This is a genomic window from Chromobacterium alticapitis (assembly GCF_002924365.1).
Classification (GTDB): Bacteria; Pseudomonadota; Gammaproteobacteria; order Burkholderiales; family Chromobacteriaceae; genus Chromobacterium; species Chromobacterium alticapitis.
On sequence record NZ_PQWB01000017.1, the window covers coordinates 106778 to 333138 of the forward strand.

Here is a 226361-nt window from a genome sequence, read left to right on the forward strand (position 1 = left end):
GGCGGCGCCATCGGCAAGATCCAGGATGGCGACCTGATCCGCGTCAACGCCGAAACCGGCGAGCTGTCCGCCTTGGTGAACCAGGCAGAATGGGATGCGCGCGAGCAGGCCGAGGCCGATTTGTCGCACAATGAATACGGGATGGGCCGCGAGCTGTTCGCCGGCTTCCGCCACACGGCCGACGAGGCCGAGGCTGGCGCGATGAGCTTCCGCCACCCGGACTGGAACTGAGCGGCGTATACGATTCAGCAGACGGCGCGCAAGCGCGCCGCCTGCCAACAGGAGATTAAGAATGGATGCATTGACTGTATTGCGCCAAGGCCCGGTAGTGCCGGTGATCATCGTCAACGACGCCGCGGTGGCGGTGGACCTGGCCCACGCCCTGGTGGCCGGCGGCATCAAGGTGCTGGAAGTGACGCTGCGCACCAAGGCCGCGCTGGCCGCGATGCGCCGCATGCGCGATGAAGTGCCGGACGCCATCGTCGGTGCCGGCACGCTGCGCAACCGCGCCCAGCTGGAAGCGGCGGTGGACGCCGGTGCGCAGTTCGGCATCAGCCCGGGCTTCACCGGCGAGCTGGCCTCGGCCGCGCGCGCGTCCAACCTGACGCTGATCCCCGGCATCGCCACCCCGTCCGAAGCCATGTGGGCGCAGGACGAGGGCTTCAATACCCTGAAGCTGTTTCCGGCCGAGGCCGTGGGCGGCGTCAAGCTGCTGAAGTCGCTGGCCAGCCCCTTCCCGGACCTGCGCTTCTGCCCGACCGGCGGCATCGACATCAAGAAGGCCCCGGAATACCTGGCCCTGCCCAATGTGCTGGCCGTAGGCGGCAGCTGGCTGACGCCGGACGACGCCATCGCCGCGCGCGATTGGGACCGCATCACCGCGCTGGCGCGCGAAGCGACTCAGCTCGCGCGCGTCTGACCGCCAGGCTGTCAGGCCAAGGCCGCCCGCATAAGTTGCGGGCGGCTTTTATTTTGCATGTTTTTTAAAAATTGTGATGATTTTGAATATGTTTATTCCAAAATGCTAGATTGTTTGAGCATCGCGCGCTATCGCGCGTGGTCGAAGTGCGCAGCGAGAAACGCCTGATCGGCCTGACAGCATAAAAGGACGGGTTGGTGTGGGAAGGATTGTTTTTATGATATTTAAATCAAAAATGGCGCAATAAACATTTGAGTGGAAATTCGTTTTGAGTATTTGCTTGTTGCAAGATTATTTAATATTTAGTGATATTGCGTTGAATTTGTTGCGAAAAAGCACGTAAAACTTTGTACTTGTTTTAAATATTTTCCCTTTCTTCATTGGGCTGTTACATTTTTGTTTAATGCCTTGAGCATTAAAAAAGAAAAATGTCTGCGATAGAGAAAGGGAGACGTGATGAATCGGATACATACGCCATGGCGCCTGAGCGCGCTGGCGCTGGGGGTGGGCCTGATCGGCGCGCTGGCCGGTTGCGGCGGCGGCGGCGACAGCGGCGCTTCAACGGGCGATAACGGCAATACCAATAGTTTGGCCGGCGGTTCGTTGCAATTGGATGTGTTCGGCAAGCGCGGCGGCACGCTGGCCGCGGCCAGCAGCAGTTGCGCGGGCAATCTGCAACTGACCTGGCAAAGCTATAACCAGTCTTCCACGCAGGAGGGCAACTATATCGATGATCCGGACCCCAGCTCGCCTCTGCTGGTGCGCGCCAGTTGCGGCTTCCGTACTACAGGGCTAATCCTGGCCCCGCAAACCGTATTCGCTACGCCCTCCGTATTCACCGTGGCCCAGGCTGACGGCACGCTGGCGGTGTGGGGCAGCAAGCGCCTGGGCGGCGATACCTCGGTCCTGGCAGTTCAGCCCAAGAATGTGGCGCAGGTGGTGGGCAGCGAGCGCGCCTGGGCCGTACTGCAAAAAGACGGCACCGTGGTGAGCTGGGGCCGTCCGGCCTCCGGCGGCAACAGCAAAGATCAGGGCGGTCCCGGCGATCCTAACTTCGGCCCGGTGGCGCCGCTGAACAAGGTAAGCAAGCTGTGGGCGTTGAAGCGCGGTTTCGTCGCGCTGAACGCGGACGGCAGCGCCTCCGCCTGGGGCAATCTGGAGCAGCCGTTCGACAGCGATGGCGCCATGTCCTCCATTTCTTCGTTCTTCACGCCCGACATGCTGGCGAAATTCCGCGATGTCACCGACGTCAGCTACACCGAAGGCGCGGTGGCGGTCTTGAAGAAAGACGGCACGGTATTCGCCTTCGGCGATCCGTCTGTGGGCGGCGATGCCAGCGGTGTGGCCGCCAAGCTGAGCAATGTGGTCAAGGTCTATTCCACCGACTACAGCTTCATCGCCCTGAAGAAGGACGGCAGCGTGGTGACTTGGGGCCAGAACTTCGACAACACCAGCACCGGCCTGTATGACGGCAGCGAACCGATGCCGCAAGCCAATCTGTCCTTGTTGAGCAACCGCAATGTCATCGCCGCGCTGAGCCAGAGCGGCGTGGTGAGCACCATAGGCAGCGTGATATTCGACCGCGGCGCCGACTTCAATGATCCCAAGAAGGGCATAAGCAATGTGGCCAAGGTATTCGCCAGCAAAACCGCCTTCGTCGCGCTGAAGCAGGATGGCACGGTGGCGAGCTGGGGTGACAGTCAACTCAATAATGTCGCCAGCGTGCAGGCTCAGCTTAATAACGTGGTGACCGTCGCCAGCACTGAGAACGCCTTTGCCGCCTTGAAGAAGGATGGCACCGTGGTGACCTGGGGCGACGAGACCCGCGGCGGCGACAGCTCCGCAGTGCAGTCCAGGCTGAGCAATGTGGTGGCGCTGTTCTCCAATGACTACGCCTTCGCCGCGCTGAAGCAGGACGGCACGGTGGTGACCTGGGGCGCGGCCGCTCACGGCGGCGACAGCTCCGCGGTGCAGGCCAAGCTGCAGAATATCCGCGCCATTTACAGCACGGATCTGGGCGGTTTCCTGGCGGTGGCCAAGGACGGCAAGGTGGTGAACTGGGGCAGCCCGTCCGCCGGCGGCGGCAAGTTGCCGGCCAATCTGACCACCATTCCATTCCTGCAGAACTGACCCGCCCGCGTAGCAAGTAGAAGGAGCTTTCCGTGAAAATGCATCATCTGATTTCCGGCCTGCTGCTGGCAGGCCTGAGCGGCGCCGTTCTGGCGGCGCCGGGCGGTCCCGAAGCCGCTGGCATCATCGTCAAGTACAAGCAAAACTCGCAGGCGCTGCTGGCCCGTCAGGCGGCCAGCCTGCCGCGCGGCCAAGCGCTGCCGACCCATCCCGGCGATTACGCCGCGCGCACCCGGCAAGTGCAAAGCATTACCGGCCAGCCGCTGCGTTTCGATCACCAGATGGGCACCGGCGCCTATGTGTTCAACAGCGGCAAGCCGATGACGGCCGCCCAGGCGCATGCGCTGGCGCAACGCATCAAGCAGCAGGACGCGTCGGTGGAGTATGCCGAGCCCAATTTCATCAAGCATGCCAATCTGGTGCCCGCCAGCCCGATGTATGCCAGCGCGCAGTGGGACATGCAGGACAGCGCCAGCCAGCCGGGCGCGTTGAACCTGCCGGCAGCCTGGGACATCACCCAGGGCCAGGGCGTGACCGTGGCGGTGCTGGACACCGGATACCGTCCGCATAAAGACCTGGTGCCCAATCTGCTGCAGCCGGGCTACAACTTCGTGAGCGATCCGGCCGCCGCCCGGCTGGCGGTGGGTCCGGACAAGACCACGGCTCGCCAGGCCAACGCGCAGGACCAGGGCGACTGGGCGGCCGCGGGCGATTGCGGCGCCGGCACCCCGGCATCCGACAGCAGCTGGCATGGCACCCACGTCGCCGGCACCATCGCGGCGGCGGCCGGCAACGGCAATGGCCTGACCGGCGTGGCGCCCAAGGCCAAGCTGTTGCCGTTGCGCGTATTGGGCCGCTGCGGCGGCACCGACGCGGACATCGCCGACGCCATGTTGTGGGCGGTGGGCGGCACAGTGACCGGCATGCCGGCCAATACCAACCCGGCGCGCATCATCAGCATGTCGCTGGGCGGCGGGCAGCCGTGCACCCAGTCCTACCGCGACGTGCTCAAGACGATTGCCGCGAAGAAGGGCATCGTGGTGGTGGCGGCCGGCAACGCCACGCGCAACACCCGCGACTTCGCCCCGGCCAGCTGCCCGGGCGTGATCACGGTGGCGGCCAACGGCATGAACGGCGGCATCGCGTCCTATTCCAACTACGGCGCGATGGTGGCGGTGACGGCGCCGGGCGGCGACTTCATCGGCAAGGACCCCGGCATCATCTCCACGCTGAACGACGGCAAGACCTCGCCGGGCAACGACATCTACGGCGCGGACCGCGGCACCTCGATGGCCACCCCGCACGTGGCCGGCCTGGTGGCGCTGATGCTGTCGGTCAATCCGAACCTGGACTGGAGAGCCACGCGCAAGCTGTTGATCGACACCGCGCGCGCGCCGGCGACCGACTGCGAAGGCTGCTCCGCCGGCCTGGTGGACGCCGCCGCCGCGGTGAAGGCGGCGCAGAGCTATCACTGAGTGCTTGTGTCTTGAAACTTGAACCGGCCCTGGCGGCCGGTTTTTTTTGGCGCGCTTCTGGGCTGGCGCCGTCGCGCGGATATCGTAGGGCGCAGCGGGTTGAGCGGCAGGTTCCGGCCGACCATCGCCAACGCGTTGCCGGCGGGTGCTGAAACCTGAGAATTCCCCATCGCACGGGATGATCCGGCCTGTCACATAGACCGCAACCCAACGCCATCGCCGCCCAGCGCATAGATTGGCGGGTGTCGCGCGACCTGCGGCCGGCCGCCGGCGCAGCCTTGCCGCATCGCCACGCCGCGCGGCGAGCGGCTGGATGGCTAGTGCCGGGAGCTGGGCCAGCAGCTGGCCTGCGTGCCGTGGCGCGGATGTCGCTTGGCTTCAAGACGCCAAAGCAGAACGATGGGATGCTAAGACTGTGCCATCGTTCAGGAGAACCCGCATGCCCGCCACCAACCTCTTCTCCGATATTCCCCTGCTGGCCGCTGAAGCCGGCCGCTACGGGTGGCAGGACATCCGCACTATGCCCGTGGCCATGGATGCGCCGCCGCCGGACGCCGCCGCCCTGTTGCGCGCCTTTTCCCAGGCCATGCCGCCGTGGGCCAATACGCTGATGCGCCTGCGTGACCGGCTGGTGGCCCCGCTGGGCCTGAAAACCGCGCAAACGGCGCTGAACGCGGCCGCCGGCCCGTATCGGCAAGGGCAGAAGCTGGGCGTGTTCTGCATTCTGCATCTAGGCGAGCATGATGTCGTGCTGGGCGAGGACGATCGCCATCTGGACTTCCGGCTGGTGTTGCGCTGGCGGCCGGGCCAGCTGTGCGTGGCCACCCTGGTGCGCAGGCACAACGCGTTGGGCCGCGGCTATCTGGCCCTGGTTACGCCCTTTCATCATTTGATCGCCGGCGCGTCCGCCAGGCGCATGGCGCGCGCGCTGGGCGGCCGCGAAGCTTAGTCCGCCGAGGAAGGCAGAGGACCGAAGGGATGCGGAGACAAATTGCGTGCGGATTGCGCGGCGCGATGATAAGCCAAAGCCCACCCGGCTTGGCGGCCGGGCGGGCTTGATGGATTACGGCGCAGCTTGCCTATTTGGAGCTAAGCGACGCGGTAGTCAGCGGGGTGGCCGTGACGGTGAACTGAACGGAAGAGCCCACCTCGCCGCTGATGTTGACGGTGATGGGCGACGTCAGCAGATAGGTGCCGTCGGGCTGCTTGACCGATCCCGGCAGGTTCTGGCTGTAGTAGTAGAAGCCGTTCTGCGTGACGGTAGTGGGCGGCACCTGGCCAATGGAGATGGTGGCTACACCGGAGTAGCTGGATTGCGGTGGCACGTTGAAGGTGATTTGCTGCTGCAGGCTGACGCTGTTGGTGCTGGTCGTGGTCTGGGACGACGAGGTGGTGGACGTCACCGAGAACGAGGTGGTCAGGCTGGCCTGGATGGAGTCCACATCCGGAATGCCTTCCGTCGCCGTGACGGTGGCGGAAATGGAGGCCGTGGTTTCGTATTGCTGCGTGGTGGTGTTGGAAATTTCCACCGTCTTGCCCACCGCCACGGTATCCGTCACGGTCAGCACTTCCGACGAGGCATTGGTGCCCTTGATGGTTTCGGTAAAGGTCTGGCCGGGCAGAATGGGCGAGTCCACATTGACCGTGACCGATGAAACCACCGTCTTGACCGGCGAAATCAGGCTGTAGGTAAAGGAGCTGACTTTGTCGTTCATGCCGCTGGTGGTGAGATCCACCGCAGCCGGCGTGCTATAGGTGCCAAAGGCATTGGTGGCGCCCAGGGTGATGGACTGGCCGCTGCCGTCGGCATTGTCCGCCAGGGTGAGCTGCTGCGGCGGCGTCAGGCTGGGGAAGTTGACCGAGGAAGCTTGGTCCTGCAGCCACCATTTGGCGATGGACACCGGCTGGGCGGTGGGCCATTCCGTGAGGAAAATGGTGGCGAAAGTGCCGCGCTCGGTGGTGTCGGTGAACAGCTGGAACCAGCCCTGGTCAAGCTCCACATCGCGCCAGATGCCGCCGCTCAGGCAATCATTGGCGCCGTAGGCCACCAAATCGATGGTCTGGGTTTGCCCGTTGCCGATCAAATCCACGCATACGCCGGCGCCGGAGAAATCGTAAGGATTGGTGTTTTGCACCAGGTTATTGCTCAGTGTGCAAACCACGCCTTCCGGCAGATTGAACACTATCCAGGTTGCATTATCCTGCAAGGATGTTCCGGAGAAGGAAAAGAAATGGCCGGATGGATATTGCGGGCTGTTGGTGTCGATGGTGAGGGAGGCGCTGTTCCAGTTATTGTCCTTGTAGAGGATGATCTGGCCAGACTTGCATGTGCCCGGGTAGGACGTGGAAGTTTTCGGCGGGACATAAAATGGCGGCTGGTAAACATTGTTGCCCATATCAATCCTTTCTTTCCTGTATGAAGAGCCATCAGCGGCGGCTGGGAATGCAGAGACCAGACTTGGCCGGCCGTGGCATTGCGCTAACCGTTTCACGCCGGCCCGCCATGGCGGCGGCGCGCACAACTGACCCCGGATAGACCGCAGGCATGGCCGGAGCCTGTTCGCGTTATAAGGTGGATTGCCGCCAAAGGCACCAGAGTAGGAATACCTAGTCATGCGGCTATGAGGCGGGGCTGCGTGATGGGGAGATCTTCTCGCCGGGCATATGTTTCTCTGCGGTGTCCATCTGCCGGATCTCGTCGTCGAGCCCAGCTGCGCGCAAAGCGCCTGGAGCCAGAGCGCAGGCGCGTTTGGCAGGCATGGGATCAAACTGGAATAGAAAATGAATAGATTCAATTCATTGAAAACAAGCACATACAAGTATTGAAGCGCAGTTTTTAGATTTTGATGAATAGATTCCGCAATGGCGCGCGGCAGCGCTTAAGGTAACGCCGCAAGCAAGAGCAGCGCAGGCGGCAAAGCCCCTCTCCCCTCGTGGGAGAGGGGTTGGGGAGAGGGGCGCATGTATGCGGACTCAAGCCATTCGCGGACAAGTCAGTCATGCCGATCCTCGGCATGAACCTGTAAGCCATGCTTACACGCTGCGCTGAAAGATAGAGATCCGCCCCGTAGCGCGGGTTGGCCACAGGCCATACCCGCGGACGAGATGATTGCTATCGATCATGAGCGAGATGGGCAGCACAACAGGCAAGGCGAGCAATGCGGTCACGGGTATGGCCCTTGGCCAACCCGCGCTACCGCTGCAATGGCGCGCGGTAGCGCTTAAGGTAACGCCGCAAGCAAGAGCAGTACAGGCGGCAAAGCCCCTCTCCCCTCGTGGGAGAGGGGGTGGGGAGAGGGGGGCTTGACCTGCCACGTAGCACAGCTTGCCCGGGGGAATTTGGGCTAAGCCTGCGGCGGCTCGCCGCCTGCCTTTCTGATCTGCTCCGCAGCCGTGTTCAGCCAGCCTAGCTGGCGGGCGCCGATGGCGGCCAGGGCGGGGCTGGCTAGCGGGTGGTTCATGACCTCCTGCCAGTAAGCGCGGGCCAATTGCAGCATCTCATGCCAGATGGCGGCGGCCGGCAACGCGGGCAGGCGGAAGGGCGGCAGCGCATCGTGCATCTCGCCCCCGGTCTTGGGGGCAAAGCCCATGGGCAGCATGTCGTAAACCGGAGCCAGCGACAGCGGCAGCGCGCCGTCATGGTAGAAGGCCAGATTGCCCGCATGCATGTCGGTGTTGCCGATCAACGTGCCGAAGGCGTACAGTCGGCCGGTTGTTTCGTTGGCCTGCGGCGTGATGATGGGGCGCTGGCTGCGTGGAGACTTTTCCCGCAGCAACTGAGCTGTGATTTGCGGCCAGGTTCCTGCGCCCAAGCCGGCAAACTCCGCGTCCAGCGTGTGCAGGCTGACCATGCCGCGGCGGCCTCCCGCTTCGTTGCGGTCAAACCGGCAGACTTGTAAAAAACGCTGGGTGCCAACGTCTATCACCTCGCTTTGCGCCGCTTCAAAGCCGTGGGCACTCAGGAAGCGCAGCGCGATGTGTTCCGCCAGCAGTAAATCCCGCCAGCGGCGGCTGACTTCGTTATCGCTGGAAGCGGAAAACTTAACCAGTATCTCGCGCCCTGCCACGCAAGCGGTGAACTTGGGCTGTTCCCCGCCCGCGCTGGAGCCGGGCAGTGTGCCGCTTTCCGCCAGCTTGGCCGTGTGCAAGTAGTAGCGTGCTCTGTCATTTGTGGAAATAAGCTCGGCGTGTGTACCCGTCAGCCAGCGCGAGCGCGCCTCTTCACCTATCAGCAGATTGCCAGGCATGTCCACTTCGCCCGAGGCCAGCGCAAGCAGCACCTGCTCATCCGTCCAATCCTTCAAATCCGCAGACCACCCCGCGCTTTGCGCAGCAAGCCGCCGCGCCCAGGCCCGGCCCAGATAGCCTTGCGGACGCATATCGTTTAGCCACCAAGGCAGCCCATCGTAATGTGTGGCCTCGCCATCCGGACGGACCAGCGCGAATCCCGGCCAGGTGGCGGTCAGTTCGCCTACATCCTCCAGGCGGCCTTCTTGGGATACCCGATAGATGGGAATGCCGGCGTGGCCGCCTATCAGCCTGACGGCGAAATAGCGCGTAGCGCGGGCGCGGCCCACGCGGATTACCTTGGTGCCGGCATCCAGCAGGCGACGCGACAAGGTGGGCTGGCTGATACCCAATTGGCCGCACAGCTCCGCCGCTGTCTTGGGGCCAGTCCGCAGGCTGGAGAGGATGGATTCAACTAGCATTGAATGGATGGTGAATGAAAATTGAATAGATAATATATTTATACATCTATAAAATACAATGACTTAATTGTATTTTTTCCATGGCGTGAATAGATTGCTACAGCTACGCCTTATGCAAGCCCATCACATAGCCGCATGCCTGCGCTCATATCTGAAAGCCCACCCCGCATCCGCCGGGTGGGCCTTTTCATTACTGCTTACCTATTAGCTGATAGCGGGCCAGCAGCATCTCCTGATGCAGTGGGGCGAGCAGGCTGAACAGCTGGCGGGCGGACAGCGGGGTGGCGTCCGCCATCCGCAGCAGGTTCAGCAGCGATTGCATGCTTTCGCTGGCGCGGGCCAGGGTTTGGTTGCTGGCGCTGAGGGCTTGTTCGATGTCGCGGTCCAGCTGGGCCAGCCGCTCCACAGTCAGACGCAGCGTGGTGGGGCAGGCATGGCTTTGCGGGTTTTGCAGCTTGGCGATGACTTGGCGCAGCTCTGCCAGCGCCGCCACGGTGGCGGGGAGAGGGCTGGGTTTGCTGGTGTTGGCGTGTCGCTTGGATGTGGGCAGAGAGGGCGGTGTCAGCGGGGTGATGTTGGACATGCGTTTTCCTCCATGACTGGATAGCGGAAACCGCCGGGCCAGCATGTGCCGGCCTGGCGGGCTGTGCGCTTACAGCGCGCGGGTGAGCAGGTGGAGCGGCTGGTCCATGCGCTTATCCAGCGGCGCCAGCAGCTCCTTCAGCCGGCTGGATGGCAGGCGCACGTCGTCGCCCAGGCATGAGAGCAGGTCCATCATGGCTTCCAGGCCCAGCTGGGCATGGGCCAGGCGGGGGATGGATTCCCTTACTGCGTCCTCCATTTCCCGGCACAGGTGGGCCAGTTGTGCCACGGGGTGGCGCAGGCTGGCTAGATCGGGGTCGGCCAATTGCTCCTGCAACTGGGCAAAGATGTGGTTCAGCTTGGCCAGCGGCGCGGCCGGGTGGGATGGCCGCAGGTGGCGGAGTGGTCCGTGGCCATGCGCCTGGGGGTGGATGTGCACGGCAAACGGCGCAAATTCAGTGGGGTGGGACATGCGTATCCTCCAGCGAGAAAGTCCGCCCGCCCGGGCGTGAGCCAGCGCCTGTCCGGCCTTCGGCCGGGGAAAAGGCCAAGGCGCGCGGGCGAGCGGTAAGTCAGTGCGTCCCGTGCGGGGGCGGAGAAAGCGGCGAGGGCGGAAGGTGCCTGATGTGCAGGCGGCGCGGGGCGCAAAGGGTGAGTGCGCCCCCAAGGTGCCGCCACGCCGCTGCCCACCCCAACACGGGGTTCTCAGCGGCCGCCGTGCCCGGATGGGCCCCGGCGGCAGCGGCTTACAGCACGCCGGTGAGCCGGCTGAGCGACGCCTCCACCCGCTTGTCCAGCGGCTGCAATAATTGCAGCAGGCGGCTGGAAGGCAGGCGCACGTCGTCGCCCAGGCAGGCAAGCAGGTCCAACAGCGCCTGCAGGCCCAGCTGGCTATGGGCCAGGTGGCAGATGGTTTCCACCACCGCGTCCTCAATGTCGCGGCACAGATGCGCCAGCTGCGCCGCCGGCACGCGGGCGCAGGCCTGCGGCTTGCGGGCTAGCTGGTCCTGCAAGGCGGCAAAGGCATCATGCAGCCTATGCATGGCCAGCAGGCTGGGCTGAGACAAAGAGGCAGACGCCCCGGAACGGAGCAAAGGGCTGGAGGATACGGCAAGGTGAGACGCACTGCGGGAAATGCTAGTCATAGCAAGATCCTCACGGAGATGAGTGCTCAATCCTGCTTTCCCGACGCCAATCGGGGGTGGCAGGCGCATGGCGGGATTGGCGTTACCGGCATCTCCTCCGGCGTGTCTCGCGACACTCCCACCACGGCCCGCCATAAATTGCGCGTAGCAATGATGATCGAACTGGCGCGGCGAACGCGGCAGTTCGATGGAAGATGTAACAGGACGCCAATCCCGGTGCCGCTATTGAACGGCACGGAGGGATTATCTAGCTGAGAGGCTTGCTAGGCAAGTGCAGAAGTACGTATGAACAGGCGCGACGAGGCGCGCTGATGAGACGGTAGATTGTTTGCAGAGGCCAAGAGGAGGGCAAGCACCGCTCAAACCACGCTTCCAGAACACCATGCTGATCGGTGTGGTTTTTTTGCAGTAATAAGTAAGAAACAATAAATTGACGGGCAGGGCTGCGCGGAATAATATGCATCATCGACTATGAAACGGTGAAGGCATGCAGCTGAAATACCTTGCCAAAATCTCTGCCGGGCACCCCTTTAGAGGGAGGATTGCCGAGTCGCGCGGCTCGGGGATTGTCGCCGTGCAGATGAAAGATGCCTCAACACCAGACGGTGTGAATTGGGCCGGCTGTATTGAAACCGAGCCCACTGGCCGCCGGGATGACTGCCTGCAAGTGGGCGATATCCTGGTGGCGGCGCGTGGCAGCCACAACTACGCGGTGCTGATTGACGATGCGCTTACCGCAAGCGGCAAACAGGCCGTCGCCGCGCCGCAGTTTTTTATTGTGCGCGCCACCGCGGCCCAACTGCTGCCCGAATACCTGTGCTGGTTTCTCAACCAGCCCCCCTGCCAGCGCTATTTTGACCTGAACGCCGAGGGCACCCTCACCAAAGCCATCAAGCGCAACGCTTTGGACCAGATACCCATTGCCGTGCCAGATCTCACCCGGCAGCAGGCCATTGTTGGCCTGGCCCATACCTTGCGGCAAGAGCTGCGCCTGATCGAACAACTGCGCCGGAATGGCGAGCAACTGCAGGCGGCGATGGCCAATCAGCTCGCCGCTGATCTGCTTGCCGAACCCGCGGCCGCAACACCCTATCGTTAAAAATACGCATCCCAGGAATCACCATGACCGAGCAAATCAACCAGGACGACATCAATAAAGCGCTATGGGCGGCCTGCGACACCTTTCGCGGCACCATCAGCGCCGATACCTACAAAGACTTCGTGCTCACCATGCTGTTTCTGAAATACATCAGCGATGTCTGGCAGGACCACTACGATGGCTACCAGAAGCAATACGGTGACGAGCCGGAACTGATTGCCGAAATGCTGAAAAACGAGCGCTTCGTGCTGCCGGCGGAGGCCAGCTTCTACCAGCTGTACCAGCGCCGCCACGAGCCGGGCAATGGCGAGCGCATCGATCAGGCGCTGCACGCGATTGAAGAAGCCAACGGCACCAAGCTCAAGGACGCGGGCAAAAGCGTGTTTCAGGACATCAGCTTCAATACCGACAAGCTGGGCGAAGAAAAGCAGAAAAACACCATCCTGCGTCACCTGCTGGAAGACTTTGCCAAGCCTGAGCTCAACCTCAAGCCCAGCCGCGTCGGCACACTGGACATCATCGGTAACGGCTATGAGTTCTTGATCAAGAACTTCGCCGCCAGCGGCGGCCAGAAAGCCGGCGAGTTCTATACCCCGCCCGAAGTCTCCGAACTGATCGCCGAGCTGCTGGACCCGCAGCCGGGTGACAGCATTTGTGACCCAGCCTGCGGCTCGGCCTCGCTGTTGATGAAATGTGGCCGCAAGGTGGTGAGCAATCACGGCAGCAAGAACTACGCGCTGTACGGGCAGGAAGCCATCGGCTCCACCTGGTCGCTGGCCAAGATGAATATGTTCCTGCACGGCGAGGACAATCACAAGATCGAATGGGGCGACACCATCCGCAACCCCAAGCTGCTGGATAAAAACGGCGAGCTGATGCTGTTCGACATCGTCACCGCCAATCCGCCGTTTTCACTGGAAAAATGGGGGCACGACGAAGCCGAAAACGACAGATACAGCCGCTTCCGCCGTGGCATTCCGCCCAAAACCAAGGGCGACTACGCCTTTATCCTGCACATGATAGAAACGCTGAAACCCGACAGCGGCCGCATGGGCGTGGTGGTGCCACATGGCGTGCTGTTCCGTGGCAGCAGCGAGGGCAAAATCCGTCAAAAGCTGATCGAAGAAAACCTGCTAGACGCGGTGATCGGCCTGCCGGAAAAACTGTTCTACGGCACCGGCATTCCGGCGGCGATCCTGATTTTCAGCAAGGAAAAATCTGACAGCAAGGTACTGTTCATCGATGCCAGCCACGAATGCAAAGCCGGCAAAAACCAGAACCAGCTCACTGACAACAACATCGCCAAAATCGTCAGCACCTACCGCGAAGGCCGCAGCATAGAGAAATACGCCTATCTGGCCAGCCTGGATGAAATCCGCGACAACGACTTCAACCTCAACATCCCGCGCTACGTCGATACTTTTGAAGAAGAGGAAGAAATCGACCTGCTGGCGGTACGCGCGGAGCGCGAGGCTTTGAAGGCGAAACTGACTACGCTGGAAACAGAGATGGCGAAATATCTGCAGGAGCTGGGTTATGGTGCCTAAGGGCTGGTCGGAAAAAACACTTGAAGATATTGCTCTGGTTGAACGTGGGAAATTTTCCGCTAGGCCAAGAAATGATCCAAAGTATTTTGGTGGGGATGTCCCATTCGTACAAACTGGCGACGTCAGTTCTGCTGGGACATATCTTGAAAAATTCTCACAAACCCTTAATCAAGATGGCATAGGTGTAAGTAAAGTTTTTCCTAGGGATACGATACTAATTACGATTGCAGCCAACATTGGCGACACTGCTATTACTAAGTTCGATGTTGCTTGCCCAGATAGCGTTGTAGCAATTAAACCTTATCAAGATAAAGCTGATGTGTATTGGCTTAAGAAACTTCTGGAAACAAAACGTGATGCGCTAGATAGTCTGGCAACTCAAAATGCACAGAAAAATATCAATCTTCAAATCTTGAAGCCTTTTCAGCTTCTTGTTCCGCCTGTCAATGAACAAAAGGAAATCGCCCAAATCCTCTCGACTTGGGATCAGGCCATCGCTACCGCCGAGCGCCTGCTCGACCTCGCCCGCCAGCAGAAAAAAGCCTTGATGCAACAGCTGCTCACCGGGGAAAAACGCTTTCCGGGGTTTGAGGGGGAGTGGAAAGTTGTCAAATTGGGAAGCATTTTCTCAAGGGTGACGACACGTAATGGTGGGCAGTCAGAGAATGTCGTGACCATTTCTGGCCAGCAGGGCTTGATTCGGCAGGATGAATATTTCAACCGTACTGTGGCATCAGAAACACTGGACAATTATTTCCTATTGAAGAAAGGCCAGTTTGCATACAACAAGAGCTATTCCATCGGCTACCCAATGGGAGCGATCAAGCGCCTCAATCGCTACGACGACGGAGTGGTGACGACGCTGTACATTTGCTTTGCATTGGCCGCAAAGGATAAAGCAGATAGTAACTTCTTTGAGCACTATTTCGAATCAGGCTTACTTAATCGTGGCTTAACACAAATTGCATATGAAGGTGGTCGTGCTCATGGGCTGTTGAATGTAAAACCCGCTGATTTCTTTGACTTGAAAGTGCCGCTACCTGCTCTGGCTGAGCAGGTGAAAATTGCTGCGATTCTTACATTAGCCGACCAAGAAATCCAAACCCTTCAATCTCAACTCGACGGTCTGAAGCAAGAGAAGAAAGCCCTGATGCAGCAACTGCTGACCGGCAAGCGCCGCGTGCAGTGCGCGCAGGACCAAGCGGAGGCGTGAATGACCGATCCGAATACCTGGCCCGCGGCGCCGGCCGGCGAGTTCATCATGTTTTCATCGGCCGATGGCCAGGTGCGCATCGAGTGCCGCTTCGAGAGCGAGACGCTGTGGCTGTCGCAAGCCACCATGGCCGAACTGTATGGCAAGGATGTGCGCACCATCAATGAGCACCTGCAGAACGTGTTCAAGGAAGCGGAGCTGGACCCGGCGGCAACTATCCGGAAATTCCGGATAGTTCGTCAGGAAGGCGCGCGTCAGGTCTCTCGCGAGATTGATCACTACAGCCTGTCGGCCATTCTGGCGGTGGGCTACCGCGTGCGCTCCCCCCGCGGCACGCAGTTCCGGCAGTGGGCGACGCAGACGCTGCAGGAATACCTGGTCAAGGGCTTTGTGATGGACGACGAGCGGCTGAAAAACCCGCCCGTTGGCCCATCCGTGGTGCCCGACTATTTTGGCGAGATGCTGGAGCGCATCCGCGACATCCGCGCCAGCGAGCGGCGCATGTATCTGCGGGTGCGGGAGATTTTTGCGCTGGCGGCCGACTATGAGCCCTCGTTCAAGGACACCACGCAGTTCTTCCAGATCATCCAGAACAAGCTGCACTTTGCCTGCACCGGCCTGACTGCTGCTGAGCTGATACATCAGCGCGCCGATGCCAGCCAACCGCATATGGGCTTGACCAGCTACAAGGGGCAGGAGGTACGCAAGGCGGATGTGACGGTAGCCAAAAACTATCTGAATAGCGCCGAAGTGGATGAATTGAACCGGGTGGTGAGCATGTGGCTGGACTTTGCCGAAGACCAGGCCAGACGCCGGCAGCAGATCTTTCTGCGCGACTGGCAGGACAAGTTGGACCAGTTCCTGCAATTCAATGACCGCGAAGTGCTGCACGGTGCGGGCAAGATCAGCAAGCAGATGGCCGATGAAAAAGCAGCCGCCGAGTATGAGCAGTTTGCCCAGCAGCAACGCAGGCTGAAAGAGGCGGAGGGCGAACGGGATATCGCGTCGCTTTTGGCATGGGACAGCAAACGCGCCAGCAAAAACAAGGATCAACAATGAAGCAAGCGTTCACGCCCAAATTTCAAGAAGAATACAGCGCCAAAATCCCCGCGCTGACGCTGCTGAGCCAGCTGGGCTGGACCTTCCTGCCACCCGAGCAGGCCTTGGCCCAATGCGGTGGCAAGCAGGATGAAGTGGTGTTGCGCGATGAACTGCGGCGGGTATTGCAGACGCGACGCTTTCGCTTTGATGGGCGTGAGCAGGCCTTGTCGGATAAGGCAGTGGATAAGCTGATTGCCGAGGTATGTAGCCCGGCGCTGAATGAAGGCCTGGCGCTGGCCAATGAAAAGCTCTACAACCACATGCTGTACGGCATTTCGGTGACCGAGTTTGTCGAGGGCAAAAAGGCCAACCCGACTATTGCGCTGATCGATTGGGAAAAGCCGGAAAACAATAGCTTTCTGTTCACCGAGGAATACAGCGTCACGCGCTCGGGCGGAATGGATAGCCGCCGCCCGGATATCGTGTGCTTTGTGAACGGCATCCCGCTGGTGATCATCGAGGCCAAGCGCCCCGATGGCCATGCCAAAAAGGGGCCGACCATTGCCGAAGGCATTTCGCAATCGCTGCGCAATCAGCGCCATGATGAAATTCCGCGCCTGTTTGCCTACGCCCAGCTGATTTTATCCATCAACGGCGCGGATGGCCGTTATGGCACTTGCGGCACGCCAGCCAAGTTTTACGCCGCCTGGCGTGAGGAGGATATCTCCGATGCCGAGATGGCTGCGATCAAGAACAAGCCCTTGAGCGGGTTGCAGATCGATACCCTGTTTGCGCATCGCGCTGCCAAAGATTTGCAGTGGTATCAATCCCTGCTGGCTGGCGGCGAGTTGGCGGTAAGCGGACAAGATAAATTACTGATCAGCCTGCTTGGACCCGCCCGCCTGCTGGAGATGGTGCGGTATTTCACGCTGTACGACAAAAAAGCAGGCAAGATCGTGGCCCGCTATCAGCAGGTGTTCGGCATCAAGCGCTTGATCGCCCGCATCAACACCCGCCGCGCCGATGGCGGGCGTGAAGGCGGCGTGATTTGGCATACCACGGGCTCGGGCAAGTCGTTCACAATGGTGTTTTTAAGCAAGGCGCTGATCCTGCATGAGTCGCTGAAGGCATGCCGCATTGTGGTGGTGACGGACCGTATTGACCTGGAAAGCCAGCTCTCCAAAACCTTTGCTTCGGGCGGCGAGTTATCCGGCAAGAAAGACAAGGAAGCCGCGCTGGCCACTTCCGGCAAGCGGCTTGCGGAGCAGATCAGTACCGGCACCGAGCGCATCATTTTCTCGCTGATTCACAAGTTCAATACCGCGACAAAGCTGCCGGAATGTGTGAATACCAGCCCCGACATCATTGTGCTGATTGATGAAGGCCACCGCAGCCAGGGGGGCGAAAGCAATATCCGCATGAAGCAGGCCATGCCCAAGGCCGCCTTTGTGGCGTTTACCGGCACGCCGCTGCTAAAGGACGACAAAACCACCAGCAAATTCGGCCCGATTGTGCACGCCTACACCATGCAGCGGGCAGCGGAAGACGAAGCCGTTACCCCGCTACTGTACGAAGAGCGCATCCCCGATCTGGATATCAACGATAGAGCGATCGATGCCGGCTTCACCCGCATTACCACCAGCCTGACCGACAAGCAGAAGGCCGACCTGAAGCGCAAATACGCCAAACGCGGCGAGCTGTATCGCGCCGACGATCGCATCCAGCTGATAGCCCGCGATATTGCCGAGCATTTCGATAAGAACATCGACGCAGGCCTCAAGGGGCAACTGGCGTGCGATAGCAAGGCATCGGCGATCAAGTACAAGAAATACCTGGATGAAGCTGGGTTATTTGAATCTGCTGTTGTGATTAGCGCGCCGGATACCCGTGAGGGCAATTCGGAAGTGGATGAAGCCTCGATCCCGGAAGTGACGCAGTGGTGGAAAGACAATGTCGGCTCGCAGGATGAGCAGGTCTACACCAAGCAGGTGATCGAGCGTTTCGACAAAGATGCGTCGCTCAAGCTGCTGATTGTGGTGGATAAGCTGCTGACCGGCTTTGACGAGCCGAAAAATACCGTGCTGTATATCGACAAGCCGCTGAAAGAGCACAACCTGATTCAGGCCATCGCCCGTGTCAACCGCCTGCATCCCTTGAAAAAATTTGGCTTGCTGATCGACTATCGCGGCATTCTGGCCGAGCTGGATACCACCATTGCCAAGTACCAGGACTTGGCTGCACGTACGCAGGGTGGTTACGACATCAACGATATCGCCGGTTTGTACAACCCGATGAGCACGGAGTACAAACGCCTGCCGCGCCTGTATAAGCAGCTGTGGGCCATTTTTGATGGAGTAAAAAACAAGAATGACATCGAACAGCTGCGCCAGGTGCTCATCCCGAAAACGGAAGAGCGCAACGGTGAGCTGGTGGATGTGAACCAGAAGGTACGAGATGACTTCTACGAAGCACTCAGCGAGTTCTCCAGTTGCCTGAAAGTGGCACTGCAATCGGCAACTTTCTTTGAGGACACGAGCTTTAGCGATGCGGATCGCCAGCATTACAAGGAAACGGTAAAGCAGTTCTCCAGCCTGCGCCAGTTGGTGAAGCAGGATACGGGTGAAACCATCAACTATGACGACTACGCCACCCAGGTAAAGAAATTGCTGGATAAGCACGTTGTGGGCGTGGAAGTGCGCGAACCGGGCGGCACCTATGAAGTTGGCAAAATGGGCAGTAAACCCAAGCCGGAAGACTGGTCGGAAGAAAAAACCCGCAACGAAACCGACATCATCAAAACCCGGGTGGCGAAGATGATTGAGCAAGAGCTGCGCGATGACCCGTATGCGCAAGAAGCCTTCTCCAAGCTGCTGCGCGATGCCATTGCCGAGGCAGAAAAGCTGTTCGATCATCCGCTCAAGCAATACTTGCTGTTCCACGAATTTGAAGCAAAAGTGCAGCAACGCCAGCTGGATGAACTACCAGGATCATTTAATGGAAATCGTCATGCGCAAGCCTATTTTGGCATCTTTAAAAAAACGCTGCCCGAGGTGTTTTCGATCAGCGATGCACAGGTGCATGGCAAATGGGTGGCATTGGCGTTTGATATCGACCAACTGGTTGAGCAAGTGGTTGGCGAGCATTCCATCAACCCGCAGAACATCGAAGCCAACATCCGCAAGCAATTGCTGCCGCTCTTGTTCAAAGAATGCAAATCGATTGGCGCAGGCATGGATCAGGCTAAAGCCATGGTGGAGTGGGTGGTGCAAATTACCCGTGTTGGCTTGAATGCAGCCGGGGTTTGAGGTGGCTGTTGCGATCAAGCCTGAGCCGAGTAAAACCAATCTGTCATTGAACTATGCGGATGAACAGATTGGTTTTGAACGGCTGCCGCGCACGGGATCAAGCAACAAAATCCTGATCAAGGTGCTGCCGGATTGTCGTGTGCAAATCAGCGCGCCAGAAGCGGCCACGGATGAGCAAGTGATCGCCGCAGCCAAGCTGCGTGCGCGCTGGATTTATCAGCAACTGCGCGAGTTCCGCTCCCGCCTGGAGCATGTGCGCCCACGGCAATACATCAGTGGTGAAAGCCACTATTACCTTGGCAAGCAGTACGTCCTGAAGGTCATCGAAAACCCAGCAGAGAAACCAGCGGTGAAACTGTTGCGCGGCAAGATCGAAGTGACGGTGCGGGAAAAATCCGCCGACAAAATCAGCGTATTGCTTGCCGACTGGTACAAAGCGCGCGCTAAAGAAGTCTTTGTACGCAGGCGGGACGCAATGCTGGAGCAAGCCTTATGGGTGAGTGGGAAACCACCACTAAGAGTCTTGACCATGCAAACCCAATGGGGAAGCTGTTCACCTGCAGGGCGGCTCACGCTGAATCCCCATCTGGTGAAAGCACCCAGGGACTGCATTGATTACGTGATCTTGCACGAGCTGTGCCACTTGGCCGAACACAACCACAGCGAGCGCTTCTACCGGCTAATGGGGCAAGTGATGCCGAACTGGGAAAAAGTGAAGTTGCGGCTGGATGGCATGGCCAACGCTCTGATTCATTAGATACATTACCTGCCGCCTGTGGTCTGCGAGTGTAGGATCCCATCTTTATCTAGATGAGCTCCACGGCCAATCAACGGGGTTCTAGACGAACGTGGGACGGAGGCGGTACGGGCGTCTCATCTTCCTGGATGATTCTCTCTCAGGCTTTCAGCCGCCGCTGCTATGCGGAAATCTATCTCTATGCAAGGTGGGACTTTTCAAACAACTTCGCCTCCGAGATGCCGTAGAGGAAGTCAAAGCGCCGCCGCGCATGGCCGCAGCTGGCGCACGGTATCCGGCAGGCCTTGCTGCAGCAAGGTATCCAGGTATTCGTCTACCGTCTTAGGCGGGTTTTTGAGTGTTTTACGGTGGCGAGCAAAGGCCGCCAGGCTCGCTGAAAGATTCAAGTCCAGCAGGTGGGAGATGAACTCGTCTGGATGCGGGGCTTCGATTTCATGCTACGCCAACTGCTCGGCAGGAAAGTCTTCCAGGTTGAAGGTGAGGGTGGGTTGAGTATGAAGGGTGTGAGAGGCCAGTTTCTTGGACTCGCCCCATGATGACGCCACAGTTCATAGGCCCTGCACCCGTATCCGTGCTGATTTCAGCCCAACGGCGCTAACAATACGCCCGTACTTCAGCAAAGGGATAGGCAGCCAACTGGCCAAAGCCCGCTATCCGAGAGGCACGCAATTTGGTGAGCAGCGGCAGGGTAATGCCGCATAAGAAACACGCTGCCAGATGGGGGGCCGGTACATGGCCCAGTTTTTCCGTCAGGCCAGCCAGCGCGGTTTGCAAGTTGTCCGCTGTTAAAGCGGGCAAGGCTGGGGCGGCGGGCAAGCGTGCCGGTTTACCGCGACACACCAGGCAATGGCCACACTGCGCCGGCGCGGCCGTATCGCCAAAGTAGCTGGCCAGCGCGTAACTCAGGCAAGTTTCAGTCTCGAACAGCACCAGCATTTGCTGCAAACGCGCCAGCTCGCTATCTTCCCGCGCCTGGAATTGAGCATGCAGGCTGGCGGCAAGCGATGCCACGTCAAACGCCGCATCGCTCACCGCGTATACCTCGGTCATTTGCTTGGTTTCCAGTGTTAGCCAGCCGCGCTCGTCCATGAACTCCAGCGCGGTGACCGCGCGTTGGCGCTGGCCAGGAAAGGCTTGCAAGAATGATTCAAAATCAAAGCTGTACCAGCTGCGCCCCAGTTTGCTATGCGCCAGCAAGGCGGCGACAAATTCGCGCCGTTCGTCCTTGAAGTGCGCCAACAGCGTGTCTTCTTCCTCCAGCAACTGGAAACGGTACTCGCTGTAATAGCTGTACTGAGCTTGCAGCAGGCCTTGTACTTCTAGGTACACCAACAGCGTTTTGAGCGGCAGTTGGCGGACATTGCTGTCGGCTGATAGCCCATGCAGCGTCATTTCCCATTGCCCGTTTTGTGCTTCGTTGCGGATGCGCTGCAGCACGTGTTCGATGGATGCCAATTGCGGCGTGTCGCCGTAGACAAAGTTTTCCAACACATGCAGGCCATCGCGATTCCCCAACAGTGTGCATAGCGATGTCTCTCCATCGCGTCCGGCGCGGCCGATTTCCTGACTATAATTTTCCACCGATTTGGGTAAGTCGTAATGAATCACCTGCCGGATATTGCCCTTGTCTATGCCCATGCCAAAGGCGATGGTGGCGACAATCACCGGCGTGGTGCCATTCATGAAATCGTCCTGAATCTGCTCGCGGAGCGTGCTGTCCAGCCCGGCGTGATAAGCCGCCGCCGCGATGCCTTGCGCTTGTAGCCTGGTGGCCAGAATTTCGGCGGTGTGCTGCTGGGTGACATACACCACGCAGGCTGCGCCGGGGGTGCGGGCCAGCAGTTGGAGCAGCGCGGTGTTCTTGTCGGCCTGAGCCATGGCACGGACATGCAGGTGCAGATTGGGGCGGTAAAAGCCGGTCACGGTGATGTGCTCCGGCGCGATTGCAAAGCGCCGCGCCATGTCCTGCATCACCGTTGGCGTCGCGGTGGCGGTAAGCAACAGCACTTGCGGGATGTTCAGCTGCGCTCGGTACTGTGGCAGTTTGAGATAATCCGGGCGGAAATTATGTCCCCATTCCGAAATGCAATGCGCCTCGTCCACCACCAGCAGCGACAGCGGCACTTCCGCGATAAAGCGGCGGAAGCGTTCGTTCTTCAGGCGCTCCACCGACACCATCAGTACCTTGATGCAGCCGGCCCGCACGTCGCTCATCACCTGCTGCGCTTCATCGCGGCTTTGGGTGGAGTCAATCGTGGCAGCGGCAATGCCCTTGGCCTGCAAAAACGCCAACTGGTCGCGCATCAGCGCCAGCAGCGGCGAGATCAGTAGCGTCAAATGCGGCAATTGCGTGGCGGCCAGCTGGTAGCACAGCGATTTGCCGGAGCCGGTGGGGAAAATCGCCATCGCGGAATGGCCATCGAGCAGCGCCTGGAGCACCTCGCGTTGGCCACCGCGAAAGCCGGAAAACCCGAAATACTTCGCCAGCGCGGCATCCAGCACGGAAGATTGGGGAGGCATGGCAGCCTTTCAGCGCAAGAGTGGACAAGAGAGGGAGCATGATAACAAGGCCGGGTGAGCGGCAAACTAGAAAATACCGGGTGTGGTGGGCAGAGGTTTTTGGGTTTGAAATGACCTGTTCACTATCATGGCAAATCTCAACGCCCGATTCGCCGTTCTTGTATCCGACGACAGATCTAATTTGGCGTCTGATCGGAACCGATCTTGTCCAATGACAATAACGCACCCACTGGCAAGCGAAGGTATACGCTCTGAACATCGCACGAAAGCGCCCACAATGAAGCACGTCACCTGAGCTATCTGGAAAAGAAAATGGCCTCCAAACTTGGAGGCCATCCTTCTTACAGCGTAGGCTGCGTGTGAAATCCCAAAAATCTAGAAAAGTGGGAAAAATCTAGAGTTTCGTGGGATCCTACAATTTTAAACATCTATATTGCGTGCGATCAAGGCATTACCTTCAATGAACTGACGTCTCGGCTCCACCTCGTCGCCCATCAGGGTGGTGAACACGTCGTCCGCGCCCATCACGTCTTCGATGCGCACCTTGAGCAGGCGGCGCACAGCCGGGTCCATGGTGGTTTCCCACAGCTGTTCCGGGTTCATCTCGCCCAGGCCTTTGTAGCGCTGGATGTTCATGCCCTTTTTCACCTCGGTCAGCAGCCAGTCCAGCGCTTCGCCAAATTCCGCCACCGGGCGCACGGTTTCGCCGCGCTTCACGTGGGCGCCTTGGCGCAGCAGGCCGCCTAGCAGGCTGCCGGTTTTCTTCAGCTCGGCGTAGTCGCCGCTGTCCAGGAAGTTTTGGTCCAGCACGGTCACCAGCACGTTGCCGTGCAGCTTGCGGATGATCTTCACCAGGAAGCCGTCGTTCTTTTCATCGCGCAGCAGTTGCAGGTCTATGGTTTCAGCCGGCAGGTGCTTGGAGAGTTCCGCCACGGTGTGGTCGGCCTGTTGTTGGCTTTCCAGCGACAGCGGGCCGGTTTTGAGCATGGCTTCCAGCACCAGCGGGTCGATCACGCGGCTTTCGCGTTCCATCACCGCGCGGGCCAGCAGGAACTGGCGGGCGATTTCGCCCAGGGTTTCACCGGCCAGCGGGGCTTCGCCTTCGGCCGGGATCAGCTCGGCTTTTTCCAGCGCCAGTTGCAGCAGGTACTGGTTCAGTTCGCTGTCGTCTTTCAGATAGCGTTCCTGCTTGCCGTGCTTGGCCTTGTACAGCGGCGGCTGGGCGATGTAGATGTGGCCGCGCTCCACCAGTTCTGTCATCTGGCGGTAGAAGAAGGTGAGCAGCAGGGTGCGGATGTGCGCGCCGTCCACGTCGGCATCGGTCATGATGATGATGCGATGGTAGCGCAGCTTGTCCGGGTTGTATTCGTCCTTGCCGATGCCGCAGCCCATGGCGGTGATCAGCGTGGCCACTTCCTGGCTTTGCAGCATCTTGTCGAAGCGGGCGCGTTCCACGTTCAGGATCTTGCCCTTCAGCGGCAGGATGGCCTGGAATTTGCGGTCGCGGCCTTGCTTGGCGGAGCCGCCGGCGGAGTCACCCTCCACCAGGTATAGTTCGCACAGCGACGGGTCTTTTTCCTGACAGTCGGCCAGTTTGCCGGGCAGGCCCAGGCCGTCCATGATGCCCTTGCGGCGGGTGATTTCGCGGGCCTTGCGCGCGGCTTCGCGGGCGCGGGCGGCTTCCACGATCTTGCCGCAAATGGTTTTGGCGTCGCTGGGGTTTTCCAGCAGATAGGTTTTCAGCGCTTCGCTGATCACCTCGTTGACCACTGGGCCGATTTCGCTGGAGACCAATTTGTCCTTGGTCTGGCTGGAGAACTTGGGGTCCGGCAGCTTGACGGACAGCACGCAGGTCAGGCCTTCGCGCATGTCGTCGCCGGTGGTGTCCACCTTGGCCTTCTTGGCCACTTCGCTCTCTTCGATGAATTGGTTCAGCGTGCGGGTCATCACCTGGCGCAGCGCGGTCATGTGGGTGCCGCCGTCGCGCTGCGGGATGTTGTTGGTGAAGCACTGGACGTTCTCTTGGTAAGAGTCGTTCCATTGCATCGCCACCTCCACCGTCATGCCGTCTTTTTCGCCAATGCCGTAAAAGGTCTTGGGGTGCAGCACGTTCTTGTTGCGGTTCATGTATTCCACGAAACCCGCCACGCCGCCGGAGAAGGCGAAGTTTTCTTCCTTGCCGCTGCGCTTGTCTATCAGCTGGATGCCCACGCCCTGGTTCAGGAACGAGAGTTCGCGGATGCGCTTGGCCAGGATGTCGAAGTGGAATTCGATGTGGCCGAAGGTTTCCACGCTGGCGAAGAAGGTCACTTCGGTGCCGCGGTGGCTGGTATGGCCGGTGACGGTGAGCGGGGCCACCGCGTCGCCGCGGCGGAATTCCATTTCATGCACCTTGCCGTCGCGCCAGATCTTCAGCTTCAGCCAATCGGACAGCGCGTTGACCACCGATACGCCCACGCCGTGCAGGCCGCCGGAGATCTTGTAGCTGTTGCTGTCGAATTTGCCGCCGGCGTGCAGGATGGTCATGATGACCTCTGCGGCGGAGCGGCCTTCTTCCGGGTGGATGTCCGTGGGGATGCCGCGGCCGTTGTCTTCTACGGAGACGGAGTTGTCCGGGTTGATGGTGACCTTGATGGTGTCGGCATGGCCGGCCAGCGCCTCGTCAATGGCGTTGTCCAGCACTTCAAACACCATGTGGTGCAAGCCGGTGCCGTCCTGGGTGTCGCCAATGTACATGCCGGGGCGCTTGCGCACCGCATCCAGGCCTTTAAGCACCTTGATACTGTCCGCGCCGTATTCTTGTTCGCTCATACTCAACTTTCCAATAGGCGGCGCGCCGTGTAGGCTTGCCGCGCCGGTCATTCTTAAACCCGGTGTGGAGGCTGGGCCTCCCGCTCGCTCCGAATCCTGGTACTGCTTAGATGCGCATCGGCATCACGATGTACTTGAAGTTGCTGACGTCCGGAATGGTGAACAGCGCGCTGCGGGCGGAATCGCCAAACGCCAGCTGCAGCGTTTCCGCCGGCAGATTGGTCAGCACGTCCAGCAGGTAGTTGATGTTGAAGCCGATTTCCAGGGTGCCGCCCTGGAAGGCGATTTCCAGCTCTTCCTCGGCTTCTTCCTGCTCGCTGTTGGTGCACAGGATGGACATCTTGCCGGGGGCCAGCACCAGGCGCACGCCGCGGAACTTCTCGTTGGCCAGGATGGCGGCGCGTTGCAGCGCGTGCAGGAATTCCAGGCGTTCGATCAGGAAGATCTTGTCGTTGTCCAGCGGGATGACGCGGTTGTAGTCCGGGAACTTGCCGTCCACCACCTTGCTGATGATGACGGTGGCGCCAAAGCTGAAGCGCACCTGGTTGGCCAGCACTTCGATCTTGATTTCGTCGTCGCTGTCTTGCAGCAGCTTGTACAGCTCGATGATGGTCTTGCGCGGCAGGATCACCTCGGCCTTGGGCAGGGTGGCGGCCACGTCGGCGCTGGCGAAGGCCAGGCGGTGGCCGTCGGTGGCGACCAGGCGCACCTGGTTGCCGTCCGTCTGCATCAACAGGCCATTGAGGTAATAACGGATGTCCTGCACCGCCATGGCGTACTGCACCTGGGAGATCAGGCGCTTCAGTTCGCGCTGGGAGAGGCTGAAGCTGGATTCGCCGGCGCTGGCCACGGACAGCAGCGGGAAGTCTTCCGCCGGCAGCGTTTGCAGGTTGAAGCGGCTCTTGCCGGCTTTCAGCACCAGGCGGCCGCCGTCCAGCTGCTCCAGCGTCACCGTGGCGTTGCCCGGAATGGCGCGCAGGATGTCCTGCAGCTTCTTGGCGGAGGTGGTGAGGCGGAAATCTTCGCCCGGCAGCTCGTCGCTGCTGGCGGTGGTGATCTGGATTTCCAGGTCGGTGGCCAGGAAGCCTACCTGTCCGCCCTTTTTCTCGATCAGGACGTTGGACAGGATGGGCAGGGTGTGGCGGCGCTCGACAATGCCGGTGACTGCCAGCAGGGGCTTGAGCAGGGCATCGCGTTCGGCTTGCAGGATCAGCATGTGGCGGGCTCCCAGTTGAGGGTGAAGAGTCGGATCATGGTTCGATTAATTGCGCAGCATGGCCAGCAGCGCTTCGTAGTCATGCGCGATGTCGGCATCGTTGCCGCGCATCTCGGTAATGGTTTTGCACGCGTGCAGCACGGTGGTGTGGTCCCGGCCGCCAAAGGCGTCGCCGATATTGGGCAGGGATAGCTGGGTCAGCTCCTTGGCCAGGGCCATGGCCACCTGGCGCGGACGGGCGATGTCGCGGCTGCGCTTCTTGCTGTGCATGTCGGACAGCTTGATCTTGTAGTACTCGGCCACCGTCTTCTGGATGGCGTCCACCGTCACCTGGCGGTTGCCGGCGGCCAGGATGTCCTTCAGCGCTTCCTTCACCAGTTCCAGCGTGATGTTCTGATTGGTGAAGCGGGCATAGGCCACCACGCGCTTGAGCGCGCCTTCCAGCTCGCGCACGTTGGAGCGCACGTTCTGGGCGATGAAGAAGGCTACGTTGTGCTCCAGCTTGATGCTGTCGGCCTCGGCCTTCTTCATCAGAATGGCCACGCGCATTTCCAGCTCCGGCGGCTGGATTTCCACGGTCAGGCCCCAGGAGAAGCGCGAAATCAGCCGCTCTTCCATCCCTTCAATCTGCTTGGGGTAGCTGTCGCAGGTCATGATCACCTGCTTGCCGCCCTCTATCAGCGCATTGAAGGCATAGAAGAATTCTTCCTGGGTGCGGTTCTTGCCGGCGAAGAACTGGATGTCGTCAATCAGCAACAGGTCCAGCGAGTGGTAGTAGCGCTTGAATTCATCAAAGGCCTTGTGCTGGTAGGCGCGCATGATGTCGGCCACGTAGCGTTCGGCGTGGATGTAGCGGATCTTGGCCTGCGGGTTCTTTTGGAACACGTGGTTGCCGATGGCCTGGATCAAGTGAGTCTTACCCAGGCCCACGCCGCCGTAGACGAACAGCGGGTTGTAGGCCTGGTCGCCCGGATTTTCCGCAATCTGCATGGCCGCGGCGCGCGCCAGCTGGTTGCCCTTGCCCGTCACCAGCGTGTCGAAGGTGAACGAGGGGTTCAGGCGCGTGCTTTCATGGCTGCCGCCAATGGCCTTCACCGCCGCCTGCTTGGCCGGAGAGGGCGCGGCCGGCGCGCTGGGCGCGCTCTTGGCCGGCTCCTTGGCCCTGGGCTGGCTGCTGGCGGCCGGCTGCAGCGGCCGCGCCGACGGCGCGCCCAGGCGCAGCTCCACCAGGCACTCGCCCACCAGTTCCACGGCCAGTTCCTCAATGCGGCCGAGGAAGCGGTCCTTGATGAACTGCATGATGAAGCGGTTGGGCGCGAACAGCGCGATACCGTCGTCGCCGGCTTCGGCGGTAAGCGGCTTGATCCAGGTGTTGAACTGTTGCGAAGACAGTTCGGCCTCCAGTCGGGCGAGGCAGGCAGGCCAGAATTGATCCAGTTCAGTCATTACATACACGCATGTGAAAGCGAAAAACCCGCTGAGCGCGCTCGGCTGGCAACAGCGGGATGAGCCGCCAGCGGCGCGGATGCAGCGGCGCGCGGACGGCGGATGTTCGGCATGGAAGCGGCCGGCGGACTGCGCTGTTTCAAACGCGGCGGGCCTGCGGGCCCAGGATGCGTTCATTTGTTGTGCAGCCGGTCGGCAACGATAAACCCCCACATTCTAACGTTTTTTTGCAAAGTTATCCACAGGGGAGTCGAAAATTCCTCGTTGACAAATCGGCCGTTATCGAGTCAAATCACGCGTTTATTTCCGTTTCGAAACAGGAAACCCATATCATGAAGCGTACTTACCAACCGTCCAATACCCGTCGCAAACGCACTCACGGCTTTCTGGTCCGCATGAAGACCCGTGGCGGCCGCGCCGTCATCGCCGCTCGCCGCGCCAAGGGCCGCAAGAAGCTGGCCGTCTAAGTCCTTGTGGCTTACCGCTTTCGCCGTGCGCACCGGCTGTTAAAAACGGATGATTTTTCATCCGTTTTTAGTTTGCGGCAACAGCGCAGCAATGTGTTCTTTCAGGTGTACGCCCGCCCCAACGGCCTGGACCACGCCCGAGTGGGCCTGGTGGTCGGCAAGAAGGTCGCCAAGCGGGCGGTGCGCCGCAATTACATCAAGCGCTGCGTGCGCGAGTGGTTCCGCCTGAACCAGCAAACGCTGGGCGGCATGGATTACGTTGTGCGCGCCAAGACCATGTTTACCTATGAGCAGCGCGCCGAAGCTGTAACCGCTTTGTCCGCACTGTTTGCTAAACTGGCACGATGTCGCGCGTCCTCGTCCTCTTGATCCGTTTTTACCAGCTGGCTATCAGCCCGTGGTTGGCGCCGCGTTGCCGCTTCCAGCCCACCTGTTCCAGCTACGCGATCGAGGCGCTGAGGAAACATGGCGCACTGAGGGGCGGCTGCCTTGCCGCCAGACGCATTTGCCGTTGCCACCCTTGGGGCGGCAGCGGCTATGACCCGGTTCCCTGAACTTTCCGGTATCGAGAAGATGGATTCCAAGCGACTGATAATCTTTGTTTTACTGTCCGTGGGCATCCTGTTTGGGTGGAATGAATTCTTCATGCCCAAGCATACCCCGCAACAGCAAGCGGCCAAGACTGCGGCCACGGCCGGCGCTTCCGGCGCGGCCCAGCCTGCCGACGCCAACAAGCTGACCCGCGGCCAGCGCATCCACGTCAAGACCGATCTGGTGGAAGCCGAGATCGATACCGTGGGCGGCGACCTGCGCTCGCTCAAGCTGTTGAAGCATGGCGAGACGGAAGACCACGCCAAGGCCTTCAAGCTGTTCCAGGACGACGCCAAGAATACCTATGTGGCGCAAACCGGCCTGGTTGCCGCCAGCAACCCGGCCCTGCCGACGCATAAAACCGTGTTCGCCGCGGACAAGCCCAGCTATGAAATGACCGGCGACAAGCTGGAAGTGAAGCTGAGCGCGCCGGACGCCAACGGCGTCAAGGTGAGCAAGGTCTATACCTTCACCAAGGGCAGCTACGAGATCGGCGTCCGTTACGACATCGTGAACGGCGGTGCCATCCCGGTGGCGCCGACCGCGTACTACCGCCTGCTGCGCGACAGCCAGGCGCCGGAAGGCGAGGGCCGTTTCGCCCATACCTACACCGGCCCGGCCGTGTACACCTCCGAGCACAAGTTCCAGAAGGTCAGCTTTGAAGACCTGGCCAAGGGCAAGGGCGACTACGCCAAGACCACCAACGACGGCTGGGTGGCCATGCTGCAGCATTACTTCATGTCCGCCTGGATCCTGAAGCCGCTGGACGGCAAGAGCGTGTGCAAGGACGAGCGTTCCTGCCGCTTCGAGCTGACCCAGAGCAATGGCCTGAACTCCGCCGCCGCGCTGGTGGACTACGCCGCCATCGCTCCGGGCAAGAGCCTGAGCGTGAACGTGCCGCTGTACGCCGGTCCGGAAGAGTATGACCTGATCTCCAAGGTGGCGGACGGCATGGAATATGCCAAGGACTTCGGCATGTTCTACATCTTCGCCTCGCCGCTGTTCTGGCTGCTGGTGAAGCTGCACGGCCTGGTGAGCAACTGGGGCTGGGCCATCATTCTGCTGACGCTGACCGTCAAGGCCGCCTTCTACCCGTTGACGGCCGCCTCCTACCGCTCCATGGCCAAGATGAAGGCCCTGGCGCCGCGCCTGGAACGGATGAAGGAACAATACGGCGACGACCGCATGAAGTTCCAGCAAGCGGTGATGGAGATGTACAAGTCCGAGAAGGTCAACCCGCTGGGCGGCTGCCTGCCCATGCTGATCCAGATCCCGGTGTTCATCGGCCTGTACTGGGCGCTGCTGGCCTCCGTGGAGCTGCGCGGCGCGCCGTGGGTGCTGTGGTATGTCGACCTGGCCCGCCCGGACCCGTACTTCATCCTGCCGGCGCTGATGGCCATCACCATGTTCCTGCAGACATTCCTGAACCCGCCGCCGGCCGACCCGATGCAGGCGAAGATGATGAAGATCATGCCGCTGGCCTTTTCCGCGCTGTTCTTCTTCTTCCCGGCCGGCCTGGTGCTGTACTACGTGGTCAACAACGTGCTGTCGATGACCCAGCAATGGTTCATCAACAAGCAGATCAACAAGAACAACAAGGCCGCGCTGCAATCCTGAGCGCCTCGCCTGAATGTTTGAACGAACCCGGCCGCTGGCCGGGTTTTTTATTGAGCGGGCAGCGCGCCCCCTCTCCCCAACCCCTCTCCCGCGGAGGGGAGAGGGGCTTCCCAGCCGCAACACATGGCGCAAGCCGACCCGGAATGGGCGCGAGTCTTGTTTCAAATCTGTACGCGGTGTGGCCTCTGGCCAATCCGCGCGATGGAACTGAATGTTTGAACGAATCCGGCCGCTGGCCGGGTTTTTTTATTGAGCGGGCAGCGCGCCCCCTCTCCCCAACCCCTCTCCCGCGGAGGGGAGAGGGGCTTCCCCGCCGCAAAACATGGCGCAAACCGACCAGGAATGGGCGCGAGTCTTGTTTCAAACCTGTACGAGGGGCGGCCATGGAGCAGACCCGTGGGTTGTTTAACCGGCCCGGCATCGCTCGCGGGTATGGCCTCTGGCCAATCCGCGCTATGGAACTGAATGTTTGAACGAACCCGGCCTTTGGCCGGATTTTTATTGAGCGGGCAACGCGCCCCCTCTCCCCAACCCCTCTCCCGCGGGGAGAGAGGGGCTAATCAGTGCGTAGCGGCGCATGTTTGTGCAGTACTAAGCAGCCATATTGCGGGATAATGGCGGTAGTGAATACACCGCGAAAACCGCGCGGGTCCGCATCAAGATGACAGGCTGCGCTGCGCAGACGGCTCCCTCTCCCCTCGCGGGAGAGGGTTGGGGAGAGGGGCGATGCGGCCTGCTAGCCCCCCGCGCAGACCCAACAGCGGGCGGACCAACCGCGGCCAAGCAATCAAGGAATGTCGATGAACCTCAGCTACACCCCCGCCACCATCTGCGCCATCGCTACCGCCCCCGGCCGCGGCGGCGTAGGCGTGATCCGCGTCTCCGGCAAGGACTTGCTGCCGTTCGCGCAGGCCATCTCCCAGGGCAAAACGCCCAAGCCGCGCTACGCGATGTATACGGACTTCTTCGACAGCCACGGCCAGGCCATCGATAACGGCTTGCTGCTGTTCTTCCCCGGCCCCAACAGCTTTACCGGCGAAGACGTGATCGAGCTGCAAGGCCATGGCGGGCCGGTGGTGATGAAGATGCTGCTGGCGCGCTGCGTGGAGCTGGGCGCGCGGCTGGCGGAACCGGGCGAATTCACCAAGCGCGCCTTTCTCAACGACAAGCTGGACCTGGCCCAGGCGGAGAGTGTGGCGGACTTGATAGACGCCAGCAGCGAAACCGCCGCCAGGAGCGCGCTCAAATCGCTGAAGGGGGCTTTCTCGCGCCAGGTGCATGGCCTGGTGGACGAGCTGATCAATCTGCGCATGCTGGTGGAAGCCACGCTGGACTTCCCGGAAGAAGAGATTGATTTTCTCAAGCAGGCCGACGCCATCGGCCGCCTGCGCCGGCTGCGCGCCACGCTGGTGGGCGTGCAGGCCACGGCCAAGCAGGGCGCCATTCTGCGCGAGGGCATGCACGTGGTGATGGTGGGCCAGCCCAATGTCGGCAAATCCAGCCTGATGAACGCGCTGGCCGGCGACGACGTCGCCATCGTGACAGATATCGCCGGGACCACCCGCGACACGGTGCGCGAGGAAATCGTCATCGATGGCGTGCCGGTGCATGTGATCGATACCGCCGGCCTGCGTGAAACCGACGACGTGGTGGAGAAAATAGGCATAGAGCGCACCTGGCAGGCGGTGGAGCGCGCAGACCTGGCGCTGGTGCTGACCGACAGCCGCCATGGCCTCACCGATGAGGTGCAGGCCATCCTGGCGCGCATCCCGGCCGGCCTGCCGCGCGTGCATGTCTTCAACAAGGTGGACCTGACAGCAGACGCGCCCGGCATCGCCGACGAAGAAGGCCACCCGCTGGTGCGCTTGTCGGCCAAGACGCATCAGGGCGTGGATCTGCTCAAGGCCAAGCTGCTGGAAATGATAGGCTTCAGCGGCGCCGACGAAGGCGTGTTCCTGGCCCGCCAGCGCCACCTGGACGCCATCGCCCGCGCGGCGGACCACCTGGAGCTGGCCGAGGCCGATTGGGAACAAGTGGAAATCTTCGCCGAGGAGCTGCGCCTGGCGCAAAACGCCCTGTCTGAAATTACCGGCGAGTTCTCCGCCGACGACCTGTTGGGCGTGATCTTCTCCCGCTTTTGCATCGGCAAGTAAGGCTGTAGGACGGAAGCCCGGTCTGGCCGGGCGTTCCGCCATGGTTTGCCGCGAGCGGGCGCGGCGGATCGCCCCGTCGGGGCATCCGCCCTACCGTGAGAATTCAGGTTTACGGCGCCAGCTTCTTGATGGGGAAGCTATCCAGGGGCTTGATTTCTTTGAGCACGAACATGCTTTGCATCTCCTTCATGCCCGGCAAGCGGCGCACCACCGACATGGCGAAATCGGCGTAAGAGTCCAGATCCGCCGCCACTACTTGCAGCAGGAAGTCGGCATCCCCGCCGATGCTGTAGCAGGCAACCACGTCTTCCATCGCGATCACCTGCTCCTCGAACTTCTTGGCCTCCGCTTCGCTGTGGCTATCCAGAACCACCCGGATGAAGACCATCACGCCCAAGCCTATCTTCTTGCGATTCAGCACAGCCCGATAGCCCTGAATGACCTTGTCGTCTTCCAGCTTGCGCACTTTGCGCCAGCAGGGAGAAGCGGACATGCCTATTTTCTCGGCGAGTTCCTGATTGGTCATGCGGGCGTCGCTCTGCAGTAGCTGGAGCAGCGCCATATCTGTCGAGTTAAGCGCCATGAGAAAAATCCTTTCTCTTTGATGGCTAGATGAGTCAGCTTTTTGCTGAAATATTGAATAATTAGATCAAGATAGACAAAAAAATCCTACAGCCTACTGCATAATGAATTGTCAATCAAACGTCATTTCATGGCGCGGGGCGATCTCCCGGCGGCGCTGGCGAGGCGATGCTTGGAAAGCGCGGGCGAGGGGTGGTGCAAGCGGAGTCTTGAGCGGTTTTGCCGGGGATGACAGGGGTTACGCTGAAAACTCCCCACACTGGGCTTTCAACCATTGATCAATGCATTTATCTAGATAGGGACGAATATGCTGGGCAGCGCTCAAATTCTCTCTTACATCGCCGCGCTGGGCTTGGCGGCGGCCATTCCGGGGCCAGGCATGACCGCGCTGGTGGCGCGCAGCATAAGCGGCGGCGCCATCGCGGGCTTCATCATGTTATCCGGCCTGATTCTAGGAGACTTGATCTACCTTTCACTCGCCGTATTCGGCATGGCCGTGATCGCGCATGCTTATGCCTCCATTTTCACGCTGATCAACTGGGCGGCTTCGCTCTACTTATGCCTGCTGGCCTGGCAGTTTTGGCGGCATCAGCCACAGGCCGTCAATATCGAGCAAAAGACGAGCGGACGGCAGCTGGCATCGGCCTGGCTTTCCGGCTTGACCATCACGCTGGGCAACCCCAAGACCATCGCGTTTTATCTGGCGATTCTGCCGCTGGTGATTTCCCTGGATTCGGTTAGCTGGCAGACCTGGGGCCTGATGCTGGTGCCGCTGACTTTGCTGGTGCTGCTGGCCGTGGGCGGCGTGTGTATCCTCGCCGCGCTGCGCATTCGCCATTTTCTGTCGAGCGCGGCGGCGCAACGGCTGCTGTTCCGGTCGGCGGGCTGCATCATGATGCTGGCGGCGTTTGGCATGGTGGCCAAGACCTTGTGAGTGGATTGGGAGGCGTTCCAGTCTACTTCAGCATTGCGCTGCGTGGAGCCAGGCCAACAAGAAACCGCCTCGTGAGGCGGTTTCTCATTTTGAGTCTGGCGCAATGCTTGGCGCAGACTTGGCTGGCCGTTGATCACGTCGCGCGCGCGGGAGGATGTGCGTGTGAAAGACAGGCGTTGCGTGATTATTCGCTGATATTCGGCAAGATACCGTAATCTCAATGGATAAGGGCGGCTCAGGCCTGCTCGCTCGCCGTAGCTTGAATCGACTCACCCACCGCGTCTGCGCTGGGTATCTCGGCATTGACCGTATCCTGCACGATCTTGCCCTGTTCCAGCACCACCACGCGCTCCGCCATGGCGATGGTTTCCGGCCGGTGCGCCACCAAGAGCCGGGTCATGGCGATATCTCGCACCGCGGCGTTGACCAGTTTCTCGTTCCAGACGTCCAGATGGCTGGTGGCCTCGTCCAGCACTAGCAGCTTGGGCTGCTTGTACAGCGCGCGCGCCAGCAGGATGCGCTGCTTCTGGCCGCCGGACAGGCCGGAGCCGATGTCGCCAACAAGAGTGTTGTAAGCCATTGGCATGGCCATGATTTCATCGTGGATAGCGGCCAGCTTGGCGCATTCCTGGATGCGAGCCTGATCCGGCTGCGGGTCGAAGAAGCAGACATTGTCGGCGATGGAGCCGGAAAACAGCTGGTCGTCCTGCATCACGGTGCCCAATAGCTGGCGGTAATTGCCTAGCCCCAGTTGTTTGAGTGGAATGCCTCCGACCAAAATCTCTCCCTCGGTGGGTTCCAGCAGGCCCAGCATCAATTTGAGCAGCGTAGTCTTGCCGCAGCCTGAGGCGCCGGTGATGGCCAGGCACTGGCCGGCCGGCACGGTTAGGTTCATCTCCCGCAGCACATAGGGCTCGCTGTCGGAATAGCGGAAGGCGACATTGCGCACTTCGAGCGCCGGCTGGACGTGAGCGGGGTCGATCTCCACATCGTTCTGCTCCGCTTCCGGTTCAGTCAGCACGATGTCCGCCACGCGTTCGCCGTGCAGTTTCAGCATGCGCAATTCGAACAGCTTGTCGATCAAGGCGGCGATGCGCTGGCTGAACTGGTCCTTGTAGCTGAGGAAGGCGAACAGCATGCCCACCGAAAATTGGTTGTCCATCACCGCCAGCGCTGCCAGCCACACCACGATCACCCGCTCGGCGTTGAACAGCAGCGTATTGGCGGTCTGAAATGAAATGGACAGGCGGGAAATACGCAGGTCGGCGTTGAACTGGTCGGCCAGCATATTCATCCAGCCGATGCGGCGCTCTTCCTGGCGGCCGAACAGCCGCACGCTCTGCACGCCGCGCGCGGATTCCATGAAGTGGGTACTTTGGCGCGAGGCGTGGATAATCTGCTCGGCTGTGGCCTCGCGCAGCGCACGGAAGATGCTCCAGCGCAGCAGCGCGTACAAGACCACGGCGATCAGGCTGACCAGCGCCAGCTTGGCGCTGTACAACAGCATCACGCCCAGGGTGGCGATCACCAGCATGCCGTCTATCACGCCCTCCACCAGCTGGGTGGTGATGCTTTTCTGTATGGTCTGGATGGAGCCGAAGCGGGAGACGATGTCGCCGAGATGGCGTTTTTCGAACCATGGCAGCGGCAGCCGCAGCAAATGTGCGAAGGCATTGCCCAGCCACTGGAAGTTCAGATTGGCCGCCAGTGCGGTAGCCGCCCAGGAGCGCACGGCGCTGATGGCGGTTTGCAGCAGCACCAGCAGCAGGAAGCCTATGCCCAGCACCGTTACCAGATTGCGGTCCGCCGCCACCAGCGCCTCGTCCACCACCCACTGCAAATAGAACGGCGCCGCCAGCGCGCACACCTGCAGCGCGAGGCCTAGCAGCAGAAGTTGCGATAGTCCGCCTCCAAGCCCCTCAACTTGGCCCATCAGCGACAGCAGGCTGAACTGTTGCAGCTCCTCCGTCTGCTGGAAAGAGGCTCCAGGCGTCAGCTCCAACGCTACGCCGGTAAAGTGCTTGGACACCTCGTCTATTGCCAGCTTGCGCTCGCCCACCGCCGGGTCATGGATGACGATGTGGGAGGACGCCACCTGCTTCAGCACTACAAAGTGGTTCATGTCCCAATGCAGCACGCAGGGCAGCTTCAACTGCGGCAGATGCTGCAAATCCAGCTTCAGCGGGCGCGACTGCAGGCCCAGGCCTTGGGCCATGGTGATCAGGCTCTTCAGCGTGCTGCCCTTCAGCGAGACTGAAAAGCGGCGGCGCATATTGGCCAGGTCGATATGGTGGCCCCAGTAGCCGGCCACCATGGCCAGGCTGGCCAGGCCGCATTCGGCGGCTTCGGTCTGCAGCAGCAGCGGCAGGCGGCGGCGGCCCCAAAATTGCAAAGACAGCGCTTGATGATGCATATCAGACCTTTCCGCTGATGCTGTACAGCGGCTCCAGCACCCATTCGTATAGCTTGCGCGTTTCCAGCAGCACGCTGGCGTCCAGGGCCATGCCGGCTCGCAGCGCTTGGACTTGTCCATAGGCGGTGACATTCTGGCGATCTAGTTGAACGCGCACCCGATATAAGGGTTCATTGTTTTGGCTGGCGCTTGTCGCACTCAGCTCGTCCGGCCGCAGAGCGCTGCGCGAAATCTCGCGCACGGTACCGCGAAATTGTCCGAATTTTTGATAGGGATAAGCCTGGTAGCGGATCAAGACCGGCATGCCCGCTTTGACGAAGCCGGCGGCGCGGGAGGGCGCATACAACTCGGCTTCCAGCGGAGATCCTGCCGGCGACAAATTGGCCATGGCTTGGCCGCTGATGACGGTTTGGCCGGCTTGCGCAGTGATGCCGCTGATCATGCCGTCTTGCGGCGCGCGTACCAATAGATGGCGTTTGGCCTCGTTTTCGGTCAAGTCTTGCTCTATCGAATCGACATTGCGTTTTGTCGCGGCTTCGTCGCGTTGCGCTTGTAGGCGAAGCTCGTCTTGATCTGCATGGATCGTATCCAGTTCACTTTGCGCAGCCGCGCGGCTGCGTTTCAAATCGGCCAACTTGGTTTGTTGATCTATCAACTCAGCCTGTTTGTCTTGCAGCGCGGCGGCAGAGATGAAATGAGCCTCTTGCAATTTGTGGGTGCGAGCCACGGCCTGCTCCGACAATTCCACTCGTCTTTGTTGCAGGGATATCTGTTCGTCGATGCGCAGCACTTCCTTCCGCTGATCCATCTCCTTGCGTAGCGTCGACTCGGCTTTCTGCTTCGCTTGTTGTCGCAGCAGGCTCTGATCACCGACAAGACTATCGCGTCTGGCAAGCAGCAAGGCTGTGATGGTTTGTTCCACATCGTTACGGGTCGCACTGGTGCGTGCATTGGAGAGGACGAATAAAACGTCTCCAGCCTTGACTTGTTTTCCCTCTTGGACCCGCACTTCAGAGATAGTGCCGTCCTGAATTGATTTCACCCTTATTAGACCATTTTTTGGAAATAATATGCCTTTAATTTGTGATTTTTCAGTGTAACTGGCTCGGAAAAAGAATAAAAGAATCGCAATCGCGATGCCGCAGAACAGAATGGTTAGATACGAGAGCGCCCTGTTTCTGGTCAATATTATTGATCCATATCGGCGATCTCCCAACCGCGCTATAACCTCTTTTCGGAATAAGGTTGAACGCAACGGAGGCTTGTTGTTGTTGTGAGACATTTCCCATTCTCATACTATTGTCATAACAAGTTCATGTTGACAAATCCTGAATCGAAATGCAACGATGAATTGACAATGACATTGTAATTATCGAGGGTTGGATAATTCAGATATTCATGATGTGCTGAACGATGCTAGCTCAGCATAGGGGTGGTGAAATGGAATGGGCGCAACGTTTCTAAGAGAAAAACTTCTTCACGTCTTGAGCGTGGCGTATCGTTTTAGAAAATTATAAGGGGAGATTAAGTATGAATAAAGGAGACATGAGAATCGCTGTGGCAACGCACAGCGGGTTCTTGGAATTAATCATCTTGCCAACAGAGAATTGCAACTTCCGGTGTACTTATTGCTATGAAGACTTTCAAATAGGAAAAATGTCCCCGGAGATTGTAAGTGGTATTAAGAAGCTGATCGAGCATAGGCTTCCAAAGTTGAAAGTATTCAAGCTGAACTGGTTTGGCGGCGAGCCGCTATTGGCAAAGGACCAAGTTTTGGACGTAAGCCAATATGCCAAATCTGCGTGTGAGGAAGCTGGAGTCCGTTTTGCTCCTGGGCATATTACGACAAATGGCTATATGCTGGATATAAAAACTTTGCAGCGACTGGTTGATGCAGGGCAAACTCACTACCAGATATCGTTGGATGGATTTCAGGAAGGACATGATACAACCAGAAAGTTGCAGAGCGGGAAGGGGACTTTCGAAAAAATTTGGAATAATCTAAAAGCCGCTAAAGAGTCCAATCTTGATTTCAATGTCGTGATAAGGCTACATCTAACGGCAGATAACTTGGAGTCTGCCGAGCGGCTTGCCCAAGAGATAGACAGTGAATTTGGCAGGGATTCCCGGTTTACGGTTTTTATTAAGCCAATTGGGAACTATGGGAAGGATGCGGGCGGAGTAGCCTTGCTGAAAGGGGAGGCGGCCAACTCTGCTATATCCAATATAGAAATGGCATTGAATAAGCAATCTCATGGTGATGACGAGCAATATATATGCTATGCATCTAAGCCAAATTCTCTAGTGATTCGCGCAAATGGAAATATAGCAAAATGCACAGTGGCTTTGTATGATGAGAAAAATACGGTTGGACGGTTGAATGAGGATGGGACTGTTCAAATATTTGGTGAAAAAATGGCGTACTGGATGAGGGGAATATCTGAGCAAGATTGGGATATTCTTTCCTGCCCCTCCTATTTGCGGTCCTATGAAAAGCCGGCAGAGAAAAAAATTATTGAAATAAAAAGCGTAGCCTAGTAGTTCAGAAGTTGGAGCGATGCTCCATGAGTCCTGCATATGCAGGCTTTTAACCAGAGGAGAGACTTAAATGAAGAAGATTGAAAATGCAGTAGAGTTCAACAAGTTTGGTGAGTTTGTTTTCAATGAGGCTGGTATGTCACTGGTTGCGGATGAAGCGCTGCTGGAGTCTGTGGCTGGCGGCTTTTTGGATATTCGTTGCCAAACGGTTAACGAGTGCAAGCCGACCTTGCAAGCTCAAAGCGATAATTAATATTTCCTTGCGAAACTCAATTTTGCAGAATAAAGGAGTTATTCATGACTAAAGTTGCTAAGGAAGTAAAGTTCAATCAATTTGGTGAATTTGACAGTGTATTTTCTGTTGAGGATGTTTTGACTGATGATCTTCTAGAAGCCGTAGCAGGTGGTTTTATGGATTATGAGTGTAAAACGACTAATAAGTGTCAAATTCAGCAGGAACCTCAATAAGCAATTCCTGTAGGCGGAAGCAATAGGTTGAGTATAGTTACCCAACCTATTGGGCACCTCGAAAAACCTCAGTTTTCAAAATTCCGACTTAACAAAATCAAAGGCATATGCTGCCATTTTTGATGAAGACGAGGGTTTTTTGAGGTGACCTATTTGTTGTGCTGAATTGCCAATCCCGCTTGAAGCAGGGCATGTTGAGTTGAGCAAGCCCCTTGCTGAGGCGCTCTCGCGTCACTTCACTCCCAAGCGCTCCATCCGATACCGCAATGATCGAAACGTCACCCCTAGCCGTTTGGCGGCCTGGGTGCGGTTGTAGCGGGTGGCTTCCAGCGCCTTGACGATGGCTTCGCGCTCCACGCGGTCCAGGTAGTCTTGCAACGGTTCGTCGCTGCCCGGTTCCGGGCTGTATTCGGCGCAGGGGGTCAGCTGTAGGTCGTCGCGCGACAGCATGGCCGCGGCGGCCAGGGCTACGGCGCGCTCTAATATATTTTCCAGTTCGCGGAAGTTGCCGGGATAGGCGTAATCCTGCAGCGCCTGGCGGGCGTCGGCAGTGAGCTGCGGCGCCGGGCCGTGGCCGGCGAAGCGTTGCAGCAGCCGTTCGGCGAACAGCGGGATGTCTTCGCGCAGCTCGCGCAGCGGCGGCATGCGCAGCGGCAGCACGTTGAGCCGGTAGTACAGGTCTTGGCGGAAGCCGCCGTCCTCCACTTTGGCGGCCAAGTCCTGGTGGGTGGCGCAGATGATGCGCGCGTCCACCGCCTCCTCTTGGGCGCTGCCCAGCTTGCGCACGGTTTTTTCCTGAATGGCGCGCAGCAGCTTCACTTGCATGGCCAGCGGCAGGTCCGCCACTTCGTCCAGGAACAAGGTGCCGCCCTGGGCCTGTTGGAAGAAGCCTTCGCGTTCGGCGTCGGCGCCGGTGAAGGCGCCCTTGCGGTAGCCGAAGAATTCGCTCTCCATCAGGTTTTCCGGGATGGCGCCGCAATTGACGGCGACGAAGGGCTTGCCGGCGCGCGGACCTAGTTCGTGGATCAGCCGCGCCGCCTGCTCCTTACCGGTGCCGGATTCGCCGCCGATATACACCGCCGCCTGGCTGCGCGCCAGCTTGTCCACCAGCCGCAGCACTTCCTGGATGGCCGGCGATTCGCCCAGCAGCCGCTGTTGCGTAGCGGGCTTGGCGGACGGGGCCTCCACTTTCAGGGCGGATTTGACCAGGCTGCGCAGCTGGGCCAGGCTGACCGGCTTCTGCAGGTAGTCGAAAGCGCCGGCCTTCATCGCCAGCACCGCGTTGTCGGCGCTGCCATAGGCGGTGATCACCGCCACCGGCAAGTCCAGCCCGGCCTCGCCGATGTGGCGCACCACTTCCAGGCCCTCGCCGTCCGGCAGCCGCATATCGGTCAAGGCCAGATCGAAGCGGCCGGCGGCGAGCGCGGCCTTAGCCTCGGCCACGCTGCCGGCGCAGACCGGGGCCAGGCCCATTTTCAGCAGCGTCAGTTCCAAGAGCTCACGGATGTCCGGTTCGTCGTCGACGATCAATACGCGCAGGGGGGTCTTAGTCATGGGCTAGCCGGCAGATCAGCCGGAACACGCCGCCGGGCGGGGTGTACTCCAGGCGCGCGTCGTTGGCCTCGGCCAGCTCGCGCGCGATGTACAGCCCCAGGCCGCTGCCGGCGCTTTCCGTGGTGAAAAAAGGTTCGAACAGGCGCGATTGCTCGGCCTCCGGCACGCCGGGGCCGTCGTCTATCACGCGCAGTATCAGGTGGTTTTCCGCGCTGCCGGCTTCTATGCGCACCGCGCCCTGCCGCTGGCTGCAGTGGCGCCAGGCATTGGCCAGCAGATTGCCGAACACCTGGGCCAGGTGGCCGCGATCGAAGCTGAGCCGGCATTGCTCGGGCAGCTGGCAGGCGATGGCGCCGGCCGACTGCGGCTGCACCAGCGCAAACTGTTCCAGCTGCTGCGCGACGAAGGCGCGCAGCTCTATGGTTTCGGTCTTGACGCGGTCGCGCCGGCCCAGGGTCAGCACGTCTTCCACCATGCCGTTGATGCGGCGGGCGTTGTCCTGGACGATGCGCAGCAGGCGCTGCCGCGCCGGGTCGGCTTCGTCTTCGGCCAATAGATCGCCGGCGTGGCTGATGGCGGAAAGCGGGTTGCGGATTTCATGGGCGATATTGGCGGTGAGGCGGCCCAGCGCCGCCAGTTTGACGCGCTTGGCTTCTTCCGCCATGTCCGCCATGTCGCGCATGAACAGCACCACGCCGCGCAGTTGGCCTTCCGGCACCGGCACCGGCACCAGGCGGCCCACCAGCTGGCGGCCGCGCACGTTTTGCTGCACGAAGGTGGACAGCGCCGGGTAGCCGTTTTGCCGCCAGCGCTGCACCAGCGGCACCAGTTCCGGCAGCAGCTGGCCGCGTTGCAGCCGGCTGAAATAGCGCTCGGCCTGCAGATTGTATTGACGCAGGTGGCCGTCTTCGTCCAGCACCACCACGGCGTCGCGCTGGCTTTGCAGGATCAATTCGTTCAGGTGGTTGAGGTTGGCGATTTCGCCGCCGCGCTGCGCCGCCAGCGCCTCGGAAGCGCGGGCCAGCCGGCCCAACTGCCAGGTGGCGATGGCGGTGACGAAGCCGGCGGCGGACAGCAGGGCGCTGAAGGACAGGTCTACCGCGGACGCGTCGCCCTGCAGCCGCCCCCAGCCGGCGTAGCCCAGCAGCATCAGCGTGGCGATGGCGGCGTAGAACAGCGCGTAGCGGCCGGTGGACAAGAGGCCGGCGGCGGCGAGGTAGGGCAGCAGCAAGAGGCCGAAGCCGCCGCGCACGCCGTCGTTCATCGCCATCAGCCACACCATCATGGCGATGTCGGCGGCGATGGCCAGGGTCAGCTGCAGCGTGTCGCCCAGGCTGCTGCGCCGCAGCGCGTACCAGCCGCCTATCAGCAGCAGGTAGACGCCGCTCCACAAATAGAAATGCGGGCCGCCGTTGATCAGCGGCTGGCCGCTGTCGCCGCGCACCAGCGACAGCGAGAACAGCACCAGCAGCAAGAGCGCGCGGAAGCCGTTGACGAACAGCAGGGCGGCGCGCGGCGACAGGGCTTGCGGCTGGGCTGTCAGCTTCATCACATCGGCAGCTCGCGGATGGCGCTGACCAGCCATTTCTTGGGCATCAGCTTGCCCTTCTTGGCGCGTTTGGCGATGAACTCTTCCAGCGCGATCTTCTCATCCGCCACCTTGCCGCGGACGGAGGTGGTGGACAGCAGCGCCCTGTCGCCGGCCACCAGGCCGACGGCGGTCATGCGCGCGCCTTCGTCCAGCGCCAGCAGCATCAGGCCGCGGCCCTTGGCCAGTTCCTTCAGCTCCGCCGCCGGGAAAGCCAGCAGGCGGCCGGCGTCGCTGGCGGCCACCAATTGCAGCTGCTCCAGCGGCGCGGCGGGCAGGCGCACCGGCTCCAGCACCGTTTCCTGCGCGTCCAGGGTGATGAAGGCCTTGCCGGCCTTCACTCGGCCGGCCATGTCGCTGATCTTGGCGATGAAGCCGTAGCCGCCGCTGCCGGCCACCACGAAGCGGGCGTCGTCCGGGCCGGAGATCAGCTGCGCCGGCTTGGCGCCGTCTTGCAGGTCCACCAGGGAGGCGACGGGCACGCCGTCGCCGCGGCCGGTGGGGACGATGGCCGGATCTATGGTGTAGGCGCGGCCGTTGTGGTCCAGCACGATGGCGTTCCACACGGTGCGCGTTTCCACCGCCGCCGCCAGCGCGTCGCCGTCCTTGAAGCTCAGCGTTTCCAGCTCCAGATTGTGGCCGACGCGGGCGCGTATCCAGCCTTTTTGCGACAGGATCAGCGTCACCGGCTCGTCTGCGGTGGTTTGCGACAGCACGGCGCGTTCGGCGGCCTTGATCTCGCTGCGGCGCTTGTCGCCGTACTTGGCGGCGTCGGCCTGGATTTCGTCGCGGATCAGGCGGGTCAGCGCGTCCGGCGTGTCCAGGATGTGGCGCAGGCCTTCGCGCTCCTCGCGCAGCTCGGACAGCTCCTTCTCCAGCTTGAAGCCTTCCAGCCGCGCCAGTTGGCGCAGGCGGATTTCCAGAATGTCCTCTGCCTGGATCTCGGTCAGGCCGAAGGCCTTGATCAGGTCAGGCTTGGGCTCGTCCGACTCGCGGATCACCCGGATGACTTCATCGATGTGGATGAAGGCGATCATCCGGCCTTCCAGGATGTGAATGCGCTTGTCCACCTGGGCCAGGCGGTGCGCCAGGCGGCGGGTGACGGTGCTGCGGCGGAAATCAATCCACTCGCTGAGGATGGGTTTCAGGCCCTTCTGACCCGGGCGGCCGTCCAGGCCTATCATCACCAGGTTGAGCGAGGCATTGCCTTCCAGGCTGGTCTGCGCCAGCAGGATGTTCATGAATTCGTCAGGGTCCTGGCGGCTGGACTTGGGTTCGAACACCAGACGCACCGGGTTTGCGCTGTCGGATTCGTCGCGCACGCGGTCCAGCAGGTCCAGCATCAGCTTCTTCAGGTTCTGCTGGTCTTGCGACAGCTGCTTCTTGCCGGCCTTGAGCTTGGGATTGGTGGCTTCTTCTATCTCCGCCAGCACTTTTTGCGCGCTGGAGCCGGGCGGCAGTTCGGTGACGATGGCGCGCCACTGGCCGCGCGCCAGCTTGTCGATTTCCCACTTGGCGCGCACGCGCACGCTGCCGCGGCCGGTTTCGTAGGCGGACTGGATGTCGGCGGCCGGGGTGATGATCTGGCCGCCGCCGGGGAAGTCCGGGCCGGGGATGTATTGCATCAGCGCTGCGGTGTCGAGCTCGGGATCATCCAGCAGGGCCAGGCAGGCGTTGGCCACTTCGGTCAGGTTGTGCGGCGGAATTTCCGTCGCCATGCCCACCGCGATGCCGGACGCGCCGTTCAGCAGCACCATGGGCAGGCGGGCCGGCAGCAGCGAGGGCTCGTCGAAGGCGCCGTCGTAATTGGGAACGAAGTCCACTGTGCCCATGTCGATTTCAGACAGCAGCAGCTCGGCGATGGGCGTCAGCCGCGCTTCGGTGTAACGCATGGCGGCCGCGCCGTCGCCGTCGCGGCTGCCGAAGTTGCCCTGGCCGTCTATCAGCGGGTAGCGCAGGGTGAAGTCCTGCGCCATGCGCACCAGCGCTTCATAAGCCGAGCTGTCGCCGTGCGGGTGGTATTTACCCAGGATTTCGCCGACCACGCGGGCCGATTTCACCGGCTTGGCGCCGTGGGCCAGGCCCATGTCGCGCATGGCGTACAGGATGCGGCGCTGCACCGGCTTCTGGCCGTCGGCCACTTCCGGCAGCGCGCGGCCCTTGACCACGCTCATCGCGTATTCCAGGTAGGCGCGCTCGGCGTACAGGTCCAGCGGAATCCAGTCGCCGCTGACGGCTTGCGGCGCGGCCGGGGGTGGCGGCGTGAGGTCGCCGGCCGGGGCAGACGAGTCGAAGAGGTCGTGGTCGCTCATATATAAATGCTAGTGTCTTGATCTGAATGGCGGCACGCGTGCGGGCGAGATGCTATAGCATCGCTGACGACTGTGTCGGAAATGGGAGGATTCTACTATGGCAAACAGGATAGCGTGGCACTGCCACGGTTTTGACGACTTTACCCCGCGCGCGTTGTACCAGGCATTGCAGCTGCGCGACCAGGTATTCGTGGTGGAGCAGCAATCCATCTACGGCGATGTGGACGGGGTGGACACCCACTGCCTGCACCTGAGCGGGCGCGACGACGGGGACCAGCTGGTCGCTTATGCGCGGTTGATCGCGCCGGGCGAAAAATATCCGGATGCGGCGGCCATCGGCCGGGTGGTGGTGGCGCCGCAGGCGCGCGGCCAGGGCCTGGGCAAGGCCTTGATGGCGCAGGCGGTGGCGCAGTGCCACGCCCATTACCCGGGGCGCGCCATCATGCTGTCGGCGCAGTGCGACGCCAGCGAGCTGTATTCTGGTTTCGGCTTCGCGCCGGTATCCGAGCCTTACGATGACGGCGGGATTCTGCATGTGGATATGCGGCGGGAGGGTTAAGGCTGTTTGCTGATATCCGCACAAGCGAAAACGGACAACCGGCCTGGGCGGGTTGTCCGTTGTCATGCCTGCCAAGCTTAGGCTGATTACATCTTGTACGAACCCTTCAGGAAGAAGCTGCGGCCTGTCGGATCGGTGAAGCGCGGATCGTAGTTCATCTGGCTGGAGCGCGTGATCTGGTTAGAGAACGGCGGTTCCTGGTCGAACAGGTTCTTTACGCCGGCAGTCACAGTCAACTGCTTGTTCCAGGTGTAGGAGGTTGACAGGTTCCAGGTGGAGTACGGCTTGACCATGTGGTTTTCGTCATTAGGGTTCTCATCGGTATAGCCGGACTTGTAGTTCTGCGACAGGATCGCGCTCCACGGGCCCTGCATCCAGCTCAGCGTCAGATTATGCTGCCAACGGAAGGTCGGGGCGCCATCGATAAAGGTGCCGACATTGCTGAAGTACTCGCCGCCCTTTTCATTCTGGTATTTGTATTTGGCGAGATACGTGCCATCCAGAGATAGATTGAAGACGCCGGCTCGGGTCTTGGGTAGGGTCCAGCTCAGCTTCAGATCTACGCCTGACGCGCTGAGATTGCCGAGATTGGAGTAGTCGTCGACGATGTAATCCAGATTGCCCTTGCCGTCGGCCACGAAGCGATCGGAATATTTGGACTTGTTATTGAAAATCAGGCTTTCGTCCAGAATGCTGATCTGGTCGCGGATCATGGTCCACCACAGATCGGCGCTGGCGGTGAAATCCTTGACCGGCTCTATCACCATGCCAAACGACAGCGAGGACGATTTTTCCGGCTGCAACTGAGGGTTGCCGGCGATGCGCTTGTTGCGCTGAATCTTGTTACACGCGTTGCCATCTGTACCCGGTTGCTGCGCGCCGTTCGGGCAGGCCAGCGGGTCGACATAGGCGCGGGACGTCAGCTGCAGCTGGTTCGGACGGTAGATGTTGTACAGTGAGGGCGCGCGGAAGCCGGTACTGGCGGAACCACGGAATAGCACCTTTTCATCAGGCTGGAACTTGAACGCCACCTTGGGATTCAGCGAGCTCTCAGTATCGCTGTAGTGGTCGTAACGAGCGGCCAACTGCACATCCAGGTTCTTCAATACCGGCACGTCGGCTTCGCCATAGAGGGCGTAGGCCGAACGGCTGCCAGACGAATCCTCGGTCTTGTCCTGGCCGGTACTCAGCGCGTCGCGCGTCACCGCCTTGTTGTAGAGGGTGCTCAGGCTTTCGCGGCGCACTTCCGCGCCCAGCGCCACGCCCAGCTTGCCGGCCGGCAGGTCGAACACTTCCTTGCTGACCTTGGCGTCGGCCATGTCTATGGTCGACTTGGCTTCCTTGGTTTGACCGGTCATGCCTACGGCGCGCCAGGCGGCCAGATTGTTGCCGCTGAGGTCGAACGGGTCCAGGGTCTTGCTGTCGATCGCGGCCTGCATCTTGCTCTTGCTGACATAGCCCGAGGTCAGATTTTCCTTGATCAGGTTCTCGGAGCGGCCAATGCCGGCGCGGTAGTCCCAGCCGGCGACCAGGCCCTCCATGTTCAGCATCAGGCGCTGAGTGACGGAATTGGCCTCGGTTTCGCGATTGCCCAGCGGCACGGTACGCACGTACAGCTTGTCACGCTGCGTCGGATCCGTGGCGTTGGCGCGGGTGATGTCGCCCGCAGTGGGCAGAGGCGCGTTTTGCGCGGTGGTGATGGTCTCGGTGCGGGTGTATTGCAGCGACAGCTCGTGGTCTTCGCCTATGCGCTTGGTCGCGCGCATGATGCCGGAAATCTGTTCCACCTCAGGCGCTATGCCGGAATAGAGCGGGAAGTATTCCTTGCAGATGCCGCCGATGTATTTCGAGTAAGGCGGACGACAGTTAGGCGCGGACGGGGTTACCCATTTTTTCTTCACGCTGTCATAGTAGTTGCCCGGCCAGGCATTGGTGCTTGGCGGGGTATCGGTGGCCGGTGTGACGGTGCTGGCGAAGCCGCGTTGGCTCGCCATGATCATGTCCTGTTTCAGGTAGTCGATGGCGCCGTAGACATTGAAACCGTCCTTGCTCAAGTCGCCCAAGCCGTAAGAAGCGTTGATGCGTTTTTCATCGCCGCCACCATGCTGCGGGTTGGCGAAGCTGCCGCCAATGGAGAAGCCCTTCATGTTCTTCTTGGTGATGAAGTTCATCACGCCGCCGATGGCGTCTGTGCCGTAGATCGCGGACGCGCCGTCCAGCAGCACCTCCACCCGGTCAATCACTGACAACGGAATGGCATTCAGGTCGGCCGAAGTGCCATCAATCGCTTGGTTAGCCATGCGGCGGCCATCGAGCAGCACCAGGGTGTACTGATTGCCGAGGCCGCGCAGGCTGGCGAAGGAGCCGCCGCCGGTGGAGGAGCCGACTGAAGACGAGGCGCCTTGGGTCGACTGGTTGGCGGCGATGCTATTGACCACTTGCTCCACCGTGGTCAGGCCCTGCTTGGCCAAGTCTTCCGTCTTCAGGATAGTGACCGGCAGCGCCTTTTCCTGCTTGATGCTGCGCTTGATGTTGGAGCCGGTGATGGTCACGCGTTCCAGCTGATTGTCCGAGCCTTCCGCGGCATGGGCAAAGCCGCTCCCCAATAGGCCGATGGCGGTGATCGCCTGGACCAAAATCTTGACCTGCATCTCTACTTTTCCTTTGTCATCACGGATTTCCGCCCCTGCCGGCGCGGAATGGACGTTGCAGTCACGTGGCTGCAACATAGTTTGGCAGGCGATGAAATTGGCATTAAATAGCGAAAATGACAAGGAAATCGTCAGGAGCGGCTGGGATGGCTATGCGGGATTTCTTGTAAGGAATGTGTTAAATTTTTGATGTTGTTTGTGTTTTTTTATGAATATCAATATGCGCATATTTGTTGTGCGTGTATCTATGCCGCAACAACCCTGTCATGGCGGCAAGTCCGCCAAACGGCGGGAGTGGCGGGCGGAAGGGCAAGTGCGGGACGGCGCGGAGCAGTTAGGCTAGAATGTCCTGTTTTCGTCTGCGGCCTTGTCTGCCCATGCATCTGCTTGCCCTCGGACTCAACCATCACACCGCTCCGCTGTCGATCAGGGAAAAACTGGCCTTTCCGGCCGATGCCCTGCCGCGCGCGCTGGACAGTCTGGTGGCCTCGCAGGCCGCGCGCGAGGCGGCCATCGTCTCCACCTGCAACCGCACCGAGATCTATTGCCTGAGCCCGGACCCGCACGCCGCGCTGGACTGGCTGTGCGAGTTCCACGGCATGAACCGCGCCGAGCTGGAGCCTTACCTCTACCAGCTGGAAGCCTCGCAGGCGGCGCGCCACGCTTTCCGCGTGGCGTCGGGCCTGGATTCCATGGTGCTGGGCGAGACGCAGATTCTGGGCCAGCTCAAGGACGCGGTGCGCAGCGCGGAAAACGCCGGCACGCTGGGCACGCTGCTGAACGGCCTGTTCCAGCGCACCTTCGCGGTGGCCAAGGAAGTTCGCTCCAATACCGCGGTGGGCGCGAGCTCGGTGTCGATGTCGGCGGCGGCGGTCAAGCTGGCCGAGCAGATTTTCCCGTCCATCGCCGAGCTGAACGTGCTGTTCGTCGGCGCCGGCGAAATGATAGAGCTGGTGGCCACGCACTTCGCTGCGCGCAATCCATCCTGTCTGACCGTGGCCAACCGCACGCTGGAGCGCGGCCAGCGGCTGGCCGAGCAGTTTGGCGGCAACGCCATCACGCTGGCCGAGTTGTCGGAATCGCTGTCGCGCTACGACGTGGTGGTGACGTCCACCGCCAGCCAGCTGCCCATCATCGGCAAGGGCATGGTGGAGCGGGCGATCAAGGCGCGCCGCCACCGTCCCATGTTCATGCTGGACCTGGCCGTGCCGCGCGACATCGAGCTGGAGGTGGACAAGCTGGACGATGTGTTCCTGTTCAGCGTGGATGACATCGCCGGCATCGTGGAGGTGGGCAAGGAGGCGCGGCAGCAGGCCGCGGCCGAGGCCGAGTCCATCATCCAGAGCCGGGTGGCCGAGTTCAACGACTGGCTGAAGAAGCGGGAAACCGTGCCGCTGATCCGCGCCTTGCGCGACGAGGCGGATCGCGCGCGCCGCCACGCGCTGGAAGGCGCATTGAAACAACTGGCGCGCGGCGACGCGCCGGAAAAAGTGCTGGAGGCGCTGTCCGTCCAGCTGACCAACAAACTGATGCACCCGCCCACCCAGGCCCTGTCCTCGGGCAGCGGCGCGGAGCATGACGCGCAGGTGCAGACCATCGCGCGGCTTTACCGTTTACACCCGGAGTCGTAATGAAAGCGTCTATCGCGGCCAGGCTCGCCCAGCTGGCCGACCGTCTGGAAGAAGTGACCCACCTGCTGGCCAGCGAAACGGCCACCCAGGACATGGAGGCCTTCAGGAAACTTACCCGAGAACACGCCGAGCTGACGCCGGTGGTGGAAACCTTCTCCGCTTACCGGCAATGCGAGGGCGACATCGCCGCCGCGGAAGACATGCTGGCCGATCCGGAAATGAAGGAATTCGCCCAGGCGGAAATCCTCGAGGGCAAGGACAAGCTGGCGGCGCTGGACGTCGAGCTGCAGAAGCTGCTGCTGCCCAAAGACCCCAACGACGACAAGAATATTTTCCTGGAAGTGCGCGCCGGCACCGGCGGCGACGAGGCGGCCTTGTTCGCGGCGGACCTGCTGCGCATGTACACCCGCTACGCCGAGCGCAACCGCTGGCAGGTGGAGATCGTCTCCGCCAGCGAGTCCGACCTGGGCGGCTACAAGGAAGTGATCGTGCGGCTGGTCGGCCAGGGGGCTTACTCGCGCCTGAAGTTCGAATCCGGCGGCCACCGCGTGCAGCGCGTGCCGGCCACCGAAACCCAGGGCCGCATCCATACCTCCGCCTGCACGGTGGCGGTGATGGCGGAGGCCGACGAGATTGCCGAAGTGGTGCTGAACCCGGCCGATCTGCGCATCGATACGTTTAGAGCCAGCGGCGCCGGCGGCCAGCACATCAACAAGACCGACTCCGCGGTGCGCATCACCCACTTGCCCACCGGCATCGTGGCGGAGTGCCAGGATGGCCGTTCGCAGCACGCCAACAAGGCCAGCGCCATGCAGGTGCTGGCAGCGCGGATTTACGACATCCAGCTGCGCGAGAAGAACCAGAAGGAAGCGGCCGAGCGCAAGAGCTTGATCGGCTCCGGCGACCGCTCCGAGCGCATCCGCACCTATAACTACCCGCAAGGCCGCATCACCGACCATCGCATCAATCTGACGCTGTACAAGCTCGATTACGTGATGGATGGCGACTTGCAGGAATTGACCGACGCGCTGATCGCCGAGCAGCAGGCCGAATTGTTGGCCGCGCTGGGCGATTGATGATTGCGGCCGGCGATAGTCGGCGTTAGAATCGTCGCCGGAAAACGGCGGACCGCAAGGTCCGCATGTTTCGGCCCACCGGGCCGGAGCCCGTTTTTCTCCGAAACTTGGGGCCGCCGCTTGGGTGGCCTTTTCTTTTTTCCGCTTACAGCGTGGCCAGATAGGCCAGCAGCGCCTTGATCTCGCCCGGACTCAGCGTCTTCAGGATTTCCTGCATTTCCATGCGCGCCGGCGGTTGCGGCTGCTCAGACACCTTCATCCGCTCCGCCAGGTAGCCGGCGTGCTGGCCGGCCAGCCGCGGCGCGGCGCTGCCGCCTTCGCCCTGTTCGCCATGGCAGGTGAAGCAAGGCGGCGCGCCCACGGCGAAATTGCCCTCGATATACAGCTTGCGGCCGGCTGCCAGCAAGTCCGGATCGGCTGGTTTGGCCGGGTGCGGCGCCGGCGTTTGCGTGGCGAAATAATGGGCGATCGCCTGGATGTCGGCGTCGTTTTTCAACTGGTCCCAAACCAGCTTGTGCGCGCCGCCATCCTCGCGCTGGCCCAGCCGCATCCATTCCAGCTGTTGCGCGATATAGTCGGCCTGCTGGCCGGCCAGCCTGGGCGCCGATGGCGGGCCGTTGCCGTCCCGGCCGTGGCAGGCGGCGCACAGTTGCAGCGCCAACTTGGGCGGGGCGGCCAGCGCCGCCGATGCGGCGCAGAGGAGTAGGGCGAAGATAAAGGCTTTCATGCAGGGCTCCAGACAGGCGATGATGAAGGTATAGCCGCCCGGCGCCCTCGCGTCAGCCACGCGCGTCCCAGGCGCGGTAAAGCGCCATGCCGGCCAGCATGGCCGCCAGGAACAGCAAGCCGTCGGCCAAGCCGCTGCCGGCCAGCACCAGCGCCGGTCCGGGGCAGATGCCGGCCAGCCCCCAGCCCATGCCGAAGATCAGGCTGCCTATGATCAGGCGGCGGTCCGCTCGGCGCGCCGTCGGCAGCAGCATGGTCTCGCCCAGCAGCGAGCGCTGGCGGCGCTTGGCCCAGGCGAAGGCCGGCAGCGCCGCGGTAATGGCGCCCGCCATCACCAGGGCCAGCGACGGGTCCCAGCGCCCGCCGATATCGAGAAAGCCCAGCACCTTGGCCGGATTGGCCATGCCGGCCACGATCAATCCCAGGCCGAAGATCAGGCCGGCCAGGGCGGCGCTTGCGATTCGTTTCATACCCTTATCCCCAGACATGACGGACTAGCCAGACGACGGCGAAGCCGGCGGCCATGAAAGTCAGCGTGGCGGCCAGCGAGCGCGGCGACAGCCGGGCCAGCCCGCACACGCCGTGGCCGCTGGTGCAGCCGGAGCCCTGCCGGCTGCCGAAGCCCACCAGCAGGCCGGCGGCGATCAGCAGCCAGGGCTTGTCGTCCAGGGCGATGGCCGGCGGCGCGGCGAACAAGCGGTACAGCCAGGGCGACAAGACCAGGCCGGCGACGAAGGCCAGTCGCCAGTCCTTGTCGCCGCCGGGCGCCAGCAGATGGCCGACGATGCCGCTGATGCCGGCCACGCGGCCGTTCAGCAAGACCAGCCAGGCGGCGGCCAGGCCGATCAGCGCGCCGCCGGCCAGCGCGCTCCACGGCGTGAAATGGTTCCAATCCAGGATCATGTCTATTCCTTGGGGCAGTACAGCTGATACAGCGTGGACAACACGGCCAGGGCCTTGGGATCCGCCACTGAGTAATAGATGCGCTTGCCGTCGCGGCGCGTGGCCACCAGGCCCTCGTTGCGCAGCACGCCCAGTTGTTGCGACAGCGTGGGCTGGCGGATGCCGACGCTTTCCTCCAGCTCGCCCACGGACTTTTCACCCTGGCTCAGCTGGCACAGCAGCAATAGGCGGTCTTCGTTGGCCAGCGCGCGCAGCAGGCCGCTGGCTTGGCCGGCGGCGGCGCGCATGTCGGAAAGGGTGATGGTGCTCATGCGGGACTTCCATGTCTTCAACAGTGCTTGACTTCAATATATCAATTGATATTATATAAATCAACATATCCATTTGACGGCATGGCCGGACAGGAGGCTGATTATGAAAGCGAATGTCGGAAGTTGGGACCGTATCTTGCGCGTGACCGCGGGCGTGGTTTTGATTATCGGCGCGGTGTCCGGCCTCATCGGCCCCTGGGGTTGGCTGGGCGTCTTGCCGCTGGCCACCGGCCTGTTCCGCTTCTGCCCGGCCTATCTGCCGTTTGGCTGGTCCAGTTGCCGCGCGCCGTCGTCCTCTTCCCAAACGGAGCAAAAACCATGAGCCAAGCCGTCAATTACCCGGAACTGACCCACGCCATCTCCAAGCACCTGGCCACCTTGCGCGCCGACGTGCCGGAGGTGATGCAGGGTTTCAATGATCTGGCCCGCGCCGCCACCCGCGACGGCGCGCTGGACAAGAAGACCAAGGAACTGATCGCGCTGGCGCTGGGCGTGGCCGCGCGCTGCGACGGCTGCCTGGGCTTCCACGCCCAAGCCTTGGTCAAGCTGGGCGCCAGCAAGACGGAAGTGGAGGAGACGCTGGCGATGGCTGTCTATATGGGCGGCGGCCCGTCCCTGATGTATTCCGCCAACGCGCTGGAGGCCTTCGAGCAGTTCAGCGCCAAAACCGCCTAGTCTCGATACCCGCGCTGTGGGACAATTCTTCATGGCCGGGCGCATGCCCGGCTATGCTTTTTGAACCACCCGCCGGATTTCGCCCCATGTCTGCCAGCTCTTTGCGCGTGCTGTCGCTCATCCCGCCGATGACGCAGCTGAACACGCCTTACCCGTCCACCGCTTACCTCACCGGCTTCCTGCGCTCGCGCGGCGTAGCGGCCTTCCAGGAAGACCTGGCGCTGGCGCTGGTGTTGAAGCTGTTTTCCAAAGACGGCATGGCTACGCTGCGCGAGCACGTGCATCGCATCCCCATGCGCCAGCGCACGGACTGCATGATGCAGTTCGACATCTCCTACGAGCGCTACGCCGCGACGATAGACGCGGCGATCGGCTTTCTGCAGGGCCGCGACGCCACGCTGTCTTACCGCATCGCCGGCCGCAACTACCTGCCGGAAGGTCCGCGCTTCGCCTCGTTGGACGTGTACGTGGACCCGGATGATCCGGATGGCGGCGACCCTTTGGCCTGGGCCTTCGGCGCGCTGGGCACCCAGGATCGCGCTCGCCATTTGGCCACGCTGTATCTGAACGATATCGCCGATGTGTTGCGCGAGGCGGTGGACCCGCGCTTCGAGTTCGTCCGCTATGCGGAATCCTTGGCGCTGTCGCAGCCAACGTTTGATCCTCTGGCCAAAGCCCTGGCCGCCGAACCCAACTGGGTGGACGACACCCTGGCCGCGTTGACGCTAGAGGCGATGGACAAGCACCAGCCGCAGCTGGTGTTGATCTCGGTGCCGTTTCCGGGCGCGGTGTACGCGGCCTTCCGCATCGCCCAGACCATCAAGCGCCACCGGCCGGATATCAAGATTTGCCTGGGCGGCGGCTACGTCAACACCGAGCTGCGCGAACTGGCCGAACCGCGCGTGTTCGACTACTTCGACTATGTGACCTTGGACGACGGCGAAAAGCCGCTCTTGGCGCTGATGGAGCATCTCGAAGGCAAGCGCGGCGTCAGCCGCCTGGCGCGCACCTTTTTGCGGCAGGACGGTGCGGTGCGCTACGTCAACCTGCAGGAAGCCGACGTGCCGTTCTCCGAATCTGGCACGCCTACCTGGGACGGCCTGCCGATAGACCGCTACCTGTCGCTGCTGGACATGCTGAACCCGATGCACCGGTTGTGGAGCGACGGCCGCTGGAACAAGCTGACCATCGCCCACGGCTGCTATTGGAAGAAGTGCAGCTTTTGCGACGTGACGCTGGACTACATCTCGCGCTATGAAACCGCGTCGGCCGAGCTGCTGGTGGACCGCATCGAGGCCATCATCGCCGAAACCGGCCAGACCGGCTTCCACTTCGTGGACGAAGCCGCGCCGCCCAAGATGCTGAAAGCGCTGGCCGAGGAACTGCTGCGGCGCAAGGTGTCCATCTCCTGGTGGGGCAATATCCGCTTTGAAAAATCATTTACGCCGGAGCTGGCCCTGCTATTGGCCGAATCGGGCTGCATCGCCATTTCCGGCGGCCTGGAAGTGGCGTCGGACCGCTTGCTCAAGCTGATGAAAAAGGGCGTATCGGTGGAGCAGGTGGCGCGCGTCACCCATGGCTTCGCCGAGGCCGGCGTACTGGTGCACGCCTATCTGATGTACGGCTTCCCGACGCAGACGGTGCAGGACACGGTGGATGCGCTGGAATACGTGCGCCAGCTGTTCGACAACGGCTGCATCCAGTCCGGCTTCTTCCACCGTTTCGCCTGCACCGTGCATTCTCCAGTGGGGCAAAACCCAGAAGAATATGGCGTGCAGCTGGTGCCGCTGCCCGAGGGCGACTTCGCCAAGAACGATGTCGGCTTCATCGACCCCACCGGCACCGACCACGAGCTGATGGGGCGCGGGCTGAACAAGGCGCTGTACAACTTCATGCACGGCATAGGCCTGGACGGCGACGTGCGCGGCTGGTTCGACGCGCGCGTGCCCAAGTCCAAGGTGCCGCGCCAGTTCATCGAACGGGCGCTGTATTCATAGGCGGAAGCCCGGTTTTATCGGGCGTTCCGCCTTGTACGCGATTCCGGCATCACCCTGGCCCTTGTCGGGCGGACTTCCCGCTCTCGAGGCCGCCGAGTAGGGCGGGCAGGCCTTAATGCCTTGCCCGCGATATCCCATCCCTCTCCCCAACCCCTCTCCCGCGGGGGGAGAGGGGCTCTCGCTGAGCCGGCCATGTTTGCCATGGGCGCTCTCATCCTTCCCCTCCCTGACGATGCCCATCTCGTAGGGCGGGCAGGCCTTAAGGCCTTGCCCGCGATATCCCACCCTTCTCCCCAACCCCTCTCCCGCGGGGGGCGAGGGGCTCTCGCTGAGCCGGCCATGTTTGCCATGGGCGCTCTCATCCTTCCCCTCCCTGACGATGCCCATCTCGTAGGGCGGGCAGGCCTTAAGGCCTTGCCCGCGATATCCCACCCTTCTCCCCAACCCCTCTCCCGCGGGGGGGAGGGGCTTTTCCGCTTGTGCGTAGCACGGGTTGGCCGGGTAGACCATGCCCGCGCCGCCCGTTGGGCAATCAAGCAACTTCTCCCCAAACCACCCCGGCCATGCCAAAATGGCAGATTCCGACATTTGTCCGCGAGCATAGCCATGGCCCTGAAATACCACGTGATTCCGGTCACCCCGTTTGCCCAGAACTGCAGCGTGCTGTGGTGCAGCGTCAGCCGCCAGGCGGCCATCGTGGACGCGGGCGGCGATATTGAGCGGATTCGCGCCTGGGTGGACGGCCAGGGCCTGACGGTGGAGAAGCTGCTGCTGACCCACGGCCACATCGACCACGCCGGCGGCGCGGCCAAGCTGGCCGAGGCGTTGGGCGTGGAAATCGAAGGACCGCAGCGCGCGGAAAGCTTTTGGCTGGACCAGCTGCCCACCCAGGGCCAGATGTTCGGCTTCCCGCGCAGCGAGGCCTTCGCGCCGCAGCGCTGGCTGGAAGAGGGCGATGTCGTGACCGTCGGCCAGGAAACGCTGCAAGTGATCCACTGCCCCGGCCACACGCCGGGCCACGTGGTGTTCTACAGCCCCACGGCCGGCCTGCTGGTGGCGGGCGACGTGCTGTTCCAGGGCTCCATCGGCCGCACGGACTTCCCCATGGGCAGCCATCAGCAGCTGATAGACGCCATCCAGCAAAAGCTGTTCATCCTGCCGGACGCCACCACGGTGATTCCCGGCCACGGCCCCTTCACCACCATAGGCGCGGAAAAGCGCGGCAACCCCTATGTCGCCGATCCGCGCTACCGCTGATGCCGCCTGAGTTTGCCCGCCGCGTGCTGGCGTTACTGGCCCAGGTGCCGCCGGGCCGTGTCGTCAGCTACGGCGTGCTGGCCGAACTGGCCGGCTACCCGCGCCATTCGCGCCATGTCGGCCATCTGCTGGGGCATTTGCCGGACGGCGTATCCGCGGCCTGGCATCGCGTCGTCGGCGCGGGCGGACGGCTATCCCGCCCGGGCAGCGAACATGCCGACTGGCAGCGCCTGCTGCTGGAGGAAGAAGGTGTTGCATTTCATGTCAGCGGCAAAGTCGATATGCGCGCCTGCGAGTGGACTGGCTGGATAGTTTGACCTGAAACAAACTAGAATTCCGCTTGCGCTCAGATACTTATCTCTACGTGGAGATATTTCCATGTGGCATTTGTGCAACGATTTGTAATACTGATGTCATTTTGCTACAACAGAAACACGTTTCTTTGCAGAAAAACGACAGAACTGTGACAAATCGTTTGCGTAAGGCCATTTCTGGGACTATTCTGCGCGGCGCTCGCCGACCCTGTCGGTCGCTTACTACACGAAAATAGTCTGGTGAAACAATGAATACTCGCAAAACCTTGCTGGCCGCCTCCCTGCTGGCCGCTTCCGCTCTGGCTCACGCTGATTACACCTTTACCGACGTTAGCTTCAACCAGCTGAACTGGTCCGACAGCACCCTGGAAAAGACTCAGGCTGCTCCGTTCGGCGCCAAGCGCAATTTCCAATATCTGGAAGCTGAAGGCGGCATGGGCCGTTCCTGGGGCGATGTATATGGTTTCTTCGACCTGGAAAACTGGAATCGCAACGACAAGGAAATGCCGGCCGGCGACCGTCGTTACACCACCAAGGTAGTCGCTCGTTTCAACATCACCGACATCGGCGGCGTGCCGGTCAAGCTGTACACCCACGTATACGACACTCGTGGCTACAACTTCTTCGACCAAAACCGCGTACTGGGTCTGGGTACCGACCTGTCCTTCGGCAAGGTATGGTTCAAGCCCTTCCTGGGTATGCACCAAGAGTTGAAGTATGGCACTGGCGCGCATCGCAACGGCTGGATGACCGGCTATGTGGCAGGTTTTGACTTCACCGCCTTCGGCCAACCGTTCTCCATGACCCAATGGCACGAAACCGAATTCGGCCGCTCCAACTACTTCGTAGGCGTTGCGCAGCCGAATGGCGTAGTGAACAAGCGTACTGGCCAAAACGGTGCCGTGTCTCTGTGGTGGAACGCGACCAAGTCCTTCACTGCTGGCGTTCAATACCGCTACGCTGTGAACAAGCTGGGCATCGCCGGCAACGAAAACGCGATGATTTACACCGCCAAGTACAACTTCTAATAAGAAGTTTTCCGGCTTGCTTCGGCGGGCCTGGATGGCGGCTTGCCGCCCTTGCTCCACCCCCGCCCCGCGCGGGGGTTTTGTTTTGTGCGGGTGCCCGACAGGCGGGGCGAACTGCTATAATCCGCCCTTAAATTCAACGGCCTGGCATGTTTTGATGAACGTTTTTTACGAAGAGAGCGGCAGTTTCAAGGTGGGCAGCATTGTGTCGCGCAGCGACGCCAGCCTGCAGGTGGATACCCAGCACGGCAAGCGCGCCAAGCTGAAGAGCGCCAACGTGTTCCTGGAATTCAATTCGCCGCTGGCGGACTTTTTGCCAGCGGCGGAAAAGCTGGCGGCCGACATCGATCTGGACTTCCTGTGGGAATGCAGCCCCGACGACGAGTTCGGCTACCAGGACCTGGCCGCCGACTACTTCGGCCATGAGCCGTCCCCCTTCGAGGCCGCCGCGCTGATCAGCAGCCTGCACGGCGCGCCCATGTACTTCTACAAGAAGGGCAAGGGCCGCTACAAGAAGGCGCCGCAAGAGGCGCTGCAAGCCGCGCTGGCCGGCGTGGAGCGCAAAAAGCGCGAGCAGGCGCAGATAGACGGCTGGGTGAGCCAGCTGAAGGCCGGCGAATTGCCGGAAGCCATCCGCTCGCAGCTGATGCAGCTGTTGTGGAAACCCGACAAGAACACGCTGGAATTCAAAGCCTTCGACCAGGCCAGCCGCGAAACCGGCCTGCCGCCGCTGCGTCTGGCGGACAAGGTGGGCGGCATCCCGTCGGTGCCGGACTACCTGATGGCCGGTTTCCAGATGGAGTTCTTCCCCAAGGGCATAGGTTTCGGCAAGTACGCGCCGCCGCTGGAGGCGCCGGAGCTGCCGGTTTCATCGGCCCAGGCCTTCTCCATCGACGATGCCAACACCACCGAGATCGACGACGCGCTGTCGGTCGAAGACCTGCCCAACGGCAACAAGCGCGTCGGCATCCACATCGCCGCGCCGACGCTGGGCGTGCCGCTGGATTCCGACATCGAGAAGATGGTGTTGTCGCGCCTCTCCACCGCCTACTTCCCCGGCGACAAGATCACCATGCTGCCGGACGACGTGGTGCAGGCCTTCACGCTGCAGGAAGGCCGCGCCTGCCCGGCGTTCTCGCTGTATGCCGAGGTAACGCCTGAATTCGAGCCGGTGGCCTTCGAGAACCGTATCGAGAAGGTGCATATCGCCGCCAACCTGCGCCACGCCGAGCTGGAGCAGGTGTTCAACGAGGATACGCTGGCCAATGATCCGGGCGTCGACTACCCGTTCAAGCGCGAACTGACCTGGCTGTGGCAGTTCGCCGAGGCGCTGGAGAAGCGCCGCGGCAAGTATGATCCCACTCGTCCGGTGCAGCATGATTACAACATCGACGTGGCCGACGGCCAGGTGTCCATCACCATCCGCAAGCGCGGCGCGCCGATGGACAAGCTGGTGTCCGAGCTGATGATCCTGGCCAACAGCGAATGGGGCCGCATGCTGGCCGAGGCCGACATTCCGGCCATGTACCGCGCCCAGAGCATGGGCAAGGTGCGCATGACCACCCGGCCCGAGCCGCATATGGGCCTGGGCGTGGCGCAATACGCCTGGAGCACCTCGCCGCTGCGCCGCGCCAGCGACTTCATCAACCAGCGCCAGCTGGCGGCCATGATACGCGGGGAGAAGCCGCAGTTCGCCCAGGGCGACGCCATGCTGTTCGCCATTCTGCGCGACTTCGACGCCACCTACGGCGGCTATCTGTCCTTCCAGGACAAGATGGAATACTACTGGTGCCTGAAGTATCTGCTGCAGGAAAACATCACCGAGCCGACCGCCGCCGTGATCAAGGAAGACCTGGTGCGCATAGACGGCCTGCCGCTGCGCCTGCGCATTCCGGGCCTGCCGGAACTGGCGCGCGGCGACCGCATCCAGCTGTCGGTGGTGAAGGTGGACCTGCTGACCCAGGACGTGGAGCTGCGCTACACCGGCCGCCTGGATCATGTGGAAGAGGATCTGGAAGACGAGGAAGGCTAAGCCTTCTCGCTTTCCGCTAGCAAAACAGCCGCCGCGCCGCCAGGCCCGGCGGTTTTTTCATGCAAACTGCCGGGGCCTATGCCCATCTGCGCGCGGCTGGCCATTTTGGCAAGGTGGCGCTCCGAGTCGGCGGCTAGGCGTCCTCCGCTGTTGCGTCCGCGCCGCAGCGGCGGTTCTGGCGCGCGCTTCTTTTGGCGGGGCGCGGCGATGGCGAACCGGCGGCGGAATCGCTGATTCCGCGTTGCGGCGGCTGGCCGCGCGGCTTGCGGGCGGGCGCTGGCGAGTGGTTTGCCGCTGGTTTGGCCAAGCCTGTTTGGCGGTTTTAATTCAGACGTTCGATTGAAATTGCGATGACGATGAATTAACGTCAAGGCTGCAATCCCGTCGCATCGCATGCCGTCGTTTCATTCGCATTCCCACGATAAAAACAGTCATCCGCCGCAATGCCCGCCGCTGCGGCGACAGGAGGAGAAACATGCAGGACTTTGCCCGCCATCCGGGAGCGCCGGAGCGCATAGAGGCGCTGCCGGCCCAGTCTCTGGGCCAGATGCTGGCGCAGGCCGTGGCCCGCCATGCCGCACAAACCGCTTTCCACAATATGGGGCGCAACCTGTCCTATCGCGAGCTGGACCGCCAAAGCGCCAGGCTGGCGGATTATTTCCGCCAGACGCTGAAGCTGGCGCCGGGCGACCGCGTCGCCTTGATGATGCCCAATCTGCTGCAATACCCGGTGGCCTTGTACGCGGCGTTGCGCGCGGGTCTGGTGGCGGTCAACGTCAATCCGCTGTACACCGCGCGGGAGCTGCATCACCAGCTGGCCGATTCCGGCGCCGCCGTCATCGTGGCGCTGGAGAATTTCGCGTCTGTGGTGGAAGAGGCCAAGACGGGCACGCCGTTGCGGCACGTCATCGTCACCGCGGCGGGCGATATGCTGCCCGCGCCCAAGCGCTGGCTGGTCAATGCCGTGGTCAAGCATGTGAAGAAGCTGGTGCCGGCTTACCGCCTGCCCGGCGCCATTCGCTTTCGCGACGCGCTGGCGGCGGGCCGGGCCGACCGCTGGCGCGACGAGCCGCGCGGCCTGGACGATCTGGCCATTCTGCAATACACCGGCGGCACCACCGGCATATCCAAGGGCGCGATGCTGACGCACCGCAATCTATTGGCCAATGTCGAGCAGGCCAGGCTGGTATTGGGCGAGGCTTTGCCGGAGGGGCGGGCGGTGGTGGCCACCCCGCTGCCGCTGTATCACGTGTTCGCGCTGACGGTGAACTGCTTTCTGGTGACCCGCTTGGGCGGCAACAGCCTGCTGATCACCAATCCGCGCGATCTGGACGGCCTGGTGGCCGAGCTGGCCAAGCATCCGGTCAACGCGTTTACCGGCGTCAACACCCTGTTCAATGCCCTGACTCACCATCCCGGCTTCGCCAAGCTCGATTTCTCCCGCTGGAAAGTCAGCATTGGCGGCGGCGCGGCGGTGCAGCGCGCGGTGGCGGAAAGCTGGTCCAAGCTCACCGGCTTGACGCTGCTGGAAGGCTATGGCCTGACGGAGGCCTCGCCGCTGGTGGCGGTCAACGCCTTGGCGACCGGCCATTACACCGGCACCGTCGGCCTGCCGGTGCCGGGCACAGAGGTGAGCTTGCGCGACGACGCCGGCCAGCCGGCGGCGGATGGCGAACCGGGCGAGGTGTGCGTGCGCGGGCCGCAGGTGATGGCCGGCTACTGGCAACGGCCGGAGGAGACGGCCAAGGTGTTCCATGCCGACGGCTTCTTCGCCACCGGCGACATCGGCGTCCGCACCCCCGACGGCCTGCTCAAGCTGGTGGACCGCAAGAAGGACATGGTGCTGGTATCCGGCTTCAATGTGTATCCGAACGAGATCGAGGACGTGGTGGCCCAGCATCCGGGCGTGCGCGAGGTGGCTTGCATAGGCGTGCCGGACGAGCGCAGCGGCGAGGCGGTGAAGATCGTGGTGGTGCGCAAGGACGCGGCTTTGCAGGCCGACGAACTGCTGCGCTTTTGCCGCGAAAACCTGACCGGCTACAAGGTGCCGCGCCACGTCGAGTTCCGCGAGGAGCTGCCCAAGTCCAATGTCGGGAAGATATTGCGGCGCGAGCTGCGCCAGCCGGCTTGAGTCCAGGGCAGGCTGCGCTGGCGCGGGCGTTGGAGGGATCAGAACAGCTCGTCCACCAGGGTGCTGGACTGCTGCAGCTGGTCTATCGCGCTTTCCACCCGCTCGCGCTCCAGGTTCAGCCGCTCCAGCACCCGGTCCGGCAGGCTGGCCAGCATTTCCTCGCTGGGCATGCCGTGGCGGAAGCCGGACACGATGCAGCTGGTCAGGCCGATCAGCAGCGCGAACGGCGAGGCGTCTTCGTTCAGCAGGTCATGCTGGTTCAGAATGGCCTCCTGGATCTCGTCCGGAAAGCTCCAGCGCCTGGCCAGCTCCGCGCCCAGCACGGTCAGGTCCAGGCCCAGCAGCATGCGCTCGGCGGCGATGCGGTCGGCGCCGCCGGCGATGATGCGCTCCACTTGGCGCGCCTGCTCCGGCGCGGCGACATACAACACGAGCTCGCCGATATTGGACAGCAGGCCGCAGGTATAGCCCAATTGCGGGTCCTGCCCGCACAAGCGGGACAGCAGCTTGGCGGTGTTGGCCATGGCGAAGCTGCGCAGCCAGAACGACCGCATGTCGAAGCCGGGTATGCCCAGCGTGGCCCCGGTGATGCCGGAGGCGATCACTAGCACCCTGAGGTTGTCGAAACCCAGCAGCAGCACCGCGTCGTCCAGCGAGCCCACCCGGCGGCTGCCGCCGAAGCGCGCGCTATTGGCCAGGCGCAGCACGCGCGCGCTGAGCACCTGGTCGTGCATCACCATGTCGGTGATGTCGCCGATGTTGACGTCGTTGCGATGGAAGCTGGCCATCAGCTCCTGCACTACCTTGGGCACCATGGGCAGCTTGCCGGACGCCTTGTCGAAAATTTCCGCCACTTGCATCATTTTTTCCCGCCAGCCTTGCAGGTTTGAGCTTAGGCAATCGCGCGGGAAAGAAAAGCCGCGCGAGCACATCGTTTTGCGCATCGTTCGGGCAAGGTCTATTTTTCAGCCATGGCGCGCGTAAACTATTGATCGGACTGGATGGACTCCGCTTGCGCGCGCGGCTGCCCGGGAGAGCACTGATGCTGTCGCAATTCTCAGTCAAACAAAAGCTGCTGTTGGGCTACGGCCTGTTGATCCTGATTCTGATCGCCATCGTATTCACCGCGGTTCTCAAGTTGAATGCGATACAGGCCAAGCAGGCGGAAATCACCGAGAACCGCTATCCCAAAGCCGCTTTGGCCAGCGGCGTGGTGTTGACCACATTCAAGATAGGCGCGCAAACGCGGGACGCCATCATGGCCAGCACGCCGCAGGCCATAGAAACCGCCATTACTCAAGTGGAGGCGCTGCGCGCGCAGAATACAGACAGCTTGAATCAGCTGGACAAAGTGCTGGTGGCGGCCAAGGGACGCGAGATTTTCGGGCGCGTGATGCAGACCCGCCATCAGTTGTCCGAACAGTACGCGCCGTTGTATGCGCTGATCCGAGGCGACAAGGACGCCGAGGCGCAGGCGTTTCTGCAGAAAAACTTCATTCCCGCCAACGAAGCTTTTTTGCAGACGCTGAACGAGTTGACGGCTTATGAAAATGACAAGGTGCAGCAGGCGGTGGAAGACAGCCGGGCGGCCCACAGCCAGGCGGTGAACATCATGTTGATTTCGTCTGGCGTGGCTTTGCTGGTGGCGGTGGCCATCGCGCTGACCATAGCCAATCTGGTCACCACGCCGCTGCGCAAGTCAGTCGCCCTGGTCCAGCATATCCAGCAGGGCGACCTGTCCGGTGCGGACGAGCCGCTGCAGCCTTCGCGCGACGAGGCGATGGAGATCGCCCGCAATATCCAGAACATGCGGCAAGGCCTGCGCGAGGTGGTATCCGCCATTCAGGGCAACGCCAATCAGGTGTCCGACTCCGCTCACGAGCTGGCCAGCATGGCGCAGCAAGTGGCCACCGGCGCGCAGCGCCAATCCGAAGCGACGGCGGAGGCGGCGGCCACGATCGAGCAACTGACCGTCAGCATCAACCACGTGGCGGACAATTCCGACCAGGCCTCGCGCCAGGCCAAGGACGCGGGGGATTTGGCCTATCGCGGCGGGCACGCGGTGCAGGCCTCGGTCGGCAAGATCCAGTCAGTCAGCGAGGCGGTGGCGGCCACGTCGGAGGAGATGCGCGTGCTGACCGGGGAGGTGCAGCGGATAGGCAATATCGTCACGGTGATCCGCGACGTGGCGGATCAGACCAATCTGCTGGCGCTGAATGCGGCGATCGAGGCCGCGCGCGCCGGCGAGATGGGCCGCGGTTTCGCCGTGGTGGCGGATGAAGTGCGCAAGCTGGCCGAGCGCACAGCCAGTTCCGCGCGGGAAATCACCTTGATGATCACCGCCATCCAGCAAGGCGTGGAGAAGGTGGTGGGCAGCATGGAGCAGAGCCTGGCCAGCGTGGACGCGGTGAGCGGCAGCGCGCGCGAGGCCAGCTCCTCCATGGACGAGATCGAAAGCAGCACCCGTTCCATCGTCGGCACCATAGGCAATATCACCGGCGCGCTGGGCGAACAGCGCACCGCCAGCCTGAGCCTGGCGCAGAATATGGAGCAGGTGTCGCAGATGGCGGAGTCCAACAGCGCCACCGTCGAGGAGCTGGCCACGACCTCCAGCGAGCTGAACGCCTTGTCGCACGCCTTGCAGGGCGTGACCGCGCGCTTCAGGTTGTAGCAGCCGGCAGCTTAGTAGGCGAAGCGCTCGCGCAGGTCCATCAGATTCAGTTCGTCCAGAATGGCCAGCTGGCGTTCGCGGGCGCTGCTCTTGCCCTTGCCGGTCTTCTTGGCGATGATCAGCTCGTTCTTCATCGAGTGCTCCCAGCCGACCAGTTCGGTGACGGTCAGCTGGTAGCCGCGCGCTTCCAGTTGCAGGCAGCGCAGCACATTGGTCAGCTGGCTGCCGAACTCGCGGGTGTGGATGGGGTGGCGCCACAGCTCGGACAGCGGCGTCTTGCCGAAAGTCTCGTTCTTCTTCTGCCGCAGCACCGACGCCACCTCGGCCTGGCAGCACGGCACCAGCACGATGTACTGGGCGTCCTTGGCCAGCGCGAAGCGGATGGCGTCGTCGGTGGCGGTGTTGCAGGCGTGCAGCGCGGTGATGATGTCTACCTGTTCCGGCAGCTCGGTCGAGGTGATCGACTGCGCCACCGTCAGGTTCAGAAAGCCCATGCGCTCGAAGCCCAGGCGGTCGGCCAGCTCGCGCGACTTGTCCACCAGCTCCTGCCGCGTTTCCACGCCGTAGACATGCCCGGCGCCTTTGTCCTTCAGGAACAGGTCGTACAGGATGAAGCCGAGGTAGGACTTGCCGGCGCCGTGGTCGGCCAGCGTCATCGCGCCTTTCTTGTCCAGCACGTCGGCCATCAACGGCTCGATGAACTGGTACAGGTGGTAAACCTGCTTCAGTTTGCGGCGGGTGTCCTGGTTGATCTTGCCGTCGCGGGTGAGGATGTGCAGCTCTTTGAGCAGCTCCAGCGATTGCTGGGGTTTGATTTCGGGAATCAGGCTCATGGCGGCCTCCTGCAAATTCAATGCCGCGATTGTAGCAGAGCGGGGCGGCGGTGCCGGTCTTGGACGCGCCAATCGCGCCATGCCGTCATGGGTGGCGCGGGCAAGACCAGGGGCCTGCCCGCCCTACGGCGGGTGTCATTCCTTGGGCGGAATCGCGATTCAAATCGCCACGCGATTGGCATGCTCACGCCCATGCCAAGGCGGGTAGGGCGGATAGGCCACAGGCCTTGCCCGCGGCGCGATGAGCTTTTGGATCGAACAAACGCCGATGGCTCTTACCCGATGCCGTCATGGGTGGGGCGGGCAAGGCCAGGGGCCAGCCCGCCCTACGGCGGTGTCATTCCGTGGGTGGAATCGCGATTCAAATCGCTCCCGATTGGCATGCTCACGCCCATGCCAAGGCGGGTAGGGCGGGCAGGCCATAGGCCTTGCCCGCGGCGCGATGATTATGATTGAATCGTTCCTCAGGGCTTCTTCACCACTTCCTGCTCCACCACCATGTCCAGAATCCAGCGCAGCGACGACGCGTCGGCCGGCGGATTGTCCACCTTCACTTCCTTGATGCGCAGGCGATAGGCCACGCCCGGCTCGGGCTGGAAGCCTTCGATCTCGCCGTAATGCAGCTGCCACGGTTTGGATTTGTCGTCGCGCACTTGCAGGCACTGCATCGGGGCGACGCCGCTGCACGGCTTGCGCTCGGCGGCGACGTAGATGAACTTGATCTCGCCCTGCGGCAGCTTCTCGAAGCGCATGGCGTCCTTGCCCTCGCCTAGCAGCAACCGGCCTTGCTCCAGCTTGACCGGCATGCCGGCTTCCAGTTGGCGGCTCAGCGCGGCGTCGCGCTGCATCGCCTCCGGCGGGCACATCATCATGGTGGCGGCCAGCGGCTTGGCACTGAGCTTGCCGTCCGTCAGCGCGGCCGGGCCGAACATGCCGTTGCAGCCGGCGCGGATGGACAGGCGCTGCTCGTCGATCTGCAACTTGGCGGCGGCGGGGCCACCATCGATTTGGCGCCATTCGCCCTTGAGCTGGGGCAAGGTGAGCGCGTTGGCGACAGGGGCGGAGGGCGTGGCGGCGCAGCCGGCCAGCGCGGCGGCGGCCAGCGCCGGCAGAATCAGGCGATGGTGCATCATGTCTTCCTAATGTAAATAGGATAGGACGCCGCGGGCTGGCCGCGGTTCCCTCAGTCCGCCAGCGGGCTCACTGTTTCCTGGTAGATCACCTTGACCAGCTGCAGCGTAGGATGTCCGCCGTCGGCGGCCGGCTCGCCCTGCAGTTTCAGGTAGTAGCTGTGTCCCGGCTGCGGCTGGAAACCCGATATCGCGCCGGCGTAGCTGAGCCAGGGCTGGTCTTCGCGGCCGCGCAGCCGCAGGCAGGCGCCGGTTTCGCAATGCGCGCTGCTGACGTACCAGTATTGTTCGCCGGCTTCTAGGCGCAGCGCGGCTTGCGCGGGCTTGGCTGCCTGCGCTGCCGGCGGCGGCGCGGCCGTCGCAGCGTCGTTGACTCGCTCGAAGCGGTATTCGGCCTTGCCGGCTTTCAAGGTCAGATACTGCCGGTTTTCGGACGGCAGCAGCCGGAACGGCGCGCCCAGCAGCTTCAGCAGCGCCTGTTCGCGCTGCATCACCTCAGGCGCGCATGCCATGCGGGTGCTTGCGACCTGATGCCGGCCTTCTTCGTCTATGCCCAGCGTGAAACGGTTGCAGCCGGCGAAGCCGCTGATGCGGTTGTCGGCGATGCTCAATGTGGGCAGCGGCGCGGATTTGGCTGGCGACTGCAGCCGCCACTCGGTGTGTTGCAGATCGGGCAGGGCCTGGGTCGGCAGCATCATGCTGCCGCTGACGAGAAGGGCGCTGAGGGAGGGCATGCGGTCTCCTGTTCTTATCGAGCGAAGAAAGCGAAACGCCCGCCTGCGGCGGGCGTTGCGGACCGCGGGCGGCGTCGTCAATGTACGGCGTTTTTCAGCAGGTCTTCCACCACTTTTTTGGCGTCGCCGAAGACCATCATGGTTTTATCCATGTAAAACAGCTCGTTGTCCAGACCGGCGTAGCCGGCGTTCATCGAGCGTTTGACCACGATCACGTTGCGCGCCTTGTGCGCTTCCAGGATGGGCATGCCGTAGATCGGGCTGGCCTTGTCCTTCTGCGCCGCCGGGTTGACCACGTCGTTGGCGCCTATCACCAGCACCACGTCGGTGGTGGAGAAGTCGGCGTTGATTTCCTCCATTTCCAGCACGTGTTCGTACGGCACTTCGGCCTCGGCCAGCAGCACGTTCATATGGCCCGGCATGCGGCCCGCCACCGGGTGGATGGCGTAGCGCACGTTGACGCCCTTTTCATGCAGCAGCTCGGCGAACTCCTGCAGCGCGTGCTGGGCGCGCGACACCGCCAGGCCATAGCCCGGCACGATGACTACCTGGTCGGCGTTGGCCATCAGGAAGGCCGCGTCCTCGGCGCTGCCGGCCTTGTAGGGCTTGGCCGCGCCGCCGCCCGCCGCCGGGCCGGCCGCCGTTTCCGCGCCGAAGCCGCCCAGGAGCACGCTGACGATGGAGCGATTCATCGCCTTGCACATGATGTAGGACAGGATGGCGCCGGATGCGCCGACGCAGGCGCCGGCGATGATCAGCACCGGGTTGTTCAAAGTGAAGCCGATGCCGGCCGCCGCCCAGCCGGAGTAGCTGTTCAGCATGGACACCACCACCGGCATGTCGGCGCCGCCGATGGGGATGATCAGCGTCACGCCCAGCACCAGGGCCACCGCTAGCATGGCGAGGAAGGCCGCCTGGCTGTCTGTGGCGAAATAGGCGATGCCGAAGCCGACCATGGCCAGCGCCAGGATCAGGTTCAGCAAGTGCTGGCCGGAGAAACTGACGGCTTTGGCGCCGAAGCGGCCGGACAGCTTGCCGTAGGCGATGACCGAGGCGGTGAAGGTGATGGCGCCGATGAAGGCGCCGATGAACAGCTCCACCTTCTGCACCGGGGTGTGCGACACGCCCTGATGGAAGATGGCGGCGACGGCGATCAGCACGGCGGACAGGCCCACCAGCGAGTGCATGGCGGCCACCAGTTCCGGCATGCCGGTCATTTCCACCGTGCGCGCCTTCCAGCCGCCTATCACCGCGCCGGCGGCGATGGCGCCGGCGATCAGCGCCAGCACCGGCTTGTCCAGGATCAGCAAGGTGGTGAGCACGGCGATGGCCATGCCGACGATGCCGTACAGATTGCCGCGCCGCGCCGAGGCCGGGCTGGATAAGCCCTTCAGCGCCAGGATGAACAACACGGCGGCGACGAGATAGAGAACTGCGGATAGGTTCTGCATCGTTTACCCTCTGCTCTTTTTCTTGAACATGTCCAGCATGCGTTGGGTGACCAGGAAGCCGCCGAAGATATTGATGCTGGCCAGGAAGATGGCGATGGCGCCCAGCACCGAGGTGAGGGTGATCTGCTGGCCATTGATGTCTACCACCTGCAGCATGGCGCCGACGATGATGATGCCGGAGATGGCGTTGGTCACCGCCATCAGCGGGGTGTGCAGCGCCGGCGTGACGTTCCATACCACGTGGTAGCCGACGAAGACGGCCAGCACGAAGATGGTGAGGCTGGTGAGGAAGGGATCAACCATGGTGCGGCTCCTTGTCGGTTTGGGCGGCGGCGGCCGGCTTGGCGGACGCGCCGAAGCGCTGTTCGCCCTGGTGCGCGACCAGGGTGGCGGCGACGATGTCGTCGTCCAGGTCCAGCTTCAGTCCTTCCGGGGCCAGCAAGAGGCCGAGGAAGGTCAGCAGATTGCGCGCGTACAGGCTGGAAGCGTCCGCCGCCAGCATGGCCGGAAGATTGGTCAAACCCACCAGATGCACGCCGTTGTCGGACAGGCGGGCCTCGCCGGCGCGGGTCAGCTCGCAGTTGCCGCCGGCCTCGGCCGCCAGGTCCACGATGACAGAGCCCGGCTTCATGCCGGCCACGGCGGCGGCGGACAAGAGGCGCGGCGCCGGTTTGCCCGGAATCAGGGCGGTGGTGATGACGATGTCCGCGGCGGCGGCGCGCGCGGCCAGCAGTTCGTTCTGCCGCGCTAGGAACTCGGGCGTCATCTCGCGGGCGTAGACGCCGGAGCTGGCGGCCTTCTCTTCCTCGCTCATCGGCATTTCGACGAACTTGGCGCCCAAGGACTCTACCTGCTCGCGGGTGGCGGGGCGTACGTCGTAGGCCTCCACCACCGCGCCCAGGCGCTTGGCGGTGGCGATGGCCTGCAGGCCGGCCACGCCCACGCCCAGCACCAGCGCGCGGGCGGCCTTCACCGTGCCGGCGGCCGTCATCAGCATGGGCATGAAGCGCGGATAGAACTGGCAGGCCAGCAGCACCGCCTTGTAGCCGGCGATATTGTTCTGGCTGGACAGCACGTCCATGCTCTGCGCCCGCGTGGTGCGCGGCAGCAGCTCCAGCGCGAAGGCGGAGACGCCGCGCGCCGCCAGTTGCGGCAGCAGCGGGTTGTGGTAGGGCGACAACATGCCGATCAAGGTCGAGCCGGGCTTCAGCGAGGCGATGTCGTCGGCCTCCGGCTGGCGCACGCACAGCGTGATGTCGGCGTTGGCCAGCAGCGGCTGGCGCGCGTCGACGACGCTGGCGCCGGCGTCGCGGTAGGCGGCGTCCGGGATGGCGGCGGCCAGGCCCGCGCCGGCCTGCACCGAAACGGCGTGGCCGGCGGCGACCAGCTTTTTCACCGTTTCCGGCGTGGCCGCGACACGGTGCTCTCCGGCCAGCCTTTCAGCTGGAATGGCGATGTGCATCTGAGAATCTCCTGCGAATGGATAGGGAAATCAGGATTTTGTAACGGCCGTGCGCGGCGGCGTCGTACGGCGGTTTGAAAAATATTAAAAGCATGCTGCAGTGCATTATGCAAGCCATATATTGGCTACCGTATATCGTCTGACAGACTGGCCAGGGGCGCGTTTCCAAAGCCCTGTCTTGATTGAAGCGGAAGCGGATGTAAGGAATATGACAAGGAGGCGCTCGAGGCGAGGAGGCCAAAGCGTTGACCGTATGCCCCGGGGCGGGAGGATGTAAAGCGGGGAAAACCGCAGCAATCGCCGCGGTTTGCGTTGGATCAGCGGCGGTCTATTGTCCAGTGCCGCTGCCGCGGTACAGATCCAGCTTGAAGCGGTCCAGCGTGCCGTCGGCGCGCAGCTTGGCCAGGCCGGCGTTGAACTGAGTCATCAGCTGCTCGTTGCGCGGGGAGCGCTGCATCAGCAGGTGGCCGTAATGGATGCTGAACGCCTTCTCCTCGGTGGTGATCAGGTCGCGCGCGCCGGGCGGAAAGGCGTGGGAGGCCAGCAGCTGCCAGCCGGTGAATTCGTCTATCGGGAACAGTTCGATGCGGCCGGCCAACAGTTTCAGCAGATTGGTCTTGTCATCGTTGGCCTCCTCCACCGACAGCGCGCCCTGTTGCATCAATTGGCGGAATTCCGCGGTATAGGTGTAGCTGCGGGTGGCGCCGAAGCGCAGGTTGCTCAGATCGCGCAATTTGCGCCAGCGCGGCATGGCCAAGTCCTTACGGCGGAACAGCAGTTCGCGGTGCTCGGAGATAGAGGCGCTATACAGAAATTCCTTGGCCTTTGCCGGGTCGTCGAACCAGAACGAACTGGCCTGCACATCGCCATTGCGCAGGGCTTCCAGCGCCCGGGCCCAGGGCATGAAGCGAAAGCGCACCTGCACGCCTTCGCGGGAGAACGCTTCTTTCACCACGCGGCTGACGAAGCCGAACTCGGGCAGCTGTTCGCCGCACCACGGCGCGTATTCGCCGGTGGAGATCAGCAGTTCGGCGGCCGGCGCGGGCGCGGCCCAGCAGCATAGCGACAATAGTAGCGCCAGCAAGGCTTTCATGGTGGATTGACCTCGGATCGGCTTTCCTTAAAGTTATACACCGGGCGAAATGTTTTCCCATGATCTGTCTTGATGCATCTCAATCGCCCGCTGGATAACCGCGAGGTGAAATCTATGGGCCGATACCCGTTTCTGGCGCTGCCGGATTTCCGCAATCTGGGCGTGATGCTGCGTATTTTGCTGCTGCCGCTGTCGCTGCTGCTGGCCGATGGTTTGCTGGCGGCGGGCGAGGCCGAACCGATGTGGCGCTGGTTGCGGGCCGCGCTGGCCCTGGTGCCCGGCAGCTTGCTGGCGCTGGCCCTGCTGGCCTTGTCCAGCCCTTGGCTGGCGCGGCGCGTGCTGGGCGCGTGCTGGGCGCTGGCGCTGATAGGCGGCAGCTTCGCGCTGTGCCAGTGGCAGCTGCGCGACACGCTGAGCCAGCCCTGGAGCGCGCCGCTGCTGGCCATGCTGGCGGGCGGGGTGCTGTTGCACTACCTGTCGCTGCGGCAGCGGGCGCTGTCGCCGGCGCTGGCCGAGGCGAGGCTGACGGCGCTGCAGGCCCGCATCCGGCCGCATTTTCTGTTCAACAGCCTGAACGCGGCGATCGCCTTGATCCGGCTGCGGCCGGAGCGGGCCGAAGGCGTGCTGGAAAATCTGGCCGAGCTATTCCGCGCCCAGATGGCGGACCCGGCGCGCGCGTCCACGCTGGCGCGCGAGGTGGAGCTGGCCCGGATGTATCTGGCGATAGAGTCCGAGCGCCTGGGGCCGCGGCTGAAAGTCAGCTGGCGGCTGGACGCGCCGCTGGACGCCGTGTTGCCGCCGCTGATCCTGCAACCGCTGGTGGAGAACGCCGTCTATCACGGCGCGGAGCGCATGGCCGGCGAAGTGGAGATCGTCGTGGCGGCCAGGCTGGCCGGGGGGCAGCTCGAACTGACGCTGGATAATCCCATGCCGGATGGGCCGGAACCGGAGCGAGCGGGCAGCGGCATGGCCTTGTCCAATCTGCGCGAGCGGCTGGACCTGTTCTTCGACGCCGAGGCCAGCCTCGAGGCGGCGCGGCGCGGCCAGCGCTACCATACTCGCATCCGCTTGCCCTATCATCGGGCGGCGGAGGCGGAACGATAGGAGCAGATCATGGGCAAGAGCAGGTTGGAGGCTTTCAGCGACGGCGTGATCGCCATCATCATCACCATCATGGTGCTGGAGCTGAAAGTGCCGCAGGGCACGGACTGGCGGGCGCTGGCGCCATTGTTGCCGGTTTTTCTGAGCTATCTGCTCAGCTTCGTCTATGTGGGCATCTACTGGAACAACCACCACCATTTCTACCACGCCGCGCAGCGCGTGGACGGCCGCGTGCTATGGGCCAATCTGCACCTGTTGTTTTGGCTGTCGCTGATTCCCTTCGTCACCGGCTGGATGGGGCAGAACCATTACGCGGCGCTGCCGGTGGCGCTGTACGGCATGGTGCTGCTGATGTGCTCCATCGCCTGGTGGATCATGCAGCAGGCCTTGCTGTGCCTGCCTGGCAATCGCACCCGCTTGTCCGAGGCGCTGGGCGGCGACATCAAGGGCAAGGTGTCGCCGGCGGTCTACTTGCTGGCGATCGCCGCCGCCTGGTGGCATGCCTGGCTGGCCGGCGCGCTGTATCTGGCGGTGGCTTTGATGTGGCTGGCGCCGGATAGGCGCATCGAGTGCCTGTTGCGGGAAGAGGAGAAGCCGTGACGCGGCGTGGCGGCGGCCGCCATATTCGTTTAAACTATCGCGATCCATCCATCAGGGGTAGGGACGATGTACCAGTCCGAATTCACCAAATTCATGAACGGCTTCCTGGAGCAGCATCCGGAAGTGGACAGCGAGCGCCGCGAACTGCGCCTGACGCTGTGGGACCGCGAGGTCAGCCTGGACGATCAGCGCCGCTGGAAAGAATCCAGCGTGCCGCAGAAGCCTTACGTCTACCAGCCGGAATAAGCGCCGGCCGGTTCGCCTCCAACGCCCCTCGCGGGCGTTTTGTCATTCTGGAAGTCCGAATATGACCCGCCACACCGTGGCGCTAGACAGCGCCCTTTCCGCCTATCTGTTCGATATTTCCGTCACCGAGCATCCGGCGCAGCGCGAGCTGCGCGAATTCACCGCCGGCCACCGGCTGGCCAAGATGCAGATTTCGCCGGACCAGGGCCAGTTCATGGGCTGGCTGGCCAAGCTGATAGGCGCGCGCCGCTATCTGGAGATCGGCGTATTCACCGGCTACAGCGCCTTGACCGTGGCGCTGGCCATGCCGGAGGATGGCGCGGTGGTGGCTTGCGACGTCAGCGAAACTTTCACCGCCATCGCGCGGGAATACTGGGAGAAGGCCGGCGTGGCGGCGCGCATCGACCTGCGGCTGCAGCCGGCCTTGGCCACTTTGCGCCAGCTTCTGGACGAAGGCCGGGCCGGCAGCTTCGACCTCGCTTTCATCGACGCCGACAAGCCGAGCTACCGCGACTACTACGAAGCCTGCCTGCAACTGGTGCGTCCCGGCGGCGTCATCGCCATCGATAATATTTTCCTGTCCGGCCGCGTGGTGGAGCCGAAGCCGGAAGATCCGCCCGGCGTGCACTTGGTGCATGCCTTCAACGCCAGCCTCAAGGCCGATCCGCGCGTGCAGATGTGCGTGCTGCCCATAGGCGACGGCCTGACGCTGTGCACCCGGCGCGCATAGCGGCGGCAGAACTTACCGCATCGCAAACACTCTGAAACCTTTTGGCCTCAGCATCGTTATGAAGTGACGATGCTATGATGACCGTTTGACCGAGCCGAGCCCGTATCCGTCATGCTGAATCGCCGTCCCCGCCGCCAGATGAACCAGATGAACGTCGTGCCCTATATCGACGTGATGCTGGTCTTGCTGGTGATATTCATGGTTACCGCCCCGATGTTCACGCCCGGGGTCATCGACGTGCCCAGCGTATCCGAGGCGCCCGCTATCGACGTGCGGCCGCTGGAGGTTACGGTGGACGCCGCCGGCAAGATAGAGTTGATAGACGGCGAGCAGAAGAGCCGCGTCGACTCGCTGGACGACCTGGCCAGCCAGTTGAAAGAGCGCGTAGGCGCCGAGCAGCGGCCGGTGGCTATCTCTGCCGACGCCAATCTGAAATACGCCGAGGTGGTGCGGATAGCCGATCGCCTGCACCAGGCCGGTGTCAAGCGCGTGGCTCTGACCGTCAAGCAGACGTCCAAGCAATGAACGCCAAACCGTCCAGCTCGCTGCGCCCGTGGAGCGTGATCGCCTCCGCGCTGTTTCACGCGGCGGTGATCGGCCTGCTGCTGTGGGGCGGTTTGCAGACCACGCCGCCGCCGACTCCCGCGCCGCTGGCGCTGGAGTTGTGGACCACGGCGCCGCCGCCGCCCGCGACGGCGCCCGTTCCCGTCGCGCCGGCCCCGGCGCCCAAGCCTGTTCCCGCGCCGCAAGCGGTGGTCGCCGCGCCGCCGGCCGAGGTGAATCTGGGCAAGAAGGAAGCGCCGAAGCCGAAGCGGGAAGAAAAGCCCAAGCCGGCGGAGGCGCCCAAGCCCGAACCCAAGAAGCACGAGCCCAAGCCCGAGCCGAAAAAGCCCGAACCCAAACCGAAGCCGGCGGAGCAGGCCAAACCCAAGCCTGAACCCAAGCCGAAGCCGGTTGAGGAGAAGAAAACCGCCAAGACCGCGCCGCCGCCCGCGGCCAAGCCGGGCCACCGCGTCGCCAAGGCCTATAACAACGAGGCCGACGACCTGTTGTCCAGCCTGGACAGCACGCGCACCAGCGGCAAGCCCAACGCGCGCAGCGACCAGGCCGGCAGCAAGAACGGCATCGCCGGCGGCGCGGTCAACGGCTCCGGCGTCAGCGCCGGCTGGATAGACAAGGTCAAGGCCAAGGTGACGCCGCTGGTGCAGATCCCGCCCGGCATCAGCGGCAATCCGGCTGCGCAACTGCGGGTGACGCTGCTGCCGACGCTGGAGGTGAAGTCCGTGCAGCTGGTGAAGAGCAGCGGCGTGCCGGCTTACGACGACGCGGTGCAGCGCGCGGTGTGGGAGGCCAAGACCTTCCCGAAATTGCCGGACGGAGCCAGTTTCAATGATGGCTACCGTACGTTTACCCTAACGTTCCGGCCGCATTGAGCGGCTGTTTGCGACCATGCACTGAGGAAAACATGCCGAGTTTGAAAGCCCTGCTGCGGGGCGCGCTGCTGGCGGCGATGCTGCTCGCCGGCGCCGCCCGCGCCGAACTGAATATTGAGATCATAGGCGGCGGCGCCAACCGCCACGCCATTTCCGTGCTGCCGTTCAAGGACGAGGGCCCCACCCAGGGCAACCTGACGCCGGTGATCCGCAATGACTTGGCGCTGTCCGGCGCCTTCCGTCTGGTGGACCCCGCCGCCGTCGCCAACGTGCCGTTCGAGCCGGCCGACGTCCGCTACCCGCTGTGGCAGGCCGCGGGCGCGCAGTCCATCGCCATCGGCAAGGTGGAAAACGCGGGCGGCGGCCAGATCAAGATCAGCTTCCGGCTGATGGACGTGTCGCAGCAGAAGCAGCTGGCCGGCGCGGAATTCACCGTGACGCCGGACCGCAGCCGCCAGGCGGCGCACGCGATCGCCGACCTGATCTACGAGGCCATCACCGGGCAGAAGGGCTTCTTCAACACCCGGCTGGCCTATGTATTGAAAACCGGCCGCAACTACGCGCTGCAGATTTCCGATGTGGACGGCCAGCGCAGCCAGACCATACTGCGCTCGACCGAGCCCATCATCTCGCCGAGCTGGAGTCCGGACGGCCGCCATATCGCCTATGTCTCCTTCGCCAGCCAGAAGCCCGTGATATGGGTGCAGGACCTGGCCACCGGCCAGCGCCGCGTCGCGGCCAACTTCAAGGGCAGCAATTCCGCTCCGGCCTGGAGCCCTGACGGCAGCCGGCTGGCCGTGGTGTTGACCACCAGCGGCAACTCGCAGATTTACGTCATCAACGCCGCCGGCGGCGCCGCGCGCCGCCTGATGTACAACGGCGGCATCGACACCGAGCCGACGTTCAGTCCGGACGGCTCGATGATTTACTTCGTGTCCGACCGCAGCGGCGGCCCGCAAATCTATCGCGTGCCGGTAAACGGCGGGGATGCGCAGCGCGTTACTTGGGACGGTAACTACAACGTTTCGCCGAAAGTGTCTCCGGACGGCAAGACCCTGGTCTACATCCGCCGCGCCGCTGGCAATTTCCGCGTAATGTCGCAAGATCTGGCAACTAATGACACGCGTCTATTGTCTGATGGTAGTTACAGTGAGCGCCCCAGCTTCGCGCCCAATGGACGCATGGTGCTGTACTCCAGCGATATTGGCGGTCAAAGCGTGTTGTACGCGGCCAGCGCCGACGGCAGCAGCAAGGTGAAACTGGCAGTGCTTAATGGTGATGTACAGGACCCGGCATGGGGTCCATTCAATAATCCTTGAACGGGAGCCAAACAATGAAATTGAAACAACTCGCCCTTGCTTCTGCAGTCGCCACCTTGCTGGCCGCTTGCGCCAGCACCAAGCCGGCCGAAGCCCCGGCCGCGCCGGCCGCGTCCGCTCCGCAAACGCAGGCTCCGGTGAGCTCCGGCAGCGATCAGAGCGCAGTGGCGATGGATCCGCTGAACGATCCGAACAGCCCGCTGGCCAAGCGCAGCGTGTACTTCGCCTTCGACTCCTCCGCCGTCGACGGCGCGGGCAAGACCACCGTGGCCAACCATTCCGACTACCTGAAGGGCCATGGCGACAAGAAGGTGATCATCCAGGGCAATACCGACGCCCGCGGCAGCCGCGAATACAACCTGGCCCTGGGCCAGCGTCGCGCCGAAAGCGTCAAGCACGCCATGGAAGTGCTGGGCGTGAAGGAACAGCAGCTGGAAGCCGTCAGCTTCGGCAAGGAAAAGCCGAAGGCCACGGGCAGCTCCGAGGCCGACTACGCCGAAAACCGCCGCGCCGACATCGTCTACCAAGGCCAGTAAGCGCGACCCAGCGGACGGCCCGACGGCCGTCCGTTTTCATTTTGATTCCGCCGGATGCCAAGCCGCCGCTCAGCCGCTATGATGTCCGGCATTGTTCATTCATCGGAACGCCCATGAACCGCATCGCCATCAGTAGCGCCCTGCTGTTGACGCTGGCCGGCTGCGCCAGCACCAGCGACCTGGAAGCCACCCGCCGCCAGCTGGATCTGGTCAACCAGCAGGCTACGACCCGCATCGCCGCGGTGGAGACCAAGCTGTCCAATGACAAGCTGCTGGAAATGGTCAACCAGGTGGATACCCTGAAGGCCGAAGTCGCCAAACTGCGCGGCGACGTCGAGGTGCTGAACTACAATCTGCAAACCACGCAGAAGCGTCAGAACGACCTGTACAACGATCTGGACGGCCGCCTGGGCAAGCTGGAGGGCGCGGCGTCGAGCAAACAGGACGCTTCGCAGCCGGCCGCTGCCCAGCAGCAAGCCGCCGCCGGCGACGGCCAGGGCGCGCCGGACTACGACAAGGCGCTGAATCTATTGCGCGCGCGCGACTTCCCCAACTCGATCAATGCGCTGGGCGCCTTTCTCCAGCAGAACCCGCAAGCGCCGCAGGCGGCCGAGGCCAGCTACTGGCTGGGCGTCGCCCATACCGCGCTGCGCCAATACGATGCCGCCATCGAGATCCATCGCCGCTTCGTCGAGCAGTACCCGAACAACCACTTCGCGCCGGACGCTCTGCGCAATATCGGCAACTGCCAGCGCGAGCTGGGGCAGGTGGACCAGGCCAAAAACACCTACCGCCGTCTGATCAAGCTGTATCCCAAGAGCGACGCCGCGCTGAAGGCCAAACAAGCGCTGGCCAGAATGTAATATCTTTGCGCGCTCCCGCCGCCTGGCGGGGGCGCGCCGCTTCTCCTCCCTCCTCGTTTTCTCCTGCCTTTCCCAGCAAGCCCGCCATGCTGCGTCACATTTGTTGTCTCATTGCCACGGACCGCTGTCGGCAAGTGGACGAATAGAGACTTTAAATGTTATTGTCATTAATATAGTGTAAATATCATTCTTAAACCATAATTCTGCGCCCGGCATCAGATCGGGCCGGACGCTCCGCTCAGGCAACCATCCACTTCGTTTCCACCGGCTCCGCGCCGGGCAAAGGGACTGAATGATCACGTTGTCACCACCGCCGCGCCGCGCGTCTGGAGAAACGGACGCGCCCCCCCAGTTGAACGAGGAGCAAAGGCGCAGCCAGATATCGTCTGGCCACCGTTTGATACGTCTGGTCCGCCAGAAGCGTTTCCATTTGTATTCGAAGGCCGAATTCCATACCCGCGCCGTGCGTTTGCCAGCGGACTACTGGCTGCACCATTTCGTGCCGGCCTTGCGCGCCGGCATGAACGAGACCATGGCCCAACGCCTCAGCGCGGCTGTGGCCCGGGCGCGCAGGAACGCCGGTTTGTATGGCGTCGCCAAGCCCGACGTGGCCGAATTCATCGCCGAGGCTTTCTTCGACAATTGGTGGTTCAAGGCCAAGGAGGACAATATGTCGCGCGTGACTCTGCGCGACCGCGTCCGCGAGCTGATCGCCCAGGGCAAGCCCATCCGCCTGCACCTGCCCATCCTGTCGCGCAAGCCGTTCAGCCCGGTCAAGAACCGAGGGCCGCTGCCGGACCTCGCCGAACTGCATACGCTGGCGCGTTGCGCCGAGGCGGCCCAGGTCATCCATGCGCTCAGCCCCACCGGCTGCCAGTTCGTCATCCTGGCGGACGGCTTCAAGTACAACCGGGCCTGCAGGACGCCAGACGCCTTCGTGGCCGCCTACCAGGACGGCTTGCGCTACTGGATAGAACAGTTGGGGATAGGCGACATCGTCAAGCTGGAGAATTACGAGCAATGGGTGACGGCCGGCATTCCGGCCGCCCTGGCCGAGGAGCGGACGCGGCGTTACCAGACGCATTGCCTCGCGCTGGAGGAACGTTATGGCGAGCATTTCGACGCGGACGAGCTGGACGAGGGCATGGCGGCGCTCGAGCGGCTGGACGATGTCGGCGGCCAACTGAGCTTCACTTTTTGGTCCGTGGTCGGCTCGGTGTATTACGAGGAGCTGTTCGCGCTGGCCGAGACGGATTCGTTCGCCGATCGCCATTACGGCGACGAGGTCCAGCAGCTGTATATCGCCTATCTGTCCTCGCTGCACCGCAACCTGGCCGAATACCGCTTCCAGGGCCTGCATCTGCCCATGCTGGGCTATTTCCCGCCGGAGCGAACCCGCGAGCTGTTCCGCGCGCTGCGCCGGCGGGCCTGGGAGGCGGCGATCCGCTATGTCGCGATCTCGCTGACCGACCGCGACCTGGACGTGGTCCGGCGCATAGATGGCGACGCCATCAAGCTGACCATACACGGCAAGAAGGGCGAAGTGCACTTCCTGTCCGCCACCAAGCAGGACGTCAATATGACGGCCCAGCATTGCTGCGGCGGCGTGGCCGCGTCGGCGGAGGGCGCCAAGCTGACTTTCCGCTACCGGCTGGAGCGGGAGTCGCTGGGCGAGGTGCCGGTCCTGATCGAGCGCTTGCCGGACACGGCCTTCTACCGGGAAAAATACGGCGCGCTGCACGCGCTGCAAAAGCTGGACCAACCTATCTGCTACGCGTCGGCGGCGGAACTGGCCGGCAACGGCCTGATGCACACCTTATTGCTGAGGAAGGGATGATATGACGACGAGCAATCTGTTCGCCGGGCGGGAGCTGTTGAGCGAGTCCAATCTGCATAAGGTTTTCTCCAGCGAGCTGGGCGGCAGCCTCAGCCTGGAGCCGCGCGCGGAATCGACCAGCGTTTCCGCCGATGGCGTGAAGGAAATGCTGGGCAGTTGGCGCGCCGCCATCGAGCGGGAGGCCGCCGCGCTGGCTCGGCTGGCGCCGAGCGCGCTGACCGATCTGCCGCCTGGCTGCCTGTACGAGAACCAGGACCAGCCTGACTGGCTGCTGGCGGCGCAGGCGTGCGAGATTTTTCGCAATCCCATCGTCAGCAAGAACGCCGGCCGGCTGGACGTCAAGGCGCTGCAGCGCAATATCCGCGACTGGCTGGGCCGGGAGGGCGCGCCGACTCTGCTCATAGGCTGGGGCCAGCCCAAGCGCTCGGCCGGCGGCCTGAAGGCCTTCGGCCCCTACGCCGACCTGGCGGAAATGTACGCCATCGGCCGCTTGCTGGTGATCGTCCGTGCGCTGGAGAAAGTGGCGGGCCGGCCCATCAAGCTGGCGGTGCTGACCGGCGGCAGCCGCTTTTTCGAAGCGTTTTTCACCCGGCCGGCGCTGACGCTGCGCTACGACCAGCAGCGCCAAGCCATCGCCGATGCGCTGGCCGGCCCCGGCGTGATCGCGTTCCAGGCGTATTCGCAGGCGGTGGGCGATGGCGGCCATACCGCCATTTCCGGCGAGCGGGCCATCAAATTCAAACAGACGCTGGCCGGCGTGTCTGATGAAATGGCCGCCGCCAAGTTCGGCACCGTGCTGCTGAATGTCGACTGGGAGCATGTATTCGCGCCGGATCCGGCGCAGCGCCACCCGGCTCCGCACGGCCTGCCGCTGCCGGCCAGCGTGGCGGACTGGCTGGCGACTGGCGACGCCAACCGCCTGGTGCGGGCCGCCGTCACCAGCCTGATCTCGCCGCGCCACCAGGCCGCCTGCCTGGAAATGATAGGCAGCGAAACCGTGCTGGAGGACGCCATCTCCTTCATACAGAGCGTGGCGTGGGAATCCACCCGCAAATACATCGCCCTGCACCTGATGGATGGCGGCGACGAGACGGCGGGCGCGCCTGAGGCAGGCGGCCGCAACGCGCTGCGGCTGACGGTGCATGAGAAGGACAAGCAGCGCGATATGCCGGCCATCTTCACGCTGGGGCCGCGCGGCGGCAATCAGCTGTCCCAGCATGTGCTGGCCATGGTGGGAGAGCGCGGCGAGACCGTCTTCGGCGCGTACGCGGAATTCTGGGCCGGCGCGGCGCGGGCGGTGCGTCTGGAGCCGCAGGGCGACTATCCGGCGTTCGCCTGGCTGGCGGAGTCGGGGCAACCGCTGTGCCTGTCGTCGGCGGACGACGACGCGCTGCTGCAGGCGCTGTGTCGCGCCTCGGCCGCGGCTTGAGCGGGAGCGGGCATGAGCGATGGCATGATGAATACGCCGGCGGACGCCGGCCTGGTCCTGTTCGATCTGGACGGCACGCTGGTGGACACGCTGGACGATGTGGCGCTGGCCATGAACCGGGCGCTGCGGGAGCTGGGCCTGCCCGAGACGGAAACGGGGCTGGCGCGGGAGTGCCTGGGGCTGGGCGGATTGGCGTTCCCGCGGGCCGCGCTGGCGCGGGCGGGGCGCGAGGGCGAGGCGCTGCTCGCCGAACTCAACGCGCTTTATCTGGAGCATTACGCGCAGGGCCTGGTCGAGCATTCCCGTTTGTATCCGGGCGCCGCCGCCGCGCTGGACGCGCTGGCCGGCCAGGGCGCGGCGCTGGGGCTGTGCACCAATAAGCTGAGCCGCTTCACGCTGCCCTTGCTGGACAGCCTGGGCCTGGCCGGCCGGTTCGACGTCATCGTGTGCGGCGATACCCTGGACTGGAAGAAACCGGACCCGCGGCCGCTGCTGCACGCGGCCCAACTGGTGGGGCGGGAACCGGGCGCGGCCGCGCTGGTGGGCGACACCGCGATAGACCGCCAGGCCGCCCTGGCAGCCGGCATGCGCTTCATCCACGCGCGCCATGGCTATGGCGAAGGGCTGGACGGCGAGGCATGGTCAGTGGGGGCGCTGGGCGAGCTGCCGGCGCTATGGGCCGATTTCATCACCGGCGCGGCGCGTAGCCGCGCCATCGCTTGAAGAGGGTGTCTGTCATGGAAAAGCCTTCCCGCGACATCCTGGTCCTGGCCTTGGGCCAGGCCTTGACCAGCACGGTGGTGTCCCTGCTGACTTCGGTGTCCAGCCTGTCCGGCGCTTATCTGGCGCCGGAGCGCTCGCTGAGCACCCTGCCGGTCACCGCGACGGTCCTGGGCGCGCTGTTGATGATTTATCCGGCATCCATGCTGATGGGCCGCATGGGCCGCCGCAGCGGCTTCATGTTCAAGGCCGGCATAGGGGTGCTGGGCGGATTGGTCTGCGGCCTGGGGCTGTGGGCGCAGAGTTTCGCCACGCTGATCCTGGGCGCTTTCCTGCTGGGGATATTCAGCTCCTTTGGCCAGTATTACCGCTTTGCCGCCATAGACGCGGCGCGCACGCCGGCGGAGCGCACCTCCGCGGTATCCATCGTCACCGGCGCAGGCGTGGTTGGCGGGGTGACCGGGCCCTTCCTGGGCGGGCATTTCGCCGGCGCCCTGGCCGGCGTGCCTTATGCCGGCGCCTTCGCCGCGCTGGCCGCGGTGTGCGTGCTGCTGGCCCTGTCGCAAATGTGGCTGTCGACTGGGCTGGGCAAGCATGCGGACGCGCCGGGCGCGCCCGCCAGGCTGGATCTGCGCAGCGATTTCGCCAAGGCCAGCGCGCTATGCGCGATAGGCTTCGCGGTGATGACGCTGGTGATGAACGCGACGCCGATTTCGCTGCAGATGTGCGGATTCGGCGTGCAGATGTCCGCCCAGGTGCTGCAGGTCCACTTCGCGCTGATGTATCTGCCCTCGCTGTTCAATCCGACACTGGTGCGCTGGTTCGGATTGCGCGGGCTGGTCGCGGCCGGCATCGCGATCAGCGCCGCCGGCTGCCTGATGACGCTGCTGCCCGCGCAGAGCTACGCCGTCTATATGGCGGAGCTGGCGCTGTCCGGCATAGGCTGGAACTTCATCTTCAATGGCGGCACCCTGCTGTTGGCCAACACCTACCCAGCCTCGCTGCGGGTCAAGGCGCAGGGCATCAATTCGCTGGTGGTGTACAGCGCCAATGTGCTGGCCTCGTTCGGCGCCGGCGCCTTCATGGCCTTCTATGGCTGGCAAGTGGTCAACGCGGTTTGCCTGCCCTTGCTGGCCGTCGCCGCGCTGGTGTTGCGTTCGGGTCAGGAGGCCGCGCGCAAGGCGTATTCCGGCGGCGCGTGAGCGAGGCGCGTTTCCTGGTCGGTGGCCATGAGCAAGTGGCGCGCGGCATAGGCGCGCCACGGCCGCCAGCTTTCCATCCTGGAGGGCGACAGGTCCGCGGCTTCGCCTTCCCGCGCGAGCAAGACGGCTTGCCAGTCTGGCTCGGAGGGCAGCTGGTCTGGCCCGTCAGTTAGCGATTCGGCCGATTCCGGCAGCGCGAAGCGCAAGGCTGGGAAGGCGGGGTGGGACAGCGGCAGGCCGCGCGTTTCCAGCCACGCCAGCCTGTCCGGGATGGATAGCCTGCGGAAGAGGATTTCGCCGCCATCCCAAACGCCGGGCAAGCGCAAGCCGGTTTGCAGCGGGATCAGGCGCGCCAGCAAGGGGTCTTGCGCCAGCTGACGTTCTATCGGTTCCATGTCCGCGGAGAGGTCGAACATGGCCTTGACGCGCGCCAGCAGCCGCGGCAAGGCGCGCAGGCGGGGAAAGCGTAGGTCGACGCGCAGGGCGCGCTGGCGCGGCTCGTGGCTTACCGTCAGCACGCCGCATTCGCCGTCCAGGGCGATGGCCCGGACGTACTGCTCACCGACGATGGTTTCCAAGCCCGGCGCGGCCTGGCTCCGCAGATGCGCCAACATGGCCGGCCAATGGTAGGGCGGCCGGTAGCGCAACAGCAGGCTGATGTGGTCTGGCGCGGCTTGCGCCGCGTCGGCATCGCGCCGCAAATCGCCGGGCGGCCGCTGGTAAAGCTGTTGGAACACCTCGTTGAAGCGCCGCACGCTGCCGAAGCCGGCGGCGAAGGCGATATCGGTCAGCGGCAGCCGGGTTTCGTGTATCAGCTGCTTGGCCAGCAGCACTCGCCGCGTCTGCGCCACGGCCTGCGGCGAAGCGCCCACGTGTTGGGCGAACAGCCGCCTCAGTTGGCGCTCGCCCACGCCCAGCTTGTCGGTCAAGCTTGCCAGGCCGGCTTCATCCAGCAGGCCTTGTTCGATCAGCGCCAGCGCGCGCGCCACGGTGTGGGAGTGGCCGCTATTGGGCACGCCGCGCCAGGCGCCTGAGTCCGGGGCGGCTTCCGGCCGGCAGCGCAGGCAAGGGCGAAAACCAGCCTCTTGCGCGGCCGCCGCCGTGGGGTAGACCAGGATGTTTTCGCGCTTGGCGGTGCGGGCCGGGCAGATGGGCCGGCAGTAAATGCCGGTGCTGCGCACGCCGATGAAGAAGCGGCCGTCGAAGCGGGCGTCGCGGCTGGCCAAGGCGCGGTGGCAAAAATCGGGGTCGAGTTCCATCGCATGATGATGGCGTGAAAGCGTATGCCAGGCCAGCGCTTTCCGGACGGGAATTCCTCAATTGTTCAAGGCCGATTTCCGCCAGTCTGATGGGCCGCGGCGCGCGATGATGCGGCCATCACCCACAGAGGAATCGCCATGATCGCGCCCTTGTCCGCTTTTCACCGTTTTCGCCAACTCAACCAACAGGGAGGGCTGCTGCTGCCCAATGCCTGGGACGCCGCCAGCGCCAGGCTGTTCGAAGCCGCCGGCCATCCCGCCATCGCTACCACCAGCGGCGGCATCGCCTACGCCCGAGGTTTGGGCGATGCCCAGCGCCTGACGCGCGAGGCCATGTTGGGAGAGATCGCCGCCATCGTCCGCAGCGTGGACGCGCCGGTCAGCGCGGACATCGAGGCGGGCTATGGCTTGTCGCCGCAGGATGCCGCGCTGACCGCGCGCGGCGTCATCGAGGCCGGCGCTGTAGGCGTCAATCTGGAGGACAACGGCCACGGCGCATTGCCGCAGCCCCTGTTCGCCATCGAGGCGCAATGCGCGCGCTTGGCCGCCGCCAGGCAAGCCGCCGACGCCATGGGCGCGCCGCTGTGGATCAATGCCCGGATCGATGCCTATCTGTTGGACTTGGGACGGAATGCCGAGCGGCGCTTCGCCGAAACGCTGGCGCGCGGCAACGCTTACCTGGCGGCGGGAGCGGACATGGTGTTCGTGCCCGGCTTGGCAGACCCGGCGGAGGCCAAGCGTCTTGCCGCCGGCCTGAACGGCCCGCTGAACCTGATGGCCTTGCCTGGGCTAGATGGCGCTAAGCCATGGTTCGACGCCGGCGTCAGCAGGGTTAGCTTGGGCGCGGGCCCGATGTTGGCGGTGATGGGCTTGGTGCGGCGCATAGCGGAGGAGGCGAGAGCGGGCGAGTGGCCGGCCATGTCGGCACATCATTATGGCTTTGCCGAGGCGGAGGCGCTGTTCGAAAGGCGTTGAGCTTGCGGCCTGCATGCGGCTTATCCACAGCCGGCCATTGTTTCTACTTTTATCCACAAATTCGGCTGCCGGCAGCTCAGGCTTGTTGGAAGCGATGTCGTCCATGCGTCCTAGATGAGTGCGCGGGGGACAAAACAAGCGCTTCGGGCGCTACGGAATAGGCGCGCGCCGGCAAAATGGTTTTGCCGGCGGCGCAAGGCTGTCAGGGCATCAGTTGCCGTTCTTGATCTGCTGGCTGACGCCGTTCTCTTCCTGGTTCAGCGTTTTTTGATCCTGCTTGGTGAGATGGCCGTGGTCCAGCTTGGCCATTTCGCGTTCCTGCTGGCGGATATTGTGGTCTTCCTTGTGCAGTTTGCGCGCTTCGGCCCGGCTGATCTGGCCGTTTTTCGCTTCCTGATGGATGCGCTGGTTCTGATTGGCCAAGCGGTGGTTGACCTCGGCGCGGCGCGGATGATTCTTCTGCCACTGGGTTTCATCGGCCAGAGCCGCGCCGGAGCAGGCGAGGCCGCAGGCGGCGAGCAGGGTGGTGGCGAGGGTGGCGTGAGCGAGCGTGTTCATGTCTGGTTCTCCTGTATCGGGCAGAGGTTTGCTGCCTGTTTGCAGGATAGGCCGGAGCCGGCGGGGCAGGTGTTGCCCGCCATATGTACATATTTGTAAACGCGGCCGGCTTTACGGCTGTTCACAAATGGCGCGCGGCGCGCTCATTCGGCATGGCCGTGCCGGGCCAGAAAATCCCGTTTGCTTGCGGCGGAAAGCTGTTTGAAGGCGTGCTCGGCCCGCAGCGCGGCGGAGCGGTCGGGGTATTCTATGACCAGTTCGACGGCGACAGGCCGGTTGAGGCGGGTGTAACGCGCCCCTTTGCCGGCCTGGTGCTGCGCGTAGCGGCGGTTCACGTCGGTGCTGACGCCGGTGTACAGCGCGCCGCTTTCGCAGCGCAGCACGTAGAGGAACCAGGGCCGAGGCGGGCCCTGGCCGTCAGGCTCACAGCTCGTCGCCGCCATGGCTGGCCAGCGGGCTGATGCGCACGCGCTCGGTGCGATTGCCCTTCTGCGCGGTGACGCGCAGCTTCCAGTCGCCGACGATGATCTCGTCGCCCTCGCGCGGGATGCGTTCCAGGCAGTCCATTAGCAGGCCGGCCACGGTGTGGAAGTCCTCGTCCTCGAAATCGCCCAGCGTCAGGTACTGCTCCAGCGTGACGAGTTCCAGGCTGCCCTCCACGTCGTAGCCGCCGTCCGGCTGAACGGCGATGGCCGGCAGCTCGTGGCGCTCGTGCTCTTCCGGGAACTCGCCGGCGATGGCCTCCATCAGGTCCTTCTGGGTGACGATGCCTTCCAGGCTGCCGAACTCGTCGACCACGAAGGCCATGTCGGCGGCATGCTGGCGGAAGCTCTCCAGCGCCTTCAGCACGGTGACGGTTTCCGGCAGCACCAGCGGCTGGCGCAGCGCGGCGTCTATGTCCAGCGGGCGGCCGTCCAGCAACTGGGCCAGCAGGTCCTTGCGCGCCACGATGCCCAGCGGCTCGTCTATGCTGCCGTCGCGTATCACCACTAGCCGCGAGTAGGGACTGTCGCGCAGCGCCTGGCGCTGCGCCGTATCCGGCTGGCTCAGGTCCAGACGGTGGATGTCGGCGCGCGGGGTGGCGATCACGCGGATCGGCCGTTCGGCCAGCGTCAGCACGCTGTGTATCATGGCGCGCTCATTGTGGCCGAAGGCGGTGTCTTCCACCGGCTTCGGGCCGGTTTCCGGCTTGGCCTCCGCCGCGGCGCTGTCGGCCAGCCGGCTGCCCATCAGGCTCAGCACGGTGTTGGCGGTGCGCTCGCGGAAGCTCTGGGTGCGGTTCAAGTAGCGGATGCGGTTGGCCTGCGATACCTGATTGAAAGCCTCGATCAGCACCGAGAAGCCGATGGCTGCGTACAGATAGCCCTTGGGAATGTGGAAGCCGAAGCCGTCTGCGATCAGGCTGAAACCAATCATCAGCAGGAAGCCCAGGCACAGCATCACCACGGTGGGGTGGGCGTTGACGAAGGCGGTCAGCGGCTTGCTGGCGGCGATCATCAGGATCATGGCGATGACCACGGCCAGCATCATCACCGCCAGATGCTCGGACATGCCGATGGCGGTGATGACGGAGTCGATGGAGAACACGGCGTCCAGCACCAGGATCTGAGCCACCACGGTGGCGAAGGCGGCGTAGGCGCGCTGGGTGGCGCCCTTGACGTGCTCCACGCCCTCCAGCCGCTCATGCAGCTCGGTGGTGGCCTTGAACAGCAGGAAGACGCCGCCGCCGAGCATGATCAGATCGCGGCCGGCGAAGCCCTGGCCCCAGATCGAGAACAGCGGCGTGGTCAGCGTGACCAGCCAGGAGATGCTGGCCAAGAGGCCCAGGCGCATGATCAGCGCCAGCGACAGGCCGGTGACGCGGGCGCGGTCGCGCTGCTCCGGCGGCAGTTTTTCGGCCAGGATGGCCACGAAAATCAGGTTGTCTATGCCCAGGACGATCTCGAGGATGATCAGGGTCAGGAGGCCAAGCCAGGCGGCGGGGTCGGACAGCCATGAAAGGTCCATGATGATGTAAAACGTTCCTTGTGCGATAAAAAAACGATAAAAAGCGCTACAAGGATACCAAATGCCATCGTCCCGAGCCGGGAAAATGCGAAATACCCGGCGCCAGCGCCGGGTATTTCATCATGGCATGGCCTGTCGGCCAGGTTTACAGGCCGCCGTAGGAGTGCAGGCCGGACAGGAACATATTGACGCCGAGGAAGGCGAAGCTGGTGACCAGCAGGCCTATCACCGCCCACCAGGCCAGCGGCGCGCCGCGCCAGCCCTTGACCAGCCGGATGTGCAGCCAGGCGGCGTAGTTCAGCCAGACGATCAGGGCCCAGGTTTCCTTCGGGTCCCAGCTCCAGTAGCCGCCCCAGGCGTCGGCCGCCCACATCGCGCCGAGTATGGTGGCGATGGTGAAGAACAGGAAACCGACCGAAATGGCCTTGTACATCATCTCGTCCAGCACTTCGGCGCTGGGCAGCCTGTCCTTCAGCCAGCCTTTCAGCGACAGCAGCTCGCCCACGCCCAGCATGGCGGCCAGCGAGAAGGCCCCGTAGCCGACGAAGTTGGCCGGCACGTGTATCTTCATCCACCACGATTGCAGCGCCGGAATCAGCGGCTGGATTTCGTGCGCCTTGCGGTCGAAGGTGTACCACAGGATGAAAGCGACCGAGGCGCTGATCACCAGCAGCACCAGCGCGCCGGCCTGGCGGGCGGCGAAGCGGGCTTCGTAGTACAGATACATCAGCGCGGTGATCAGCGTGAACAGCACGAAGACTTCGTACAGATTGGACACCGGAATGTGGCCGACGTCCGGCGCGATCAAATAGCTCTCGTACCAGCGCACGAACAGGCCGGCCAGGCCCATCACCGCGGCGGACCAGGTCAGGCCGCCGCCCATGCGCGCCAGCTGCTCCGAGCGGCGCAGCAGCGCGGCCCAGTACACGCCGGTGGCGAGGAAGAACAAGGTGCACATCCACATGATGGCGGACTGGCTGGACAGCGCGTATTTGAGCCAGAACGCTTGCTGTCCGCGCGCCAGATCGTGCTGGTACAGCGGAATGGCAAGCAGCGCCACGGCGCCGGACAGCGGGAAATACCAGCGCCAGGACTTCCAGAACCAGCCCAGCGCGATCAGGCCCAGCGTCGAGCCGGCCAGGATGCCTTGCTCGTAGACATCCATGCTGTTGTGGTACAAGCCGAAGGTGTAGGCCGCGGCCGCGACGATCAGCAGCGCGTAGGCCCAGTCCCACAGATTCGTCCGCCGCCACAAGGGCGCGCGGGCGTAAGATGCGTTAGCGAGTTCCATCATGTCCCCGTGTCAGCTGTTTGATCGCGTCGAGATGACGCAGGAAGTCTTGATCCAGATCGCGGTTGTGCCGATTGGACGTCATGGCCACGCGCAAGCGGCGGCCGTCTATGCGTATCCACAGCCGCAGTTCCCGCACATAGAACATTAGCACGATGCCCAGCACCAGCAACACTGATCCCAAGTACACCAGGGTTTTGCCCGGGGAGCGGGTCAGCTGCAGGCCGGAGGACTGCACCTGGTCGAAGCCGTCCAGCTGCAGGAACACCGGCGCGCCGTAATCGCGCAGGCTGCCTGCGGCCACCAGGCCGTCCAGCAGGAAGCGGTAGTGGGCGGCATCGGCCTTCAGTTGCGGCGCATGGGCTTTGTCGTCGGCCACCGCCATCACGTCGATCACCGCGCCTTGCAGGATCTTGATATAGGTTTGCGCCACCGCTTGGCGCTGGGCCGCCGGCACGCGTTCGTCCAGGAATTTCTCCAGGCCGGCGAAGCCGCTGTCGGCGAAACGCTGCAGCACGCCTTTGACGCTGTCTCCGAACTGGCGCGCTAGCTTGTCGTCTATCACGCCGCCCTGACGCGCCTTGGCGGTGGCCCGCGCGGCGATCTCGTCGTACAGCGCGGGATTGCGCAGCGCGGAATACAGGCGCATGAAACGATCGATCTTCATCTCGTCGTCCAGCGGCAGCCGCAGGTATTGGAACGGCTCGGCCGGGGTCTTGCGCATGCCTGCCATCAGATACTGCGCGCCGTCCTGCTCTATCGGCGCCATATAGTTCAGGTATTCCACCGCCTGGCCCTGGGCGTCGCGCAGCTTGAAGCCTATGGACGGGCCGAAGTTCTTCAGCGCCTTGTCCTGGCGCACTTCGCGCGCGTCGTGCATGCGTTGGCGCAAGGTGGTTTCGGCCTCCGCCGGTTTGCCGACGTTCTCGATGTTGAACACCCGCAGCTCGCCGAACTCCAGCGAATAGTCCTTGCCGTTGGCGCGCAAGGGCTGGCTGCTCATGGACACGCCCTGCAGCGGCGAAGGCGCCGCTTGCGGCGCGGCCAGGTTCCAGGCGGAGAAGCGCAGCGGCGAGCCGCCGTCGCCGAAGCTGGACTGGTAGATGGCGACGCCGTCCACGATCAAGGGGTGGTTCACCTTGACCGTCGCCTCGGTATGCTTGCCGCTGGCCTTGTCCGTCACCACGATATCGCTGGCGAACAGCTTGGGCATGCCGTTGCTGTAGTAATCCACATGGAATTTCTTCAGCGAGACGATGAAGGGCAGCTCCTGCACCAGATAGCCGTTGCCGGAATTGACGAAGGTGACGTCGGCGCTCTTGCCTTCCGCGATGTTGACGTTGCCGCGGAAGGACAGATTGGACGCGCCGAGCCGGCTGGCGGCGGGAATCTGGCTTTGCGGCAGGTCGCGGGTTTCCGGTACGATGCGGCCTACCACTTCGCCTAGCTTCAGCGGCAGATTGCCGTCCAGCAGGCCGCCGAGGCAGATCACGATCAAGGCGATGTGGGCGAAGAAATAGCCGAGCTTGCCGGCCGCGCCGCGTTTGGCAGCGATCAGCAGGCCGCCGTCGCCGCGCGGGCTCTCGCGCCAGCGGAAGCCTTGGGCCTGCAGGTAGGCGAACAGCGGCTGGGCCTCCGAGCGCTCCGCGGCGAAGGCCGCGCTGTGCGGCATGGCGGCCAGCGAGCCGTCGTTGGCCTTCTCGCGGAAGGAGCGCATCTGGCGGATGAAGCCTGGACCGTTGCGCAGCACGCACAAGGTGAGGGACAGCACCAGGAAGCCCAGAATGACCAGGAACCAGGCCGAGTGATAAACATCATACAAGCCTAGCCGCTCGAAGACGCGGAACCAGAATGGTCCGAACTCGAAGGCGTAGTTGGGATAGGGTTCGTTCTGTTTCAGCACGGTGCCGATGACCGAGGCGATGGCCAGGATGGTCAACAGGCCGATCGCGAAGCGCATCGAACTGAACAGCTCGTGCAGGGCGTGTGCGGTGTGTTGGCGACGGTTGTTTTTTTTCATGATAGGGAACATAAAAAGGGAAGCCCGCCGGGAGCTTCCCTTTTGAACGCGCCGGCTCGGCAAAGTTGCGTCCCGTCCAGCTGTTCGCGCGAAGGGACGTGCATGGCGCTCAGCGCAGGCCGGAGATATAGGCGGAAACGGCCTTCATTTCCTCGTCGGTCATGCGGCTGGCGATGTCGGCCATGATAGTGTTTTTGCGGTCGGCGCCGGCCTTGAAGTCGGCCAGTTGCTTGGCGACATACGCCGCGTGCTGGCTGCCCAGGCGCGGGAATTCGTCGGGCAGGCCCTTGCCGGCCGGGCCGTGACAGGCCATGCAGGCCGGCACGTGGCTGGTGGCGTTGCCGACGCGGTAGAGCTTGGCGCCCAGCGGCATCAGCGCCTTGTCGGCGGCTTCGCGCTCTTTGGGCTTTTGCTCGCTGAAATAGGCGGCGACGTTGCGCATATCGTCGTCGGACAGGGTGGAGGCCATGCCCAGCATGGTCGGATTTTTGCGTTGGCCGCTCTTGAACGCCTTTAACTGGTTATACAGATATTGGGGGCTCTGTCCGGCCAGCGAGGGATTGGCAGCCGCGACGCTGTTGCCGTCCGCGCCATGACAGGCTGCGCAGACGGTGTCGACGATCTGCTTGCCTTTTGACGGATCGCCCTGCGGCCCCGCCGCCAGAGCCGAGCCGGCTAGAGTGAAGGTGGCCATCGCCAGCAGCATTGTTCGTTTCATGGTCGCTCCTTTAGGGTGAGCCCTAAAATATCTGTAAAAGTAGCAATTCCAAATCTGTTATTCTATACCAATTGATTTAACCTTACTACCATGTCGATTTTTCAAAACGCCAAGTTTTATACCACCGTCAACCATATGAAGGACTTGCCGGCCACGCGCGCCGAAGTCGCCTTCGTGGGACGCTCCAATGCCGGCAAATCCAGCGCCATCAACACGCTGGCCAACCGCACGCGGCTGGCTTACGTGTCGAAGACGCCTGGCCGCACCCAGCATATCAACTTCTTCGAACTGGGCGAGGAGTGCTTCCTGGTCGACCTGCCCGGCTACGGCTACGCCGAAGTGCCGGAAGCGGTGCGCGCCCACTGGGTGGAGCTGCTGGGGCGCTACCTGCGGACGCGGCAGAGCCTGATCGGCCTTCTGTTGATTATGGACGCTCGCCACCCCTTGAAGGACCTGGATCGCAGAATGCTGGAATTTTTCCGCGAGACCAGCCGTCCGGTGCATATCCTGCTGTCCAAGGCGGACAAATTGTCGCGGCAGGAGCAGAACAAGGTGCTGGCGCTGGTGAAGCGCGAGCTGGCCGACTATCCATCAGTCAGCGTGCAGATGTTCTCCAGCTTGAAAAAGGCCGGGGTGGACGAAGTGGAGCAGGTGGTGAAGGGCTGGTTCGACGCGCTGCCGCCGGCGGGCGACGCCGAGCCGGAACTTTGAAGCGGGAGCGGCGCCTAAGCTGCAGGTGTTCTCACCTCCCGCTTGGCTCCCTGAGCGGGGCCTGAATCGTTGCTATCCAGGCATTGCCCCGGTCTTCATGGCCGGGGTTTTTTCTTGGCTTTTCCCGGCGAGCGGGCGTGAAAAAAGGCGAAGGATGCATCCTTCGCCTTTCGCCCTGTGCCATACGATTCAACAGCCGGCGCGCTTATAGGCTGGAGATCACGGTTTCCACGTGCAGATTCTCCGCCACGGTGCGTACGGCCTCGTCCGTCGGGAACGGGCCCAGGCGCACCTTGTAAACGCCTGCCTGGTTGACGATGCCGAGCTTGGAGTCGTACTTGTCGTCCAGTTGGTCCAGCATCTTCTGCAGCAGCGCTTCCGCGCTAGCCAGCTTGGAGAATGAGCCCAGCTGCAGATACTTCGGATTGTCGCCCGCCTTCAGCTCGCGCGAGGGCTGAGCCGTGGCGAGGTAGGAGTCGTCAGGCGCCGGCCAGACGCGGTCCACCGCGATCTTGGCGCTGCCCTGCTTGACGAAGCCTAGCTTGTAGGCCGCGGCGTAGGACAAGTCCATCAGACGGCTCCGGTGGAAGGGGCCGCGATCATTGATGCGGACCACCACGGACTTGCCGTTGTTGACGTTGGTCACCCGGACGTAGCTCGGAATCGGCAGCGTCGGGTGGGCGGCGGTCATGGCGAACATATCGTAGCGTTCGCCGGAGGTCGTCTTGCGACCATGGAACTGCTTGCCGTACCAAGAGGCACGGCCTGTGGCGTGGTAAGGCTTTTCGCTCACGTCGGGGCGGAAGCTCATGCCCAGCGCGGAGTACGGCAGGTTGGCCGACTTGATCAGCGGCTCTTCCTGCGGCACGGCGTCAGGCACCAGATTCAGGTTGGCCGGGATATGATCGGCCGGACCGTCGTTCTGGAAATAAGCTCCGTTCTTGGCGACGGTCTTCTTGTTTGTCGGCGTAGCCGACTGGTTTGTGGCGCTGGCCGTCTTCACGGTGGAACAGGCCACAAGCACGAGACTGACAAAAACAAGCCACAGCCATCGGAGTACAGGTTGCATAAACCTCCCTATGCTGTTGGGCCAACCTTGCGAACTGCTATGCCCCCCCTGCGAAATCGAGCTGACGCCAAGCCTCGAACACCGTCACTGCGACGGCATTGGAGAGATTGAGGCTTCTCGACTCGGGACGCATCGGCAAACGAATCCTTTGCTGCGCCGGCAGGGCAGCCAGCACATCTTGCGGCAAGCCGCGGGATTCGGGACCGAACAAAAACACGTCCCCGGGTTGGTAGGAAATCCGGTCATGGCGCGTGGCGCCCTTCGTCGTCGCGGCGAAAATCCGTCGTCCCTGAAGCGTCCGCAGGCAAGCGGACCAATCCTCGTGGACGACTACGCGGGCATACTCGTGATAATCGAGCCCCGCGCGCCGCAACTTCGCGTCCTCGAGCGGAAAGCCCAAGGGTTTGACCAGATGCAGTTCACAGCCGGTGTTGGCGCATAAACGAATCACATTGCCCGTGTTGGGCGGGATTTCCGGCTGAAATAGAACAACAGTGAACATCGTTGGCAGGGTGGATTGTTCCAAGGAATCAAAATCTTGGTCAAGTTTTTGGGGAAAACGCCCGGGCGAGCACCCATGCGTCGACCCGTTTCGCCCCCTGTTTTTTGAGCTCTCTGGCTAGGGAGGAGAGGGTCGCGCCGCTGGTCGCCACGTCATCGACAATGGCGATGCAAAGCCCGTCGCAGCGGCGTTTTACGCCGAATGCATGACGCACGTTTCGCAGTCTTTCGGCGCGGGCGAGCGAGGCCTGCGGCAGTGTGTTGTATTTTCGCCAACACAGATCATCCGAAAAACGGCTGTTCATTGTACCAGCGAATGCTTTGGCAAGCTCGCCGCTCTGGTTGAATCCCCTTTGCGCAAGTCTTTCATTTGCCAATGGAACGGGAATGACAAAGTCGTATTTCCTGCTTTGGCCCGCCGCGAAATCGCTGAGCAAACCGCTAAGGACTCCGGCCAATTGCAAGCGTTTGCCGTACTTGAAGGCATGCAGCAGGCCGCTGAGGGGGTAGCCAAAAAGGTAAGGAACGTGTAGCGCGTCGAAGTGCGGCGGGCGGCGTTGGCAAGGTCCGCACAGCGAGCCGCCGGGGGTGGGTTCGGCGCAGCGCGGGCAGCGTTCGGCCGGCAGCATGGGCAGCATGTCCCGGCAGGGCGAACATAGTCCGCGATGGCTGTCCGCTTGTCCGCAGAGTAAGCATTTCTGCTTAATTATTGGGCAGTTGTCAATCTGATGGGTAAGCCAATTTGACAGCATTGCGACGCCCCTCCAAGATTCCGTCGTTCGCCCGTATCGCGGGCATGGGTAATGCGCCCGCCATGCAATAACCTTAAATGAATGGAGCATACGATGCATTCTGTACCGATGGAGTTCAAACGCCCGGCCGCGCCGCATCCGCAGCAGGCCAACTGGAGCGTGGACGAGGTGGAAGCCCTGCTGGGCCTGCCGCTGATGGAGCTGGTGTTCCGCGCGGCGGAAATCCATCGGCAATTCTTCGACCCGACCAAGATCCAGCTGTCGACCCTGGTGTCGATCAAGACCGGCGGCTGCCCGGAAGATTGCGGCTACTGTCCGCAATCGGCGCATCACGATACGCCGGTGGAGGACCAGCCCATGATGACAGTGGCCGAGGTGGTGGCCGCGGCGCGGCAGGCCAAGGCCAACGGCGCCGGCCGTTTCTGCATGGGCGCGGCCTGGCGCGGTCCCAAGGATGCCGATCTGGGACAGACGCTGGACATGGTGCGCGAAGTGAAGGCGCTGGGGCTGGAAACCTGCGCCACCTTCGGCCTGCTGCGCGATGGCCAGGCCGAAAGGCTGAAGGATGCCGGTTTGGACTACTACAACCACAATCTGGACACCGCGCCGGACAAGTATGCTGATATCATTCAAAGCCGCGAATATGAGGACCGCCTGGACACATTGGGCAAAGTGCGCAAGGCGGGCTTGTCGGTGTGCTGCGGCGGCATCGTCGGCATGAACGAGACCCGGCGCGACCGCGCCGGCCTGATCGTTCAACTGGCCAATCTGGATCCGCAGCCGGAGTCGGTGCCGGTCAACAATCTGGTGAAGGTGGTGGGCACGCCGCTGGAGGGGGCGGAAAAGCTGGACTGGACCGAGTTCGTCCGCACCATCGCCGCGGCGCGCATCGCCATGCCGCGCAGCTACGTGCGCCTGTCCGCCGGCCGGCGCGAAATGGACGAAGCCACCCAGGCCTTGTGTTTCCTGGCCGGCGCCAACTCCATTTTCTATGGCGACAAGCTGCTGACTACCGGCAATCCGGACGTGTTGGCGGACCAGTCGTTGATGGCCAAGCTGGACTTGCAGCCCTTGTAAGAAACATTAGCGGATAAGGGCTGTCTTCTTAAACGGAAACATATATATAGTATGCCGCGCCGGACCGCCTCTCCGGCGCGGTCAACCCACGCTTTAAGAGTGCCCCATCATGCGTTTGCAAGACTTGTCCGCCGCGCTGTCGGACCTGGAATCGAATCACCGCCTGCGCCGGCGCGCGACCCTGGCGTCGCCGCAGGGCGTCGACATCGTCGTCGACGGCCAGTCCTATCTGTCCTTCGCCAGCAATGACTATCTCGGCCTGGCCGATCACCCGGCCCTGGCGCTGGCCTTGCAGCAGGGGGTGGAGCGCTGGGGAGCCGGCAGCGGCGCTTCGCACCTGCTGACCGGGCATAGCGAGGCGCACCAGCGCGCGGAGGAGGCGCTGGCGCGCTTCGTCGGGCGCGAGGCCGCGTTGTTGTTCGGTTCCGGCTATGCGGCCAATCTGGCGGTGATCACCAGCCTGGTCGGTCGCGGCGACGCGGTATTCGCCGACAAGTTGAACCACGCCTCGCTGAATGACGGCTGTCTGCTGTCGCGCGCCGATTTCCAACGCTTCCGCCACAACGATATGGCGCATCTGGAGCAGCTGCTGGCCGCCAGCGCGGCCCGTACCAAGCTGATCGCGGTGGACGCGGTGTACAGCATGGATGGCGACGAAGCGCCGCTGCCGGCGCTGCTGGCGCTGGCCGAGCGTTACGATGCCTGGCTCTATGTGGACGACGCGCACGGCTTCGGCGTGTTGGGAGGCGGACGCGGCGCGGCGGCGGAGCACGGCCTGGCCAGCGAACGCTTGATCTATATGGCCACCTTGGGCAAGGCGGCAGGCCTGGCCGGGGCTTTTGTCGCCGGCGAAGGTTTGTTGACGGACTGGCTGGTCAACCGCGCGCGCACTTATATCTTCAGCACCGCGCAGCCGCCGGCGCTGGCCGCGGCCGTGGAGACCAGCCTGCGGTTGATCGAGGAGGGGGACGAGCGTCGCGCGCGGCTCGCGCAACTGGCGGCGCGCTGCCGCGAACGGCTGGATGGCACCCGCTTTGCCGGCGGGGCTTCCCGCACCCCGATCCAACCCTTTATCATAGGCGAAGATGCTCATGCCATAAGGCTGGCCGACAGTTTGCGGCGGCAAGGCTACTGGGTGCCGGCCATCCGCCCGCCCACGGTGCCGGAGAACGGCGCGCGGCTGCGGATTTCGCTGTCGGCGTCGCACGAGCCGGCGCAACTGGACGCGTTGCTGGATTTGATGCTGCAAGCGAGCGGCTGACGCGCCGGTCGCGGCAGTCATGTCAAAGGCCCGGAGCTTCGGCTTCGGGCCTTTGCGTATCCGCTAGGCCAGGCTTGGGCGGCGCGCGCCGTGGGGAAGCGGTTTGCGCGTGGCATGCGGATTTTCCGCCTAACTCGTACTACGATAATGACATGATGAGCACGGCAGAATATTTGGAAGACCCGGCGCAGGCGGCCGAACGGGCCCTGGCTCTGCTGCGGCGGGAGAGCGGCCTGTCCGCCGCCGCTATCTGGGGCGCGTCCGGCGCGACCTGGCAGAAATTGGCCGGATTCGGCGCGGCCGAAGGCTTGCCATCGGCCGAACTCCTGGTCGGCGGCCGTTTGCCGGGGCCGGACGGCGGCGCCTTGGCTTTGCGCATGGCGGACAAGGCCTTGGGCTGGCTGGTGTGGCGCGGCCGGGCGCCGGCGTCGTTGGCCGACATCGCGGCCCTGCTGGCCGGCCATCTGCATTGCGCCGCCTTGCGCGAAGAACACTCCGCCGCGCGGCGGGTCAACGAGACCATGCTGGAAATCAGCCTGCTGGCCGGGGAGGGCGCGAGCCTGGAGCGATTGCTGCCCAGGCTGCACCGGCTGATGTCGCGGCTGATGGATGTCGGCAATTTCTCCATCGCTCTTTATGGCGATGATGGCGCGACCCTGCATTTTCCGTTCTATGTCGACAGACGCGATCCGGCGCCGCCCTCGCCGCAAGCCATGCTGCCGCTGGACGACGGGCATGCCGCGCTGGCCGCCTGGCTGCTGCGCGGCGGCAAGCCCATGGTGCTGAGCGGCGAGCGCATCGTCGAGCTGTGCCGACAGGAGGGTATGCCGCAACCGGCTGCGCTGCCGGCCTTCTGGATGGGCGCGCCGCTGGCCAACGCCGCCGGCGGCTTCATCGGCGCGGTGACGTTGCATACCTATGAGGATCAGCCGGCGCTGACCTCGTCCGAACAGTTGTTGTTCATGTTCGCCGCGCGCCATGTCGGCTTCGCGCTGGACCGCGTGCTGTACCGCGGCCGGCTGGAGCGCCAGGTCTGGCTGCGCACCAGCGAGCTGGAAGGCGCCAACGCCAGGCTGCGCGCGGAAGTGGCCAGCCGCAAGCGGACCGAGAAATTCCAGAACGCCTTGTTCCGCATCGCGGAGCTGTCCAATTCCAGCCTGTCGCTGGAGGCCTTCCTCAGCGGCCTGCATCGGCTGCTGTCGGAAATGGTGTCGGCGCGCAACTGCCTGGTGGCCTTGTACGACAAGGTCAATGACCGCATCACGTTTCCGTATTGCGCCGACGAGTACGTCGAAGCGCTGCATCCGCGCAAGCCGGGCAAGGGGTATATCGAACAGGTGCTGCACAGCGGGCGGCCGCTGCTGGTGGACCCGTACAGTCAATTGGCCGCGCCGGACGAGGAAGGCGGCGTCAGGCCGCAAAGCTGGCTGGGCGTGCCCCTGTACTGCGACCACGAGCTGCTGGGCGTGCTGGCGGTGCAGAGTTACGACGGCGAGGCGAGCTACAATTTCCGCGATCAGGAAGTGCTGGAATTCGTCGCCAACAATATCGGCGCCGCGCTGGCGCGGGTGCGCGCGCTGGAGAGCCTGCAGCAGGCCTATGCCGAGCTGGAACAGCGCGTGCGCGAGCGCACCAGCGAGCTGGACGCGGTCAACGCCCAACTGGAGTTCGACAGCCTGCACGATCCGCTGACCAAGCTGCCCAATCGCAATTATTTCGCCAAGGCGCTGCGCCGGGCATGGGACGGCTACCTCGCCGGCTCCGGCGACCGCTTCGCGCTGCTGTTCATCGACCTGGACCGCTTCAAGCTGGTCAACGACACGCTGGGCCACCTAGCCGGAGACCATCTGCTGTTCGAAGCCGGCGCCCGCATCCGCTCCTGCCTGCGCCACTACGATTTTCTGGCGCGGCTGGGCGGCGACGAGTTTGCGGTGCTGATGTTCGGCATGGATGGAACGGAAGACTGCGAGCTGATCGCCCGCCGGATTGTCAGCGAGTTCGAGCGGCCGGTGATCCTGGCCGGGCGCGAGGTGTTTTCCACCGCCAGCGTCGGCGTGGTGCTGGCCGACCGCGACCACTACCACAAGGCGGACGAGTTGCTGCGCGACGCCGACCACGCCATGTACTGCACCAAGCAGCAGGGCCGCCAGGGCTACACCCTGTTCAGCCACCAGCTGCGCATAGACCAGGCGGACCAGTTGGCGCTGGAGAGCGAGCTCAGGCGCGCGCTGGAGGAGGACAGCCAGTTGCTGCCCTACTATCAGCCCTTCATCGAAGCCGCCACCGGCAGGCTTACCGGCTTCGAGACGCTGGTGCGCTGGCAGCATCCGCAGCGCGGCTTGATTTCGCCGGCGCTGTTCCTGCCCATGGCGGAGGAGAGCGGCTTGATCACGCGGCTGGACCGCTACATGCTGAACGCCGCTTGCGCCCAGCTGCAGGCCTGGCGCGCCGAGGGCCGCGTCGGCGAAAACATTGCGCTGCACATCAACTTGTCCTCGGCCAATTTCCATGATCCGGATCTGGTGGGCTGGATAGGCGAGCGCATCGCCCATTACCAGCTGCCGCCGTCCATGCTGCACCTGGAAATCACCGAAAGCGCGCTGATAGACCAGCCGGACACCGCCGCCACCGTGATGCAGGCCTTGCACGAGCTGGGCGTCAAGCTGGCGCTGGACGACTTCGGCACCGGCTATTCGGCGCTGTCCTATCTGCACCGTTACCGCTTCGACGTGCTGAAGATAGATCAGTCCTTCGTATTCGATCTGGACCGCAAGGAAGAATCCGTCGCCATCGTCCGCGCCATACTGGCTTTGGCCAAAGCGCTGGACCTGGACGTGGTGGCCGAGGGCGTGGAGACAGCCGCGCAGCTGGCCATGCTGCGGGAGATGGGTTGCGGCAAGCTGCAGGGCTTCTACTTCGCCGCGCCGGCGCCGGCGCGCGGCATCGATTGGGAGCGGCTGGCGCGTTTCGAACGGGATATTCCCTGTGCGGCGTGAATGGACCTCCCGCTTCAACCGCTGGCGCTACGATCTGTACGCGCCGCTGTACGACAAGCTGGCACAGGGCTTCGCGGCGCAGCGCCGCCGCTCGCTGGGACTGCTCAATCCGCAGCCTCATGAGCGGGTGCTGCTGATCGCGGCCGGCACCGGCCTGGACCTGGATTTCCTGGTGCGCTGCCGCCATGTCTCCGCCATCGACATCGCGCCGGCCATGTTGCGGCAGCTGAGCGAGCGCGCGGAGCGGCTGGGCATGGCGGTGCGGGCCGAGGTGATGGATGGCCAGAAGCTGGAATTTCCGGACGAGAGCTTCGATGCGGTGGTGCTGCACCTGGCGCTGGCGGTGATTCCGGACCCGCTGGCCTGCATCCGCGAGGTGGAGCGGGTGTTGAAACCGGGCGGCCGGGTGGCGGTGTTCGACAAGTTTCTGGCCGATCGCCAGCGGGCGCCGCTGTGGCGCCGCGCCGGCAATCTGCTGGCGCGCGTCGTCGCCACCGACATCAACCGCCGCCTCGGCGACATCGTCGCCGTCACCAAACTGCAACGCATTCACGACGAAGACGCCGGCTTAGGTGGTTTCCTTCACATCGCACTCTTGCGAAAATAGCGTTTTCGCCCAATTTGACCGTACATGAATCTGTTTGTCGAAACGCTGGGCCAGGGCCCGGACGTGGTCATGCTGCATGGCTGGGGCCTGCACGGCGGCGTGTTCAGCCGGGTGGCCGAGCAACTGGCGACGCGCTTCTGCGTCCATCTGGTGGATTTGCCCGGCCATGGCGCCTCGCCGGCGCTGGCGCGCTTCGACGCCGATGCGGTGGCCGACATCGTGGCCGCGCACTTTCCGCTGCCGACGCATGTGGTGGGCTGGTCGCTGGGCGGCCTGATCGCCCAACACTGGGCAGCGCGCCATCCGGACAAGGTTAAGAGCCTGGCCCTGATCGCCACCAGCCCGCGCTTTGTGCGCGACGAGGACTGGCCGCACGCGCAGGAGCGCAAATCCATAGAGGCCGTCGCGCAAAGCCTGGACGGCGCTTTCGAGCAAACGCTGGAGCGTTTCCTCGCGCTGCAGATGATGGGCGCGCCGGCGGCGCGCGATACGCTGAAAGCCTTGCGAGGCGAATTGTTCGCCCATGGCCGGCCGCAAGGCCTGTTGCCGGCGCTGGAGCTGTTGTTGCAAGCTGACGCGCGCGCGCTGGCCGGCCGCATCGAGTGTCCCGCCGCGCTGTTCTATGGCGCGCGCGACGCTATCACACCCATAGGCGCCGGCCGCTGGCTGGCGGCGTCCTTGCCGGACGCCGTCCTTTATGAATTCCCGCAAGCGTCGCACGCGCCCTTCCTGTCGCATGAGCCGGATTTTGTGCGCGCGCTTGCCGAGCATCTGGAAACCCAGGCATGAGCGAATCGTTTTACACCGACAAGGCGCGCGTGCGCGCCTCGTTCGAAAAGGCAGCCGCCAGCTATGACGCGGCCGCCGTGCTGCAGCGCGAGGTGTCCGACCGCATGGCCGAACGTCTCGATTACATCAAGCATCAGCCCGAGCTGATTCTGGACGCCGGCGCCGGCACCGGCTACGGCGCGGCCGAGCTGCGGCGGCGTTATCCGCAGGCGCGGGTGATAGAACTGGACTTGGCGCACGCCATGCTGCAGGCCTCGCGCGAACGCGCCCGCGAGGGCGACGGCCTGCTGAAAAAGCTGTTCAAGCCCAGCGCGCCGTGGCAGATCAACGCCGACATCGAATGCCTGCCGCTGGCTGACGCCAGCGTGGACATGATCTGGTCTAACCTGACCATCCAGTGGATCAATGTGCCGGACAAGATGTTCGCCGAACTGCGCCGCGTACTGAAGCCGGACGGGCTGCTGATGTTCTCCACGCTGGGCCCGGATACCCTGGCCGAGCTGCGCGGCGCTTTCGCCGGCGTGGACGGCGCCACTCACGTCAACGAGTTCATCGACATGCACGACATCGGCGACGCGCTGATGCGCGCGGGTTTTGCAGAGCCGGTGATGGACATGGAGAAGATCGTGCTGACTTACGACGATGCCAAGTCCGTGATGCGGGATCTGAAAGCCATCGGCGCGCACAACGCCACCGCCGGCCGCGGCCGCGGCCTGATGGGCAAAGCGGCCTGGCGCAAAGTGGAGGAGGCTTATGAAAAGCACCGCCGAGACGGAAAGCTGCCGGCCAGTTACGAGGTGGTGTACGGCCATGCCTGGAAAGGCACCGGCAAGAAGCTGGCCAAGATGAGCGACGACGGCCGCCAGGTGATCGAATTCGTCAAGAAAGCGCAGCGGGCCGATTGAGCGCAAACCGGCGGCGCGAACAGGGGAAGGTTCCATGAGTGTGGAAATCCGCAGTGCCCGCCGCGAAGACGCGGCTTGTCTCGCCGCGCTGTCCATCCAGGTGTGGCTGAACACCTATTTGGTCGGCGGCGGCATCCGCCGCGGCATCGCCGATTATGTGTTGTCCGAGTTCACGCCGGAGAATTTCACGGCTTTGATCGCCAATCCTGCGTATCAGCTATTGCTAATGGAGGATGATGGCCATCTGCTCGGCTACGCGCTATTGAAATTGGATAGCGCTTGCCAGGGCTGCGATTTCCCGACGATGGAAGTGGAGCGGCTCTATCTGCTGGAAAGCCATACCGGGCAGGGCCTGGGCCGGCGCTTGCTGGAGGCGGCGCGGCAATGGGCGCGCGCTCAGGACGGCCAGCCGCGGCTATGGCTGACGGTGTGGCACGGCAACGCTCGCGCCATCGCCTTTTACCGCCGCGTGGACATGCTGCTCCACGGCGAAACCCATTTCGAATTGGAGGGCGCGCGGCATCTCAATTATGTGATGCTGGATCCCGCGCCTGTTGGGGCGGCCGCCTAGGCCGCCAGTGTCTGAAAGACTGATGGAATCATGATTAGCAATACTGTTTTGCGCCCCTGGCTGGCCTTGGGCTTCGCCGCCCTGCTGGCCGCCTGCTCCACGCCCAAGCCGCCGGAGACGCCGCCGGCCGCGCCGCCGGTCAAGGCGAAGATAGGATTGGCTCTTGGCGGCGGCGCGGCCAAGGGCTTTGCCCACATCGGCGTGATCAAGGTGCTGGAGGCCGCCGGCCTCAAGCCTGACATCGTCACCGGCACCAGCGCCGGCAGCGTGGTGGGCAGCTTGTACGCCTCCGGCCTCAACGGCATGCAGCTGCAGCAGCGCGCCATCGCGCTGGACCAGGCCGATCTGACCGACTGGACCCTGTCCAGCAAGGGCGTGATCAAGGGCGAGAAGCTGCAAAACTGGATCAACGCCCAGGTGGGCAACCGCCCGCTGGAGAAGTTGGCCCTGCCGTTTGGCGCGGTGTCCACCGAGCTGGACTCCGGCCGCAAAGTGGTGTTCCGCCAGGGCAATACCGGCCAGGCGGTGCGCGCCTCGGCCAGCATTCCCAACGTCTTCCTGCCGGTGCAGATCGGCCGCAAGCGCTATGTGGACGGCGGCCTGGTCAGTCCGGTGCCCGTCAGCGCCGCGCGAGAGATGGGTGCGCAGTTCATCATCGCGGTCGACATCACGGCCAGGCCCAAGCCGGGCCAGGCCGTGGGCTTCCTGTCCATGCTGGATCAGAGCCTGAACATCATGAACGGCCCGGCGCTGGCGCAGGAGCTGAAGCAGGCCGACGTGGTGATCCGCCCCGATGTGCTGAACATCGGTTCCGCCGATTTCGACGCGCGCAACCAGGCGATCCTGGAGGGCGAGAAGGCGGCGCAGCGCGCCTTGCCGCAAATCCGCGCGCTATTGCAGCAAAAGAACCTGGAGCTGGCTAAATAGCGGTATAGGCTGAGATGATGTCGCTATCGCGGCGGGTCGGGAGGCGCCTTCCGATCCGCCGTTTTTCCATCAACCATTTTGGAGTTGGCATGATCAAATTGCACGGCGTGTCCTTTTCGCCCTACTACAACAAGGTCAAGATCGCCCTGCTGGAGAAAGGCGTGAACTTCCAGGAAGTGCTGACACCGCCTTCGCAGGACGAGTGGTTGCTGGAAAAAAGCCCTATGGGCAAGATTCCCTTCGTCGAGATCAACGGCCGTCCGCTGGCGGAGTCAACGGTGATTCTGGAGTGGCTGGAAGACGCCTATCCCACCGCCTCCTTGCTGCCGCCGACGCCGAATGGCCGCGCGCTGGCGCGCGAGCTGATGTTGTTGCTGGAGCTCTATGTGATGCTGCCGGCGCAGCCGCTGGTGGGGTATCTGCTCAAGGGAGGGCGTCCAGACGCAGCTAAAGCCGAGGAAATGCGCCAGGCCATCGCCCGAGGCATGGGCGCGGTGGCCCAGCTGGCGCAGCATGGCCCATGGCTGGCCGGCGACGTTTTCAGTTTTGCGGACCTCAGCGCTGCCGGCGTGCTGCCGACGGTGGCGCAGCTGAGCCAGGCTTTGCTCGGCGAGAATTTGACGCAGCGCCTGCCTGGCGTCGCGGAGTATCTGCAAAAGCTGGGCCAGCGTCCCAGTGTGGCCCGCGTCTGGGCAGACCGCGAAGCCGCGCTGGCGGCCTTCATGGCGCGGCGCGGATAAGCTTGGCTATGGCATCCGCGCCACAGTGGCGGCGCGGATGCCGGCTCAGAAGCCGCCGCGGTTGACAATGCCTGTTGGGTAGAGTTTACACTTCAATCGAGTGTTTGCTTTATTCTGGCGAAAGGGCCTGTCGATGAAATTTCCGGTGGAATGGATCCTGCTGGCGCTAACGCCGGTTTTCCTGTTGTTCGTCGGCTGGGAGCTGTGGCGGCTGCGCCGCCAGGGCCGGCTGTCGATCTATGACTGGCGCGATTCCGCCTGTTGCGCGGCGCTGGGCCTCTTGCACCAGGGCGCGGACAAATTGGCCTGGGTGCTGACCCTGCCCTTGTACGGCTGGATTTTCCACCATCACCGCGTATTCGACTTTTCCGACAGCTGGCTGAGTTTCTTCGCGCTGTTCGTGGTCCAGGATTTCCTTTATTACTGGTTCCACCGCGTCAGCCACCGCGTGCGCTGGCTGTGGGCGGCGCACAGCGTGCATCACAGCTCCACCCGGATGAATTTCACCACCGCCTTCCGCCAGAGCCTGATGTATCCGGTGGCCGGCATGTGGGCATTCTGGCTGCCGCTGGCCTGGCTTGGCTTCCCGCCCGAGCAGGTGGTGGCGGTGGTGCTGCTGAACCTCGCCTTCCAGTTTTTCGTGCACACGCAGATCGTGCCCAAGCTGGGTTGGCTGGAGTATGTGTTCAACACCCCGTCCATTCATCGCAGCCACCATGCCAAAAATCCGCGTTACATCGATCACAACTACGCCGGCGTGTTGGTGATCTGGGACCGCTTGTTCGGCACCTTCGTCGAGGAGCTGGACAGCGAACCGTGCGAGTACGGCACGGTGAAGCCGGTGGACAGCTTCAATCCGCTGTGGGTCAGCGTGGCGGAGTGGCGCGACATGCTGGCCGAGGCCTGGCGAGCCGATAACTGGCGAGACCGCGCGACGGCGCTGTTCGGCCCGCCGGAGGCGGCGGAGGAAGCGGCCGCGCGGCAACGGGCGCGCTTGTCAGGCCGCCGCCAGGCCGCTTGAGCGGCGAATAGACAAAAGGCCCGGGAGACCGGGCCTTTCGCATGCGCGGGGCTAGGGGCTGTCAGATCAGCAGCTTGCCGTCCTTGGCCGGCAGCGTCTTGCCTTGCGGCTTCTCGTCCATGCGCACGGAGCCGGTCTTGCCGTCCAGCGAGTAGCGCACGTCGTAGCCCACCACTTTTTCCTTGTCCACGTTCTCGGTATTGCAGATAGTCTGGGTGCTGGTCACCTGATCGCGCTCCTGCATGCCCTCCTGCACCTTGTTGCCGGCCAGGCCGCCGGCCAGCGCGCCGAGCACGGTGGCCGCCTTTTTGCCGTTGCCGCCGCCCACTTGGTGGCCGAGCAGGCCGCCGACGACGCCGCCTATCACCGAGCCGGTGATGCGGTTGTTGTCCTGCACCGGCGCCTGATGCGCCACTTGTTCCTGATGGCAGACCTGCTTGGGTTCGCTGACCGTTTCCTTGACCGGCGTGACGGACAGGATCTTGGCGTGGCTGGTGTGGACCGGCTTGGGCTCGGCCTTGGGCTTGGCCGGCGCCGACGGCGCGACTGCCGCCGTGGAGGTTTGCGGCGCGGCCTGGACGATGGCGGAGGAGGCGGCGCTGGGCGGCAGGGCCTGCACGGCGGGCGCCGAGGCCTGGGCCAGCGGCGCGCTGGACGCCGCGGCGACGGCGATGGGTTCCGCCGGTTTCAAGGCCTGAATGGCGGCTACGCCGACTGCGCCGAGCGCGATGCCGCCGCCGAGCACGCCGGCGATCAATACGGATTGTTTCATTGTTCTCTCCCTGGGCGACGCTGTTGGTCGCATATGGCTTCGACCCGGATCATAGGCGCACAGTTGCCGGAGGTGTGTTCGCCATTTGTCACCGCTGGTAACGGAACGTTCGCGGCCGACGGCGATGCGCCGCTGCCGAAGTTTGCAGCGAGCTGCGCGAAAATTGGCAATTAATGTCAAAAAAAGCCATATTTAATGGTTTTATATTTTGAAATTGCAGACGTTCATCATAATTTGAGCATATATATTGTATCCAGCCGTTTGACGCGCGCCCCTGGCCAATGGTTAGATGGAGCTCGCACCCGCCAGTATCGATAAGGAGAAACCTACCGTGAGCGACGTCCAACCCGGTTTGCAGCGGCAACTGCAAAACCGCCACATCCAGCTGATCGCCCTCGGCGGCGCGGTCGGCACCGGCCTGTTCCTGGGCTCGGCCAGCGTGCTGAAGTCGGCTGGCCCCTCGATGATCCTCGGCTACGCCATCGCCGGCTTCATCGCCTTTCTGATCATGCGCCAACTCGGCGAGATGGTGGCGGAAGAGCCGGTGGCCGGCTCGTTCAGCCATTTCGCCTATCGTTACTGGGGCAATTTCGCCGGCTTCCTGTCCGGCTGGAACTATTGGGTGTTGTATGTGCTGGTCAGCATGGCGGAGCTGACTGCGGTGGGCGCCTATGTCCAGTACTGGTGGCCGCATGTGCCGGCCTGGCTGACCGCGCTGGTGTGCTTCGTCTGCATCAACGGCATCAATCTGGCCAACGTCAAATCCTACGGCGAGACCGAGTTCTGGTTCGCGCTGATCAAGGTGGCGGCTGTGATCGGCATGATCGTGTTCGGCGGCTACCTGCTGCTGTCCGGCACCGGCGGTCCGCAGGCCTCGTTCAGCAATCTGTGGAACGACGGCGGCTTCTTCCCGCACGGCTTTACCGGCCTGTTCATGATGATGGCGGTGATCATGTTCTCCTTCGGCGGCCTGGAGCTGATAGGCATGACCGCGGCCGAGGCGGCGGACCCGCAGAAGACCATTCCCAAGGCCGTGAACCAGGTGATTTACCGGATCTTGATCTTCTACATCGGCTCGCTGGTGGTGCTGCTGTCGCTGTATCCGTGGAACAAGGTGGCGGCCGGCGGCAGTCCCTTCGTGATGATCTTTGAGCAGATCGGCGCCGGTTTCACCGCTCACGCGCTGAACTTCGTGGTGCTGACGGCCGCGCTGTCGGTGTACAACAGCTGCGTTTACGCCACCAGCCGCATGCTGTTCAGCCTGGCCAAGCAGGGCAACGCGCCGCGCGCGCTGGGCAAGCTGGATACGCGCGGCGTGCCGGTCTACGCCACGCTGTTCTCGGCGCTGGCCACCTTCGCTTGCGTGATCCTGAACTACCTGCTGCCGGGCGAGGCGCTGGGCCTGTTGATGTCGCTGGTGGTGGCCGCCCTGGTGACCAACTGGGCAATGATCAGCCTGACCCACCTGAAGTTCCGCCGCGCCAAGGAAGGCCAGAAGCTGGTGTTCCCGTCGCTGTGGCATCCGGTGTCCAACTGGGTTTGCCTAGTTTTCATGGTGATGATCCTGGGCATCATGCTGTTCACGCCGGGCATGGATGTTTCCGTTTACGCGCTGCCGATCTGGCTGGGCTTGCTGTGGCTGGGCTTCCGCATGAAGCGCGCGAAGCAGCCGGAAGCCGAACTGGCGCGCCAGTCGCCGTAACCCTCGGCGCCGGTCATGGCCGGCTTCGCGACGCCAGGCCGCCCTCAGGGGCGGCCTTGTTATTGGTGGCGCGGTGGGTTGCTGTTATGAATTGGACAATTTGTCTAATATTTGTATTGAAAGATACGTGGTCGTATTATCAGTCGCATCCATTTTTTTTGACGAAGTGCCTTGATTTGTTTAGTCTTGTCTTAAGTCGTACTGATCGGTACGGATTTTGAACGAGTTGTGCGGTTGGTTTTATTTAGACATTTTGTCTGATTTTGGTGGCTCCTGATAAGCTCCCTGTTTCCAGCGCCGTTTCAATTCATCCATTATGGAGGCGCAAAGGTGAGCGTTCCCTCAACTTCCAGCGGTTTGAAGCGCGAGCTGAAAAACCGGCATATTCAGTTGATCGCATTGGGCGGCGCCATCGGCACCGGCCTGTTCCTCGGCTCGGCCAGCGTGCTCAAATCCGCAGGCCCATCGATGATTCTCGGCTACGCGATCGCCGGCTTCGTCATCTTCCTGATCATGCGCCAGCTTGGCGAAATGCTGACCGAGGAGCCGGTGGCCGGTTCGCTCAGCCATTTCGCCGGCCGCTATTGGGGCAGGTTCCCGGCCTTCCTCGCAGGCTGGAACTATTGGGCGTTGTATGTGCTGGCCGGCATGGCGGAGCTGACCGCCGCCGGCGAATATGTCCGCTACTGGTGGCCGGAGGTGCCCACCTGGCTGACCGCGCTGGTGTGTTTCACGGCGATCACCGGGGTCAATCTGGCTAGCGTCAAATACTATGGCGAGACCGAGTTCTGGTTCGCGCTGATCAAGGTGGGCGCGGTGATCTCGATGATCGTGTTCGGCGCTTACCTGCTGCTGTCCGGCGCCGGCGGTCCGCAGGCCTCGGTCGGCAATTTGTGGAACGACGGCGGCTTCTTCCCGCACGGTTTCGGCGGACTGTTGATGTCGATGGCGGTCATCATGTTCTCTTTCGGCGGCCTGGAGCTGATAGGCATGGCCGCGGCGGAAACCCGCGATCCGCAGAAGACCATTCCGCGGGCGGTCAATCAGGTGATCTACCGCGTGCTGATCTTTTACATCGGCTCGCTGGCGGTGCTGCTGTCGCTGTATCCGTGGAGCAAGGTAGCCGCCGGCGGCAGCCCCTTCGTGATGATCTTCGATCAGATCGGCGTAGGCTTCGCCGCGCACGCGCTGAACTTCGTGGTGCTGACGGCGGCGTTGTCGGTGTACAACGGCGGCGTCTATGCCACCAGCCGCATGCTGTTCAGCATGGCGGAACAGGGCAACGCGCCGCGCGGCATGGGCAAGGTGGACAAGCGCGGCGTGCCGGTGAACGCCACCCTGGCTTCGGCGCTGGCTACCTTCGTCGGCGTGATCGTCAACTATCTGCTGCCCAGCGGCGCGCTGGCCCTCTTGATGTCGCTGGTGGTGACGGCGCTGGTGATCAACTGGGTGCTGATCAGCCTGACCCATCTGAAATTCCGTCGCGCCCGCGCGGGTCGCCGCTCGCTGTTTCCCGCGCTGTGGCATCCGTTCGCCAACTGGCTGTGCCTGGCCTTCATGGCGTCGATACTCGGCGTGATGTTGCTCACACCCGGCATCGCGGTATCGGTGTACGTGTTGCCGTTATGGCTGGGTCTGCTGTGGTTGGGTTATCAGCTGAAGAAGCCGGAGACGGACGAGACGCGGCTGGCGAGCGAAAACGCCTGACCGTGATGAAGCGCAGACCAAAGACCGCCGGTGGGCGGTCTTTGGTTTTGCGGGCTAGGCCAGCCAGAGCAGCGCGCCGTAGACGGCGAAGCTGATTACGATGGCCAGCAGCGTCTTGCCGTTTTTCCAGGCGATGGCGATGGCGACCGCGGTGCCGACCAGATAGGCGTTGTGCCAGGACAGATCGATGCGCCCGGCCGGGGCTAGCGCCATCGGCGCCACCAGCGCGGACAGCACAGCTGCCGGCACGTAATGCAGCGCGCGATTGAGCCAGGCCGGGAAGGCCAAGCGCTGGCCGAAGATCAAGAAGCTCGCGCGCACGGACAGTGTGGCGAGCAGCATGCCGGCGATCAGCGCGCCGTGTCGCCATCCAATCATGGCCGGCTCCTTTTTTGCAGGGTTTCCGCCAACATGCCGGCGGCTACGCCGGCCAGCGCGGCCAGCATCAAATCCAGCTTGTACGGCAGTCCGCGCGCGGCGAGCGCGATGATGGCGGCCGTCGCGGCGGCCGCCAGGGTTGGCCGCTTTTTCAGCTGCGGGGCGACGATGGCGGCAAAGGTGGCCACCATGGCGAAATCCAGGCCCAGTTGCGCCAGGCCGGGCACTGAGCGGCCCAGGGCTATGCCGATCAGCGTCCACAGCTGCCAGTTGCCGTACATGGCGATCGAGGAGCCCAACCAGTACCACTGGCCGCCGGCGGCCTCGCCCTGACGGAAGCGGTGCTCCACCACGGCGAAGGTTTCGTCGGTCAGCCAGAACGATAGCGGCCAGCGCCAGGCTGCCGGCCAAGTCCGCGCATACGGCAGCAGGGTGGCGCTGTACAAGGCATGGCGCAGATTGACGACGAAGGTGGTCAGCCAGATCACCGGCAGCGCCGCGCCGGCCGAGATCAAGCTGACGGCGATGAATTGCGAGGAGCCTGCGAAGACTAGCAGCGACATGGCGGCGGCGATGGCCGGCGGCAAGCCGGCGGCGACAGCCAGGGTGCCGAAGATCACGCCGAACGGCGCGGCGCCCACCATCATGGGAATGGTGTCGCGCGCGCCGTCCAGCAGCCAGCGGCGGCGGTGGGGGGGATGGGGCATGGTTAGGCGTCCTGAGTCGCGGCGCAGCCGGACATCGGCTCGCCGTCATCGATGATGGAACGGCGCGGCGGTCTTGTCTTGAACGATTTTGCAGCGCGGCTCAGCGCGCGCCCATCGCTTTTTGGTAGGCGGCCGGCGTGACGCCCAGCGCCAGTTGGAAGGCGCGGGTCAAGTGAGGCTGGTCGGCGAAGCCCAATTCCAGTGCCACCGCGCCGGGCGCGAGGCCGGAGGCTAGCAGGCGGCGCGCGCGCGCCACGCGCAGCTGATTGCGCCAGGCGACCGGCGGCAGGCCGGTCAGTTGCTTGAACTGGCGGCACAGCTGCCAGGGCGACAGGCCGACCGCCTGAGCCAGTTGCTGCAGCGACAGCGCGGTTGCAGGGTCGTCGGCCAACATCTGCCGCGCCCTTTCCACCGCGCTGGGCGCGGCGGCTTGCTCCCGTGGGCGCAGGCTCATGTGGCGGATCAGCACGTCGCCGAAGACCGAAGCCAGCATGGTTTCGCGCAGCAGCGGATCGGCCTGGCCGCGCAGCAGCCGGTGCAGTTGGTCCAGCCGCTGGCCCAGCGCCGGGTCGAGGACGACGGTGTCGTGGAAATAGGGCCGGGCATGCGTATCTCCGCTTAGATCTGCCGCCAGCGCGTGGATCATTTCGGCGGAGGGATAGAAGCCGCGGTAGGCCCAGCCGTTTTCGTGGTCGGTTTCGCCGGTGTGCACTTCGCCGGGATTGATCAGCACCAGCGCGCCGACGCCGGCGCGGTGCTGGCCGCCGCGGTGGCGGTAAGCCTGCGCGCCCAGGGTCAGCGTGTTGACGACGTATTCTTCGTGGAAGTGAGGCGGAAACACCCGCTCCGCGTAATGGGCATCCAGGCATTCCAGCCGGCCGAGATCGTCGGCGCGGAACAGGTCAGAGCGTTCGGCGGAGGGGGCGGGCATGGAGCGGATAGTCGATGACGATCCGTTCATTGTGGCAGAAGGCCGCCGTTTGCGCGCGGCGGCGGACCGCTCAGGAGCCGGCCATGAAGGTGCGGATGCCGGAGCCGACGAATTGCACGCCGATGCAGATCAGCAGGAAGCCCATCAGGCGCGTCATCACCTCGCGGCCGCCGCGACCTAGCCGCTCCGAAATCAGCAAGGATGACTTCAGCGTCAGCCACATGCCGGCGCAGGTCAGACCGATGGCGGCGAAGGTCATGGCGAAGGCCAGCGCTTTGGCCGGCAGCGTGGACAGTTCGGCGATCTCGGTGGAGATGCCTATCACCACCGCTATGGTGCCGGGGCCGCTGATGCCTGGCATGGCCAGCGGGAAAAAAGCGTAGTCTTCGCGTTCGCCGGCCTGCCTGGGCGCCTGGCCCGGATCCTGCGACAGGAACAGCATGCGGTAGCCCAGCATCGCCACCACAAAGCCGCCGGCGATGCGCAGCGCGCCGTAGGAAATGCCGAAGGCCGCCATGATCAAGTTGCCGGCAAGCAAGCTCACCACCATGATGGCGGCGGCGAACACGCAAGCGCGCCTGGCCTGGGAATTGCGGCGGACATCGCTCATTTCGCGCGTCAGCGTGATGAACAGCGGGATCTTGGACAGCGGGTTGGTGATGGTGATCAGGCTGAGCAGACCGCCAAACAGGAATTGCAGCGACAACGTTTTAAGCATGATGCGGGGCCGATGGAGTAGCCAGCAGATTGTAGAGGGTTCCGCGAAGGCCGGATAGCGTCCGCCAGCGCTTTAAAACGCTGGCATGCCAAGCTGTGGCGTCCGCGGCGGCTGCGACATTTTGCCGCGGGCTCAAGAAGGCGGCGCGTGCTACAGTGCCAGGCCCAATTCCCACTCGCCGGAGTCCGCTATGAAACGTTTTGCCGCCGCCCTGCTGGGGCTGTGTCTGTCCGGCCTGGCCGCCGCCCATTCCTTCCAGCTTGGCTCCATTCATATCGGCCACCCCTGGAGCCGCGCGATGCCCGCCAGCGCGCCCACCGGCAGCGTCTATCTGTCGCTGGAGAACCAGGGCAAGGCCGGCGATAAATTATTGTCCGCCAGCACGCCGCGCGCCGACAGCGCCGAGTTGCATACCCACGTCAACGACAACGGCGTGATGCGCATGCGCAAGGTGGAGGGCGGCGTGGAGTTGGCGCCGGGCAAGACGGTCAAGTTCATGCCGGGCAGCTACCACGTGATGCTGATGGGCCTGAAACAGCCCTTGAAGGCCGGCGAGCATTTTCCGCTGACGCTGAAGTTCGAGCAGGCGGGCAGCGTGACGGTGGAGGTCTTGGTGCAGGACGGCGCCGCAGCGGCCGAACACAGCCACTGAGCATGGCGGCGGGCGGTGGTTCTCCGCCGCAGCGATGTTGAGACGAAAGGCTTGCCGGATAGCGGCAAGCCTTTGTTTTATATGTCGGCAAAATATCGTTGCGTCGAAGTTACATATTGCTTTGCAGCATTGAATTATAAGTCCGGACCGCGCTTTACAGGCCGTGGGCGACTGGGCACACTCAGTCTGGCAACGAGCTGTGAACAAGACACTATGCCTGGCCGCCGGCTCCCTAACTGGTTTGCGCCAAGTCTGCCAATACAAAAGAGAATGATGGAGGAGCGGGCGCCATGCGCCCGGATACAAAAAAGACTTGGGAGCCGGCGCCACCTTTTCTGCGTTATGCTGTGGTTTTATCCCTTCCGCTTGTTCCCATGTCCGAATCCGCCGTCCCCGCCGCGCGTCCCCGCGTCGTCATCCATTATTGCACCGGCTGCCGCTGGCTGCTGCGCGCCGGTTGGCTGGCGCAGGAGCTGTTGACCACCTTTGAAAAAGAACTGTCCGAAGTGGCGTTGCGTCCCGGCAGCGGCGGCGTATTCCGCGTGGAAGTCGATGGCGAGCCGCTATGGGATCGCAAGCTGGACGACGGTTTTCCGGAATTGAAACTTCTCAAGCAGCGGCTGCGCGACCGCATCGCGCCGGACAAGCCGCTGGGCCATAGCGACCGTCCCTGAGCCGCGATGAACGCCGTCCAGCGCAAAATCATCCATGTCGATTGCGATTGCTTCTATGCGGCGATCGAGATGCGCGACGATTCTAGCCTGCGCGGCGTGCCGCTGGCGGTGGGCGGCAGGCCGGAAACGCGAGGGGTGGTCGCCACCTGCAATTACGTCGCCCGCCGTTTCGGCGTGCATTCGGCGATGTCATCGGCGCGCGCGCTGCGGCTGTGCCCGGAGCTGGTGATCCTGCCGCCGGACATGGCGCGCTACCGCCTGGCCAGCCAGCAAATCATGGCCATCTATCAGCGCTACACCGAAGTGATAGAGCCGCTGTCGCTGGACGAGGCCTACCTCGACGTCACGGGCCAGCCGCACGAGCAGGGCAGCGCCACGCTGATGGCGGAGGCGATACGGCGGCAAATCCGGGAGGAGGTGGGCATCACGGCCTCGGCTGGCATCGCGCCGAATAAATTCCTGGCCAAGGTCGCCAGCGACTGGAACAAGCCGGACGGCCAGTTTCTGGTGCGGCCGCGCGACGTGGACGCCTTCGTCGCCGCGCTGCCGGTGGAGAAGGTGCACGGCGTCGGCAAGGTGACGGCGGAACGGCTGCACCGGCTGGGCATACGAAGCTGCGGCGATTTGCGGCGCTGGACCGCAGCCGACTTATTCCGCCACTTTGGCCGCTTCGGCGAGCAATTGCTGGCGATGGCGCATGGCGTGGACGAGCGGCCGGTGTCCGCCGATCGCAGCCGCAAGACGATCAGCGTGGAAGAGACCTATGCTCAAGACCTGCCCGATCTGCAAGCCTGCTTATCCAAGCTGCCGGAGCTGGCGGAGCGGCTGCAGGCGCGGCTAGCGCGCAACGGCAATCCCGAGTTCAAGGGTTTGTCGGTCAAGCTGAAGTTCGATGATTTCAGCCAGACCACGGTGGAGCAGCCGGGGCAGGCGTTGGGGATGGCGGCCTTCGGCCAGTTGCTGCGCACCGGCTTCGCCCGCGGCGCGCGGCCGGTGCGCCTGTTGGGCGTGGGCGTTAAGCTGGCGGACGAGCATGATCTGCCGCGCCAGCTGCGGCTGTTTGGCCGCGATGGCCGGCCGCTGCCGGATAGCGAGCCGCCGGTTCTCAGTTGCGGCTGAGCTGGCCGCCGGCCTGGCCGGCGAAGTCGCCGGCGTAAACCTCCAGCCAGGCGCCGGGGCGCAGGTAGCGGCGCAAGGCCGCGTTCACCTGTTCCACGCTGGTTTGCCGCAGGCGGGCCTCCCGCTCGGCGACGAAGGCCATGTCGCGCCCCGCCTCCAGCTGCCGGCTCAATTGCCGGCTGAGCACATCGTCCTGGGCGCGGGCCAGTTGCGCGTCCTGCAGCAAGGCGCGCTTGGCCGCGGCCAGTTCGCGCGCGCTGACGCCATCGCGGCTCAGACGCTCCAATTCCGCTTCCAACCGAGTCTGCAGCCGGGTGCGGTCGCGCGGCGGGTAGGCGGCATACAGCTGCCAAATCACGGGGTTTTGTCCATCATCGGCGCGCAGCGCGCTTTGGAACGGTCTGGGTTGGCTCGCGCCGCCCAGGATGCGGTTGGCCAGCAGCAGGGCTGGATAGTCGGCCGAGCTGTCGCGCAAGGGAAGCGGCAGCGCCGCCAGATAGACTGCCTTGGCCGGGGCGGCGATTTGCAGCATTTGCCGCTCAGCGGGCCGGAGCGGCGGTTTTTCATCAAGGGAGCGATATGGCGCCGCGCTGTTCCAGTCTCCATATTGCCGGCTCAACTGCGCGCGCGTGGCGGCGGCGTCGAAATCCCCCACCAGGGCCAGGCTGGCGTGGTCGGCGCCGTAGAAGCGGCGGTGGAAGTTTTTGAGCTGCTCCAGCGTGATGGCGCGCAGCGCGGCCAGTTCCTCATCCGGGGAGGGCGGGCGGCGCACATCGCCAGTGGGGTAGTCGTTGAGCCGCCGCGCCAGCGTCAGCGCGGCCTGCGCGTGAGGGTCATGGCGGGCGTTTTCGATTTCTTGCTGGCGGGCGCGTATCAGGCGGTCGAACTCGTCTTGTGGAAAAGCGGGGCGGCGCAGTTGCTCGGCGATCAGGTCGAGCAGGGCGGGCAAGGCGTCGCGCTGGCTGATGAAGCCGATGCGGACTTCCTGGCCGTTGCCGCTGATTTGCAGCGAGGTCTGCGACAGCTCCTGCCTGTGGGCGAGCGCGGAGCGGTTCAGCATGGCCGCGGTGAGACGGCTGGCCAGCCCTTGTCCGGCCAATTGCTCCGCGTCGCCGAAAGCGAGGCGGAAGTGTCCGCTGACGACGTGGCCACGCGTCTGCTTGGGCAGCAGGGCCAGCCGGGCGCCGTTGGCCAGGGTGAGCCGTTCGGTGCGGCGGTCAATATTGGCGGGGCTGGGGTCGAAGCGCTCGCCTGGGGCGGCCGCGCCGGACGGGGCGCGAACACTGGGGCTTGGCGCGGCGAGGCTGGGCTGAGCGGTGCCCAGCGCCCACAGCAGCAGGCCCAAAAGGGGAATGCGCATGGTCTTCTCCGCGGCGGTTCGGGCGGCGGCCGCAAGTTCTATCGGATCAATTGCGGCGGATAAGATGCCGCGGATCGGTAATGATAGAAGATTGGGCGAAAAATTCCATGCACCTAAATGTCATTGACTGATGGTTGAATCTATGCCTCACGAGCGCCGCAGGTTGCTGATGCCCATCAGCATGCCCATGCCGATGAATAGCGTCACGGTGGCGGTGCCGCCATAGGACATGAAGGGCAGCGGCACGCCTACCACTGGCAGAATGCCGGACACCATGCCCATATTGACGAAGGCGTAGACGAAGAAGGACATGGTGATGGAGGCGGCCATCAGCCGGCCGTACAGCGTTTGGGCGCTGGCAGTGATCATCATCGCCCGGCTCAGGATCAGCAGATACAGCACCAGCAACACCACATTGCCGGCCAGGCCGAACTCCTCGGAATAGACGGCGAAGATGAAGTCCGTCGTCCTTTCTGGAATGTAATCGAGGTGGGTCTGGGTGCCGTGCAGCCAGCCCTTGCCCCAGGGGCCGCCGGAGCCAATGGCTATCATGGACTGGATGATGTGGTAGCCGGTGCCCAGCGGATCGGTGGTGGGGTCGATCAGCGTCAGCACGCGCTTGCGCTGGTAGTCGTGCAAGTGATTCCAGACCAAGGGCATGCTGGCGCCGGCCAGCACGATGCCGCCGAGGATCACCTTCCACGGCAGGCCGGCGAAGAACAGCACGAAGAAGCCCGCAGCCGTGATCAGCAGCGCGGTGCCGAGATCGGGCTGCTTCAGCACCAGGCCCACCGGCACCAGCATCAGCGCGGCGGCTACCAGGTAGTGCCACCAGCGCAGCGACAGCTCGTTCTTCTGGAAGAACCAGGCCAGCATCATGGGCAGCGCGATCTTCAGGATTTCCGAGGGCTGGATGCGGGTGACGCCCAGGCTCAGCCAGCGGGTGGAGCCGTTGACGGTGATGCCCTTGAAATGCACGGCCACCAGCAGCAGCACGCCCAGCGCGTAGATGGGCGGCGCGAAGTTCATCACGCTCTGCGGCCGCATCCGCGCGATCAGCCACATCACGCTCAGCGCCATGGCGGTGTAGATCAGCTTGTTGTCTATCTTGTCCAGCGACTGGTTGTTGGCGGAGTACAGCAGCACCATGCTGACGGCGAACAACAGGCCGAGAAACAGCATCAGCCAGCCGTCCAGCGGTTCCTTGATCTGTTGCCAGATGCGGTTAATCAGCGGGGTTTTCACTGGCGTCTCCGTTTTCCTGCGGCACGGTCTTCAGCAGGCCGTCCATGTCCTTGGGCACCTTGCCCAGCAGGTAGAAGTCGAACAGGCCGCGCGCCACCGGCGCGGCGGCGGCGGCGCCGAAGCCGGCGTTCTCCACGATGACGGCCACCGCGATCCTGGGCTTCTCCACCGGCGCGAAGGCGATGAACCAGCTGTGGTCGCGGTATTGTTCGGCCAGCGCCGCGGCGTTGTACTTGGCGCCCTGCTTGATCGCCACCACCTGCGCGGTGCCGGTTTTGCCGGCCATCGAATACTGCAGGCCGATGCCGATGCGGGCGCCGGTGCCGGAAATCATCACGCCGCGCATGCCTTCCTTGATGTAGTCGAAGTATTCCTGCGGATAGGGCAGCTGCTTGACCGGCTTGGGTTCGATCAACCGCGTCTGGCCGCTCTTGGTGTCGATGATCTGCTGCACCAGGTGCGGTTTGAAGGCTAGGCCGTTGTTGGCCATGATGGCGGTGGCGTTGGCCATTTGCAGCGGCGTGTAGGCGTTGTAGCCCTGGCCGATGCCGACGGGCACCGCCTCGGACGGATACCAGCGGCGGACCTCGGGCTTGGAGCGGGCGAAGCGTTTTTCCTTCCACTCCTTGGACGGCAGCACGCCGCTGGCCTCGCCGTCCAGATCTATGCCGGTTTTGCTGCCGAGGCCGAAGGTGCCGACCACTGGATGGATCTTGTCTATGCCCATGTCCCAGGCCAGCTTGTAGAAGAAGGTGTCGCTGGATACGGTGATGGCGCGCTGCAGATTGACCATGCCGTTGCCGCTCTTCTTGCTGTCGCGGAACTGGTGGCTGGAGCCGGGCAGCGTGAAGTAGCCCGGCGCCGGCCGGATGTCGCGCATGCCTATGCTGTGGGTGACCAGGGCCGCCATGGACATGAACGGTTTGAAAGTGGAGCCGGGCGGGTAGGTGCCGCGCAGCGCGCGGTTGATCAGCGGCTTTTGCCAGTCGCTGTTCAGGGCGCCCCAGGTCTGGCTGTCGATGCCGTCGATGAACAGGCTGGGGTCGAAGCCGGGCTTGGACAGGAAGGCCAGCACGCCGCCGGTGCTGGGCTCTATCGCCACCAGCGCGCCGCGGCGGTTGCCGAACAGCTTGTCCGCCATTTCCTGCAGCCGGATGTCCAGCGCCAGTTTCAGGGTGTCGCCGTTGACTGGCGGGGTGCGGCGCAGCGTGCGCACGGCGCGGCCGCCGGAGTCGGTTTCCACCTCTTCGAAGCCCACCTGGCCGTGCAGCTCATCCTCGTACACCGACTCCAGGCCGGTCTTGCCGATATAGTTGCTGCCCTTGTAATTGGTGGTCTTGTCCTCTTCGTCCAGCCGTTCCTTGTCCCGCTGGCTGATGCGGCCGATGTAGCCCAGCACGTGGCTGGTCATCTCCTTGTACGGGTAATCGCGGAACAACCTGGCCTTGACCTCGACGCCGGGCAGCTCGTAGCCATGAGCGGCGACGCGGGCGGCCTCCTCGTCGGACAGCTTCACTTTCAGCGGAATGGCTTCGAAATTCTTGCTCTCGCCTTGCAGCTTCTTGAACAGTTTTTCGTCGCGCGGGCTGACGTCGGCCAGTGTTTTCAGCTTGGCGATGGTGGCGTCGAGATCCGCGATCTTGCTCGGCGTCAGCTCCAGCGTATAGGCGGAATAATTGCGCGCCAGCACGATGCCGTTGCGGTCCACGATCAGGCCGCGGTTGGGCAGGGTGGGAACCAGCGAGATGCGGTTGTTCTGGGCCAAGGTGGAGAAATGGTCGTGCTGCAGCACTTGCAGCCAGACGAAGCGGGACAGCAGCAGCAGGAACATCAGCACGATCAGCGCGTAGGCGATGATCAGCCGCAGTTCGAACTGTTCCTCGTCGTTCTGCGGGGTCTTGAGGCGGGTGGGGCGGCGCATGGATCAGGCGGGGCTCAGGCCGAATGGTTGCGGTAGGGGATCAGCATCAGCTTGGTCAGCAATGGCCACAGCAGCGCGCCGATCAAGGGCGGCAGGAAATAGCTCCAGCCGACGAAGGCGGAGCCGGTCAGCATGCGCACCACCACCATGATGAACTGGTTGGTCAGCATCAGGCCCAGCACCACCAGCGCCTGCTGGCCCAGGTTGAACATCACCAGCTGGCGCTGGCGGCTCAGGGCGAGGAAGGCGGTGATGGAGTAGGCCAGCGCGTGCTGGCCGAACAGGCCGGCGGTGGACACGTCGGCGACGATGCCCATCAGGAAAGCCACGCCGATATTGACGCGGCGCGGCTGGTTGATCACCCAGTACAGGATCAACAGGCCGATGAAGTCCGGCAGCCAGCGCGTGCTGCCGTGGGGCAGCGGCACCAGCTCGATCAGCACGGCGATCACGAAAGTCAGGAAAATGAAGCGGCGCTTGACCGGCTTGAGCAGTTCCTTGGGTCGGTCCAACGACATCGGGGCTTACTCCTCGTCGGCGGTCTTCTTGCCGCCCTTGGTCTTCTTGTCAGGGAGCGGCGGCGGTTCGGCCGGCCGCGCCGGGGTTTGTTTGGCCTGCAGGGCCAGCACGTAGCGGGTTTGCTGCACGCCTGCCAGCGGCAGGGCGGCGATGCGGGCGAAAGTGGCGCCGGTATTGTGTTCCACGCGGGTCACCGTGGCCACTGGAATGCCTTCCGGATAGACGCCGTCCAGACCGGAGGTTACCACCTTGTCGCCTTCCTTGACGTCCGAGTTCTGCGGCAGGTAACGCAGCTCCACGCCGCCGCCATAACCATACAGAATGGCGCGCTCGCTGGTGCGCTCCAGCATGACAGGCACCATCTGGTTCTTGTCTATGATCAGCGTCACCTCGGCGGTCAGCGGCTGCACGCGCGTCACCTGGCCCAGAAGACCGCGAGCGTCCACTACCGGTTGGCCAGGCAGCAGCTTGGCGTCGGCGCCCTTGTCGATGATGATCTTGTACGAGAACGGGTCGCGGCCGGTGTACAGCGTTTCCGCGATCTGCGCCGCGTCGTCGCGCTGGGCGTGGATGGCGTTCAACTGGCGCAGCTCGTTCAGCTCGCGCTCCAGCGACTGCAGCCGGCTCAGTTGGGCCGACATCTGCAGCTGGCGCGCGCGCAGCTCGGTGTTTTCCTGCTTCAGCTCGGTTTGCGAGGTCAGGTAGTCGCCGACGTGGCGCATGGCCTGGGCCGGCAGATTGACCGCGCGTTGCACCGGGTACAGCGCCAGCGATAGGCCTTCGCGGGTCTGTTCCATCAGGGCGTAGCGGCTGTCGCCTATCAGCAGCGCGAGGGAGGCGAGAACGCTCATCGCCAGGCGCGCGGCCGGGGGCGGCCCGGAGCGGAAAAAGCTGGGGGTGTTGGCGAAATCCATGGGCACAGGTCGCCGCGCCTTGACGGCGCGGCGTTCGCTCGCTTAATCGGTGTATTTGCTGGAAGTTTAGGGCACGTTGGTGAAAATGGTGCCGATCTTGTCCATTTTCTCGAGCGCCTTGCCGGAACCGCGCACCACGCAGGTCAGCGGCTCTTCGGCCACGAACACCGGCAGGCCGGTTTCTTCGGCCAGCAGGCGGTCGATGTCCTTCAGCAGCGCGCCGCCGCCGGTCAGCACCATGCCTTTTTCGGCGATGTCGGCGCCCAGTTCCGGCGGGGTTTGCTCCAGCGCGATCTTCACCGCGGACACGATCTGGTTCAGGGGCTCGGTCAGCGCTTCCAGGATTTCATTGGAGGACACGGTGAAGGCGCGCGGAATGCCTTCGGCCAGGTTGCGGCCCTTGACTTCCATTTCGCGCACTTCGGCGCCGGGGAAGGCGGAGCCTATGGTCTTCTTGATTTCCTCGGCGGTGGTTTCGCCGATCAGCATGCCGTAGTTGCGGCGGATGTAGTTGATGATGGATTCGTCGAACTTGTCGCCGCCCACGCGCACGCTATTGCTGTACACCACGCCGCCCAGCGAGATCACGCCCACTTCCGTGGTGCCGCCGCCGATGTCCACCACCATGGAGCCGGTGGGCTCCTCCACCGGCAGGCCGGCGCCGATCGCGGCGGCCATCGGCTCTTCGATCAGCTCGACGCGGCGCGCGCCGGCGGCCAGGGCGGAGTCGCGGATCGCCTTGCGTTCCACCTGGGTGGAGCCGCAGGGCACGCAGATCACGATGCGCGGGCTGGCGGCGAAGAAGCGGTTCGGGTTCACCTTCTTGATGAACTGCTTCAGCATTTGCTCGGTCACGGTGAAGTCGGCGATCACGCCGTCCTTCATCGGGCGGATGGCCTGGATGCTGCCCGGGGTGCGGCCCAGCATGCGCTTGGCTTCCAGGCCCACGGCCAGGATGGATTTCTTGTTGGTGGGCACGTCGCTGTGAATGGCGACGACCGAAGGCTCGTCCAGCACGATGCCCTTGCTGCGCATGTAAATCAGGGTGTTGGCGGTGCCAAGGTCGATGGCGAGGTCGTTGGAAAAGTATCCGGTCAGCGAACGAAACATTGGGCGGTCCTGGTCAGTTTTCGTCAGTGGCGGACGCCAGCGGCGTCCGGGTAAATCCAGTTCATCTGTTGTCGGCCCATGCTTCAGCCCCCTTGGCGTGACATGAAACCACTGCGTCGGCTTCGTCCGTCGGGCGCCATGCGCGCCCGTCTCGGCTGGCCATCGCGGTGCTTGTCCGGACGTTCCGGGCGGCGGAAGCAGGCCTGCGCTTGCAGCGCCCCGGCGCGTGGCTCCCGATGGCGGAAAATGCCCTCGAGATGCGTCGTGGCGCTATGTCGATCTTGGGAGAATCAAACGGGGTATGATACCCTATAAAGCTTGAAATATTAAAGGTTTTAACGAGGACGCCATGTCGCTGACGCACCAGGATGTCGCACGGATCGCCAAGCTTGCCCGCATCGAGGTGAGCGAGGCGGAAATCGCCGCCACGGCGGACAAGCTCAACAATATTTTCGGCCTGATCGAGAAGATGCAGGAAGTGAATACCGACGGCATCGAGCCTATGGCCCATCCGCAGGACGTGTCCTTGCGCCTGCGCGACGACGTCGTGACCGAAACCAATCAGCGCGAGCGCTTTCAGGCGGTCGCCCCGCAAGTGGAAAAAGGCTTGTTCCTCGTTCCCAAAGTGATCGAGTAAGCCTGTGAGCCGTCTCGGCGCCAATGGTTCCCGCGCCGGGCCAGACTATCCGGATAGCAAGATTTTGAACGAAATGACACAAGCCACTCTCAAGCAATTGTCGCAACAGCTGGCGGCCAAGCAGGTTTCCAGCGTGGAACTGGCCGGCCAGTACCTGGAGCGCATCGAGGCGCTGAACCCGCAATTGAACGCGCTGATCAGCGTGGACCGCGAAAAGACGCTGGCCGAGGCGCAGGCGGCCGACGCGCGCCTCGCCGCCGGCTCCGCCCATGCGCTGACCGGCGTGCCGCTGGTGCACAAGGACCTTTTCTGCCAGCAGGGCTGGAAGACCAGCTGCGGCTCCAAGATGCTGGACAACTTCGTCTCGCCGTACAGCGCCCACGTGGTGGAGCAATGCGCCGCCGCCGGCATGGTGACGCTGGGCCGCGCCAATATGGACGAGTTCGCCATGGGTTCGTCCAATGAAAACTCGTTCTACGGCGCGGTGAAGAACCCGTGGGACCTGAACGCCATTCCGGGCGGCAGCTCCGGCGGCTCCGCCGCCGCCGTGGCCGCGCGCCTGGCGCCGGCCGCCACCGCCACCGACACCGGCGGCTCCATCCGCCAGCCGGCCAGCCATTGCGGCGTCACCGGCATCAAGCCGACCTACGGCGCGGTGTCGCGTTACGGCATGGTGGCTTTCGCCTCCTCGCTGGACCAGGGCGGTCCGATTGCCCAGACGGCGGAAGACTGCGCGCTGATGCTGAACGTGATGGCCGGCTTCGACGAACGCGACTCCACCAGCCTGGAACGCGCCAAGGAAGACTACACGCGCGATCTGAACCAGTCCTTGGCTGGGCTGAAGGTTGGCCTGCCCAGGGAGTACTTCGCCGCCGGCCTGGATGGCGACGTGGCGCGCGCCGTGGACAACGCGGTGGCCGAACTGAAGAAGCTGGGCGCCGAGGCGGTGGAAATCAGCCTGCCCAACACCGAGCTGTCGATCCCGGCTTATTACGTGATTGCGCCGGCCGAGGCCTCCACCAACCTGTCGCGCTACGACGGCGTCCGTTACGGCCACCGCGCCAAGGAATACAAGGACCTGGTGGAGATGTACGAAAAGACCCGCGCCGAAGGCTTCGGCGACGAGGTCAAGCGCCGCATCCTGGTGGGCAGCTATGTGCTGAGCCACGGCTATTACGACGCCTACTACATCAAGGCGCAGAAAATCCGCCGCCTGATCGCCAATGATTTCAAGTCCGCCTTCCAGCAGTGCGACGTGATCCTGGGGCCGGTGGCGCCGACCGCGGCCTTCGACCTGGGCCAGCTGTCGTCCGACCCGGTGCAGATGTATCTGTCCGACATCTATACCTTGTCGGTCAACTTGGCCGGACTGCCCGGCATGAGCGTGCCGGCCGGCTTCGCCGCCAATGGCCGCCCTATCGGCCTGCAGATCATCGGCGACTACTTCGACGAAGCGAAGATGCTGAACGTGGCGCACCAGTTCCAGCAGGCGACTGACTGGCACAGCCGCGCCCCAGATCTGGAAGTTGCAACAGCGCAGGATGTTGCGCCGAAAAAGAGAAGAACAATTTAGATCCAAGAAATTTGTATCTCTTGGCTGAGTGAAAAATTAAAGGATTTTCCGACCATGAAATGGGAAGTCGTAATCGGTATCGAGGTGCATGTGCAGCTCAATACCGCCTCCAAGATTTTCTCCGGCTCCAGCACCGCCTTCGGCGCGGAGCCGAACACCCAGGCTTCCGCGGTGGAGCTGGCGCTGCCCGGCGTGCTGCCGGTGCTGAACCGCGCGGTGGTGGACAAGGCGATCCGCCTGGGTCTGGCGCTGGACGCCAGGATCAACCAGAAGAACGTGTTTGCGCGCAAGAACTACTTCTATCCTGATCTCCCCAAGGGCTATCAGATCAGCCAGATGGACCTGCCCATCGTCGAGCACGGCAAGCTGAAAATTCTGGTCGGCGATCAGGAAAAGGTCATCGGCGTGACGCGCGCTCATATGGAAGAAGACGCCGGCAAGAGCCTGCACGAAGACTTCCACGGCCTGTCCGGCATCGACCTGAACCGCGCCGGCACGCCGCTCTTGGAAGTGGTGTCCGAGCCGGACATGCGCTCGGTGGACGAGGCGCTGGCTTATGTTAAAGCGTTATACGCGCTGGTGACCTGGCTGGGCATCTGCGACGGCAATATGCAGGAAGGCAGCTTCCGCATGGACGTCAACGTTTCGGTGCGTCCGGAGGGGCAGAAGGCATTCGGCACCCGCCGCGAGATCAAGAACCTGAACTCCTTCCGTTTCCTGGAGCAGGCCGCCAAATACGAAATCCAGTGGCAGATCGATACGCTGGAAGACGGCGGCAGAGTGCAGCAGGCCACCGTGCTGTTCGACCCGGATACCGGCGAGACCCGCATGATGCGCAGCAAGGAAGACGCGCACGACTATCGCTACTTCCCGGATCCGGATCTGTTGCCGGTGCGCATCTCCGACGAGCAGATCGCCCGCATCCAGGGCGAGATGCCGGAGCTGCCGGCCGCGATGCAGGGCCGCTTCGTGGAAAGCTACGGCGTGTCCGCCTACGACGCGGCGCTGCTGACCGGTAGCCTCGCCCAGGCGCAGTTCTTCGAGGCGGTCGCCAAGGCCTCTGGCCAGGGCAAGTTGGCCGCGAACTGGATCAACGGCGAAATCGCCGCTCGCCTGAACCGCGACGGCAAGGAAATCGCCGATTGCCCGATCTCGGCCGAGCGCCTATCCGGGCTGATCGCGCGCATCGCCGACAATACCCTGTCCAGCAAGCTGGCCAAGCAGGTGTTCGAGGCCTTGTGGGACAGCGAGTTGTCCGCAGATGACATCATCGAGCGCGACGGCCTGAAGCAGGTGTCCGACGTCGGCGCCATCGAGAAGATGGTGGAGGAAGCCATCGCCGCCAACCCCAAGGCGGTGGAAGAATTCCGCGCCGGCAAGGAAAAGGCGCTGAACGCGCTGGCCGGCCAGGTGATGAAGGCGTCCAAGGGCAAGGCCAATCCCGCCCAGGTGCAGGACATCCTGCGTCAAAAACTGAGCTAAGCGCTTTGCTTGAAGCGACATGGCGGCTGTTTAAGCCGCCATGTTGTTTTTTAAACACAAAGACGAAATTGCCGGGTTTATATTGTTTCTTTTCTTGAAGATACTGCCGCGCCAAATACTTCCGCTCGTGACTGTTTCCATTCTGTTGCATCTCTTTATTTTCACAATCTTCACGTCCCACTTTTACAGGTGTTTTTAAGTCCCTGATTTGTTTCGGATTCCATTTTTATCCCCCTCCGTAAGTCATTGTCGCAAAAGGCGAATTAGGGAAACCCGATGTTGACCGTGGGGCGGTTCTTTCTTATAGTGGCGAAAAGTGGGGTAAAGTGGGTGAAAGTGGGGCAAGTGCCCCTCGGAGCGACGGCTCCGTTTTCTTTGGTCAGCGGATTCTTCAAATCATGATTGGTGGCGTCAGCATCTTGTCTCTCGATAGCAAGGGGCGTTTGGCTATTCCGGCCAGACACCGCGAGACGCTGCTGTCCGCTTTCGGCCATAAGCTCATCGTTACCCTCGAATCCCAAGACCACCTGCTGTTGTATCCCGAACCCAATTGGCGTCCGGTCGAGGCCCGTCTGCTGGCCCTTCCCACCGGCAATCCCACCCTGAAACGCTATCAACGACTGGTGCTCGGCCATGCCGAGACCCTGGAGATGGACGCCGCTGGCCGGATCTTGCTGCCGGCCCGCCTGCGCGAACTGACCGCGCTGGACAAGGACGTTGCCCTGGTAGGCATGGGCAACCGTTTTGAATTGTGGAATGCCGAGGAATGGGACAGCCAGACCGCCGACGCGCTGGCCATAGACCAGGCCGATCTGGCGCAACACCTTGGAGATTTCACGCTGTGAGCACCCCCGATTTCGTGCACCGCACGGTACTGTTGACCGAAGCGGTCGACGCGCTGGCCATCCGCGACGATGGCGTGTACGTCGACTGCACCTTCGGTCGCGGAGGCCACAGCCGCCTGATCCTGTCGAAGCTCGGCCCGAACGGCCGGCTTATCGCCTTCGACAAAGACCCGCAGGCCATCGCCGTCGCCGATCAACTGGCGGCGGACGATGCCCGCTTCAACATTGTCCACAACGGTTTCGAAACGCTGTCGGCCGAACTCGCCCGTCTGGGCGTGTCCCGCGTCGACGGCGTGCTGATGGATCTGGGCGTGTCCTCGCCGCAGATCGATGACGCCAGCCGCGGCTTTAGCTTTCGTTTCGACGCGCCGCTGGACATGCGCATGGACACCACTCGCGGCATGACCGCCGCCGAGTGGTTGGCAACGGCCGACGAGGCCGATATCAAAGAGGTCATCAAGACTTATGGTGAAGAGCGGTTTGCTCGCAAGATCGCAGCAGCCATTGTTGCGCAACGGGAAGAAAGCCCCATCACGACCACCCGCGAGCTCGCTGTGCTCGTTGGGCAAAACGTCCGTACTCGGGAACCGGGTCAAGACCCGGCTACGCGTACCTTCCAGGCGATCCGGATCTTTGTGAACCGGGAGCTGGACGAGCTGAAGTCCGTGCTGCCGCAGGCCGCGCGGCTCTTGAGCGAGGGCGGGCGCCTGGCGGTGATCAGCTTCCATTCGCTGGAGGATCGCATCGTCAAGCAATACCTGCGCGACGTCAGCAGCGAGGAAAAGCTGCCGCAATGGGCCATGGTGCGGGCTCAGGACATGGCCAAGCCGCCGATCGCCCTGGCGGGCAAGGCCATCCGCGCCGGCGAAGCGGAAGTGCGTGAAAATCCGCGCGCCCGCAGCGCCATCATGCGCGTGGCCGAGCGCACGGCCGCGCCGTGGCGGGAGATCGACGCATGAACAAGCTCAATGCCGTGCTGCTGGCGATGTCCGTGTTCTCCGCCTGGTCGGTAGTCACGTCCACCCACGTCTCGCGCCAGCTGTACAGCGACTTGCAGAAAGAAACCAAGTCCGCGCAGCAGCTTGATGTGGAGTTCGGCCAATTGCAGCTCGAGCAGAGCACCTGGGGCGCGCACGCGGTGATAGAGAAGGCCGCGTCCACTCGCCTGGGCATGCACACGCCTGATCCGCGCCAGATCCAGGTCATTTCCTCCAGGAGCGCCATCTGATGCGCGCCGGCTCCAGCTACAGCGTCCGCCAAAGACCGGCGTCGGCCAGCCCCGCGCTGCGGATGACCGCCACCCGCGTGCGTTGCGTGCTGCTGATGCTGGCGCTGCTGTTCCTGGCGCTGATCGGCCGCGCGATGTATCTGCAATTGGCGCAGCAGGATTTTCTGCAAGGCCAGGGCGAGGCGCGCTTCCGCCGCGCGATGACGCTGGAGGCCAACCGCGGCGTAATCACAGACCGCAACGGCGAACCGCTGGCGATCAGCTCGCCGGTGCAGACCATCTGGGCCAGCCCGGCCGACATGGATCCGGTGCCGCCGGCCAAGCTGCGCGAGCTGGCCGGCTTGCTGGAGCTGTCGCCGGAGGAGCTGTCGGCCAAGCTGTCCGACCGCAAGAAGGAGTTCGTTTATATCAAGCGCCAGATCAGCCCCGAGCTGGCGGACAAGGTGATGGCGCTGGGCGTGCCTGGCATCGCCAAGCAGCAGGAGTACCGCCGCTTTTACCCGACTGGCGAGATCATGGCCCACATCATCGGTTTCACCGGGGTGGACGGCAAAGGCCAGGAAGGCGTGGAGCTGGCGCGCGAAAAAATGCTGGCCGGCCATGACGGCCGCCGCGTGGTGTTGAAGGACAGGCGCGGCCACATCATAGAAGACATCGCCGCCATCGAGCCGCCGCGCGACGGCCAGAAGCTGCCGCTGGCGGTGGATCAGCGCATACAGTACCTGGCCTTCCGCGAGATCAAGAACGCGGTGGAGGAGAACAAGGCCAAGGCGGGCAGCGTGGTGGTGCTGGACGCCCACACCGGCGAGCTGCTGGCGCTGGCCAACTACCCCTCGTTCAATCCGAACAACCGGGTGGGGGTGACGCCGGAAATGATGCGCAACCGCGGCGTGATCGACTTGTTCGAGCCGGGCTCCACCATGAAGCCGCTGTCCATCTCGCTGGCGCTGGAGCATGGCAAGGCCAGCCTGAAGACGGTGCTGGACACCCACAGCTACATGATAGGTCCGGCGGTGATCCGCGACGTGTCGCCGCAAGCCAGCCTGGACATTCTGGGCATCATCCAGAAGTCGTCCAACGTCGGCACCAGCAGACTGGCGCTGATGAACAGTCCTGAGGATTTCTGGCAGCACTACGACGCGCTGGGCTTCGGCCGCGCCCCCAATACAGGCTTCCCGGGCGAGGCCAGCGGCCGTTTGCGCGACTGGCACAAGTGGCGGCCGATCGAACAGGCCACCATGTCCTTCGGCTACGGCGTGTCGGTTAGCCTGATCCAGATGGCGCGCGCCTACACCATTTTCGCCAACGACGGCGTGATGCTGCCGATCTCGCTGTACAAGACCAGCAGCCCCATGCCGGGCAAGCGGGTGATCGACGTCAAGACCGCGCACGAGATGCGCGATTTATTGATCGCCAACAGCCAGCCCGGCGGCGGCGCCGTCAACGGCCGCATCATCGGCTACAGCATAGGCGCCAAGAGCGGCACCGCGCGCAAGCTGGAGGGCCGCAGCTATGTGGCCAACAAGCACCGCGCGCTATTCATGGGCTTCGCGCCCGGCCATGCGCCCAAGGTGATCGTGGCGGTGATGATAGACGAGCCGTCGGCGGGCAAATACTACGGCGGCGCGGTGTCCGCGCCGGTGTTCGCCAATGTGGCCGGCGGCGCGCTGCGCGTATTGAACGTGCCGCCTGACGAGCCATCCAACAACACTTTATTGCCGGAATCGACCCCGGTTCCGGCGGATTTTTAAGATCATGAAGAGCCGTTTGACTGCCTTGCCGGACTGGGATCCGGCCTTGTTGCAACAGCTGGGCTTCCCCGTCAAGCGGGTGGAGGCGGACAGCCGCCGCGTGCTGCCTGGCGATGTGTTCCTGGCCTGTCGCGGCGAGTACACCGACGGACGCGATTTCATCCCGGCCGCGCTGGAAAAGGGCGCGGCGGCGGTGCTGTGGGACGACGCCGATGGCTTCGCCTGGAAAGCCGAGTGGCAAGTGCCCAATCTGGCGGTGCCCCAGTTGCGCGAGCGCGCCGGCATCGTCGCCGCCCACGTGCTGGAACTGCCCTCGCGCGACTTGACCGTGGTCGGCATTACCGGCACCAACGGCAAGACATCCATTTCGCACTGGCTGGCGCAGGCATTCTCGTTGCTGGGCCAGAAGGCGGCGCTGATCGGTACGGTGGGCAACGGCTTCTACGGCCAACTGACCGAAACCACCCACACTACGCCGGACCCGGTGACGGTGCAGCAGAAGCTGGCTGAATACCGCCGCCAGGGCGCGCACGTGGTGACGATGGAGGTGTCCAGCCATGGCCTGGATCAGTTCCGCGTCAACGGCGTGGAGTTTGCCACCGCGGTATTCACCAATCTGACGCGCGATCATCTGGACTACCACGGCTCGATGGAAGCTTACGGCGAGTCCAAGAAGAAGCTGTTCTTCTGGGAGGGGCTTAAGCGCGCGGTCATCAACGCCGACGACGCCTTTGGCCGCCAACTGGCCGCCGAGATCGACCCCAAGATCACGCAGGTCGTGACGTATGGCCTGGAGCAGGGCGATGTGCGTCCGCTGGCGCTGGCCGCCACGCTGGAAGGCCTGCAGCTGACCGTGGCCACGCCGTGGGGCGTGGTGGACGTGCGCACAGGCCTGGTAGGCCGCTTCAACGCCGCCAATCTGCTGGCCTGCCTGGCCACGCTGTGCGTCAACGGCGTCAGCCTGCAGGACGCCGCCGCCGTGATGGCGCGCATCCAGCCGGCGCGCGGCCGCATGCAGAGCGTGGGCGGCACTCATGAGCCGCTGGTGGTGATCGATTACGCCCACACGCCGGACGCGCTGGAAAAGGCTTTGGCCACGCTGTCGGACATTCGCCCGGCAGGCGGCAAGCTGTTCTGCGTGTTTGGCTGCGGCGGCGACCGTGATCCGGGCAAGCGTCCGATGATGGGCGCCATCGCCGAGAAGCATGCTGATGTGGCGGTGCTGACCAGCGACAATCCGCGCAGCGAAGACCCGCAAGCCATCATCCGCGACGTACTGGCCGGCATGAGCGCCAGCAAGGCGCACGTGGAGGCCGACCGCGAAGCCGCCATCCACTGGGCAGTGGGCCAGGCTCGAGTCGGCGACGTGGTGCTGGTGGCCGGCAAGGGCCACGAGGAATATCAGGACATCGGCGGCGTCAAGCGGCCGTTCTCCGACTTCCGCGTGGCGGAAGAGGCGTTGACCGCCTGGGGGGCGCAAGCATGATGATGCTGAGCCAAGCCGCCGCCCTTGCCCACGGCCGCCTGATCGGCGCCGACGGCGCAGCGCAGCGCGTGATCACAGACAGCCGGCTGGCGCAGCCGGGCGATCTGTTCGTGGCGCTGAAGGGAGAGCGTTTCGACGCGCATGATTTTGTGGCGGAAGTGACGGCCAAGGGCGCGGCCGCGCTGGTGCGCGACGGTTTCGAGCTGGCGGGCGCCAGCTTGATTCAGGCGGGGGAAGACACCCGGCTGGCGCTGGGCCGCCTGGCCGCCGGCTGGCGCGAGACGCAGCCGGCAGTCTGCGTTGGCATCACCGGCTCCAACGGCAAGACCACGGTCAAGGAAATGCTGGCCGCCATCCTGCGCGCCCATGCCGGTGAAGAGGCCGTGCTGGCTACCGCCGGCAACTTCAACAACGACATCGGCCTGCCGCTGACCCTGCTGCGCCTGACGCCGCAACATCGCTACGCCGTGATCGAGATGGGCATGAACCATCATGGCGAGCTGCGTTATCTGACGGATTTGGTCCGGCCGCGCGTGGCCTTGGTCAACAACGCCATGCGCGCCCACTTCGGCTATTTCAGCTCCACGGCGGACGTGGCCCGCGCCAAGGCGGAGATTTTCGAAGGTCTGGCCGAGGACGGCGTCGCCGTCGTCAACGCCGATGACGCCAATCTGGATGTGTTTGCCGCCGCCGCCGGCCATCATCGCCTGTCGCGCTTCGGCCTGGCCGCTGGAGCAGATGTCAGCGCGCGCGGCATCGAGCTGTCGGCGCTGGACAGCCGTTTCACGCTGGTTTCGCCTGTTGGCGAAATCGAGATCGCGCTGCCGGCGCCGGGCGAGCACAACGTCCGCAACGCGCTGGCCGCCGCCGCGCTGGCGCTGGCGCTGGATGTGCCGTTGGCCGCCATCGCCGCTGGCCTGGCCGCTTTCGGCGGTGCCAAGGGCCGTTTGCAGCTCAAGCGAAGCCCGCGCGGCCTGGCTGTGCTGGACGACAGCTATAACGCCAATCCGGATTCGATGAAGGCTGGACTGGACGTGCTGGCCGGCTTGCCCGGTCCACGCGCCTTCGTGATGGGCGACATCGGCGAGCTGGGCGAGGCCGCCCCGGCGCTGCATGCCGAGGTTGGGGAGCATGCGCGCGCGCGCGGCATCGAACAGCTCTTTTCGCTGGGCGAGGTTTCGCGCCATGCCGCCGCCGCTTTCGGCGAGGGCGCGCGCCATTTTGATTCGATTGACGAGTTGTTGGAGTGCCTGGATAGCCGGCTGGCTTCGGGTGCCGCCGTTCTGGTCAAGGGGTCGCGCTTCATGCGCATGGAACGGGTGGTGGAACACCTGATGCAAGCAAAGAAAGAAGGAGTATAAGGTGCTGCTTTGGCTGGCTGATCTGTTGGGCTCGCATATCCGGGCCTTCAATGTCTTCAACTACACCACGCTGCGCGCGGTGATGGCGGCGCTGACTTCGCTCGCCATCTCGCTGATGATGGGGCCGTGGGTGATCCGCAAGCTGACCGAGCTGAAAGTGGGCCAGGCGGTGCGCAGCGACGGCCCGCAAACCCATTTGGTCAAGGCCGGCACGCCCACCATGGGCGGCTCGCTGATCCTGCTGGCCATCACCCTCACCACGCTGCTGTGGGCCGACCTGTCCAACAAGTATGTTTGGTTGTTGCTGGCCGTGATGCTGGGCACCGGCGCGCTGGGCTTTTACGATGACTGGCGCAAGGTGGTGTACAAGGACCCGAAAGGCGTGTCCGCTAAATTCAAAATGGGCTGGCAGTCCGCCATCGCCATCGGCGCCGGCGTATTCCTGATCGCCACTGCCAAGCTGCCGGCTTCCACCGAATTCATTGTGCCCTTCGTCAAATCCGTCGCCTACCCCTTGGGCGCGGTGGGCTTTTGCGTGCTGACCTATCTGGTGATTGTCGGCACCTCCAATGCCGTGAACCTGACAGATGGCCTGGACGGCCTGGCGGCGCTGCCGACGGTGCTGGTGGCCGCCGGTCTGGCCATTTTCGCCTATGTCGCCGGCCACGCCGTGTTCTCCAAATACCTGGGCCTGCCCTTCATTCCCGGCGCGCACGAGGTGGTGGTGTTCTGTGCGGCGATGTGCGGCGCCTGCCTGGGTTTCTTGTGGTTCAACGCCTATCCGGCCCAGGTGTTCATGGGTGACGTCGGCGCGCTGGCGCTGGGCGCCGCGCTCGGCACGGTAGCGGTGATTGTGCGCCAGGAGATCGTGCTGTTCTTCATGGGCGGCCTGTTCGTGATGGAGGCGCTGTCGGTGATGATACAGGTGGCTTCGTTCAAGCTGACCGGCAAGCGCGTGTTCCGCATGGCGCCGCTGCATCACCACTATGAGCTGAAGGGGTGGAAGGAGACCCAGGTGGTGGTGCGTTTCTGGATCATCACCATGATGCTGGTGCTGGTCGGTCTGTCCACTTTGAAGCTGCGCTAAGGATGAAAGCCATGGATTACGCCAAGCGACGAGTGACGGTGGTGGGGCTGGGAGGCTCGGGCCTGGCGGCCGCGCGCTACCTGGCCGCCCACGGCGCGAGCGTGCGCGTGGCCGACGCCAAGCCCTCCGCTGAGCGGCTGGCCGAGCTGGAGCGGCACTTGCCGGGCACGGAGGTGACCGTCGGCGCCTTCGAGGAGGCCACTTTCGCCGGTTGTGACCTGCTGGTGCTCAGCCCCGGCGTGCCGCTGGCCAACCCGGCCATCGCCGCCTTCCGCCGCGCCGGCGGCGAAGTCGTCGGCGATATCGAAATCCTGGCGCGCGCGATCCACGGCGACGGCAGCAAGGTGATCGCCATCACCGGCTCCAATGGCAAGAGCACGGTGACCAGTCTGGTGGGCCATCTGTGCGAAGCCGCCGACCTCGACGCCGTCGTTGCCGGCAATATCGGCCTGGCGGTGCTGGACGCTCAACTCGAGCGCGAGCGAAGCGGCAAGCGGCCGGATGCATGGGTGCTGGAGCTGTCCAGCTTCCAACTGGAGTCCACGTTCACGCTGGAGGCGGACGCCGCCACGGTATTGAACATTTCCGAGGACCACCTCGACCGCTACGCCGATCTGCTGGACTACGCGCACACCAAGACCCGGGTATTCAACGGCCAGGGCGTGCAGGTGCTGAACAAGGACGACGCGCTGGTGCGCGCGATGGCGCGTCCGGGCCATCCGCTCAAGTTGTTTTCGCTACAAGGCGAGGCCGACTACGCGCTGGCGCAGGAGGGCGGCCGTTACTGGCTTTGCGTGGGCGGCGAGAAAGTGTTCGATTGCGCCGACATGCAGCTGCAGGGCCTGCACAACGCCGCCAACGCCCTGGCCGCGCTAGCGCTGTGCCAGGGCATAGGCCTGCCGCTGGACAAGTTGCTGGCCGGCTTGAAGACCTTCCGCGGCCTGGCCCATCGCGTTGAGCTGGTAGACGAATTCGACAGCATTGCGTTTATCGATGATTCCAAGGGCACCAATGTCGGCGCGACCGAGGCGGCGTTGAACGGCATGACGCGCCCCGTGGTGTTGATCGCCGGCGGCGACGGCAAGGGGCAGGACTTCGCGCCTTTGAAGCCGGCCTGCGCCCGCATCGCCCGCGCGGTGCTGTTGATAGGCCGCGACGCGGACAAGATAGCCGCCGCCTTGGCCGATAGCGGCGTAGCGCTGGAGCGCTTCGCCACGCTGGAAGCGGCGACCCGCCGCGCGGCAGACCTGGCCCAGCCCGGCGACGCGGTGTTGCTGTCGCCGGCTTGCGCCAGCCTGGACATGTTCAAGAACTACGCGCATCGCGCTCAGGTGTTTATAGATACCGTGGCCGCGGTGAAGGCGGCTCGCGCATGAATCTGAATCCGGCACGCCGCTACACGGCGATCACCCCTTTGGACGAGGCGCTGGCCTGGGCGTTGGCGCTGTTGTTGTCCATCAGCCTGGTGATGGTGTATTCGGCGTCCATTGCGTATGCGGAGGCCGATGCGGCCACGCATAACCGCTACTTCTACCTGATCCGCCACATCGTGTTCATGGTGATCGGGCTGTCGGTGGCGTATGCGGCGTTCCAGATTCCGACGGCGTTCTGGCAGAAGTATTCGGGGAAGATCTTCCTGATCGGCCTGGTGATGCTGGTGTTGGTGCTGATACCGGGCATCGGCAAGGTGGTGAACGGTTCGCGGCGCTGGATCAATCTATTCGTGCTGAACCTGCAGCCGTCCGAGGTGATGAAGTTCGCCACCGTGCTGTACGCGGCGGACTATACGGTACGCAAGAGCCATTTGCTGCACAGCCTGAAAGAGGGCTTTGCGCCCATGTTCGCCGCCATGGTGGTGGTGGCCTTCCTGCTGCTGCGCGAGCCGGACTTCGGCGCCCTGATGGTGGTGATGAGCATCGCCATGGGCCTGTTGTTCCTGGGCGGCATCAATATGCGCATCTTCAGCGGCCTAGCCGTGATGGCGGTGGTGGCCATCGTGCTGTTGATCATCTCCTCGCCGTACCGCTTGAAGCGGGTGCTGGGTTTCATGGACCCGTGGGACGATCCGTACGGCAAGGGCTATCAGCTGAGCCACTCGCTGATCGCCATCGGGCGCGGCGAGTGGCTGGGTGTGGGGCTGGGCGGCAGCATAGAGAAGCTGTTCTACCTGCCGGAGGCGCATACCGACTTCATCCTGGCGGTGATTGCCGAGGAGTTCGGCTTCGTCGGCATCTGCGTGCTGATCGGGCTGTATGCCTGGATCGTGCGCCGCGCCTTCCACATCGGCGTGGAGTCGAAAAAGCTGGAGCGCTACTACCAGGCGCTGGTGGCGCAAGGCCTGGGCATCTGGCTGGGCATTCAGGTGTTTTTCAATGTCGGCGTGAACATGGGTTTGCTGCCGACCAAGGGCCTGACCTTGCCGCTGATGTCTTTCGGCGGCTCGGCCATGCTGATGAATTTGATCGCGATGGCGGTGCTGTTGCGGGTTGACTACGAGAACCGGCGCATCATGCGCGGGTACAAGGTTTGACGAAGATGGCGAATCGGACGGTCATGGTGATGGCGGCTGGCACGGGCGGACACATCGTCCCCGGCCTCGCCGTGGCCAAGGAGTTGCAAAGCCGCGGCTGGAAAGTGGTGTGGCTGGGCACGCGGCGCGGCATGGAGAACAAGCTGGTGCCGCCGACTGGCATTGAGCTGGAACGGTTGAACTTCCACGGCGTGCGCGGCAAGGGCCTGTTTGGCTCGATCAAGGGCGCCGTGCAGCTGGCGGGCGCGTTCTTCAAGTGCGCGGGGCTGATCTTTCAACATCGGCCGGACGTGGTGCTGGGCATGGGCGGCTATGTTTGCCTGCCCGGCGGCGTGATGGCCGGCCTGCTGTGGAAGCCGTTGGCGCTGGTCAATGCCGACGCCAGCCTGCTGCTGAGCAATCAGGCGCTGCTGCCTTTCGCCAAGAAACTGGTGTGCGGTTTCGACGGCAGCGCGGCCAAAGAGGCCAAGGCGCTGGTCACGGGCAACCCGGTGCGCCGCGAGATAGAAGACATCGCCGCGCCGGCCGAGCGTTTCGCCGGCCGCAGCGGTCCGCTGAAGGTGCTGGTGGTGGGCGGCAGCCTGGGCGCCAAGGTGCTGAACGAAACGCTGCCGCAGGCCATGGCCAAGCTGCCGGCCGACAAGCGGCCGAAGATGACGCACCAGACCGGCGAGGCCAATTTCGCCTCGGTCGAGGCCGCCTATCAGGCCGCAGGCCTGCGGGATCAAGTAGAGCTGCTGCCTTTCGTCGACGATATGCCGGGGCGCTTGGCCGAGTGCGACCTGATCATCTGCCGCGCCGGCGCGATCACGGTGAGCGAGCTGTGCGCCGCGGGCGTGCCCAGCGTGCTGGTGCCGCTGGTGGTATCCACCACTAGCCATCAGCGCGACAACGCGGAATGGATGGCCGGCGCAGGCGCGGCCTGGCATTTGCCGCAGAAGGAATTGAACGCGGACGGGCTGGCTGGCCTGTTGGCGAAGCTGGACAGAGAGCAGTTGCTGGACAAGGCGGAACGCGCGCGCGCGCTGGCCCGTCTGGGCGCGGCCGGCCGGGTGGCCGACCTGTGCCAGCAGCTGGCCGGGGATAGAACGGACGCCGACAGAGCGTCCCAGTAGAGATACAGACATGAAACACAGGGTCAAACACATACATTTCGTGGGCATAGGCGGCGTCGGCATGTGCGGCATCGCCGAGGTGCTGCACGGCCTGGGCTATATCGTGTCCGGTTCGGACGTGGCGGACAACGCCACCACCAAGCGGCTGGCGGCGGAAGGCGTGCGCGTCTCGTTCGGCCATGACGCCACGTATATCGAGGGCGCGGACGTGGTGGTGACGTCCACCGCGGTGAAGGCGGACAACCCGGAAGTGCTGGCGGCGCGCGACAAGCGCATCCCGGTGATTCCGCGCGCGATGATGCTGGCCGAGCTGATGCGCTTCAAGCAGGGCATCGCCATCGCCGGCACCCATGGCAAGACCACCACCACCAGCCTGACCGCCTCCATCCTGGGCGCGGCCGGCCTGGACCCGACCTTCGTCATCGGCGGCAAGCTGACGGCCGCGGGCACCAATGCCAAGCTCGGCTCCGGCGAGTTCCTGGTGGCCGAGGCCGACGAATCGGATGCGTCCTTCCTGCACCTGAGCCCGGTGATGGCGGTGGTGACCAATATCGACGCCGACCACATGGACACCTACGACCACAGCTTCGACAAGCTGAAGCAGGCCTTTGTCGATTTCCTGCAGCGCATGCCGTTCTACGGCCGCGCCGTGCTGTGCGTCGATGATCCGAACGTCCGCGAGATCAAGGACCGCATCACCAAGCCTGTCACCACCTACGGCCTGGACGACTCCGCCGACATCTACGCCGAAAACGTGCGCGCCGCGGCCGGCCAGATGCATTTCGACGTGGTGGCTAAGAATGGAACGACCACGCGCTTCCCGGTGGTGCTGAATTTTCCGGGCCGCCACAACGTGCTGAACGCGCTGTCCGCCATCGCCATCGGCCTGGAGTGCGGCGCCAGCATAGAGGCGATCCAGCAGGGCTTGGCCGAGTTTGCCGGCGTCGGCCGCCGCTTCCAGCGCTATGGCGAAGTGAAAGCCAAGGACGGCGGCAGCTTCACGCTGGTGGACGATTACGGCCACCATCCGGTGGAAATGGCCGCCACGCTGGCCGCGGTGCGCGGCGCCTTCCCGGGCCGCAGGCTGTTGCTGGCCTTTCAGCCGCATCGCTACACCCGTACCCGCGATCTGTTCGAAGACTTCGTCAAGGTGCTGTCCGGCGTGGACGCGCTGCTGTTGTCCGAAGTCTACGCCGCGGGCGAAGCGCCCATCGTGGCCGCAGACGGCCGGGCGCTGGCGCGCGCGGTGCGCGTGGGCGGCAAGGTGGAGCCGTTGTTCGTCGAGAACATCGTCGACCTGCCGCAGACCATTCTGGATGCGGCGCGCGACGGCGACGTGGTGGTGACCATGGGCGCGGGCTCGGTCGGCGCGGTGCCGGCCAAGGTTGTGGCTGCGCAGGCGGTTTGACGGGATTTTCGCCCGCGCCGTGGGAGCGGGCTTGTTGAGGATAGAGAGATGAAGCAGTACGGCAAAGTGGCGGTGTTGATGGGCGGCAGTTCGTCCGAGCGCGAAGTGTCGCTGATGAGCGGCGCCGGCGTGCTGGCGGCGCTGCAGTCCAAGGGCGTGGACGCCCATAAGTTCGATCCGTCGGAAAAGCCGTTGTCGGCCTTGAAGGAAGAGGGTTTCGATTGCGTGTTCATCATCCTGCATGGTCCGTTCGGCGAGGACGGCACGGTGCAGGGCGCGCTGGAAGCGCTGGACATGCCGTACACCGGCTGCGGCGTGATGGCCTCGGCCATCGCCATGGACAAGTGGCGCACCAAGCTGCTGTGGAAGGGCGCCGGCCTGCCGATTCCGGCCTTCGAGTTGCTGGACGAAAGCAGCGATTTCGACGCCATCGAGCGGCAGCTGGGTTTGCCCATCTTCGTCAAGCCATCGACCGAAGGCTCGAGCATAGGCGTGACCAAGGTGAAGCAGCCGGGCGAGTTGCGCGCGGCGTTTGCAGAGGCCCGCAAGTACGACGAGGTGGTGATCGCCGAGCAGTTCATCGGCGGCGGCGAGTACACCTGCGCGGTGATAGGCGACCAAGCCTATCCAACGATCAAGATCGAGCCGGCTACCGAGTATTACGACTACCAGGCCAAGTATTTCCGTGACGACACGGTCTACCGCTGCCCGTCGGGCCTCGCGCCTGAAGTGGAAGCCCGCGCGCGCGAACTGGCGCTGAAGGCGTTCAAGGTATTGGGGTGTCGCGGCTGGAGCCGGGTGGACTTCCTGATGGATGAGGCGGGCGAGATTTATCTATTGGAAGCGAATACCAGCCCGGGCATGACCAGCCACAGCCTGGTGCCGATGGCGGCGCGGGCCGAGGGCATCGCTTACGAAGACCTGTGTCTGAAGGTATTGGATACGGTGCATGTGGGATAACCATCGGCTGCTCAGGAGCCTGGCCAATCTGCTGCTGGGCGCCGCGACGCTGATGCTGCTGTACGCGGGGGGATTCTGGCTGACGCACGCGCCAGTGTTCCCTGTGAAGAAAATACGGATACAAGGCGACATGAACCGGGTGACGGCGGAACAGCTGAAATTCATCGCGGAGCATGAGCTGTCCGGCACCTTCTTCACGCTGGATATCGACAAGACGCGCGCCGCCTTCGGCAAGCTGCCGTGGGTGCGCGACGCGCAGGTGAGACGGCGCTGGCCGGACGCGCTGGATATCACCGTGGAGGAGCATGCGGCACTGGCGCGCTGGGGAGAAAACGGTCTGGTCAACACGCGCGGCGAGCGTTTCGACGCCGCCAGCGATGCCAAACTGCCGGTGTTTTACGGTCCGGCGGGGGCGGAGAAGGACATGACGGCGATGCTGACGCAGATGCGTCAGGCCTTGCAGCCGTCGGGTCTGGCGCCGCGGGAGCTGTGGCTGTCGTCGCGGCGGGCGTGGAAAGTGGTGCTGGACAACCAGCTGCAGCTGGAGCTGGGACGGAATGACGCGGTGGCGAGGGCGGAGCGTTTCGCCACCTATTGGAAGAGCGAGTTGGCGCGGTTGCCGTATCACATCGAATACGTCGACCTGCGCTACCCGAATGGATTCGCCGTGCGGATGCCCGATTACAAGGCGCCGCCGGCCAAGGGACACAAGTGATTAGGCTTTGGAGCGACAGGTGAGCAAACCCAAGGAAAGCAAGAACATGCTGGTCGGCCTGGACATCGGCACCTCCAAGATCGTGGCGATCGTGGCCGAGGTGCTGGAAGACGGCCAGCTGAACATCGTAGGCATGGGCCATACCCCGTCGCGCGGTTTGAAGCGCGGCATGGTGGTCAATATCGAATCCACCGTGCAGGCGATCCAGCGCGCGCTGGAAGAGGCTGAGCTGATGGCCGATTGCAAGATTCACGAGGTGTTTGTCGGCATCGCCGGCAGCCACATCAAGAGCGTGAACTCGCACGGCATGGTGGCGATCAAGGACCGCGAAGTCACCAAGATGGACATCGACCGCGTGATCGAAACCGCGCGCGCCGTCACCATTCCGCCGGATCACCAGGTGCTGCACATCCTGACCCAGGAATACAGCATCGACGGCCAGGAGGGCGTGCGCGAGCCGCTGGGCATGAGCGGCGTGCGGCTGGAGGCCAAGGTGCACATCGTCACCGGCGCGGTGTCCGCCGCCCAGAACGTGACCAAGTGCGTGCGCCGCTGCGGCCTGGAAGTGTCCGACCTGGTGCTGCAGCCGATGGCCTCCGCCATCGCCGTGCTGTCGGAAGACGAGAAAGACCTGGGCGTGTGCCTGATCGACATCGGCGGCGGCACCACCGATATCGCCGTGTATGTCGGCGGGGCGATTCGCCACACCGCGGTGATTCCGATCGCCGGCGACCAGATCACCAACGACATCGCCATGGCGCTGCGCACGCCGACCAAGGAAGCCGAGGACATCAAGATCCAGCACGGCGTGGCCTTAGTGGGCATGGCTGATCCGGCGCAGATGATAGAAGTGCCGGGCGTGGGCGAGCGCGGACCGCGCCAGATGTCGCGCGCCACCTTGGCCGAAGTGATCGAGCCGCGCGTGGAAGAACTGTTCCAGCTGGTGCAGCAGGAACTGCGCCGCAGCGGCTTCGAGGAGCTGCTGTCCTCCGGCATGGTGCTGACCGGCGGCGCCAGCCTGATGCCGGGCATGGTGGAACTGGCCGAAGAAGTGTTCCATCTGCCGGTGCGCGTGGGCGTGCCCAAGTACGTGGGCGGCTTGGCCGAGGTGGTGAAGACGCCGCGCTTCTCCACCGGCGTGGGTTTGCTGTTGTACGGCAAGGACCAGATCCAGGGCTACGCCGGCCCCGCGAAAACCGAGTCCGCAGGCATGGGACAGATGTTCTCGCGCATGAAGGCGTGGTTCGGCAGCAATTTCTGATTCGATTTAGGGCCGTCGGCGAGGGCTGGCGGCACATTCAATGTTGTTCGGGCGCAGTACCAAGTAGTGGATTGGCTCATCTTTATGTGAGGAGAGGGAAATGAGCGGAATGGTTTTTGAAGTGATGCAGGAAACGGCGAGTTCGGCCGTGATCAAGGTGATCGGCGTGGGCGGCGGCGGCTGCAACGCCATCGACAACATGATTTCCGGCAATGTGCACGGCGTGGAATTCATCTGCGCCAACACCGACGCGCAATCCTTGCAGCGCAACCGCGCGCCGCAGAAGCTGCAGCTGGGCTCCAACCTGACGCGCGGCCTGGGCGCCGGCGCCAATCCGGAAGTGGGCCGCAGCGCGGCGCTGGAAGACCGCGAGCGCATCGCCGAAAGCCTGCGCGGCGCCAATATGGTGTTCGTCACCGCCGGCATGGGCGGCGGCACGGGCACGGGGGCTGCGCCCGTTGTGGCCGAAGTGGCCAAGGAAATGGGCATCCTGACCGTGGGCGTGGTGACCCGTCCGTTCGATCATGAAGGCAAGCGCCTGAAAGTGGCGCAAAACGGCATCGAGGACCTGAAGAAGCACGTGGACTCGCTGATCGTGATCCCCAACGAGAAGCTGATGGAAGTGCTGGGCGACGACGTCACCATGCGCGAAGCCTTCCGCGCGGCCGACGACGTGCTGAAGGGCGCCGTGGCCGGCATCGCCGAAGTGATCACCTGCCCGGGCCTGATCAACGTCGACTTCGCCGACGTGCGCACCGTGATGGGCGAAATGGGCCTGGCGATGATGGGTTCCGCCTACGCCTCCGGCATCGACCGCGCCCGCGTGGCCGCCGAGCAGGCCGTGGCCAGCCCGCTGCTGGACAACATCACGCTGGAAGGCGCGCGCGGCGTGCTGGTGAACATCTCCACCGCGCCGGGTTGCCTGAAGATGAGCGAGTACCGCGAGATCATGGGCATCATCCGCCAGTACGCGGATGAGGACGCGCAGATCAAGTTCGGCACCGCCGAAGTGGAAGACATGCCGGAAGACACTATCCGCGTGACGCTGATCGCCACCGGCCTGGGCCAGAAGAAAGCGACCCGCAACGAGGATCGTCCGGAGTACATCAAGATCGTCAAGACCGGCACCGATGACCGCGCGGTGGAAGTGATGAACTATGAAGACCTGGACGCGCCGGCCATCATGCGCACCGGTCGCCGCCGCGCCAACCCGTCGCTGGATTTCTCGAACCCGGAAGTGAGCGAGAGCTACGACATCCCGGCCTTCCTGCGCAAGCAGGCGGACTGAGCGGAGGAATCGGATAGATAAACACTATTCATGCCAGCGAATCAATCAATAAAGCATAGCCTGTCGCTATGTTAGAATCGGGTATTCCCGATTGATTGAGTAGCCTGAAATGATCTTGCAGCGCACGCTGAAGCAAGCGATCAGCGCCACGGGCGTCGGTCTGCATTCCGGCGAGCGGGTGAAGCTCACCCTGCTGCCGGCGCCGCCCGATGCCGGCATCGTCTTCCGCCGCACCGACTTGCCCGAGCCGGTGGACGTGAAGGCTGAACCTTCGCTCGTCAACGACACGCGCCTCTCCTCCACGCTGGTGACGGATACCGGCGTGCGTGTCGGCACGATCGAACATCTGATGTCGGCGTTTGCCGGCTTCGGCATCGACAACCTGGTCGTCGAAGTGACGGCGGCGGAAATTCCCATCATGGATGGTTCCGCCGCGCCCTTTCTGTATCTGTTGCAGACGGCCGGGGTAGTCGATCAGCCGTGCAAGAAGCGTTTCATCCGCGTCAAGCGGAGCGTGATGGTGGAAGACCGCGGCGTGTGGGTCCGGCTGGACCCGTACGATGGCTTCAAGATCACGCTGTCCATCGAGTTCAATCATCCAGCGTTCAACCGCGCGCCGCAGACGGTGGAAGTGGACTTCGCCCAGCATTCCTATATGGACGAAATCAGCCGCGCGCGCACCTTCGGCTTCATGCACGAGGTGGAGTACATGCGCAACCACGGCCTGGGCCGCGGCGGCAGCCTGGACAACGCCATCGTGATCGACGACGAGTACGTGCTCAACCCGGAGGGCCTGCGCTTTCCGGACGAGTTCGTCCGCCACAAGATTCTGGACGCCATCGGCGACCTGTACATCGTTGGCCATCCTTTGATCGCAGCCTTCTCCGGCTACAAGTCAGGCCACGCGATGAACAACAAGCTGTTGCGCAAATTGCTGGAAACGCCGGATGCCTGGGAGTTCGTCAGCTTCGACGATCCGCTGGACGCGCCGTCCAGCTTCCATTTGCTGCCGCCGCAGGACTAAGGCCGTGTTCGGCTTCTGGCGGTTGTGGCTGCTGGCGACGATACTGGCCATAGGCTGGGCCTTGCTGTGTTTCGCCCTCACTCATGAACGTCGCCACTTGCGGCGCGCCTTGGCCATCGTCCGCTGGAGCGCCGGCTTGCTGGTCATCGTTTCCTGCTTTTGGTTGATATTCCGCCTGCTGCGCTGATCGCCGCGGGCGTTTTCATTTTGTAAGGGTACGCCATGACACGACTCACCCATTTCGACGAAGCCGGCCAGGCGCATATGGTGGATGTCGGCGCCAAAGCCGCCACCGCCCGCCGCGCGGTGGCCGAGGGCGTGATCCGCATGCTGCCGGGCACCTTCGAACTGGTGGAGAGCGGCGGCCACAAGAAGGGCGACGTGCTGGGCATCGCCCGCGTCGCCGCCATCATGGCCGCCAAGAAAACCTGGGACCTGATCCCCTTGTGCCATCCGATCGCGCTGACGCGGCTGGCGGTGGATTTCGAGCTGCTGGATGGCGAATCCGCTGTACGGATAGAGGTGACGGCGGAGTGTCTGGGCCAGACCGGCGTGGAAATGGAGGCGCTGACCGCCGTCAACGTCGGCCTGCTGACCATTTACGATATGTGCAAGGCGGTGGACCGCGGCATGGAGATCACCGGCATCCGCTTGTTGGAGAAGGACGGCGGCAAGAGCGGCAGCTGGCGGGCTGTGGAGTAATTTGCATGCCCGGCGCGGGGCGCCGGGCGAGGTTTCACAGCAGCTTGACCACCGCCACGTAGACGCCGATGGCGACGATGCTGATGCAGGTGCCGCAGGCGATCAGGCTGGCCGAGCGGCCGCTCTTCATATAGTGGGTTTCCAGCACGATGATGTTGGCCGCCGGCGGCAACAGGCAGAGCAGGTATAGCGCGGCCTGGTTTTCCAGCACCAACCGGATGTCCAGCTGGCGGCACAGCATGATGAACAGGCTCACCAGCGCGGCGATGGCGGCGGCCCGCAACGCCGCCACCCGCAGCGATTGGCCGAAATCGGCCGCGCGCAGCCGGGTGGCCGATAGCCAGATGCCCAGGATGGACATGCCGAGGAAGCTCATCAGGAACTTCAGCGCCTGGTAGGGCGCGGCGGCATGGGCTTCCAGCAGCGGCCCCAGCGGGATGCAGGCCACGCCGACCAATAGCGCCCATACCGGCGGCGCTTTCAGCGTTTCCCGCGCGCGGGTCTTCAGACTTCCTCCCTGGGCCATCAGCCCAACCCCCACCGAATTGCCCAATAGCGAGCTGCCGACATAGGCGGCGATGAACAGCATCGCCGCGCCGTCGCCGAACAGGGTGCTGGCCACCGGCATGCCCAGCCAGCCGATGTTCAAATAGCTGAAGCACAGGGCATGCACCGGGTCGCGTGTTTTGAGCCGGCTGAGCAGCATCAGGCTGAGCATCATGACCATGGTGGCGGCCATGACGGCGAAGACGCCGGGGCGATGGGTGGCGATGTTGTAGATGATGACTAGCGGAATCACCAGCTTGGTCAAGAGGGCCGAGGCGCGGCTCTTGATTTCAAACGGCGCGCGGCCGAGACCAAGGCCAATCATCAGATAAAGCAGGGGGGAGAGAATGGAGATCGACACGGGCATCAGCTTGCTGTTGTTGCGAATACGCTGGCGACAGGCGTTGTCTCGGGGATCTGCCATGCCGTAGCGCGGTGAATATAGCATAACAATGGCATTTCAAGCGGCGCCGTCGCATGCGAATGAAGGCTGGTGGGGCGGGGAAGGCGAGCGGCGCTACATGTCCGCCTGCGGCTTTGCGCGGCCATCGGGCGGGACCGCGGGCGGATGTATCTCGTGCCAGCGATCGCGGCGGTTCCATTCGTACAGGCCGCGGCCCAGCTGCACATGCAGATAGACGTGCTGGTAATGCGAGAGGGCCAGCATCTCGTGGGTCAGCTGGTTCAGCTCCTGGATGGTGATGTAGAGCAGCAGGGCGGTGGCCATGGCGCCATGCTCGAAAGTGCCGGCGGCCAGCAGCAAGTGCAGCTGGTGGCCGCGAGGCACTTGGTAGTCCTTGCTGATCTTGGCCTCGATGCGGCAGGCGACGTCCAGGGCGCAGGCCGGCCGGGTGAAGATGGCGCCGATGCCGCCGGCGGCCTGCTGGGCCAACTGCACATCTTTTTTGCGGGCGTTGCGGCGGGCGTGCTCGCCGGCCAGCACTTCGGTCACTTCTATGGCGAGAGAGCGGCCGTCGGACAGCGTCACGCCGACGTCCGGCGCCGGGCATTGCAAGGAGCGTACCTCAAGCGGGTCTATGCCTTTTTGCGCGAACAAGCGCCTGACCCATTCCCTTTCCCGGTTCTGCTGCAAAGTTTGCTGATCCATCGGCGCCTACGCGAATGCAAGACAGATGTTTCATTCTAGAACATCCGTCAGCGCCGCCGAGCCGGCGCTTCAGCCGCCCTTGCGCAGTGACTCCACCGCCTGAGCCGCGTCGCGCGGCGCGCTGCCGTAAGGGCAGAGCAAGGCGCGCAGTTCGCGCCGCAGCTTGTCCGAGCCTGCTATGTCTTGCCATTGCGGGGCCATGGAGGCGATCCAGCGATGATTGATGTCATCGCCGAAGGCGTAGGCCTTGTAGCGGTTGTCTTTGCACTGAATGCCCTCCACGCTGAGGTTTTCCACGCCGCTGGGGCTGCGCACCCGGCTGACGAAGCGGACCACGCCGTCGCCGCCCACGCTCAGGGTCTTGGCATCCACGTAGAAGCGGTTCTGTTGCAGCCAGTCCGGCTTCACTTCCAGCCAGTCCGCTGCCTGCGGGTAGTCGGGCAGCGCGTAGGCTTGCTCTTCCCAAGGCTTGTCGTTGTCAAAGGCGTAATTGTCGTTCTTGATCTGCTTGTTTTCAGCGTGGGCCGTCAGGCTCAGGCACAGCGCCAGCAGCGCCGGCAGGGTAGGGCGAAAATTCAATGTTCTGCTCCGGATCAGCGCGCCGTGCCGGCGCGCAGGTTGTAGTGGCGGCGGCCGGTTTCGCGGGCGGCCAGGCCCCAGCTCCGCTCGGAAAAGCCGATGTCGCCGCGGCTGCTCACCGTCAGCAGCATGGAGCTGCGGGTGCCATAGTCGCGGCCCTGGATGAAGATGGGCGACAGCGTTTTTTCCAACGCCAAGCCGATGCGGGTATTGGGCAGCTCGCCCGGGCCGGCCGGCATCGGATCGGCCAGCGCGGCGTAAGCCTGGTCTTCGCTGGGCGCGCGGCCGAACTCTCCCAGATACTCCGCCAGCCGCCGGCTCTTGAACCACGGCGTGTCCAGCGTGGCGTTGGACAGGGTGTGGATGCCGGGCGTGACGCGGGCGATCTGCTTGCCGGGGCTGTGGAAGAAGAACAGGTCCGAGGTGCTGCCGAACAGCAGGTTGAACGGCGCGTAGCGGTGGCTCTCGGCGCGCAGCCAGTCGGCGAAGGCGAACGGGTCGTCATCTCCGCCGACGAAGCGCTGCACCAGCTCGCCGCGCGAGCGCTCGGCCTTGGCCGGGAAACCATCGCGGAAGTTGGTGACGGCGGCGATGCGGTTGCGGCCGTCCACCATCAGCCAGCTGCCGCCGGATTGAAGGTCGCGGCCACCCAGGGTGTGGGGGTATTCCGGCCACCAGTCCAGCGGTTCGGCGGGGCGGGCGTAGTATTCGTCGCGGTTGGCCAGCAGGACCAGCTGGCCCATGCCCGGCATTTTATAAGCGAAGGCGATGATGCACATGATACGGACCGATTTGGGCAAGGCTTGACGACTGGCGTAAACTATACGGCTACGGCTTGCCGCGCATCGCGGCCGCGCCAGGTTTTACCCATTGTAACCCGATATGGCTGAGGACACCGGTCCATGACACCAGACAAACACATCGACCTTTCCGGCCTGAATTGCCCGCTGCCCATTCTGCGCGCCAAGAAGGCGCTGGCCGATATGGCGAGCGGCGCCGTGCTGGAGGTGATCGCCACCGATCCGGGGGCGCCCAAGGATTTCGAAGCGTTTTGCCGCCAGACCGGCAATGGCCTGCTGGAGTCCACCACCACCGGCGAAGGCAAGTTCCGGATGGTGCTCAAGCGCAAGTAAGCACGATAGGCGACGGGGCATCCCCGTCGCCATTATTTTATCTTTCCCAAGACCGAAGCCATCCGCCATGCAGACTCTCACCCTGACTCGTCCCGATGACTGGCACCTTCACCTGCGCGACGACGCCGCGCTGGCCGCCGTGCTGCCCGACACCTGCCGCCAGATGGGCCGCGCCATCGTGATGCCCAATCTGAAGCCGCCGGTCACTACGGTGGAAGCCGCCGCGGCCTACCGCGAGCGCATCCTGGCCGCGCGCCCGGCCGGCAGCGGCTTCGAGCCGCTGATGACGCTGTACCTGACCGACAAGACCCGCGCCGATGAAATCCGCAAGGCCAAGGCCTGCGGCTTCGTGCACGGCGTGAAGCTGTATCCGGCCGGCGCCACCACCAATTCCGACCACGGCGTCACCGATATCGCTAAGGCGCTGCCGGCTCTGCAGGCGATGGCCGAAGTCGGCCTGCCGCTCCTGGTGCATGGCGAAGTCACCGACGCCGACATCGACGTGTTCGACCGAGAGGCGGTGTTCATCGAACGCGTGATGAAGCCGCTGTTGGCCCAGTTGCCGCAATTGAAGGTAGTGTTCGAGCATATCACCACGCGCGAGGCGGCCGAGTTCGTCGCCGCCGCGCCGGCCAACATCGCCGCGACCATCACCGCCCACCACCTGCTGATGAACCGCAACGCGCTGTTCGTCGGCGGCATCCGCCCGCACCACTATTGCCTGCCGGTGCTCAAACGCGAGCTGCACCGTCAGGCTTTGGTCAAGGCGGCCACGTCCGGCTCGGCCAAGTTCTTTCTCGGCACCGACAGCGCGCCGCACGCCAAGGGCGCCAAGGAAGCGGCTTGCGGCTGCGCCGGCATGTACACCGCCAACGCGGCGATCGAGCTGTACGCCGAGGCCTTCGAGGCCGCCGGCGCGCTGGACAAGCTGGAGGCTTTCGCCAGCCTGAACGGCCCGGCTTTCTACGGCCTGCCGGCCAACAGCGACCGCATCACCCTGGCCAAGGAAAGCTGGACGGTTCCGGCTGCGCTGCCGTATCCGGGCGACAGCCTGGTGCCGCTGCGCGCTGGAGAGTGCGTGACGTGGCGCTTGCGCGATTGAAACGCTGAGCGTTGAGAAAATTTAATGCCAAAGCCGCTTTTCAGCGGCTTTTTTCATTACACGGGAAGCAGAGCAGGAAATGCTTTCCCTTGAGCTTTCAAGTGAATTAGCATATGGCGATTCAGGTTGGGTCGGCGCAGGCGGAACAGGCCAGCGGCCATGAGCGCGCGTGATGCCCGCCAATAGTATTCGGCATGCAAAAATGCGATGGGTATAAATGTTTGCCGGCCATCAAGCCATTGATTTACACGGATAGTCCATTGTCGGACAAAGTTTGCATGTTGAGGAAAATGAATGGAATATTGCGCGTTTTGGGGCTTGAAGTATTCAAAACCCTCTGCGCATAATCAGCGATCCACTCTGGATACAATCGAGTGAAAAAAATTCACCGACCCGTTGCTCGCGAGTCGTGACAGAACAAGGAGAGTAGAAGATGACGAACAAACAATCGCTGCAAGTGATCGCCGGCGCCGTCGCGCTGGCGCTGGCCTCCGGATCCGCCCTGGCCGCCAAGGTGCCCGCCGGCGTCAAGCTGGCCGCCAAGCAGGAACTGACCCGCAACACCGGTTCCGAACCGGAAACCCTGGATCCGGTCGTAGCCGAATCCGTGCCGGCCAACACCATCACCGCCGACCTGTTCGAAGGCCTGACCCGTCAGGATGCCTACGGCAAGGTTGAGCCGGGTGTGGCCGAAAGCTGGAAGCAGACCGACGCCACCACCTGGGTATTCCATCTGCGCAAAAACGCCAAGTGGTCCGACGGCAGCCCGGTGACCGCCGGCGACTTCGTCTACGGCTGGCAGCGTTTCGTCGATCCGAAAACCGCCTCCCCGTACGCCTCCACCTACGGCATCTTCATCGTGAACGGCAAGGAAATCGCCGAAGGCAAGAAGAAGCCGTCCGAGCTGGGCGTCAAGGCCATCGACAAGTACACGCTGGAAGTGAAGACCCCGTACCCGGTGCTGTTCATGCCTTCGCTGGTGACCAATACCCAGCTGGCGCCGCTGCCCAAGGCCACCATCGACAAGTACGGCAAGGATTGGGTGAAGCCGGGCAAAATGGTCAGCAACGGCGCCTTCCAGCTGAAGGATTGGCAGGTCAACAGCAAGGTCGTGACCGTCAAGAACGCCAACTACTGGGACGCCAAGAACGTTCAGCTGACCCAGATCACCTATCTGCCGATCGAAGACAGCAATGCCGACGTCAAGCTGTATGAATCCGGCCAGAACGATTTTGTGCAGCAACTGCCGCCGGGCACCTTCGACAAGTACAAGACCCAGTACCCGAAGGAAATCCGCAACGCCGAATTCCTGGGCCTGCGCTACTACTCCTTCAACAACAAGGATGCGCTGCTGAAGGACGTGCGCGTGCGCAAGGCGCTGTCGATGGTGATCGACCGCGACATCCTGGCCAAGAAAGTCACCGCCGACGGCCAGAACCCGGCCTATAGCGTGATGGTGCATGGCATTTCCGGCGCCGACGCTTCCACCTACGACTGGGTGAAGTGGCCGATGGCCAAGCGCGTCGAAGAGGCCAAGAAGCTGCTGGCCGAAGCGGGCGTGAAGCCGGGCACCAAGGTGAAGTTCACCTACAACACCAACGACTACCACAAGAAGATGGCCATCTTCGCCGCTTCCGAGTGGAAGTCCAAGCTGGGCCTGAACACCGAGCTGGAAAGCCTGGAGTTCAAGGTGCTGCTGAAGAAGCGCCATGACGGCGACTTCCAGATCGCCCGCAACGGCTGGAACGCGGACTACAACGACGCCACCACCTTCCTGGCGCTGGTGCAGTGCGACAACGACCAGAACGACAACAAGAACTGCAACCCGAAGGCCGAAGAGCTGATCAAGCAAGGCAACCAAACCACGGACGCCGCCAAGCGCAAGCAGCTGTTCACTCAGGCCGTGAAGATGATCATGGATGACTACCCGATGCTGCCGCTGCTGCAATACACCGCGCCGCGTCTGGTGAAGTCCTACGTCGGCGGCTACGGCAAGAGCCCGATGGATCGTTACCAAGGCAAGGATCTGTACATCATCGCTCACTGAGCTTGATGCGCAGAGCCAGCGTTCGCGCTGGATGAACGAGAGCCGGATGTCCGCTTGGCGGCCATCCGGCTTGCGATGTAGATCGGCGGCCAAGGCGCGTGCCTGCGCGGCCGCGTCCTGAGCCGGCCATCGGAGTTTGCTATGTGGTCTTATACTTTCCGTCGCATCCTGGCGACGATACCCACCCTGCTGGCGGTGATCACCGTCTGTTATTTGCTGCTGCACATGACGCCGGGCGGCCCGTTCGACACCGAACGCAAGGTGTCCGAGGCGGTGCTGGCCAATCTGCAGGCCAAATACCACCTCGACATGCCGTTGTGGAAGCAATACCTCTATTACTTGAACAGCCTGCTGCACGGCGACCTCGGCGCGTCGTTCCGTTACGCGGACTGGACCGTCAATGATCTGGTGAGCAAGGCGCTGCCGGTTTCCGCCACGATAGGCGGCGGCGCCATCCTGATTTCGCTGGTCATCGGCGTCGCGCTCGGCACCATCGCCGCGCTGCGCCAGAACAGCATGATCGATTACCTGGTGATGCTGTTCGGCAACGTCGGCGGCGCCTTTCCCTCCTTCGTGCTGGGGCCGGTGCTGGTGATGATTTTCGCCATCTGGCTGTCGGTGCTGCCGGCCGGCGGTTGGGATAACTTCAGTCCCAAGTTCATGATCCTGCCGATCTCGCTCTTGGTGTTCATCAATGTGTCCACCATAGGCCGCGTGATGCGCGGCAGCCTGATCGAAGTGCTGAACAGCAACTTCATCCGCACCGCCCGTGCCAAGGGCCTGCCGCTGCGCGTCATCGTGCTGCGCCATGCGCTGAAGCCGGCGCTGATGCCGGTGGTGTCGGTGATCGGCCCGCTGGCCATTTCATCCATCACCTCCGCCGTGGTCACCGAGACCGTGTTCAACCTGCCGGGCCTCGGCAAGCTGATCGTCAACGGCGCGTCCAACCGCGATTACACGCTGGTGTTGGGCCTGGTGGTGCTGGTGACGGTGATCACCGTGGTGTTCAACCTCCTCGTCGACCTGGCCTACGCCCTGCTCGACCCCAAGATCCGCTACTGAGGGGGCGTGGGAAAATGATGAAGAGCAAACAAGCCGCAGCCGTGGCGGCAATGGAAAACGGTTTGAGCGAAGCGGCGATGGAAGGCCGCAGCCTGTGGCGCGACGCGCGCATCCGCTTCTTCCGCAACAAGGCCGCCGTGGTCAGCCTGGTGCTGCTGACCATCGTCACGCTGGCCTGTGTTTTCGGTCCCATGCTGCTGTCCAACGGCTATGCCGACACCGACTGGGACGCCATGAGCGAAGCGCCGACGCTGCATAATATGCACTTGTTCGGCACCGACGCGCTGGGCCGCGACCTACTGGTGCGCTGCCTGATGGGCGGCCGCATCTCGCTGATGGTGGGCGCGCTGGCGACCATCGCCTCGGTGATTCTCGGCATCGTCTGGGGCGCTACCGCCGGCTTCCTCGGCGGCAAGATCGATTCGCTGATGATGCGCATCGTGGACATGATGTACGCCGTGCCCTATCTGCTGATCGCCATCCTGATGGTGACGCTGCTGGGCCGCGAGTTTTACCTGGTGGTGCTGACCATCACCGTGTTCTCGTGGATGGATATGGCGCGCGTGGTGCGCGGCCAGACCCTGGCGATCAAGTCCAAGGAGTACGTGGAGGCGGCGCACGCGATTGGCGTGTCCACCCCCACCATCATCTTCCGCCACATCGTGCCCAACCTCTTGGGCATCGTGGTGATTTACACCACGGTGACGGTGCCGGGCGTGATCCTGACCGAATCCGTGTTGTCCTTCCTGGGCCTGGGCGTGCAAGAGCCGATGACCAGCTGGGGCGTGTTGATCCAGGACGGCGCCGGCGTGATGGACACCACGCCGTGGATTCTGCTGTTCCCGGCCGGCATGCTGTCCCTGACGCTTTACTGTGCCAACTACATCGGCGACGGCCTGCGCGACGCGCTGGACCCGAAGGACCGCTGACCCCAGGATAGACGAGGCAAGACATGAGCATTTTGAAAGTCAACAATCTCGGGGTTCAATTCCAGACCAACGACGGCGTGGTCAACGCCGTCAACGGCGTGAGCTTCGAACTGAACAAAGGCCAGACCCTGGGCATAGTCGGCGAGTCCGGCTCCGGCAAGAGCCAGACCATGCTGGCCTTGATGGGCCTGTTGGCCAAGAACGGCAAGGCCAGCGGCGAAGCGCTGTTCCACGGCCAGAACCTGCTGGCGCTGCCGACTGCCGAGCTGAACAAGATCCGCGGCGACCGCGTGTCCATGATTTTCCAGGACCCGATGACCTCGCTGAACCCGTACCTGACGGTGGAGCGGCAGATGACCGAGGTGCTGGAGCAGCACAAGGGCATGAGCCGCCGCGACGCGAGAAAGCGCGCGATCGAGCTGTTGGACGCGGTGCGCATCCCCGAGGCGGCGCGCCGGATCAATATGTATCCGCACGAGTTCTCCGGCGGCATGCGCCAGCGCGTGATGATCGCCATGGCCCTGTTGTGCGAGCCGGAACTGCTGATCGCCGACGAGCCGACCACCGCGCTGGACGTGACTGTGCAGGCGCAGATCCTGACGCTGCTGAAGGAACTGCAGCGCGATTTCGGCACCGCCATCATCATGATCACCCACGACCTGGGCGTGGTGGCCGGCCTGTGCGAAAACGTGCTGGTGATGTACGGCGGCCGCGCCATGGAGTACGGCCAGGCCGACAACATCTTCTATCACCCGAGCCACCCCTACACCATAGGCCTGCTGGGGGCGCTGCCGCGCCTGGATCATGACGGCTCCGAGCTGGTCAGCATCCCGGGCAATCCGCCCAATATGGCCCATATGCCCAAGGGTTGCCCGTTCAGCGAGCGCTGCGCCCATGCCAGCGCCCGCTGCGCGGCCGAGCTGCCGCAACTGGCGGCCAGCTCGCTCAACCCGCAGATTTTGCGCGCCTGTCACAAGCCGGCGGAAGAACTGGTGCAAGCCGCCGCGGAGGTGACCCATGTCTGAGAACAAGCAAGCGCTGCTGTCGGTGCGCAACGTCAAGGTGCATTTCCAGGTCAAGGGCGGCGACGCCTGGCCGTGGAGCCCCAAGAAAACGCTGAAGGCGGTGGACGGCGTCAGCTTCGACCTCTATCCCGGCGAGACGCTGGGCGTGGTGGGCGAGTCCGGCTGCGGCAAGTCCACCTTGTCCCGCGCCATCCTGAACCTGATCCCGGCCACCGAGGGCGAGATCGTGTGGATGGGCAAGGACCTGCGCAAGGGCAGCGCCAAAGACTGGCTGAACGTGCGCAAGGACATCCAGATGATCTTCCAGGATCCGTTGGCCTCCTTGAACCCGCGCATGACCATCGCCCAGATCATCGGCGAGCCGCTGCGCGTGCACAAGCCGGAGCTGTCCTCGGAAGAGGTGATGAAGCGCGTCAAGGCGATGATGAAGCGCGTCGGCCTGCGCGAACAGATGATCAACCGTTATCCGCACGAGTTCTCCGGCGGCCAGTGCCAGCGCATCGGCATCGCCCGCGCGCTGATCCTGGAGCCGAAGCTGATCATCTGCGACGAGCCGGTGTCCGCGCTGGACGTGTCCATCCAGGCGCAGATCATCAATCTGCTGAAAGAGCTGCAGCGCGAGATGGGCCTGGCGCTGATCTTCATCGCCCACGATCTGGCGGTGGTCAAGCACATTTCCGACCGCATCCTGGTGATGTATCTGGGCCGCGAGATGGAGCTGGCGCAGAAGCACGCGCTGTACGACGTGCCCTCGCACCCGTACACCCGCGCGCTGCTGTCGGCCATCCCCATTCCGGACCCGAAGCTGGAAAAAAACAAGACCATCCAGATCCTGCAGGGCGATCTGCCCAGCCCGATCAACCCGCCGTCCGGCTGCGTGTTCCGCACGCGCTGCCCGCTGGCGGAGACCCGCTGCGCCGAGGAGGTGCCCAAGCTGCGCCGCCTCAGCGAGGACACGCAGGCTTCCTGCCTGCTGGCCTGAGCCAGGAGCCTCAACGCCGCCGTCAGGCGGCGTTTTTCATGGCTGCTGATATATGCTGAAGCATCCCCAACAAGGAGAACGAAGATGGGCAATCACACGGCGGTTTCCCTGGCCAGCGCCTTCCTCACCAAGCAGTGGCAGGAGCAGCTCATGCAGCAGACGGAGGGCGGCTGCGAGCTGAAGCGCGCCAGCATCGTCAATGAGCTGAGCGGTCCGCTGCAAGGCGAGGGCAGGTTGGAGTACCAACTGATGTATCCGGTCGAGCCGGGCGACGACGTGGTCTTTATGGGTTTCGAGCAAGTGGTGGCGAGCTGGGGCGATTTGCAAGGCAGCTTCGTGCTGCGCCATGACGGCGTGTATTCCCAGGTCTCCGGCGCCAACGGCACTTTGACCGTGGTGCCTGGCAGCGGCAGCGGCGGTTTTGCGGGCATCCGCGGCGAGGGCCAATTGATCGCCAAGGCCGGCGAACATGGCGGCGAATATCGTCTTACGCTGAAATTGTCTTGAAGCTGGGCTGGCCTTGCGCGGCCAAGCCGGGTTCGCGCGGCTAGCCTTGCGTTTCCTTGATAAATGGTTATGCTCAATACCTTTTGAGTCGCGACCTTCCCATCCCTTGGGGATGGCTTGGGCGCCAGTCAGAATCGCCGCCGGCTTTAGCTGGTGGCTTCCATTTTCAGGAACGAGGAATGCCACACGCACAACAAGAATATTCAGTGCGGCTGCAATGGGGGCTGGAAGCGGCGCGGCAGCTGAGCGGGCAGGCGGATAGCTGCGTCGTCATCGATGTGTTGTCGTTCAGCACCAGCGTCGATGTCGCCTGCGGCAATGGCGTGGTGGTGCTGCCATATCGCTTCAACGATGACAGCGCCAAGGAGTATGCGGAGAGCCGGCAGGCAGTGCTGGCAGGCAAACGCAGCCGCACCCGGCCCTCCTTGTCGCCGGTCTCGCTGAAACATCTGGCTTTTGGCAGCCGGCTGGTGTTGCCGTCGCCTAACGGCGCCGCCATCAGCTTGGCCTGCGAGTCGAAACAGACCATCGCCGCTTGTCTGCGCAATGCCGCCGCCGTGGCGGATTACCTGAACCGGCAAGGCGGCTCCGCGCTGTTGATCGCCGCCGGCGAGCTGAATGCTGACGGGGCGCTGCGTTTCGCCTACGAGGACTTCCTCGGCGCAGGCGCCATCATTGAACAATTGACGGGCAGCAAGTCGCCGGAGGCGCTGGCGGCCGAGGCGGCCTTTGTGCTGGCGCGCAACGATATCGAGCAGCAACTGAGGCATGGCATGTCCGCCAGCGAACTGAGCGAGCGCGGCTATCCGGAGGACGTGGTGTTGGCGGCGCAGCTGAACGTCAGCGTCTGCGTGCCGGTGTTGCGCGACGGCGAGTACCGCCCGGCCTGAGCAAGCGGCTATCATGGGGCATGCCGCCCGCGTCCGGGCGGCCATCTCCAGGGAGCTTTCATGTTGCCAGCCAGAATGGTCACCACCACTTTTGAACTACCCGGCTACCGGGTCACCGCCAATCTGGGCGTAGTGCGCGGCATCACCGTGCGTTCGCGCTCGGTCGTCGGCAATTTCCTGGGTGGATTGCAGACCTTGTTCGGCGGCAATATCACGGTCTATACCAGCCTGTGCGAACAGGCGCGCTCCGAAACCTACGCTCTGATGTGCGACCACGCGGCGGCGCTGGGCGCCAACGCGGTGATAGGCATGCGCTACGACGCCACAGATTTGATGGCCGGCCTGACCGAGGTGCTGTGCTACGGCACCGCGGTGCGGGTGGAGCCGCTATAGCCCGCATTGCCAATGCTTTTGGCATGAAGGAGAATGGCCGCTCCATTCGACTCTCTTGCTATCGCCATGTTCGCCATTCGCGCTTTCGCCGGCTTGTTGGCCGGTTCGCTCTTGGCCTGGAGCGCCGAGGCATCGGCCCTGGATCTGAGCGCCCTGTGGGACTTCGATCATCCCGCCCTCAGCGAACAGCGCTTCCGCGCCGCCCAGACGACGGCCGCGCCCGACGATTTCCTGATCCTGCAAACCCAGATCGCTCGCAGCTACGGCCTGCGCGGCGATTTTGTCCAGGCGCGCGCGCTGTTGTCTGCCGTGCAGCCGCGTTTGGCCGGCGCGGGCCTGCAGGCGCAGGCGCGCTACTGGCTGGAGTGGGGCCGCAGCTGGGTGTCCGCCACGCATCCCCGGGAGCAGCTGAGCGAAGACGCGCGCAAGCAAGCGCGCGCCGCGTATCTGCAGGCGGACGCGCTGGCGCGGAGCGGCGGGCTGGACGCGCTGGCGATAGACGCGCAGCACATGCTGGCGCTAGTGGAGACCGATGCGGCGGCACAACTGCGCTGGAACCGAGAGGCGTTGCGGCTGGCCGAAACCTCAGGGCAAGCGAACGCCCGCCAATGGCGCGCCAGCCTGCGCAACAACATCGGCTGCGTGCTGTACCAGCAAGGCGACTATCCCAAAGCCTTGGATGAATTCCAGCAAGCGCTGGCGCTGCGCCAGCAGGGCGGCGATGCCGCCGCCACCCGCGTGGCGTGGTGGATGGTGGCCTGGACGCTGCATGCCATGAAACGGCAGGACGAAGCGTTGGCCATACAGCTTCGCCTGGAGCGGGAAAACGCCGCGGCCGGCGATCCCGATCCCGACGTGTTCGACGAACTGGCCAAGCTGTACCGCGAGCGCGGCGACGGCAAGCTGGCCGACCATTATGAAACGCTGCGCCAGCAGGCGCAGGCGGCGGGGTGAACATCGGCGGCGGCCTGCCGCTTTTCATCAGGCCTGGCCGGCGTCAGGCGCAGCGTTGCGCATGGTCGTTTAGGGAGGGGCTATGGATTTGCAATTGCGGGGCAAGCGCATCGTGGTGACCGGAGGCTCGGCCGGCATAGGCGCGGCCATCGTCAAAACGCTGGCGGAGGAAGGGGCGGAAGTATTCTGCTGCGCGCGCGACGGCGCGCGGCTGGACGCTTTTTTGAGCGAACTGCCCCGCGAGTGGCGGGTGCATGGCCGCGCGCTGGATGCGCGGGATAGATCGGCCCTGCTGGCCTGGCTGCGCGACATCGGCGCTTTCGATGGCCTGGTGGCCAATGTCAGCGCGCTCAGCGGCGGCTGGCGGGAGTCCATCGCCACCGATATGGAGGCCACCATCGCCTTGATGGAGGCTGCGGAGCCTTACTTGCGCCAGTCGTCCAGCGCGGCCATTTGTTATATCGGCTCGGTGTCGGCATCCTTGCTCATGCCGCAGGCCGAGGGCTATGGCGCGGTCAAGGCGGCGATGGCGCATTACATGAAAAGCCTGTCCTGCCGGCTCTTGCCCGCGGTGCGGGTGAACACGGTCTCTCCGGGCGCCACCGAGTTTCCCGGCGGTCTGTGGGACCGGCTGAAACAGGACGCGCCCGATGAGTATCAGAGGCGGCTGGCCGAATATCCGCTGGGCCGCTTCGCCGCGCCGGAGGAGGTGGCGAGGGTGGCGGCCTTCCTGGTCAGCCCGGCCACCAGCTTCGTTTCCGGCGCCAACTGGTATGTGGACGGCGGGTCCAGCCAATTGGTGCAGTTCTGATCGTTAGAGAACCCACAATGAAGAAACGACTCCTGCAAGCCCTCTGCCTGTCCGCGTTGCTGCTGCCTGGCCTGGCTTATTACGCCGCCGACAGCGACGCGTTGTGGCGCATAGTCGGCGAGCAATGCGTGCCGGCCCAGCAGGCCAAGGGCCAACCGGCGCCCTGCGCCGAAGTGAAGCTGCAGCCAGGTGTGGCGGTATTGAAGGATATCCACGGCGCGCTGCAATACCTGCTGATCCCCACCAGCCGCGTCAGCGGCATCGAAAGCCCCTTGTTGCTGCGGGACGGCGCGCCGCCTTACTGGCGAGAGGCCTGGCAGGCGCGCCGCTTCATGGACGCCAAGCGCGGCCAGCCGCTGCCGCGGCGCGCGGTGTCGCTGGCCATCAATTCCCAGTACGGCCGCAGCCAGAACCAGCTGCACATCCACATCTCCTGCGTGGACCGCACGGTGCGGCAGCAGGTGGACGATCTGGAGGACAGCCTGGGCGCGGCCTGGCGGCCATTGCCGGTGGAGCTGAAAGGCCGCGCCTACTGGGCGCGCCGCGTCGACGCCGATGCCGATGGCAATCCGGCTGTCGATCCGTTCCGCTTGCTGGCCGACGGCTTGCCCGGCGCGCGCGAGGAAATGGACCGCTACGGCCTGGTTTTACTGCCGGCGGACTTCGCCGATGGCCCGGGTTTCGCCTTGCTGGCCACCCGCGCCGACATCCTGACCGTCAACCGGGCCTCGGCCGAGGAACTGCAGGACCATGATTGCAAGGTGCTGGGGCCATGAGCGCGAACAAGGCCTGCCTGTTGCTGCTGCAGGACGGCAAACTGTTGTGGTTCCGCCATCCCTTGGCCGGCTGCCAGCTGGTCAAGGGCACGATAGAGCCGGGGGAGGGCGGGGCGCAGGCGGCGCTGCGCGAATTGCGGGAAGAGGCCGGCATAGGCCATGCCCGCGCGGCGCGCGATTTGGGCGAGTGGCAGTCTGCCTACCAAGATCAGGTCTGGTCTTTTACCTTGTGCGAGGTCGCCGCGCCTTTGCCCGAGGTCTGGACGCATTTCTGTGCCGACGACGGCGGCCTGTCGCTGGACTTCTTCTGGCATCCCCTGACGGCGGCCGCGCCGACGGACAGCCATCCGCTGTATCATCGCGCCCTAGCCGAGGCGCGGCGCAGGCTGGCGGATGTCTCGCCGCCGTCGATGCCCGGCGTGCGGGGGCGAAGATGAAGCAGAGTCTGGCGCTGGTGTCGCTGGTGGTGGCCGATTACGACGAGGCCATCGCGTTTTTCGTGGGCAAGCTGGGTTTCGAGCTGACTGAGGACAGCTACCAGGCGGAGCAGGATAAGCGCTGGGTGGTGGTGACGCCGCCGGGCTCGGCTGCCAGTCTGCTGTTGGCCAAGGCCAGCAACGAGGTCCAGCGCTCGGCCATAGGCAATCAGGCCGGCGGCCGGGTGTGGCTATTCCTGAATACCGATGATTTCTGGCGCGATTACGAGCGTTACCGCGCCGCCGGCGTCGAGTTCACCCGCCCGCCGCTGGAGCAGGACTACGGCACGGTGGCGGTGTTCCGCGACCTGTGCGGAAATCAGTGGGATTTGATTCAGCGTAAGGGGTGAGCGCTGGCTTGAGGGTTTGCGAGTGTTGAATCCGCTGCGCGGATAGGGTCCCCAAGGATTGCGGACAGGCGTTGCAGCCGACTTATTTCTTGCCCTTCGCCAAATCCGTCAGCACCCGCGACGCGGCGAACAGGCCGAAGCTGGCCGTCACCACCATGCCGGCGCCGAAGCCGGCGCATGATAAACCCTGCGGCCCGCGCGCGTCTCCGGCGTCGCAGGCCTGGGTTTGCGGATAGACCAGCTGTTCCGTCGAATAGACGCAGGACACGCCCATTTTCTTGCCGTCGCGGGCAAAGCCGTGATGGCGGCGCAGGTTGTAGCGCAGCTTGGACAGCAGCGGGTCTTGCGTCACCTCGGACAAGTCCGCCAGTTGGATCTTGCTCGGATCCATCTGGCCGCCGGCGCCGCCGGAGACGATGAAGCGCTGGCGTTTCCTGGCGCACCAGGCCGCCATCGCGGTCTTCACCTTCAGGCTGTCTATGCAGTCCACGATGTAGTCGTAGCCCTGGCCCAGCATGGCGTCCATATTCTCCTCGGTGACGAAATCCTCAATCTCCACCACCTCGCAAGCCGGGTTGATCGCCTTCACCCGCTCGGCCAGCGCCGTCACCTTGGCCATGCCGTACAGCGGGTCCAGCGCCGGCAACTGGCGGTTGGTGTTGGATTCGGCCACATTGTCCAGGTCTATCAAGGTGAGCTTGCCGATGGCGCTGCGCGCCAACGCCTCCACCGCCCAGGAGCCGACGCCGCCTACGCCCACCACGCAGACGTGGGCGCGGCGAAAGCGCGAGAGCGCGTCGTCGCCGTAGAGGCGGGCAATGCCGCCGAAACGGCGGTCGAGATCGGCTGTGTGGTCCATAGGGGCTTACCTGGCTTGCGAAAAAACGGCCAAGGATAACCAAGCCGCCGCCGCCATGCCAGCCCCCTTGTCGTTTCTGGGCCGCGCTGTGGCGTTTCTGGCCGGCATGAAGATTTTTTTATAATCCAAGGCCTTGATTGATTGGAACCTTTTTAGATTGGCCGTATCTTGATGAATACGCGTCGGGATTTTCCGGCGCGCGTTGCGGGACCGGCATGAATGGCTCACGGCATTCCTCTGCCGGCCAACTCTCAGTTCTAGGGAGACTCCGATGAAGCAGCAAAGATTCGATATCGATTTGGACAAGCACTACAACGCCACCGTGGTGATCGCCTGCGAGGAATGCGGGCGGGAAACCCGGATGCATCTGAAGACCCTGCTACCCGATCATGCCTTGCGCTGCGCTTGCGGCGCCGACATTTCGATGGGCGGCCCCGACATCCAGAAAGCTGAACGCCAGGCCGACGCCATCCGCCAATCCTATCGCATCCACTAAGCGCTTTTTGCTGACAATTCGTTGATTTCCTCGCCGGCGCGGCCGGCTTATTCAGGTTCCCCACCTGCGCGCGCGAGCGCAAGCGAAAACGGCGGCCCCAGCGGCCGCCGTCGTCTTTTACGCCGCCAGTTGCGCGTCGTAGTCGCGGAAGCCTTCCTCCACCGCCGGGATGATGTCGACGAACTCGAAATAGGGCTCGGTCACCACCTTGCTGTCGCGCAGCGCGTCTATCAGATAGTAGAAAGCCGGCACCGACGCGGTCTCGAACATCGCCACATCGCTGCAGCGCGTGGTGAAGGCCTCGGCGTCGAACCAGCGCATGCGCACCTCGGGATAGCGCGCGTAAATCGGCTTCAGCGTGTCTTCCTCGAAGCGGCGGCGCTCCGGGCGGCTTAGCCGCAGCCAGTTGGGATGGACGCGCAGCAGCGCGAAGAAAACCATGGGTTTGGACATGAATAGGCTCCAGTTGGGATAGGGACTGGGCGGGCCGGCTCCGCACCCTCATAAATGTAAGGCGGCTTGCGGCGCGCGAAAACTCGTGTTTAGCTTGAACGATGTCCCGCATTCCGCAGCCGCGCAAAGCGCCGCGCCAAGCCCGTTCCCGCCACGCCGTGGCCGCCATTCTGGAGGCGGCGGCTCGCATTTTGGCCCGCGACGGCTACGCCGCGTTCAACACCAACCGCGTGGCCGAGGAGGCCGGTGTAGGAATCGGCTCGCTCTACCAGTACTTCCCCAACAAGCAGGCTTTGGTCGCCGCCTTGCATCGCCGCCATGGCGAAGAGACATTGGCGGCGCTGGACCGCGTCTTGGCGGACAGCGCCAGCCAGCCGCCGCGCGACCAGCTGGCGGCCATGGTGGACGCCGTGTTGGCGCTGCATAGGCGCGAGCTGGGCCTGCACCGGGTGCTGGAGCGCGAATGGCCGGCTTTTGACGAGCCGCCGGCGAGCAATCCACGGGATGCCGCGCTGCGGGAGAGGATGGCGGACTGGCTGGCCGAGTCCGGCCTCGATCGCGCCAAGGCCGGCACCTTGCTGCGCATGGCGGATAGCCTGGTGCACGGCTTGCTGCTGGATGGAGAACCGGACGCCGCGGCCTTGGAAGACACGATTACCGACGCGCTGGCGGGCTTTCTGGGCCTGCCGGCGCGGGCACATACTTGAGGAGAAGCCAAACATGCAGAAGATAGACCTGCGCAGCGACACCGTGACCCAACCGACGCCGGCCATGCGCCAGGCGATGTTCGACGCGCCGCTGGGCGACGATTGCTACGGCGACGATCCCACCGTGCTGAAGCTGGAGGCGCTGGCCGCCGACAAGCTGGGCAAGGAGGCTGCGCTGTTCGTGCCCAGCGGCACCTTCGGCAATCAGCTGGCGCTGTTCACCCATTGCCGCCGCGGCGACGAGGTGATCGTCGAAGACAACAGCCACATCGTCTGGCACGAGGCCGGCGCGGCGGCGGTGATCGCCGGCGCCCATCTGCGCACCATCGAAGGCGTCAACGGCCTGATGGCGGTGGAACAGATAGAACGCCGCATCCGTGTCGGCGATGATATCCACGAGCCGCGCACCGGCCTGATCTGCCTGGAAAACGCCCACAGCAACGGCCGCGTCTTGCCGCTGGCCGCCATGGCAGACACCGCCGCGCTGGCGCGCGAATACGGCGTGCCGGTGCATCTGGACGGCGCGCGGGTGTTCAACGCCGCCGCCAGCCTGGGCTGCGACGTGCGCGAGGTGGTCCGCCACGTGGACAGCGTGATGTTCTGCCTGTCCAAGGGCTTGGCCGCGCCGGTGGGCTCCATGCTGGCTGGACGCAAGGATTTCATCGAACAGGCGCGCCGCAAGCGCAAGCTGATGGGCGGCGGCCTGCGTCAGGCCGGCGTGCTGGCCGCGCCAGGCATCCTGGCGCTGACCGAGATGGCGCCGCGTTTGCATGAAGACCACGCCAATGCCCGCTATCTGGCCGAAGGCCTGGCCAAGCTGCCCTGCGTGGATATCGATCCGGCCGATACCCATATCAATCTGGTGTGGTTCCGCTTCAATGCCGAGATCGACTCCAGCGAGCTGATGGCCGCGCTGGAAGAGGCCGGTTTCCTGGCCAACCCTCCGCACCAGGGCATCATGCGCCTGGTTACCCATTGGCAAGTGAGCCGAACCGACATCGACCGCCTGCTGGAGGTGATGCAGCGCGTGCTCTGCGATTGAGCGCGCCGCAGCGGCTATAACCATTAGGTGTGAGCAATGGGAGCAGGCCGCATGCGGTTGAGGTTCTATGCGTTGCTGGCGGTCGTGCTGTGCCGGCCGGCCGCCGCCGCCGGCCTGGAGCAGGTGCGCATCTATACCGACGATGATCCGCCTTATGTGATGGTCAGCCCGGAAGGGCGGGTGATGGGCGGCACCACGGTGGAGAAGGTCAGCCGGGTGATGCGGATTCTGGGCCTGTCGCAGAGCGCCCTGCAAGCCGCGCCGTGGGCGCGCGCCTACCAGGAGGCCAAGACTCGGCCTTACGCCATGGTTTTTCCCATCGCCAAAACGCGCGAGCGCATGCAGTTCCTCGATTTCACATTCAAGATCCTCGAGACCGACGTCTATTTCTACCACCTGGCCGCGCGCGGCGACATCCGCGTGCGCGAGCTGGACGACGCGCGCAAATACCGCATTTGCGTGGTATTGAACGACTACAGGCACGAGTACCTGGAAGAGCAAGCTTTCCCCCGGCTCGAGGTATCGCCGGACTCCACGCTGAACGTCAAGAAACTGGTGGCCGGGCGCTGCGACCTGCTGCCCTCCACCGAAACCGGCATGCTCAGCAAATTGAAGGCGCTGGGGCTGGAAAACACCAGGATGGCGCGCGGCATCAAGCTGGAGCAGTTGGATAGCGCGCTATACGCGGCCTTCAACAAGGATACGCCGCCGGAGGTTATCGCCCGCTTCAAGGCCGCGGCGGCGGCGGCGAGGTGATTTGGCAGCGGCGCGCGCCGGTGCTACTCTCGCCGCCATTCTTTGATTTCTTATCCACAGCGCCATGACCCCGTCCAAAGACCCCCACGCCTGGCTGGAAAGCCTGGACTCCAAACGCGCCGCCGCCTGGGTGGCGGAGCAGAACGCCCGCACCGAAGGAGTGCTGGACGCCGACCCGCGTTTTGACGGCCTGAAGGCCGATATCCTGGCCCATCTGCGCGATACGCGGCAGATCCCGTACTTCGCCGAGCACGCCGGCTGGCTGTACAACTTCCACCAGGACGAGGCGCACCCGCGCGGCATCTACCGCCGCACCACCCTGGACGCCTACCGCGCCGGCAGCCAAGACTGGCAAACGGTGTTGGACATAGACGCGCTGGCGGAGGCCGACGGCAAGGACTGGTATCTGGACGGCGTGTCCCACTGCACGGTGATGCCGGAACGGGCGCTGGTGCATTTGACCAACGGCGGCGGTGACGCCACCGTGGCGCGCGAATACGACGTAGCGGCGCGGCGCTGGGTGGAGGGCGGCTTCAGCTTTCCCGAGGGCAAGAACCACATCGCCTGGCGCGATCCGGACAGCGCCTTCGTCTGCCCTGGCTGGAAGGGCGCGCCGCTGACCCGCGCCGGCTACCCGCGCGAGGTGTGGCTGGTGGAGCGCGGCGAGGATGGCCAGCACGGCTGGACCCAGCTGTTCGCCGCGCCGGAAGACGCGATGATGACCGCGGCCTGGCGTTTCCTGGACAGCGACGGCAGCGCGCTGGATCTGGCCGAAGTCTCCGACGGTTTCTACCGCAAAACCTATTACCTGATAGACGGCGCGTTGGAGCTGCGCCCCTTGCCGCTGCCGGCCAAGGCGGAGATCGAGGCTTATATCGCCGGCGATTTCATCGTCAAACTGGCCGAGGACTGGACCTGGCAGGGCGCAAGCTATCCCAGCGGCAGCCTGCTGGCGGTCAGCCTGGCCGGCTTGCTGGGCGAGGGCGCCGCGCCGCAAACGCTGCAAGCGCCCCAGCCGCGGCTGGCGGTGGCGATGGTGGAAACCACGCGCAGCCGGCTGTTGGTCAATCTGCTGGACAACGTCAAAAGCCGCATGCTGTGCTTCGCCAAGCAGGATGGCGTATGGGTCCGGCAGCCGCTTAGCCTGCCGGAGGATGGCGTGATCGAAATCGCCGACCAACCGTGGCAGAGCGACGTGCTGTACTACAGCTACAGCGATTTCCTGACGCCGAGCGGCCTGTACCGGCTGGACCTGGAAAGCGGCGACAGCGAATGCCTGCGCCGCCAGCCGGAGGATTTCGACCCCGCGCCCTATGTGGCCGAACAGTGGCAGGCGACAGCGCCGGACGGCGAGCAAATCCCCTATTTCGTGGTGCGCCGCCGCGATGCGCCTTTCGATGGCTCCACGCCTACTCTGCTGTATGGCTACGGCGGCTTCGAGGTGCCGATGCTGCCGCATTACATCGAAAACTTCGGTCCACACTGGCTGGCCAAGGGCGGCGCTTTTGTGCTGGCCTGCATACGCGGCGGCGGCGAGTTCGGCCCGCATTGGCACCAGGCGGCTCAGGGGCCAAAGCGCCAGGTCAGCTTCGACGACTTCATCGCGGTGGCGGAAGACCTGATAGACCGCAAGCTGACTTCGCCGGCCAAGCTGGCGATAGAGGGCGGCAGCAACGGCGGCCTCTTGGTGGGCGCGGCGATGGCGCAGCGGCCGGAGCTGTTCCAGGCCGTGGTGTGCGAAGTGCCTTTGCTCGACATGTTGCGTTACACCGAGCTATTGGCCGGCGCCAGCTGGATAGACGAATACGGCGATCCGGAAGACGAGGCCGAGCGCGCCGCGCTGGCGGCGTACTCGCCGTATCACCATCTGCGCGCCGACGCGCGTTACCCGCTGGCCCTGTTCTCCACCAGCGCCAGCGACGACCGCGTGCACCCGGGCCACGCGCGCAAGATGGTGGCCCGACTGCGCGAGCTGGGCCACGACGCGCTGTTCTACGAGACGGACGGCGGCGGCCACGCCGGCAACGCCGGCCAGGAGGACACGGCGAAAGAGCTGGCGCGGGTGCTGGTGTACCTGTACCAGAGGCTGATGTAAACCCGGTTTGCTATGGGCCCCGGCATCAGCGGTTGCCGAGGGCCTTTTGTTTGCGAGGGTGAAATGCTGTTGGCGTATTCTGGATTGTCCGACTGCCAGCGGACGGGTACCATGCTGCAACGCAGCCGTCATGAAGAGCGCGCCGCAGTGGCCGCCATGTCGGAGAAAAAGAGGAACACCATGAAATTGAAGACTTTGCTGCCGCTGGTCCTGTCCTTGAGCCTGCAAGCCGCTTGGGCGGCGCCGGCCGCCGAGCTGGATTACGGCGCCTACGGCATAGACCTGAAGGGCATAGACCATGCGGTGCGCATTCAGGACAACGTCTCGCTGTACGCCAACGGCGGCTGGATGAAGCAGGCGCAAATTCCGGCGGAGCGCACGTCCACCGGCATCGCGGAATACCTGTACGACCTGAACCAGCAGCGCGTGCGCGAGATCATCGAGCAGGCCGCGGCCAAGCCGGACACGCCGGAGGCGCGCCAGATCGCCGATCTGTACCGCAGCTTCATGGATGAGTCCGCCATCGAGAAGCGGGGCCTCGCGCCGCTGCGCGCGCAGCTGGACGCCATCGCCGGCCTGTCGTCCAGCCAGCAGGCGGTGGCCTATATGGCCAAGCTGCAAGGCCAGCCGGTGGACACGCCTTTCCATTTCTACGTGGGGCAGGATCCGAAGAACTCCTCGGCCTATCTGGCCGGCGTCAACCAATCCGGCCTGAGCATGGACCGCGATTACTATCTGGGCAAGTCGGCGGACTTCGCCAAGGCGCGCAAGGCTTATCAGGCCTATCAGGGCAAGCTGTTGGAGATGGCGGGGGAGAAGCGCGCCGCGGCGCGCGCCCAGGCGGTATTCGCGTTTGAGACCAAGCTGGCGCGCATCCAGTGGAGCAATGTCGAGAACCGCGACATCCAGAAGACCTACAACAAGGTGGCGGTGGGCGATCTGTCCAAGCGCTTGCCAGGCTATGACTGGACTGGCCTGCTGGCCGACGCCCAACTGGCCAAGGCGGATGCGATCAATCTGGATCAGCCGAGCTATTTCGCCAAACTGTCCGGCCTGCTGGCCGCCACGCCGCTGCCGGTGCTGCGCGACTACCTGACCCTGCGCACGCTGGACGCCTACGCGCCGGACCTGCCTCCGTCCTGGGCGGCCGCGCATTTCGACTTCTACGGCAAGGCGCTGGACGGCCGCGGCGCGGACCGGCCGCGCTGGAAGAAGGCGGTGTCCCTGGTCAACGAGGGCCTGGGCGAGGCGGTGGGCAAGCTCTACGTGGCCAAGTATTTCACGCCGGAAGCCAAGCGCCAGGCTGACGAGCTGGTGCACAACCTGCTCAAGGCCTACGACCAGAGCATAGACACGCTGAGCTGGATGGAGCCGGCCACCAAGCAGGAGGCGCACGCCAAGCTGGCCAAGTACACGCCCAAGATAGGCTACCCGGACAAGTGGCGCGATTACGCCGCGCTGCAGATCCAGCCGGATGACCTGGCGGGCAATGCGGCGCGCATCAGCCAGTTCAACTACCAGCGCGATGTGAAGCGGCTGGGCCAGCCGGTGGACCGCGCCGAGTGGGGCATGACGCCGCAGACGGTCAACGCCTACTACAACCCGGCCAATAACGAGATCGTGTTCCCGGCCGCCATCCTGCAATCGCCGTACTTCGATCCCAAGTTCGACCTGGCGGTCAACTACGGCAGCATAGGCGCCACCATAGGCCACGAGATCAGCCATGGCTTCGACGACCAGGGCCACCAGTTCGACGGCGACGGCAATATGCGCAACTGGTGGACGCCGGCCGACGAGAAGCATTTCTCCGAAGTGACGGCCAAGCTGGTCAAGCAATACAGCCGCTTCGAGCCGGTGAAGGGCCATCGCGTCAACGGCGAGCTGACGCTGGGCGAGAACATCGCCGACAACGCCGGCCTGGAGATCGCCTACAAGGCCTATCACATCGCCCTGGGCGGCAAGCCGGCTCCGGTGATGGACGGCATGACGGGCGATCAGCGCTTCTTCATCGCCTTCGCCCAATCCTGGCGCAGCAAGACGCGCGAAGCCGCCACGCTGCAGCAAATGGTGTCGGACCCGCATACGCCGGATCTGTATCGCCCTATCGGCACCGTCAGCAATCTGAACCCGTTCTACCAGGCCTTCGGCGTCAAGCCGGGCGACAAGATGTATCTGCCGCCGGAGCAGCGCTTCCATCTGTGGTGGTAAGCGCGATGCGTGAAAAACGGCAGGTTCCCCTGCCGTTTTTCATTTGCATCGAACGAGCTTAGAAGCTCAGGCCGGCGCCCAGATAGGCGCCGTCGGCCAGGGTGCGGCTGCGGTGGCCATCGTCGCGGCGGATGTCGAAGTAGCGGTAGCCGGCCTCCACGCTGAGCGGGCCGAACGCGTTCCAGCGCACGCCGGCGGCGTAGTCGGACACGCGGTTGACGCTGCCGCTGGCGAAGCTGGACGGCGCGTAATAGGCCTGGCCGAACAGCTTGACCTTGGGCGCGACGTTGAAGCTGGCGCGGCCGCCGATCAGCGCGGCGCTGGCGGAGCCGCTGTCCGGCGACAACGCCATCAGCTTGCCGCCGCCGGCCACGGACAGCGGGCCCAGCGGCAGCGCGAATTCCAGGCCGGCGCCGCCGGCGCTGCCCTTGTGGTCGTCGCGCAGGTAGTCGAGGTTGAGGCCGATGCCGAAGCCGTCCGGCGTGCGCTGGAACTGCTGCGTGCCGTTGCCGAAACCGGCGATGTAGTCTGCGGCTTGGGCGCCGCCGGCCAGGCCGGCGAGGGCCAGCGCGAGTGCGAGATGCTTCATGCGGTCATTCCTGTTAGGTTCAAACGCCAACAGATAGTGACCAATTCCTAAAAAACAAGTTCACGCGCGGCGCATCGGTCCGGAAAAGACAAAACCCGGCGATGCCGGGTTTGAGGGAGGCGCGCGCGAGGGCTAGCCGTTCAGCCTTTGCTCCATCGCCAGCAACATGGTTTTCAGCGCCGCCACTTCCGCCTCCAGCGCCGCCACGCGCCCGGTCAGGCCTACGTCTATCACCTCGCAGGCCTGGGCTGGCGCGGCAGCGGGCTGCGGCTCGCCGCACAGCAGATGGCACCAGCGCGCCTCGCGCTCGCCGGGCTGCCGCTCCAGCTTCATCGCCAGCGGCGGGTATTTGTCGGCCAGCGCGTTCAGCGCGGTTTCCACCTCGTCCACGCCTGAGAAGCCGTACAGGCGGCCGGAGCGGGCGCGGATCTCGGCGCTGGTCTGCGCGCCGCGCAGCATCAGCATGGCCAGCGCGGCCAGCCGCGCGCCATCTATATTCCACTCGTAATTGAGCCGGTGCTCGTACTTGGCCACCCGGCTGCCGGCCGGCATGCGCTCGGTCGCCAGCTTCTTGGCGATCAGCGCATCTAGCGCGGCGGCGATGTCGGATTCGGACAACTGCATCACCGGCTCGCGGCTGGTCAGCTGATTGCAGGCGCTGGCCAGACCGTTCAGCGTCATCGGATAAGCGTCCGGCGTCAGCGCCTGCTTTTCCGCCAGCGCGCCCAGCACGCGAACTTCCGCCGGATCGAGTTGGTGCATGTCCATATTGTTCTCCTAGGCAAGACGATACCGTGATGATGGCAGCAAATCGGCCTTTCGTCCCGCCGCGGACTCAACTTTGTTCGCCGCGCTCCAGCGCTTCCAAGCGGCGCAGCCGGCGGATTTCGCGGCGGCGGCCGTCGCGTTCCTCGTCGTCCAGCGCGCGGTACAGCGATACCGCCATGCCTATCATGATCAGCATGAAAGGCAGGGCGCTGACGATCAGCACCGCCTGCAGCGCCTTCAGGCCGCCGCTTTGCAGCAGCACCAGCGCGATGGCGGCCAGCAGCACGCCCCAGATCAGCTTGACGCGGTGGCTGGGATTCAGGCTGCCGCCGCTGCTGAACATGCCTAGCACAAAGGTGGCGGAGTCGGCCGAGGTGACGAAGAAGATCACCACCAGCAGCATGGCCAGCAGGGACAGGAAGTGTCCGCCCGGCAATTGTCCCAGCATGACGTAGAGGGCGGTGGAGACATCGGTCTTGACCGCGCCGACCAGGTCCACGCCGCCGAACAGCTGCAGGTCCAGCGCGGTGCCGCCGAAGGCGGAGAACCAGACGAAGCTGGCCAGGGCCGGCACCAGCAGCACGCCGACCATGAATTCGCGTATGGTGCGGCCGCGCGAGACGCGGGCGATGAACATGCCGACAAACGGCGCCCAGGTGACCCACCAGGCCCAATAGAACAGCGTCCAGCTGGCCATCCAGTCGCCCTGGCTGAACGGGCTCATGCGCAGGCTGGCGCTGGTCAGATTGCCCAGGTAGTCGCCCAGCGTGGTGGTGAACGTATCGAAGATGAAGCCGGTGGGGCCGAGCACCACCACGGCCAGAAACAGCAGGATGGCCAGCGCGATGTTCAGATTGGACAGCCACTTGATGCCGCGCGACAGGCCGGTCAGGGACGACAGCATGAACAGCGCGGTGGCGACCACCACGATGGCCGCGGTCAGCCAGTCAGAAGGCGCGACGCCGAACAGCATCTGCAGGCCGCTCTCGATCTGCAGCGCGCCGAAGCCCAGCGTGGTGGCCACGCCGAACACGGTGGCCAGCACGGCCAGCACGTCGATGGCCACGCCTATCGGGCCGTCCACGCGGCTGCCCAGCAGCGGGCGGAAGGCGGCGCTGATCAGCCCCTTCTGGCCGCGGTTGAACTTGAAGTAGGCCAGCGCCAGCGCGGTCATGCTATACACCGCCCACGGGTGCAATCCCCAGTGGAAGAACACGTGGCGCATGGCCAGCCGCGCGGCCTCGGCCGATTCCGGCGCGGTGGATGCGCTGGCTGGCCTGGCGAAGTGGGACAGCGGCTCGGCCACGCCCCAGAACACCAGGCCTATGCCCATGCCGGCGGAAAACAGCATGGCGAACCAGCTCATGCGCGAGAACTCCGGCTCCTCGTCTTCCTTGCCCAGCCGGATATGGCCGAAGCGGCCGAAGGCCAGGTAGAGCGCGAACAAGAGGAAGCCGAACACCGATAATAGATAGAACCAGCCGAAGCGGGCGATCGTGAAGTTCAGCCATTGGGAAGCGGCGCTCGCCATGTGCTCGGGGGCGACGACGCCCCATAGCGCGAACAATACGGCGAGCAAAAGCGATAAACGTAAGACCATCGGGACTCCTGTGTAGACGGCGCGGCCCCGCGCGGGGCTGGCTGCCGTGATGGATGGCGGTGGGCAAGGCGCGGCGCGGCCGCGGGCGAAGCCGGCGAGAACCGGCGTGAAGGCCCCGCCCGGGCAAGAGCCGCAGGCAGGCGGGGCGGTCAGCATAGGTGGATAGGTCCGCGTGAATCAGGGCGGATGGGTCCGGTTAGGTCGTAGGCCTGTGCTGGAATAATTGAATAAAATCAAACAATTGCTTTTTAGCTTATCATTATTAGCGTTTTCTTGTAAAGGCTGGCGGGGCTAGTTTGGGCGATGGGGGCGGTCAGCGGCGGCGGCTTGACAGCGCGCGCCGGCTTGGCCAACCTGTCGCGCATTGTGGAATGCAGACGGCTGGGGACGGATATGATTCGAGTGGATATTTTGCTGGTGGAACAGGGGCTTGCCGCCTCGCGCACGGCGGCGCAGAACCTGATCGCCGCCGGCCGCGTCAGCTGCGAGGGCGCGCCGGTGAGCAAGCCGAGCCAGAAGTTTCCGCCGCACGCCAGTTTTGCCGTGGTGGCAGATGAGGCCGACCGCTACGTCTCGCGCGGCGGATTGAAAATGCAGGGCGCGCTGGCCGCCGCCGAGCTGGACGTGGCCGGCTGGACCGCGCTGGATGTGGGCCAGTCTACCGGCGGCTTTACCGATTGCCTGCTGCAGGCCGGCGCGCGCCGCGTGGTGGGGGTCGATGTCGGCCACGATCAGTTGCATGCGCGGATGCGGGAGGACGCGCGGGTGCGCTACTTCGAAGGCGTCAACGCGCGCGCGCTGGACCGCGCGGCCCTGCTGGCCGCCAACGAGGGCGACGGCTTCGATTTGACGGTGTGCGATGTGTCCTTTATCTCTTTGAGCCTGGTGCTGCCGTCGGCCCTGCCTTTGCTGAAGCCGGGCGGCCGACTGCTCAGCCTGGTCAAGCCGCAGTTCGAAGTCGGGCGCGAGGGCTTGTCGAAAGGCGGCATCGTGCGCGACGAAACTCTGTACCCGCAGGTGAAGGACAAAATCAACCGGGTGTTGGACGAGCAGGCCATGCGGGTGCTGGCTTGGTTCGACAGCCCGATCAAGGGCGGCGACGGTAATCACGAGTTCTTCGTGCACGCCGAGCGGCGCTGAGCAAACGACAAGGCCCGCGGGAGGCGGGCCTGTGGGCGAATAAACGCGGCGGCGCTTAGTCTACGCTGATGTCGTCGTCGTCCAGGCTGCGCACCACCAGCACCGGCAGCGCGCTGCGGCGCAGCAAGTCTTCGGCGAAGCTGCCGAGGAACAGATGGGCCAGGCCGCTGCGGCCGTGGGTGCCCAGCACGATCAAATTGGCTTGCTGCGCGCCGGCGTAGGCCAGCAGCAGGTCGGCCAGGTCCTGGCCGCCTTCCCAGCTTTTCTCCATATGGCTGATCACATGGGCCAAGCCGGCATTGCGGGCGATCTGCTGCGCGCGGGCCAGGGCTTCTTCGCCCTGCTTCAGCACCAGGTCGTAACCGGGGTCGCCGGCGTAGACGCCCAGGCTGTCCACCGCCAGGTCGCGCAGGCTGGCGATATGCACCAGGGTCAGGCGGGAGTCGGCGAACTTGGCCAGGCGAATGGCTTCGTTCAGGGCTTTGTCGGAATTGTTGCTGCCGTCTATCGCGGCGATGATGTGGCTGTACATCGGCTGCTCCTTGGCATACATCTGCTTGGTGGGATGACTTCAGCATACTGCGGCATGGCCGGATTTGTCTTGCCGGGCGCGCGCGGGGGTTGATCCAGAGCAATGAAACGAAAACCGCTGGATGGCGAGGAATGCCTGTGGATAAGCCACGCTGTCGACGCGCGCCCCTCCCCCTTCGGCCCGGGGTTTCTCGGGCCGTTGGGGTCGCCTGGGGTGGTCAGGGGGCTGGCGAGACAGCCCCCTGACACGGAATCGCCTTGAAAATCATCGTCCGCGCAGCGGACGCCGTGGCGGCTGACAGAGTCGGTCAGACCAAGAACCCCAGGTACTGCCGCTCCCAGGCTGTGACCTGGCGGTGGTAATCGTTCAGCTCCACCTCCTTCACCGCCAGATAGGCGCGGCTGAACTCGGCGCCGAACAGCGATTCCGCCGCGTCGCCCTCGGCCATCGCGGCGCAGGCGGCGTCCAGCGTGGACGGCAGGCTGGCGGCCTGCTGTTTGAATACATTGCCGTGCACGGCTTCGTCCGGCGTCAATTCCCGCTCGATGCCGGCGAGGCCGGCGCCCAGGCTGGCCGCCAGCGCCAGATAGGGGTTGGCGTCGCAGCCGGGCAGGCGGTTCTCCACGCGGCGCGCTTCCGGACTGGACACCGGCACCCTGAGGCCCACCGAGCGGTTGTCCAGGCCCCAGCTTAGGTTGACCGGCGCCGCCATGCCCTTGACGAAGCGGCGATAGGAGTTGGGGTTGGGGCAGAACAGCGGCATCAGCTGCGGCAGGCAGCGCTGCAGGCCGGCGATGAATTGGAAGAATTCCGGGCTTTCCGAGCCGTCGGCGCGGCTGAACACATTGCGGCCCTGGCGGTCCACCAGGCTTTGGTGGATGTGCATGGAGCTGCCGGGCTGCCCGGGCAGCGGCTTGGCCATGCAGACGGCGCTGAGGCCGTGCCGCTGGGCGATTTCCTTCAGCGCGGTCTTGAACATAAAGGTGGCGTCGGCCAGCCGCAGCGCGTCGCCGTGCTTCAGATTGATTTCGAACTGGCTGGGGCCCATCTCGTGGACGCAGGTGTCGGTTTCGATGCCCAACAACTCGCAAGCTTGGTACAGCTCGTCGAAGAAGGCTTCCAGCTCGCCCAGCGCGGAGAAGCCGAAGGCGTCGAAGCCGGTTTCGCGGCGGCCGCTGGGCAGTTGGGGCGGCAGGAAGGGCTGCGCCGGGTCACCGTGGGCGGCGAACAGGTAGAACTCCAGCTCCGGGGCGACGATGGGCGTCCAGCCGCGGGCGGCGTAGCGTGCCAGCAGGGCCTTGAGCACCGAGCGCGGCGCCAGCGGCGACAGGCTGCCGTCATGGTCCACGCAGTCGCAAATCACCATGGCGCGCGGCGTCCTGGCCCACGGCACCGGCCTGAGCGTGCCGAAGTCCGGCGTCAGCGTGACGTCCGGGTCATGCTCGCCGTAGAAGCTGTAGTCGGGGAACTCGCCGACGCAGCTTTGCAGCGGCACCGCGCGCGCGATGCGCAGCTGCTGCCCCTGGATGAAGGCGGGGGCGGGCAGCGTCTTGCCACGGGCGAAGCCGTGGACGTCGGGGAAGGCGAGTTCCACATCCCTCGCCTTGCTCTGTTGCAGCCATTCGATGAGGCCTGCCGGCATGCGGGCATCAGACATACGTTTCTCCACTGAAGCGTGCTGGGGTTCCTGTCTGTCCTCAGTTTTTTTTCTTGCTTTCATGGAGCGTGCGCCCGCGACCATTATGCCAGCCGCAACGGCGGCGGCAAGTCTGTCGATTGTTTTACAGTCTGAACCGGCCTACCGTCTGGTGCAGCATGGCGGCCTGCTGATCGATGGCGCGCACCGCCGCCACCGCGTTGCTGACCGAGTTCTGCGTTTCTTCCACCACGCCGGCCACCTGTTCGACATTGCCGGCGATATTGGTGCCGGCCTGGCTTTGCTCGCCCATGGCCACCACCACGTTGTGCACATGCTCCAGCGCCGTGCTGGCCTGCAGGCTGATGGCCTCCAGCGTGTCGGCCGCCTGTTTCACCTGGTCCACGCCTGCCTGCACCGCCGGACGGATTTCATCCATGCGGCCGGCCACATTGCCGGTTTCGTCTATCACGGCCTGCACGATATTGCTGATTTCGTCGGTGGCGCTGGCGGTGCGCTCGGCCAACTTGCGCACCTCGTCCGCCACCACGGCGAAGCCGCGGCCCATTTCCCCGGCGCGGGCGGCCTCGATCGCCGCGTTCAGCGCCAAGAGATTGGTCTGGTTGGCGATGTCGCGTATGGTCTCGGCGATGCTGCTGATGCTGCGGCTGCGCTCGGCCAGCTGCGCCACCATGTCGCTGGCGCCGTGCACCTGATCGGAGATGCGCCGTATGCCGTCGGCGGCGTGGTCGGTCAGCGTCTTGCCGTGGCGCGCCATGTCGGCGGCGTCGCGCGCGCCGGCCTCGGTGTCGCGCGTGCTGGCGCTGACGTGGTCTATGCTGACCGACAGCTGTTCGATGGCGGCGGCGGCCGAGGTGGTGGAGGCGCTGGCCACGCCGGACACCTCGTGCACCTTGTCCATGTCCCGAGTCAGCTCGCGGCAAGAGTGGTTGATGCTGGCGGTGGCGCGGCCTATCTCGTCTATCATGCCGCGCAGCTTGCCGCGCATGTCGCCCATGGCGCCGAGCAGGCTGTCCTGCCCGCCCTTGACCTGGATGTCCACGCTGAGGTCGCCGTCGGCGATGGCTTTCACCACCTGCGCGGCGTAAGCGGGTTCGCCGCCCAGCGAGTTCAGTATCGAGCGCGACATCCAGCCCACCAGCGCGCCTAGCACCACCACGCAGGCCACGGCCACCGCCAGCAGGGTGCGCGCCTGCTGCCAGAACAGCTGGTCGATGTCGTCGATGAAAATGCCGGTGCCCACGCTCCAGCCCCAGGGGTCGAAGCGGAACACGCCGTTCAGCTTGGGGAATTCCTCAGCGCTGTCGCCGCGCTTTGTCTGGATCACCATCACGCCGTAGTGGTCCTTTTGCATGGCATCTTCATAGGCCTGCACCGTGGTGCGGCCGTCCGGCAGCTTGCTGCCCATGTCCACCTTGCCGACGCGAGCCTTGCTGGGATGGAACAGCACCAGATTGTCGCGGTTGCGGCCGAAGAAATAGATGTCGTCGACGCGCAGCGCGGACAGGGCGGCGATGGCCTGCTTCTGCGCCTCGGCGCGCGGCATGCCCTGGGTTTCCAATTGCTGGAAATGGCTGAGGGAGTTTTCCGCCATTTTCAGCAGATGCACGATCTGCTCGCGCTTCTCTTGGTGCAGGGTGGCGCGGGTGGACAGCAGCGCGAGGGTGGAGAGGCCAAGCAGCGCCAGCAGGCTGGCGGCGATGATGATGATCAGGCGGGTATTCAGCTGCATGTTCGACACTCTGTGGGTGGGGACGAATCCGCCGCATGGGCGGAAGCGCCCACGGGCCCGAAGGCCGCGGGCGCCGACTGATTATGCTTTTTTGTTGTTACAGTCTAGTCGAGAGTCAAAACATCAACATTAGAACTTTCCCGCATATCCTACCGCGGGGAGGCGGCGCAAGGCAGGCGACCGCTGCGGATGGCGGCGTCGAACAGCGCGTAGTCTTTTTCCACCTGGTCGGCGTAGGCCAGGGCGTAATCGGCTAGCGCCAGATCGAATTTGTCGGACTGTCCCAGGTAGCCGGCGATCTCGGCCGCGCAGCCGCCGGACTTGGCGTGAGCGCGCGCCAGCGTCCAGGCGCAAGCCTGGCCGTAGCTGGCCAGCTCGTCGGCATTGGCGAAAGTTTCCAGCGCCGGCGCGGCTTTCATGTCGCGCAGCTGGCGCACGTAGAAGTGGCGGTCGTCCGCGCTGCGGGTCCAGCCCAGGAACAGGTCGCTGGTGGCCTGCATCAGGCGCTGGCCGAACACCACGCGCTTGCCCTGGTTGCCGTGCACACATAGCTGGGTGAACGGCTCCAGCACCGAGGCGCGGGCCTCTTTCAGCTGCAGGAACAGCGGCTGGTCGTAGTCGTCCTGCAGCAGCAGCACCAAGCAGCGGGTGCCGACGCTGCCGACGCCCACCACCTTGAACGCCGCGTCCACCAGGCGGAAACGCTGCAGCAGCTCGCGCCGGTCTTCCTTCAAGGTGCCTATGTAATGGTCCAGCATGCCCTGTACCTTGGCCAAGCTGTCCGCGCCCAGCCAGTCGTCGCAGGCGGCCAGCGGGCCGTCGTGGTCGTCCAGGTGGAAGATCACCGGCGGGTTGTCGCGCAGCCGCAGCGCGCCGTCCTCGCTGTCGGTCATTTTGGGCAGCAGCCGCTCCTGGGTTTGGCCGCGCGCCTTGTCGGCCACTTTTTGCAGCTGCTGGCGCATGTTCTCGTCGGTGGCGCGGGACAGCAATTGGTCGAAACCGACGCGGCAATACCACAGGTCCAGCTGGCTCATTTGCGAGAAGGCCTGCAGACGGCGGCGGTAGGTGGAGGCCAGCCGCAACACGGTGTCGCGCGCGGCGGTGTCGCCGAAGCCGCGGCCGCGGCAGGCCAGCGCCAGGCTGACTGCCAGCCGCTTGACGTCCCATTCCCATGGGGCGGGGTGGGTCTCGTCGAAGTCGTTGATGTCGAAGACCAGCTGCCGTTCAGGCGAGGCGAAGAAGCCGTAATTCATCAGGTGGGCGTCGCCGCAGATTTGCAGGCGCAGGCCGCTGTCCGGGCCGGCGGCCAGATCGGCGGCTTGTATCATGGCCGTGCCGCGGAAGAAGGCGAACGGCGAGGCGCGCATGCGGGCATAGCGCAGGGGCGCCAGCGCCGGCACGCGGCCTTGCGAGCTGGACTCCACCAAGGCGACCACGTCTCGTTGCGGCGCCAGCGAGCACTCGGCTTGGCGGGCGCGGGAGCAATGTTGACGGCGGGCTTTGCCGTCGGCGTAGTGTTGTTCGTATTTGAGGTGGGGGACTGTCGACATCTAACGGGCCTGCGATGGATGAGGAGACGGATAGTGTAAACGTTGCCGCGGGTGGGTTCTGTCTGAAATCGTTCGGCTTTACCCACAGATTGTCCTGAAATTATCCACACTGTTCACAGGGCGCTGTGGATGAAATCATTTGCCCACAGTCTCCTATTGTTTTATGCACAGAGTTTTCCTGAATTATCCAAGCTGCCCACAGCGCGGCGGCGATTTGTCGATTTATTCACAGCGGCCGGGCGCCGCACTGGCGCAGCAGGCGCTTCCAGGCTGGGCTCAGCGGCAGGCCGTTCAACTCGACTTGCAGTTTGCTGCCTGCGCCTTGCGGCAGGATATCCACCGCGGTGCCGGAGGCGTCGCTGACCGGGTTGCGCATGCGCAGGCTGTGGCTGCCATCGCTGGCGTCCTGGCGTTCGATGAAATCGGCGGGGATATGCAGCTTGCCCAGGCCTTTTTGCAGGCAATCGGCGATTTCGGCCGGCGTGCGGCTGGAGGCGAAACCAGGGGCGGAACCGGCGGCGAACAGCGGTTGCTGAGCGGTCAGGGCCAGAAGGCACAATAGGGCGAGGGGGCGGGACTTGAACATCGAATGCGGCGCTGCGGTTGGTGGGCAATGCCGTTTGGTGCGCCTGCCGCCGCCATCGGTTCCGGCCGCGGCGGCGGCAAGTGTTAAGCGATGTTACGCGAAACGGTCGCCGGGTTGACAGCGGCGCAGGAAGGCCAGCATGTCGGCCACGCGAGCTTCGCCTTCGGCCGGCGCCCAGGCGGCCATCTCGGCCGCGGACTGCGGCAGATAGGGGCCGCGCTTGATTTCGAACACCACGCTGCCCGGTTCCAGCGAAATCACCGAGTGCCAGGCGCCGGCGGGCATCTCGAACACGCGCGCGCCGCCCTCGCCCAGGCGATGGCGGGCGACGACGGTTTCGCCGGCGGCGTCGAACTCTATCCAGTCCAACGCGCCAGCCAGCATGATCAACAGCTCGGGGCTGTTGGCGTGGCGGTGCGGGCGCACGTAGGTATCCGGCTCCATGGCGATGGCCAGGCGCTGGATGTCGTCCTCCAGTTGTTCGTGCAAATTGTGGTGGGCGCGCAGGCGCGGCGCGGCGGCGGCCTTGGCGGATAGTTCGGCCAGAGTTTCGTTGGTTAGGGTTTTCATGTGTTTGGCAAAACGCGCTTGTGAGGCAAAGGGGGAGATTATCGCGTGAAATGAGAGGGATGTCTGATATCGCGATAGCGGAGGCGGCAACAAGGAAGAAGCGCGCGGGAAAATTTCAATTAATGATCTTGGCATTGAAAATGCCACATGAAGAACAATTTGAGTGTGAGCCGCTCCGTCTCCGCGAGACGAGCAAATTTCACGCAGGCCTGAGCGGAGGGGCGCGTGCCAATAAAAATGCAGAGGAACATCAAATTGAAAGCAAATACAAATGTGCTGCTGGCGCTGTTGGCTGGCGTTTTCGGTTTTGCCTCCCCGGCGCAGTCTGCGACAAGCGCAACCGATTCGGCGCAGGCCCCGTTCAGCGTGCCCTTGACGAAGCAAGCCAATGGCTTTGTCGCGGTCAAGGCGCGGCTCAATGGCGTGGATGGTCGCTTCTTGCTTGATAGCGGCGCGTCGATGACCTGCGTGGACCGCAAGCAGGCGGCCCGTTTCGGTTTGGAAAATGAAGGGACAGCGCAAACCTCGCATGGGTCCGCCGGGGCAACGGAGATAAAGCGGGTAGCCGACAAGCAGTTGGAATGGGGCGGCAGATTGGCGGCAGACAAGTTGGCGGTGTATCTGACGGATTTCGACGCGATCAACCAAGGCTTGGCCGAGGAAGGGATTGCCGCGGTGGACGGCGTCATCGGCATGGATGTGCTGTCCGCGCAACATGCGGTGCTGGATTATGGACAACAGCAGTTGCGCTTGCGAAATGATGCCGCGCCGGCAGAGGCTTTTGATCGCTTGCCTCTGACGTCGCTGGGCGGCAAGCAACTGATGGTGGAGGGGGTGATCAACGGCGTGAAAGGGCGCTTCATCATCGATACCGCAGCGGGCGGAACATTCGCCACCGATGACGCGCACGCCGACAAGTTTCATCTGATCCGGCAAGCTGGCGCGGATCAGGTTCATGGCGTCGGCGGCAGCGTCGAAAGTCATTTTTACTTATTGGACAACTTGCAGCTGGGTCCGCGTTTCACGCTACGGCAGCAGAAGGTGGTGACCTTGGATTTGGCCGGAGTGAACGCCTCCTTGAAAGCCAAAGGGCTGGCGGAGGTGGATGGCTTGCTTGGCGCCAATGTGCTGAACCAGGGGGAGGCCGTTTTTGACATCGGGCAACAGGCTTTGCAGCTCAAGCCGTTGATTTGATTTTGTGCCTGAGCCGGGCGGCCCTTCGGGGCCGTTTTTCGCCCCCGGCTTCCCGCAGAAATAGCCGCTGCCGCAATGAAAGACGACGGGTTCTGATTCTCCCGGCGGCAAAAAACGGTAGCGCATCTCAGCGCTGACGCGCCGAAGCAGATCTCAGGATATGCGGCGCGCGGAGGCTTTGCCGGCAACGGGTAGCGCGGGGTGGCCATGGGCCAACCCGCGCTACGGAACTGGATAAGGGGATGATTCGGCGGGAACCCGCTGGGAGGCTTAGATCCACGCCGCCAGCAGCCCCCTCTCCTCTTGAGGGAGAGGGGCCGGGGGAGAGGGGTCTTATTGTCGTACCTGCCCATCCCCGAGCACGATCCACTTCTGGCTGGTCAGGCCGTTGAGGCCGACCGGGCCGCGGGCGTGGATCTTGTCGGTGGAGATGCCGATCTCGGCGCCCAGGCCGTATTCGAAACCGTCGGCGAAGCGGGTGGAGGCGTTGACCATCACGCTGGCGGAGTCCACCTCGCGCAGGAAGCGGCGCGCGCGGCCATAGTCTTCGGTGACGATGGCGTCGGTGTGGTGGCTACCCCACTCGTTGATGTGCTCGATCGCGTCATCCATGTCCTTGACCACCTTGACCGCCAGGATGGGCGCCAAGTATTCGGTGGCCCAGTCTGCCTCGCTGGCCGGCGCGACCTTGTCGCCCAGGATGATGCGGGTGCGTTCGCAGCCGCGCAGCGCCACGCCTTTTTCCCAATAGGCCTCGGCCAGGCGCGGCAGCATGAATTCGGCGAAGGCCGTATGCACCAGCAGCGTTTCCATGGTGTTGCAGGTGCCATAGCGGTGGGTTTTGGCGTTCAGCGCGATGTTGAAAGCCTTGTCCGGATTGGCGGTGTCGTCGATGTAGACATGGCAGTTGCCGTCCAGGTGCTTGATCACAGGCACGCGCGCCTCGGCGCTGATGCGCGCGATCAGCCCCTTGCCGCCGCGCGGCACGATCACGTCCACGTATTCCGGCATGGCGATCAGTTCTCCCACCGCGGCGCGGTCCGTGGTTTCCAGCACCTGCACCGCCTCAACCGGCAGTCCGGCCACGCGCAGGCCTTCGTGCACGCAGGCGGCGATGGCCTGGTTGCTGTGGAAAGCCTCGGAGCCGCCGCGCAGGATGGTGGCGTTGCCGGACTTCAGACACAGGCCGGCGGCGTCGGCGGTGACGTTGGGGCGCGCTTCGTAGATGATGCCCACCACGCCCAGCGGCACGCGCATCTTGCCCAGCTGGATGCCCGAAGGGCGGTAGCTCATCTCGCTGACTTCGCCCACCGGGTCCGCCAGCGCGGCGATCTGGCGCAGGCCTTCGGCCATGGCCTGCACGCCCTTGGCGCTGAGGGTCAGCCGGTCCAGCATCGCCTCTTCCAGGCCGGCCGCGCGCGCGGCGTCAAGGTCCGCCTGGTTGGCGGCCAGCAGCTTGTCCTGATCGCGAATGATGGCGTCGGCGATGGTCATCAGCGCGGCGTTTTTCTGTTGGGTGTCGGCGCGGGCCAGCAGCCGCGACGCCTTGCGCGCGGCCTTGCCCAGTTGCTGCATGTATTGCTTGACGTTCATGACGGATGGCCCTGGTTTCAGTCGATTTATGGATTGTTTGCAGCTTAAACCAAAGCCGGACAAGGAGCCAGCGGTCGGCTGCGGTGGATTGGCTATTGTCCGGCAGGCGGTTCGCGCCAGCGCTCGGCCGGCACCAGCACCGGGGCGGACGGCTGTTCGACGAAGTGCGGCGACATGATCTGCACCCCGAACTCATTGAAGGCGTCCACGATCTGGGCGTGCAGTTGATCGCGCAGCCGCGGCGGCAGCGCGTCCGGCAGCGCCTTGGCCTGCAGCTCGTATTCGATGTAGAAATCCTGCAGCGCCAGCTTGCGCACTTGCGGCGGGGTGGACGGGTCTATGCCGGGCGTGCGCCGCGCCGCCAACTCCAGCAGCGCCTCCACCTGCCGCCACGGGGTGTCGTAGCCTATGGTGACGCGGGTGGCGATCATCGGACCGGCCGCCTCGCGGTGGCGGCTGTAGTTGTTGACCTGGCCGCCCACCGCCACCGCGTTGGGGATGGTGATTTCGTAGCCCTGGCCGGTGATCAGCTTGGTGGACAGCGCGGACAGCTCGCTGACGGTGCCCTCCACCTCGCCTATCTTGACGTAGTCGCCGGGCCGCAGCGCGCGGGCGTAGATCAGCACCAGGCCGCTCATCGCATGGTTCATCAGGCCGGCCGAGCCCAGGGTGACCATCAGGCCGAAGAACACGCTGACGCCCTTGAAGGCGTCGCTGCCGGCGCCGGGCAGGTAGGGATAGGCGACGATCAGCGCGAACAGCCACAGGATGAAGGCCGCCAGCCGGCGCGTGGCGCCCACGGTTTCGGCGTGCAGGCCAGGCAGTTCCAGCTGGCCGCGCTCCACGGCGCGGAACAGCAGCATCAGCGCGCGGCTGGCCAGCCGGGTCAAGAGGAAGATCACCGCCACGCTGGCGAGGCCGGGCAGGGCGGACAGGATGTCGTCGGCCAGGGTGGACAGCAGCTGCCACAGCGACTGGCCGAGCTTGCGGCCCAGCGGCCGCGTGGCGGGAAAGCGGCCCAGGGTGTAGCTGAGCCAGACGTAGCCGGCCACCAGGGCGGATAGCAGCGCGGTGATGTCCACCAACTGGCACTCGGCCGCGCGCAGAAAACGCACCACGTCGAAACGGCCGGCCAGCCAGGGCAGCCGGCCCAGCGGCTGCCGTTCCAGCCGCCGGCGGGAGGCGGCGCGGAAACGGGCGATCAGCGTCAGGGAGGCGATGAACAGCGCGGCGGCCAGTAGCGCCAGCAGCACAGCCTTGGCCATTTGCTCGGGCGAGCGCTGCTCCAGAGCCAGCAGGCGTAAATCGTTCAGCCGCGCCTGCGCGCGCGCGGCGGCCTGCTCCAGCGTCAGCTGGTCGCCGGGGTCCAGATCGCCGTCCAGCAGGGTGAACAGCGGCTTGCCGTTGATGCTGAGCGCCATGCCGCGCAGGCGCGGATCGGCCAGCGGCGCGGCCTTGACCGGTTGCGCCAGGTCGGGAGCCTCCAGCTCGCGTATGCGCTCCAGGGTACGCTGCAGGCGCTGTTCCGGCGTCAGCCCGGCCTGTCGCGCCAGAAAGACGAAGACGGGCCGGTTATCCAGCTCCAGCGTGCGCGCGGAATCGGCAGGGGACGGATTGGCGCGCGGCTCGGCGGCCAGGGCCGGCAGGCACAGCAAGAACAGCAGGCAGAAGCGGAGCAGGGTCATGATTTCTCCATGACGTTTGGTTTGGCTCCATCATCGCACGGTGCCGGCCGCTTGGCACGGTTCAGGCTTGGCGCATCGCCGGCTGGTAGCCTTTGGGCGAGAAGCGCAGCGTGGCGAGCAGCAGCAGGGCCACCGCCGCCGCCAGCGCCAGCCAGGCCAGCTGGAAGCTGGCGGTGAGGTCGCGCAGCCAGCCGGCGAAGAAGGGCGCGCAGGCGGCTATCAAATATCCCACGCCCTGGACGAAGGCGGTCAGCCGTCCGGCGGCTTGGCTGTCTTCCAGGTGGGACAGCGTCAGGATCATGCTCAGCGGGAACAGCCCGCCCACGCCGAGGCCCAGCAGCCCCACCGCCAGCAGCATCCAGCCGCCGGGCAATGCCACCATGCCCAGCAGGCCGGCCAGCGTGGCCAACAGCGTCAGCGCCAGCCAGCCGCGCAGGTCGGCGCTGCGCGCGGACAGGGCGGGCAGGGTCAGGCCGGCCAGCACTTCCATGCCGGTCATATAGCTGAGCATCAAGCCGCCCTGCTGGCCGCTCCAGCCCTGCAACACGAAGAAGGGCGGCAGCCAGGCCAGCGAGCAGGTGTAGACGGCGGTGCCCAGGCCGAAGAAGACGGCGAGCAGCCAGGCGCGCGGCAGGCGGGCGAAGCCGCCGGTTGGCGCGGCTAAGCCTGTCTGATAAGCCCCGTCTGGCGAGTGCCGCCACCACAGCGCGCAGGCCAGGGCGGCCGGCAGAGCCCAGACCGCCAGGCCCCAGTGCCAGCGGCCGCTGGCCTGGGCCAGCCAGGGCGCGCCAGCCGCCGCCAGCGAGGCGCCGCCCATGATGGCGGTGACGTAGAGGCCCATAAGCAGCGAGACGCGCTCCGGGAAATGGCGCTTGATCAGTCCAGGCAGCAGGGACTGGGCCAGCGCGATGCCGCAGCCGGCCAGCAGGGCGGTGGCCAAGAGCGCCGGGTAGCCGGGCGGCGACAGCCGCAGCGCGCAGGACAGCAGGATCAGCAGCAGCGCCAGCAGCACGCCGCGCCGCGCGCCCAGCCAGGCTTCCAGCCGGCCGCCGGCAAAGGCGCCCGCGCCCATGGCGGCGATGGGTAGGGTGGTGAGCAGGGCGGCATCGCTGAAGCGGATGCCGGTGGCCTGGCGTATGGGCTCCAGCAACGGGCCGACGGCGGCCAGGCCGGGGCGCAGATTGAGGCCGACCAGCACGATGGCCAGCGCGAGAGCATGGGGACGGGAAGCGGAGGGATGCATGGCGTTCTCCTGGAAGGGCGGCGGGCAAGCCGGGGGCTGCCGGCGCCGCGGCGTCGGTGGGAAAAGGCGGAAACGGGCGGGGGTCAGTCCGGCGTTTCGCCGGGCTGGGCCAATAGCCAGTGTTTGAGCAGCGCCGCCAATTGGGCGCGCTGTTCGGGCGCCAGCGGCGCGAGGGCGTCTTCCATGGCGGCCACATGGCCTTCCAGCGCGCGGTCGGTCAAGGCCAGGCCGGCATCGGTCAAGCGGATGCGCAGCGCGCGTCGGTCTGTGGGGTCTGGGTGGCGCGTCAACCAGCCGGCGGCCTCCAGCCGGTCCAGCCGCTTGCTGACGGCGCCGGAGGTGAGCAGCAGGCTGGTGTAGAGATCGGTGGGGCAGAGGCCGTCGCCGCCGTCGGCGCGGCGCAGCGTGGCCAGCACGTCGAATTCGCCGTCTTTCAAGCCGAAGCGTTCGAAGTTGTCGGCCAGACGTTTTTGCAGATGGATCAGCAAGCGGCCCAGCCGGCCGACTACGGCCATGCCGGAGCAGTCGAGGTCGGGGCGGGCCTGCCGCCATTGGCCGAGTATCAGGTCTATCTTGTCCATGACTTCATCATGGCATGATTTTATCTTCCATGGAAGTTATTTCCGCGGAAGATAGGTCTAGTGCGCTTCGGGCTGCATCTTGGCCAGCTCCGCCGCGCGCTCGGCGGTGGCGCGCAGCGCGCAGTCGGCGCCGACGATGGCTTCCGAGCTGCCGCCGTCCGGATCGACGTAGGCCTGGCAGTTGGCGTCGCGGTATTGCAGCCACAGCTTTTGCGCGGCCAGCAGGCGCGGCTTGCGTGTGGCCGACAGCTGCTCCATCAGCTTTTGGTAGTTGGCGTTCAGCAGCTTGTCCTGCTTGGCGTGTTCGGCGGCGATGCAGTCCAGCATGGCGATGGTGCTGGCCGCCTGGTTCATGCACTGGTCGTAGTCGGCGCTGTACAGCGCGGCCTCGTCGCCGCAGGCAAAGACTGGAGTGGACAGCAGGCCGAGCAGCGCGGCGGCGAGGAAGGAGCGAAGAGTCATGGCGTGTTTTAGGGGTCGGAAAAAGCGAAAGGCGCCCGCGTGGGGCGCCTCACTATAGCAGAAGCCGGGCCGGGGTCAGAGCGCCAGCGCGGCGGTCAGGTCGCCTGGCGGCTGGGCGCCGCGCGCGCGGAAGGCCTGGTTGCGCACCTTGACGCCCTCCAGCTCCGGCAGGCCGTGCAGACGGCTGATGAAGCGGATGATGGAGGTGGTGTCGTAGAAGGTGTGGTCGACATGGCCCTTCTTGGCGAACGGCGACACCAGGATGGCCGGAATGCGGCTGCCCGGTCCCCAGCGATCGCCCTTGGGCGGAGCCACGTGGTCCCACCAGCCGCCGTTTTCGTCGTGGGTGATGATGACCACCATATTCTTCCATTGCGGGCCGCTCATCAGGTGCTGCAGCACATTGGCCACGTGGCGGTCGCCGCTTTCCACGTCGGAGTAGCCGGCGTGCATGTTCAGATTGCCCTGCGGCTTGTAGAAGGCCACCGCCGGCAGCTTGCCGGCCACCGCGTCGGCGATGAAGCGGTTGCTGATCGGGCTGTCGCCCAGGCCGCCGTCGAGCAGGTGTTTTTCGCGGGCCTGGCTGCCGGGCGCGTAATTCTTGAAGTAGTTGAACGGCTGATGGTGGTACTGGAAGTTAGGCGTATCCGGGCCGCCCTTGCCTTCCAGCGCCGCCTGCCAGCTGCCGCCGTACCAGGCCCAGCTGACGCCCTGGCGAGACAGCAGGTCGCCTATGGTGTCGTAGGTTTGCGGCGGCAGGGTGCCAGCGTCTGCCGGGTCGGCGTAGCGCGGGTCGCCGCCTTCGGCCGGCTTGATGTAGCTGGGCTGGAACGGCGGGGCCATGGTGTTGACCGCGTAGCCGTCCGGCGTGATGGCGCCGTTGTTGACGAACTTGGGCGGGCCGTCCATCGCCGAGCTCGGTTCTTTCAGTTTCAGTTTGTAGCCTTGCGGGCCGTCGTCCAGCACGGCGATCTTCTTCGCCGCCGCGGTGTCCTTGGCGTGGAAGTATTCCGGCGTGCGGGCCGAGATCAGGAACTGGTGGTTCAGATAGGAGCCGCCGAAGGCCGCCATGAAGAAGTTGTCGCACAGCGTGTATTGCTGGGCGATTTTCCATTGGTTGAGGTTCTTGGCGGTTTCGCTGTAATAGCCCATCACCAGCGCGCCGGAGTCGGCCCAAGCGACGAACTGGTCGTTCTTGCCGCCGTTGATCTGCATCTGGTTCTGGTAGAACAGATGCCACAGGTCGCGGGTGATCACGGCTTCCGGCAGCGGCTGGCCCTCGGCGTCCTTCAGCGGGAAGGGGCCGTTGGGCAGGTTCTGGATCTTGTTCTCGTCTATCAGATAATACTTGCCGCCCACGGTCTGGCCGCGCTGCACCATGCCGCCCCAGATCTTGGGCAAGTTTTTCAGCTTGGAGCCGTCGCGGTCCAACTGGATACAGGTTTCGGCCGGCGCTTGCGACAGCGGGTGCTGCACGCCGGGGAAGTTGCCGTACAGATTGTTGAAGCTGCGGTTTTCCAGGTAGATCACCACCACGTTCTTCACATGGTGGCGCAGCTTGGCGTCCAGCGGGCCATGGGCGGCCGGCGCGGCTTCCGCGCTTTCGCTGACTGCGGCGGGCAGCATGCTGGCGGCGCCGATGGCGGCCAGGCCCTCGAACAGGCGGCGGCGCGACGGGTCTTGGGGCTGGGTGGTTTCGGGAGCGGGTTTGAGCGGGTCGTGTTCCGACATGGCGGGGTCCTCTATCCTTGGCGATTGGAATGGGAAAGTGCCGCCACTTTACTCCGCTTCAATGTAGATATGAAGGAGCGGAGACGATCGTCATGCGGCTCAGCCGCGGCGATGATGGGCGATCAGCCGCGCCAGCGCGCGCTTGACCTCGGGGTTGCCGATGCTGTCGGCCGCCTGTTCCATGCCGTCCAGCGCGTTTTCGCTGATGGCCAGCCACTTGGCCCTCTTGGGGCGGGCCTGTTGCAGCGTCACCTTGACTTTAACCTTGGACGCCGGGTAGCCGATTTGGGCCAGTTGCGGCAAGAGGCCGGGGGCCGTCATGCGCAAGCGCGCGGCCACGATGCCGTTGTCTGCGTGGATCACCAGCTCGTCGTCGCGGATGCGCACGGCGCGGCAAACCTCGGCCATGGCGGGCGGAATCAGCCGCTTGAAAGCGCGATCCAGCGCCATCAGCGCTTGGGCCGCGGCGGTGAGGTGGGCCAGGGTCTGATCCTGGCGGGCGATGTCGTGGAGCGGGCGTCCGGACATGGGGAGGATCCTGCTGCGAGATAATTCAGTATTTTAGCCAGCTTGGGCTTGCGCTCCAAGTAGTCGGAAAGACCGGTAATGGCCTGTCATTTAGTATGGTTTTTGTTGTGTGTGCAATATTAACAGTATGTAAACTTGTTAGCATGACATATGACGCAAGGTTAAAACTTGTCCAAATTCACCTTTCAGATAAATTCAAGATGAATGATTTCTACTCGTCGACTGTCCTACAGCCCGGCAGCGAGCTACCCCTGTATCGGCAAGTGCATCAGCGCTTTATCCGCGCCATCCGCCAGGGCATTCTGCTGCCGGGGCAGCGGGTGCCTTCGGTGCGGGCGCTGGCGAGCGAATTGCAGATTTCGCGCAATACCGTGGAAGTGGCCTACGATCTGCTGATCGGCGAGGGGTATCTCGAGGCGCGCGGCCAGGCCGGCACCGTGGTTTCTCCGAATCTGAACCTGGAGCGGCTGCAGAAGCAGCCGGAGGCGGGGTCCGCGTCTGAGGCGCCGCCGCGCCCGGCCAACCATTCGGTCTACGACGCGGCGACCCATGAGAAGCCGCTGCCCTATCAACTGGGCCTGCCGGCGCTGGACCTGTTCCCGCACAAGCTGTGGGCCGGCCTGAATACCCGCCAGCTGCGGCTGCAGAGCAAGATGCTGACTTATCCGGCGCCGGCCGGCTTCCAGCCGCTGCGCGAGGCCATCGCCGGCTATCTGCATCTGTCGCGCGGGGTGGATTGCTCGCCGCAGCAAGTGTTCATCACCGCGGGTTACCGCGGCGCGATGACCCTGCTGGGCCGCACTTTGCTCCGGCCCATGGACGAGGTGTGGCTGGAAGACCCGTGCTTCCCGCCCACCCGCCACCTGATGGCGGAAATGGGCGCGCAGCTGGTGCCGGTGCCGGTGGACGAGGAGGGCATGCGGGTGGAGGAGGGCAAGGCGCGGGCCCTGCATGCGCGCTTCGCCCTGGTGACGCCGGCGCATCAGAGCCCGCTAGGCGTGTCGTTGTCGCTGAAGCGGCGGATGGAGCTGCTGGCGTGGGCGGAAAGCCACAACGCCTTCGTGATCGAGGACGATTACGACAGCGAATACCGCTACGACGGCCAGCCGCTGCCCTCGCTGTCCAGCCTGGGCGCCAGCGACAATGTGCTGTACGTCGGCACCTTCAGCAAGGTGCTCAGCCCGGCGTTGCGGCTGGCCTATCTGGTGGTGCCCAAGCGCTTGGTGCCCCGCTTCAACGAGAGCTGCCATACCTTGAACGACGGCTGCCCGCTGCTGAGCCAGGGCGTGGTGGTGGATTTCATCAAGGAAGGGCATTTCACCCGCCACCTGCGCAAGATGCGCACCGCCTACGCCGAGCGGCGGCAGATGGTGATAGACAGCCTGCTGAATGAGTTCGGCCAGCGCATGAACTTCAGCGCCCCGGCCTGCGGCCTGCACTTGTTGGCCAGGCTGGGGAGCGAGGAAGACGATCAACTGCTGGCGCAACGCGCGCGCGAGCGCCAGTTCGGCGTGGCCGCCCTGTCCGCGCGCAGCATGGAAAACGATTGCGGCAAAGGCTTGCTGCTGGGCTTCGCCAACGTCGCCACGCCGGAACAGGCGGCCAGCCTGGCGCGCGGCCTGCGGTTGAGCATGGAGGCGGCGCACTGACGCCGCCCCCGGCTCAGACCAGATCGGGAATGACGGCGGTGGCCTCTATCTGCACCTTGGCGCCTTCCACCATGAGCGCCTTGACCTGGAAGGCGCTCATCGGCGGATAGTGGCCTATCAGTTCCTTGTAGGCGCGGCCCACTTCGCGCGCGTCGGCGAAATAGGCTTCGCGGTCGCTGACGTACCAGGTCAGCCGCACCAGGTGCTCTGGGCGGGCGCCGGCCTCGGCCAGCACGGCCACGATATTTTTCAGCGCCTGGATCGCCTGATCGGCGTAGCGTTCGCTGCGGATGCGCTCCTCGGCGTCCCAGCCCAATTGACCTGAAGTGAAGACCAGGGTGCCGCGGGCGGCGATGCCGTTGGCGTAGCCGCGCGGGCGCGCCCATTCCGGCGGTTGCAGTATCTTCATGCCGCGGCCTCCTCTGCGGTGCGCAGCGCGGCCAGCGCGCGGCGGATGTCGTCCGGCATGTCGGCGGAGCCGCCGTCGGCCAGCGAGGTCTGCACCATCACCTGCTGGCTGCGCATGCGCACGGCGCCGCGCACATGGCCTTCTATGTCCAGCGTCAGCGAGCGCCGGCCCAGCCGGTTCACCCGCAGCTCCATGGTCAGCGGATCGCCCTGGCGCGACGGCGCCATGAATTCGCAACCCAGCTTGACCAGGGGCAGCCCCAGCTGGCGCGGGCCTATCATCTCGGAGAAGGAAATGCCCAGTCCCTCGGTGAACCAGTCTTCCACCAGCCAGTTGCTGATGACTAGGTATTGCGGGAAATAGACGATGCCGGCCGGATCGCATTGCGAAAAGCGTATCGGATAAGTCTTGCTGAAATGCGGGTCTTGCATGGGTGTCTCCAGTGGGCGGACCGAAGTCCGCCGCCATTGGCCCCATCCCCTTGCCGGGGGATGGGGCGATCGTCAGGCCGCCAGCGCGGCGGCTTCCTGCCGCGCCAGTTGCAGGTAATTGGCCAGCATGGCCAGGCCGCGTTCGGTGAGCACCGATTCCGGGTGGAACTGCAGGCCGTAGATCGGCAGCTCGCGATGGCGCAGCGCCATGATCTCGCCCGGCTCGCCGTTTTCGTCCAGCGCGTGGGCCGTGGCGACCAGCTCGTCCGGCAGGCGGCCGGCCACCAGCGAGTGGTATCGGGCCACTTGCAGGCCGTCGGGCAGGCTGGCGAACAGGTCGCGGCCGTCGTGGCGGATGCGGGAAACCTTGCCGTGCAGCACTTCGCCGGCGCGGCGCACCTCGCCGCCGAAGGCGGCGGCTATGCTCTGATGGCCCAGGCAGATGCCGAGGATAGGCAGGCGGCCGGCGAAATGGCGGATGGCGGCCAGCGAGATGCCGGCTTCGGCCGGCGAGCACGGTCCAGGCGAGATGATCAGCGATTCCGGCGCCAGCGCGGCTATCTCCTCCAGGCTGGTTTCGTCGTTTCGCTTCACCATGATGTCGGCGCCCAGCATGCCCAGGTATTGCACGACGTTGTAGGTGAAAGAGTCGTAGTTATCGATCATCAAATGCATGCCAGTGCCTCCTTTTCGTTGCGCGCGGCGGCCCGGCACCGGCCGGCGGCCAGCCGCATCATTTGGCTTTTTTCCATGGTTTCCTGCCATTCTCGCTCGGCCAGCGAATCCTGCACCACGCCGGCGCCGGCCTGCACATAGAGGCGGGCGTCGCGCAGCAGCGCGGTGCGGATGACGATGGCCAGGTCGGCGCGGCCGCGCCAGTCCAGATAGCCGATGGCGCCGCCGTAGACGCCGCGCGAGTGCGGCTCCAGTTCGGCGATGACTTCCAGCGCCCGCACCTTGGAGGCGCCGCTCAGCGTGCCGGCCGGGAAGGTGCTCTTGAGCAGGTCCAGCCCGCTCACCTCGTCCGGCATGCGGCCGGTGACGGTGGAGACGATGTGCATCACATGCGAGAAGTATTCGACGGTCAGCAGTTGGTCCACCTGCACGCTGCCCATTTCGGCCAGGCGGCCGATGTCGTTGCGCGCCAGGTCGACCAGCATCATGTGCTCGGCGATTTCCTTGGGATCGGCCAGCAGCTCTTCGCGCAGGCGGACGTCTTCGGCCGCTTCGCCGCCGCGGCGGCGGGTGCCGGCCATGGGGCGGCTGGTGACCAGCTGCTCGTCCTGGCGGAACAGCATTTCCGGCGAGGCGCCCACCACCTGGCATTCGCCCAGGTTCAGCAGGTAGCGGTAAGGCGTCTGGCCCAGCTCGGACAGGGAGCGGTACAGGCTGACGGCGTCCTGTTCGAAGGGCAGGCTCATGCGCTGCGACAGCACTACTTGCATCACGTCGCCGGCGGTGATGTAGTCCTTGATCTTGGCCACGGCCTGTTCGAAGTCCCGGCGGGGGAAGGCGAAGTCCGGCTCCATCGCCTCGGCCTGGGGCAGGGCGGCGCGCGGCGCGGCCGGCGCCAGCAAGGGGCGCAGCCGAGCGGCCAGACGGTTCAGCCGACCCTGGCCGCGGTGGTAGCTGGCCACGGCCTCCGGGTTTTCATGGACGATGCAATAGGCCAGGCCCTGGCGATGATCCAGCACGATCAGATCGGCGCTGACCCATTGCAGCACGTCCGGCAGGTCGAAGCCGGACGGCTTGCGCGCCATGCGGCGCAGCCGCGGCTCGATCAGGCGCGTGGTTTCGAAGCCGAAGTAGCCGAACAGTCCGCCGCTGAACGGCGGCAGCGCGGAGAAGTGCGGCACCCGGAAATCCAGCTGGAAGCGGGCCAGCTCCGCCAGCGGATCGTCGCAGGCGACGTCGCGCAGCAAGTGGCCGTCGCGGTAGTGGCGGAAGGCGCCCTCGTCCAGCTCGACGCGCTCGGCGCAGGGCAGGCCGATCACCGAATAGGCCTGCTCGAACGCGCCGTCGCGCCAGTGGCCGGTCTCGAATAAATAGTCCTGGCCGCGGTTGGCCAGCGCCTGGTACAGCGACAGCGCTTCCACGCCGGCCGGCAGCGGCAGGGTCTGCCACAGCGGCACGTGGGTGAAACCGTTCTCGCCGTAAGCGAGGAAATCTTGTTGGCTCAGCATGCTTGCGTCTCCGATTGGCTGCGCAGCAGCAGGCCGGCCAGGCGCGACAGGGCGCGGCGATCCGGTTTGCCGTTGCGATTGACAGGGATGTCGGCCGGGACCGCGATGCGGGCCGGGCGTTTGTAACTTTCCAGATGGGCTTCCAGAGCGGCGCGGACCAGGCGGACCAGGTCTTCCTCCGCCGCGTGGCCGCGGACGAACAGCACTGGGCGGTCTTCGCCGTCTAGGTCGCGGCCGGCCACCAGATAGCATTCGCTCAATTCCGGCAGCAGATTGCCCAGCAGATTCTCGATCTCCACCGGCACCACCCAGCGGCCGTAAACCTTGAAGCGGTCGTCCTCGCGGCCATGGAAGGCCAGCAGGCCGTCCGCGTCCTGGCTGAACAGGTCGCCGGTGCGGTACCAGCCATCGACGAAGCGCTCCGCCTGGTCGTCGGGGCGTTGCCAGTAGCCCAGCGCCATGCTGGGCGATTTCACCAGCAGCACGCCGCACTCGCCGTCCGCCACGGGCTGGCCGTCGGCGTCGACGATGCGGGCCTGCCAGCCGGGCAACATCCGTCCCACCTTGCCCGGCTGCAGCGCGTCCGGGTAGCTGGTGGCGAAGATGTGGCACATCTCGGTGGCGCCTATGCCGTCGTGCAGGTCGAAGCCGTGGCGCTGTTTCCAGCGCGCGGCGGTGGCCGGCGGCAGCGGCGCGCCGGCGGAGAAGGCCAGGCGGACGGACAGCTCGCCGGTCTCCAGCCCTTGGTCCAGCAGCATGCGGTACAGCGTGGGCACGGCGAACAGCGCGGTCGGCCGATATTGCCGCAGCATGGCGCGCACCCGATCCACGGACGGCCATTGCGAGTCGAGCACGGCGCTGGCGCCGAGGTAGAGCGGGAAGAACAGGCTGTTGCCCATGCCGTAGCCGAAGAAGGACTTGGGCACCGAGTACAGCACGTCGTTTTCGCCGAGGCCCAGCCGGCCGGCGGCGAAGTGTTCGCAGGCCGCCAGCACCGAGCGCGCGCTATGCACCACGCCCTTGGGCTGGCCGGTGCTGCCCGAGGTGTACTGGATCAGGACCGGCGCCTCGGCCGGCTGGGCGGCGAAGCGGTTCCAGCCGTCGTCGGCATGCGCCTCGGCCAGCCAGTCCAGGTGGGCGTCGGCGTCCAGCAGCTGCAGTCCCGGCGCGGCCGGCCACAGCGCGGCCTGGGCCGTGTGGGCGAAGCACAGCGCGGGGCGGGCGTCGGCGAGCAGATGGGCGATGGCCGCCGCGTCCAGCCGCGGATTGACCGCGACCGGCAGCGCGCCCACGGCCAGGGCGGCGAAGAAGGTCACGGCCAGCTCCGGGCCGTCGTCCAGCGCGATCAGCACGCGGTCGCCCGCCTTGGCGCCGGCGCGCTCCATCCAGGCGGCCTGGCGGCGCACCGCGCGGTCCAGCTGGCGGTAGCTGAGCTGGAAGCCCGGGCCCTGGAAGCTGGGCCGGTCGCTGTCGCGGCGGCGGGCGATCAGCCGCTCGGCCAGATTCACCGTTTCCGGCTGGACGGCGGCTGGCCGGCGCAGCGACTCGATCAGCCGCTCGGCCAGCGCGATGGCCTGTTCGGGGTTGAGCCGCGGGTCGCAGGCGCTGAGGTAGGCCTGGCCCAGATCATCTTCGTCCAGCTCCATGGGGCCGCCCAGGCATTCGGTCACGTCCTCGCCGCTGAGCTCCAGGTGCACGCCGCCGGCATGGGTGCCGCACTGGCGGTGCGCGTCCAGGAAGCCCTGGATCTCGGCTTCGATGTCGTCGTAGCGGCGGGTCTTGACGCCGCCGGGCGTGGTGATGCCATTGCCGTGCATTGGGTCGCACAGCCATAGCGGCTGGCGGCCGGCGTCGCGCACCGCGGCCAGCAGGGCCGGCAGCTTGTGGATGGATTTGGCGCCCATCCGCGTGATCAGGGTCAGGCGGCCGGGCTGATTGCCGGGGTCCAGCGTGTCAAGCAAGCCCAACAGCTCTTCCGGCTGCATATTGGGGCCCACCTTGACGCCGATGGGGTTCTGCACGCCGCGCAGGAATTCGACGTGGGCGCTGTCCAGCTGGCGGGTGCGCTCGCCTATCCACAGGAAGTGGCCGGAGCCGCCGTACCAGTGGCCGTCGTCGCCGCGCAGCAGGGCGGCCTGTTCATAGGGCAGCAGCAGCGCTTCGTGGCTGGCGTAATAGTGGCCGGGCACATTGTCCTGCTGGGCGCGGTCCAGGCTGCGCAGGAAGTTCAGGCTGGCGGCGGCGTGGAAATAGGCATGCTCCATGCGCGCCGGGTCATGGCGGCGCGCTTCCGGGTGGAAGTCGTTGTCGTTGATGATGTCGCCGCGGTAGCTGGGCAGGCTCTGCTCGCCGCGGGTTTCGTGCGGCTGGCTGCGCGGCTTGGCGTACTGGCCGGCGATGCGGCCTATGCGCAGCACCGGCAGGCCGGTGCCGTGCTGCAGCCGCAGGGCCATGCGGCGCAGCAGCTGGTAGTGGCGGGACAGCGCCTCCGGCCGCAGGCCGTCGAAGCGCTCGGCGCAATCGCCGGCCTGGATCACGAAGCCGCGGCCCTGGGCCACGCAGGCCAGTTGCGCGCGCAGTTGGCGGATTTCCTCCACGCTCACCAGAGCGGGGTAGGCGGAGAGGCGGGACAGCACGGCGTCGGCCGCCGCGTCGTCGCGATAGTCGGGCATTTGGGCTTGCTGCCTGGTTTGCCAGCTGTCCGGCGTCCAGGTTTGAGTGTGTGTCAGCATGGTCTTGATCTCTGTCAGGTCTGCTGTCTTAAAGAGGACCGCGCCCGCCGCCAGCCTGCCGCGGCGGACGCGGAGGCGTCAGGCGCTCGGCGCGCCCAGTTCCTCGCGCAAGGCGATGCCGCCCAGGTTCTGCAGCAGCGGGGCGTTTTCGCAGGCCAGGTACACGCATTCGCCGCCGCCGGTGTTGACGTGCTGGTGTTCGGCCCAGACGGGCACGTAGATGGCGTCGCCGGCGCGCCAGGGCACTGTGCGTTCGCCGATGCGCGAGTAGCCTTCGCCCTGCATCACGTAGATCATGGTTTCGTAGTTGTGGCGGTGCAGGCGGGTGCCTTCCGCCGCGTCCAGCCGGCCTATGGTCATGCTGATGGTGTTGCTCGGCAGATCCACGATGTGGACCTTGTGCTTGCGTTCGGAGGAGAAGCTGGCGTCGCCGCCGTGGCTGGCCTGCATCACCTGGCTGTGGCTGAGCTTGGCCGGCACCTGGGCGCGCAGGCGGCTGGGCACGCGCCAGAAGTCGGCGGAGCTGAAGCGGCCGTCGCCGGCTTGAGCCGTCGCGGCGGCGGCGGCCTGGCATTGCTGCCAGATGGCGTCGAACATGGCGACGCGGCGCTCGATCAGCTCGCGGCCCACCTGGGCGGCCATGGCGCGGCGCGAGTCGTCGTCCTGGGTCAGGCGCTGCATGATGGCCAGCATGGTCAGCGCGTGGTCTTCGTCTTCCTCGATGTGCAGGCTGAAGAACTCGGTGGCGTCTTCGCCGTAGCCGAAGCGCTTCAGCGCCTGCAGGATGGGGCGGTAGATCAGCGGCACGATGGCTTCTGCGCCCAGGCACATCGCGGCCAGGCCGGCCAGCGCGTCGCGGTTCTGGCAATGGCCCATCATGGTGTCCACCATGGCCAGGGTGGCCGGCAGCGGGGCTTCGTCGGCCGGGGCGATGCCCAGCACGCGCAGGGTGCGCTGGAACATCTCGGCGTGGGTGATGCGGTTCTCGCCGTCCACGCCCATTTCCTCGCGCATGTTCTCCATCAGCGCCAGCACGTCGTCGGCCTGGTCCAGCTGGCCCATCAGCGCGCACAGGTAGCGGGTGAAGTGGCGGGAGTAGTGGCTGTGCTGCAGCAGCAGGGTCTTCAGCGTGGACAGGCTGGCTTCGTCGCGCTCCAGGGCTTGCAGCAGCGGGTGCTGCACCAGGCGGCTCAGATCCTGCTCTTCCAGCCAGTCGGCCCAGATCAGGCTCATGCCGGCTACCAGCGGGGTCTTGCTGCTTTTCGTTGCGATTGCGGTCATTTCGTTTCTCCAGAATGTATTGCCAAGTTGAGGTTGGGGTATTGCCTAGCGTGAATCGAAGGTGTCGCGGCCTTGTCAGGCCCGGGCCAGCCGGCGCGATTCGCCGGGCAGTCCGAGCAGTCCGAGTCCGGCCAGCGCGCAGATCAGCGGGAACAGGTACATGCCGGTCCAGCCCAGGTGGTGGACGGCGATGCCGCCCAGCCAGGAGCCGAGCGCGGCGCCGAAGAAGAAGACCGTCATGTACAGGCTGTTGAGACGGGAGGCGGCCGGCGGATCTATGGCCAGCACGCGGCTCTGGGTCAGCGCCTGCACCGAGCGCACGCCGACGTCGGAGACGATCAGGAAGGCGACTATCATCGGCAGCCAGGAGCCGACGGCGATGCCGGCCAGCGAGACCGCCGCCACGGCGACGCCCAGCAGCACCACCGCGACTTGCCAGCGCATCCGTTGCTGCAGCCAGTTGGCCAGCATCGGCGAGCGCAGGGCGACCAGCGAGGTGAAGGCCAGCAGGCCGGTCTGCCCGGCGTTCCAGTGTAGGGTGGAGTGGGTCAGCGAGCCCAGATTGGCCCAGATGCCGTTGGAGGCGGCGAAGAAGCAGGCGGCGATCAGCGCGAAGCGGCGCAGTTCCGGTTGGGCCAGCCACAGGCGGCCTTGCTGGCCGAGCATCTGGCCGTAGCCGATCTGGGCGGACGGCGGCAGCGCGCGGATGTGGCGGTGGATGGCCAGGCCCAGCAGCGCGGTCAGCGCGCCCACGGTCAGGTAGACGCCGCGCCAGCCTATGTGCTCGCCGCCCCAGCCCGCCAGCACGCGGGCCAGCAGCAGGCCGGCGAACAGCGAGGACAGCAGGCATCCGATCACCGCGGGGCGCTCGGACGGGGCGCAGGTTTTGGCGCAGTAAGCGATCAGCAGCTGGCCACCTATAGACAGCAGGCCGGCCAGCGTGCACAGGGCGATCACCGCCGGCAGCGACGGCGCGACGGCGATCAGCAGCAGGACCAGGCCGAGGGCGAGCAGCGAGCCCGGGATCAGGCGGCGCGGCGACTGGGTGTCGCCCAGCGGCAGGCCGAGAATCAGGCCGGCGCCGTAGCCGAACTGGGTGGCGACGGACAGGCCCCACAGCGCGTCCGCCGGCAGGCGGAACGAGGCGGCGATCAGTTGGGTCATCGACTGGTGGTAGACCACCGCGGCGACGGAAAAGCCGGTTGCCAGGCAATAGAGGGCCAGCACCCAGCGCGAAAGCGGGGTTTCGGGTTTCATTTTGGGGTTCCTAATGGTGGGTGGGGAACGGTTTTGTCAGTCGAACGCCAGCTCCAGGCGAGGACTGCGGGCGCGGCTGCGGCAACTGAGCACATAGCCGGCGGCCACTTCGGCCGGATCCAGCGCGTGCGGCGCCTCCATGTCCACTTCGCCGGCCAGCACCTTGCAGCGGCAGGTGGCGCAGACGCCGGCTTTGCATGAGTAGCGCGGCGCCAGCCCGGCTTTCAGCATGCCGTCCAGCAGCGTGTCGTCGCTGGCCGGCAGCGTCAGGCGGCGGCGCGCGCCGTCCAGCTGCACGGTCAGCTCAACGCCTTCGCCGGACGAGGCGGCGGCGCGGCGCGGCGCGGCGGCCGATTGGGCCGCGGCGAAGCGCTCGCTGCGGATGCGTTCGGCCGGCAGGCCCGCTTCCAGCAGGGCGGCGGCGGCGGCGTCCATCATGCCGGCCGGGCCGCACAGATAAGCGTGGTCTATCGTCGACGCCGGCAGGCAGCTTTGCAGCAGGGCCGCGCAGCGGGCCTGGTCCAGGCGGCCGCTGAACAACTCGACGTCCTGCGGTTCGTTGCTGAACAGATAGAGCACGGACAGGCGGGCCAGGTAGCGGTCTTTCAGTTCGCACAGCCGTTCGCGGAACTGCGTCGAGGCCAGGTCGCGGTTGCAATAGATCAGGGTGAAGCGGCTCAGCGGCTCGTCGCGCAGCGCGGTTTCCAGTATCGACAGGATGGGCGTGATGCCGCTGCCGGCGGCGAAGGCCGCGTAGTGGCGGCGCGCCTGCGGCTCCGCCGGCAGGCCGAAGCTGCCCATGGGCGCCATCGCGTCCAGCGTGTCGCCTTCGCTCAACTGGCGGTGCGCCCATTCGGAGAAGCGGCCGCCGGCGATTTTCTTGATCGCCAGTTGCAGCGGCGCGTCGCCGGCCGCGTTGCACAGCGAGTAGCTGCGGCGCACTTCCTCGCCGTCCACCAGGATGCGCAACGTCAGATGCTGGCCGGCGCGATGGGCGAAGCGGGCGCGGTGCTCATGCGGCACGTCCAGCGTCAGCACCAGGCTGTCGGCGGTGTCGCGGCGCAGGCCGGACAGCTTCAGCGGGTAGAACTGCGACATGATCGTTTCCTTTTCCTGGCCTCAGATGCTCTTGAAGTGTTCGAACGGGTTGCTGCAGGCGTCGCACAGGTACAGCGCCTTGCAGGTGGTGCCGGCGAATTCGTTGTGCAGCCGGGTGCGTCCGGAGCCGCAGTGCGGGCAGTCCGGGCGCGGCGCCGCGTCCTCGCGCGGCCGGAAGCGCAGCGTCTGCCAGCCTTGCGGCGCGGACAGCGGCGGCGCCACGCCGGCGGCGCGCATGCGGGACTTGCCTTCGGCGCTGATCCAGTCCGTGGTCCAGGCCGGATGCAGCCTCGTCTCCAGCCGGATCGGGTCGACGCCGCGGTCCAGCAGGGTATTGACGATGTTCTGCTCGATCTGCTGGCGGGCCGGGCAGCCGCTGTAGGTCGGCGTCACCACCACGTTCAGCGCGTCGTGATGCCAGCGCACGTCGCGGACGATGCCCAGGTCGACGATGGAGATGTAGGGCATTTCCGGGTCGGGGATGCCGGCCAGCCATTCCCAGATGCGCTCGGTGCCGGGCCGGACTTCGAAGCCGTGTATGCGCGTCACCATTCCGCTCCCGGGTGGATGCGGGTCAGGTGCTGCATTTCCATCAGCAGCCCCACCAGCGCTTCGCCGTGCCGGCCGCGCTTGCCGCCGCACAGGCCGGACGGCTTCAGCGGCAGCTTCAGCGTGGCGGCGGTCAGCACTTCCTGCACATAGTTCAGCCATTCCGGATGCAGCGCGGCGAGGTCGCAGCCTATGCCCAGGCCCAGCATTTTTTGTTCCAGCGCGTCCATCTCGAACAGCTCGCCCACGTAGTCCCAGCAGTGGTTCAGCGCGTTCTGGGCGTAGCGGTGGCTGCGGGCGCTGCCATCGCCCAGCCGCACTACCCATTCGCTGCTGCGGCGCAGGTGGTAGCTCGCTTCCTTGAGCGCCTTGGCCGCGATGGCGGCGACCTGGCTGTCGGCGGAGTCGGACAGTTCGCGCAGCACCAGGCAGTGCCAGCTGTCGAACAGGAACTGGCGCAGCTGGGTGTCGGCGAAGTTGCCGTTGGGCTGCTCCGTCAGCAGCACGTTGCGGAAGCCCTGGGCGTCGCGGCGGTAGGCCAGATCGTCTTCGCTTTGGCGCGGCGACAGCTTGGCGCCGGCATAGTCCAGCCACAGCCGGGCCTGGCCCAGCAGGTCCAGCGCCACATTGCTCAGCGCCAGGTCTTCCTCCAGCGTCGGCGCGTGGCCGCACCAGGCGCACAGCCTTTGCGACAGAATCAGCGCGCTGTCGCCCAGCCGCAGCAGGTAGTCCGCCAGTTGCGGATTGTGTTCGGTCACGGCGTTCACAGGTGTTGCACTCCCTCGGGAACCGGGTAGTAGGTGGCGTGGCGGAAGCCCTTGCCGCGGGCGTTCTCGAACCACGCGGCCTTGTCCTGGCCGGCGCTGCTGATCAGGTTGTCCGACGCCACCAGCCACAAGCTGACGAAGTCGTCTCGGCGGGTGTAGACGTCGCGCGCGTGCTGCAGCGCCATGCAGGCGTCGCTGGCCTGGACGCTGCCGATGTGGCGGTGGGCGACGCCGTTTTGGCTGCGCACGAAGACTTCCCACGATTTCCATTCATTCATGGCGTTCTCCTTGGCGGCCGGCCTGGCGGGCGGCCTGTTTGCTGGCGTGGCAGGCGGCGGCTTCGCGCACCCAGGCGCCTTGTTCCCAGGCGCGGCGGCGGCTGCCTACGCGGTGGCGGTTGCACTGGCCGCCGCCCTGGATCACCCGGCTGAATTCGTCCCAGTCGATGCGGCCGATTTCGTAGTGGCCGGTCTCTTCGTTGAGGCGCAGGTCCGGGTCCGGCACGGTCAGGCCCAGGTGGTGGATCTGCGGCACGGTCTGGTCGACGAATTTCTGGCGCAGGGTGTCGTTGGAATAGAGCTTGATGCCCCACTGCATGGATCGCCGCGAGTGCGGCGAATCCTCGTCCGGCGGGCCGAACACCATCACCGTCGGCCACCACCAGCGGTTCAGCGCGTCCTGCGCCATCTGCCGCTGTTCCGGCGTGCCTTCCACCAGCTTGCGCACCAGGTCGAAGCCCTGGCGATGGTGGAAGCTTTCTTCTTGGCAGATGCGGACCATGGCGCGGGCGTAGGGGCCGTAGGAGCTGCGGGACAGCGGCACCTGGTTGACGATGGCGGCGCCGTCGGTCAGCCAGCCGATCATGCCGACGTCGGCCCAGGTCAGCGCCGGGTAGTTGAAAATGTTCAGATACTTGGCCTGGCCGCTGAGCAGTTGCTGATAGATCCCGTCGCGATCCACGCCCAGGCTCTCCAGCGCGCTGTACAGGTATTGAGAATGGCCCGCCTCGTCCTGGATCTTGGCCAGCAGCACGCACTTGCGGTGCAGGCTGGGCGCGCGGGTCAGCCAGAAACCTTCCGGCAGCATGCCCACGTATTCGGAATGGGCATGCTGGGACATCTGCCGCAGCAGCGTGTTGCGGTAGCCCTCCGGCATCCAGTCCTGCGGCTCGATCTTGTCGCCGCGGTCGATTCTTTGCTGGAAGCCGGCTTCCAGCGTGGCGATGTCCTGGTTCATTTTCGGCTCCTTATCCGCGCAGGTAGTCCAGCAGGCCCAGCGGCGCGGCGGCGGCGGCGGGCTGCTCGATCAGATGCTGGTTCCACAGCAGCTCGGCCAGATGCGCGCGGTCGCCGTCGTCATAGTCGCGTTGCCAGGCCCAGAACTGATCGCGGATCAGGCGCTTGAGCACCTTGCCGGTGGAGCCGGCGGGCAGCGCGCCGTCTTCGGCCAGCAGGGCGGCGCAGACGGTGTAGTCGGGCAGCGCGCCGCGGCCCTGGAAGGGGTAGCAGTCTTGCGCGTGGCGCAGCACGGCGGCGGCGTCGAGTTCGGCGCCTCGGCTTGGCTTCACCAGGATCAGCACGGCTTCCTCGCGGGTGGGGCCGCGCGACACGCCGACCACGCTGACGTCGAACACGCCGGGCAGGGTCAGCAGATGCTCTTCCAGCAGCAGGGTGTAGGCGGGCACGCCCAAGTTGCTGGGCACGGTGTCGACGATGCGGTCCAGGTGGACGAATTCGCCGTTGCCCAGGCGCAGGCCGACATCGCCGGTCAGCCAGTAGCCGTTCAGCGAAGTCAGCGTGGTCAGGTGCGGCTGGCCGTAGTAGCCCGGCGTCACCGTGGGCGAGCGCACGCCGAAATAACCGGGCTCGCCATCAGGCAGCAACGCGCCAAGCGGCGACAGGATGTCGCAGCGGGCATAGCCGGCGGCGTGGCCCACGGTGCGCTTGCTGGCGACGTCGCCCTTGCTGGACACCTTGAAGAATTGCGACATGCCCAGTTCCGACGCGCCGAACATATCGGTGAAGCGGGCTTCCGGCGCCAGGCGCAGCAACTGGCGGATGTGGGCCTCGTGCGCGGTGTCGCCGGTGTTGTAGAAGCGGCGCACGCTGCCAAAGTAGCTGTCCGGCAAGTCTTGCTCGGCGAAGGAGGCATAGCTTTGCGAGAAGGCGGTGACGATGCTGGGCTGGAAGCTGGCGATCAGATTGGCCGCGGCCGAGCCGGTCTGGGTGTGCAGCGCCAGCGTCGGCAGCTGCAGCATGGTGGCGGTCATCAGGTAGCTGATGCCGGCGGCATGGGTGGGCGGCATGGCGGTGGCCAACTTGTCGCCGTCCTGTTCGACGAAGCTGCGCAGGCGCTCGCGCTTGCCGTTGAAGAACTGGGCGTGGCCGAACAGCACGGCCTTGGGGATGCCGGTGGTGCCGGAGCTGTGGCACACCATGATGATGTCTTCGTCGCGGCGCGCGGCCGGCCAGCCTTCCGTCGGCAGCGGCGCGATGTCCACCGGCGCGCCTTCGGCGAAGCCGGCGTCGAGCGCGGTCAGGCCATGCAGTTCGCCGGCCAGGTCCCAGCGCGCGTCGGTTTCCTTGTCGTAGACGAAGACGTCGAAGCGGTTGCGGCGGGCGTACAGCGCGGCGATGTCGGCGCGCAGATGGCCATTGATCAGCACCGGCACGCAGCCCAGGCTGCCCAGGGCCAGGAAGTGCAGGAAGGACGGGATGCCGTCGCCCAGATAGAGGCAGACGTGGCGGCCGGCGGCCATGCCCTGGCGGCGGTACCAGCCGGCCAGCTCGGCTGTCTGTTGGCGCAGGCTGGCCAGCGAATAGGCCTGGTGGGCGCGGCCGCTGGGGCCGACATAGGGCTGCTCCAGGAACAGGAAGTCTTCATCCAGCGGGCCGTAGGCTTCCAGCGCCTTGAACAGGAAGTTGCCGGCGCCGAGTTCGGGATCGGCGAACAGCGCGTCCCAGGCTTGTTTGCGGGTGGTCGGGTTCATGTCTCGTGCTTTCTCGCGATAGAAAGTAGGGGGTCAGGCGCGCTTGGCGTCGGCTTGCGGCTGGCTGGCCAGGTAGACCAGGAAGGCGCAGGCGCTGCAGGTCAGCACGCTGAAATTCAGGGACAGCTTCAAGCTCTGGAAGGCGGCCATGCTGATGGCGAAGAGCAGCAGCAGGGCGGCGCTGGCCCAGGCGGTGCGGCGCAGCTGGACGCCCAGCAGCAGGAAGACGCCGAGCACGGCTTCCAGGATGTCGACCAGCCAGGCCAGGGCGGGGATCAGCGGGGCGGGCGCCCACGGCGACAGCTTGGCGACGTGGCGATAGAAGTTGTCCATGTTTCCCCAGGACACGCCCAGGTCGCCCATCTTGCCCCACAGGCCCAGGCGGTCTGCCACGGCGGACAGGAAGGCGGCGGCCAGCGCGAAGCGGGCGAACAGCAGGACGGACTTCCAGGAATTTTGTTGTTGCATGTCGGCCTCTCTCGGTTGGTTTGAACGGCGGGCAGGTCGTCGTCGCGGCCTGCGTGTCGTTGGCGAGCTAAATGTAGCGGTGGGGGGCGGCGTGCTTAAGGGGCAAGAATTGGCTGATCGACCATGACAAGCCAGGCCATGCCCTTAAGGACAGGGTCAATGGCCTGGTCAAATTGCCGGAAGGGAGAGCGGACAAAAAAACGGACCCGGCAGGCCGGGTCCGAACAGGGGAGGACAAGGGATAGAGGGGAAAACTCAGCGTCCGGCGGCGGGGGCCAGGGCCGGCTTGACGGCCACTGCGGCGGCTTTTTTCTGGGCGCGGCGTTGATACAGGTTGTTCAGCAGCAGGGACACGGCGGTCAGGCTGGCGCCGGCAACTTGCATGTTTTCCGGCACGACGCCGGCGATGGTCGACAGGGTGAAGGCGGTGATCGGCACGATGTCCATGAACAGCACGCCGTTCAGCGGGGTCAGAATCTTGTTGCCGATGTTCCAGCACAGCACGCCCATCAGGCCGGCGATCAGGGCCATGTACAGCAGGTGCGGGGCGACGGCTACGGTGGCGGCCAGGGTCGGTTGCGGGATGGCGCCGGCCAGGATCAGGGCGATGGTCACGGCGAACACGGTGGTCAGGCCCAGCAACGTGGTCATGGTGGTGTAGCGGTACGGGCTCCATTTCGGGAAGTAGGAAGCGCCCACGGTGTAGAACACCCAGCACAGCGCGCCCAGGATCAGCGGAATGTTGGCCACGAAGTTGGACGGCTCGGAAGTCACAGCGTGGAAGTCACCCTTGGTGATCACCAGCACGACGCCGCAGAACGACATCAGGATGAAGCCGAAGGAGAACAGGGGCGGCCGCACCTTGCGCAGGGCCCAGATCACGAACAGTCCCAGCATGGGCATGGTGGCCATCATGATGGAGGCGGTCAGCGCGCCGCTGGGGCCGGCCAGTTTCTGGCCCAGGAACACCAGGAAGCCGAAGCCGGCGAAACCGGCGGAGCCGAACAGCCAGGCCAGGCCCCAGCGCTCGCCCTTCAGCGACAGCGCTTGCGGACCTTCGCGGAACAGCAGCAGGACGACGAAGGCGAGGCCGGCGATGCTGTAGCGCAGAGCAGTGAAGGTGAACGGGTCCATGTGGCGCAGCGCGTCGGTCATGACGGGGAACATGGCGCCCCAGGATATGGTGGCGGCGAGGCAGCAGAGTATGCCGGTCAGGTATTGGCGGGTTTGCATGATCAATCACTCCAGGGTGGTTTTGAAAGTTTGCGTCAGGTACGGACTGAACTTTAATTTCCACCTATCCTCGCGTCCATTCGCATTTTTGGAAGGCAGCCATCAATTTGGCTGAAGGCTGGTTTTTATATATTAAAGAGTGAATGGGGTAGATATTATCCATAATTGATTTTATTAGGCGGGAAATCAGCGTGTCGTGCTGATTTCCCGCCTTTTTTCATGCTGATTTTCGGGAGTGTTATAGATTTTGCTGTAAAAATATCCTTTGTTTTCAATGGCTTGCTTTTGCCATCTGTTTGGGTGATCCCTGCCTTCGCAAAATGCGAATGGATGGAATTGCACGTGCTCGGCTACATTGCATTCCAACAGTTCGACGCCGGATCGGTCGAATGAATTCTGCAGTTTAAATCTGAGTTTTTATTCCTGACGGAGAAGAGTCATGTTGAAGCAAGTTTATTCCACGCCGATCGCTGACGCGCTGTTGTCGATTCGAGAAACGATACGCCATTCTTTCCACGCGCTGCCCATTTTCAATGGCCATTCCACCCAGGGCAGCCCGCTGGCGGACAAGTACTGCAGCCTGCTGGGGGACACGGTGCTGGGCAGCGAACTGACCACCACCGGCAAGCTGTTCGACAGCTTCTTCTTCCCCAAGGCGGCGATCCGCCAGTCGGAAGACTTGGCCGCGCAAACTTTCGGCGCGGACGGCACGGTGTATGTCACCACCGGCACCACCACCAGCAACCAGATCGCCGCCACCGCGCTGTACCAGCGCCAGGGTCCGGTGCTGATGGACAAGAGCTGCCACCAGTCCATCCACTTCGTGCTGCACGGCCTGGGCGCCCGCGTCGACTATCTGACCGCGGAGTTTGAGTGCCCGGTCAGCGAGCGCAGCGCCTGGAATATCGAATCGCTGCTGGAACAGACGCGCCGCGCCGAACAGGCGGACGCGCCGTATGAAATGATCGTGCTGACCGCCCAGTCCTACGAGGGCGTGATCTACGACGTGCCGCGCATCATCGGCGCCTTGCTGGCGGCCGGCGTGCGCACCCGCAAATTCCTGGTGGACGAAGCCTGGGGCGCCGCCAACTACTTCCATCCCGAGCTGCAGCCCCTGACTGCGATGAATGTCGGCGAACTGCGCGCCCGTTATCCGGAGCTGGAAGTGGTATGCACCCAGTCCTCGCACAAGTCGCTGAGCACGCTGCGCCAGGCCTCCATGATCCACTTCCGCGGACCAGAGTCGCTGCGCGAGCGGCTGAATGTCGCCAAGTTCCGCGTCCACAGCACCTCTCCCAGCTACCCGATCCTGGCCTCGCTGGACCTGGCGCAGGCGCAGATGGCGGTGGAGGGGCGAGAGCGGGCGCGCCAGGCCCTGGCGCTGGCGCAAGCATTCAAGGAAAAGCTGCAAAACGGCATGGACTGGTCGTGCTACCGCGTCTGCCCGATGCCGGCGATGGACGGCATGCAGGACTACGTGCACCAGGACCCGTGCAAGGTGTCGATCGACATTGAAGGCCTGGGCCTGCCGGCCGCCGAGGTGCAGGCCTATCTGTTCCGCGAACACGGCGTCTATCTGAACCGCATCACCCGCCGCACCGTGCTGCTGAATTTCCACATCGGCGTCCTGCCCGAAGCGGTGGACGCCATGCTCGAAGGCCTGGCCGCCCTGCAGCGGCGCCAGGTGGGAGAGTCGGTGAAGCAAGTGCTGGCCGACCGCTTCGTGATCCCGTATCCGCCCGGCGTGCCGCTCTTGGTGCCCGGCGACGTCATCACCGACGAGATCCACCGCAAGATGGAAACCATACGCAAGACCGGCATCGCCCTGCTTGAAATCTGAACGTGAACCCCATAGCCAAGCCAAATTCTATTTAGGAGCCCACCATGATCTCGCTGAAACAAATCGACGCCTTCCGCCGCATCCATCCGACCCGCCCGGCCATCATCGCCGGCGACAAGTCGCTGAGCTGGCAGGATCTGCACATTCAGACCATGCACCGCGTCGCCTATCTGCAGGCGCGCCGCGGCGGCGAGCTGCCCAGCCAGGCCTGCTACGTGGCCGACAACCGGCTGGACCTGATTCCGTGGCTGGCCGCCTTCTCCTCGCTGGGCATTCCGGCGGTGGGGCTGGACTATACCCTGCCGTTCGCCACGGTGCAGGCCATGGCCGAGCGCATAGACGCTGACTTCGTGCTGATTTCCTCCAAGCGCCTGGGCATAGAGTGCGACGTGCCGGTGATAGGCCGCAGCCAGGCGGCCGACGGCACCCTGCTCGACCTGGACTCGCTGGGCGTGGCCTATGTCGACGCCATCGGCGCCAGCCTGTACGAGGAGCACGGCCTGCGGGACAACCCGGCCCGTCCTTTCCGCGCCGTGGGCTTCACCTCAGGCACTTCCGGCCTGCCCAAGGCGGTGCTGCGCAGCCGCTCTTTCGATCAGCGCCGCTTCCAGTATTTCGCCGAGCGCTACGGCTTCGGCGCGGGCGACCGCTTCCTGGTCAGCATGCCGCTGTACCACGCGGCCGGCAACGGCTGGGCCAGGCTGTTCCTGGCCCTGGGCGCCACGTTGTACCTGGGCGATGGCGCCGACAGCGCCGACTTGTCCTGGCAAATGAGCGAATACGGCATCACCGCCACCGTGCTCAGCCCGGTGCTGCTGGCCGGCCTGCTCAAGGCGCGGCGCGGCATGGCGGCGCTGCCCGCCCTGCGCTGGGTGCTGGTGGGCGGCCGCAATTTCACCGCCATCGAGAAGCAGCGCGCGTTGCAGATGCTGGGCCCGGTGATCTACGAGTATTACGGCACCACCGAATCCGGCGTCAACACCATAGCCGAGCCGGCTGACCTGGCCGCCTATCCGGCCAGCGTGGGCCGCGCTTACGACGGCAACACCATCGCGGTGCTGGGAGCGGACGGCAGGCCCGTGGATGTCGGCCAGGTCGGCACGGTGTGCATCGCCAGCTATATGAACATGGACGATTACCTGGGCGGCGGCGGCGAGTTCGCGCAGCTGGACGGTGAACGCTACTTCGTGACGCCGGATATGGGCTACCTGGACGAAGAAGGCCGGCTGTACTTGCTGAACCGCGCCGGCGGCGGCGCCAATCAGGCGCCCTTGTACCGGCTGGAGAACGCCTTGCGCGAGCTGCCCTGCATCGAGGACGTGGCGCTATTGCAGAAGGAGGACACGGTGAGCTGCGCGTTCAAGATCCGGCCGGACCGGCAGGACAGCGAGCGGCTGCGGCAGCGCATCGCCGAGGCGGCCAACGACGAGAATGTGTCGCTGTTCGGTTGCCGGCCGCTGGCGGAAATACCGTATTCGCCTAGCGGCAAGGTGAGGGTGAAGGATCTGGAAAGGGTGTTGGAAGCGGGTTGACGGGGTAGCGCGGGGACGCGGGCCATGGCGGCATGTCATGGCCCGCTTTTCATTTTTTGTCCCTTTTGCGAGAGGGGGCGGCGGCCTACACTCGCCTCATCTTGCCGAGGACCGGCTGTCCGGCCCGGCGCAATCGCTGTTTTTCATTCGCAAACTGCCGCGCCCGCCCAGCCGCGCCGCGCTCATCAAGTGAGGCTATACGATGGATCTGAACCAATTGAAGACTTTCGTCACCGTCGCCGAGGCGGCCAATCTGACCAAGGCGTCCGAACTGCTGTACCTGAGCCAGCCGGCGGTCAGCGCCCAGATCAAGGCGCTGGAGTCCGAGCTCGGCGTGCAACTGTTCAACCGCACCGCCCGCGGCATGATATTGACGGTGCCGGGCCAGGCCTTGAAGCAGGACGCGCTGCGCGCGCTGGCGGCGGCCAAGAGCGTGTTTTCGCGGGCGCAGAGCTTCCGCGACGGCTTGAGCGGCGAGTGCCGCATCGGCACCATTTCCGAACCGGTGATGCTGCGGCTGAGCGCGTTGCTGTCCAATTTGATGGAGTGCCATCCCAATCTGTCTTTGAAACTGAACCAGTGCATCTCCGGCGTGGTGGAGGAGCAGCTGTTGGAAGGCAAGCTGCACGGCGGCTATGTGATAGGCCAGATCGATAATCCGCGCATCGTGTCCATTCCGGTGCATCCGATCACGCTGCGCGTGGTGGCGCCGTATGCCTGGCGCGACCGCGTGCTCGGCGCGGAGTGGGACGTGGTCTCGCAGCTGCCGTGGATAGGCATGCCGGCCAAGTGCTCGTTCCAGCGGCTGACGGCCAATCTGTTCGCCCGCCACGGCGAGACGCCGCGCTGCATCGTGGCGGTGGACCAGGAGGGCACGCTGCGTCAGCTGGTGTCGTCCGGCCTGGGCCTGGCGCTGATGCGCGAGGATATGGCGCTGGACGCCGAGGCGAAGCAGGACGTGGTGATTTGGCCGAAAGGGCAGGAGCGCAGCATGCTGAACTTCATCTACTTGCAGTCCGAGGCGCATAACCCCATCGTGCAGGCGATGTGCGAAAGCGTGCGCGAGGTCTGGGACCTGCCGGACGAGGAGGAGCAGGCGCTGCTGCGCATGGCGTCGTGAGCGTTTGGCGGGGCGCGGGCAGCGCCCCCGCGGAGGCGTCGAAAGGAAGCGGATCATGTCATGGTCCGCTTTGCGTTTTTTGCCCCTTAATGCGGGCGCGGGGCGCGGATAAAGTGCGCACATGGTCGGGCGCCGCCATCGTGAGCGCGGCTTCGATCGGATACCCATCGCAATCAGGAGAATACGAAATGTCGCAAAAAGTCTTTGTAGCCGGTTCGTCCGGCGTGATCGGCAAGGCTCTGATTCCGCTGCTGCTGGACGCGGGTTACACCGTGTACGGCGGCACCCACCGTCCCGAGCATGTCGAAGCGCTGAAAGCGCTGGGCGTGACCCCGGTGCTGGCCAACGTCTATGACGCCGAGGCCCTGAAGGACGAATTGGTGCGCATCCAGCCCTGGGCCGTGATCCACCAGTTGACCGATTTGCCGCGCGGCTTGGACCCGAGCCTGATGGCGCAAGCCGTGGTCAACAACGCCCGCATCCGCGACGAAGGCACGCGCAACCTGGTGGCCGCCGCCGTGGCCGCCGGCGCCAGCCGCATCGTCGCGCAAAGCATCGCCTGGGCCTACAAGGCCGGCGACAAGCCTTATCTGGAAACCCATCCGCTGGATCTGGACGCCGAAGGCACCCGCCGCACCAGCGTGCACGGCGTGGCCGCGTTGGAAAAGCATGTGCTGGGGGAAGCCAAGCTGCAAGGCACCGTGCTGCGCTATGGCCAGCTGTATGGCCCGAACACCGGCACCGATCAGCCGACCGGCGCCAGCCCGCTGCACGTAGAGGCGGCCGCCCACGCCGCGCTGCTGGCGTTGCAGAAGTCGCCGGGCGGGGTCTTCAACATCACCGAAGACAATCCGGACGTCAACAGCGAGAAGGCCAAGAGCGTGCTGGGCTGGTCGCCGGCGCTGAGGCTGGCCGCCGCCGCGGTTTGATCCCATCGAAGCAATAAAAAAGCGCGCTGGCGACAGCGCGCTTTTTCTTTAGATAAGGCTCTTCTCGCCTGCTTGAAGGTGCGAGGCGCCCTTGTCGGGCGAGGGCGGCTTACTGGCCGCCTTCCACGTCTTCCAGGCTGAAGGTTTCAGTGTGGTCGTTGTAGGAGAATATCTCCGCGTAACGGCCCCAGCTGATCACGGTATCCAGCGTTTCCTCAGCGGCCTCGTCGGACAGCGAGTCCTCCAGCTCCTGGGCGAAGCGCAGGCGCGGGGCGCGCTGGCCCGGACGCTCCTGCAGCACTTTGCGGATGTGGGCGGCCATGGGCACATTGCGCTGCAGGTGCTCGGCGAACAGCACTTTGCGCTCCTGGGTGCCGTAGTCGGCGAACAGCTTGCCGGCGGCGGTCAGCAGGATGTCGCCGTCCTTCAGCTCGACGAAGCCCAGGTGTTCCAGGATTTCCGCCACCGGGAACAGATCGTCTACTTCCAGCCGCAGCTTCTCGGCGATTTCCGGCATGTCGGCCTTGCCGAAGTAGGGCTCTTGCGCCACTTCCTCGATCAGGCCGGCCATCAGGTTGGTGGATACCTCGGTCAGCTGGCTGCCGATTTCCAGCGGCAGCTTGTGCAGGGTGTGGGCGCTGCGGCGCGCGGTCATCAGCGCGTAGATGTCGTCCACCATCTTGCGGAAGGACGGGTCCAGCCGGTTGCGGCGGTGCGGGAAGGGCACCTTGATCTCGGCCACTACGCGGCCGGGGTTGGACGACAGCACCAGGATGCGGTCGCACATGAACACCGCTTCCTCGATATTGTGGGTCACGATCAGCACCGACTTGATCGGCAGCTGGCCCTGGCTCCACAAGTCCAGCATATCGGTGCGCAGCGTCTCCGCCGTCAGCACGTCCAGCGCCGAGAACGGCTCGTCCATCAGCAGCAGGCGCGGGTTCACCACCAGGCCGCGGGCGAAGCCGACGCGCTGGCGCATGCCGCCGGACAGTTCGCGCGGGTAGGCGTTTTCAAAGCCGTCCAGGCCTATCAGGTCGATGGCGGCCAGCGCGCGGCGGCGGCGCTCCTTGGCGTCCACGCCCAGCGCCTCCAGGCCGGCTTCCACGTTCTGCAGCACGGTCAGCCACGGGAACAGCGCGAAGGTCTGGAACACCATGGACACGCCTTCGGCCGGCCCCTTCAGCGGTTTGCCCAGGTAATTGACCTCGCCGCTGCTTTGCTGGATCAGGCCGGCGATGATGCGCAGCAAGGTGGACTTGCCGGAGCCGGAGCGGCCCAGCATGCCTACGATCTCGCCTTCGCGCAGCGTCAGGTTGACGTCGTCCAGCACCTGGATTTCGTCGCTGCCCTTGGAAAAGCCGCGGCAGACGTTTTTCAGCTTGAAGATTTCTTGTCCCAAGGCGGTGTTGTTGGTCGTCATGCTTGGGGCCCCCTTAGTTGAGACGGAGTTTGTTTTCGGCGATGGCGTACATCGGACGCCACAGCAGGCGGTTGAACAGCACCACGAACAGCGACATCACGGCGATGCCGAGCAGGATCTTGGGATAGTCGCCGGCGGCGGTAGTCTGCGCGATGTAGGCGCCCAGGCCGTGCGCGGCCAGCTTGTCGTCGCCCCAGGACACGAATTCGGACACGATGCTGGCGTTCCACGCGCCGCCCGATGCCGTTATCGCGCCGGTGACGTAGTAAGGGAAGATGCCCGGCAGCATGACCTGGCGCCACCACTGCCAGCCGCGGATGCGGAAATTGGCCGCGGCCTCCTTGAAGTCGTTGGGGAAGGCGGTGGCGCCGGCCACCACGTTGAACAGGATGTACCACTGGGTGCCCAGCACGATCAGCGGCGACAGCCAGATGTCCGGATTCAGCTTGAAGTGGACGATGAAGACCACGAACACCGGGAACAGCAGATTGGCCGGGAAGGCGGCCAGGAACTGCGCCAGTGGCTGCACTTTTTCGGCCAGGGCGGGCCGCAGGCCGATCAGCACGCCCAGCGGCACCCAGATCACCGAAGCGACGGCGATCAGCAAGCTGACGCGCACCAGGGTGATCAGACCGAGGCCAAGCACTTTCAGCACTTCCCAGGGGCCGACTTCCGAGGCGATGAAATGCACCAATTTGCTGGCCAGCAGGAAGGCCAGCACGGCGATCAGCGACCACCACAGCACGTCTATGCCGCGCGACACCGAAGTATGGTCTTCCGAGTGTATGCCCTTGGGCAGGCTGAAGTTCAGCTTCAGGCGGGCCGTAGTCTTCAGCAGTTTGCCAAACGGTTTGAGCAGCTGTTGGATGGCGTGCGTGCGCTGGATCAGGTTCAGCACCCAGGATTCCGGCGCGGCTTGGCTCATGGTGTCTTCCAGGCGGAACTTGTCGGCCCAGGCCACCAGTGGACGGAACAGGAACTGGTCGTAGATCAGGATCACGATGGACATGGTCAGGATCACCCAACCGACGGCGGCCAGGTCTTTGTGCTGGATCGCCATGGCCAGGTAGGAGCCGACGCCGGGAAGCATCACGGTCTTGTCGCCGACGGTGATGGCTTCCGAGGCCACCACGAAGAACCAGCCGCCGGACATGCTCATCATCATGTTCCAGATCATGCCGGGCATGGCGTAGGGCACTTCCAGCTTCCAGAATTTCTGCCAGGCGGACAAGCGCAGATTGACTGACACCTCCTGCAGGTCGCGCGGCACGGTGCGCAGACTCTGGTAGAAGCTGAAAGTCATGTTCCAGGCCTGGCTGGTGAAGATGGCGAAGATGGCCGCGCATTCCGCGCCCAGCACCCGGCCGGGGAACAGCGCGATGAAGAAGGTCACGGTGAACGAGATGTAGCCCAGCACCGGCACCGACTGCAGGATGTCCAGTATCGGCACCAGCAAGAGGCCGGCGCGGCGGCTTTTGGCCGCCAGCGTGCCGTATATCAGCGTGAACACCAGGGCGGCGACCATGGCCGCCAGCATGCGCAGCGTGGTGCGCAAGGCGTATTCCGGCAGATTGCCGGGGTCCAGCGTGATGGGGATGGTTTGCAGCGCGGCGATCGGCGCCCAGGTGGCGCGTATGCCTGTGGTGGCCAGCAACAGGAAGCCCAGGATCAGCGGCAAAGCGATCAGGTCCCAGCGATTGGGGATCAGCCGCCGGGCGGTGGCGGGCATGAAGTGGCGGACGGCGGTGGTCATCAGGCCTCTCCGTTTTTATGGATTTGTTCCGGCGGTCCGCGGCCTTGCGGCGTGCGGTCCGTATGCTTGGGCGCGCCGGGAGTGGTTGACGGCTGGGTGGGTCGACACTTTACCGTAGCATTGCGCATGCCTGTTCGAACGCCGAAAACCGGCAACGCGCTTAAGCATCGCGCCAGAATATTGCCGGGACGGCTCCGGTCAGGGCATGCATGCTACCAGAGAAGCCATAAAGCGATTGTTAAAATCGCCGAAGGGATCGTGGGTATTTTGTGACGAAATGTACTAGTTGAAAACGCCGCCGGCATGGGCCGGCGGCGTTGTCCGGCAGGCGCTTACAGCACGTTGACGGCGGGGGTGCCGGCGGCCACTTCCACGGTCTGCGTGCTGGCGGTGGCCGGAGACGGCGCGATGCCGTTCGCCAGCTTGGCCATCTTGTGGAAAGTGCAGCTGAGCTTGGCCGGCGTCAGCGTCACCACGGCGTAGCCCTGGGCGTCGGTGTCGACGTATTTGAGCCAGTTGCCGTTGAACTGCTTCAGCGTGTTGTTGAAGGTGTTGACCGTCTGGCCGTTCACCGTCTGGTAGATCAGCGGCGCGGCCATGGCGAAGGCCGGCACGGTGTCCACCACGTTCTTGAAGTAGCTGAAGAAGGAGTTGCTGGAGATGCCGGCGGTGACCAGATCCACCATCACCGGGGTGGGGCTGGCGGCGTCGAAGTCATCCATCACCGGGCCGGCGAAGAAGGCGTGGATGTCGCCGGTGATGCCCACCACATTGCCTATCTTATTGCTCTTCAGGAAGGCCATCAGCGCCTTGCGCTCGGCGTTGTAGCCGTCCCACTGGTCCGCGTTCAGGATGTACTGGTTCAGCAGCATGGACGGCGGCAGGCTGGCGTCCAGCATCGGTTTCAGCTTGGCGTTGAACACGGCGGCGCTGAGGGCGCCGCCGCTGAGGGCGGCCAGCAGCGGCTGGACATTGGCGTAGCTCAGCACCGGCGTGTCGCCGCTGACATTGGCTGTCTTCAGGTCTTGGTAGAAAGCACCGGCCAGTTGCTGCTGGGCGGCGCTAAGGTTGACGCCTTGCTGCGCCAGCGCGGCGATCAGGCCCTGAGTCAGCAGGCCGGCCACCGCCATGGTGCCGTCCACGCCCATGCGCAGCAGCGAGACTTCATTGCCCCACAGCTTCCAGGTGGTGGCGGCGCCCTGCATTTGCTGCTGCCACCAGGCGCGCTGGGTGTCGCCCAGAATGGAAACCATTTGCAAGTCGCCGCCCATGGCGGCGATCTTGGCCGCCTCCACCTGGGCCAGCGTGGCCTTGGGCACGAAATAGCGGCTGCCCAGATTGGCGAGGCCGGTATTGGGCGCGGCGTCTTCCGGAATGATGTGGTCGGCGCGGTACAGGCGCTGGTCGGTCATCACCAGCGTGGCCAGATTGCCGAAGGCGAAGCTGCGGTAGATCTGGATATTCTGGAACGAGGGATTGGACAGGTCGATATTGACATCGGCTGGCGTGTATTCGAACCAGGCCTGGTTGGCGCTGCGGCGGCGCGGAATGTTGGGATAGTCGTCCTCGCCCGGATAATAAACCTGGCGGTCTTGCCAGCAGTCGTCGGAGAACTCGTGGTCGTCCCAGATCGAGATCACCGGGAAGTTGGCGTGCACGGCCTGGATGCGCGGGTCGGCGCGATAGCTCTTGTACAGGTAGCGGTAGTCGGCCAGCGTAGTGGCGTAGATGGCGCCGTCGGCCCGCTTGGTGCCGTTGGGCAGCGTCAGCGGCGGATGGCGGGTTTCGTTGCCGCCGGTCTGGAAGCCGGCGCCGACGGTCTCGTAAATGTAGTCGCCGACGTGCATCACGAAGTCCAGGTCCAGCTGGGCGATCTCGTCGAAGGCCCCCCAGTGGTTGACGCTCCAGTCCTGGCAGGTGATGTAGGCGAATTTCAGTTGGGAAACCGGCGTGCCGGCGGCCGGCGCGGTCTTGGTGCGGCCGACGGTGCTGACGGTGCCCCCGGTCAGGAAGCGATAGTAATAAGTCGTGGCGCTGTTGAGGCCGGTCACCTTGTGGCGCACGGTGTAGTCCCAGCCCGGGTCGGCGCTGAGCGCCTGGTTGACCAGTAGATTGGAGAAGTCCGCCTTGTCCGACAGCTGCACCGTCACGCCGAGGGAGCTGGCGCCGTCGCCGCCGTCGACGCGGGTCCACAGGATGATGCTGTCCGGGCGCGGGTCGCCGGAGGCAACGCCCAGGTTGAACGCCTTGCCCGCCGCGAGCTGGCTTTGTCCGGGCGTCGGGGCGGCGCTGGCGTCTCCGCCGCCGCCGCAGCCGCTCAGCCCGCCGGCCGCCACCGATACCGTCAGAAAACTGCCCCATTTGAGGAATTGCCGCCTATCCATCGCTTCTCCAGAATTTCTCATGTTGTTGGTATGAAAACTGCTGATTATTGCAACAGAATATTTAAATCGCGTGAATGGTTCGGTCAATTAAATCGAGCGTTTGCTCTATCAAGCGTCGTCTAAATCCAACACTTGTCTGTTACCCTACTCTTGATCTGGCGCACCCTCGCCCCCATAACCATGGCTGGGAATGTGCTACACTTTTCAGCATTTTTTGCGGACACGCCTTCCGGCCCGCTGGTTTCTGGATTCGACTACATGATTTCTTCGCTACTCAAGAAGGTGTTCGGCAGCCGCAACGATCGTCTGCTGAAGCAATATCGCCAAGCTGTGGCGCGCATCAACGCCCTGGAGCCGGCGATGCAGGCGCTGTCCGACGAGGCGCTGGCCGCCAAGACCCAAGAATTCCGCGATCGCCTGAACAAGGGCGAAACGCTGGAAGGCCTGTTGGAAGAAGCCTTCGCGGTGTGCCGCGAGGCCTCGCGCCGCGTGATGGGCATGCGCCACTTCGATGTGCAGCTGATAGGCGGCATGGTGCTGCATCAGGGCAAGATTCCTGAAATGAAGACGGGCGAGGGCAAGACCCTGGTCGCCACGCTGGCCGTGTACCTGAACGCGCTGACCGGCGACGGCGTCCACGTGGTGACGGTCAACGACTACCTGGTCAGCCGCGACGCCGGCATCATGGAGCCGCTGTACAACTTCCTGGGCCTGTCAGTCGGTGTGAATCTGTCGCAGATGGCCCATGACGACAAGCAGGCCGCCTACGGCTGCGACATCACCTACGGCACCAACAACGAATTCGGCTTCGACTACCTGCGCGACAATATGGTGTTTAGCACCGGCGAAAAAGTGCAGCGCAAGCTGGCCTACGCCGTGGTGGACGAAGTGGACTCCATCCTGATCGACGAGGCGCGCACTCCGCTGATCATCTCCGGCCCGGCCGAAGACAATATCGACATGTACCAGCGCATGAACGTGGTGCCGCCGATGCTCAAGCGCCAGGAAACGGAAGAGGGCGAGGGCGACTACTGGGTGGACGAGAAGGCCCACACCGTGCTCTTGTCTGAGGCCGGCCACGAGCGCAGCGAAGACATCCTCACCCAGATGGGCTTGCTGAAGGAAGGCGACAGCCTGTACTCGGCCACCAACATCACGCTGATGCACCACCTGATGGCCGCGCTGCGCGCCCACGCGCTGTTCCACCTGGACCAGCACTACGTGGTGCAGGACGGCGAAGTGGTGATCGTCGACGAGTTCACCGGCCGCCTGATGTCCGGCCGCCGCTGGTCCGACGGCCTGCACCAGGCCGTGGAAGCCAAGGAAGGCGTGGAGATCAACCGCGAGAACCAGACGCTTGCCTCCATCACCTTCCAGAACTACTTCCGCCTGTACGGCAAGCTGTCCGGCATGACCGGCACCGCCGACACCGAAGCCTACGAATTCCAGAGCATCTACAACCTGGAAACCGTAGTGGTGCCGACCAATAAGCCTATGATCCGCAAGGACTCGCAGGACAAGGTCTACCGCTCCGCCAAGGAAAAGTACGACGCCATCCTGGCCGACATCAAGGATTGCCACGAGCGCGGCCAGCCGGTGCTGGTGGGCACCACCAGCATCGAAAACTCCGAGCTGGTGGCCAATCTGCTGTCCCAGGCCAAGCTGCCGCACAATGTGCTGAACGCCAAGGAGCACGCCCGCGAAGCGGACATCGTGGTCCAGGCCGGCCGTCCGGGCATGATCACCGTGGCCACCAATATGGCCGGCCGCGGCACCGACATCGTGCTGGGCGGCAATCCCGCGCCGGAGATCAAGGCGGTGGAGGCCGACGACAGCCTGTCCGACGCCGACAAGAAGTCCAAGGTCGAAGCCATCCGCGCCGAGTGGAAGCAACGCCACGCCGCGGTGCTGGAAGCCGGCGGCCTGCACATCGTGGGCACCGAGCGCCATGAGTCGCGCCGCATCGACAACCAGCTGCGCGGCCGTTCCGGCCGTCAGGGCGACCCGGGCTCTTCCCGCTTCTATCTGTGTCTGGAAGATCCGCTGCTGCGCATCTTCGCCTCCGACCGCGTGGCCGCCATCATGGACCGCCTGAAGATGCCGGAAGGCGAGGCCATCGAGCACCCGTGGGTGAGCCGCTCCATCGAAAACGCCCAGCGCAAGGTGGAAGGCCGCAACTTCGACATCCGCAAGCAATTGCTGGAATACGACGACGTCGCCAACGACCAGCGCAAGGTGATCTACCAGCAGCGCCATGAAATCCTGGTGGAAGAGGACGTGTCCGACGTGGTGGTGAACATGCGCGAAGGTGTGATCTCCGACCTGGTCGACCTGCATCTGCCGCCGGAATCGATGGAAGAACAGTGGGACCTGGCCGGCCTGGAGAAAACCCTGGAGTCCGACTTCCTGCTGCAGGCGCCGGTGGCCGAGTGGCTGAAGACCGAGCAGAATCTGGACATCGAGCAGATCCGCGAGCGCATCATCGAACTGGCCGCCGCCGCCTATCAGGCCAAGGTGGATCAGGCCGGCGAAGGCGTGATGCGCCAGTTCGAGCGCAGCCTGGTGCTGCAGATGCTGGACAACCACTGGCGCGAACACCTCGCCGCCATGGACCACCTGCGCCAGGGCATACACCTGCGCGGCTACGCCCAGAAGAACCCGAAGCAGGAGTACAAGCGAGAGGCTTTCGAGCTGTTCGCCGACATGCTGGAGCGCATCAAGCGCGGCGTGGTGCAAGTGCTGATGACGGTGCAGATCCGCGGCCAGGACGACATCGACGCGGTGGAGCCGCATGAGTTGGCGGATTTCGAGATGCAGCACGCCGAGCCGGGTTCCGTGCTGGGCGAGGACGAGGACAATCCGCTGTCGCCGGACGCCTTGGCGGCCCAAGGCCTGCGCATCAATCGCAACGACCCCTGCCCCTGCGGCAGCGGCATGAAGTACAAGCAGTGCCACGGCCGTCTGGCTTGATGCGCTGATGGATCTACCCAAAAGCCGACGCTTGCGTCGGCTTTTTTGATTTTCGGGCTCGGCGTCTCATGCGCCGCTGGCTTTGCAACACCCTGGCGCAGAAACGTAGCGCGGGTTGGCCTCCGGCCATACCCGCGAAAGATGCGACCGCGCGATCTTGATCGTAAGGCTGCATGAGTCGCGGCAATGGCGGCTGGCGGATTCGCCGGCATCGCGCCGGCGGCAAGGCTTTCCAACACCAAGGCGCAGTGATAGCATGTCGGCGGGTCAACAGTTCACCCAGGCGTCGCCGGCGATTTCGCCACGCTAAACCTGTCTTGGCAGCATCACCCACTTACCGCTTGGCTCGAACCTCGTGCCAGGCCGCAACGGCGACCGCGGCAGTCCTCCCCGACCTTGGCACGCAGACAGGATTCGAACCATGTCTCGCACGCTTTATCCGTTTTACAGCAGCGATATCTCCGCGCTCGCCCGTTCTCTGAAGCAGCAATGGGCGGAGCAGACCGAGCCGCCGGGCCATCTGCAAATCCTCAATATGCTGGCGCGCGCGGCCGGCTTCCAAAACTTCCAGCATTTGCGCGCCGAGCATGATAGGCCATCGCCGGCCGAAGCCAAAACCGTCTCCGCGGCGACGCAGCGTTTACTGCGCCACTTCGACGCGGAGGGCCGCCTGATGCGTTGGCCGAAGAAGTTCAGCGAGCAGCGCGCTTGCCTGTGGGCGATATGGGCCGGCTTGCCGCGCGGCGAAGAGTGGGACGAGCCGGGCGTGAATATCGCCATCCGCGCGCAAGAAGCTTTTGGAGATCATGTGTTGATCCGGCGCGAACTGGTGGAAGGCGGCTGGGTAGGCCGCACCGACGATTGCCGGCGCTATTGGCTGCAGGAGCCAGAGGCGCCGGAGGGGATGGTGGAGTTGATCGCGCAAGTGAGCCTGCGCCGCCCCCTCTCCCCAACCCCTCTCCCGCGAGGGGAGAGGGGCTTGCCGCCTCGCGACGTCTCGAGCGATGAGAGCGCCGTAGCCCGGTAGGGCGGCAGCCCGGCTTTGCCGGGCGTTCCGCCAATGCCTCAGCACGGGACGCGTCAGCGCCGTAGCGCGGGTTGGCCGCTAGGCCATACCCGCGATCCCAATCCTCATCAAGCTCTTATGACTTATCTCATTCGCGGGTATGGCAGAGCCAACCCGCGCTACGGGCGATTCGGCGCTTGGAAAGATAAGCAGCGCATCTCCCCTCTCCCCTCTCCCCTCGCGGGAGAGGGGCTGGGGGAGAGGGGGATTACAGATACGGCTTCACCGCCGCTTCCAGCTTTTTCTCGTCCAGCTTGCCGGTCAGCGTGGCGGCGATCTTGCCGCTGCGGTCCAGCACCAGCGTGTAAGGTAGGCCGCCGGTCTTGTTGCCCAGGCCGCGCATCAGGTCCAGCGTGTCGTCGTTGCCCAGCAGGATGGGGTAGCCGATCTTCAGCTGCTTGACGAAGGGCTCCACCTGTTCCTTGCTGTCCAGCGCCACGCCCACCACCTCCACGCCCTTGGGCGACAGCTTCTTGCGCAGGCCGTTCAGCATCGGCATTTCCTCGCGGCACGGTCCGCACCAGGTGGCCCAGAAGTTCAACACGGTCACCTTGCCCTTGTAGGCGGACATCGCCACCGGCTTGGCGTCCAGGCTGGAGAAGCGGCTTTGCTCCAGCGAGGGGGCGGCGTGGGCGGCCAGCGGCAGCGCGGCCAGCAGCAAGGAGACGAACAGGCGTTTGGATTTCATGGGCATTTCCTGTGATGTCAATGGAATTGTCTTGGATTTCCGCAACTTGCGTGCATCCGGGGATGATCGAAAAAGAAACTTCATGTTAAAATGTTCGATTGATTACTTTGCGGAGTGGGCATGTCTATCCTCGTCTGCGGGGCGCTCGCATACGATACCCTGTTCTCGTTCCAAGGCCGCTTCGACAGCCAGATCCTGCCGGATCAGCTGCACAAGATTTCGACCACCTTTCTCGCCCCGACGATGCGCCGTGAATTCGGCGGCATGGCCGGCAATATCGCCTACAGCCTGTGCCTGCTGGGCGAGAAGCCTATTGTGATGGGCGTGGTCGGCGAGGACTTCGAGCCATATCGTCAACACCTGAAACGGGTGGGCGTGGACGACCGTTTCATCCGTCTGATCCGCAAGCAGTATACCCCGCAATGCTTCGGCATTGCCGATAAGGACGGCAACCAGCTGATGGCCTTCCATCCGGGGGCGATGGACTTCGCCACCGAGAACCACGTGTCCGACATCCAGGACCCGATCGAGCTGGCCATCCTGTCGCCAGGCGGCTACACCGCCTTCATCCAGCACTCGCGAGAGCTGGCGGCGGCGGGCATTCCGTTCATCTTCGATCCGGGCCAGGAGCTGCCGTTGCTGTCGCGCGACGAGATCCACGAGATCGTCGAGCTGGCCAGCTATGTGGCGATCAACGACTACGAAAGCGAGCTGATGCGCGAACGCGCCGGCCTGACCGTCGATGACCTGCGCAAGAAGGTGAAGGCGCTGATCGTCACCCGCGGCTCCAAGGGCGCCGAGATCTACGTCGACGACACCGTGCACTTGATTCCGCGCGTGCAGATGCCCATCAAGCCGGTGGACCCGATGGGTTGCGGCGACGCGTTCCGCGCCGGCTTGCTGTGGGGCATCAGCCGTGGGGTGGATTGGAAGATCACCGGCCGCCTGGCCAATGTGATCGGCGCGATCAAGGTCACCACGCCGGGCTGCCAGAACCACTTCTTCGATTGGGATTCTCTGAAAGACATCTACTTCGAAGCCTATGGCGAGAGATGGCCGCTGTAAGCGCGCTCGCTTAGAATCGAAAGGCACCGCGCTGCGCGGTGCCTTTTGTTTTAACCAGGCTCGTCCCACTTGAATATGCGAGCCGGCACCCCCACCATAAGTGGATTCAAACACGCCCAAGGGAAGACCATGTCACCCGTTCCGCACCTGGCCACCGCCCTCACCGGCCCGCTGTACGAGCTGGAGAGCCGCATTCTGGCCGCTCAGCCGCAGATCGAGCACTGGTTCCGCAGCCAATGGCATGCCCATGCCGCGCCGTTCTACGGCTCGGTGGACCTGCGCAACAGCGGCTTCAAGCTGGCGCCGGTGGACATGAATCTGTTCCCGGGCGGGCACAATAATCTGAACCCGGAATTCCTGCCGCTGGCGGTGCAAGCCGCGCAAAGCGCCGTGGACAAAGTGTGTCCCGAGGCGCGCAGCATCCTGCTGATACCGGAAAACCATACTCGCAACACGTTCTATCTGCAGAACGTGGCCACCCTGGTGCACATTTTCGAGCAGGCCGGCCTGAAGGTGCGTCTGGGTTCGCTGAATCCGGAAATCACCGAACCGACCGAGCTGGCCGCCGCCAACGGCGACAAGCTGACGCTGGAACCGCTGGAGCGCCGCGGCAACCGCCTGGTGCTGGCCGACGGCTTCAATCCCTGCGTGGTGCTGCTGAACAACGATCTGTCCGGCGGCATCCCGGATTTGCTGAAAAACCTGGAGCAGACCCTGCTGCCGCCGCTGCACGCCGGCTGGGCGGTGCGGCGCAAGACCCACCATTTCGAAGCGTACGACAAGGTCAGCAGCGAGTTCGCCAAGTTGATCTCCATCGACCCGTGGACCATCAACCCCTACTTCGCCAGCTGCCGCGGCCTGGACTTCCATGCCCGCACCGGCGAGGAGCAACTGGCCGAGACGGTGTCGCAGATGCTGGACAAGATCCGCGCCAAGTACCGCGAATACGGCATCGACAACGACCCCTTCGTCATCGTCAAGGCCGACGCCGGCACTTACGGCATGGGCGTGATGAGCGTGAAGAGCCCGGACGAGGTGCTAGGCCTGAACCGCAAGGCGCGCAACAAGATGTCGGTGGTCAAGGAAGGCCTGGAAGTATCCGAGGTGATCGTGCAGGAAGGCGTGTACACCTTCGAGACCGTCAACGAGGCGGTGGCCGAGCCGGTGGTCTACATGATGGACCGCTACGTCACCGGCGGCTTCTACCGCGTCCACACCGGCCGCGGCATAGACGAAAACCTGAACGCGCCGGGCATGCATTTTGTGCCGCTGTCGTTCGAAACCGCGTGCCTGCCGGACCGCAAGGGCCTGCCGGATTGCGCGCCCAACCGCTTCTATGCTTATGGCGTGATCTCGCGGCTGGCGCTGCTGGCCGCTTCGCTGGAGCTGGAAGCCACCGATCCGGACGCATGATGAATGATCCCGTCGGCATGTCATGCCATTGGCCTTAAGATAGAATGTCGTCGAAAGCCGCATCGTGCGGTTTTCGACAATGTTCGACCTTAACCATGGATGACGGGCCGCTTTGGCCGGCCCGCAGAGACGAAATGAAGAAACTTCTTTGTGCAGGCCTGATGATGGCGGCCGCCGGCTTTTGCCTGGCGGACGCGCCGGCGATCAAGGTTTCCCCCAGCGCGGACTTCAGCAACCCCGCGATGATCAACAGCAATGTACGCGACGAATGCAAGCTGCCGGAATCGCAAGCCGCCGCCAGCATGAGGGCGCTGCAGGAAGCCGGCGTGACGGCTGAGACAGCGCCGGAAGACCAACTGAAGGCTAACGGCTACTATCTGAAGCTTCGGCTAGAAAACGCGGTGTCTATGGGCAATGCTTTCATAGGACACCGCAAGTTCGTCGCGATGTCCGCCCAGTTGTACAAGGATGGCAAGCTGCTGGACACTTTCACAGGCTCCCGCGATTCGATGGGCGGCATGTGGGGCGGCTTCAAGGGCTCTTGTTCCGTATTGGAGCGCTGCACGCAAACCCTGAGCAAGGACTTGGCTGCCTGGGTCAAGACCAAGCTCTCCTCTTAACGCCGCGCTAGATCCTGGCGCCGCCTCCTTCTCCAGAAAGACCTTGTCATGAGAATTTTATTCATCGCCGATCCGTTGGAGCACTTCAAGATCTACAAGGACACCACCTTCGCGATGATGGAGGAGGCGCACCGCCGCGGCCACGCGGTCAGCTTCGCCGAGGCCCATCAGCTGTCGGTGGAGGGCGGCCGCATCCTGGTGGATGCGGTGGATCTGACCGTCACCGACGAGCGCCCGCATTGGTACAAGCTGGGGCAAAAGCTGCGCCAGCCGCTGCAGGCCTTCAGCGCGGTCATCATGCGCAAGGACCCGCCGTTCGACATGGAATACCTGTACGCCTCCCAGCTGTTCAGCCTGGCCGAGCAGCAAGGCGTCAAGGTGTTCACCAGCGGCCAGGCGCTGCGCGATTTCAATGAAAAGCTGGCCATCCTGCAGTTCCCGGACCTGACCGCGCCCACGCTGATCACGGCGGAGGCGCATCGTTTGCGCGCCTTCGTCAACCAGCACCAGGACGCGATCTTCAAGCCGCTGGATAGCATGGGCGGCGACAGCATCTTCCGCGTGAGGCCGGACGACGCCAATCTGTCGGTCATCATCGAAACCATCACCCAGCGCGGACGGCGCACCATCATGGCGCAGCGCTACATCCCGGAAATCCGCGATGGCGACAAGCGCATCCTGGTGATAGACGGCGTGCCGGTCGATTACTGCCTGGCGCGCATTCCGGCGGCCGGCGAGACGCGCGGCAATCTGGCGGCGGGCGGCCGCGGCGAGGCGCGGCCCTTGAGCGCGCGCGACCGCGAGATCGCCGAGACGGTCGGGCCGGAACTGAAGAAGCGCGGCATCTTGCTGGCCGGGCTGGATGTGATCGGCAACTATCTCACCGAAGTCAACGTCACCAGCCCCACCTGCTTCCGTGAGATCATGGACCAGAGCGGCATCAATGTGGCCGGCCTGTACATCGACGCGCTGGAGCGCCATTGCCAGCATTGAGGCGGCAGAGGGAGCGATGGGAAAAATGGAAGAAAGCCCGTT

At 64.2% G+C, this 226361-nt stretch carries 209 protein-coding genes (2 of these 209 running past the window's edge); 118 read left to right on the top strand and 91 right to left on the bottom strand.

The window, feature by feature from the left end; genetic code table 11:
• From edd to C2I19_RS04390, 5 genes are all read left to right on the top strand, one after another.
• On the top strand, nucleotides 1–231 hold the end of the coding sequence (gene edd / locus C2I19_RS04370) for a phosphogluconate dehydratase (protein ID WP_103901494.1). 1602 nt of this gene lie to the left of the window's left edge; the window shows 231 of its 1833 coding nt (coding positions 1603–1833); the start codon falls outside the window, past its left edge; its stop codon occupies nucleotides 229–231.
• Between the two features lie 61 nt (nucleotides 232–292).
• Nucleotides 293–919 carry a bifunctional 4-hydroxy-2-oxoglutarate aldolase/2-dehydro-3-deoxy-phosphogluconate aldolase gene (locus C2I19_RS04375; RefSeq protein ID WP_103901495.1) on the top strand — a complete coding sequence of 209 codons (627 nt, stop codon included), beginning with the start codon at nucleotides 293–295 and terminating at the stop codon, nucleotides 917–919.
• 456 nt (nucleotides 920–1375) lie between these two features.
• On the top strand, nucleotides 1376–3049 hold the full coding sequence (locus C2I19_RS04380) for an RCC1 domain-containing protein (protein WP_103901496.1): 1674 nt from the start codon (nucleotides 1376–1378) through the stop codon (nucleotides 3047–3049).
• A gap of 38 nt (nucleotides 3050–3087) precedes the next feature.
• The gene (locus C2I19_RS04385) at nucleotides 3088–4524 is read left to right on the top strand and encodes a S8 family peptidase (RefSeq protein WP_103901497.1); all 1437 of its coding nucleotides are present in this window, start codon (nucleotides 3088–3090) and stop codon (nucleotides 4522–4524) included.
• Nucleotides 4525–4963: 439 nt separating this feature from the next.
• A complete protein-coding gene (locus C2I19_RS04390) occupies nucleotides 4964–5473 on the top strand; it encodes a DUF2867 domain-containing protein (RefSeq protein ID WP_158253635.1) in 510 nt (169 codons plus the stop codon).
• Nucleotides 5474–5603: 130 nt separating this feature from the next.
• Here the strand turns inward: C2I19_RS04390 and C2I19_RS04395 are convergent, their stop codons facing one another.
• The 5 genes from C2I19_RS04395 to C2I19_RS04415 form a co-directional block, all read right to left on the bottom strand.
• Complete coding sequence (locus tag C2I19_RS04395) at nucleotides 5604–6920, bottom strand: hypothetical protein (RefSeq protein ID WP_103901499.1); 1317 nt, start codon at nucleotides 6918–6920, stop codon at nucleotides 5604–5606.
• Nucleotides 6921–7868: 948 nt separating this feature from the next.
• Nucleotides 7869–9233 (bottom strand): type II toxin-antitoxin system HipA family toxin YjjJ, encoded by a 1365-nt coding sequence (gene yjjJ / locus C2I19_RS04400; RefSeq protein ID WP_103901500.1) that lies wholly within the window; start codon nucleotides 9231–9233, stop codon nucleotides 7869–7871.
• Between the two features lie 190 nt (nucleotides 9234–9423).
• Complete coding sequence (locus tag C2I19_RS04405; protein WP_158253636.1) at nucleotides 9424–9816, bottom strand: DUF1484 family protein; 393 nt, start codon at nucleotides 9814–9816, stop codon at nucleotides 9424–9426.
• A 69-nt stretch (nucleotides 9817–9885) separates the two neighbouring features.
• Nucleotides 9886–10287 (bottom strand): DUF1484 family protein, encoded by a 402-nt coding sequence (locus tag C2I19_RS04410; RefSeq protein ID WP_103901502.1) that lies wholly within the window; start codon nucleotides 10285–10287, stop codon nucleotides 9886–9888.
• Nucleotides 10288–10561: 274 nt separating this feature from the next.
• Nucleotides 10562–10882 (bottom strand): DUF1484 family protein, encoded by a 321-nt coding sequence (locus C2I19_RS04415; RefSeq protein ID WP_046168510.1) that lies wholly within the window; start codon nucleotides 10880–10882, stop codon nucleotides 10562–10564.
• Nucleotides 10883–11447: 565 nt separating this feature from the next.
• Between C2I19_RS04415 and C2I19_RS04420 the strand changes: the two genes are divergently transcribed.
• Genes C2I19_RS04420 through C2I19_RS04445 form a run of 6 tightly spaced genes read left to right on the top strand, consistent with a single transcriptional unit; the run spans nucleotide 11448 to nucleotide 19922 of the window.
• Entirely contained in the window at nucleotides 11448–12059 is a 612-nt protein-coding gene (locus tag C2I19_RS04420) for a restriction endonuclease subunit S domain-containing protein (protein ID WP_103901503.1), read from the top strand.
• A 23-nt stretch (nucleotides 12060–12082) separates the two neighbouring features.
• A complete protein-coding gene (locus tag C2I19_RS04425) occupies nucleotides 12083–13606 on the top strand; it encodes a type I restriction-modification system subunit M (RefSeq protein WP_103901504.1) in 1524 nt (507 codons plus the stop codon).
• Nucleotides 13596–14819: a restriction endonuclease subunit S gene (locus C2I19_RS04430; protein WP_103901505.1), complete on the top strand. Its 1224-nt coding sequence runs from the start codon at nucleotides 13596–13598 to the stop codon at nucleotides 14817–14819. The genes C2I19_RS04425 and C2I19_RS04430 overlap by 11 nt, the downstream gene beginning before the upstream one ends.
• The gene (locus tag C2I19_RS04435; RefSeq protein ID WP_103901506.1) at nucleotides 14820–15878 is read left to right on the top strand and encodes a virulence RhuM family protein; all 1059 of its coding nucleotides are present in this window, start codon (nucleotides 14820–14822) and stop codon (nucleotides 15876–15878) included.
• The gene (locus tag C2I19_RS04440; protein ID WP_103901507.1) at nucleotides 15875–19165 is read left to right on the top strand and encodes a type I restriction endonuclease subunit R; all 3291 of its coding nucleotides are present in this window, start codon (nucleotides 15875–15877) and stop codon (nucleotides 19163–19165) included. The genes C2I19_RS04435 and C2I19_RS04440 overlap by 4 nt, the downstream gene beginning before the upstream one ends.
• Before the next feature lies 1 nt (nucleotide 19166).
• The gene (locus tag C2I19_RS04445) at nucleotides 19167–19922 is read left to right on the top strand and encodes a M48 family metallopeptidase (protein ID WP_199181074.1); all 756 of its coding nucleotides are present in this window, start codon (nucleotides 19167–19169) and stop codon (nucleotides 19920–19922) included.
• Nucleotides 19923–20155: 233 nt separating this feature from the next.
• On the opposite strand, the gene C2I19_RS22995 is transcribed toward C2I19_RS04445, so the two are convergent.
• The 5 genes from C2I19_RS22995 to dnaA form a co-directional block, all read right to left on the bottom strand.
• A complete protein-coding gene (locus C2I19_RS22995) occupies nucleotides 20156–20353 on the bottom strand; it encodes a VapC50 family PIN domain-containing toxin (RefSeq protein ID WP_500778860.1) in 198 nt (65 codons plus the stop codon).
• A 163-nt stretch (nucleotides 20354–20516) separates the two neighbouring features.
• Entirely contained in the window at nucleotides 20517–22442 is a 1926-nt protein-coding gene (locus C2I19_RS04450) for a RecQ family ATP-dependent DNA helicase (protein ID WP_103901509.1), read from the bottom strand.
• 420 nt (nucleotides 22443–22862) lie between these two features.
• On the bottom strand, nucleotides 22863–25253 hold the full coding sequence (gene gyrB / locus C2I19_RS04455; RefSeq protein WP_103901510.1) for a DNA topoisomerase (ATP-hydrolyzing) subunit B: 2391 nt from the start codon (nucleotides 25251–25253) through the stop codon (nucleotides 22863–22865).
• A gap of 106 nt (nucleotides 25254–25359) precedes the next feature.
• Complete coding sequence (gene dnaN, locus C2I19_RS04460) at nucleotides 25360–26469, bottom strand: DNA polymerase III subunit beta (protein ID WP_103901511.1); 1110 nt, start codon at nucleotides 26467–26469, stop codon at nucleotides 25360–25362.
• Nucleotides 26470–26514: 45 nt separating this feature from the next.
• Nucleotides 26515–27915, bottom strand: a complete 1401-nt coding sequence (gene dnaA, locus C2I19_RS04465) for a chromosomal replication initiator protein DnaA (RefSeq protein ID WP_103901757.1) — start codon at nucleotides 27913–27915, stop codon at nucleotides 26515–26517.
• 332 nt (nucleotides 27916–28247) lie between these two features.
• On the opposite strand from dnaA, the gene rpmH reads away from it, so the two are divergent.
• The 5 genes from rpmH (at nucleotide 28248) to mnmE (ending at nucleotide 32743) form a co-directional block, all read left to right on the top strand.
• Nucleotides 28248–28382 (top strand): 50S ribosomal protein L34, encoded by a 135-nt coding sequence (rpmH, locus tag C2I19_RS04470; RefSeq protein ID WP_021477546.1) that lies wholly within the window; start codon nucleotides 28248–28250, stop codon nucleotides 28380–28382.
• Nucleotides 28383–28388: 6 nt separating this feature from the next.
• Nucleotides 28389–28751, top strand: a complete 363-nt coding sequence (gene rnpA, locus C2I19_RS04475) for a ribonuclease P protein component (protein ID WP_103901512.1) — start codon at nucleotides 28389–28391, stop codon at nucleotides 28749–28751.
• On the top strand, nucleotides 28727–28936 hold the full coding sequence (gene yidD, locus C2I19_RS04480) for a membrane protein insertion efficiency factor YidD (RefSeq protein ID WP_103901513.1): 210 nt from the start codon (nucleotides 28727–28729) through the stop codon (nucleotides 28934–28936). Before rnpA ends, yidD begins: the two co-directional genes overlap by 25 nt.
• A 19-nt stretch (nucleotides 28937–28955) precedes the next feature.
• Complete coding sequence (gene yidC, locus C2I19_RS04485; RefSeq protein WP_103901514.1) at nucleotides 28956–30590, top strand: membrane protein insertase YidC; 1635 nt, start codon at nucleotides 28956–28958, stop codon at nucleotides 30588–30590.
• Between the two features lie 800 nt (nucleotides 30591–31390).
• Complete coding sequence (mnmE, locus tag C2I19_RS04490) at nucleotides 31391–32743, top strand: tRNA uridine-5-carboxymethylaminomethyl(34) synthesis GTPase MnmE (RefSeq protein WP_103901515.1); 1353 nt, start codon at nucleotides 31391–31393, stop codon at nucleotides 32741–32743.
• A 109-nt stretch (nucleotides 32744–32852) separates the two neighbouring features.
• Here mnmE and C2I19_RS04495 read toward each other — a convergent pair whose 3' ends face one another.
• Entirely contained in the window at nucleotides 32853–33326 is a 474-nt protein-coding gene (locus C2I19_RS04495) for an Lrp/AsnC family transcriptional regulator (protein ID WP_103901516.1), read from the bottom strand.
• A 306-nt stretch (nucleotides 33327–33632) separates the two neighbouring features.
• Here C2I19_RS04495 and C2I19_RS04500 point away from each other — a divergent pair, with 306 nt between their 5' ends.
• Entirely contained in the window at nucleotides 33633–34259 is a 627-nt protein-coding gene (locus C2I19_RS04500) for a LysE family translocator (RefSeq protein WP_103901517.1), read from the top strand.
• Nucleotides 34260–34494: 235 nt separating this feature from the next.
• Here C2I19_RS04500 and C2I19_RS04505 read toward each other — a convergent pair whose 3' ends face one another.
• Together C2I19_RS04505 and C2I19_RS04510 are read right to left on the bottom strand one after the other, a co-directional pair.
• Complete coding sequence (locus C2I19_RS04505; RefSeq protein WP_103901518.1) at nucleotides 34495–36672, bottom strand: peptidase domain-containing ABC transporter; 2178 nt, start codon at nucleotides 36670–36672, stop codon at nucleotides 34495–34497.
• Between the two features lies 1 nt (nucleotide 36673).
• Complete coding sequence (locus C2I19_RS04510; protein ID WP_103901519.1) at nucleotides 36674–37954, bottom strand: HlyD family secretion protein; 1281 nt, start codon at nucleotides 37952–37954, stop codon at nucleotides 36674–36676.
• A gap of 248 nt (nucleotides 37955–38202) precedes the next feature.
• Between C2I19_RS04510 and C2I19_RS04515 the strand changes: the two genes are divergently transcribed.
• The 3 genes from C2I19_RS04515 (at nucleotide 38203) to C2I19_RS21965 (ending at nucleotide 39678) form a co-directional block, all read left to right on the top strand.
• Entirely contained in the window at nucleotides 38203–39210 is a 1008-nt protein-coding gene (locus tag C2I19_RS04515; RefSeq protein ID WP_103901520.1) for a radical SAM protein, read from the top strand.
• A 70-nt stretch (nucleotides 39211–39280) separates the two neighbouring features.
• Nucleotides 39281–39463 (top strand): hypothetical protein, encoded by a 183-nt coding sequence (locus tag C2I19_RS04520; RefSeq protein ID WP_103901521.1) that lies wholly within the window; start codon nucleotides 39281–39283, stop codon nucleotides 39461–39463.
• 44 nt (nucleotides 39464–39507) lie between these two features.
• Nucleotides 39508–39678 (top strand): hypothetical protein, encoded by a 171-nt coding sequence (locus C2I19_RS21965; protein ID WP_158253637.1) that lies wholly within the window; start codon nucleotides 39508–39510, stop codon nucleotides 39676–39678.
• Between the two features lie 231 nt (nucleotides 39679–39909).
• Here C2I19_RS21965 and C2I19_RS04525 read toward each other — a convergent pair whose 3' ends face one another.
• From C2I19_RS04525 to parC, 3 genes are read right to left on the bottom strand one after another with little or no spacing between them, the layout of a single operon-like run.
• A complete protein-coding gene (locus C2I19_RS04525) occupies nucleotides 39910–41232 on the bottom strand; it encodes a sigma-54-dependent transcriptional regulator (protein WP_103901522.1) in 1323 nt (440 codons plus the stop codon).
• A complete protein-coding gene (locus tag C2I19_RS04530; RefSeq protein ID WP_199181075.1) occupies nucleotides 41225–42781 on the bottom strand; it encodes a sensor histidine kinase in 1557 nt (518 codons plus the stop codon). Before C2I19_RS04530 ends, C2I19_RS04525 begins: the two co-directional genes overlap by 8 nt.
• On the bottom strand, nucleotides 42781–45132 hold the full coding sequence (gene parC / locus C2I19_RS04535; protein WP_103901523.1) for a DNA topoisomerase IV subunit A: 2352 nt from the start codon (nucleotides 45130–45132) through the stop codon (nucleotides 42781–42783). The genes C2I19_RS04530 and parC overlap by 1 nt, the downstream gene beginning before the upstream one ends.
• A gap of 97 nt (nucleotides 45133–45229) precedes the next feature.
• Here parC and C2I19_RS04540 point away from each other — a divergent pair, with 97 nt between their 5' ends.
• Nucleotides 45230–45691: a GNAT family N-acetyltransferase gene (locus C2I19_RS04540; protein WP_103901524.1), complete on the top strand. Its 462-nt coding sequence runs from the start codon at nucleotides 45230–45232 to the stop codon at nucleotides 45689–45691.
• Nucleotides 45692–45777: 86 nt separating this feature from the next.
• Here C2I19_RS04540 and C2I19_RS04545 read toward each other — a convergent pair whose 3' ends face one another.
• The gene (locus tag C2I19_RS04545) at nucleotides 45778–48342 is read right to left on the bottom strand and encodes a TonB-dependent receptor (protein WP_103901525.1); all 2565 of its coding nucleotides are present in this window, start codon (nucleotides 48340–48342) and stop codon (nucleotides 45778–45780) included.
• 377 nt (nucleotides 48343–48719) lie between these two features.
• On the opposite strand from C2I19_RS04545, the gene hemA reads away from it, so the two are divergent.
• Nucleotides 48720–49973 (top strand): glutamyl-tRNA reductase, encoded by a 1254-nt coding sequence (gene hemA, locus C2I19_RS04550; RefSeq protein WP_103901526.1) that lies wholly within the window; start codon nucleotides 48720–48722, stop codon nucleotides 49971–49973.
• Nucleotides 49973–51049 (top strand): peptide chain release factor 1, encoded by a 1077-nt coding sequence (gene prfA, locus C2I19_RS04555; protein WP_103901527.1) that lies wholly within the window; start codon nucleotides 49973–49975, stop codon nucleotides 51047–51049. The genes hemA and prfA overlap by 1 nt, the downstream gene beginning before the upstream one ends.
• A 145-nt stretch (nucleotides 51050–51194) precedes the next feature.
• On the opposite strand, the gene C2I19_RS04560 is transcribed toward prfA, so the two are convergent.
• Genes C2I19_RS04560 through C2I19_RS04575 form a run of 4 tightly spaced genes read right to left on the bottom strand, consistent with a single transcriptional unit; the run spans nucleotide 51195 to nucleotide 52989 of the window.
• Complete coding sequence (locus tag C2I19_RS04560; RefSeq protein ID WP_103901528.1) at nucleotides 51195–51776, bottom strand: c-type cytochrome; 582 nt, start codon at nucleotides 51774–51776, stop codon at nucleotides 51195–51197.
• 52 nt (nucleotides 51777–51828) lie between these two features.
• Nucleotides 51829–52245, bottom strand: coding sequence for a DUF6691 family protein (locus C2I19_RS04565; RefSeq protein ID WP_103901529.1), 417 nt, complete (start codon nucleotides 52243–52245; stop codon nucleotides 51829–51831).
• Between the two features lie 4 nt (nucleotides 52246–52249).
• Nucleotides 52250–52678 carry a YeeE/YedE family protein gene (locus tag C2I19_RS04570; RefSeq protein ID WP_103901530.1) on the bottom strand — a complete coding sequence of 143 codons (429 nt, stop codon included), beginning with the start codon at nucleotides 52676–52678 and terminating at the stop codon, nucleotides 52250–52252.
• 2 nt (nucleotides 52679–52680) lie between these two features.
• Nucleotides 52681–52989, bottom strand: coding sequence for an ArsR/SmtB family transcription factor (locus tag C2I19_RS04575; protein WP_103901531.1), 309 nt, complete (start codon nucleotides 52987–52989; stop codon nucleotides 52681–52683).
• Nucleotides 52990–53092: 103 nt separating this feature from the next.
• Between C2I19_RS04575 and C2I19_RS04580 the strand changes: the two genes are divergently transcribed.
• From C2I19_RS04580 to C2I19_RS04620, 8 genes are all read left to right on the top strand, one after another.
• Nucleotides 53093–53311 (top strand): YgaP family membrane protein, encoded by a 219-nt coding sequence (locus C2I19_RS04580; RefSeq protein ID WP_103901532.1) that lies wholly within the window; start codon nucleotides 53093–53095, stop codon nucleotides 53309–53311.
• Nucleotides 53308–53664 (top strand): carboxymuconolactone decarboxylase family protein, encoded by a 357-nt coding sequence (locus C2I19_RS04585; protein WP_103901533.1) that lies wholly within the window; start codon nucleotides 53308–53310, stop codon nucleotides 53662–53664. Before C2I19_RS04580 ends, C2I19_RS04585 begins: the two co-directional genes overlap by 4 nt.
• Nucleotides 53665–53750: 86 nt before the next feature.
• Entirely contained in the window at nucleotides 53751–55661 is a 1911-nt protein-coding gene (locus tag C2I19_RS04590) for a B12-binding domain-containing radical SAM protein (RefSeq protein ID WP_103901534.1), read from the top strand.
• 606 nt (nucleotides 55662–56267) lie between these two features.
• Complete coding sequence (locus C2I19_RS04600; protein WP_103901536.1) at nucleotides 56268–56918, top strand: MBL fold metallo-hydrolase; 651 nt, start codon at nucleotides 56268–56270, stop codon at nucleotides 56916–56918.
• Nucleotides 56918–57235, top strand: coding sequence for an MGMT family protein (locus C2I19_RS04605; protein ID WP_103901537.1), 318 nt, complete (start codon nucleotides 56918–56920; stop codon nucleotides 57233–57235). The genes C2I19_RS04600 and C2I19_RS04605 overlap by 1 nt, the downstream gene beginning before the upstream one ends.
• Nucleotides 57236–57480: 245 nt before the next feature.
• Nucleotides 57481–58260, top strand: coding sequence for an outer membrane protein OmpK (locus C2I19_RS04610; protein ID WP_103901538.1), 780 nt, complete (start codon nucleotides 57481–57483; stop codon nucleotides 58258–58260).
• A 157-nt stretch (nucleotides 58261–58417) separates the two neighbouring features.
• The gene (locus tag C2I19_RS04615) at nucleotides 58418–60292 is read left to right on the top strand and encodes a ribonuclease catalytic domain-containing protein (protein ID WP_103901539.1); all 1875 of its coding nucleotides are present in this window, start codon (nucleotides 58418–58420) and stop codon (nucleotides 60290–60292) included.
• A gap of 475 nt (nucleotides 60293–60767) precedes the next feature.
• Nucleotides 60768–62423 (top strand): AMP-binding protein, encoded by a 1656-nt coding sequence (locus C2I19_RS04620; RefSeq protein WP_103901540.1) that lies wholly within the window; start codon nucleotides 60768–60770, stop codon nucleotides 62421–62423.
• 38 nt (nucleotides 62424–62461) lie between these two features.
• On the opposite strand, the gene C2I19_RS04625 is transcribed toward C2I19_RS04620, so the two are convergent.
• Complete coding sequence (locus C2I19_RS04625; protein ID WP_103901541.1) at nucleotides 62462–63283, bottom strand: HDOD domain-containing protein; 822 nt, start codon at nucleotides 63281–63283, stop codon at nucleotides 62462–62464.
• A 182-nt stretch (nucleotides 63284–63465) separates the two neighbouring features.
• Between C2I19_RS04625 and C2I19_RS04630 the strand changes: the two genes are divergently transcribed.
• Nucleotides 63466–65094, top strand: a complete 1629-nt coding sequence (locus tag C2I19_RS04630) for a methyl-accepting chemotaxis protein (protein ID WP_103901542.1) — start codon at nucleotides 63466–63468, stop codon at nucleotides 65092–65094.
• A gap of 11 nt (nucleotides 65095–65105) precedes the next feature.
• On the opposite strand, the gene C2I19_RS04635 is transcribed toward C2I19_RS04630, so the two are convergent.
• The 7 genes from C2I19_RS04635 to C2I19_RS04665 form a co-directional block, all read right to left on the bottom strand.
• A complete protein-coding gene (locus C2I19_RS04635) occupies nucleotides 65106–65927 on the bottom strand; it encodes a class I SAM-dependent methyltransferase (RefSeq protein WP_103901543.1) in 822 nt (273 codons plus the stop codon).
• A 464-nt stretch (nucleotides 65928–66391) separates the two neighbouring features.
• On the bottom strand, nucleotides 66392–67060 hold the full coding sequence (locus C2I19_RS04640; RefSeq protein ID WP_103901544.1) for an META and DUF4377 domain-containing protein: 669 nt from the start codon (nucleotides 67058–67060) through the stop codon (nucleotides 66392–66394).
• A gap of 50 nt (nucleotides 67061–67110) precedes the next feature.
• Nucleotides 67111–67791, bottom strand: a complete 681-nt coding sequence (locus C2I19_RS04645) for an META domain-containing protein (RefSeq protein ID WP_103901545.1) — start codon at nucleotides 67789–67791, stop codon at nucleotides 67111–67113.
• Nucleotides 67792–67868: 77 nt separating this feature from the next.
• Nucleotides 67869–69242 carry an NAD(P)(+) transhydrogenase (Re/Si-specific) subunit beta gene (locus tag C2I19_RS04650; protein WP_103901546.1) on the bottom strand — a complete coding sequence of 458 codons (1374 nt, stop codon included), beginning with the start codon at nucleotides 69240–69242 and terminating at the stop codon, nucleotides 67869–67871.
• A gap of 3 nt (nucleotides 69243–69245) precedes the next feature.
• Entirely contained in the window at nucleotides 69246–69545 is a 300-nt protein-coding gene (locus C2I19_RS04655; protein WP_103901547.1) for a proton-translocating transhydrogenase family protein, read from the bottom strand.
• Complete coding sequence (locus tag C2I19_RS04660; RefSeq protein ID WP_103901548.1) at nucleotides 69538–70704, bottom strand: Re/Si-specific NAD(P)(+) transhydrogenase subunit alpha; 1167 nt, start codon at nucleotides 70702–70704, stop codon at nucleotides 69538–69540. The genes C2I19_RS04655 and C2I19_RS04660 overlap by 8 nt, the downstream gene beginning before the upstream one ends.
• A 328-nt stretch (nucleotides 70705–71032) precedes the next feature.
• Entirely contained in the window at nucleotides 71033–71797 is a 765-nt protein-coding gene (locus C2I19_RS04665) for a substrate-binding periplasmic protein (RefSeq protein ID WP_103901549.1), read from the bottom strand.
• Nucleotides 71798–71911: 114 nt separating this feature from the next.
• Between C2I19_RS04665 and C2I19_RS04670 the strand changes: the two genes are divergently transcribed.
• The 13 genes from C2I19_RS04670 (at nucleotide 71912) to C2I19_RS04730 (ending at nucleotide 83813) form a co-directional block, all read left to right on the top strand.
• The gene (locus tag C2I19_RS04670) at nucleotides 71912–72901 is read left to right on the top strand and encodes a sensor histidine kinase (protein ID WP_158253638.1); all 990 of its coding nucleotides are present in this window, start codon (nucleotides 71912–71914) and stop codon (nucleotides 72899–72901) included.
• A gap of 9 nt (nucleotides 72902–72910) precedes the next feature.
• The gene (locus C2I19_RS04675; RefSeq protein ID WP_103901551.1) at nucleotides 72911–73498 is read left to right on the top strand and encodes a TMEM175 family protein; all 588 of its coding nucleotides are present in this window, start codon (nucleotides 72911–72913) and stop codon (nucleotides 73496–73498) included.
• Between the two features lie 66 nt (nucleotides 73499–73564).
• On the top strand, nucleotides 73565–73744 hold the full coding sequence (locus C2I19_RS04680; protein WP_103901552.1) for a DUF3460 family protein: 180 nt from the start codon (nucleotides 73565–73567) through the stop codon (nucleotides 73742–73744).
• A 61-nt stretch (nucleotides 73745–73805) separates the two neighbouring features.
• Nucleotides 73806–74474 carry a class I SAM-dependent methyltransferase gene (locus C2I19_RS04685; protein WP_103901553.1) on the top strand — a complete coding sequence of 223 codons (669 nt, stop codon included), beginning with the start codon at nucleotides 73806–73808 and terminating at the stop codon, nucleotides 74472–74474.
• Nucleotides 74475–74585: 111 nt separating this feature from the next.
• A complete protein-coding gene (locus tag C2I19_RS04690) occupies nucleotides 74586–74999 on the top strand; it encodes a biopolymer transporter ExbD (RefSeq protein WP_103901554.1) in 414 nt (137 codons plus the stop codon).
• A complete protein-coding gene (gene tolA / locus C2I19_RS04695; RefSeq protein ID WP_103901555.1) occupies nucleotides 74996–75907 on the top strand; it encodes a cell envelope integrity protein TolA in 912 nt (303 codons plus the stop codon). The genes C2I19_RS04690 and tolA overlap by 4 nt, the downstream gene beginning before the upstream one ends.
• A 32-nt stretch (nucleotides 75908–75939) precedes the next feature.
• The gene (gene tolB / locus C2I19_RS04700) at nucleotides 75940–77226 is read left to right on the top strand and encodes a Tol-Pal system beta propeller repeat protein TolB (RefSeq protein WP_103901556.1); all 1287 of its coding nucleotides are present in this window, start codon (nucleotides 75940–75942) and stop codon (nucleotides 77224–77226) included.
• Between the two features lie 14 nt (nucleotides 77227–77240).
• Complete coding sequence (pal, locus tag C2I19_RS04705; protein ID WP_103901557.1) at nucleotides 77241–77762, top strand: peptidoglycan-associated lipoprotein Pal; 522 nt, start codon at nucleotides 77241–77243, stop codon at nucleotides 77760–77762.
• A 113-nt stretch (nucleotides 77763–77875) separates the two neighbouring features.
• Complete coding sequence (ybgF, locus tag C2I19_RS04710) at nucleotides 77876–78625, top strand: tol-pal system protein YbgF (RefSeq protein ID WP_103901558.1); 750 nt, start codon at nucleotides 77876–77878, stop codon at nucleotides 78623–78625.
• Nucleotides 78626–79022: 397 nt separating this feature from the next.
• A complete protein-coding gene (locus C2I19_RS04715) occupies nucleotides 79023–80462 on the top strand; it encodes an L-tyrosine/L-tryptophan isonitrile synthase family protein (RefSeq protein WP_158253639.1) in 1440 nt (479 codons plus the stop codon).
• Between the two features lies 1 nt (nucleotide 80463).
• Nucleotides 80464–81891, top strand: coding sequence for a hypothetical protein (locus tag C2I19_RS04720; protein ID WP_103901560.1), 1428 nt, complete (start codon nucleotides 80464–80466; stop codon nucleotides 81889–81891).
• Nucleotides 81892–81903: 12 nt separating this feature from the next.
• Nucleotides 81904–82614, top strand: coding sequence for an HAD-IA family hydrolase (locus C2I19_RS04725; RefSeq protein ID WP_103901561.1), 711 nt, complete (start codon nucleotides 81904–81906; stop codon nucleotides 82612–82614).
• 14 nt (nucleotides 82615–82628) lie between these two features.
• Nucleotides 82629–83813, top strand: coding sequence for an MFS transporter (locus C2I19_RS04730; protein ID WP_103901562.1), 1185 nt, complete (start codon nucleotides 82629–82631; stop codon nucleotides 83811–83813).
• Here C2I19_RS04730 and C2I19_RS04735 read toward each other — a convergent pair.
• Nucleotides 83774–85072 carry a bifunctional transcriptional activator/DNA repair enzyme AdaA gene (locus C2I19_RS04735; RefSeq protein WP_103901563.1) on the bottom strand — a complete coding sequence of 433 codons (1299 nt, stop codon included), beginning with the start codon at nucleotides 85070–85072 and terminating at the stop codon, nucleotides 83774–83776. The two genes, C2I19_RS04730 and C2I19_RS04735, sit on opposite strands and share 40 nt — an antisense overlap.
• 138 nt (nucleotides 85073–85210) lie before the next feature.
• On the opposite strand from C2I19_RS04735, the gene C2I19_RS04740 reads away from it, so the two are divergent.
• Nucleotides 85211–86047: an isocitrate lyase/PEP mutase family protein gene (locus tag C2I19_RS04740; RefSeq protein WP_103901564.1), complete on the top strand. Its 837-nt coding sequence runs from the start codon at nucleotides 85211–85213 to the stop codon at nucleotides 86045–86047.
• Between the two features lie 210 nt (nucleotides 86048–86257).
• On the opposite strand, the gene C2I19_RS04745 is transcribed toward C2I19_RS04740, so the two are convergent.
• The 6 genes from C2I19_RS04745 to C2I19_RS04770 form a co-directional block, all read right to left on the bottom strand.
• Nucleotides 86258–86605, bottom strand: coding sequence for a hypothetical protein (locus C2I19_RS04745; protein ID WP_103901565.1), 348 nt, complete (start codon nucleotides 86603–86605; stop codon nucleotides 86258–86260).
• A gap of 143 nt (nucleotides 86606–86748) precedes the next feature.
• Nucleotides 86749–86988, bottom strand: a complete 240-nt coding sequence (locus C2I19_RS04750; RefSeq protein WP_199181076.1) for a GIY-YIG nuclease family protein — start codon at nucleotides 86986–86988, stop codon at nucleotides 86749–86751.
• 40 nt (nucleotides 86989–87028) lie between these two features.
• Entirely contained in the window at nucleotides 87029–88612 is a 1584-nt protein-coding gene (locus C2I19_RS04755) for a TerC family protein (RefSeq protein ID WP_103901567.1), read from the bottom strand.
• A gap of 145 nt (nucleotides 88613–88757) precedes the next feature.
• Nucleotides 88758–89903, bottom strand: a complete 1146-nt coding sequence (ccsB, locus tag C2I19_RS04760; protein ID WP_103901759.1) for a c-type cytochrome biogenesis protein CcsB — start codon at nucleotides 89901–89903, stop codon at nucleotides 88758–88760.
• Entirely contained in the window at nucleotides 89890–91923 is a 2034-nt protein-coding gene (locus C2I19_RS04765) for a cytochrome c biogenesis protein ResB (RefSeq protein ID WP_103901760.1), read from the bottom strand. Before C2I19_RS04765 ends, ccsB begins: the two co-directional genes overlap by 14 nt.
• Nucleotides 91924–92032: 109 nt before the next feature.
• Nucleotides 92033–92641 carry a c-type cytochrome gene (locus C2I19_RS04770; protein WP_103901568.1) on the bottom strand — a complete coding sequence of 203 codons (609 nt, stop codon included), beginning with the start codon at nucleotides 92639–92641 and terminating at the stop codon, nucleotides 92033–92035.
• 90 nt (nucleotides 92642–92731) lie between these two features.
• Between C2I19_RS04770 and yihA the strand changes: the two genes are divergently transcribed.
• Nucleotides 92732–93352 (top strand): ribosome biogenesis GTP-binding protein YihA/YsxC, encoded by a 621-nt coding sequence (yihA, locus tag C2I19_RS04775; protein WP_103901569.1) that lies wholly within the window; start codon nucleotides 92732–92734, stop codon nucleotides 93350–93352.
• 205 nt (nucleotides 93353–93557) lie between these two features.
• Here yihA and C2I19_RS04780 read toward each other — a convergent pair whose 3' ends face one another.
• The 3 genes from C2I19_RS04780 to C2I19_RS04790 all read right to left on the bottom strand — a co-directional run bounded on the left by C2I19_RS04780 (nucleotide 93558) and on the right by C2I19_RS04790 (nucleotide 95674).
• On the bottom strand, nucleotides 93558–94355 hold the full coding sequence (locus C2I19_RS04780) for a septal ring lytic transglycosylase RlpA family protein (protein ID WP_233201106.1): 798 nt from the start codon (nucleotides 94353–94355) through the stop codon (nucleotides 93558–93560).
• 103 nt (nucleotides 94356–94458) lie between these two features.
• Nucleotides 94459–94923 (bottom strand): tRNA (uridine(34)/cytosine(34)/5-carboxymethylaminomethyluridine(34)-2'-O)-methyltransferase TrmL, encoded by a 465-nt coding sequence (trmL, locus tag C2I19_RS04785; RefSeq protein WP_103901571.1) that lies wholly within the window; start codon nucleotides 94921–94923, stop codon nucleotides 94459–94461.
• Nucleotides 94924–94963: 40 nt separating this feature from the next.
• Complete coding sequence (locus C2I19_RS04790; protein WP_199181077.1) at nucleotides 94964–95674, bottom strand: ComFC family protein; 711 nt, start codon at nucleotides 95672–95674, stop codon at nucleotides 94964–94966.
• Nucleotides 95675–95767: 93 nt separating this feature from the next.
• Between C2I19_RS04790 and bioB the strand changes: the two genes are divergently transcribed.
• From bioB to C2I19_RS04840, 10 genes are all read left to right on the top strand, one after another.
• The gene (bioB, locus tag C2I19_RS04795; RefSeq protein WP_103901572.1) at nucleotides 95768–96751 is read left to right on the top strand and encodes a biotin synthase BioB; all 984 of its coding nucleotides are present in this window, start codon (nucleotides 95768–95770) and stop codon (nucleotides 96749–96751) included.
• Nucleotides 96752–96860: 109 nt separating this feature from the next.
• The gene (gene bioF / locus C2I19_RS04800) at nucleotides 96861–98012 is read left to right on the top strand and encodes an 8-amino-7-oxononanoate synthase (RefSeq protein WP_103901573.1); all 1152 of its coding nucleotides are present in this window, start codon (nucleotides 96861–96863) and stop codon (nucleotides 98010–98012) included.
• A 152-nt stretch (nucleotides 98013–98164) separates the two neighbouring features.
• A complete protein-coding gene (locus C2I19_RS04805) occupies nucleotides 98165–101008 on the top strand; it encodes a putative bifunctional diguanylate cyclase/phosphodiesterase (RefSeq protein ID WP_103901574.1) in 2844 nt (947 codons plus the stop codon).
• Nucleotides 100998–101615, top strand: a complete 618-nt coding sequence (locus C2I19_RS04810; RefSeq protein WP_103901575.1) for a class I SAM-dependent methyltransferase — start codon at nucleotides 100998–101000, stop codon at nucleotides 101613–101615. Before C2I19_RS04805 ends, C2I19_RS04810 begins: the two co-directional genes overlap by 11 nt.
• 24 nt (nucleotides 101616–101639) lie before the next feature.
• Nucleotides 101640–102404 (top strand): pimeloyl-ACP methyl ester esterase BioH, encoded by a 765-nt coding sequence (gene bioH / locus C2I19_RS04815; RefSeq protein WP_103901576.1) that lies wholly within the window; start codon nucleotides 101640–101642, stop codon nucleotides 102402–102404.
• Nucleotides 102401–103309, top strand: coding sequence for a malonyl-ACP O-methyltransferase BioC (gene bioC, locus C2I19_RS04820; RefSeq protein WP_103901577.1), 909 nt, complete (start codon nucleotides 102401–102403; stop codon nucleotides 103307–103309). The genes bioH and bioC overlap by 4 nt, the downstream gene beginning before the upstream one ends.
• 34 nt (nucleotides 103310–103343) lie before the next feature.
• Entirely contained in the window at nucleotides 103344–103880 is a 537-nt protein-coding gene (locus tag C2I19_RS04825; protein WP_103901578.1) for a GNAT family N-acetyltransferase, read from the top strand.
• A 30-nt stretch (nucleotides 103881–103910) separates the two neighbouring features.
• Complete coding sequence (locus tag C2I19_RS04830; RefSeq protein ID WP_103901579.1) at nucleotides 103911–104807, top strand: patatin-like phospholipase family protein; 897 nt, start codon at nucleotides 103911–103913, stop codon at nucleotides 104805–104807.
• Between the two features lie 89 nt (nucleotides 104808–104896).
• Nucleotides 104897–105547, top strand: coding sequence for a glutathione S-transferase family protein (locus C2I19_RS04835; protein WP_103901580.1), 651 nt, complete (start codon nucleotides 104897–104899; stop codon nucleotides 105545–105547).
• 133 nt (nucleotides 105548–105680) lie between these two features.
• Nucleotides 105681–106568 carry a sterol desaturase family protein gene (locus tag C2I19_RS04840; protein ID WP_103901581.1) on the top strand — a complete coding sequence of 296 codons (888 nt, stop codon included), beginning with the start codon at nucleotides 105681–105683 and terminating at the stop codon, nucleotides 106566–106568.
• Between the two features lie 61 nt (nucleotides 106569–106629).
• On the opposite strand, the gene C2I19_RS04845 is transcribed toward C2I19_RS04840, so the two are convergent.
• A complete protein-coding gene (locus tag C2I19_RS04845; RefSeq protein WP_103901582.1) occupies nucleotides 106630–107340 on the bottom strand; it encodes a glycine zipper 2TM domain-containing protein in 711 nt (236 codons plus the stop codon).
• A gap of 331 nt (nucleotides 107341–107671) precedes the next feature.
• On the opposite strand from C2I19_RS04845, the gene C2I19_RS04850 reads away from it, so the two are divergent.
• On the top strand, nucleotides 107672–109042 hold the full coding sequence (locus C2I19_RS04850) for an amino acid permease (protein WP_103901583.1): 1371 nt from the start codon (nucleotides 107672–107674) through the stop codon (nucleotides 109040–109042).
• A gap of 330 nt (nucleotides 109043–109372) precedes the next feature.
• Nucleotides 109373–110749: an amino acid permease gene (locus C2I19_RS04855; protein ID WP_103901584.1), complete on the top strand. Its 1377-nt coding sequence runs from the start codon at nucleotides 109373–109375 to the stop codon at nucleotides 110747–110749.
• A 54-nt stretch (nucleotides 110750–110803) separates the two neighbouring features.
• Here the strand turns inward: C2I19_RS04855 and C2I19_RS04860 are convergent, their stop codons facing one another.
• From C2I19_RS04860 to C2I19_RS04875, 4 genes are all read right to left on the bottom strand, one after another.
• Nucleotides 110804–111127, bottom strand: a complete 324-nt coding sequence (locus tag C2I19_RS04860; protein ID WP_103901585.1) for an AzlD domain-containing protein — start codon at nucleotides 111125–111127, stop codon at nucleotides 110804–110806.
• Nucleotides 111124–111834, bottom strand: coding sequence for an AzlC family ABC transporter permease (locus C2I19_RS04865; protein ID WP_103901586.1), 711 nt, complete (start codon nucleotides 111832–111834; stop codon nucleotides 111124–111126). Before C2I19_RS04865 ends, C2I19_RS04860 begins: the two co-directional genes overlap by 4 nt.
• A gap of 100 nt (nucleotides 111835–111934) precedes the next feature.
• Nucleotides 111935–112765 carry a helix-turn-helix domain-containing protein gene (locus C2I19_RS04870; RefSeq protein WP_103901587.1) on the bottom strand — a complete coding sequence of 277 codons (831 nt, stop codon included), beginning with the start codon at nucleotides 112763–112765 and terminating at the stop codon, nucleotides 111935–111937.
• Nucleotides 112766–112835: 70 nt separating this feature from the next.
• Nucleotides 112836–113483, bottom strand: coding sequence for a MarC family NAAT transporter (locus C2I19_RS04875; RefSeq protein WP_103901588.1), 648 nt, complete (start codon nucleotides 113481–113483; stop codon nucleotides 112836–112838).
• A gap of 190 nt (nucleotides 113484–113673) precedes the next feature.
• On the opposite strand from C2I19_RS04875, the gene C2I19_RS04880 reads away from it, so the two are divergent.
• The 3 genes from C2I19_RS04880 to dinB all read left to right on the top strand — a co-directional run bounded on the left by C2I19_RS04880 (nucleotide 113674) and on the right by dinB (nucleotide 115928).
• A complete protein-coding gene (locus tag C2I19_RS04880; protein ID WP_103901589.1) occupies nucleotides 113674–114135 on the top strand; it encodes a copper chaperone PCu(A)C in 462 nt (153 codons plus the stop codon).
• A gap of 374 nt (nucleotides 114136–114509) precedes the next feature.
• Nucleotides 114510–114809, top strand: coding sequence for an Rdx family protein (locus C2I19_RS04885; protein ID WP_103901590.1), 300 nt, complete (start codon nucleotides 114510–114512; stop codon nucleotides 114807–114809).
• Between the two features lie 6 nt (nucleotides 114810–114815).
• The gene (dinB, locus tag C2I19_RS04890; RefSeq protein WP_103901591.1) at nucleotides 114816–115928 is read left to right on the top strand and encodes a DNA polymerase IV; all 1113 of its coding nucleotides are present in this window, start codon (nucleotides 114816–114818) and stop codon (nucleotides 115926–115928) included.
• Here the strand turns inward: dinB and C2I19_RS04895 are convergent.
• The 6 genes from C2I19_RS04895 to C2I19_RS04920 form a co-directional block, all read right to left on the bottom strand.
• Complete coding sequence (locus C2I19_RS04895) at nucleotides 115915–117288, bottom strand: M16 family metallopeptidase (protein WP_103901592.1); 1374 nt, start codon at nucleotides 117286–117288, stop codon at nucleotides 115915–115917. The genes dinB and C2I19_RS04895 overlap by 14 nt on opposite strands.
• Before the next feature lie 147 nt (nucleotides 117289–117435).
• Nucleotides 117436–118533, bottom strand: coding sequence for a rod shape-determining protein RodA (gene rodA, locus C2I19_RS04900; protein WP_103901593.1), 1098 nt, complete (start codon nucleotides 118531–118533; stop codon nucleotides 117436–117438).
• A complete protein-coding gene (gene mrdA, locus C2I19_RS04905) occupies nucleotides 118514–120454 on the bottom strand; it encodes a penicillin-binding protein 2 (protein WP_103901594.1) in 1941 nt (646 codons plus the stop codon). The genes rodA and mrdA overlap by 20 nt, the downstream gene beginning before the upstream one ends.
• 14 nt (nucleotides 120455–120468) lie before the next feature.
• On the bottom strand, nucleotides 120469–120972 hold the full coding sequence (gene mreD / locus C2I19_RS04910; protein ID WP_103901595.1) for a rod shape-determining protein MreD: 504 nt from the start codon (nucleotides 120970–120972) through the stop codon (nucleotides 120469–120471).
• Nucleotides 120973–120978: 6 nt separating this feature from the next.
• On the bottom strand, nucleotides 120979–121887 hold the full coding sequence (gene mreC / locus C2I19_RS04915; RefSeq protein ID WP_103901596.1) for a rod shape-determining protein MreC: 909 nt from the start codon (nucleotides 121885–121887) through the stop codon (nucleotides 120979–120981).
• Between the two features lie 66 nt (nucleotides 121888–121953).
• A complete protein-coding gene (locus C2I19_RS04920; RefSeq protein ID WP_103901597.1) occupies nucleotides 121954–122997 on the bottom strand; it encodes a rod shape-determining protein in 1044 nt (347 codons plus the stop codon).
• A gap of 349 nt (nucleotides 122998–123346) precedes the next feature.
• Here C2I19_RS04920 and gatC point away from each other — a divergent pair, with 349 nt between their 5' ends.
• From gatC to moaC, 21 genes are all read left to right on the top strand, one after another.
• On the top strand, nucleotides 123347–123634 hold the full coding sequence (gene gatC / locus C2I19_RS04925; protein ID WP_103901598.1) for an Asp-tRNA(Asn)/Glu-tRNA(Gln) amidotransferase subunit GatC: 288 nt from the start codon (nucleotides 123347–123349) through the stop codon (nucleotides 123632–123634).
• 73 nt (nucleotides 123635–123707) lie between these two features.
• Nucleotides 123708–125207, top strand: a complete 1500-nt coding sequence (gene gatA, locus C2I19_RS04930) for an Asp-tRNA(Asn)/Glu-tRNA(Gln) amidotransferase subunit GatA (RefSeq protein WP_103901762.1) — start codon at nucleotides 123708–123710, stop codon at nucleotides 125205–125207.
• Nucleotides 125208–125261: 54 nt separating this feature from the next.
• Nucleotides 125262–126689 (top strand): Asp-tRNA(Asn)/Glu-tRNA(Gln) amidotransferase subunit GatB, encoded by a 1428-nt coding sequence (gene gatB, locus C2I19_RS04935; RefSeq protein WP_103901599.1) that lies wholly within the window; start codon nucleotides 125262–125264, stop codon nucleotides 126687–126689.
• Between the two features lie 398 nt (nucleotides 126690–127087).
• Nucleotides 127088–127534 (top strand): division/cell wall cluster transcriptional repressor MraZ, encoded by a 447-nt coding sequence (mraZ, locus tag C2I19_RS04940; protein WP_103901600.1) that lies wholly within the window; start codon nucleotides 127088–127090, stop codon nucleotides 127532–127534.
• Complete coding sequence (gene rsmH, locus C2I19_RS04945) at nucleotides 127531–128493, top strand: 16S rRNA (cytosine(1402)-N(4))-methyltransferase RsmH (protein ID WP_103901601.1); 963 nt, start codon at nucleotides 127531–127533, stop codon at nucleotides 128491–128493. The genes mraZ and rsmH overlap by 4 nt, the downstream gene beginning before the upstream one ends.
• Nucleotides 128490–128762 (top strand): cell division protein FtsL, encoded by a 273-nt coding sequence (gene ftsL, locus C2I19_RS04950; protein WP_103901602.1) that lies wholly within the window; start codon nucleotides 128490–128492, stop codon nucleotides 128760–128762. Before rsmH ends, ftsL begins: the two co-directional genes overlap by 4 nt.
• Entirely contained in the window at nucleotides 128762–130513 is a 1752-nt protein-coding gene (locus C2I19_RS04955; protein ID WP_103901603.1) for a peptidoglycan D,D-transpeptidase FtsI family protein, read from the top strand. Before ftsL ends, C2I19_RS04955 begins: the two co-directional genes overlap by 1 nt.
• A 4-nt stretch (nucleotides 130514–130517) precedes the next feature.
• Entirely contained in the window at nucleotides 130518–131999 is a 1482-nt protein-coding gene (locus C2I19_RS04960) for a UDP-N-acetylmuramoyl-L-alanyl-D-glutamate--2,6-diaminopimelate ligase (protein WP_103901604.1), read from the top strand.
• A complete protein-coding gene (locus tag C2I19_RS04965; protein WP_103901605.1) occupies nucleotides 131996–133360 on the top strand; it encodes a UDP-N-acetylmuramoyl-tripeptide--D-alanyl-D-alanine ligase in 1365 nt (454 codons plus the stop codon). The genes C2I19_RS04960 and C2I19_RS04965 overlap by 4 nt, the downstream gene beginning before the upstream one ends.
• A 1-nt stretch (nucleotide 133361) precedes the next feature.
• Nucleotides 133362–134447, top strand: a complete 1086-nt coding sequence (mraY, locus tag C2I19_RS04970) for a phospho-N-acetylmuramoyl-pentapeptide-transferase (protein ID WP_103901606.1) — start codon at nucleotides 133362–133364, stop codon at nucleotides 134445–134447.
• 11 nt (nucleotides 134448–134458) lie between these two features.
• A complete protein-coding gene (murD, locus tag C2I19_RS04975) occupies nucleotides 134459–135823 on the top strand; it encodes a UDP-N-acetylmuramoyl-L-alanine--D-glutamate ligase (protein ID WP_103901763.1) in 1365 nt (454 codons plus the stop codon).
• Complete coding sequence (ftsW, locus tag C2I19_RS04980) at nucleotides 135820–136977, top strand: putative lipid II flippase FtsW (protein ID WP_103901607.1); 1158 nt, start codon at nucleotides 135820–135822, stop codon at nucleotides 136975–136977. The genes murD and ftsW overlap by 4 nt, the downstream gene beginning before the upstream one ends.
• A gap of 5 nt (nucleotides 136978–136982) precedes the next feature.
• Nucleotides 136983–138092, top strand: a complete 1110-nt coding sequence (gene murG, locus C2I19_RS04985) for an undecaprenyldiphospho-muramoylpentapeptide beta-N-acetylglucosaminyltransferase (RefSeq protein WP_103901608.1) — start codon at nucleotides 136983–136985, stop codon at nucleotides 138090–138092.
• A 10-nt stretch (nucleotides 138093–138102) separates the two neighbouring features.
• A complete protein-coding gene (gene murC / locus C2I19_RS04990) occupies nucleotides 138103–139500 on the top strand; it encodes a UDP-N-acetylmuramate--L-alanine ligase (RefSeq protein ID WP_103901609.1) in 1398 nt (465 codons plus the stop codon).
• A gap of 48 nt (nucleotides 139501–139548) precedes the next feature.
• Nucleotides 139549–140460 carry a D-alanine--D-alanine ligase gene (locus C2I19_RS04995; protein WP_103901610.1) on the top strand — a complete coding sequence of 304 codons (912 nt, stop codon included), beginning with the start codon at nucleotides 139549–139551 and terminating at the stop codon, nucleotides 140458–140460.
• Nucleotides 140450–141175, top strand: a complete 726-nt coding sequence (locus C2I19_RS05000) for a cell division protein FtsQ/DivIB (RefSeq protein WP_103901611.1) — start codon at nucleotides 140450–140452, stop codon at nucleotides 141173–141175. Before C2I19_RS04995 ends, C2I19_RS05000 begins: the two co-directional genes overlap by 11 nt.
• Nucleotides 141176–141221: 46 nt before the next feature.
• A complete protein-coding gene (gene ftsA / locus C2I19_RS05005) occupies nucleotides 141222–142436 on the top strand; it encodes a cell division protein FtsA (protein WP_233201113.1) in 1215 nt (404 codons plus the stop codon).
• A gap of 100 nt (nucleotides 142437–142536) precedes the next feature.
• Entirely contained in the window at nucleotides 142537–143724 is a 1188-nt protein-coding gene (ftsZ, locus tag C2I19_RS05010; protein WP_103901613.1) for a cell division protein FtsZ, read from the top strand.
• Nucleotides 143725–143836: 112 nt separating this feature from the next.
• Nucleotides 143837–144748, top strand: coding sequence for a UDP-3-O-acyl-N-acetylglucosamine deacetylase (gene lpxC / locus C2I19_RS05015; protein ID WP_199181086.1), 912 nt, complete (start codon nucleotides 143837–143839; stop codon nucleotides 144746–144748).
• A 4-nt stretch (nucleotides 144749–144752) separates the two neighbouring features.
• Nucleotides 144753–144935 (top strand): hypothetical protein, encoded by a 183-nt coding sequence (locus tag C2I19_RS05020; protein ID WP_103901615.1) that lies wholly within the window; start codon nucleotides 144753–144755, stop codon nucleotides 144933–144935.
• A 35-nt stretch (nucleotides 144936–144970) separates the two neighbouring features.
• On the top strand, nucleotides 144971–145450 hold the full coding sequence (moaC, locus tag C2I19_RS05025) for a cyclic pyranopterin monophosphate synthase MoaC (protein WP_103901616.1): 480 nt from the start codon (nucleotides 144971–144973) through the stop codon (nucleotides 145448–145450).
• Nucleotides 145451–145484: 34 nt separating this feature from the next.
• On the opposite strand, the gene C2I19_RS05030 is transcribed toward moaC, so the two are convergent.
• The 4 genes from C2I19_RS05030 to C2I19_RS05045 form a co-directional block, all read right to left on the bottom strand.
• Entirely contained in the window at nucleotides 145485–146420 is a 936-nt protein-coding gene (locus C2I19_RS05030; protein WP_199181078.1) for an AEC family transporter, read from the bottom strand.
• A gap of 93 nt (nucleotides 146421–146513) precedes the next feature.
• On the bottom strand, nucleotides 146514–147104 hold the full coding sequence (locus tag C2I19_RS05035) for a hypothetical protein (RefSeq protein ID WP_103901617.1): 591 nt from the start codon (nucleotides 147102–147104) through the stop codon (nucleotides 146514–146516).
• 69 nt (nucleotides 147105–147173) lie between these two features.
• The gene (locus C2I19_RS21970) at nucleotides 147174–147683 is read right to left on the bottom strand and encodes a CNP1-like family protein (protein WP_158253640.1); all 510 of its coding nucleotides are present in this window, start codon (nucleotides 147681–147683) and stop codon (nucleotides 147174–147176) included.
• A gap of 14 nt (nucleotides 147684–147697) precedes the next feature.
• Nucleotides 147698–148462 carry an NRDE family protein gene (locus C2I19_RS05045; RefSeq protein WP_103901619.1) on the bottom strand — a complete coding sequence of 255 codons (765 nt, stop codon included), beginning with the start codon at nucleotides 148460–148462 and terminating at the stop codon, nucleotides 147698–147700.
• Nucleotides 148463–148585: 123 nt separating this feature from the next.
• Here C2I19_RS05045 and C2I19_RS05050 point away from each other — a divergent pair, with 123 nt between their 5' ends.
• From C2I19_RS05050 to C2I19_RS05120, 15 genes are all read left to right on the top strand, one after another.
• Entirely contained in the window at nucleotides 148586–148816 is a 231-nt protein-coding gene (locus C2I19_RS05050; RefSeq protein ID WP_103901620.1) for a sulfurtransferase TusA family protein, read from the top strand.
• 67 nt (nucleotides 148817–148883) lie between these two features.
• Nucleotides 148884–149918, top strand: coding sequence for a dihydroorotase (gene pyrC, locus C2I19_RS05055; protein WP_103901621.1), 1035 nt, complete (start codon nucleotides 148884–148886; stop codon nucleotides 149916–149918).
• Between the two features lie 433 nt (nucleotides 149919–150351).
• Complete coding sequence (locus tag C2I19_RS05060) at nucleotides 150352–151965, top strand: peptide ABC transporter substrate-binding protein (RefSeq protein ID WP_103901622.1); 1614 nt, start codon at nucleotides 150352–150354, stop codon at nucleotides 151963–151965.
• A 141-nt stretch (nucleotides 151966–152106) separates the two neighbouring features.
• The gene (oppB, locus tag C2I19_RS05065; protein WP_103901623.1) at nucleotides 152107–153027 is read left to right on the top strand and encodes an oligopeptide ABC transporter permease OppB; all 921 of its coding nucleotides are present in this window, start codon (nucleotides 152107–152109) and stop codon (nucleotides 153025–153027) included.
• A 14-nt stretch (nucleotides 153028–153041) separates the two neighbouring features.
• Nucleotides 153042–153956, top strand: coding sequence for an ABC transporter permease subunit (locus C2I19_RS05070; protein WP_103901624.1), 915 nt, complete (start codon nucleotides 153042–153044; stop codon nucleotides 153954–153956).
• Nucleotides 153957–153979: 23 nt separating this feature from the next.
• The gene (locus C2I19_RS05075) at nucleotides 153980–154981 is read left to right on the top strand and encodes an oligopeptide/dipeptide ABC transporter ATP-binding protein (RefSeq protein WP_103901625.1); all 1002 of its coding nucleotides are present in this window, start codon (nucleotides 153980–153982) and stop codon (nucleotides 154979–154981) included.
• A complete protein-coding gene (gene oppF, locus C2I19_RS05080) occupies nucleotides 154974–155963 on the top strand; it encodes a murein tripeptide/oligopeptide ABC transporter ATP binding protein OppF (protein WP_103901626.1) in 990 nt (329 codons plus the stop codon). The genes C2I19_RS05075 and oppF overlap by 8 nt, the downstream gene beginning before the upstream one ends.
• Nucleotides 155964–156047: 84 nt before the next feature.
• The gene (locus C2I19_RS05085) at nucleotides 156048–156470 is read left to right on the top strand and encodes a DUF3224 domain-containing protein (protein ID WP_103901627.1); all 423 of its coding nucleotides are present in this window, start codon (nucleotides 156048–156050) and stop codon (nucleotides 156468–156470) included.
• A 179-nt stretch (nucleotides 156471–156649) separates the two neighbouring features.
• Nucleotides 156650–157360 carry a 2-phosphosulfolactate phosphatase gene (locus tag C2I19_RS05090; protein WP_103901628.1) on the top strand — a complete coding sequence of 237 codons (711 nt, stop codon included), beginning with the start codon at nucleotides 156650–156652 and terminating at the stop codon, nucleotides 157358–157360.
• Nucleotides 157361–157420: 60 nt separating this feature from the next.
• On the top strand, nucleotides 157421–157753 hold the full coding sequence (locus C2I19_RS05095; RefSeq protein ID WP_103901629.1) for a YbjQ family protein: 333 nt from the start codon (nucleotides 157421–157423) through the stop codon (nucleotides 157751–157753).
• 33 nt (nucleotides 157754–157786) lie between these two features.
• Nucleotides 157787–158707: a tetratricopeptide repeat protein gene (locus C2I19_RS05100; protein WP_103901630.1), complete on the top strand. Its 921-nt coding sequence runs from the start codon at nucleotides 157787–157789 to the stop codon at nucleotides 158705–158707.
• Nucleotides 158708–158789: 82 nt separating this feature from the next.
• On the top strand, nucleotides 158790–159518 hold the full coding sequence (locus C2I19_RS05105) for an SDR family NAD(P)-dependent oxidoreductase (protein ID WP_103901631.1): 729 nt from the start codon (nucleotides 158790–158792) through the stop codon (nucleotides 159516–159518).
• A 17-nt stretch (nucleotides 159519–159535) separates the two neighbouring features.
• A complete protein-coding gene (locus C2I19_RS05110) occupies nucleotides 159536–160294 on the top strand; it encodes a CDP-diacylglycerol diphosphatase (protein WP_103901632.1) in 759 nt (252 codons plus the stop codon).
• On the top strand, nucleotides 160291–160731 hold the full coding sequence (locus C2I19_RS05115) for an NUDIX domain-containing protein (RefSeq protein ID WP_103901633.1): 441 nt from the start codon (nucleotides 160291–160293) through the stop codon (nucleotides 160729–160731). Before C2I19_RS05110 ends, C2I19_RS05115 begins: the two co-directional genes overlap by 4 nt.
• Nucleotides 160728–161120 carry a VOC family protein gene (locus tag C2I19_RS05120; RefSeq protein WP_103901634.1) on the top strand — a complete coding sequence of 131 codons (393 nt, stop codon included), beginning with the start codon at nucleotides 160728–160730 and terminating at the stop codon, nucleotides 161118–161120. The genes C2I19_RS05115 and C2I19_RS05120 overlap by 4 nt, the downstream gene beginning before the upstream one ends.
• Nucleotides 161121–161202: 82 nt before the next feature.
• On the opposite strand, the gene C2I19_RS05125 is transcribed toward C2I19_RS05120, so the two are convergent.
• Nucleotides 161203–161979, bottom strand: coding sequence for a tRNA threonylcarbamoyladenosine dehydratase (locus C2I19_RS05125; protein WP_103901635.1), 777 nt, complete (start codon nucleotides 161977–161979; stop codon nucleotides 161203–161205).
• A gap of 271 nt (nucleotides 161980–162250) precedes the next feature.
• On the opposite strand from C2I19_RS05125, the gene C2I19_RS05130 reads away from it, so the two are divergent.
• On the top strand, nucleotides 162251–162475 hold the full coding sequence (locus C2I19_RS05130; RefSeq protein ID WP_103901636.1) for a hypothetical protein: 225 nt from the start codon (nucleotides 162251–162253) through the stop codon (nucleotides 162473–162475).
• A gap of 117 nt (nucleotides 162476–162592) precedes the next feature.
• Here C2I19_RS05130 and C2I19_RS05135 read toward each other — a convergent pair whose 3' ends face one another.
• Nucleotides 162593–162928, bottom strand: coding sequence for a darcynin family protein (locus C2I19_RS05135; RefSeq protein WP_103901637.1), 336 nt, complete (start codon nucleotides 162926–162928; stop codon nucleotides 162593–162595).
• A gap of 101 nt (nucleotides 162929–163029) precedes the next feature.
• On the opposite strand from C2I19_RS05135, the gene C2I19_RS05140 reads away from it, so the two are divergent.
• From C2I19_RS05140 to C2I19_RS05160, 5 genes are all read left to right on the top strand, one after another.
• On the top strand, nucleotides 163030–163635 hold the full coding sequence (locus C2I19_RS05140) for a TetR/AcrR family transcriptional regulator (protein ID WP_103901638.1): 606 nt from the start codon (nucleotides 163030–163032) through the stop codon (nucleotides 163633–163635).
• A gap of 13 nt (nucleotides 163636–163648) precedes the next feature.
• Nucleotides 163649–164677 (top strand): low-specificity L-threonine aldolase, encoded by a 1029-nt coding sequence (gene ltaE / locus C2I19_RS05145; RefSeq protein WP_103901639.1) that lies wholly within the window; start codon nucleotides 163649–163651, stop codon nucleotides 164675–164677.
• Nucleotides 164678–164728: 51 nt separating this feature from the next.
• A complete protein-coding gene (locus C2I19_RS05150) occupies nucleotides 164729–165433 on the top strand; it encodes a substrate-binding periplasmic protein (RefSeq protein ID WP_158253641.1) in 705 nt (234 codons plus the stop codon).
• A 64-nt stretch (nucleotides 165434–165497) separates the two neighbouring features.
• A complete protein-coding gene (locus C2I19_RS05155) occupies nucleotides 165498–167528 on the top strand; it encodes a prolyl oligopeptidase family serine peptidase (protein ID WP_103901641.1) in 2031 nt (676 codons plus the stop codon).
• 180 nt (nucleotides 167529–167708) lie between these two features.
• Nucleotides 167709–169736, top strand: coding sequence for a M13 family metallopeptidase (locus tag C2I19_RS05160; RefSeq protein ID WP_103901765.1), 2028 nt, complete (start codon nucleotides 167709–167711; stop codon nucleotides 169734–169736).
• Nucleotides 169737–169794: 58 nt separating this feature from the next.
• Here the strand turns inward: C2I19_RS05160 and C2I19_RS05165 are convergent, their stop codons facing one another.
• The 3 genes from C2I19_RS05165 to C2I19_RS05175 form a co-directional block, all read right to left on the bottom strand.
• Nucleotides 169795–170325, bottom strand: coding sequence for a YfaZ family outer membrane protein (locus C2I19_RS05165; protein ID WP_103901642.1), 531 nt, complete (start codon nucleotides 170323–170325; stop codon nucleotides 169795–169797).
• 132 nt (nucleotides 170326–170457) lie between these two features.
• On the bottom strand, nucleotides 170458–171093 hold the full coding sequence (locus C2I19_RS05170; RefSeq protein WP_103901643.1) for a YceH family protein: 636 nt from the start codon (nucleotides 171091–171093) through the stop codon (nucleotides 170458–170460).
• Nucleotides 171094–171160: 67 nt separating this feature from the next.
• A complete protein-coding gene (locus C2I19_RS05175) occupies nucleotides 171161–172693 on the bottom strand; it encodes a glycine betaine uptake BCCT transporter (RefSeq protein WP_103901644.1) in 1533 nt (510 codons plus the stop codon).
• Nucleotides 172694–173086: 393 nt separating this feature from the next.
• Here C2I19_RS05175 and C2I19_RS05180 point away from each other — a divergent pair, with 393 nt between their 5' ends.
• Entirely contained in the window at nucleotides 173087–173833 is a 747-nt protein-coding gene (locus tag C2I19_RS05180) for a TlyA family RNA methyltransferase (protein ID WP_103901766.1), read from the top strand.
• A gap of 55 nt (nucleotides 173834–173888) precedes the next feature.
• On the opposite strand, the gene C2I19_RS05185 is transcribed toward C2I19_RS05180, so the two are convergent.
• The 6 genes from C2I19_RS05185 to C2I19_RS05210 all read right to left on the bottom strand — a co-directional run bounded on the left by C2I19_RS05185 (nucleotide 173889) and on the right by C2I19_RS05210 (nucleotide 180460).
• A complete protein-coding gene (locus C2I19_RS05185; protein WP_158253642.1) occupies nucleotides 173889–174365 on the bottom strand; it encodes a universal stress protein in 477 nt (158 codons plus the stop codon).
• Nucleotides 174366–174672: 307 nt separating this feature from the next.
• On the bottom strand, nucleotides 174673–176022 hold the full coding sequence (locus C2I19_RS05190; RefSeq protein WP_103901646.1) for a glutamine synthetase family protein: 1350 nt from the start codon (nucleotides 176020–176022) through the stop codon (nucleotides 174673–174675).
• A gap of 124 nt (nucleotides 176023–176146) precedes the next feature.
• On the bottom strand, nucleotides 176147–177754 hold the full coding sequence (locus C2I19_RS05195; protein ID WP_103901647.1) for a methyl-accepting chemotaxis protein: 1608 nt from the start codon (nucleotides 177752–177754) through the stop codon (nucleotides 176147–176149).
• Between the two features lie 149 nt (nucleotides 177755–177903).
• On the bottom strand, nucleotides 177904–179304 hold the full coding sequence (locus tag C2I19_RS05200) for a DUF2252 domain-containing protein (protein ID WP_103901648.1): 1401 nt from the start codon (nucleotides 179302–179304) through the stop codon (nucleotides 177904–177906).
• A gap of 226 nt (nucleotides 179305–179530) precedes the next feature.
• A complete protein-coding gene (locus tag C2I19_RS05205) occupies nucleotides 179531–179890 on the bottom strand; it encodes a hypothetical protein (RefSeq protein WP_103901649.1) in 360 nt (119 codons plus the stop codon).
• A gap of 93 nt (nucleotides 179891–179983) precedes the next feature.
• Nucleotides 179984–180460 (bottom strand): WbuC family cupin fold metalloprotein, encoded by a 477-nt coding sequence (locus C2I19_RS05210; RefSeq protein ID WP_103901650.1) that lies wholly within the window; start codon nucleotides 180458–180460, stop codon nucleotides 179984–179986.
• Nucleotides 180461–180697: 237 nt separating this feature from the next.
• On the opposite strand from C2I19_RS05210, the gene C2I19_RS05215 reads away from it, so the two are divergent.
• Nucleotides 180698–181654 carry an aspartyl protease family protein gene (locus C2I19_RS05215; RefSeq protein WP_103901651.1) on the top strand — a complete coding sequence of 319 codons (957 nt, stop codon included), beginning with the start codon at nucleotides 180698–180700 and terminating at the stop codon, nucleotides 181652–181654.
• A 333-nt stretch (nucleotides 181655–181987) separates the two neighbouring features.
• On the opposite strand, the gene C2I19_RS05220 is transcribed toward C2I19_RS05215, so the two are convergent.
• The 7 genes from C2I19_RS05220 to C2I19_RS05250 all read right to left on the bottom strand — a co-directional run bounded on the left by C2I19_RS05220 (nucleotide 181988) and on the right by C2I19_RS05250 (nucleotide 189477).
• Nucleotides 181988–183247 (bottom strand): glutamate-5-semialdehyde dehydrogenase, encoded by a 1260-nt coding sequence (locus C2I19_RS05220; RefSeq protein ID WP_103901652.1) that lies wholly within the window; start codon nucleotides 183245–183247, stop codon nucleotides 181988–181990.
• A gap of 92 nt (nucleotides 183248–183339) precedes the next feature.
• On the bottom strand, nucleotides 183340–184932 hold the full coding sequence (locus C2I19_RS05225) for a mechanosensitive ion channel family protein (protein WP_103901653.1): 1593 nt from the start codon (nucleotides 184930–184932) through the stop codon (nucleotides 183340–183342).
• A 61-nt stretch (nucleotides 184933–184993) separates the two neighbouring features.
• Nucleotides 184994–186175: a cyanate transporter gene (locus C2I19_RS05230; protein WP_103901654.1), complete on the bottom strand. Its 1182-nt coding sequence runs from the start codon at nucleotides 186173–186175 to the stop codon at nucleotides 184994–184996.
• Between the two features lie 83 nt (nucleotides 186176–186258).
• Nucleotides 186259–186756: a MarR family winged helix-turn-helix transcriptional regulator gene (locus C2I19_RS05235; RefSeq protein ID WP_103901655.1), complete on the bottom strand. Its 498-nt coding sequence runs from the start codon at nucleotides 186754–186756 to the stop codon at nucleotides 186259–186261.
• Nucleotides 186757–186813: 57 nt separating this feature from the next.
• Complete coding sequence (locus C2I19_RS05240; protein ID WP_103901656.1) at nucleotides 186814–187218, bottom strand: lysozyme inhibitor LprI family protein; 405 nt, start codon at nucleotides 187216–187218, stop codon at nucleotides 186814–186816.
• Between the two features lie 75 nt (nucleotides 187219–187293).
• Nucleotides 187294–188949: an acid phosphatase gene (locus C2I19_RS05245; RefSeq protein ID WP_103901657.1), complete on the bottom strand. Its 1656-nt coding sequence runs from the start codon at nucleotides 188947–188949 to the stop codon at nucleotides 187294–187296.
• Between the two features lie 99 nt (nucleotides 188950–189048).
• On the bottom strand, nucleotides 189049–189477 hold the full coding sequence (locus C2I19_RS05250) for a DUF721 domain-containing protein (protein ID WP_103901658.1): 429 nt from the start codon (nucleotides 189475–189477) through the stop codon (nucleotides 189049–189051).
• Between the two features lie 200 nt (nucleotides 189478–189677).
• Here C2I19_RS05250 and pdxR point away from each other — a divergent pair, with 200 nt between their 5' ends.
• Nucleotides 189678–191126: a MocR-like pyridoxine biosynthesis transcription factor PdxR gene (pdxR, locus tag C2I19_RS05255; protein ID WP_103901659.1), complete on the top strand. Its 1449-nt coding sequence runs from the start codon at nucleotides 189678–189680 to the stop codon at nucleotides 191124–191126.
• A gap of 13 nt (nucleotides 191127–191139) precedes the next feature.
• Here pdxR and C2I19_RS05260 read toward each other — a convergent pair whose 3' ends face one another.
• The 15 genes from C2I19_RS05260 to C2I19_RS05330 all read right to left on the bottom strand — a co-directional run bounded on the left by C2I19_RS05260 (nucleotide 191140) and on the right by C2I19_RS05330 (nucleotide 206523).
• Nucleotides 191140–191535, bottom strand: a complete 396-nt coding sequence (locus C2I19_RS05260; protein WP_103901660.1) for a RidA family protein — start codon at nucleotides 191533–191535, stop codon at nucleotides 191140–191142.
• Nucleotides 191532–191966 (bottom strand): acyl-CoA thioesterase, encoded by a 435-nt coding sequence (locus C2I19_RS05265; RefSeq protein ID WP_103901661.1) that lies wholly within the window; start codon nucleotides 191964–191966, stop codon nucleotides 191532–191534. Before C2I19_RS05265 ends, C2I19_RS05260 begins: the two co-directional genes overlap by 4 nt.
• Before the next feature lie 72 nt (nucleotides 191967–192038).
• Nucleotides 192039–192641 (bottom strand): anthranilate synthase component II, encoded by a 603-nt coding sequence (locus tag C2I19_RS05270; RefSeq protein ID WP_103901662.1) that lies wholly within the window; start codon nucleotides 192639–192641, stop codon nucleotides 192039–192041.
• A complete protein-coding gene (locus tag C2I19_RS05275; RefSeq protein ID WP_103901663.1) occupies nucleotides 192632–194149 on the bottom strand; it encodes an anthranilate synthase component I family protein in 1518 nt (505 codons plus the stop codon). Before C2I19_RS05275 ends, C2I19_RS05270 begins: the two co-directional genes overlap by 10 nt.
• Nucleotides 194143–196881: a 3-deoxy-7-phosphoheptulonate synthase gene (locus C2I19_RS22235; protein ID WP_199181079.1), complete on the bottom strand. Its 2739-nt coding sequence runs from the start codon at nucleotides 196879–196881 to the stop codon at nucleotides 194143–194145. Before C2I19_RS22235 ends, C2I19_RS05275 begins: the two co-directional genes overlap by 7 nt.
• 78 nt (nucleotides 196882–196959) lie before the next feature.
• Nucleotides 196960–198162 (bottom strand): iron-containing redox enzyme family protein, encoded by a 1203-nt coding sequence (locus C2I19_RS05285; RefSeq protein ID WP_103901664.1) that lies wholly within the window; start codon nucleotides 198160–198162, stop codon nucleotides 196960–196962.
• Nucleotides 198163–198237: 75 nt separating this feature from the next.
• The gene (locus tag C2I19_RS05290) at nucleotides 198238–199419 is read right to left on the bottom strand and encodes an MFS transporter (RefSeq protein WP_103901665.1); all 1182 of its coding nucleotides are present in this window, start codon (nucleotides 199417–199419) and stop codon (nucleotides 198238–198240) included.
• A 36-nt stretch (nucleotides 199420–199455) separates the two neighbouring features.
• Nucleotides 199456–200517 carry a 2Fe-2S iron-sulfur cluster-binding protein gene (locus tag C2I19_RS05295; RefSeq protein WP_103901666.1) on the bottom strand — a complete coding sequence of 354 codons (1062 nt, stop codon included), beginning with the start codon at nucleotides 200515–200517 and terminating at the stop codon, nucleotides 199456–199458.
• A 21-nt stretch (nucleotides 200518–200538) separates the two neighbouring features.
• Nucleotides 200539–201066, bottom strand: coding sequence for a 1,2-phenylacetyl-CoA epoxidase subunit PaaD (paaD, locus tag C2I19_RS05300; protein WP_199181080.1), 528 nt, complete (start codon nucleotides 201064–201066; stop codon nucleotides 200539–200541).
• Entirely contained in the window at nucleotides 201063–201833 is a 771-nt protein-coding gene (gene paaC, locus C2I19_RS05305) for a 1,2-phenylacetyl-CoA epoxidase subunit PaaC (protein ID WP_233201107.1), read from the bottom strand. The genes paaD and paaC overlap by 4 nt, the downstream gene beginning before the upstream one ends.
• On the bottom strand, nucleotides 201830–202111 hold the full coding sequence (paaB, locus tag C2I19_RS05310; RefSeq protein ID WP_103901668.1) for a 1,2-phenylacetyl-CoA epoxidase subunit PaaB: 282 nt from the start codon (nucleotides 202109–202111) through the stop codon (nucleotides 201830–201832). Before paaB ends, paaC begins: the two co-directional genes overlap by 4 nt.
• On the bottom strand, nucleotides 202104–203069 hold the full coding sequence (gene paaA / locus C2I19_RS05315) for a 1,2-phenylacetyl-CoA epoxidase subunit PaaA (RefSeq protein ID WP_103901669.1): 966 nt from the start codon (nucleotides 203067–203069) through the stop codon (nucleotides 202104–202106). Before paaA ends, paaB begins: the two co-directional genes overlap by 8 nt.
• Nucleotides 203070–203079: 10 nt before the next feature.
• Nucleotides 203080–204822 (bottom strand): class I adenylate-forming enzyme family protein, encoded by a 1743-nt coding sequence (locus tag C2I19_RS05320; RefSeq protein WP_103901670.1) that lies wholly within the window; start codon nucleotides 204820–204822, stop codon nucleotides 203080–203082.
• A 33-nt stretch (nucleotides 204823–204855) separates the two neighbouring features.
• Nucleotides 204856–205290 (bottom strand): MauE/DoxX family redox-associated membrane protein, encoded by a 435-nt coding sequence (locus C2I19_RS05325; RefSeq protein WP_103901671.1) that lies wholly within the window; start codon nucleotides 205288–205290, stop codon nucleotides 204856–204858.
• Between the two features lie 255 nt (nucleotides 205291–205545).
• Nucleotides 205546–206523, bottom strand: a complete 978-nt coding sequence (locus tag C2I19_RS05330) for a DMT family transporter (protein ID WP_103901672.1) — start codon at nucleotides 206521–206523, stop codon at nucleotides 205546–205548.
• Nucleotides 206524–206962: 439 nt separating this feature from the next.
• Between C2I19_RS05330 and C2I19_RS05335 the strand changes: the two genes are divergently transcribed.
• The 4 genes from C2I19_RS05335 (at nucleotide 206963) to C2I19_RS05350 (ending at nucleotide 211944) form a co-directional block, all read left to right on the top strand.
• Nucleotides 206963–208363, top strand: coding sequence for an aminotransferase class I/II-fold pyridoxal phosphate-dependent enzyme (locus C2I19_RS05335; RefSeq protein ID WP_103901673.1), 1401 nt, complete (start codon nucleotides 206963–206965; stop codon nucleotides 208361–208363).
• A 44-nt stretch (nucleotides 208364–208407) separates the two neighbouring features.
• Complete coding sequence (locus C2I19_RS05340; protein WP_103901674.1) at nucleotides 208408–209895, top strand: class I adenylate-forming enzyme family protein; 1488 nt, start codon at nucleotides 208408–208410, stop codon at nucleotides 209893–209895.
• Nucleotides 209896–210097: 202 nt separating this feature from the next.
• Entirely contained in the window at nucleotides 210098–211015 is a 918-nt protein-coding gene (locus tag C2I19_RS05345; RefSeq protein ID WP_103901675.1) for a LysR family transcriptional regulator, read from the top strand.
• 188 nt (nucleotides 211016–211203) lie between these two features.
• The gene (locus C2I19_RS05350) at nucleotides 211204–211944 is read left to right on the top strand and encodes an NAD-dependent epimerase/dehydratase family protein (protein ID WP_103901676.1); all 741 of its coding nucleotides are present in this window, start codon (nucleotides 211204–211206) and stop codon (nucleotides 211942–211944) included.
• A 109-nt stretch (nucleotides 211945–212053) separates the two neighbouring features.
• Here C2I19_RS05350 and C2I19_RS05355 read toward each other — a convergent pair whose 3' ends face one another.
• The 3 genes from C2I19_RS05355 to C2I19_RS05365 form a co-directional block, all read right to left on the bottom strand.
• Nucleotides 212054–213367, bottom strand: coding sequence for an ABC transporter ATP-binding protein (locus C2I19_RS05355; protein ID WP_103901677.1), 1314 nt, complete (start codon nucleotides 213365–213367; stop codon nucleotides 212054–212056).
• Nucleotides 213368–213380: 13 nt separating this feature from the next.
• Entirely contained in the window at nucleotides 213381–215120 is a 1740-nt protein-coding gene (locus C2I19_RS05360; RefSeq protein WP_103901678.1) for an ABC transporter permease, read from the bottom strand.
• A gap of 332 nt (nucleotides 215121–215452) precedes the next feature.
• Nucleotides 215453–217504 (bottom strand): alkaline phosphatase D family protein, encoded by a 2052-nt coding sequence (locus tag C2I19_RS05365; RefSeq protein WP_103901679.1) that lies wholly within the window; start codon nucleotides 217502–217504, stop codon nucleotides 215453–215455.
• Between the two features lie 258 nt (nucleotides 217505–217762).
• On the opposite strand from C2I19_RS05365, the gene secA reads away from it, so the two are divergent.
• The gene (gene secA / locus C2I19_RS05370; protein ID WP_103901680.1) at nucleotides 217763–220474 is read left to right on the top strand and encodes a preprotein translocase subunit SecA; all 2712 of its coding nucleotides are present in this window, start codon (nucleotides 217763–217765) and stop codon (nucleotides 220472–220474) included.
• Between the two features lie 421 nt (nucleotides 220475–220895).
• Nucleotides 220896–221501: a DUF2087 domain-containing protein gene (locus C2I19_RS05375; protein ID WP_103901681.1), complete on the top strand. Its 606-nt coding sequence runs from the start codon at nucleotides 220896–220898 to the stop codon at nucleotides 221499–221501.
• Between the two features lie 247 nt (nucleotides 221502–221748).
• Here C2I19_RS05375 and C2I19_RS05380 read toward each other — a convergent pair whose 3' ends face one another.
• Nucleotides 221749–222228 (bottom strand): TlpA family protein disulfide reductase, encoded by a 480-nt coding sequence (locus C2I19_RS05380; RefSeq protein ID WP_233201108.1) that lies wholly within the window; start codon nucleotides 222226–222228, stop codon nucleotides 221749–221751.
• Between the two features lie 120 nt (nucleotides 222229–222348).
• Here C2I19_RS05380 and C2I19_RS05385 point away from each other — a divergent pair, with 120 nt between their 5' ends.
• The 5 genes from C2I19_RS05385 to C2I19_RS05405 all read left to right on the top strand — a co-directional run.
• Nucleotides 222349–223293 carry a carbohydrate kinase family protein gene (locus C2I19_RS05385; RefSeq protein ID WP_103901683.1) on the top strand — a complete coding sequence of 315 codons (945 nt, stop codon included), beginning with the start codon at nucleotides 222349–222351 and terminating at the stop codon, nucleotides 223291–223293.
• 129 nt (nucleotides 223294–223422) lie between these two features.
• Nucleotides 223423–224706, top strand: coding sequence for a glutamate--cysteine ligase (gshA, locus tag C2I19_RS05390; protein WP_103901684.1), 1284 nt, complete (start codon nucleotides 223423–223425; stop codon nucleotides 224704–224706).
• Between the two features lie 134 nt (nucleotides 224707–224840).
• On the top strand, nucleotides 224841–225326 hold the full coding sequence (locus C2I19_RS05395) for a hypothetical protein (protein WP_146056744.1): 486 nt from the start codon (nucleotides 224841–224843) through the stop codon (nucleotides 225324–225326).
• 48 nt (nucleotides 225327–225374) lie between these two features.
• Nucleotides 225375–226319: a glutathione synthase gene (gene gshB / locus C2I19_RS05400; RefSeq protein WP_103901686.1), complete on the top strand. Its 945-nt coding sequence runs from the start codon at nucleotides 225375–225377 to the stop codon at nucleotides 226317–226319.
• A 16-nt stretch (nucleotides 226320–226335) separates the two neighbouring features.
• Nucleotides 226336–226361 carry the 5' end (the start) of a diacylglycerol kinase gene (locus C2I19_RS05405; RefSeq protein ID WP_103901687.1) on the top strand. Its footprint extends 355 nt past the window's final position, so the window shows 26 of its 381 coding nt (coding positions 1–26); the start codon lies at nucleotides 226336–226338; its stop codon lies off the right edge, out of view.

Bases quoted from the DNA above. Each gene is read 5' to 3' on its own strand.
- C2I19_RS04375 (WP_103901495.1), top strand. From the start codon at position 293: ATGGATGCATTGACTGTATTGCGCCAAGGCCCGGTAGTGCCGGTGATC.
- C2I19_RS04380 (WP_103901496.1), top strand. From the start codon at position 1,376: ATGAATCGGATACATACGCCATGGCGCCTGAGCGCGCTGGCGCTGGGG.
- C2I19_RS04385 (WP_103901497.1), top strand. From the start codon at position 3,088: ATGCATCATCTGATTTCCGGCCTGCTGCTGGCAGGCCTGAGCGGCGCC.
- C2I19_RS04390 (WP_158253635.1), top strand. From the start codon at position 4,964: ATGCCCGCCACCAACCTCTTCTCCGATATTCCCCTGCTGGCCGCTGAA.
- C2I19_RS04395 (WP_103901499.1), bottom strand. From the start codon at position 6,920: ATGGGCAACAATGTTTACCAGCCGCCATTTTATGTCCCGCCGAAAACT.
- yjjJ (WP_103901500.1), bottom strand. From the start codon at position 9,233: ATGCTAGTTGAATCCATCCTCTCCAGCCTGCGGACTGGCCCCAAGACA.
- C2I19_RS04405 (WP_158253636.1), bottom strand. From the start codon at position 9,816: ATGTCCAACATCACCCCGCTGACACCGCCCTCTCTGCCCACATCCAAG.
- C2I19_RS04410 (WP_103901502.1), bottom strand. From the start codon at position 10,287: ATGTCCCACCCCACTGAATTTGCGCCGTTTGCCGTGCACATCCACCCC.
- C2I19_RS04420 (WP_103901503.1), top strand. From the start codon at position 11,448: ATGCAGCTGAAATACCTTGCCAAAATCTCTGCCGGGCACCCCTTTAGA.
- C2I19_RS04425 (WP_103901504.1), top strand. From the start codon at position 12,083: ATGACCGAGCAAATCAACCAGGACGACATCAATAAAGCGCTATGGGCG.
- C2I19_RS04430 (WP_103901505.1), top strand. From the start codon at position 13,596: ATGGTGCCTAAGGGCTGGTCGGAAAAAACACTTGAAGATATTGCTCTG.
- C2I19_RS04435 (WP_103901506.1), top strand. From the start codon at position 14,820: ATGACCGATCCGAATACCTGGCCCGCGGCGCCGGCCGGCGAGTTCATC.
- C2I19_RS04440 (WP_103901507.1), top strand. From the start codon at position 15,875: ATGAAGCAAGCGTTCACGCCCAAATTTCAAGAAGAATACAGCGCCAAA.
- C2I19_RS04450 (WP_103901509.1), bottom strand. From the start codon at position 22,442: ATGCCTCCCCAATCTTCCGTGCTGGATGCCGCGCTGGCGAAGTATTTC.
- gyrB (WP_103901510.1), bottom strand. From the start codon at position 25,253: ATGAGCGAACAAGAATACGGCGCGGACAGTATCAAGGTGCTTAAAGGC.
- dnaN (WP_103901511.1), bottom strand. From the start codon at position 26,469: ATGCTGATCCTGCAAGCCGAACGCGATGCCCTGCTCAAGCCCCTGCTG.
- dnaA (WP_103901757.1), bottom strand. From the start codon at position 27,915: ATGACTGAACTGGATCAATTCTGGCCTGCCTGCCTCGCCCGACTGGAG.
- rpmH (WP_021477546.1), top strand. From the start codon at position 28,248: ATGAAGCGTACTTACCAACCGTCCAATACCCGTCGCAAACGCACTCAC.
- yidD (WP_103901513.1), top strand. From the start codon at position 28,727: ATGTCGCGCGTCCTCGTCCTCTTGATCCGTTTTTACCAGCTGGCTATC.
- yidC (WP_103901514.1), top strand. From the start codon at position 28,956: ATGGATTCCAAGCGACTGATAATCTTTGTTTTACTGTCCGTGGGCATC.
- mnmE (WP_103901515.1), top strand. From the start codon at position 31,391: ATGAACCTCAGCTACACCCCCGCCACCATCTGCGCCATCGCTACCGCC.
- C2I19_RS04495 (WP_103901516.1), bottom strand. From the start codon at position 33,326: ATGGCGCTTAACTCGACAGATATGGCGCTGCTCCAGCTACTGCAGAGC.
- C2I19_RS04500 (WP_103901517.1), top strand. From the start codon at position 33,633: ATGCTGGGCAGCGCTCAAATTCTCTCTTACATCGCCGCGCTGGGCTTG.
- C2I19_RS04505 (WP_103901518.1), bottom strand. From the start codon at position 36,672: ATGCATCATCAAGCGCTGTCTTTGCAATTTTGGGGCCGCCGCCGCCTG.
- C2I19_RS04510 (WP_103901519.1), bottom strand. From the start codon at position 37,954: ATGTCTCACAACAACAACAAGCCTCCGTTGCGTTCAACCTTATTCCGA.
- C2I19_RS04515 (WP_103901520.1), top strand. From the start codon at position 38,203: ATGAATAAAGGAGACATGAGAATCGCTGTGGCAACGCACAGCGGGTTC.
- C2I19_RS04520 (WP_103901521.1), top strand. From the start codon at position 39,281: ATGAAGAAGATTGAAAATGCAGTAGAGTTCAACAAGTTTGGTGAGTTT.
- C2I19_RS21965 (WP_158253637.1), top strand. From the start codon at position 39,508: ATGACTAAAGTTGCTAAGGAAGTAAAGTTCAATCAATTTGGTGAATTT.
- C2I19_RS04525 (WP_103901522.1), bottom strand. From the start codon at position 41,232: ATGACTAAGACCCCCCTGCGCGTATTGATCGTCGACGACGAACCGGAC.
- C2I19_RS04530 (WP_199181075.1), bottom strand. From the start codon at position 42,781: ATGAAGCTGACAGCCCAGCCGCAAGCCCTGTCGCCGCGCGCCGCCCTG.
- parC (WP_103901523.1), bottom strand. From the start codon at position 45,132: ATGAGCGACCACGACCTCTTCGACTCGTCTGCCCCGGCCGGCGACCTC.
- C2I19_RS04540 (WP_103901524.1), top strand. From the start codon at position 45,230: ATGGCAAACAGGATAGCGTGGCACTGCCACGGTTTTGACGACTTTACC.
- C2I19_RS04545 (WP_103901525.1), bottom strand. From the start codon at position 48,342: ATGCAGGTCAAGATTTTGGTCCAGGCGATCACCGCCATCGGCCTATTG.
- hemA (WP_103901526.1), top strand. From the start codon at position 48,720: ATGCATCTGCTTGCCCTCGGACTCAACCATCACACCGCTCCGCTGTCG.
- prfA (WP_103901527.1), top strand. From the start codon at position 49,973: ATGAAAGCGTCTATCGCGGCCAGGCTCGCCCAGCTGGCCGACCGTCTG.
- C2I19_RS04560 (WP_103901528.1), bottom strand. From the start codon at position 51,776: ATGAAAGCCTTTATCTTCGCCCTACTCCTCTGCGCCGCATCGGCGGCG.
- C2I19_RS04565 (WP_103901529.1), bottom strand. From the start codon at position 52,245: ATGAAACGAATCGCAAGCGCCGCCCTGGCCGGCCTGATCTTCGGCCTG.
- C2I19_RS04570 (WP_103901530.1), bottom strand. From the start codon at position 52,678: ATGATCCTGGATTGGAACCATTTCACGCCGTGGAGCGCGCTGGCCGGC.
- C2I19_RS04575 (WP_103901531.1), bottom strand. From the start codon at position 52,989: ATGAGCACCATCACCCTTTCCGACATGCGCGCCGCCGCCGGCCAAGCC.
- C2I19_RS04580 (WP_103901532.1), top strand. From the start codon at position 53,093: ATGAAAGCGAATGTCGGAAGTTGGGACCGTATCTTGCGCGTGACCGCG.
- C2I19_RS04585 (WP_103901533.1), top strand. From the start codon at position 53,308: ATGAGCCAAGCCGTCAATTACCCGGAACTGACCCACGCCATCTCCAAG.
- C2I19_RS04590 (WP_103901534.1), top strand. From the start codon at position 53,751: ATGTCTGCCAGCTCTTTGCGCGTGCTGTCGCTCATCCCGCCGATGACG.
- C2I19_RS04600 (WP_103901536.1), top strand. From the start codon at position 56,268: ATGGCCCTGAAATACCACGTGATTCCGGTCACCCCGTTTGCCCAGAAC.
- C2I19_RS04605 (WP_103901537.1), top strand. From the start codon at position 56,918: ATGCCGCCTGAGTTTGCCCGCCGCGTGCTGGCGTTACTGGCCCAGGTG.
- C2I19_RS04610 (WP_103901538.1), top strand. From the start codon at position 57,481: ATGAATACTCGCAAAACCTTGCTGGCCGCCTCCCTGCTGGCCGCTTCC.
- C2I19_RS04615 (WP_103901539.1), top strand. From the start codon at position 58,418: ATGAACGTTTTTTACGAAGAGAGCGGCAGTTTCAAGGTGGGCAGCATT.
- C2I19_RS04620 (WP_103901540.1), top strand. From the start codon at position 60,768: ATGCAGGACTTTGCCCGCCATCCGGGAGCGCCGGAGCGCATAGAGGCG.
- C2I19_RS04625 (WP_103901541.1), bottom strand. From the start codon at position 63,283: ATGCAAGTGGCGGAAATTTTCGACAAGGCGTCCGGCAAGCTGCCCATG.
- C2I19_RS04630 (WP_103901542.1), top strand. From the start codon at position 63,466: ATGCTGTCGCAATTCTCAGTCAAACAAAAGCTGCTGTTGGGCTACGGC.
- C2I19_RS04635 (WP_103901543.1), bottom strand. From the start codon at position 65,927: ATGAGCCTGATTCCCGAAATCAAACCCCAGCAATCGCTGGAGCTGCTC.
- C2I19_RS04640 (WP_103901544.1), bottom strand. From the start codon at position 67,060: ATGATGCACCATCGCCTGATTCTGCCGGCGCTGGCCGCCGCCGCGCTG.
- C2I19_RS04645 (WP_103901545.1), bottom strand. From the start codon at position 67,791: ATGCCCTCCCTCAGCGCCCTTCTCGTCAGCGGCAGCATGATGCTGCCG.
- C2I19_RS04650 (WP_103901546.1), bottom strand. From the start codon at position 69,242: ATGCAGAACCTATCCGCAGTTCTCTATCTCGTCGCCGCCGTGTTGTTC.
- C2I19_RS04655 (WP_103901547.1), bottom strand. From the start codon at position 69,545: ATGGTTGATCCCTTCCTCACCAGCCTCACCATCTTCGTGCTGGCCGTC.
- C2I19_RS04660 (WP_103901548.1), bottom strand. From the start codon at position 70,704: ATGCACATCGCCATTCCAGCTGAAAGGCTGGCCGGAGAGCACCGTGTC.
- C2I19_RS04665 (WP_103901549.1), bottom strand. From the start codon at position 71,797: ATGAAAGCCTTGCTGGCGCTACTATTGTCGCTATGCTGCTGGGCCGCG.
- C2I19_RS04670 (WP_158253638.1), top strand. From the start codon at position 71,912: ATGGGCCGATACCCGTTTCTGGCGCTGCCGGATTTCCGCAATCTGGGC.
- C2I19_RS04675 (WP_103901551.1), top strand. From the start codon at position 72,911: ATGGGCAAGAGCAGGTTGGAGGCTTTCAGCGACGGCGTGATCGCCATC.
- C2I19_RS04680 (WP_103901552.1), top strand. From the start codon at position 73,565: ATGTACCAGTCCGAATTCACCAAATTCATGAACGGCTTCCTGGAGCAG.
- C2I19_RS04685 (WP_103901553.1), top strand. From the start codon at position 73,806: ATGACCCGCCACACCGTGGCGCTAGACAGCGCCCTTTCCGCCTATCTG.
- C2I19_RS04690 (WP_103901554.1), top strand. From the start codon at position 74,586: ATGCTGAATCGCCGTCCCCGCCGCCAGATGAACCAGATGAACGTCGTG.
- tolA (WP_103901555.1), top strand. From the start codon at position 74,996: ATGAACGCCAAACCGTCCAGCTCGCTGCGCCCGTGGAGCGTGATCGCC.
- tolB (WP_103901556.1), top strand. From the start codon at position 75,940: ATGCCGAGTTTGAAAGCCCTGCTGCGGGGCGCGCTGCTGGCGGCGATG.
- pal (WP_103901557.1), top strand. From the start codon at position 77,241: ATGAAATTGAAACAACTCGCCCTTGCTTCTGCAGTCGCCACCTTGCTG.
- ybgF (WP_103901558.1), top strand. From the start codon at position 77,876: ATGAACCGCATCGCCATCAGTAGCGCCCTGCTGTTGACGCTGGCCGGC.
- C2I19_RS04720 (WP_103901560.1), top strand. From the start codon at position 80,464: ATGACGACGAGCAATCTGTTCGCCGGGCGGGAGCTGTTGAGCGAGTCC.
- C2I19_RS04725 (WP_103901561.1), top strand. From the start codon at position 81,904: ATGAGCGATGGCATGATGAATACGCCGGCGGACGCCGGCCTGGTCCTG.
- C2I19_RS04730 (WP_103901562.1), top strand. From the start codon at position 82,629: ATGGAAAAGCCTTCCCGCGACATCCTGGTCCTGGCCTTGGGCCAGGCC.
- C2I19_RS04735 (WP_103901563.1), bottom strand. From the start codon at position 85,072: ATGGAACTCGACCCCGATTTTTGCCACCGCGCCTTGGCCAGCCGCGAC.
- C2I19_RS04740 (WP_103901564.1), top strand. From the start codon at position 85,211: ATGATCGCGCCCTTGTCCGCTTTTCACCGTTTTCGCCAACTCAACCAA.
- C2I19_RS04745 (WP_103901565.1), bottom strand. From the start codon at position 86,605: ATGAACACGCTCGCTCACGCCACCCTCGCCACCACCCTGCTCGCCGCC.
- C2I19_RS04755 (WP_103901567.1), bottom strand. From the start codon at position 88,612: ATGGACCTTTCATGGCTGTCCGACCCCGCCGCCTGGCTTGGCCTCCTG.
- ccsB (WP_103901759.1), bottom strand. From the start codon at position 89,903: ATGGAACTCGCTAACGCATCTTACGCCCGCGCGCCCTTGTGGCGGCGG.
- C2I19_RS04765 (WP_103901760.1), bottom strand. From the start codon at position 91,923: ATGAAAAAAAACAACCGTCGCCAACACACCGCACACGCCCTGCACGAG.
- C2I19_RS04770 (WP_103901568.1), bottom strand. From the start codon at position 92,641: ATGAAACGAACAATGCTGCTGGCGATGGCCACCTTCACTCTAGCCGGC.
- yihA (WP_103901569.1), top strand. From the start codon at position 92,732: ATGTCGATTTTTCAAAACGCCAAGTTTTATACCACCGTCAACCATATG.
- trmL (WP_103901571.1), bottom strand. From the start codon at position 94,923: ATGTTCACTGTTGTTCTATTTCAGCCGGAAATCCCGCCCAACACGGGC.
- C2I19_RS04790 (WP_199181077.1), bottom strand. From the start codon at position 95,674: ATGCTGTCAAATTGGCTTACCCATCAGATTGACAACTGCCCAATAATT.
- bioB (WP_103901572.1), top strand. From the start codon at position 95,768: ATGCATTCTGTACCGATGGAGTTCAAACGCCCGGCCGCGCCGCATCCG.
- bioF (WP_103901573.1), top strand. From the start codon at position 96,861: ATGCGTTTGCAAGACTTGTCCGCCGCGCTGTCGGACCTGGAATCGAAT.
- C2I19_RS04805 (WP_103901574.1), top strand. From the start codon at position 98,165: ATGATGAGCACGGCAGAATATTTGGAAGACCCGGCGCAGGCGGCCGAA.
- bioH (WP_103901576.1), top strand. From the start codon at position 101,640: ATGAATCTGTTTGTCGAAACGCTGGGCCAGGGCCCGGACGTGGTCATG.
- bioC (WP_103901577.1), top strand. From the start codon at position 102,401: ATGAGCGAATCGTTTTACACCGACAAGGCGCGCGTGCGCGCCTCGTTC.
- C2I19_RS04825 (WP_103901578.1), top strand. From the start codon at position 103,344: ATGAGTGTGGAAATCCGCAGTGCCCGCCGCGAAGACGCGGCTTGTCTC.
- C2I19_RS04830 (WP_103901579.1), top strand. From the start codon at position 103,911: ATGATTAGCAATACTGTTTTGCGCCCCTGGCTGGCCTTGGGCTTCGCC.
- C2I19_RS04835 (WP_103901580.1), top strand. From the start codon at position 104,897: ATGATCAAATTGCACGGCGTGTCCTTTTCGCCCTACTACAACAAGGTC.
- C2I19_RS04840 (WP_103901581.1), top strand. From the start codon at position 105,681: ATGAAATTTCCGGTGGAATGGATCCTGCTGGCGCTAACGCCGGTTTTC.
- C2I19_RS04845 (WP_103901582.1), bottom strand. From the start codon at position 107,340: ATGAAACAATCCGTATTGATCGCCGGCGTGCTCGGCGGCGGCATCGCG.
- C2I19_RS04860 (WP_103901585.1), bottom strand. From the start codon at position 111,127: ATGATTGGATGGCGACACGGCGCGCTGATCGCCGGCATGCTGCTCGCC.
- C2I19_RS04865 (WP_103901586.1), bottom strand. From the start codon at position 111,834: ATGCCCCATCCCCCCCACCGCCGCCGCTGGCTGCTGGACGGCGCGCGC.
- C2I19_RS04870 (WP_103901587.1), bottom strand. From the start codon at position 112,765: ATGCCCGCCCCCTCCGCCGAACGCTCTGACCTGTTCCGCGCCGACGAT.
- C2I19_RS04875 (WP_103901588.1), bottom strand. From the start codon at position 113,483: ATGCTTAAAACGTTGTCGCTGCAATTCCTGTTTGGCGGTCTGCTCAGC.
- C2I19_RS04880 (WP_103901589.1), top strand. From the start codon at position 113,674: ATGAAACGTTTTGCCGCCGCCCTGCTGGGGCTGTGTCTGTCCGGCCTG.
- C2I19_RS04885 (WP_103901590.1), top strand. From the start codon at position 114,510: ATGTCCGAATCCGCCGTCCCCGCCGCGCGTCCCCGCGTCGTCATCCAT.
- dinB (WP_103901591.1), top strand. From the start codon at position 114,816: ATGAACGCCGTCCAGCGCAAAATCATCCATGTCGATTGCGATTGCTTC.
- C2I19_RS04895 (WP_103901592.1), bottom strand. From the start codon at position 117,288: ATGCGCATTCCCCTTTTGGGCCTGCTGCTGTGGGCGCTGGGCACCGCT.
- mrdA (WP_103901594.1), bottom strand. From the start codon at position 120,454: ATGCGCCGCCCCACCCGCCTCAAGACCCCGCAGAACGACGAGGAACAG.
- mreD (WP_103901595.1), bottom strand. From the start codon at position 120,972: ATGTCGTTGGACCGACCCAAGGAACTGCTCAAGCCGGTCAAGCGCCGC.
- mreC (WP_103901596.1), bottom strand. From the start codon at position 121,887: ATGGATTTCGCCAACACCCCCAGCTTTTTCCGCTCCGGGCCGCCCCCG.
- C2I19_RS04920 (WP_103901597.1), bottom strand. From the start codon at position 122,997: ATGTTTCGTTCGCTGACCGGATACTTTTCCAACGACCTCGCCATCGAC.
- gatC (WP_103901598.1), top strand. From the start codon at position 123,347: ATGTCGCTGACGCACCAGGATGTCGCACGGATCGCCAAGCTTGCCCGC.
- gatA (WP_103901762.1), top strand. From the start codon at position 123,708: ATGACACAAGCCACTCTCAAGCAATTGTCGCAACAGCTGGCGGCCAAG.
- gatB (WP_103901599.1), top strand. From the start codon at position 125,262: ATGAAATGGGAAGTCGTAATCGGTATCGAGGTGCATGTGCAGCTCAAT.
- mraZ (WP_103901600.1), top strand. From the start codon at position 127,088: ATGATTGGTGGCGTCAGCATCTTGTCTCTCGATAGCAAGGGGCGTTTG.
- ftsL (WP_103901602.1), top strand. From the start codon at position 128,490: ATGAACAAGCTCAATGCCGTGCTGCTGGCGATGTCCGTGTTCTCCGCC.
- C2I19_RS04955 (WP_103901603.1), top strand. From the start codon at position 128,762: ATGCGCGCCGGCTCCAGCTACAGCGTCCGCCAAAGACCGGCGTCGGCC.
- C2I19_RS04960 (WP_103901604.1), top strand. From the start codon at position 130,518: ATGAAGAGCCGTTTGACTGCCTTGCCGGACTGGGATCCGGCCTTGTTG.
- C2I19_RS04965 (WP_103901605.1), top strand. From the start codon at position 131,996: ATGATGATGCTGAGCCAAGCCGCCGCCCTTGCCCACGGCCGCCTGATC.
- murD (WP_103901763.1), top strand. From the start codon at position 134,459: ATGGATTACGCCAAGCGACGAGTGACGGTGGTGGGGCTGGGAGGCTCG.
- ftsW (WP_103901607.1), top strand. From the start codon at position 135,820: ATGAATCTGAATCCGGCACGCCGCTACACGGCGATCACCCCTTTGGAC.
- murG (WP_103901608.1), top strand. From the start codon at position 136,983: ATGGCGAATCGGACGGTCATGGTGATGGCGGCTGGCACGGGCGGACAC.
- murC (WP_103901609.1), top strand. From the start codon at position 138,103: ATGAAACACAGGGTCAAACACATACATTTCGTGGGCATAGGCGGCGTC.
- C2I19_RS04995 (WP_103901610.1), top strand. From the start codon at position 139,549: ATGAAGCAGTACGGCAAAGTGGCGGTGTTGATGGGCGGCAGTTCGTCC.
- C2I19_RS05000 (WP_103901611.1), top strand. From the start codon at position 140,450: ATGTGGGATAACCATCGGCTGCTCAGGAGCCTGGCCAATCTGCTGCTG.
- ftsA (WP_233201113.1), top strand. From the start codon at position 141,222: ATGCTGGTCGGCCTGGACATCGGCACCTCCAAGATCGTGGCGATCGTG.
- ftsZ (WP_103901613.1), top strand. From the start codon at position 142,537: ATGAGCGGAATGGTTTTTGAAGTGATGCAGGAAACGGCGAGTTCGGCC.
- moaC (WP_103901616.1), top strand. From the start codon at position 144,971: ATGACACGACTCACCCATTTCGACGAAGCCGGCCAGGCGCATATGGTG.
- C2I19_RS05030 (WP_199181078.1), bottom strand. From the start codon at position 146,420: ATGGCAGATCCCCGAGACAACGCCTGTCGCCAGCGTATTCGCAACAAC.
- C2I19_RS05035 (WP_103901617.1), bottom strand. From the start codon at position 147,104: ATGGATCAGCAAACTTTGCAGCAGAACCGGGAAAGGGAATGGGTCAGG.
- C2I19_RS05045 (WP_103901619.1), bottom strand. From the start codon at position 148,462: ATGTGCATCATCGCCTTCGCTTATAAAATGCCGGGCATGGGCCAGCTG.
- C2I19_RS05050 (WP_103901620.1), top strand. From the start codon at position 148,586: ATGACACCAGACAAACACATCGACCTTTCCGGCCTGAATTGCCCGCTG.
- pyrC (WP_103901621.1), top strand. From the start codon at position 148,884: ATGCAGACTCTCACCCTGACTCGTCCCGATGACTGGCACCTTCACCTG.
- C2I19_RS05060 (WP_103901622.1), top strand. From the start codon at position 150,352: ATGACGAACAAACAATCGCTGCAAGTGATCGCCGGCGCCGTCGCGCTG.
- oppB (WP_103901623.1), top strand. From the start codon at position 152,107: ATGTGGTCTTATACTTTCCGTCGCATCCTGGCGACGATACCCACCCTG.
- C2I19_RS05070 (WP_103901624.1), top strand. From the start codon at position 153,042: ATGATGAAGAGCAAACAAGCCGCAGCCGTGGCGGCAATGGAAAACGGT.
- C2I19_RS05075 (WP_103901625.1), top strand. From the start codon at position 153,980: ATGAGCATTTTGAAAGTCAACAATCTCGGGGTTCAATTCCAGACCAAC.
- oppF (WP_103901626.1), top strand. From the start codon at position 154,974: ATGTCTGAGAACAAGCAAGCGCTGCTGTCGGTGCGCAACGTCAAGGTG.
- C2I19_RS05085 (WP_103901627.1), top strand. From the start codon at position 156,048: ATGGGCAATCACACGGCGGTTTCCCTGGCCAGCGCCTTCCTCACCAAG.
- C2I19_RS05090 (WP_103901628.1), top strand. From the start codon at position 156,650: ATGCCACACGCACAACAAGAATATTCAGTGCGGCTGCAATGGGGGCTG.
- C2I19_RS05095 (WP_103901629.1), top strand. From the start codon at position 157,421: ATGTTGCCAGCCAGAATGGTCACCACCACTTTTGAACTACCCGGCTAC.
- C2I19_RS05100 (WP_103901630.1), top strand. From the start codon at position 157,787: ATGGCCGCTCCATTCGACTCTCTTGCTATCGCCATGTTCGCCATTCGC.
- C2I19_RS05105 (WP_103901631.1), top strand. From the start codon at position 158,790: ATGGATTTGCAATTGCGGGGCAAGCGCATCGTGGTGACCGGAGGCTCG.
- C2I19_RS05110 (WP_103901632.1), top strand. From the start codon at position 159,536: ATGAAGAAACGACTCCTGCAAGCCCTCTGCCTGTCCGCGTTGCTGCTG.
- C2I19_RS05115 (WP_103901633.1), top strand. From the start codon at position 160,291: ATGAGCGCGAACAAGGCCTGCCTGTTGCTGCTGCAGGACGGCAAACTG.
- C2I19_RS05120 (WP_103901634.1), top strand. From the start codon at position 160,728: ATGAAGCAGAGTCTGGCGCTGGTGTCGCTGGTGGTGGCCGATTACGAC.
- C2I19_RS05125 (WP_103901635.1), bottom strand. From the start codon at position 161,979: ATGGACCACACAGCCGATCTCGACCGCCGTTTCGGCGGCATTGCCCGC.
- C2I19_RS05130 (WP_103901636.1), top strand. From the start codon at position 162,251: ATGAAGCAGCAAAGATTCGATATCGATTTGGACAAGCACTACAACGCC.
- C2I19_RS05135 (WP_103901637.1), bottom strand. From the start codon at position 162,928: ATGTCCAAACCCATGGTTTTCTTCGCGCTGCTGCGCGTCCATCCCAAC.
- C2I19_RS05140 (WP_103901638.1), top strand. From the start codon at position 163,030: ATGTCCCGCATTCCGCAGCCGCGCAAAGCGCCGCGCCAAGCCCGTTCC.
- ltaE (WP_103901639.1), top strand. From the start codon at position 163,649: ATGCAGAAGATAGACCTGCGCAGCGACACCGTGACCCAACCGACGCCG.
- C2I19_RS05150 (WP_158253641.1), top strand. From the start codon at position 164,729: ATGCGGTTGAGGTTCTATGCGTTGCTGGCGGTCGTGCTGTGCCGGCCG.
- C2I19_RS05155 (WP_103901641.1), top strand. From the start codon at position 165,498: ATGACCCCGTCCAAAGACCCCCACGCCTGGCTGGAAAGCCTGGACTCC.
- C2I19_RS05160 (WP_103901765.1), top strand. From the start codon at position 167,709: ATGAAATTGAAGACTTTGCTGCCGCTGGTCCTGTCCTTGAGCCTGCAA.
- C2I19_RS05165 (WP_103901642.1), bottom strand. From the start codon at position 170,325: ATGAAGCATCTCGCACTCGCGCTGGCCCTCGCCGGCCTGGCCGGCGGC.
- C2I19_RS05170 (WP_103901643.1), bottom strand. From the start codon at position 171,093: ATGGACATGCACCAACTCGATCCGGCGGAAGTTCGCGTGCTGGGCGCG.
- C2I19_RS05175 (WP_103901644.1), bottom strand. From the start codon at position 172,693: ATGGTCTTACGTTTATCGCTTTTGCTCGCCGTATTGTTCGCGCTATGG.
- C2I19_RS05180 (WP_103901766.1), top strand. From the start codon at position 173,087: ATGATTCGAGTGGATATTTTGCTGGTGGAACAGGGGCTTGCCGCCTCG.
- C2I19_RS05185 (WP_158253642.1), bottom strand. From the start codon at position 174,365: ATGTACAGCCACATCATCGCCGCGATAGACGGCAGCAACAATTCCGAC.
- C2I19_RS05190 (WP_103901646.1), bottom strand. From the start codon at position 176,022: ATGTCTGATGCCCGCATGCCGGCAGGCCTCATCGAATGGCTGCAACAG.
- C2I19_RS05195 (WP_103901647.1), bottom strand. From the start codon at position 177,754: ATGCAGCTGAATACCCGCCTGATCATCATCATCGCCGCCAGCCTGCTG.
- C2I19_RS05200 (WP_103901648.1), bottom strand. From the start codon at position 179,304: ATGTCGACAGTCCCCCACCTCAAATACGAACAACACTACGCCGACGGC.
- C2I19_RS05205 (WP_103901649.1), bottom strand. From the start codon at position 179,890: ATGTTCAAGTCCCGCCCCCTCGCCCTATTGTGCCTTCTGGCCCTGACC.
- C2I19_RS05210 (WP_103901650.1), bottom strand. From the start codon at position 180,460: ATGAAAACCCTAACCAACGAAACTCTGGCCGAACTATCCGCCAAGGCC.
- C2I19_RS05215 (WP_103901651.1), top strand. From the start codon at position 180,698: ATGCAGAGGAACATCAAATTGAAAGCAAATACAAATGTGCTGCTGGCG.
- C2I19_RS05220 (WP_103901652.1), bottom strand. From the start codon at position 183,247: ATGAACGTCAAGCAATACATGCAGCAACTGGGCAAGGCCGCGCGCAAG.
- C2I19_RS05225 (WP_103901653.1), bottom strand. From the start codon at position 184,932: ATGACCCTGCTCCGCTTCTGCCTGCTGTTCTTGCTGTGCCTGCCGGCC.
- C2I19_RS05230 (WP_103901654.1), bottom strand. From the start codon at position 186,175: ATGCATCCCTCCGCTTCCCGTCCCCATGCTCTCGCGCTGGCCATCGTG.
- C2I19_RS05235 (WP_103901655.1), bottom strand. From the start codon at position 186,756: ATGGACAAGATAGACCTGATACTCGGCCAATGGCGGCAGGCCCGCCCC.
- C2I19_RS05240 (WP_103901656.1), bottom strand. From the start codon at position 187,218: ATGACTCTTCGCTCCTTCCTCGCCGCCGCGCTGCTCGGCCTGCTGTCC.
- C2I19_RS05245 (WP_103901657.1), bottom strand. From the start codon at position 188,949: ATGTCGGAACACGACCCGCTCAAACCCGCTCCCGAAACCACCCAGCCC.
- C2I19_RS05250 (WP_103901658.1), bottom strand. From the start codon at position 189,477: ATGTCCGGACGCCCGCTCCACGACATCGCCCGCCAGGATCAGACCCTG.
- pdxR (WP_103901659.1), top strand. From the start codon at position 189,678: ATGAATGATTTCTACTCGTCGACTGTCCTACAGCCCGGCAGCGAGCTA.
- C2I19_RS05260 (WP_103901660.1), bottom strand. From the start codon at position 191,535: ATGAAGATACTGCAACCGCCGGAATGGGCGCGCCCGCGCGGCTACGCC.
- C2I19_RS05265 (WP_103901661.1), bottom strand. From the start codon at position 191,966: ATGCAAGACCCGCATTTCAGCAAGACTTATCCGATACGCTTTTCGCAA.
- C2I19_RS05270 (WP_103901662.1), bottom strand. From the start codon at position 192,641: ATGCATTTGATGATCGATAACTACGACTCTTTCACCTACAACGTCGTG.
- C2I19_RS05275 (WP_103901663.1), bottom strand. From the start codon at position 194,149: ATGCTGAGCCAACAAGATTTCCTCGCTTACGGCGAGAACGGTTTCACC.
- C2I19_RS22235 (WP_199181079.1), bottom strand. From the start codon at position 196,881: ATGCTGACACACACTCAAACCTGGACGCCGGACAGCTGGCAAACCAGG.
- C2I19_RS05285 (WP_103901664.1), bottom strand. From the start codon at position 198,162: ATGACCGCAATCGCAACGAAAAGCAGCAAGACCCCGCTGGTAGCCGGC.
- C2I19_RS05290 (WP_103901665.1), bottom strand. From the start codon at position 199,419: ATGAAACCCGAAACCCCGCTTTCGCGCTGGGTGCTGGCCCTCTATTGC.
- C2I19_RS05295 (WP_103901666.1), bottom strand. From the start codon at position 200,517: ATGTCGCAGTTCTACCCGCTGAAGCTGTCCGGCCTGCGCCGCGACACC.
- paaB (WP_103901668.1), bottom strand. From the start codon at position 202,111: ATGAATGAATGGAAATCGTGGGAAGTCTTCGTGCGCAGCCAAAACGGC.
- paaA (WP_103901669.1), bottom strand. From the start codon at position 203,069: ATGAACCAGGACATCGCCACGCTGGAAGCCGGCTTCCAGCAAAGAATC.
- C2I19_RS05320 (WP_103901670.1), bottom strand. From the start codon at position 204,822: ATGAACCCGACCACCCGCAAACAAGCCTGGGACGCGCTGTTCGCCGAT.
- C2I19_RS05325 (WP_103901671.1), bottom strand. From the start codon at position 205,290: ATGCAACAACAAAATTCCTGGAAGTCCGTCCTGCTGTTCGCCCGCTTC.
- C2I19_RS05330 (WP_103901672.1), bottom strand. From the start codon at position 206,523: ATGCAAACCCGCCAATACCTGACCGGCATACTCTGCTGCCTCGCCGCC.
- C2I19_RS05335 (WP_103901673.1), top strand. From the start codon at position 206,963: ATGTTGAAGCAAGTTTATTCCACGCCGATCGCTGACGCGCTGTTGTCG.
- C2I19_RS05340 (WP_103901674.1), top strand. From the start codon at position 208,408: ATGATCTCGCTGAAACAAATCGACGCCTTCCGCCGCATCCATCCGACC.
- C2I19_RS05345 (WP_103901675.1), top strand. From the start codon at position 210,098: ATGGATCTGAACCAATTGAAGACTTTCGTCACCGTCGCCGAGGCGGCC.
- C2I19_RS05350 (WP_103901676.1), top strand. From the start codon at position 211,204: ATGTCGCAAAAAGTCTTTGTAGCCGGTTCGTCCGGCGTGATCGGCAAG.
- C2I19_RS05355 (WP_103901677.1), bottom strand. From the start codon at position 213,367: ATGACGACCAACAACACCGCCTTGGGACAAGAAATCTTCAAGCTGAAA.
- C2I19_RS05360 (WP_103901678.1), bottom strand. From the start codon at position 215,120: ATGACCACCGCCGTCCGCCACTTCATGCCCGCCACCGCCCGGCGGCTG.
- C2I19_RS05365 (WP_103901679.1), bottom strand. From the start codon at position 217,504: ATGGATAGGCGGCAATTCCTCAAATGGGGCAGTTTTCTGACGGTATCG.
- secA (WP_103901680.1), top strand. From the start codon at position 217,763: ATGATTTCTTCGCTACTCAAGAAGGTGTTCGGCAGCCGCAACGATCGT.
- C2I19_RS05375 (WP_103901681.1), top strand. From the start codon at position 220,896: ATGTCTCGCACGCTTTATCCGTTTTACAGCAGCGATATCTCCGCGCTC.
- C2I19_RS05380 (WP_233201108.1), bottom strand. From the start codon at position 222,228: ATGAAATCCAAACGCCTGTTCGTCTCCTTGCTGCTGGCCGCGCTGCCG.
- C2I19_RS05385 (WP_103901683.1), top strand. From the start codon at position 222,349: ATGTCTATCCTCGTCTGCGGGGCGCTCGCATACGATACCCTGTTCTCG.
- gshA (WP_103901684.1), top strand. From the start codon at position 223,423: ATGTCACCCGTTCCGCACCTGGCCACCGCCCTCACCGGCCCGCTGTAC.
- C2I19_RS05395 (WP_146056744.1), top strand. From the start codon at position 224,841: ATGAAGAAACTTCTTTGTGCAGGCCTGATGATGGCGGCCGCCGGCTTT.
- gshB (WP_103901686.1), top strand. From the start codon at position 225,375: ATGAGAATTTTATTCATCGCCGATCCGTTGGAGCACTTCAAGATCTAC.